At 40.9% G+C, this 203343-nt stretch carries 176 protein-coding genes, 5 tRNA genes and 1 pseudogene; 111 read left to right on the forward strand and 71 right to left on the reverse strand.

The features are described from left to right. Window positions 1-2576: T9SS type A sorting domain-containing protein (locus tag R2Q85_RS17480; protein WP_316813081.1), on the forward strand; the 2576-nt coding region annotated here is incomplete at its 5' end. 76 nt (window positions 2577-2652) lie between these two features. Here the strand turns inward: R2Q85_RS17480 and R2Q85_RS17485 are convergent. Together R2Q85_RS17485 and R2Q85_RS17490 are read right to left on the reverse strand one after the other, a co-directional pair. Continuing rightward, window positions 2653-3402, reverse strand: coding sequence for a glucosamine-6-phosphate deaminase (locus R2Q85_RS17485; protein ID WP_316813082.1), 750 nt, complete (start codon window positions 3400-3402; stop codon window positions 2653-2655). A gap of 93 nt (window positions 3403-3495) precedes the next feature. Continuing rightward, window positions 3496-4920: a Gfo/Idh/MocA family oxidoreductase gene (locus R2Q85_RS17490; protein WP_316813083.1), complete on the reverse strand. Its 1425-nt coding sequence runs from the start codon at window positions 4918-4920 to the stop codon at window positions 3496-3498. A 196-nt stretch (window positions 4921-5116) separates the two neighbouring features. On the opposite strand from R2Q85_RS17490, the gene R2Q85_RS17495 reads away from it, so the two are divergent. From R2Q85_RS17495 to nagA, 3 genes are read left to right on the forward strand one after another with little or no spacing between them, the layout of a single operon-like run. Then, window positions 5117-6442, forward strand: coding sequence for a sugar MFS transporter (locus R2Q85_RS17495; RefSeq protein ID WP_316813084.1), 1326 nt, complete (start codon window positions 5117-5119; stop codon window positions 6440-6442). A gap of 52 nt (window positions 6443-6494) precedes the next feature. Then, a complete protein-coding gene (locus tag R2Q85_RS17500; RefSeq protein WP_316813085.1) occupies window positions 6495-7715 on the forward strand; it encodes a Gfo/Idh/MocA family oxidoreductase in 1221 nt (406 codons plus the stop codon). A 7-nt stretch (window positions 7716-7722) separates the two neighbouring features. Further along, entirely contained in the window at window positions 7723-8910 is a 1188-nt protein-coding gene (gene nagA, locus R2Q85_RS17505) for an N-acetylglucosamine-6-phosphate deacetylase (protein WP_316813086.1), read from the forward strand. 3 nt (window positions 8911-8913) lie between these two features. Here nagA and R2Q85_RS17510 read toward each other — a convergent pair whose 3' ends face one another. Next, window positions 8914-9936, reverse strand: a complete 1023-nt coding sequence (locus R2Q85_RS17510) for a LacI family DNA-binding transcriptional regulator (RefSeq protein ID WP_316813087.1) — start codon at window positions 9934-9936, stop codon at window positions 8914-8916. 268 nt (window positions 9937-10204) lie between these two features. Here R2Q85_RS17510 and R2Q85_RS17515 point away from each other — a divergent pair, with 268 nt between their 5' ends. From R2Q85_RS17515 to R2Q85_RS17550, 8 genes are all read left to right on the forward strand, one after another. After that, window positions 10205-11218, forward strand: a complete 1014-nt coding sequence (locus R2Q85_RS17515; RefSeq protein ID WP_316813088.1) for a hypothetical protein — start codon at window positions 10205-10207, stop codon at window positions 11216-11218. 481 nt (window positions 11219-11699) lie between these two features. After that, a complete protein-coding gene (locus R2Q85_RS17520; protein ID WP_316813089.1) occupies window positions 11700-12293 on the forward strand; it encodes an RNA polymerase sigma-70 factor in 594 nt (197 codons plus the stop codon). A gap of 69 nt (window positions 12294-12362) precedes the next feature. Next, a complete protein-coding gene (locus R2Q85_RS17525; protein ID WP_316813090.1) occupies window positions 12363-13499 on the forward strand; it encodes a FecR family protein in 1137 nt (378 codons plus the stop codon). A 253-nt stretch (window positions 13500-13752) separates the two neighbouring features. Continuing rightward, window positions 13753-17097, forward strand: coding sequence for a TonB-dependent receptor (locus R2Q85_RS17530; RefSeq protein ID WP_316813091.1), 3345 nt, complete (start codon window positions 13753-13755; stop codon window positions 17095-17097). A gap of 41 nt (window positions 17098-17138) precedes the next feature. Then, window positions 17139-18749, forward strand: a complete 1611-nt coding sequence (locus R2Q85_RS17535; RefSeq protein ID WP_316813092.1) for a RagB/SusD family nutrient uptake outer membrane protein — start codon at window positions 17139-17141, stop codon at window positions 18747-18749. Between the two features lie 583 nt (window positions 18750-19332). Further along, window positions 19333-19731 carry a DUF6266 family protein gene (locus R2Q85_RS17540; protein ID WP_316813093.1) on the forward strand — a complete coding sequence of 133 codons (399 nt, stop codon included), beginning with the start codon at window positions 19333-19335 and terminating at the stop codon, window positions 19729-19731. 39 nt (window positions 19732-19770) lie between these two features. Then, on the forward strand, window positions 19771-20094 hold the full coding sequence (locus R2Q85_RS17545) for a hypothetical protein (RefSeq protein ID WP_316813094.1): 324 nt from the start codon (window positions 19771-19773) through the stop codon (window positions 20092-20094). Between the two features lie 583 nt (window positions 20095-20677). Then, window positions 20678-21790: a D-TA family PLP-dependent enzyme gene (locus tag R2Q85_RS17550; RefSeq protein WP_316813095.1), complete on the forward strand. Its 1113-nt coding sequence runs from the start codon at window positions 20678-20680 to the stop codon at window positions 21788-21790. Window positions 21791-21802: 12 nt separating this feature from the next. Here the strand turns inward: R2Q85_RS17550 and R2Q85_RS17555 are convergent, their stop codons facing one another. The 4 genes from R2Q85_RS17555 to R2Q85_RS17570 form a co-directional block, all read right to left on the reverse strand. Continuing rightward, complete coding sequence (locus R2Q85_RS17555; protein ID WP_316813096.1) at window positions 21803-22198, reverse strand: response regulator transcription factor; 396 nt, start codon at window positions 22196-22198, stop codon at window positions 21803-21805. Window positions 22199-22273: 75 nt separating this feature from the next. Then, window positions 22274-22543 carry a hypothetical protein gene (locus R2Q85_RS17560; protein WP_316813097.1) on the reverse strand — a complete coding sequence of 90 codons (270 nt, stop codon included), beginning with the start codon at window positions 22541-22543 and terminating at the stop codon, window positions 22274-22276. Between the two features lie 88 nt (window positions 22544-22631). Next, the gene (locus R2Q85_RS17565) at window positions 22632-23339 is read right to left on the reverse strand and encodes a DUF2461 domain-containing protein (protein ID WP_316813098.1); all 708 of its coding nucleotides are present in this window, start codon (window positions 23337-23339) and stop codon (window positions 22632-22634) included. A 20-nt stretch (window positions 23340-23359) separates the two neighbouring features. Beyond that, entirely contained in the window at window positions 23360-23857 is a 498-nt protein-coding gene (locus R2Q85_RS17570) for a methylated-DNA--[protein]-cysteine S-methyltransferase (protein ID WP_316813099.1), read from the reverse strand. Window positions 23858-24025: 168 nt separating this feature from the next. Between R2Q85_RS17570 and R2Q85_RS17575 the strand changes: the two genes are divergently transcribed. From R2Q85_RS17575 to R2Q85_RS17645, 15 genes are all read left to right on the forward strand, one after another. After that, window positions 24026-24622, forward strand: coding sequence for a hypothetical protein (locus tag R2Q85_RS17575; protein ID WP_316813100.1), 597 nt, complete (start codon window positions 24026-24028; stop codon window positions 24620-24622). 46 nt (window positions 24623-24668) lie between these two features. Further along, window positions 24669-25619, forward strand: coding sequence for a glycoside hydrolase family 43 protein (locus R2Q85_RS17580; protein ID WP_316813101.1), 951 nt, complete (start codon window positions 24669-24671; stop codon window positions 25617-25619). A 93-nt stretch (window positions 25620-25712) separates the two neighbouring features. After that, complete coding sequence (locus tag R2Q85_RS17585) at window positions 25713-28763, forward strand: chondroitinase family polysaccharide lyase (protein ID WP_316813102.1); 3051 nt, start codon at window positions 25713-25715, stop codon at window positions 28761-28763. Between the two features lie 14 nt (window positions 28764-28777). Then, the gene (locus R2Q85_RS17590) at window positions 28778-30202 is read left to right on the forward strand and encodes a sulfatase (protein WP_316813103.1); all 1425 of its coding nucleotides are present in this window, start codon (window positions 28778-28780) and stop codon (window positions 30200-30202) included. A gap of 41 nt (window positions 30203-30243) precedes the next feature. Next, window positions 30244-32349 carry a chondroitinase-AC gene (gene cslA, locus R2Q85_RS17595; protein ID WP_316813104.1) on the forward strand — a complete coding sequence of 702 codons (2106 nt, stop codon included), beginning with the start codon at window positions 30244-30246 and terminating at the stop codon, window positions 32347-32349. 59 nt (window positions 32350-32408) lie between these two features. Then, complete coding sequence (locus tag R2Q85_RS17600; protein ID WP_316813105.1) at window positions 32409-33488, forward strand: glycoside hydrolase family protein; 1080 nt, start codon at window positions 32409-32411, stop codon at window positions 33486-33488. A gap of 169 nt (window positions 33489-33657) precedes the next feature. Next, window positions 33658-37704: a two-component regulator propeller domain-containing protein gene (locus tag R2Q85_RS17605; RefSeq protein WP_316813106.1), complete on the forward strand. Its 4047-nt coding sequence runs from the start codon at window positions 33658-33660 to the stop codon at window positions 37702-37704. 116 nt (window positions 37705-37820) lie between these two features. Continuing rightward, entirely contained in the window at window positions 37821-40868 is a 3048-nt protein-coding gene (locus tag R2Q85_RS17610; protein WP_316813107.1) for a chondroitinase family polysaccharide lyase, read from the forward strand. A gap of 8 nt (window positions 40869-40876) precedes the next feature. Continuing rightward, window positions 40877-42763, forward strand: a complete 1887-nt coding sequence (locus tag R2Q85_RS17615) for an alpha-L-fucosidase (RefSeq protein WP_316813108.1) — start codon at window positions 40877-40879, stop codon at window positions 42761-42763. Window positions 42764-42880: 117 nt separating this feature from the next. Next, window positions 42881-46030, forward strand: coding sequence for a TonB-dependent receptor (locus R2Q85_RS17620; protein WP_316813109.1), 3150 nt, complete (start codon window positions 42881-42883; stop codon window positions 46028-46030). A 48-nt stretch (window positions 46031-46078) separates the two neighbouring features. Next, entirely contained in the window at window positions 46079-48076 is a 1998-nt protein-coding gene (locus R2Q85_RS17625) for a RagB/SusD family nutrient uptake outer membrane protein (protein WP_316813110.1), read from the forward strand. Between the two features lie 20 nt (window positions 48077-48096). Next, window positions 48097-49128, forward strand: coding sequence for a DUF5017 domain-containing protein (locus R2Q85_RS17630; protein WP_316813111.1), 1032 nt, complete (start codon window positions 48097-48099; stop codon window positions 49126-49128). Window positions 49129-49166: 38 nt separating this feature from the next. Continuing rightward, window positions 49167-50435: a glycoside hydrolase family 88 protein gene (locus R2Q85_RS17635; protein ID WP_316813112.1), complete on the forward strand. Its 1269-nt coding sequence runs from the start codon at window positions 49167-49169 to the stop codon at window positions 50433-50435. A gap of 252 nt (window positions 50436-50687) precedes the next feature. After that, window positions 50688-51668 carry a peptidoglycan DD-metalloendopeptidase family protein gene (locus R2Q85_RS17640; RefSeq protein WP_316813113.1) on the forward strand — a complete coding sequence of 327 codons (981 nt, stop codon included), beginning with the start codon at window positions 50688-50690 and terminating at the stop codon, window positions 51666-51668. Window positions 51669-51736: 68 nt separating this feature from the next. Continuing rightward, entirely contained in the window at window positions 51737-52921 is a 1185-nt protein-coding gene (locus R2Q85_RS17645) for a GAF domain-containing sensor histidine kinase (RefSeq protein ID WP_316813114.1), read from the forward strand. Window positions 52922-52923: 2 nt separating this feature from the next. Here the strand turns inward: R2Q85_RS17645 and R2Q85_RS17650 are convergent, their stop codons facing one another. After that, on the reverse strand, window positions 52924-53343 hold the full coding sequence (locus R2Q85_RS17650) for a hypothetical protein (RefSeq protein ID WP_316813115.1): 420 nt from the start codon (window positions 53341-53343) through the stop codon (window positions 52924-52926). Window positions 53344-53504: 161 nt separating this feature from the next. On the opposite strand from R2Q85_RS17650, the gene R2Q85_RS17655 reads away from it, so the two are divergent. Next, on the forward strand, window positions 53505-53867 hold the full coding sequence (locus R2Q85_RS17655; RefSeq protein ID WP_316813116.1) for a response regulator: 363 nt from the start codon (window positions 53505-53507) through the stop codon (window positions 53865-53867). A gap of 96 nt (window positions 53868-53963) precedes the next feature. Continuing rightward, window positions 53964-56366 carry a glycoside hydrolase family 3 N-terminal domain-containing protein gene (locus R2Q85_RS17660; RefSeq protein WP_316813117.1) on the forward strand — a complete coding sequence of 801 codons (2403 nt, stop codon included), beginning with the start codon at window positions 53964-53966 and terminating at the stop codon, window positions 56364-56366. Between the two features lie 121 nt (window positions 56367-56487). Here the strand turns inward: R2Q85_RS17660 and R2Q85_RS17665 are convergent, their stop codons facing one another. Genes R2Q85_RS17665 through R2Q85_RS17675 form a run of 3 tightly spaced genes read right to left on the reverse strand, consistent with a single transcriptional unit; the run spans window position 56488 to window position 59065 of the window. Then, complete coding sequence (locus R2Q85_RS17665; RefSeq protein ID WP_316813118.1) at window positions 56488-57471, reverse strand: MlaD family protein; 984 nt, start codon at window positions 57469-57471, stop codon at window positions 56488-56490. Between the two features lie 9 nt (window positions 57472-57480). Continuing rightward, entirely contained in the window at window positions 57481-58248 is a 768-nt protein-coding gene (locus R2Q85_RS17670; RefSeq protein WP_316813119.1) for an ABC transporter ATP-binding protein, read from the reverse strand. Window positions 58249-58252: 4 nt separating this feature from the next. After that, a complete protein-coding gene (locus R2Q85_RS17675) occupies window positions 58253-59065 on the reverse strand; it encodes an ABC transporter permease (RefSeq protein WP_316813120.1) in 813 nt (270 codons plus the stop codon). 128 nt (window positions 59066-59193) lie between these two features. Here R2Q85_RS17675 and R2Q85_RS17680 point away from each other — a divergent pair, with 128 nt between their 5' ends. From R2Q85_RS17680 to R2Q85_RS17690, 3 genes are all read left to right on the forward strand, one after another. After that, window positions 59194-59877, forward strand: a complete 684-nt coding sequence (locus R2Q85_RS17680; protein WP_316813121.1) for a class I SAM-dependent methyltransferase — start codon at window positions 59194-59196, stop codon at window positions 59875-59877. A 51-nt stretch (window positions 59878-59928) separates the two neighbouring features. After that, window positions 59929-60294 (forward strand): hypothetical protein, encoded by a 366-nt coding sequence (locus R2Q85_RS17685; RefSeq protein WP_316813122.1) that lies wholly within the window; start codon window positions 59929-59931, stop codon window positions 60292-60294. Window positions 60295-60399: 105 nt separating this feature from the next. Then, window positions 60400-60930 (forward strand): ferritin, encoded by a 531-nt coding sequence (locus tag R2Q85_RS17690; RefSeq protein WP_316813123.1) that lies wholly within the window; start codon window positions 60400-60402, stop codon window positions 60928-60930. Between the two features lie 194 nt (window positions 60931-61124). On the opposite strand, the gene R2Q85_RS17695 is transcribed toward R2Q85_RS17690, so the two are convergent. Together R2Q85_RS17695 and R2Q85_RS17700 are read right to left on the reverse strand one after the other, a co-directional pair. After that, complete coding sequence (locus R2Q85_RS17695; protein ID WP_316813124.1) at window positions 61125-62246, reverse strand: lipid II:glycine glycyltransferase FemX; 1122 nt, start codon at window positions 62244-62246, stop codon at window positions 61125-61127. 238 nt (window positions 62247-62484) lie between these two features. Next, complete coding sequence (locus R2Q85_RS17700; protein ID WP_316813125.1) at window positions 62485-63066, reverse strand: thymidine kinase; 582 nt, start codon at window positions 63064-63066, stop codon at window positions 62485-62487. Window positions 63067-63164: 98 nt separating this feature from the next. On the opposite strand from R2Q85_RS17700, the gene R2Q85_RS17705 reads away from it, so the two are divergent. Then, the gene (locus R2Q85_RS17705; RefSeq protein WP_316813126.1) at window positions 63165-64136 is read left to right on the forward strand and encodes a hypothetical protein; all 972 of its coding nucleotides are present in this window, start codon (window positions 63165-63167) and stop codon (window positions 64134-64136) included. A gap of 134 nt (window positions 64137-64270) precedes the next feature. Here the strand turns inward: R2Q85_RS17705 and rodA are convergent, their stop codons facing one another. The 7 genes from rodA to purN all read right to left on the reverse strand — a co-directional run bounded on the left by rodA (window position 64271) and on the right by purN (window position 72160). Continuing rightward, entirely contained in the window at window positions 64271-65536 is a 1266-nt protein-coding gene (gene rodA, locus R2Q85_RS17710; RefSeq protein ID WP_410478898.1) for a rod shape-determining protein RodA, read from the reverse strand. Continuing rightward, window positions 65536-67485, reverse strand: coding sequence for a penicillin-binding protein 2 (gene mrdA, locus R2Q85_RS17715; RefSeq protein WP_316813128.1), 1950 nt, complete (start codon window positions 67483-67485; stop codon window positions 65536-65538). Before mrdA ends, rodA begins: the two co-directional genes overlap by 1 nt. Continuing rightward, window positions 67485-68000 carry a rod shape-determining protein MreD gene (locus R2Q85_RS17720; protein ID WP_316813129.1) on the reverse strand — a complete coding sequence of 172 codons (516 nt, stop codon included), beginning with the start codon at window positions 67998-68000 and terminating at the stop codon, window positions 67485-67487. Before R2Q85_RS17720 ends, mrdA begins: the two co-directional genes overlap by 1 nt. After that, a complete protein-coding gene (gene mreC, locus R2Q85_RS17725; RefSeq protein ID WP_316813130.1) occupies window positions 67993-68829 on the reverse strand; it encodes a rod shape-determining protein MreC in 837 nt (278 codons plus the stop codon). Before mreC ends, R2Q85_RS17720 begins: the two co-directional genes overlap by 8 nt. Window positions 68830-68873: 44 nt before the next feature. Beyond that, a complete protein-coding gene (locus tag R2Q85_RS17730) occupies window positions 68874-69896 on the reverse strand; it encodes a rod shape-determining protein (protein WP_316813131.1) in 1023 nt (340 codons plus the stop codon). Between the two features lie 86 nt (window positions 69897-69982). Further along, a complete protein-coding gene (gene purH / locus R2Q85_RS17735; protein ID WP_316813132.1) occupies window positions 69983-71509 on the reverse strand; it encodes a bifunctional phosphoribosylaminoimidazolecarboxamide formyltransferase/IMP cyclohydrolase in 1527 nt (508 codons plus the stop codon). A gap of 72 nt (window positions 71510-71581) precedes the next feature. After that, a complete protein-coding gene (purN, locus tag R2Q85_RS17740; protein WP_316813133.1) occupies window positions 71582-72160 on the reverse strand; it encodes a phosphoribosylglycinamide formyltransferase in 579 nt (192 codons plus the stop codon). 279 nt (window positions 72161-72439) lie between these two features. Here purN and R2Q85_RS17745 point away from each other — a divergent pair, with 279 nt between their 5' ends. Both R2Q85_RS17745 and R2Q85_RS17750 read left to right on the forward strand, forming a co-directional pair. Further along, window positions 72440-75241, forward strand: a complete 2802-nt coding sequence (locus tag R2Q85_RS17745; RefSeq protein ID WP_316813134.1) for a family 78 glycoside hydrolase catalytic domain — start codon at window positions 72440-72442, stop codon at window positions 75239-75241. 62 nt (window positions 75242-75303) lie between these two features. Beyond that, on the forward strand, window positions 75304-76023 hold the full coding sequence (locus R2Q85_RS17750; RefSeq protein WP_316813135.1) for a superoxide dismutase: 720 nt from the start codon (window positions 75304-75306) through the stop codon (window positions 76021-76023). On the opposite strand, the gene R2Q85_RS17755 is transcribed toward R2Q85_RS17750, so the two are convergent. Continuing rightward, complete coding sequence (locus R2Q85_RS17755) at window positions 76020-76391, reverse strand: helix-turn-helix domain-containing protein (RefSeq protein WP_316813136.1); 372 nt, start codon at window positions 76389-76391, stop codon at window positions 76020-76022. The two genes, R2Q85_RS17750 and R2Q85_RS17755, sit on opposite strands and share 4 nt — an antisense overlap. 91 nt (window positions 76392-76482) lie before the next feature. On the opposite strand from R2Q85_RS17755, the gene R2Q85_RS17760 reads away from it, so the two are divergent. The 12 genes from R2Q85_RS17760 (at window position 76483) to R2Q85_RS17815 (ending at window position 90465) form a co-directional block, all read left to right on the forward strand. After that, complete coding sequence (locus R2Q85_RS17760) at window positions 76483-77703, forward strand: MFS transporter (RefSeq protein WP_316813137.1); 1221 nt, start codon at window positions 76483-76485, stop codon at window positions 77701-77703. A gap of 217 nt (window positions 77704-77920) precedes the next feature. Further along, entirely contained in the window at window positions 77921-78511 is a 591-nt protein-coding gene (locus R2Q85_RS17765) for a GIN domain-containing protein (protein ID WP_316813138.1), read from the forward strand. A 122-nt stretch (window positions 78512-78633) separates the two neighbouring features. Beyond that, on the forward strand, window positions 78634-78888 hold the full coding sequence (gene rpsT / locus R2Q85_RS17770; protein ID WP_316813139.1) for a 30S ribosomal protein S20: 255 nt from the start codon (window positions 78634-78636) through the stop codon (window positions 78886-78888). Window positions 78889-78960: 72 nt separating this feature from the next. Next, entirely contained in the window at window positions 78961-79659 is a 699-nt protein-coding gene (radC, locus tag R2Q85_RS17775; protein ID WP_316813140.1) for a RadC family protein, read from the forward strand. A 23-nt stretch (window positions 79660-79682) separates the two neighbouring features. Next, the gene (locus R2Q85_RS17780; RefSeq protein WP_316813141.1) at window positions 79683-80522 is read left to right on the forward strand and encodes an endonuclease/exonuclease/phosphatase family protein; all 840 of its coding nucleotides are present in this window, start codon (window positions 79683-79685) and stop codon (window positions 80520-80522) included. Window positions 80523-80582: 60 nt separating this feature from the next. Further along, a complete protein-coding gene (gene pheT / locus R2Q85_RS17785) occupies window positions 80583-82982 on the forward strand; it encodes a phenylalanine--tRNA ligase subunit beta (RefSeq protein WP_316813142.1) in 2400 nt (799 codons plus the stop codon). 12 nt (window positions 82983-82994) lie between these two features. Beyond that, complete coding sequence (locus R2Q85_RS17790; protein ID WP_316813143.1) at window positions 82995-83285, forward strand: hypothetical protein; 291 nt, start codon at window positions 82995-82997, stop codon at window positions 83283-83285. Between the two features lie 32 nt (window positions 83286-83317). Further along, on the forward strand, window positions 83318-83608 hold the full coding sequence (locus R2Q85_RS17795) for a cell division protein ZapA (RefSeq protein ID WP_084241377.1): 291 nt from the start codon (window positions 83318-83320) through the stop codon (window positions 83606-83608). Window positions 83609-83922: 314 nt separating this feature from the next. After that, complete coding sequence (gene rny, locus R2Q85_RS17800) at window positions 83923-85476, forward strand: ribonuclease Y (protein WP_316813144.1); 1554 nt, start codon at window positions 83923-83925, stop codon at window positions 85474-85476. A gap of 105 nt (window positions 85477-85581) precedes the next feature. Continuing rightward, complete coding sequence (locus tag R2Q85_RS17805; RefSeq protein WP_316813145.1) at window positions 85582-86103, forward strand: DUF962 domain-containing protein; 522 nt, start codon at window positions 85582-85584, stop codon at window positions 86101-86103. A gap of 112 nt (window positions 86104-86215) precedes the next feature. Next, window positions 86216-89020, forward strand: coding sequence for a TonB-dependent receptor (locus R2Q85_RS17810; protein ID WP_316813146.1), 2805 nt, complete (start codon window positions 86216-86218; stop codon window positions 89018-89020). A gap of 110 nt (window positions 89021-89130) precedes the next feature. After that, window positions 89131-90465: a hypothetical protein gene (locus tag R2Q85_RS17815; protein ID WP_316813147.1), complete on the forward strand. Its 1335-nt coding sequence runs from the start codon at window positions 89131-89133 to the stop codon at window positions 90463-90465. 228 nt (window positions 90466-90693) lie between these two features. Here R2Q85_RS17815 and R2Q85_RS17820 read toward each other — a convergent pair whose 3' ends face one another. Together R2Q85_RS17820 and fucP are read right to left on the reverse strand one after the other, a co-directional pair. Continuing rightward, entirely contained in the window at window positions 90694-91704 is a 1011-nt protein-coding gene (locus R2Q85_RS17820) for a LacI family DNA-binding transcriptional regulator (RefSeq protein WP_316813148.1), read from the reverse strand. A 7-nt stretch (window positions 91705-91711) separates the two neighbouring features. Continuing rightward, window positions 91712-92944: an L-fucose:H+ symporter permease gene (gene fucP, locus R2Q85_RS17825; protein ID WP_316813149.1), complete on the reverse strand. Its 1233-nt coding sequence runs from the start codon at window positions 92942-92944 to the stop codon at window positions 91712-91714. Between the two features lie 156 nt (window positions 92945-93100). Here fucP and R2Q85_RS17830 point away from each other — a divergent pair, with 156 nt between their 5' ends. Continuing rightward, window positions 93101-93238, forward strand: coding sequence for a glycoside hydrolase family 125 protein (locus R2Q85_RS17830; protein ID WP_316813150.1), 138 nt, complete (start codon window positions 93101-93103; stop codon window positions 93236-93238). Here R2Q85_RS17830 and R2Q85_RS17835 read toward each other — a convergent pair. Continuing rightward, window positions 93233-94108 carry an AraC family transcriptional regulator gene (locus R2Q85_RS17835; RefSeq protein WP_316813151.1) on the reverse strand — a complete coding sequence of 292 codons (876 nt, stop codon included), beginning with the start codon at window positions 94106-94108 and terminating at the stop codon, window positions 93233-93235. The two genes, R2Q85_RS17830 and R2Q85_RS17835, sit on opposite strands and share 6 nt — an antisense overlap. Window positions 94109-94210: 102 nt before the next feature. Here R2Q85_RS17835 and R2Q85_RS17840 point away from each other — a divergent pair, with 102 nt between their 5' ends. From R2Q85_RS17840 to R2Q85_RS17850, 3 genes are read left to right on the forward strand one after another with little or no spacing between them, the layout of a single operon-like run. Then, window positions 94211-94756 (forward strand): glucose-6-phosphate isomerase family protein, encoded by a 546-nt coding sequence (locus R2Q85_RS17840; RefSeq protein WP_316813152.1) that lies wholly within the window; start codon window positions 94211-94213, stop codon window positions 94754-94756. Window positions 94757-94799: 43 nt separating this feature from the next. Continuing rightward, window positions 94800-95177, forward strand: coding sequence for a phosphomannose isomerase type II C-terminal cupin domain (locus R2Q85_RS17845; RefSeq protein ID WP_316813153.1), 378 nt, complete (start codon window positions 94800-94802; stop codon window positions 95175-95177). Then, window positions 95161-97155 carry a hypothetical protein gene (locus tag R2Q85_RS17850; protein WP_316813154.1) on the forward strand — a complete coding sequence of 665 codons (1995 nt, stop codon included), beginning with the start codon at window positions 95161-95163 and terminating at the stop codon, window positions 97153-97155. The genes R2Q85_RS17845 and R2Q85_RS17850 overlap by 17 nt, the downstream gene beginning before the upstream one ends. Before the next feature lie 64 nt (window positions 97156-97219). Here R2Q85_RS17850 and R2Q85_RS24605 read toward each other — a convergent pair whose 3' ends face one another. After that, the gene (locus R2Q85_RS24605) at window positions 97220-97351 is read right to left on the reverse strand and encodes a helix-turn-helix domain-containing protein (protein WP_410478899.1); all 132 of its coding nucleotides are present in this window, start codon (window positions 97349-97351) and stop codon (window positions 97220-97222) included. Between R2Q85_RS24605 and R2Q85_RS17855 the strand changes: the two genes are divergently transcribed. Together R2Q85_RS17855 and R2Q85_RS17860 are read left to right on the forward strand one after the other, a co-directional pair. After that, a complete protein-coding gene (locus tag R2Q85_RS17855; protein ID WP_316813155.1) occupies window positions 97303-98196 on the forward strand; it encodes a hypothetical protein in 894 nt (297 codons plus the stop codon). The two genes, R2Q85_RS24605 and R2Q85_RS17855, sit on opposite strands and share 49 nt — an antisense overlap. A gap of 75 nt (window positions 98197-98271) precedes the next feature. After that, entirely contained in the window at window positions 98272-98631 is a 360-nt protein-coding gene (locus tag R2Q85_RS17860) for a nuclear transport factor 2 family protein (protein ID WP_316813156.1), read from the forward strand. Window positions 98632-99124: 493 nt separating this feature from the next. On the opposite strand, the pseudogene R2Q85_RS24610 reads toward R2Q85_RS17860, so the two are convergent. Continuing rightward, window positions 99125-99289, reverse strand: a pseudogene (locus R2Q85_RS24610) (ATP-binding protein); the annotation flags it as partial. Between the two features lie 139 nt (window positions 99290-99428). Next, complete coding sequence (locus R2Q85_RS17865; RefSeq protein ID WP_316813157.1) at window positions 99429-101180, reverse strand: lysophospholipid acyltransferase family protein; 1752 nt, start codon at window positions 101178-101180, stop codon at window positions 99429-99431. A 170-nt stretch (window positions 101181-101350) separates the two neighbouring features. Between R2Q85_RS17865 and R2Q85_RS17870 the strand changes: the two genes are divergently transcribed. The 3 genes from R2Q85_RS17870 to R2Q85_RS17880 all read left to right on the forward strand — a co-directional run bounded on the left by R2Q85_RS17870 (window position 101351) and on the right by R2Q85_RS17880 (window position 104172). Then, entirely contained in the window at window positions 101351-102253 is a 903-nt protein-coding gene (locus tag R2Q85_RS17870; RefSeq protein ID WP_316813158.1) for a ComEA family DNA-binding protein, read from the forward strand. Between the two features lie 2 nt (window positions 102254-102255). Then, entirely contained in the window at window positions 102256-102783 is a 528-nt protein-coding gene (locus R2Q85_RS17875; RefSeq protein WP_316813159.1) for an adenine phosphoribosyltransferase, read from the forward strand. Between the two features lie 216 nt (window positions 102784-102999). Continuing rightward, complete coding sequence (locus tag R2Q85_RS17880; protein WP_316813160.1) at window positions 103000-104172, forward strand: acyl-CoA dehydrogenase family protein; 1173 nt, start codon at window positions 103000-103002, stop codon at window positions 104170-104172. Here the strand turns inward: R2Q85_RS17880 and R2Q85_RS17885 are convergent, their stop codons facing one another. Continuing rightward, window positions 104173-104544: a hypothetical protein gene (locus R2Q85_RS17885; protein WP_316813161.1), complete on the reverse strand. Its 372-nt coding sequence runs from the start codon at window positions 104542-104544 to the stop codon at window positions 104173-104175. Between the two features lie 153 nt (window positions 104545-104697). Here R2Q85_RS17885 and rpsU point away from each other — a divergent pair, with 153 nt between their 5' ends. The 18 genes from rpsU (at window position 104698) to R2Q85_RS17975 (ending at window position 119995) form a co-directional block, all read left to right on the forward strand. After that, a complete protein-coding gene (gene rpsU, locus R2Q85_RS17890; protein WP_012781007.1) occupies window positions 104698-104892 on the forward strand; it encodes a 30S ribosomal protein S21 in 195 nt (64 codons plus the stop codon). Between the two features lie 122 nt (window positions 104893-105014). Continuing rightward, window positions 105015-105899: a tyrosine-type recombinase/integrase gene (locus tag R2Q85_RS17895; RefSeq protein WP_316813162.1), complete on the forward strand. Its 885-nt coding sequence runs from the start codon at window positions 105015-105017 to the stop codon at window positions 105897-105899. 14 nt (window positions 105900-105913) lie between these two features. Continuing rightward, window positions 105914-106261, forward strand: coding sequence for a ribosome hibernation-promoting factor, HPF/YfiA family (gene hpf / locus R2Q85_RS17900; protein ID WP_316813163.1), 348 nt, complete (start codon window positions 105914-105916; stop codon window positions 106259-106261). A gap of 208 nt (window positions 106262-106469) precedes the next feature. Next, a tRNA-Thr gene (locus tag R2Q85_RS17905) sits at window positions 106470-106542 on the forward strand. A 37-nt stretch (window positions 106543-106579) separates the two neighbouring features. Then, window positions 106580-106662 (forward strand) — tRNA-Tyr (locus R2Q85_RS17910). Between the two features lie 11 nt (window positions 106663-106673). Further along, window positions 106674-106746 (forward strand) — tRNA-Gly (locus tag R2Q85_RS17915). 41 nt (window positions 106747-106787) lie between these two features. Further along, window positions 106788-106859 (forward strand) — tRNA-Thr (locus R2Q85_RS17920). Between the two features lie 121 nt (window positions 106860-106980). Then, on the forward strand, window positions 106981-108168 hold the full coding sequence (gene tuf / locus R2Q85_RS17925; RefSeq protein ID WP_316813164.1) for an elongation factor Tu: 1188 nt from the start codon (window positions 106981-106983) through the stop codon (window positions 108166-108168). A 113-nt stretch (window positions 108169-108281) separates the two neighbouring features. Beyond that, window positions 108282-108352, forward strand: a tRNA-Trp gene (locus tag R2Q85_RS17930). A gap of 13 nt (window positions 108353-108365) precedes the next feature. Beyond that, window positions 108366-108563 (forward strand): preprotein translocase subunit SecE, encoded by a 198-nt coding sequence (secE, locus tag R2Q85_RS17935; protein WP_012781011.1) that lies wholly within the window; start codon window positions 108366-108368, stop codon window positions 108561-108563. A gap of 9 nt (window positions 108564-108572) precedes the next feature. Continuing rightward, a complete protein-coding gene (nusG, locus tag R2Q85_RS17940) occupies window positions 108573-109115 on the forward strand; it encodes a transcription termination/antitermination protein NusG (RefSeq protein WP_316813165.1) in 543 nt (180 codons plus the stop codon). A gap of 64 nt (window positions 109116-109179) precedes the next feature. Then, complete coding sequence (gene rplK, locus R2Q85_RS17945) at window positions 109180-109623, forward strand: 50S ribosomal protein L11 (protein ID WP_008243137.1); 444 nt, start codon at window positions 109180-109182, stop codon at window positions 109621-109623. Window positions 109624-109646: 23 nt separating this feature from the next. After that, window positions 109647-110345, forward strand: a complete 699-nt coding sequence (gene rplA, locus R2Q85_RS17950) for a 50S ribosomal protein L1 (protein WP_012781013.1) — start codon at window positions 109647-109649, stop codon at window positions 110343-110345. A 2-nt stretch (window positions 110346-110347) separates the two neighbouring features. Continuing rightward, window positions 110348-110869, forward strand: coding sequence for a 50S ribosomal protein L10 (gene rplJ, locus R2Q85_RS17955; RefSeq protein WP_316813166.1), 522 nt, complete (start codon window positions 110348-110350; stop codon window positions 110867-110869). A gap of 62 nt (window positions 110870-110931) precedes the next feature. Further along, window positions 110932-111306, forward strand: coding sequence for a 50S ribosomal protein L7/L12 (gene rplL / locus R2Q85_RS17960; RefSeq protein ID WP_316813167.1), 375 nt, complete (start codon window positions 110932-110934; stop codon window positions 111304-111306). Window positions 111307-111460: 154 nt separating this feature from the next. Further along, on the forward strand, window positions 111461-115264 hold the full coding sequence (gene rpoB / locus R2Q85_RS17965) for a DNA-directed RNA polymerase subunit beta (RefSeq protein ID WP_316813168.1): 3804 nt from the start codon (window positions 111461-111463) through the stop codon (window positions 115262-115264). Between the two features lie 41 nt (window positions 115265-115305). Then, a complete protein-coding gene (gene rpoC / locus R2Q85_RS17970) occupies window positions 115306-119592 on the forward strand; it encodes a DNA-directed RNA polymerase subunit beta' (protein WP_316813169.1) in 4287 nt (1428 codons plus the stop codon). An 88-nt stretch (window positions 119593-119680) separates the two neighbouring features. Beyond that, the gene (locus R2Q85_RS17975; RefSeq protein WP_012781017.1) at window positions 119681-119995 is read left to right on the forward strand and encodes a DUF3467 domain-containing protein; all 315 of its coding nucleotides are present in this window, start codon (window positions 119681-119683) and stop codon (window positions 119993-119995) included. On the opposite strand, the gene miaA is transcribed toward R2Q85_RS17975, so the two are convergent. From miaA to R2Q85_RS18010, 7 genes are read right to left on the reverse strand one after another with little or no spacing between them, the layout of a single operon-like run. Next, entirely contained in the window at window positions 119992-120909 is a 918-nt protein-coding gene (gene miaA / locus R2Q85_RS17980; protein WP_316813170.1) for a tRNA (adenosine(37)-N6)-dimethylallyltransferase MiaA, read from the reverse strand. The genes R2Q85_RS17975 and miaA overlap by 4 nt on opposite strands. Further along, window positions 120909-121559 (reverse strand): IS1096 element passenger TnpR family protein, encoded by a 651-nt coding sequence (locus tag R2Q85_RS17985; protein WP_316813171.1) that lies wholly within the window; start codon window positions 121557-121559, stop codon window positions 120909-120911. The genes miaA and R2Q85_RS17985 overlap by 1 nt, the downstream gene beginning before the upstream one ends. A 57-nt stretch (window positions 121560-121616) precedes the next feature. Further along, a complete protein-coding gene (locus R2Q85_RS17990; RefSeq protein WP_316813172.1) occupies window positions 121617-123023 on the reverse strand; it encodes a CCA tRNA nucleotidyltransferase in 1407 nt (468 codons plus the stop codon). 26 nt (window positions 123024-123049) lie between these two features. After that, window positions 123050-123616, reverse strand: coding sequence for an L-threonylcarbamoyladenylate synthase (locus R2Q85_RS17995; RefSeq protein ID WP_316813173.1), 567 nt, complete (start codon window positions 123614-123616; stop codon window positions 123050-123052). A 29-nt stretch (window positions 123617-123645) separates the two neighbouring features. Beyond that, window positions 123646-124692: a glycosyltransferase family 1 protein gene (locus R2Q85_RS18000; protein ID WP_316813174.1), complete on the reverse strand. Its 1047-nt coding sequence runs from the start codon at window positions 124690-124692 to the stop codon at window positions 123646-123648. Window positions 124693-124745: 53 nt separating this feature from the next. Further along, on the reverse strand, window positions 124746-125891 hold the full coding sequence (locus R2Q85_RS18005; protein WP_316813175.1) for a glycosyltransferase family 1 protein: 1146 nt from the start codon (window positions 125889-125891) through the stop codon (window positions 124746-124748). A gap of 4 nt (window positions 125892-125895) precedes the next feature. Then, entirely contained in the window at window positions 125896-126714 is an 819-nt protein-coding gene (locus R2Q85_RS18010) for a 2,3,4,5-tetrahydropyridine-2,6-dicarboxylate N-succinyltransferase (RefSeq protein WP_410478895.1), read from the reverse strand. A 74-nt stretch (window positions 126715-126788) separates the two neighbouring features. Here R2Q85_RS18010 and R2Q85_RS18015 point away from each other — a divergent pair, with 74 nt between their 5' ends. Next, on the forward strand, window positions 126789-127187 hold the full coding sequence (locus R2Q85_RS18015) for an RNA-binding S4 domain-containing protein (protein ID WP_316813176.1): 399 nt from the start codon (window positions 126789-126791) through the stop codon (window positions 127185-127187). Window positions 127188-127196: 9 nt separating this feature from the next. On the opposite strand, the gene R2Q85_RS18020 is transcribed toward R2Q85_RS18015, so the two are convergent. The 3 genes from R2Q85_RS18020 to R2Q85_RS18030 form a co-directional block, all read right to left on the reverse strand. Next, a complete protein-coding gene (locus R2Q85_RS18020; RefSeq protein WP_316813177.1) occupies window positions 127197-127919 on the reverse strand; it encodes an EcsC family protein in 723 nt (240 codons plus the stop codon). Between the two features lie 21 nt (window positions 127920-127940). Next, window positions 127941-128423 carry a nucleoside deaminase gene (locus R2Q85_RS18025; protein WP_316813178.1) on the reverse strand — a complete coding sequence of 161 codons (483 nt, stop codon included), beginning with the start codon at window positions 128421-128423 and terminating at the stop codon, window positions 127941-127943. A 65-nt stretch (window positions 128424-128488) separates the two neighbouring features. Beyond that, on the reverse strand, window positions 128489-129076 hold the full coding sequence (locus R2Q85_RS18030; protein WP_316813179.1) for an OmpH family outer membrane protein: 588 nt from the start codon (window positions 129074-129076) through the stop codon (window positions 128489-128491). A 253-nt stretch (window positions 129077-129329) separates the two neighbouring features. On the opposite strand from R2Q85_RS18030, the gene gyrB reads away from it, so the two are divergent. Next, window positions 129330-131288 (forward strand): DNA topoisomerase (ATP-hydrolyzing) subunit B, encoded by a 1959-nt coding sequence (gyrB, locus tag R2Q85_RS18035; protein ID WP_316813180.1) that lies wholly within the window; start codon window positions 129330-129332, stop codon window positions 131286-131288. Window positions 131289-131531: 243 nt separating this feature from the next. Here gyrB and R2Q85_RS18040 read toward each other — a convergent pair whose 3' ends face one another. Then, complete coding sequence (locus R2Q85_RS18040; protein ID WP_316813181.1) at window positions 131532-131957, reverse strand: aspartyl protease family protein; 426 nt, start codon at window positions 131955-131957, stop codon at window positions 131532-131534. Continuing rightward, window positions 131958-132896 (reverse strand): malate dehydrogenase, encoded by a 939-nt coding sequence (gene mdh / locus R2Q85_RS18045; RefSeq protein ID WP_316813182.1) that lies wholly within the window; start codon window positions 132894-132896, stop codon window positions 131958-131960. A gap of 147 nt (window positions 132897-133043) precedes the next feature. Between mdh and R2Q85_RS18050 the strand changes: the two genes are divergently transcribed. From R2Q85_RS18050 to R2Q85_RS18065, 4 genes are all read left to right on the forward strand, one after another. Further along, a complete protein-coding gene (locus R2Q85_RS18050; RefSeq protein ID WP_316813183.1) occupies window positions 133044-133529 on the forward strand; it encodes a lipocalin family protein in 486 nt (161 codons plus the stop codon). A 102-nt stretch (window positions 133530-133631) separates the two neighbouring features. Then, entirely contained in the window at window positions 133632-138062 is a 4431-nt protein-coding gene (gene dnaE / locus R2Q85_RS18055) for a DNA polymerase III subunit alpha (protein WP_316813184.1), read from the forward strand. Window positions 138063-138182: 120 nt separating this feature from the next. Further along, window positions 138183-138500, forward strand: a complete 318-nt coding sequence (gene trxA, locus R2Q85_RS18060; protein ID WP_410478896.1) for a thioredoxin — start codon at window positions 138183-138185, stop codon at window positions 138498-138500. A 67-nt stretch (window positions 138501-138567) separates the two neighbouring features. Next, window positions 138568-139488 carry a DUF58 domain-containing protein gene (locus R2Q85_RS18065; protein ID WP_316813185.1) on the forward strand — a complete coding sequence of 307 codons (921 nt, stop codon included), beginning with the start codon at window positions 138568-138570 and terminating at the stop codon, window positions 139486-139488. On the opposite strand, the gene R2Q85_RS18070 is transcribed toward R2Q85_RS18065, so the two are convergent. The 6 genes from R2Q85_RS18070 to R2Q85_RS18095 are packed head-to-tail and all read right to left on the reverse strand — an operon-like array spanning window position 139485 to window position 144083. Continuing rightward, the gene (locus R2Q85_RS18070) at window positions 139485-140675 is read right to left on the reverse strand and encodes an aspartate aminotransferase family protein (protein ID WP_316813186.1); all 1191 of its coding nucleotides are present in this window, start codon (window positions 140673-140675) and stop codon (window positions 139485-139487) included. The genes R2Q85_RS18065 and R2Q85_RS18070 overlap by 4 nt on opposite strands. A 16-nt stretch (window positions 140676-140691) precedes the next feature. Beyond that, on the reverse strand, window positions 140692-141144 hold the full coding sequence (locus tag R2Q85_RS18075) for a hypothetical protein (protein WP_316813187.1): 453 nt from the start codon (window positions 141142-141144) through the stop codon (window positions 140692-140694). 11 nt (window positions 141145-141155) lie between these two features. After that, window positions 141156-141638, reverse strand: a complete 483-nt coding sequence (locus R2Q85_RS18080) for a hypothetical protein (RefSeq protein WP_316813188.1) — start codon at window positions 141636-141638, stop codon at window positions 141156-141158. Between the two features lie 34 nt (window positions 141639-141672). After that, window positions 141673-142233 (reverse strand): RNA polymerase sigma factor, encoded by a 561-nt coding sequence (locus R2Q85_RS18085; protein ID WP_316813189.1) that lies wholly within the window; start codon window positions 142231-142233, stop codon window positions 141673-141675. 21 nt (window positions 142234-142254) lie between these two features. Continuing rightward, window positions 142255-143214 (reverse strand): transketolase family protein, encoded by a 960-nt coding sequence (locus R2Q85_RS18090; protein WP_316813190.1) that lies wholly within the window; start codon window positions 143212-143214, stop codon window positions 142255-142257. A 2-nt stretch (window positions 143215-143216) separates the two neighbouring features. Continuing rightward, on the reverse strand, window positions 143217-144083 hold the full coding sequence (locus tag R2Q85_RS18095) for a transketolase (RefSeq protein ID WP_316813248.1): 867 nt from the start codon (window positions 144081-144083) through the stop codon (window positions 143217-143219). Window positions 144084-144326: 243 nt separating this feature from the next. Between R2Q85_RS18095 and R2Q85_RS18100 the strand changes: the two genes are divergently transcribed. Continuing rightward, window positions 144327-145577 carry a sugar MFS transporter gene (locus R2Q85_RS18100; protein WP_316813191.1) on the forward strand — a complete coding sequence of 417 codons (1251 nt, stop codon included), beginning with the start codon at window positions 144327-144329 and terminating at the stop codon, window positions 145575-145577. A gap of 236 nt (window positions 145578-145813) precedes the next feature. Then, window positions 145814-147373 (forward strand): response regulator, encoded by a 1560-nt coding sequence (locus R2Q85_RS18105; protein ID WP_316813192.1) that lies wholly within the window; start codon window positions 145814-145816, stop codon window positions 147371-147373. Between the two features lie 9 nt (window positions 147374-147382). Here the strand turns inward: R2Q85_RS18105 and R2Q85_RS18110 are convergent, their stop codons facing one another. The 5 genes from R2Q85_RS18110 to R2Q85_RS18130 form a co-directional block, all read right to left on the reverse strand. Beyond that, entirely contained in the window at window positions 147383-148150 is a 768-nt protein-coding gene (locus R2Q85_RS18110; protein ID WP_316813193.1) for a DUF2625 domain-containing protein, read from the reverse strand. Window positions 148151-148168: 18 nt separating this feature from the next. After that, window positions 148169-148630, reverse strand: coding sequence for a thioredoxin-dependent thiol peroxidase (gene bcp / locus R2Q85_RS18115; protein ID WP_316813194.1), 462 nt, complete (start codon window positions 148628-148630; stop codon window positions 148169-148171). A 5-nt stretch (window positions 148631-148635) separates the two neighbouring features. Beyond that, a complete protein-coding gene (locus R2Q85_RS18120; protein WP_316813195.1) occupies window positions 148636-150360 on the reverse strand; it encodes a M23 family metallopeptidase in 1725 nt (574 codons plus the stop codon). Between the two features lie 4 nt (window positions 150361-150364). After that, on the reverse strand, window positions 150365-150976 hold the full coding sequence (locus R2Q85_RS18125; RefSeq protein WP_316813196.1) for a fumarylacetoacetate hydrolase family protein: 612 nt from the start codon (window positions 150974-150976) through the stop codon (window positions 150365-150367). 110 nt (window positions 150977-151086) lie between these two features. After that, a complete protein-coding gene (locus R2Q85_RS18130; RefSeq protein WP_316813197.1) occupies window positions 151087-151602 on the reverse strand; it encodes a T9SS type A sorting domain-containing protein in 516 nt (171 codons plus the stop codon). 261 nt (window positions 151603-151863) lie between these two features. Between R2Q85_RS18130 and R2Q85_RS18135 the strand changes: the two genes are divergently transcribed. Continuing rightward, window positions 151864-153816, forward strand: coding sequence for a KUP/HAK/KT family potassium transporter (locus tag R2Q85_RS18135; protein ID WP_316813198.1), 1953 nt, complete (start codon window positions 151864-151866; stop codon window positions 153814-153816). A 1-nt stretch (window position 153817) separates the two neighbouring features. Here the strand turns inward: R2Q85_RS18135 and R2Q85_RS18140 are convergent, their stop codons facing one another. The 5 genes from R2Q85_RS18140 to yihA all read right to left on the reverse strand — a co-directional run bounded on the left by R2Q85_RS18140 (window position 153818) and on the right by yihA (window position 159843). Further along, on the reverse strand, window positions 153818-154030 hold the full coding sequence (locus R2Q85_RS18140; RefSeq protein ID WP_316813199.1) for a hypothetical protein: 213 nt from the start codon (window positions 154028-154030) through the stop codon (window positions 153818-153820). Window positions 154031-154627: 597 nt separating this feature from the next. After that, complete coding sequence (locus tag R2Q85_RS18145; RefSeq protein ID WP_316813200.1) at window positions 154628-156568, reverse strand: amino acid permease; 1941 nt, start codon at window positions 156566-156568, stop codon at window positions 154628-154630. A 42-nt stretch (window positions 156569-156610) separates the two neighbouring features. Then, window positions 156611-158326 carry a M3 family oligoendopeptidase gene (locus R2Q85_RS18150; protein WP_316813201.1) on the reverse strand — a complete coding sequence of 572 codons (1716 nt, stop codon included), beginning with the start codon at window positions 158324-158326 and terminating at the stop codon, window positions 156611-156613. A 5-nt stretch (window positions 158327-158331) separates the two neighbouring features. Next, entirely contained in the window at window positions 158332-159198 is an 867-nt protein-coding gene (locus tag R2Q85_RS18155) for a UbiA-like polyprenyltransferase (RefSeq protein WP_316813202.1), read from the reverse strand. A gap of 15 nt (window positions 159199-159213) precedes the next feature. Next, window positions 159214-159843, reverse strand: a complete 630-nt coding sequence (yihA, locus tag R2Q85_RS18160; protein WP_316813203.1) for a ribosome biogenesis GTP-binding protein YihA/YsxC — start codon at window positions 159841-159843, stop codon at window positions 159214-159216. A gap of 52 nt (window positions 159844-159895) precedes the next feature. On the opposite strand from yihA, the gene ubiE reads away from it, so the two are divergent. From ubiE to R2Q85_RS18230, 14 genes are all read left to right on the forward strand, one after another. Beyond that, complete coding sequence (ubiE, locus tag R2Q85_RS18165; protein ID WP_316813204.1) at window positions 159896-160627, forward strand: bifunctional demethylmenaquinone methyltransferase/2-methoxy-6-polyprenyl-1,4-benzoquinol methylase UbiE; 732 nt, start codon at window positions 159896-159898, stop codon at window positions 160625-160627. Between the two features lie 17 nt (window positions 160628-160644). After that, the gene (locus R2Q85_RS18170; protein WP_316813205.1) at window positions 160645-161376 is read left to right on the forward strand and encodes an outer membrane beta-barrel protein; all 732 of its coding nucleotides are present in this window, start codon (window positions 160645-160647) and stop codon (window positions 161374-161376) included. Window positions 161377-161535: 159 nt separating this feature from the next. After that, window positions 161536-162300 carry an SDR family NAD(P)-dependent oxidoreductase gene (locus tag R2Q85_RS18175; RefSeq protein WP_316813206.1) on the forward strand — a complete coding sequence of 255 codons (765 nt, stop codon included), beginning with the start codon at window positions 161536-161538 and terminating at the stop codon, window positions 162298-162300. Window positions 162301-162309: 9 nt separating this feature from the next. After that, the gene (locus R2Q85_RS18180; RefSeq protein ID WP_316813207.1) at window positions 162310-162756 is read left to right on the forward strand and encodes a GatB/YqeY domain-containing protein; all 447 of its coding nucleotides are present in this window, start codon (window positions 162310-162312) and stop codon (window positions 162754-162756) included. Between the two features lie 112 nt (window positions 162757-162868). Further along, window positions 162869-163633: an alpha/beta hydrolase gene (locus R2Q85_RS18185; protein ID WP_316813208.1), complete on the forward strand. Its 765-nt coding sequence runs from the start codon at window positions 162869-162871 to the stop codon at window positions 163631-163633. Next, the gene (locus tag R2Q85_RS18190; RefSeq protein ID WP_316813209.1) at window positions 163633-164295 is read left to right on the forward strand and encodes a CBS domain-containing protein; all 663 of its coding nucleotides are present in this window, start codon (window positions 163633-163635) and stop codon (window positions 164293-164295) included. The genes R2Q85_RS18185 and R2Q85_RS18190 overlap by 1 nt, the downstream gene beginning before the upstream one ends. After that, the gene (locus R2Q85_RS18195; protein WP_316813210.1) at window positions 164295-165176 is read left to right on the forward strand and encodes an NAD kinase; all 882 of its coding nucleotides are present in this window, start codon (window positions 164295-164297) and stop codon (window positions 165174-165176) included. The genes R2Q85_RS18190 and R2Q85_RS18195 overlap by 1 nt, the downstream gene beginning before the upstream one ends. Before the next feature lies 1 nt (window position 165177). Beyond that, window positions 165178-165975, forward strand: a complete 798-nt coding sequence (locus tag R2Q85_RS18200) for a DUF6089 family protein (protein WP_316813211.1) — start codon at window positions 165178-165180, stop codon at window positions 165973-165975. 18 nt (window positions 165976-165993) lie between these two features. Further along, a complete protein-coding gene (locus R2Q85_RS18205; RefSeq protein WP_316813212.1) occupies window positions 165994-166734 on the forward strand; it encodes an isoprenyl transferase in 741 nt (246 codons plus the stop codon). A gap of 63 nt (window positions 166735-166797) precedes the next feature. Beyond that, window positions 166798-169365, forward strand: coding sequence for an outer membrane protein assembly factor BamA (bamA, locus tag R2Q85_RS18210; protein WP_410478897.1), 2568 nt, complete (start codon window positions 166798-166800; stop codon window positions 169363-169365). Window positions 169366-169483: 118 nt separating this feature from the next. Then, window positions 169484-170014 carry an OmpH family outer membrane protein gene (locus R2Q85_RS18215; protein ID WP_316813213.1) on the forward strand — a complete coding sequence of 177 codons (531 nt, stop codon included), beginning with the start codon at window positions 169484-169486 and terminating at the stop codon, window positions 170012-170014. A 42-nt stretch (window positions 170015-170056) separates the two neighbouring features. Continuing rightward, window positions 170057-170614 carry an OmpH family outer membrane protein gene (locus R2Q85_RS18220; RefSeq protein WP_316813214.1) on the forward strand — a complete coding sequence of 186 codons (558 nt, stop codon included), beginning with the start codon at window positions 170057-170059 and terminating at the stop codon, window positions 170612-170614. Between the two features lie 92 nt (window positions 170615-170706). Continuing rightward, window positions 170707-171543: a glutamate racemase gene (gene murI, locus R2Q85_RS18225; RefSeq protein WP_316813215.1), complete on the forward strand. Its 837-nt coding sequence runs from the start codon at window positions 170707-170709 to the stop codon at window positions 171541-171543. A gap of 136 nt (window positions 171544-171679) precedes the next feature. Beyond that, window positions 171680-173581: a class II glutamine amidotransferase gene (locus R2Q85_RS18230; RefSeq protein ID WP_316813216.1), complete on the forward strand. Its 1902-nt coding sequence runs from the start codon at window positions 171680-171682 to the stop codon at window positions 173579-173581. A 301-nt stretch (window positions 173582-173882) separates the two neighbouring features. On the opposite strand, the gene R2Q85_RS18235 is transcribed toward R2Q85_RS18230, so the two are convergent. Continuing rightward, window positions 173883-174500, reverse strand: coding sequence for a LysE family translocator (locus R2Q85_RS18235; RefSeq protein WP_316813217.1), 618 nt, complete (start codon window positions 174498-174500; stop codon window positions 173883-173885). Between the two features lie 160 nt (window positions 174501-174660). Here R2Q85_RS18235 and R2Q85_RS18240 point away from each other — a divergent pair, with 160 nt between their 5' ends. The 4 genes from R2Q85_RS18240 to R2Q85_RS18255 are packed head-to-tail and all read left to right on the forward strand — an operon-like array spanning window position 174661 to window position 178958. Next, complete coding sequence (locus R2Q85_RS18240; RefSeq protein ID WP_316813218.1) at window positions 174661-175083, forward strand: dCMP deaminase family protein; 423 nt, start codon at window positions 174661-174663, stop codon at window positions 175081-175083. 8 nt (window positions 175084-175091) lie between these two features. Beyond that, entirely contained in the window at window positions 175092-176618 is a 1527-nt protein-coding gene (gene guaA, locus R2Q85_RS18245; RefSeq protein WP_316813219.1) for a glutamine-hydrolyzing GMP synthase, read from the forward strand. Beyond that, window positions 176575-177798: an ABC transporter substrate-binding protein gene (locus R2Q85_RS18250; protein WP_316813220.1), complete on the forward strand. Its 1224-nt coding sequence runs from the start codon at window positions 176575-176577 to the stop codon at window positions 177796-177798. Before guaA ends, R2Q85_RS18250 begins: the two co-directional genes overlap by 44 nt. Continuing rightward, a complete protein-coding gene (locus R2Q85_RS18255) occupies window positions 177795-178958 on the forward strand; it encodes an RsmB/NOP family class I SAM-dependent RNA methyltransferase (RefSeq protein ID WP_316813221.1) in 1164 nt (387 codons plus the stop codon). Before R2Q85_RS18250 ends, R2Q85_RS18255 begins: the two co-directional genes overlap by 4 nt. A gap of 6 nt (window positions 178959-178964) precedes the next feature. On the opposite strand, the gene R2Q85_RS18260 is transcribed toward R2Q85_RS18255, so the two are convergent. Beyond that, entirely contained in the window at window positions 178965-179534 is a 570-nt protein-coding gene (locus tag R2Q85_RS18260) for a MarC family protein (protein WP_316813222.1), read from the reverse strand. A gap of 417 nt (window positions 179535-179951) precedes the next feature. Between R2Q85_RS18260 and R2Q85_RS18265 the strand changes: the two genes are divergently transcribed. The 3 genes from R2Q85_RS18265 to R2Q85_RS18275 all read left to right on the forward strand — a co-directional run bounded on the left by R2Q85_RS18265 (window position 179952) and on the right by R2Q85_RS18275 (window position 185336). Next, entirely contained in the window at window positions 179952-182891 is a 2940-nt protein-coding gene (locus R2Q85_RS18265) for a TonB-dependent receptor (protein WP_316813223.1), read from the forward strand. Between the two features lie 16 nt (window positions 182892-182907). Beyond that, window positions 182908-184542 (forward strand): RagB/SusD family nutrient uptake outer membrane protein, encoded by a 1635-nt coding sequence (locus R2Q85_RS18270; protein ID WP_316813224.1) that lies wholly within the window; start codon window positions 182908-182910, stop codon window positions 184540-184542. A gap of 107 nt (window positions 184543-184649) precedes the next feature. Further along, window positions 184650-185336 carry a Crp/Fnr family transcriptional regulator gene (locus tag R2Q85_RS18275; RefSeq protein WP_316813225.1) on the forward strand — a complete coding sequence of 229 codons (687 nt, stop codon included), beginning with the start codon at window positions 184650-184652 and terminating at the stop codon, window positions 185334-185336. A 5-nt stretch (window positions 185337-185341) separates the two neighbouring features. Here R2Q85_RS18275 and R2Q85_RS18280 read toward each other — a convergent pair whose 3' ends face one another. The 4 genes from R2Q85_RS18280 to nirB are packed head-to-tail and all read right to left on the reverse strand — an operon-like array spanning window position 185342 to window position 189508. Continuing rightward, window positions 185342-185758 (reverse strand): hypothetical protein, encoded by a 417-nt coding sequence (locus R2Q85_RS18280; protein ID WP_316813226.1) that lies wholly within the window; start codon window positions 185756-185758, stop codon window positions 185342-185344. Window positions 185759-185786: 28 nt separating this feature from the next. Beyond that, on the reverse strand, window positions 185787-186602 hold the full coding sequence (locus R2Q85_RS18285) for a formate/nitrite transporter family protein (protein ID WP_316813227.1): 816 nt from the start codon (window positions 186600-186602) through the stop codon (window positions 185787-185789). A 12-nt stretch (window positions 186603-186614) separates the two neighbouring features. Then, entirely contained in the window at window positions 186615-186956 is a 342-nt protein-coding gene (gene nirD, locus R2Q85_RS18290) for a nitrite reductase small subunit NirD (RefSeq protein WP_316813228.1), read from the reverse strand. A 38-nt stretch (window positions 186957-186994) separates the two neighbouring features. Next, window positions 186995-189508: a nitrite reductase large subunit NirB gene (nirB, locus tag R2Q85_RS18295; protein WP_316813229.1), complete on the reverse strand. Its 2514-nt coding sequence runs from the start codon at window positions 189506-189508 to the stop codon at window positions 186995-186997. Window positions 189509-189787: 279 nt separating this feature from the next. On the opposite strand from nirB, the gene cobA reads away from it, so the two are divergent. Both cobA and R2Q85_RS18305 read left to right on the forward strand, forming a co-directional pair. Next, window positions 189788-190528, forward strand: coding sequence for a uroporphyrinogen-III C-methyltransferase (cobA, locus tag R2Q85_RS18300; RefSeq protein ID WP_316813230.1), 741 nt, complete (start codon window positions 189788-189790; stop codon window positions 190526-190528). A 108-nt stretch (window positions 190529-190636) separates the two neighbouring features. Further along, the gene (locus R2Q85_RS18305) at window positions 190637-190843 is read left to right on the forward strand and encodes a hypothetical protein (protein WP_316813231.1); all 207 of its coding nucleotides are present in this window, start codon (window positions 190637-190639) and stop codon (window positions 190841-190843) included. An 83-nt stretch (window positions 190844-190926) separates the two neighbouring features. On the opposite strand, the gene R2Q85_RS18310 is transcribed toward R2Q85_RS18305, so the two are convergent. After that, window positions 190927-192624 (reverse strand): amino acid permease, encoded by a 1698-nt coding sequence (locus tag R2Q85_RS18310; RefSeq protein ID WP_316813232.1) that lies wholly within the window; start codon window positions 192622-192624, stop codon window positions 190927-190929. Window positions 192625-192784: 160 nt separating this feature from the next. Further along, window positions 192785-195070, reverse strand: coding sequence for a sodium-translocating pyrophosphatase (locus tag R2Q85_RS18315; RefSeq protein WP_316813233.1), 2286 nt, complete (start codon window positions 195068-195070; stop codon window positions 192785-192787). 341 nt (window positions 195071-195411) lie between these two features. Here R2Q85_RS18315 and R2Q85_RS18320 point away from each other — a divergent pair, with 341 nt between their 5' ends. Continuing rightward, entirely contained in the window at window positions 195412-196881 is a 1470-nt protein-coding gene (locus R2Q85_RS18320; protein WP_316813234.1) for an APC family permease, read from the forward strand. Window positions 196882-197011: 130 nt separating this feature from the next. Here R2Q85_RS18320 and R2Q85_RS18325 read toward each other — a convergent pair whose 3' ends face one another. Genes R2Q85_RS18325 through R2Q85_RS18335 form a run of 3 tightly spaced genes read right to left on the reverse strand, consistent with a single transcriptional unit; the run spans window position 197012 to window position 198640 of the window. Continuing rightward, entirely contained in the window at window positions 197012-197539 is a 528-nt protein-coding gene (locus R2Q85_RS18325) for a peptidoglycan-binding protein (RefSeq protein WP_316813235.1), read from the reverse strand. A gap of 41 nt (window positions 197540-197580) precedes the next feature. Continuing rightward, a complete protein-coding gene (locus R2Q85_RS18330) occupies window positions 197581-197943 on the reverse strand; it encodes a hypothetical protein (protein ID WP_316813236.1) in 363 nt (120 codons plus the stop codon). Between the two features lie 55 nt (window positions 197944-197998). Further along, window positions 197999-198640: a DUF6266 family protein gene (locus tag R2Q85_RS18335; RefSeq protein WP_316813237.1), complete on the reverse strand. Its 642-nt coding sequence runs from the start codon at window positions 198638-198640 to the stop codon at window positions 197999-198001. Between the two features lie 223 nt (window positions 198641-198863). Here R2Q85_RS18335 and R2Q85_RS18340 point away from each other — a divergent pair, with 223 nt between their 5' ends. Further along, entirely contained in the window at window positions 198864-199331 is a 468-nt protein-coding gene (locus tag R2Q85_RS18340; protein ID WP_316813238.1) for a hypothetical protein, read from the forward strand. A gap of 140 nt (window positions 199332-199471) precedes the next feature. Here the strand turns inward: R2Q85_RS18340 and R2Q85_RS18345 are convergent, their stop codons facing one another. Continuing rightward, the gene (locus R2Q85_RS18345; protein ID WP_316813239.1) at window positions 199472-200434 is read right to left on the reverse strand and encodes an ATP-binding protein; all 963 of its coding nucleotides are present in this window, start codon (window positions 200432-200434) and stop codon (window positions 199472-199474) included. A 222-nt stretch (window positions 200435-200656) separates the two neighbouring features. Here R2Q85_RS18345 and R2Q85_RS18350 point away from each other — a divergent pair, with 222 nt between their 5' ends. Genes R2Q85_RS18350 through R2Q85_RS18360 form a run of 3 tightly spaced genes read left to right on the forward strand, consistent with a single transcriptional unit; the run spans window position 200657 to window position 202128 of the window. Then, the gene (locus R2Q85_RS18350) at window positions 200657-201157 is read left to right on the forward strand and encodes a hypothetical protein (RefSeq protein ID WP_316813240.1); all 501 of its coding nucleotides are present in this window, start codon (window positions 200657-200659) and stop codon (window positions 201155-201157) included. A 1-nt stretch (window position 201158) separates the two neighbouring features. Continuing rightward, complete coding sequence (locus R2Q85_RS18355) at window positions 201159-201677, forward strand: helix-turn-helix transcriptional regulator (protein ID WP_316813241.1); 519 nt, start codon at window positions 201159-201161, stop codon at window positions 201675-201677. Beyond that, entirely contained in the window at window positions 201658-202128 is a 471-nt protein-coding gene (locus R2Q85_RS18360; protein ID WP_316813242.1) for a hypothetical protein, read from the forward strand. The genes R2Q85_RS18355 and R2Q85_RS18360 overlap by 20 nt, the downstream gene beginning before the upstream one ends. Window positions 202129-202130: 2 nt before the next feature. Here the strand turns inward: R2Q85_RS18360 and R2Q85_RS18365 are convergent, their stop codons facing one another. From R2Q85_RS18365 to R2Q85_RS18375, 3 genes are all read right to left on the reverse strand, one after another. Beyond that, window positions 202131-202385, reverse strand: a complete 255-nt coding sequence (locus tag R2Q85_RS18365; RefSeq protein WP_316813243.1) for a helix-turn-helix domain-containing protein — start codon at window positions 202383-202385, stop codon at window positions 202131-202133. Next, entirely contained in the window at window positions 202382-202705 is a 324-nt protein-coding gene (locus R2Q85_RS18370) for a helix-turn-helix transcriptional regulator (RefSeq protein ID WP_316813244.1), read from the reverse strand. Before R2Q85_RS18370 ends, R2Q85_RS18365 begins: the two co-directional genes overlap by 4 nt. A 130-nt stretch (window positions 202706-202835) precedes the next feature. Then, window positions 202836-203114: a hypothetical protein gene (locus tag R2Q85_RS18375; RefSeq protein WP_316813245.1), complete on the reverse strand. Its 279-nt coding sequence runs from the start codon at window positions 203112-203114 to the stop codon at window positions 202836-202838. Between the last annotated feature and the right edge of the window lie 229 nt (window positions 203115-203343).

A 203343-nucleotide genomic window follows, 5' to 3' on the forward strand; every position in this document is an offset into this window, starting at 1 on the left:
GGACGTCAAGTGTGATCAGTAATAAATATCTGATCTTAAAGAACCTGGCCATTACCGGGACTACAACTACTGCTCCGGTTTCAGACTGGGCGCTGACGACAAACCAAACCGGGACGACAGCAGGTAAGGTAATAGCGGATGCGCAGACACTAGCCGGGCTTAAAGTAAACAACTATATTTCGGGAAACGGGGGACAGCGTATTTTACCTCTGGATGGGAACTGGCCTGCAAATACCGGCCCCGATAGCAGCAGGTATGTGCAATATGCGTTAAGCCCGGCTGCGGGGTATAATTTTGTGGTAAGCCAGGTTAAAATCCCCTTAAGTTTTAATTCTTCGGCTTATGCACATGCACGCATCTGCTGGTCAACAGATGGAACCACTTTTACCAATTTAAATCCGGATGTAACGCTAACATCTGGTTCAGTTCCTGCGCTAACTACATTTGCAAACCTGAATATTCCAGTTCCAGATAACGGCACTTTTTACCTCAGGGTTTATCCCTGGACAACCAGTGCATTCAATGATGGCAGATACCTGGTCTCAAAAGATGTTTCGGTTAGTGGGAGTATTGAAGTTTGTCCGCAGCTGGCTTTTCCAGGTGCCGAGGGTGGCGGCCGTTATGCCAGGGGCGGAAGGGGTGCTGAGGTATACTATGTAACCAATCTTAATGATAATCTTGCGGGGAGTTTGCGTGATGCCGTGTCTCAGCCAAACCGCACGGTAATGTTCAAGGTATCAGGCACCATTAACCTGCAAAGTGTCATTTCCATTACAAAGGACAACATTACCATTGCAGGGCAAACTGCCCCGGGCGATGGTATCTGCTTAAAAAATTATGGTTTGGGAATACGGGCCAATAACATTATTGTGAGACACATCCGCTCCCGGCCGGGCGATGTGATCACTGTGCCTGGTGATTCCTCTAAGGTGGTGGACGCCATGTATAACAATTTTGGAAATCCCATTACTCAGCCTTTTAACAACATCATTGTCGACCATTGTTCCATGAGCTGGTCTACCGACGAAGTGGGATCTTTTTACGCTGTCAGGAACTTTACGCTGCAATGGAGCATGTTAAGTGAAAGTCTGTATCAATCTCTTCATACAAAAGGTACGCCTCATGGCTACGGAGGGATATGGGGAGGCCAGAATGTCTCCTTCCATCATAACCTGCTGGCCAGTAATTCCAACAGGAACCCACGTTTTTCTGGCAGCACTACTACTTTGCAGCCTGAGCTGGAGTATGGAGATTTCAGAAATAATGTGGTTTACAATTGGGTGGGCTCGCCATATGGAGGTCCAGGGGGGCACTATAATATGGTGAATAATTATCATAAGGCCGGACCGGCAACCACCGGTGCTGCAACAAGCTCTGCTACTAACCGAAAAAACAGGATTTTGCTATATACCAGTTACAGTACAACTCTGGCAGGAGATACTGTATTTGGAGGGAAATTCTATGTGAGTGGAAACTATGTACATGGGTTTTCAGACGTTACTGCGGATAACTGGACAAAGGGGGTACAGCTGGACAGTTATTACAATGCGGCGGCCATGAAGGCTGCCGGGCAGGCGTTAACACCATTTCCCTACGCGCCAGTGGCTACGCAAACTGCAGAAGATGCTTTTAATGCTGTTATGAACAGTGCAGGGGCCATTCTGCCACGCCGGGATACGGTTGACAGGCGGATCATTAAAGAAACCCGTACAGGTACTGCAACTTATGAAGACAATAGCTATGTAGCCAGTGGTATGGTGCATCCTTCCGGTATCATAGATAGCCAGAATACAGTTGGCGGCTGGCCGACACTGAACAGTACAACATATCCAATGGATACGGATAACGATGGCCTGCCCAACTGGTGGGAAAAGATGGTTCAGGGTTCTGTATCCGATTCCATAGGTGTAGATAAAAATACTTATGGCACAGATGGCTATACCATGCTCGAAAAATACCTGAATGGCATACCTTCGCCCGATCAGCAGGTTTCCTACCTCGGAATTGACGCCCAGAAGGGAGGGTTGGATACCGTTAAGGTCAGTTTTCATATAGACTGGGCGAAAGATCAGTTTAGGCTGGGGCTGTATAGATCGACTGACGATATTACATTTGAGAAGATTTCTGAAGTTATTGCATCAATCAATGAAACCGCTTACCTGATGAAAGACAATGCGGCACCTCATCAGCTGGTATACTATAAGATCGGGAGTAAACGCATTGACGATACTGGAGATATAGCTTATAGCAATACTGTAAGCATTGACAATCCTTTACTGGTAGTCCGTAGTTTAAGTGTTGCTAAAATGCCTGATACCATTGGAATAAAAGCAGTTAAAAAGCTGAAGATATACCCGAATCCGGTTTCAGGGATCTTAACTGTTCATCATCCTAAAGCCAGTCCATCGGCCATCATGAACATTTACAGTATAATGGGTAAAAAAGTAATTAGCAGAACTGTTCAGACTGGTTTACAGCAAACAGAAGTTGATGTTACTCAGCTTCCACAAGGTTCTTATATTATTGAATTCAACAACATCAGCTCCAGGCAAAATGGGATGTTCGTGAAAATATAGGGCGGTTGCAATTTAAATGTCTAATTGAATCGGTATTGGTAAATAAAAAGCGCTTTCCTAAGAAAGCGCTTTTTATTTATGCTTCAGTAAGCAATTCGGCGGAAGCCTTGTCGAAGAAAAATCTGCAATCCGGGTGCAGCTGCAAAATGCTTGAAGGATATTTATTACTAACTGGTTGTTCCAGGCTATCCTTTACGGCCTGCGCTTTTCTGGAGTCGGGTACAGAGCAAATGATGTGTTTCGATTTTAAGATCTGTTGAACAGACATACTGATGGCTTGACCTGGTACATCCTCAATGGTTTTAAACCAACCTTCGCCGAACTGCTGTTTCCGGCACTGTTCATCCAGATTTACCACCAGGTACGGTCTTTTGGTCTCAAAATCTGCAGGCGGATCGTTAAAGGCGAGATGGCCGTTTTCGCCAATGCCCACCAATGCCACATCGATCGGGTTTTGGGTTATGATCTCTCCCAGACGTTTGCATTCTGCTTCAGGGTCGGTTTCCCCGTTTACCAGGTATGCGGCTTTTAAAGGCGATACTTTTTCCAGAAAACGTTCTTTCAGGTATTTTCTGAAGCTGGCCGGTGCCGACTCTGGTAAGCCAATGTATTCATCCAGGTGAAACATGGTTACTTTGCTCCAGTCAATATCCTCTCTGATCAGTTGATTTAAGGTTTCAAACTGGCTTGCCCCAGTGGCAAGGATAATGTTTGCTTTACCATTTTTAACAATGGTTTCCCTGATCAGGGCTGCAGCGGCTTTTCCGGCTGCTATTCCCAGTTCAACAGGGTTGTTTGTTACACTTGTCTCCATTTTTATTGTCATTCGTATTTATATTATATGAGGGATTTTACAGGCAATATTCAGCCCTTCTGACATATGCAGTCCCGTTGTTATCATTTTATTTGTATTATTTTTCTAAATCACAGCCGTAGTTCCTCCTTTTGACAGGGAGATGTCTACTGGTAAGTTCTTTTTCCAGGATCCGCCTGTAAAGTCTGGCACATCGATAGAATTGGAACGGTTGTTTACCGACCATTCACTCAATGGAAGAATGGAACTCCACAATGCGGCATCGTAAACATCCTGGTCAAGCGGCAGGCCATTGCGCAGGCAATCTATAGTCCGCCAGTCCATTAAAAAGTCCATGCCCCCGTGTCCACCTACCTGTTTGGCCATTTCACCAATTTTTCTTACCAGGTTTGGTGTATATTTCTCTTCCAGTGCTTTCATTTCATTGGCCGACAACCAGCCCTCGTGGCTTGTTGATACGCGACCAGGTTCAGGATATTTTTGTGCCGTGCCTTTAGTTCCACTTACCAGGTGCAAACGGGAATATGGTCTTGGAGAAGTCACATCGTGCTGTACCATAATGGTTTTGCCCTTATGCGTTTTAATAGTGCTGGTATTCATGTTGCCATTATAGCTCTTTCCGATAAACTGTTTATAAGCAGCATCCTTAGTGGCAAGCGTGTTGGCCATTTCATTCATCATAAAATCATCGCTCGAAACGGATACCAGGAACTTCATCTGGTCACCACGGTTGATGTTCATGATCTGGCAAACCGGACCTAATCCGTGAGTAGGGTATAAATTGCCTTTATGCTTGATGTTTTCCTTCAGCCTCCATTGGTTGTAATTTTTGGTTTTGGAGAAATTGCCTTCCAGGATATCGTGTATATATGCCCCTTCAGCATGTATAATTTCGCCAAAAAAACCTTGTTGTGCCATGTTAAGGGTAAGCATTTCAAAGAAATCATAACAGCAGTTTTCCAGCATCATGCAGTGTTTTTTTGTCCGCTCAGACGTTTGCACCAATTGCCAGCATTCTTCAAGCGAAGTGGCTGCCGGAACTTCTGTACAAACATGTTTGCCATGGTTCATGGCATAAAGGGCTATTGGGGTATGCAGGGCCCAGGGAGTGGCAATGTAAATCAAGTCAATATCATCCCGTTCGCATAATTTTTTCCATGCATCTTCGGTTCCGCTGTATAATGCAGGTTTATAGGATGTCTTTTTTAAAGCTTGAACGGCAGTATTTACTTTTTCCTGGCGGATGTCGCACAATGCATTTATGCTGACGCCTGCAATACGCGTCATCCGTTTTACTGCTGCACCACCGCGGTTGCCGAGGCCTATATAACCAATGCGTACGGTATCCAGTTTAGGGGCCGCATATCCACTCATGTTGAACTCCTGTTTATGTTCCTTGCCAGCCAGCTTTATGGTCTGCTCCGAACTGGGTAGCTCCCTGCCGGTATATGCAGATAAAATGCCCGAACCTGCCAGGCCGAGGCCTGCCATACCACTAAGTTTTAAAAAATCTCTTCTGTTGTTCTTCATTAAAGTATGATTGAAATGATCCTTGAGTTTTATTCAAAGCTATTAAATGACTTTTAAGAAAAGTGCGTAATCGGGTAATAAAACAGCGAGAACGTTATCGATAACGTTTCCGCTGTTTTATCTGTTTTGCAGTCTTTTATTGTAGAGGTATATCCTTAGTTTCGTTATTGAAAACTTTATAAATAATCAATTCGCAATGACAAAACAAGTCAGTTCCGTAGCCGTAAGTTCACTGAGTAAGCGTGATACATTCCTATCCATCCTGATCATAGGATTGCTGTTTTTTATCTTTGGCTTTGTTTCATGGGTAAATGCGATACTGATCCCTTATTTTAAGATAGCCTGTGAACTGACCAATTTCCAGTCTTACCTGGTTGCCTTTGCTTTTTACATTTCTTATTTTGTGATGTCGGTGCCTTCTTCTTTTCTGTTGAAGAAACTGGGTTTTAAAAAGGGGATGATGATTGGTTTCTGGACGATGGCTGTTGGTGCGTTTATTTTTGTTCCGGCAGCGTATACACGCACTTATGAAATATTTCTGCTGGGCCTGTTTTCGCTGGGGGCAGGGCTAGCCATCCTGCAAACCGCAGCCAATCCTTATATTACGGTTTTGGGGCCGAAGGAAAGGGCTGCCCAGCGCATTAGTATTATGGGGATTTGTAATAAAGGAGCCGGAATACTTGCCCCTTTATTGTTTGCTGCAGTGATTTTAAAAGCAACAGATGGCGAATTGTTCAAAGCTTTGCCGTTGATGGACGAAACCACAAAAAACGCGGCATTGGATGAGTTGATCAGAAGGGTTATAGTTCCCTACACCTGTGTTGGAGCAGTGCTTATCGGTCTGGGGCTTATGGTGCGTTATTCGCCCTTACCAGAAATTGATACAGAACATGAAACCGACGATGTAGCGGTTGCAAATTCAGGGAAGACGAGTATCTTTCATTTCCCCCATCTGATACTGGGGGCTGTCGCGATTTTTCTGCATGTGGGTACCCAGGTTATCGCCATTGATACGATTATCGGGTATGCAGGTTCTATGAATATTCATTTGCTGGAAGCCAAAATATTTCCATCCTATACTTTATTTGCTACGATTTGCGGTTATACTATAGGCATTATCATCATACCTAAACTCATCAGCCAGGTGAATGTGCTCCGCATCTGTACCCTGCTGGGAGCACTGTTTACTTTGCTGATCATTTTTGGGCATGGACCGGTACGTATTCTTGGGCATACTGCGGATGTTTCTATCTGGTTTGTGGTATTACTTGGACTGGCAAATTCCCTTGTCTGGGCCGGAATCTGGCCTTTAGCGCTGGATGGTTTGGGCAGGTATACCAAATTAGGCGCCTCTATTATGATCATGGGGCTTTGCGGTAACGCAATTATGCCACTTTTTTATGGGTATTTTGCTGATCTTTATGATATAAGAACAGCCTACTGGGTATTGTTCCCATGTTATTTATATTTAATATTTTATGCATTCAAAGGCCATCGCATCAGAAACTGGTCGTTGAACTAATGGATACTCAGAATTTAATATATTGATTTTTTCTAAAATAAGAGCTCATACAATGAAACCGGAAGAACTTTCCAGACGACAATTTTTAAGCCGCAATGTCATTGCCATCTCTGGTATGGCCTTAAGTTATGCGGGTATGCCATTATGGACGCAGGCAAATCCAAACAAAGGATTGATCAGGATCGGGTTAATCGGAACAGGGTCGAGGGGTACTGGTTTGATCAAACTCATACAGGGTATTCCGGAAATGCAGGTTGTAGCTTGCTGTGATCCCATTCCGGAACATCTGGCAAATGGCATGAAGCAGGCAGCTAAAGGGGCCAGATCCTATACGGATTACCGCAGGTTACTGGAAGATAAAAGTATCGATGCAGTAATTATTGCTACCCCACTTTACCTGCACTATCCAATGGCGATAGCTGCTTTATCTGCAGGAAAGCACATCTACCTGGAAAAGTCCATGACCTACGACATTGCCCAGGCTATCGATCTGGAAAAAAAAGTGAGCCAGTCTAACCTGGTTTTCCAGGTAGGCTATCAGTACCGTTACTATGGCCTGTATCATAAAGTAAAAGAAGTTATGGCCCAGAACTGGTTAGGAAAGATTACGCATTTTGAATGCCAGTATAACCGGAACTCCAACTGGCGTTTTCCGGTAAGTGACCCGAAAATGGAACGGGCCATCAACTGGAGGATGTATAAAGAATATTGTGGCGGCCCTTTATCGGAATTGTGTGCCCATGCCATAGATGCGGTCCATTACCTGACTGATACCCATCCTTTAAAAGTTACCGCTATGGGCAGCGTCAATTACTGGAAAGATGGCCGGGATACTTATGATAACATCAGGGCCATTTATGAATATCCTCAAGACATTAAAGTAAGTGTAACTTCTGTGCTTTCCAATGCGTATAACGGGTATGGTATCCGCATTTTAGGGGATAAGGCCACACTGGAAATACAGCGGGATAAAGCGTTCATTTATCCGGAATCCCTGAATAACAAGCGGGGAACTGTTGATGGGGTAACCGGAGCTACCATAGCAACCACCACCCAGGGTAAGGGCAACGAGCTGGTTTTTGAAAAGCCAGGGGAAAAATCTTTGGAACCAACGGTATATGCATTGAAAGATTTTGTAAATTGTATACTCAGCAAAAGTAAACCGGCTTCGAATGCAGCTACGGCTAAGGATTCTTCTATTGCCATTCACATGGGCAATACGGCCGCGGAGACAGAAATGGTACAAATCTGGAAACCAGAATATTCAAGCTAGTAAACTCATGGACCAAAAAAGGGTAAAAATATATAACGGGCAGTTCATTACGCCTTACCAGATCATTAAACAAGGAACCTTGCTGATTGCTGAGGGGAAGATCGTTGCCCTGGAACAAGGTAACCTGGATTTTCCGGATGCCCTGGAAATCGATGCCAGGGAGAATTATGTTGCACCTGGTTTTATTGACTTACATATCCACGGTGGTGGCGGCCATGATTTTATGGACAATACTGTGGAGGCCTTTTTGGGTATTGCAGAAGCCCATGCCCGTTACGGGACCACAGCCATGTGCCCAACTACGTTAACGAGCGAAAAGGAAGATCTGCTGGAAACGCTCCGGATTTACGAGCAAGCTGATAAACAGAATAATAAAGGTGCGCAGTTTATAGGGATGCACCTGGAAGGCCCGTATTTTGCATTGAGTCAAAGAGGTGCCCAGGATCCCCGTTATATCCGGGATCCTGATCCTGCAGAATATCAGGAAATACTGGCGTCCAGCAATATCATCAAAAGATGGAGCGCTGCGCCTGAATTAAAAGGGGCCATCGAATTTGGACGATATTTAAAGTCGAAAGGCGTGCTTGCGGCCATTGCCCATACGGATGCCATTTACGAAGAGGTGCTGGAGGCCTTTGAAAATGGTTATAGCCTGGCCACACACTTTTATTCCAGCATGTCTGGCGTAACCCGCCGCGAATGTTTCCGATATGCTGGAGTGGTGGAAAGTGGGTATCTTATCGATGAAATGGATGTAGAGATCATTGCAGATGGCGTTCATTTGCCTGCGCCTTTATTGAAGCTCATCTATAAAATTAAAGGGGCATCCCGTACGGCATTGATTACAGATGCCATGCGCGGAGCAGGAATGCCACCCGGAGAAAGTACCTTGGGCAGTTTAAAGAATGGGTTGAAGGTAATTATAGAAGATGGGGTAGCCAAGCTGCCAGACAGAAGCTCTTTTGCAGGCAGTGTGGCCACAACAGACAGGCTGGTAAGGAATATGGTACACATGGCGGATGTCCCTTTAGTGGAGGCTGTCCGGATGATCAGCAAAACACCTGCCAGGATTATGGGGCTTGAAGACCTTAAAGGTTCACTTATACCGGGTAAGGACGCAGATGTGGTGATCTTTGATGAGCAGATCAGTATTCAGCACACCCTAGTTAATGGGAGACTCATTTACAGCAGGTAAAAACTATTTTTTTCGCTTACTGGACTCCCTTATTATTAATTTTCCCGGTAAAATCACTTCTTCGCCGTGAAAATACTTTTTCTTGGTGATGTGTTTGAGCAGTAATTCGCAGCTTAGCTTGCCGATTTCGAAGGCTGGCTCTGCAATTGTAGATAAAGCAGGTGAGATAATGGCAGACATGGGGTCGTTTGTAAAGCCAATTACGCCAAACTCTTCGCCAACGCTGATGCCTTTGTTTTTTAAGCTGATCATCGCGCCGATTGCTTTTCTGTCGTTCACCGCAAAAATAGCGTCTGGTTTTTGTTTAAGTTCCATTAACTGCTCCGTGTCTTTTTCGCCATGCTCTTGTGAAAAGCCCGAGTAAATAATCCAGTCTTCATTCAAAGGTATATGGTGTTTGCTCAAAGCTGCCTTATAGCCGCTCAGTCGCGCTTCTGTAAAACTCATTCCTTTCGGGCCTGCAATATGGGCTATCCGGCTATAACCATTCGATATTAAATGTTCAACAGCCTCAAAGGCGCCATTATAATCGTCCTGTAATACTTTTGAAGTTTCAATTTCACTGGCCACACGATCAAAAAATACCACAGGTACACCTTCGTCTATAATCTCCTGAAAATGGCTGCAGGAATCGGCATCAGATGAGATGGAAACCAGTAAGCCATCCAGGCTGGAGGTAGCCAGGTTATCAATAATAGCCAGTTCCCTTTCATGCGAGTCATTGGTTACGAATAAAATAATGTTGTAACCATTGTTGTAGGCAACTTCCTGGATACCGGTAATCACTGTCGAAAAGTAGTAGTTGGTAATGAAAGGTAAAATAACACCTAAATTATGTGTGCTGCCTTTTGCGAGCCCAGTTGCATTGAAATTTGGTTTGTAATTCAGTTCAGCCGCCAATGCCAGGACTTTTTCTTTGGTTTCTTCATTCACGTCGTAGGTGTCCCTCAAGGCCCTGGATACCGTAGAAACAGAGATGTTTAAAATTTTTGCAATATCCTTTATCGTTACATTATGACGGGGCATAGAATTGGAATCGGGTTTAGAATGCTGGTAATTGTTAGTATCCGAAGTTAAACAAAAAAAGGAAATGCGCAATTGCTATAACGTAACATTTCCCACCCATGGACTATTACTGTACTTTTACCAATTCGTCTGTCTTATACTGCAATAAGTTTACATAATTTTATAATATTCTTGTTACCCGATACTGAAGCTACAAGAAATGGAACGGTCTGTGTACTTTCGTGCTACATTCCAAAAATAGGGAACCCAATCATTTTAATTCATTGATATGTCTAAGTTAAAACAGCTTTTAATTCTATCTTTTTGTGCCGTAACCTTATTTTCGGCATGTTCAAAAAATGAAAATCCTCAGGAAGATGAGCCGGATACGGATCCACATACAAGTATCATAATTTCCGGAGGAAAATTTAAACCGAATAGCAATGGATGGAATGATAGTATTCCGACGTACTGGGTAGATGGTATAGAAAAACAGTTGTCTAATTCTAAAATAAACCGTCAGTGGGCAAACTCATCTGCTATTGCAATCTCCAAAGCAGGAAAAATACACTTTATTGCCAGTGGTTGGGTAGATAACGGTATTGTTTCTCAGTATTGGATAGACGGTACAGAGCAAACTTTACCTTTATCACTTGGGGGATTTGTTCGTTATACTGCTGCTACAGTTCAAGATGAAAAATTCCATGTTATCGGGACACAAATAAATGATGATAAATACTGGATTGATGGCGTAGCGCAGTCATTTCCTAATGTAGAAGCATTTAGTGACATTTCACTTTCTGCAGATGGAAATTCTGTGGGTATTGCAGGCAGATCTACATCAGGTTCGGCGGTTTCCATTGTAAAAGGCGTAACAGCTGAAATACCAGGCAGGATCAGCGCTGACAAAATTGCGATAAACCAAGGCGGCGTTTATATTGTAGGCATTCAATTTGAAGATACAGCACCTTATAGTTTGAAATATTGGGTAGCTGGTGTAAAGCATGATCTACCCCATTCATCTCATGATTTTGCGAGGTCTGCTTTGGTAGTATCCAACGGTAAAGTACATATTATTGCCGAACTGTACGGCAGCAGCACTACTTACAAGTATTGGATAGACGGGATAGAACAAAGCCTGCCTACCGGAGTAACCGGTTTAAAAGATATTACTGCTTTTGAAGGTAAGATCTATATCCTTGGTTCGGCTTCTGGCCAACCTGCTTACTGGATAGATGGTGTTGCCCATGATTTTCCGGCTGCAATGGATTATGCAAACAAAATTATTGTAGTTAGGAAATAAGCCAAATTTACTTCCAATACCTGCGCGATATAAAACAAAAAAGCGATAGCATTATCTGTCGCTTTTCCCCAAAACACTCTACTTATACTTTTTCCATTGCTGGCTAATTTCCCCATGTTTTTGTTGATATGAGGTGCAGTTTCAATGGTTTTTGAGTGTTGTATTGTGAGGAGGTTGGATAGGGGAGGAACCATAGGGAACCCCTTTTAATACCAAGCAGGTAAGCTTACAACGCATATAATCGATTATTCTTTCTCATTACCAACATATCAAGCTCCCGCTATGCGGGGCATTCTTTTTATTTCCTCCTGTTTTATTTGATGTTAAGTGTGGATTCAAAGATTTTATGGAAGGATATATTTTTAAAACTTTGACTATTATCCTTTTAAATTGTTTTTTAATTTATATATTCGTTTACGTACCCTATGTTTGTTGAAAGTGTATTTGAGTTGATGATGACGTTAATTTTTCACAGGTAACCATGGATTCATTAAGCATTTTCACAGATAATGAGTTGTATCTGCTGCTGGCCGAAGACAATGAAGCGGCATTTACTATTTTATATCACCGGTATTGGAAGCGTATGCTATACAAAGCCGTTATCAAGTTACAATCTGATACTGATGCGGAAGAGGTTGTCCAGGATGCATTTACAGACATCTGGAAAAGCAGGCATAGCATTAAAATAAAAAATAGTTTTCATACTTATATTGCCGCAATCATACGTTACAAAGTGATGGCGAAGATGGCTTCCAATAAACGGGAGATAGCTGATCCCATAGAAGACGTGTATAAGTTACATGTAGCGGACAATGCTACCGAGCAATGGCTGGGTTTTAATGAGCTGCGGGATGAAATTGAAAAGTCGGTGAAAGCCTTGCCTGAAAAGTGCCAGTTGGTATTTCGGATGAGCAGGGAGGGGGGCATGAGCGATAAAGAGATTGCGCTGGACCTGAATGTTTCCCAAAAGACAGTGGAGGCCCATATTTCCAGAGCGCTCAAAGTGCTGCGGGTGTCTATTGATCAGTTTCTTGCAATTCTTGTCTTTGCAGTTGCGCTGATCACAAAAGCATAGCATATTTTATTTTTTTTTAATGTAGGGTAACCGTTGTTTCTTATACACTATATAAGAAACGATTACCTTATGAAAAGACCAACGCGATCACAACTAAACGAACTGGCCGATAAGTGGATGAAGGGCACTATTACACCTTTGGAAAAGGAACAGCTAGACAAATGGTATGATCTGGACACAGCAGAACCCGTTACCTGGGCTGCAAATGACACGTCTGAAGCGCAATTTGCGGCGCGCCTGTTGAGTAATATCAATGCAAAGAAGAAATCCACTTATTGGTCTAAAAGAAGGTGGCAAATTCCTGCTGCCGCAATTTTATTGATCACATTAAGTTTAGGTACATACCTGTATGTCTCCACATCAAATCCCAAAGCGCAGGTTGCAGTGCTGGATAAAAAAATCAGACCAGGCAAAAACCAGGCAATTTTGATTTTAGGCAACGGGGAAAGAATTATGCTTAGTGATGCCATAAATGGTGAAGTTGCCAGCCGATCGGGCGTTAAAATTACAAAAACCGCCGACGGACAATTGGTATATGACGCAACAGGTACCGCAAATGAGAACAGGCAGGTGGAATACCATACTATCGAAGCACCTGCCGGTGGGCAATGGCAGGTAAAGCTGCCTGATGGTTCTATGATATTCCTTAATGCTTCATCGAGTATTACCTATCCTACAAGGTTTGCTGGCCATGAACGAAAGGTACAAATGACTGGAGAAGCATATTTTGAAATTGCACCTGATAAGAAGATGCCATTCCGCGTGGCAAGCCGCGGGCAGACAGTTGAAGTATTGGGAACACATTTTAATATAATGGCCTATGCTGATGAAAAGATAACCAGAACTACGCTGCTGGAAGGATCTGTTAAGATCATCACTGGTTCGGAGTCAAAAATGCTAAAGCCGGGTGATCAGGCACAGCTATCGGGAAACCAACTTCAAGTGACAAGTGGAGTGGATATGGAGGATGCCGTGGCCTGGAAAAACGGCTACTTTAAATTTAATGAAGGCCTGGAAAGTATTATGGCAAAGATATCAAGATGGTATGATGTGGAAGTTGAATATCGGGATAAGCCTGGTTCTGATCTTACCTTTTCAGGAAAGATTTCCAGGTCCAGAGACATATCGGGGATTCTGAAGATGTTAGAATATACCGGCGATGTCCACTTTAAACTAGCGGGAAGGAGGGTGATCGTGACTAAATAAATAAGGGAAAAACCAAATCCCGACTGCCATCGGGACTTGGCGGATGTTGAGCTTACCCGTCCGGTAAGGATAAAAATATTGACTGAAATCAAACATTAAGACCTAAACCCAACAAATCAAATTTATGAATTTAAACTTACATTTCAGCCCTGGCGGCAGTCGCCATGTGCTAAACCAATTCGTGCTGGTTATAACCCCGAAACCGAATCAACGGGAGAGGAGCCATCACACCATAAAAAAAATATTATTAGTGATGAAACTGATTGTAATTCTGCTCACTACCGCAATTATGCAGCTAAGCGCAAGTTCTTTTGCGCAGCGAATTACCTTGAATAAGGTGAATGCCCCTTTGAGCGAAATAGTGAATGAGATCAGGATCCAAAGCGGGTATGATTTTCTTTATAACAATACGGTTTTAAAAGCTTCCAACCCTGTTACCATTAGTGTCCGGGATGCAAGCATTGAGAAAGTGCTGGCCATTTGTTTTGACAACCAGCCTTTGACCTATACCATTTCCGATAATTTTATTGTGATTAAACGAGGTGGAAACCCTAAAACAACAATTGCTGCAGATATCAGGGGGAAAGTGACCGATGAGAAAGGGGCTCCGCTGCCCGGCGCATCAGTTAAAGTGAAGGGGGCAACCCAGACTACCAGCACTAACACCGATGGCGAATTTACACTTAGGAACGTTGAACCAGGGGCTGTCCTGACCATCTCATTTCTGGGCTTTGTTACACAGGACGTTGCCGTTGGTAACCGAAGCCAGGTATCGGTTGTACTAATTGAAAACAGCTCGGCATTGAATGAACTGGTAGTGGTTGGATATGGAACACAGCAAAAAATAAACCTGACAGGAGCGGTATCAACAGTTGATTCGAAAAGTATTGAAAACAGACCTGTCAGCAATCTTGCCGTTGCGCTACAGGGAACATCTCCCGGGCTTGTGGTTACCCGTACTTCCGGACAACCGGGCAATGAAAATGTCATGATACAGCTTAGAGGAGCAACATCCGCTAATGGAAATGTAAATCCCCTCCTGGTTGTAGATGGTGTTTCTGCACCTATCAGCACCTTACAATCTTTAAATCCAAACGATATTGACAACGTAACCCTTTTGAAGGATGCTGCGGCAGCGGCAATTTATGGTGCGCAGGCTGCAGGGGGTGTTATCCTGGTTACTACAAAAAAAGGCGTTGCCGGAAAGACGAAAATTGAATACGCAAATTTATTCGGGGTTGACCAGATGTTGAACGTTCCGCAAAGAATGAGCCTGCTGGATGAAGCTAACTTTAGTAATTTATCCGCCAAAAATGCAGGATTGACCCCGGCATATACAGACGCTGAATTGCAGATGATAAGAGACCGCGTAGAATATTATGTTTCGCCGAGTGACACCAATAAATACATCTATCTTAACCAGCACGACTTTGTTGACCAGACCATACGCAAGACTACGGCAATGCAAACGCATAATATATCGGCGAGCGGTGGAACTGATAAATTAAATTTTCTGGTTTCCCTGGGCGCTTATGCTAAGGATGGGGCCTTTAAAGTTGGCCCTGATAAGTATAACCGTTATAACGGAAGGATAAATCTTGGCGCAAGCCTTTCCAAATATGTATCTTTTGATACCAAGATTTCTTATACCCGGATGAATACAGAAATGCCTTCTTTAAGCGTGCCGACACTGCTTTATCAAACCTTACGCCTGCGGCAAAAATGGCCGATATTTACCCCCGAGGGCAGACTGAGTGGCGAAGGGGGAATTTCGGCAAACCAGGCCTATGCTTATCTTAAAGAAGGTGGGTACGATAACCAGTCGAACCATAATTTTGATGGTATATTTAGCCTGAAAGTAGCGGACCTGGTAAAGGGCCTGCAGTTGAGGGCCATCTATGGCGCTACATACAACCGGTCAGACCGGGATCTGTTTTCCCGCAGGGTTGAACTTTGGCAACGATATTTTCCGGTAGGCTATATTAACCAGACCAATAAGTTTGAAGTTACCCAGGGCCAGCAGCAAAACAATAACCTGCAATTTCTTGTCAACTACGCTTTTAACCTGGGGCCGAAACACCATTTTGAACTTCTGGGTGGTTACCAGTTTGAAGACAGCAGGGTATCTTCTGTTTATACTTCGTCACAGAACCTGGCGAGCAATGACCTGCCGGCTTTGGTACTGGGCGATGATGCGACCAAAACAAACAGCCAGTCGATTAATACCTATGCCTACCAATCCTATTTTGGACGTATCAACTACAATTACGAAAGTAAATATTTGTTTGAAGCAACTTTAAGAACAGATGAAAGTTCAAGGCTGGCCCCGGGTTTAAGGATTAAAACCTTTCCTTCGCTTTCAGCAGGATGGAACATACATAAAGAAAAATGGTTTCCGGCAAATTCTTTCGTTTCCTCATTAAGGATGCGGGCTTCATGGGGCCAGCTGGGCAGTGCGCTTGGAAACGTGATTGGCAACTATGATTTTATGAATATGCTTTCACGAAGCAATGCGCTGGTATTGGGAGCGTCTGAAGACCGTGCAAGGTACTTTTACCAGAATGTTGTTCCTTCGTCTTCCCTGACATGGGAAACTGTAGAAACAACCAACGGAGGTTTGGATTTCGGACTGTTTAACAATAAGCTGTCTGTAAACGCTGACTATTATGTGAAGTTTAACCGGAATATGTTAACCCCTTTGCAGCTGCCTGTTATTTTTGGGGTAGCTACCCCCCGTACCAATAATGGCGAACTGAAATCCTGGGGATGGGAAATAGAAGCTAGTTACCGGGACCAGATCGGCAGTAATTTCAGCTATTTTGCAGGCTTTAATTTATCCGACAATAAAAATAAGGTCATCAGTTATGCAGGCAGAAATGTAGTGGGTGCCGGAATAGTTAATATCCTGGAGAATTACCCCTTAGGTTCCATATGGGGTTACCAGACTGATGGCTATTACCAGTCGCAGCAAGAGGTTACCAGCGCGCCGTTTTACAATACCCGAACAGGTGTAGGCGATGTGAAGTACCTGGACCAAAACGCAGATCATACCATTAACAATGGTGGCGGGGTTTTAGAAGACCGCGGTGACCTTGTCTATCTCGGTACTGAGCAGCCCCGGTATAATTTCGGGATTAACGGTGGTTTCAACTGGAAGGGTTTTGATTTTTCAATTTTTCTTCAGGGCGTAGGATCACGTACTTTTTATGCAACGGTAAATACCATTAACCCGCAAGTGACAGCCCCGCGCCAGCCTTTAGATATCCATAAAGATTACTGGACGGAAGAAAACAGGAATGCTGCCTTTCCGCGTCCTTACAGTGGTGGCCAGCACAACTATGTCTTTTCTGATAAATGGATGCTGGATGGGAAATATATACGTTTGAAAAACATTCAACTGGGATTTTCGCTACCTGAAGGCATACTCAAAAAGGCACATGTATCCCGTGCCCGGATTTATTTTAGCGGCCAGGACCTTTTAACAGTTACCAGGCTTGGGATCTTTAGCAAGATATTCAATCCTGAATACAGTAATAATGTTGATTTTGACTATCCATTTGCAGCTACGGCCTCTGTTGGGATAAATGTAACGTTTTGATGGGCCCTGATCTGTTAGTGTTAACAATAAAAAAAATTAGTATGAAAAATATAATATATCTTCTCCTTTCGTTATGCCTGTTAAGCGCATGTAAGGTTGACCGAATTTCTGAAACCAATCTTAGTGATGGATCGTTCTGGAAGAGTGAGGATGACTTAAAAGCCGCTACCAATTATCTGTATACTTTTTTACCGGGCCTTTTTATTACCACTGACAATTGGTCTGATGATGGTTATGCAACTGCTCCAAATCCAATCAGTGATGGTTCGAGGCTGGTGCCGGCAACGACCAGCGATTTTAGTACACCCTATCAGCTGATCAGGGCTGCCTGTAATATTATAGAAAAGGCACCCCTGGCAGAAAAAGCAGGTGTTCCTGCTGCTACAGTGAATATATATGTTGCTGAGGCGCGTTTTTTCCGGGCATGGGCCTATTTTCAGCTGGTTCAGAAATTTGGAGATGTTCCGCTTATCTTATCTTCGTTAAAAGAAGATTCTCCTGAATTAATGGGACCAAGAACACCCAGGGAGCAGATTTACGATGCCATTTATGAGGACCTGAATTTTGCCATTTCAAAGCTACCGACACCAACTGCACGTGGGGCTGTAGGGTATGGACGTATTACCAATACGGCTGCTTTGGCGTTTGAGGCCAGGGCTGCGTTATTTGAAGGCACGCGTGCCAAGTTTCACCAGGATGGTAATCCGGGCAAACACCTGGGCCTGGCCGTAACCGCTGCAAAAAAAGTGATAGATGGCGGTGAGCATGGGATATTTTCAAATTATTTTGGACTTTTTCAGTATGCTGGTGAAGGCCCCCAAAATAAAGAGAACATTTTGGTGCGGCAATATGGTAAAAGCACTGCCGATGACATTTCGAGCTATAACTGCGGAACTTTAGTGAACGGGGCAACAAATGCTACAAAGGCATTGGTAGATGCCTATCTGATGAAAGATGGTTTGCCTATTGAAATCTCGCCCCGATATACCCCTCCAACAACATTTACCAAAACATTTGTTGACCGGGATGAGCGGCTGAATGCGACCATCATGAAACCAGGCGACCTCTTTCTGTATGGTGCGCCTTTCCAGAACCCTTCCTTAATTTTTCACACCACGGGATTTTGTCCACGAAAATTTGTTGATTCCCATACCGTAGGTAATGGTGTGACGTTTATCGACTATCCCATCATCCGGTATGCAGAAGTACTTTTAATTTATGCGGAAGCCCTTTATGAGCTCAACGGTTCTATTTCAGATACGGAACTCAATGAAAGCATTAACCGTTTACGCCCGCGTGCAGGCCTGCCAAATCTGAGCAATGCTTTTGTGCAGACCCATGGCCTGGATATGCGGAACGAGCTGCGCCGTGAGCGCAGGGTAGAACTTGCCATGGAGGGATTCCGGTACTGGGACCTGATCAGATGGAAAACAGCTGAAACAGAACTCAAGAAAAATGTTTTAGGAAGTTATTTCTTTGCGAGCGAACCAGGATTTGCTACCACTAAACCTAACCTGACCCCAGATAACTATATCCTGGTACAAGCTGCTGCTGCCAGAAAATTTGATGTCGGTAAAGATTATTTGTGGCCGTTGCCTTTAAACGAAATCGCTCTTAATCCGCAACTGAAACAAAATCCTGGCTGGAAGTAGGTCATTCTGCTCAAAACATTAGCGGTGGATTTCAAGTTCACCTAAGAATGCCCCGCCATGCGGGGCATTCTTTTTATCCTCGATGTTGCTGATACTAAGTTCACGTAAGATTTTACCACATTCACGTAATAAAATTGGATAGAAACCACCCTTTAGATACGTTTGTCACGGAGTTTGCCCAATTCCCATTGACAAAATAAAGTTTGGTTGTGTCCTGCTGCGGTGGGGCACTTTTTTCTTAATGTGGCAGGTTCTTTTGCTGGAAAAACTGGGTTTAATGAGAGCCTGACAATGCCCTTTGATTGGAAAGGTACTGTTGAGGATTTCAGAAATGCGGTGAACAGGATGATTGACAAGAAATGCTGATGATATCGTTGCTGACCACAGCTAAAAAGGTTGCAAACGTCAATTCACCCATTAAATTTTATAATTATGGGTTTTTAATAGGAGGCCCTTTCTATCATTTGCAAGGAAGAACGGGTAACAACGTTGGCCGCGTTGTAAAGGGAAAAAATGTTTTCTCTATACGGCCAAGCAAATCGAACAAACCACCAACAGCATTGCAGCAGATCCAGCGTGATAAATGACTGCGGTAACAACGTGGTTTAGGAGGCTTAGAGGCATCGTGAATGTAGGCTTTGCGGGCTATGATTCGGAAATGTCGGCGATGAATGCGACGATAGGTTACAACCTGAAAAACGCGGTAACGTTGGTTGCGCCGTATAAGGTGGTATATGCTGATGTGTTGTTTAGCAGAGGTTATCTGGATTTGCCGAATGCGCCGGAAGTTGAAACGGGTACAGCTGCCAAAGGCAAATTCATTTTTCTGAGAGGCGGAGCGGTAAGATCCGCATTGGGTTACAATCTACTTGTACCTGCCGATTTTTCTGGAGATCATGTACAGGTGTACCTAAGCTTTGAATCCGCTGATGGCAAATTGGTAAGTGACAGTTTGTACCTGGGCGACCACATTGTGGTGTAAAATTATAGGGCCTAAACGGCCCCTTAAAATCAAACAATAATGAAGAATTTAAGTATAAAAAAGCTGGAATGGATGCCGGTGAACAAGCATATAGAATATGTGTTGTTAGCGTTTATTGCGGTGTTGTTGTGGTTTGCCACGTCAAAAATATTCACTTTGCCTAATGGCAATTCAGAAGAAATTGCTACCAGTATTGGGCTGATGTTAATCCATCGCTTCTGGTTAAGGCTGGGCTTACCTGCCCTGGAGAATATGGTTTTGGAATTTAGAACATTGGAGTTATGGGAACAGTTAAAATTTTCTGTTGCCTTGTTTGCTTTACTTTTTTTGGGAGCAATTGGGGTAATGATCGCAATATTATAAAAGAGGAGAATGGTTATGAAAAAGTTATTGGAATCGCCGTAAAGAAATCGGGGTTAGGGAAGAAGCTGCTGAAAATAGTGGTGAGCGTGTTAGAATCTATCTTGACTACGTGGGTATCAAATCGCCTGCGCCCTGGTGCGCGGCGTTCGTGAGTTTTTGTTTCGCTGAAGCCGGGTATACCGAGCCGAGAACGGGAGCCCGGGCTTGTTCTTGAATTCGAAATTGATTAAACCAAGTTCAAGAGATGCCTCACGTTCGTTCGACATGACGGCGACTGGGCGCATAATGATAATGCAGGGTTTAGTGTACGGGATCTACTTCGCAAACTTAAAACGAAATGGGCATTGTGGGATTACTGAAAGTATTAGAAATAATTGGTGCACGGGAATCGAAGGTAACACCAATTTGGCAGGAAGCAGAGAAGGGGATGGTGTATTTAGAAGGGTGAGGCATATCCGTACAATATCCCGCTTTGCGGATTGGATACCGGAATAGTTGCACTGCTACTCTTCTTTGAACAGGCTAAAGTGATTTTGGCCTGGAAATGTTCTTTGACTTATTGGATTATTTGGTAGTTTAGGATATGATGAAGGAGAAAACTAAAGATTGGTATGAAATTGAAAATGTAGACCAGATTGACTCGCCGGCATTGATCATTTACCAGGAAAGGCTGAAGGAGAATATTGTGTCAATTGTAGATGTTGTGGGGGATGTTTCCAGGCTTAGACCGCATGTTAAAACACATAAATCTGATGAAATAACACGTATGATGATGGAAGCGGGTGTACAGAAATTTAAATGTGCTACCATTTCCGAAGCTGAAATGTTAGGTAATTGTGGTGTTAAAGACGTTTTATTGGCTTACCAACCCACGTTAATTAAAGCGCAGCGCTGGATAACGTTGATCCATCGATATAAAAAGACAGCATTCTCTTGCCTGGTAGATAATCTGGATACCGTATCGCAACTTTCAGACGCAGCAGTTAAAAATGGTATGGTTATTTCGGTATACTTAGATTTGGATGTTGGCATGCATCGTACGGGATTGCGCCCTGATGAGCTGACCGTCAATCTCTATAAAGCTATTAACAGGTTTCCCGGGATCAACCTTAAAGGCTTGCACGCATATGATGGCCACATCAATCATCCGGATATTAAAGTCCGGAAAGAATGGTGGGAAAAAGCATTCAAACCCGTGTTTGCTTTAAAGCAGATACTGATCAACCGCGGACACAAATGCCTGACGTTGATTGCAGGCGGCTCGCCTACTTTTGCTTTTTTAACTGGACAGGATAATGTAGAGTGTAGCCCGGGAACCTTCGTGTTTTGGGACCATGGGTATCTGCAATCTATTCCTGAACAAAAATTCCGGCCGGCAGCGCTGGTTATCTCCCGGATCATCTCCATGCCGGGAGATAACCTGATTTGTCTCGACCTGGGATATAAATCCATTGCTTCGGAAAAGGAACTTAACAACAGGGTGTTCTTTTTAAATGCACCTCAGCTGAAAATGATTGGTCATAGTGAAGAACATCTGGTCGCTGAGGTTCCTGAAGGACATCACTGGAAAATCGGTGACGTATTATACGGCTTACCATTTCATATATGTCCTACCGTGGCTTTGTATGAAAATGCTGTTTTAATACGGGATAAGAAGATGATCAGTACATTAAAGATTACGGCAAGAAACAGATAGCGCCAATTGGGATCAGGCGGCGGGCAAATGCGTTTTGATCTTGTCCAGTAAAAATTGAAGGTCAAATGGTTTGGGGATAAATTCTTCTGCTTCGCAGGCTTCAATGCTTGGTTTATCAGCATTGGCCGACATGATCAGGACGGGTATGTTCGCAGAGCGGAAATCTTTTTTTATTTCGTCGCAGAGTTCAATACCGTTGCCGTCGGGAAGCATGACATCTATCAGGAACAAATCTGGAATGCTGCTTCTAAATGCATTGCTGAATGCCATGACTGTGGGAAACAGCTTCACACTGAAACCTTCCTCGTTCAGAAAATAATCGAGGATAAACCCAATGTCTTCATTGTCCTCTATGATAAATATGTTGGGCTTGTCCCGGAGTTTATGACTGTCAATTGGTGCTTTCATAACATTAGGCAGATGATTCACTCGTATAACCTTTTTAAATGAGAATGGTTTTACGATTGTGGATAATCTGGCAAATCAGTTATAGAAAACGGCTTTAAATGCATTTCTGCAATCTTTACCTATTTCAAGTGGCAAGCCCTCTTTCAGGTAAAGTTGAATTTCTCCTTCGGCATTATAAAAATAACGATAGTAATTATTGAGTTTATCAGGACCGTCAGAAAATTTACTGACCCGGCTATTAAACCATCTGGAATATTTATTATCAATTTCCTGTATCTTTTCTTCAAAAGCCAGTTTCTTTTTATCGGTATTCCCGATCTGCACGTCGTTTGTGATTTTGTCCATGTTGTGAATAAGGCACAAGGTACGCATTAAATAATGGGGATAGCCATAAGTCAACTTTTATGGGTGGTTTGTGACAGCTAAATGTTTATCATCCATTATTTTGCATGCCATTGTGGTCTGTAGTCAGTATTTCAGTCATGTAATCGAAAAATGGGCGCATGGCCTGAAAAGTAAGGCTGGCCTCCGCTAAAAAATGTCCGCTTAAAACTTCTTCATCTGTAAACGGCCTGCGTAGCAAAAATTGTTTATAGCGCAGCAGGTCAATGGCTTCATGGTCCGGATCGAAACCTTTTGGGGCAGTTTTCAATTGCTCGCCTCTTAATTTTTCAAACATAGCCACAAATGATTTGCTGTTTAAAGTTTTTCTGAGCGGGCTGGCATCAAAAGCGATATCCTCCCTGATCAGTTTAAGGTCTGCGGGTACAGGCCCCCAGAACCCACCAGCTATAAAACTGTTTCCTGGTTCTATCTGAAAGTAATAGCCGCCTCTGCGGAATTTGCCGGCACGTTTAAAACTACCACTCCAATGCGTTTTATAGGGAGTTTTATCATTCGAGAACCGGGTGTCCCGATAAATGCGGTACAGGCTTTTTTTTCCGGAAGGTGTTTCTATGACATCGTGAACGGAAAGTTTTTCGAGTAATGATTCGGCGAAGCCTTCGATCAGTGCCTGCTCTTTCTGAAAGGAAAGCTTATGGGCATTGAACCAGTCCCTGTTGTTGTTTGCTTTTAAGGTGTTCAGGAAGTTGAAGGTACTTTGCTGTATTCCTGTTTGTAGTATTTTCGAATCTGGCATATTTAGGTATTCTTTTATCCTTACCAAAGGGTCGGGTTTTTCCTCGAATCTTCAATCTGAAGTAAGCGGGCTTTGTTTTCAAGACCGCCAGCAAATCCGGTTAACTTGCCAGAGGCACCGATCACACGATGGCAGGGTGCAATAATGGAAATTGGATTTTTACCATTGGCAGCCCCAACGGCACGTACAGCTTTTACATCACCAATTTGTTTGGCAATCTGCCCGTAGGTGCGGGTTTCGCCAAAGGGAATGGTCAGTAGGGCATGCCATACTTTTTTCTGAAAGTCTGTTCCTGCAAAATCCATTTCAAGCGTAAAGGTGGTCCTCTTTTTTTCAAAGTATTCCAGGAGCTGTTTTTCAGCTTCCAATAAGAAGGTGTTGTCCCTGCTTTCTATGGTTTCGCTTATAGGAACTCTTTTTGGATCATCATTTTCCCAAAGCACTGCTGCAAGCCCTTTGTCGCTGGCTATTAGTTTTAGTTCTCCAACCGGAGATTTCATCATTTTGTGGTAATACATGTATCCATAGCTTATCCAATGCAAGCTAGGCAAATATTTAATGATTTCTGTCTTGCTAATTTCCTATTTCATCGGGTAGAATTGCCTTTCTGCCTATTCTTCATTCCAGGGCCTGTTGCACCGCTCTATTTTTGGCCCCCAGGAATTATTAAACATACAAAGCATCCTATGACGAACATTTTCACAACAATCACAACTGCAATCGCGCTTTTAGCCGGTGCCTCGACTGGCTTTGCTCAATCTTCAGTACTGAAAGATCCGGTAAGCTATACTTTAAAAAACGGCATGACCCTTATCGTTGCCGAAAACCAGGCTGCACCTGGAGTATATGCCAACCTGAGTTTTGAGGCCGCAAATAAATACCAGGAAGAGAAAGCCACCGTACAGGAAGTAACCACAACCTTGTTAAACCAGCAGCTAACCGCCCTTGATGCCGGACTGAGTTATACCGGGAAAGGCGTTAACCTTGCTGCGAATAGTGCCGATTTAGAATCTGCACTGCAAACTATGTATACTTATATCAATGCGCCAGAATTTACACAAGCTGCTTTAGAAAAAGCGAAAGCTGAAGTATTGGCCCACCTTACTGCACAGGATAAGTATTTTCCCGAGGTGGTAAATGTGTCCAGTCTGCATAAATTGAGTCTTGCCGATGTAACTGCTTATTATGCTGAACTGAATGACCCAACCCAGATTTGTTTAACCATTGTGGGGAACATCAATCCTGCAGCGGCTAAAAGTAAAAACAGGCCTATTTTCTTCTAACGATTTTCTTATCTTGGCCTGATACGAATACGTTATTGGAAAAGAGATGAAATATTTTTTGTATATCGCATGCTTGCTGTCAGCTTTTAATGTCTTTTCTCAAGAGCGTGTCACATCTGGTGTTGAGCTGGCAGATCCTACAATTTTACAGCATAAAGGAGCCTATTATTTATATGGAACGGGAAAAAGCAATGGTTTTTTAGTTTTTACTTCATCAGATCTGAAATCATGGAGAGGACCGGCAGGAATAAAGGATGGATATGCGTTGTTTAAAAATGATGCATTTGGGTCGAGAGGGTTCTGGGCTCCTCATGTTTTTTTCCATAGCAACAGGTTTTATATGGCTTATACAGCTGATGAAAATATCGCAATCGCAGAGAGTAAAAGTCCGCTTGGTCCGTTCAAGCAACAGCTTATAAAGCCCATTTCAGGGAAAGTAAAGCAAATTGACCCTTTTGTATTTATTGATGGGGGTAAAAAATACTTATATCATGTCCGGGTACAAGAGGGCAACAGGATATTTGTAGCGGAAATGAAAGATGATTTCTCGGATATAAAACCGGAAACATTAAAGGAATGCATCAGGGCTACAGAACCATGGGAGAATACAGCTAATTCCAGCTGGGCGGTCACTGAAGGGCCCACTGTAATTAAACATAAGCGTAATTATTATCTTTTTTATTCAGCAAATGACTTTCGTAATGTTGATTATGCGGTAGGATATGCTGTTGCACCAAGTCCTTATGGCCCCTGGAAAAAATCAGGTGGAAATCCGATAATCAGCAAGTACCATACAGGAAAAAATGGTTCCGGCCATGGTGACCTCATTAAGAACAGCCGGGGCGATTGGTATTATGTGCTGCATGTTCATGGCAGTAAGGCTGGTTTTTCAAGAGTTTCGGGTTTGGTAAAAATAAAATTTGTGGATAATGGTTCGGAACCGGATAAAGTAATTATGGAACCCGGCAGCTTTTTTTATCTCGAAAAGGCAAACTAATCCCCCATATTTGATCGGATTACCCCCCTCCAATCTGTAGATTAAATGCAATATTTGAAGCTTGTATTGTCAAGGATCAAAATAAGACCAAATATGAGCCGTTTACTTTACCTTATTTTATTAGTCTGCTGGGAAGCTGCAAGCTGCTATGCACAAATGCAAACTGACATTTGCGAGCGTACAGTCCCAGAAGGCTGGCGCTCCATTAATGGAAAACTTAGTCTTACCAATACTCATTTTAAAATAGGCAGGCAAGCCATAAAGTGGGACTGGACAGCCGGCAATAAAAGTATAATTAAAGTAGAGAATGACGCTTTTAAGGCAGTTGAGGAAAATCCACGCAGCACATTTGTGGTTTGGATATATAATGAAGTTCCCCTCAACGATAAATTGGTGTTTACATTTGGCGATGCGGGCCAAGCTTCCTGCAGCTTTGAATTTAACTTAAATTTTAAAGGGTGGAGAACAGCATGGGTGATGTACCATCGGGATATGGCAGGCAAACCTACAGCTGCAATGAACACCATGTATGTACAAGCCCCTTCATCAGTTAAGCAGGGGACGCTCTTTCTGGATCAGCTGATGTATAATGTGACCATCAATCCGCGTTCGCCAATGCGCGATGAACAAATGCCTTTTATTAATCGGGAAGCAGATAAAGCAGCCAATGCCCATTGGAATTCACTATATGCCTTTAGCCGGACACCACATTTCCTTGAACTTCCTTCAAAACTCAATAAAAGAGATCTGGCCGATATGGCGAAGGTTAACAGGCGTTACCAGGAAATTATTGCTCCCTCAAAAAAGGAGCTAACAGCGGATAAATTAAAAGATATTGAAAACGAATTTGCCTGGTGGAATATCAGTAGAGCTGCAAATAATATTACAGGCAGAGCCGTTTATTCAACAAATGATATAGAACTCGTGTCTTTGACCCCACCTGAGGATGTGAAAGAGCTGAATCGCTTGTGGGGCGTAAAACGCTATACCCAATTGATGTTACAGGTGGCTCAAGCTTACCGTTCTTCATCAGATCAGGCTGCAAAATTAAAGCTGGAGACCATGTATTTAGATCTGCTGGATCATTTTGAAGATCAGGGATGGACATATGGAAGTGGTATGGGGGCATTGCACCATCATGGGTATAACCTGCAAGGTTATTATACCTCGTGTTTGCTGATGAAAGAAAGCATTAAAAAGCAAGGCCGGCTGGAGCAGACCTTTAAAAGTATGGCCTGGCTTAGCGGCCTAGGCAGAACTCTTCAATTGCCAGATCAACTACCTTCATCTAATATTGATGTATTCAATACCCTGCTGGGAAGCATGCTTTCTGCGGTGCTGATTATGGGCGATACGCCCGAAAAGCTCCGTTATCTTCAGAGCTACTCAAGATGGTTGTCTAAAAATATAGCTTCTGATCATACCATAGAGGGAGCTTTTAAACCAGACGGTGCGGTATTTCACCATGCCAATCTTTACCCGGCTTACGGTATTGGAGGATTTACAGGTGTAGCCCCAATTTTATATGCGCTTAGTGGTACAGGATTAAGGGTTGAAAAGGAATCACATGAAAGCTTCAGGAATAGTCTGATGATGATGTATCGATATACTAATCCTTATAAGTGGCCTATCAGTATCTCCGGACGCCACCCTACAGGAACCTGGCGCATAGCCGATAGCCCATTTGCTTATATGGCAATGGCAGGTACACCAGATGGGCTTTCAAAAATAGATACTGCAATGGCTGGCATCTATCTAAAGCTAAATGATAATAAAAAGAATAAGTGGGTAACCACGTTTAGAGGCATGCAGATTGAACCTGCAGGATATGCCACCGGGCATTGGAACTTGAATTATGGATTGTTTGATATCCACCGTCGTCAGGATTGGTTGCTAACTGTACGTGGACATAATCGCTATTTTATCAGTAACGAGTCCTATCCCGGCGCAAATATGTATGGAAGATACTTGGCTTACGGACATCTTGAAGTGCTTTTTCCTGAGACAAAAACAGATAATGGCAGTAATTTTAAAGATGAAGGATGGGACTGGAACAATATTCCGGGCACTACAACGCTTCACCAGCCTTTAGATAAGTTAAGGGCGAACATCATTAATCCGGATGACTTTAGTGGCATTGAAGAAATGCTGATCTCTGATGAGCGCTTTGCAGGTGGAACAACATTAGGTAAGCAAGGGCTGTTTGCGATGAAAATACACGGACATGATAAGTATGATATGGGAAGCTTTAAAGCAACAAAATCATGGTTTATGTTCGATAGCCTGATCATATGCCTTGGTTCAGGTATCAATAATACCATAAATGGATATCCAACAGAAACTACCCTTTTTCAAAATTACCTTAAAACGCCTGCAGATGGATTGAATGTTAATGGGCGAGCTGTACATCAATTCCCATATACATCGAATGGAATGGCTGGAAAGTCAATGTCAGTTGTAGATAACCGCAATATCGGGTATTATATTCCTGACGGAAACAAGGTCTTGCTTACCAAATCAACACAAACTTCTCGTGATCAGAAAGACCTAAAGCATACAACAGGTAACTTTGCTAAATTGATATTTGAACATGGTAAAGCGCCGGTAAATGAGGGTTATGAATACGCTATGCTGATAAAAACGGACCAGAACGGTATGGAACGCATTGCTGCGGAAATGAAAAGCAAAACCCCATTGTATAAAGTTTTACAGAAAGATAGTGTAGCACATGTGGTACGTTATGGTGCAGATCAGATTACTGCACTCGCAGTTTTTGGCAGCCATGTTAAATCTGCAGATTCTTTACTGCTGGATAACGACAGACCATGTTTATTGATGTATAAAAAGGAAAAAGAAATGCTGAAACTATCTGTTACGGACCCCGATCTTGCCTTTTATGAAGGACCGGATGATAGTCCGTTAACAGCAGATGGTAAAAGGAAAGAAGTGAGTATTTATTCGCGCAATTGGTATAGGTCGCCCGCAAAACCCTCAGTTGTAAAACTATTGATAAAAGGGAATTGGAAGCTGAAAAATGAAAGTGAAGGTATAAATAGAACATTACAATCAGGCGGCAATACGCTGATTAGCATACCTTGTGTAGATGGATTAACGTCTAAAATTGAATTGGTTAAACAAAAATAAAAGAAGTCTATAAAATGAAGAAATTGATCATTGCTGTACTGCTCACTGCTCATTTTGCGGACCCGCTTTTTGCGCAGCATAAAGTTTCAGATAAACCCAATGTAATTGTTATCGTTAGTGATGATGCAGGGTACATCGATTTTGGTTGTTATGGGGGCAAACAAATCCCTACACCTAACATTGATGCCATTGCAAAGGAGGGTGTACGTTTTACAGATGCATATGTATCCGCATCGGTATGTGCACCTTCACGTGCCGGACTGCTGACCGGACGCTATCAACAACGTTTTGGATTTGAGCATAATACTTCCCATCTGGTTGCGCCAGGGTATAAATTAACCGATGTAGGTATGGATCCATCCGAACAAACCATCGGTAATGAAATGCAGGCCAATGGCTATAAAACAATTGCAATAGGCAAGTGGCATCAGGGGGAAGAAAAAAAACACTTCCCGTTAAACCGGGGATTTGATGAGTTTTATGGCTTTGTTGGGGGGCACAGAGATTTCTTTGCTTATAAGAATAAGCCTTCCAATGAGTTTGCATTGTATAATAATAATGAAATTGTTCCGGAAAGTAAGGTAACTTATCTGACCGATATGTTAACAGATAAAGCAACAGACTTTATCAGGGAGAACAATAAAAAGCCATTCTTTATGTACCTTTCTTACAATGCCGTACATACACCAATGAATGCAAAAAAAGATTTGATGGACCGTTACGCCAATATTTCGGATACCGGTCGTCGGGCTTATGCCGCAATGATGACCTCACTTGACGATGGAGTGGGTAAGGTGATGGCCGCATTAAAAGAAAATCAGCTGGATAAAAATACACTGGTCATCTTTATCAATGACAATGGTGGGGCGACCACAAATTCTTCAGACAACGGGCCGCTGCGCGGTATGAAAGGTTCTAAATGGGAAGGTGGAATCCGCGTGGCCATGATGATGAAATGGCCGGGGCATATTGCCGGGAATAAAACCTATAGCCTTCTGGTAAGTGCGCTTGACATATTGCCAACAGCAATTGCCGCTGGCAATGGCCGGCAAAAAGGTACCAGGCAACTTGATGGTGTAAACCTGCTGCCTTATTTAAGCAGCCCTGGCAGGAATGCCCCGCATGAAGCCCTTTACTGGCGCAGAGGTGTGGCTGCGGCAATGAGGCAGAATAATTGGAAGCTGATACATGTAAAAGGGCGTTTGGAAAATAAAGCGGTAAATAATGTACTGTTATTCGATCTCAGTAAAGATATTTCTGAAACCAAGAACCTGGCCCTGAAATATCCCGGACAGGTGAATATGATGCTCAGTAAACTTGCAGAATGGGAAAAAGGGCTAGATAAGCCGCACTGGGAAAGTTCCTATGGAGGCAAAAACCAGATCATGAAGCACCGTATGGAAACAATAGGACGTGAAATGGAAAGAATGTATCCATAAAAGCAATGTACGCTAAAACACAAGTAATAAATAAACCAACAATGAAGAAGCTAATCTTAATTTATATCCTGTTACACTCAGTTTCAGCTTACCAGCCAGTTTTTGCGCAACAGTCAAATACCAATGAGGTAATTATGGATAGGATATTGGCCGATCTTAAGTCGCCACTGCGGTTTATAGACCGAGCCGCAGAAAAGAGTTTCGTAGCGTTGCAGGATGATGGCAGCTGGAAAGATATTGATTATACTGCCAGGACAATTGCAAAATGGCAGCCAGGAGATCATTTGCTAAGAGTGCAGCAATTGATACAGGCATACATTGAAAAGAAAAGCCGCTACTATGGCGATGAAAAAATGTTCGCAGGTATTACCAGGGCATTAGACTTCTGGTATAGTGCAGATCCTAAAAGCAGCAACTGGTGGCATAATGAAATTGCCACGCCTCAGGCTTTAGGAGAACTACTCATTATGATGCGCTATGGGGCCAGAAAATTAGACTTAGCTCTTCAGGCCAAATTAATAGAAAGAATGAAACGCGGCGATGTTGAAGCTAAGGCTGGTGCCAATAAAACAGACATCGCTTTGCACTATTTCTATCGTGCACTATTAACCAACAATAAGCCCTTGCTGGACAAATCTGTGGAGGAACTATTTTATCCCGTACAGCTTGTTTATCAGAAAGAGGGAGTACAGTATGACTATGCGTATTTGCAGCATGGTCCACAACTACAGATTTCAAGCTACGGGGCAGTATTTATAACGGGGGTATTAAAACTTATTAATTATGTAAGAGACACTGCTTACGCGATGAGCGACCAAAAACTGGAGGTATTTTCAAAATACTACAGAGATAGCTATCTAAAAGCAATCAGAGGTTGCTATATGGATTTTAATGTAGAGGGGCGTGGGATAAGCAGACCGGATATTTTAAGAAAATATGGAGAGAAAAGTCGTTTGGAAATTGCAAAGATGATTGATCACGGGCATGCAGATGAATGGAATGGAGCAATAGCGAGAACAGATAGCAGGCAGGCTCCGGATTATAAAATTTTACCCTACCATAAGCAATATTGGACTGGCGATTATACACTTCATTTACGTCCTTCTTATTCTTTTAATGTACGTATGGTAAGTACACGAACTAAAAGAAGTGAGGCTGGTAACAAAGAAAACTTGCTGGGAAGATACCTTTCTGACGGTGCGACAAACATACAGCTGCGCGGTCCGGAATATTATAACATTATGCCGGTATGGGAATGGGATAAAATTCCTGGTGTAACCAGCAGAGATTATGCAATCGATAGACCCTTGACTCAATTTTGGGGGGAAGACGGGCAAAACACTTTTTCGGGTGGGGTATCAGATGGTTTGTATGGAGCCAGTGCCTATGCTTTAAATTATGATAGTCTGGAAGCAAAGAAATCATGGTTCTTTTTTGACAATGAAATTGTATGTCTTGGCGCAGGAATTAAAAGCAATGCTGCTCAAAATATTACAACTACGGTTAATCAAAGCTGGTTAAATGGAACGGTATGGAATGCTGTAAATGAAACTCCGGTTGGAAAAGGGAAAACATTTGAAATTAATGAAAAAGGGCAGACCTGGGTTTTACATGATGGTGTAGGCTATTATTTTCCGCAAGGGGGGAACATCAGTCTGAGTACGCAGATGCAGAAAGGAAACTGGTACCAGATTAATAATTCATATTTAAAAGATGAAGTTACAGGCGGTGTATTTAAGTTGTGGATTAATCACGGAGCTAAACCAGCAGCAGAAAAATATGTCTACATCGTCTTACCGGGAATAGAAACTACTTCAGAGATCAGAAAGTATAATCCGGCAGACCTACAGATTCTTGCAAATACAGCAAACCTGCAAGCCGCTTATCACCAAACGTTAAACATGCTACAGGCCGTTTTTTATAAGCGAGGAACAGTGGTTTTACCAACTATGGAAGTTAGAACAGATAAGGCATGTGTGTTAATGGTCAGAAACATTAAAGGAAAAACTGTGGTTTCTGTGGCAGATCCACTGCAGATAGAGAAAACAATAACCATATTTATTAAAGATAGAAAAACTGGTAAAGAGGTTCCATTTGTCTTTAACCTGCCGCAAAATGAATTCGCAGGTTCAACCATTAGTTTATGATGAGAAAGGTATGTATTAAAATCACGATGCTTCTTCTTGGCCTGATAACATACTTGCCGGTGAAAAGCCAAAAAATTGAAAATCTGGAAGAACTGAAGAAAAATTCCAGGAACGAGATATTCGGAAATTTGGGAAAGGCATTCAGAACTCCCTCTGTTGCGATGGAAAATTATTGGGTCTGGGGTAGCTCAATTGTTAAGGATAAAGTTGGTAAATATCATATCTATGCCTCCCGTTTTCCGAAAACATTGCCTTTCCATCCGGGCTGGATGGTGGCATCAGAAATTATACACGGAACAGCTGATGTGCCACAAGGTCCATATACCTTTTCAGACGTTGCACTCCCTGCACGGGGGGCACAATATTGGGACGGGCGCTCTACACATAATCCTCGTATACTATTTTTCAAGGACAAATATTATCTGATTTACATGGGTTCTACACATCCTTTTGAAGAACCTAAGTACGGTCAGTTAACACTAGATAGTAAATGGTGCATAGTCGCCAGATCTAATAAAAGAATAGGATTGGCAGTTTCTGATACCCCTTATGGACCTTGGAAGAGGTTAGATGAGCCTATTTTGAAAACTAAACCAAATACTTTCTATAGTTTCCTTACTTCAAATCCTTCACCAATGCTGCAGGAAGACGGATCGGTAATGATGATTTTTAAAGGACGTGCACATACAATGGACGGAAAGTATTCCAATATGGCGCTGGGAATGGCTTATGCCCCCAATATAAATGGGCCTTATCGTGTTTTGAATGATGATAAACCAATTTTTAATGTTGAAGAACAAGGCGAGGCCGAAGATCCTTTCCTATGGAAAAATAGTGGAGGATATCATGCTATTTTCAAAGATCACGTGGCAAAATTTACGGGAGAACGTGGGGGTGGAGTAATGGCGCATTCCAAAGATGGCATCGAGTGGGTAATGGATAAAGATCCGAAAGCATATTCTAAAACTGTAGCCTACGAGGATGGGAAGATTGAATTACAAGGACAGTTGGAAAGGCCCTTTATCTTTTTTGAAAATGGAAAACCAGCATACCTGTTTTTTGCGACAATGGATGGGCCTGGTGGATTTGAAAATGCCACTAAATCCTGGAACATGGTGATCCCGTTTAAAAAACAATAACGAATATATACCTAATGGCATTAAACAAACCGATGTAGCAATGCCAGGGCAAGCGTATTGTGGTAAGCCAGTTACCGTCACCACGGAAAAGTAAGCCCCGGGTAGTAAAGTATGTCCGATAAATTTTTTTTGATTATTTTCGGCTGGATTAACAGGAGGCCGCGAAAAAATGCTTTTCAGAAAAATTATAATATTTGTTTGGCTAATATGTATATCGATCCATATAAAAGCGCAAAAAACAACAGCATACGAGGATATTAAATTCATCAACATTTCTTTAAAGCAAGGGCTTACACAAAGTTCAGTATTGAGCATCTTACAGGATCGTAAAGGATACATGTGGCTGGGAACCAGAGATGGGTTGAATAAGTATGATGGGGTAAGATTTGTACAGTACAGATATGATTCAAGAGATGCGAACAGCCTCAGTCATAATTTAGTTAGAGCATCCTGCGAAGACGAGTATGGAAATTTATGGATAGGGACAGCCAATGGCCTGAACAGGTATGAAGCGCAGGCGGACAATTTTGTTCGTTATAAATTATCCCAGACTGGTAACCAAAAGCAAAATGATATCTTATCTCTTTGTACCGATGGAAAAGGGAACCTTTGGGTAGGAACTGCTCAGGGCTTGTTTAAACTGGACATCAAAAAGGATACAAAGGTTCTTTATCAGTATAAAGAAAAGCAGCCGGGCAGTTTGTCTGCCGATATTATACAAGCTTTGTTGAAAACGCCGGACGGAAACATTTGGGTCGGTACCAATAAAGGGGTCGATCAATACCGATCTGCATCTGATGGCTTTGTACACTATCGTCTTCCCGGGGCCGCAGGTACAAATACGAACTTTATAGCTTCTTTGTATCTGGATAAACAGCAGAATTTATTGTTGGGCTACAAAGGTGGACTGGCCATTCTCAACAAAAAAAATAATGCTTTTGAAAATTATCAGATAGGAGTAAATGCTATCACAGATCCTGTAAGATGCATACAGGAAGATGGACATAATAATTTATGGATAGGGACCTATAACGGGCTGTATATTTTGAATGTAGCCGATAAAAGCATCACACGATATCAGCATGATGAAAACAATAACAGCAGCCTGAGTCAGAATTCTGTTTATAGCATCTGTAGAGACCAGATGGGTGATATGTGGGTAGGTACTTATTTTGGTGGGATAAATTATTATAGCAGCAGTTATAATAGGTTTAAACACGTATCGGCTGGCAATAATAACCGTACCCTTAACTATAAAGTTGTAAGTTCCATTATTGAAGATGCTGCACATAACCTCTGGATTGGTACAGAGGGCGGTGGTATTAATTTTTATAATAGAAAAACCGGAATCTTTACTTACTATACCCATTCAGAAAATGATCCGTACAGCATTAGTGCTAACAATGTGAAAACAATGTTAATGGACAAAACCGGAGGATTATGGATTGGTTTGCATGATGGGGGGCTTAATTATCTCAATACAACCAGTCGACCATACCGGTTTAAAAGAATCAATAGCGGTACTGATAGCAACCTTAGCAGCAACAGGGTAGTGTCATTATTTCAGGATAAGGCAGGTAATATATGGATTGGCACTTCGGGCGGGGGATTAAATCGATTAAATACGATTACTGGGAAAATAACGCGCATTGTTCAGAATGAAAAGCTAATAGGTGATATTGTATATATGATAGCAGCCTCTTCAAAAAATGGAAAGGTTTTAATAGGAAGCAATGCCGGCCTGGCGGAAATGGATATAAATACCCTGCAAATCAGGCAGGTATTATTTAATGATGCCGCTAAAGGTAATACACCGGTTCCTGTATTGTCCATTTATAATAAACCTGGAGGCGAGCTCTGGGTGGGTACGGAAGGTGACGGTCTTTATAGTTATAATCTCCTGACTAAAAAAGGGAAACATTACGGAATTGCCGAAGGCCTACCCAATGATGTTATTTATGGTATTTTACCTGATGCGAAGAATAATTTATGGCTAAGTACTAATAATGGACTAAGCCAACTGCAGTTGCCTTCTGGTAGAATAAGAAATTTTGATGAGTCGGATGGCTTACCTTCAAAAGAGTTTAATTATGGAGCAAGTATGCTTAATAAAATGGGACTACTTTACTTTGGTGGAACCAATGGTTTCTGCTTCTTTAACCCTGATCAGATTACTACCAATGCTTATGTTCCGCCTGTATATATCACCTCGATAAAAGTAAATAACCAATTGATTAACGCCTGGGATGGAGAAAAAGAGTTAGAACTGGCTCATGATCAGAACATGCTGAACTTTACTTTTGTAGCACTTAACTATTCGCAGCCACAAAAAAATCAGTATGCAGTTCAGTTAGAGGGTTTTGATAAAGACTGGAACGATTTGGATAATACCAATTCACTAACGTATACCAATCTGGATGCCGGTACCTATACTTTTAACGTAAAAGCTTCTAATAACGATGGGATGTGGAACAAAAAAGGCACAAGCATTAAGATACATATAGGAACTGCACCCTGGAAAACATGGTGGGCATATTCCATATATGGTATAATTATATGTTCCATTTTATTTCTGATGAGACGCCAAACACTGCAGCGGCTTAAAGTGCGTAATGAGTTGGCAGCAGAACGAAGTGAAAAAGAAAAAATGAAGTACCTGAATCAGCTGTTCACCAATGTCTCTCATGATTTCAGAACGCCACTTACATTGATCATGAGTCCTTTACAACAAATGATACAATTGGGAAAAGGAGATGAATATGTGCAAAGGCAACATCAGGTGATGTATAAAAATGCAAGGGCACTCATGATGCTAATTAACCAATTGTTAGATCTTAAAAAGAGTGAAAGTGCGACAACAACATTACAGGTTTCGCAACAGAACATTGTACCTTATCTGGAGGAGATAAAATCCTATTTTGATGAGTATGCCAGGGAAAGAGAAATTCATTATTATTTTGAAAGAACAGACCCCGTAATCATGGTCTGGTTTGATGGACTGCAATTTCAAAAGGTTATTTACAATCTTTTATCTAATGCTTTTAAGTTTACCCCTGCTGGTGGAACAATAACATTAAGTGTGAAAGCTAATTCCGATTATGTTACTATTGAGGTGCTGGATACCGGTGCCGGAATACCCGAAGCTCATATTAATATGATTTTTGACCAGTTTTATCAGGTTAAGCAGGGGTATGGAACTGGTATTGGATTGGCTCTTGTTAAAAACATTGTAACTATGCATCAGGGAAATGTGGAGGTGCAAAGTGTGGAAAATCAAGGTAGCTGCTTTAAGATTATCCTGCCTATAAAAAAACTTAGACCATCCGGTTATGACATGTATGGTTCTGAAATTATAAATCCGGTAAGTCCATATATGCCCTGGCAATATGATTTGCCTCAATTACCTGAAAAACCCTTTACGTATGATGAAAAGCGTGCATCTATTTTAGTAGTGGATGATAATGACGACTTGCGTCGATTTATTTCTGGTTTGTTTAGTATGTCCTATAATGTTTATAATGCGGAAAATGGGCTGGAGGCGATCAAAATAGCCAGTGAAAAAAGTATAGATGCGGTAATAAGTGACGTAATGATGCCTGAAATGGATGGCATGGAGTTCTGTAGAAGAATGAAGTCAGATATACTAACTAGTCATATACCTATATTGCTCATTACGGCAAAAGCAACCTTTGAATCCGAGAAGTCCGGTTATGAACTAGGTGCAGATGCTTATATTACAAAACCATTTGATCCGGATGTACTGAGCATTAGAATCCATCATTTGCTGGAATCGAGAAAAAAACTGGTAGAGAAATATCACCGGCAATTTATCCTTCAACCAGCAGGTACAAATGCATTTGGAGCGGCAGCTTCTCCGGATGAACAGTTTCTAAAAGAATTTACGATCATTGTTAACGAGTATTTAATGGAACCTGATTTTACAATCGATGTATTGGTGAAAAAGATAGGCATGAGCAGGTCCGTATTGTATCGTAAGTTAAAGGCGCTAACTGGACAGTCTATAGCCGAGCTTGTTAAAACTATAAAGCTTAAAAAAGCGGCACAGTTACTAATGACTACCAATATGTCTGTTTCAGAAATAGCCTTTGCTTTGAACTTCAATGATCAAAAGCATTTTCGTCAATCATTTAAAGCACTTTTTAATCAATTGCCTTCTGCTTATCGAAAGCAAACAGAAAATGACGCTGGGACCTAAAAGCGTAAATGCGCACAAAACGAACAACAACTCCCGCTAAATAGGATAAAAAACCACTCCTGCTTTGCATGCACTGTTCCTAAATTGGCCGTACAAACCAACGTAAAACTGTAAGGATGATGAGAACGAAACTCCACTGGTTAAATGGCCTATTACATCTATTTTTAACATTTTGTCTAATATTAGCTGCGATTACTGTTTTTTCGCAAAAGGGACCTTTTGTAGAGTCATTTGAGCGGGATGATGTCTTGAAAAAGTATATCGCATCCGAAGGCAGTATCATTTCTACCAGTGCAAAGCATTACCGATATGGTAAGCAGGCATTGAAATGGACCTGGAAAGGAAAGGATGCTTCAATATCAACCTCATACTTCAGGCTTTTAGAAAAGGGAATGCAGAAGTTTGATTATGATTTTCCAACAAGTCCCACTTTTGTTTTTTCTGTATATAGTGAAAAGCCACAGCAGGGGAGCGCTGCTATTCGCTTTAGTACACAAGGTAATGATGCAGCGTGGTTTACTTTTCCTCTTAATTTTTATGGATGGCGTACATTAATGGTTCCTTTTTACGAAATGGAGGGACATATTCCACAAAAAACAGCACCTGTCAGTTTTGATTCATTTAAAATAACTGCTACAGCTTCATCGGGTACGCTTTTATTTGACGACGTTGTTTTTTCGCAGTATGTAGACGACAGAATGCAAAGCCCGGATTACTTAGTCCCTTTTATTAAAAAAGAAGTGCCGGCAGGGTCTGATCATTTTATGCCGGGTCTTTATTATGATGCCCTGGCCCGGCAGCTAAAGCCAACAACAATTACAGCTAAAGAAAAAAAAGGTCTTTTAGAAGTAGAACAGAAAATTTCAAAGGAACTGTTAACAGGTGTTGACAAGTATAATTATATACGCATTGTTACAGACTTTATTAAATTGGGTATTCGGGAAAGCGATGACAAGCGCGTGGTGTTAGGGCCTCCACTTACACATAGAGATGATTTTTTTTATCATGATGTTGCGCAACAAGGAACTCAGGTGCAAAATTCTACAAAATCACTTGGGGAGGTGATGAAAACTATCGCCAGAGCATATGCTATAGCACCAGATAACAGTGATGAGAAAAGAAACCTGGAAAATATGTTTTTACTGGCCACCCGTTATTTTTTAGATCAGGGCTGGCAAAGGGGTGCAAATGGTGGTAGCCGCAGCTTAATAGGCTATTTCACAAGGGAGTTAACTGAAGGATGCTATTTGATGAAACAACCTTTGGCAAAAGCGGGTTTGCTTAACGAGGTGGGTGGAAGCCTGCAGTGGTTAAATAACCTGGGGAAAATGTTGGGTCCGGATAACAGCTTTAGGGTTGATCTTGATTTTTTAAATACCCAGGCTTATGGCTGCCTTCTGATTAGCCTGCTTTCCGACAGCAGGGACCTGCAAGCGACATGGCTTCATGCGTACTCCAATTACATCAGTGTTGTGCTGGGGCAGCAAGATAAGCCAGAAGCTTATAAACCTGATGGAACAGCCTGGCATCATCGGGGGCATTATCCCGCCTATGCTTATGGATCATTCGCTTCGGTGCCACGCATATTATCTACTTTATCTGGTACCAGTTTCAAAATTGGAGAAACAGGACACAAAAACTTTAAGAAAGCTTTTTTAGCTGCTATTGCTTATAGCCATTTATACAGCTGGGGATTTGGTAATGCCGGCCGCCACCCGCTGCACTCAAATTCAATTGACGGATTAAAAAATGCCTGCCTGGCATTGGCGATGAGCGGAAATCCTGAAGGCAGTTCCAAAATTGACAATGAACTTGCTGCTGCTTATATCAGGCTCTGGGGAGCAAAAGATAAAATTAATACAGATATCTTCAATAAGGCAGGAACCAGCGTGCAACAGCCTGCTCCTTATGTGGTATTTCCGTACGGCGCAACAGCAGTGCAGCGTAATAATAATTGGGCAGCAATTATAAAAGGTTATAGTAAGTACTTATGGGCTTCTGAAATATATGCTGCAAACAATCGCTATGGACGTTATCCGGCAAATGGGACTATCCAATTGTTAAATGGAGGGGGTGAGCTCTCTAGTGGCTTTTCGCAGGATGGGTGGGACTGGAACCGATATCCCGGAGCGACCGTAATCCATCTCCCACTCGAAAAGCTGGAAAGTCCAAGGCCTCTTTTAAAGTTTAGCTCGGGAGAGGTCTTTACAGGTGCCGCTACATTAAATGGATATGGCGTGTTTGCCATGCAGCTAAATGAGGGGCCTGCTAAAGGACCTTTCACCGGACAGCTTAAAGCAAAGAAATCTGTATTCTCTTTTGGTGAGAAGTTAGTTTGTATAGGTAGTGATATATCAGCAGTTGATCCTGCTTATCCTGTTCAGACAAACCTCTTCCAGCTGGCACTTTCTAAAACAGAGGCAGCGGTATACACTCAGCGATCTGGAACAGTAAAAGACTTTCCTTTTGAGGGGAAAGGAGGAGATTGGTTGATAGATCAGCAAGGAAGTGGATACCATGTGTTGGTAGGGGATGTCGACTTGCAGAAAAGTAAACAGCGGTCATTTAATGGTGAATATTCTGTTAATAAAGCCCTAAAAAACAGGGTGAAGTCTGAAGAGTTACCTTATACTTATGGGAATTTTTCCGCTGCATGGATCAACCATGGGATAAGTCCTAAAGGTGCATCTTATCAGTATATTATTTATCCTTTTATGGCTAAGGCTGATCAAGTGAATTTTGGGCAAAAAATAATGGCTGATCATTCGGTACAGGTATTACAGGCTGATAGTATTGCGCATATTGTGACATACAAACCTGAAAAATTAACCGGATATGTGTTGTTTAACGCTAAAGCATTTTCTGGAAAAGATGTGTTGGTTAAAGTTTCAACTCCTTGTATGGTGATATTACAGCAAAAGGAGACCGATAAAATTGCAGTTAGTTTGGTACAACCTGATCTGAATTTTCCTGTAGATAAGAAGAATAAGAATCTTTTTGAGTGTATTAGTGAACCTGTTTTGGTTACAGTAAACTTTAACGGGCGCTGGAAGGCGAATGCAGTTGGTGTAAAAGTGCAGACTTCTTATGCTAATAACCAAACAGCTGTTACAGTAGAATGCCAACATGGTTTTTCTCAACTATTAGAACTTGAAAAGAATTAAGCAATTTAATGATGAATACAATATTTAAGACCCTGATTGGTGCATTTGTTTTTACAATAATAAGCTGCAGCTGCCTTGCACAAGAGCTGAATGGAACTACTGAGAATACTTTAGCTCCTACGGGGAATCGTTCTAATGTAGACGCTTTTTTTTATGGCAATACAACATCAACAATAAAGCTACCGGTAGAAACAGAAGAAGAATATACCCAACGCATGAAATGGTGGAAGGATTCGAAGTATGGTATGTTTATCCATTGGGGTTTATATGCTATTTTGTCGGGATACTACAATGGACAAAGAACACCGTCTATTCCTGAATGGATCCAAAATACGCTCCAAATTCCACTTGCTGAATATAAAAAGCTGGTGCCTGAGTTTAACCCGGTAAGGTTTAATGCAGACGATTGGGCCAGGCTGGCTAAGGCAGCAGGAATGAAATATGTAGTATTAACGGCTAAGCATCATGATGGATTTGCACTTTTTGATTCAAAAGCTTCTGAATATGATATCATGAGTACACCCTATAAAATAGATATCGTGAAAGCTTTAAAAGAGGCTTGCCATAAACAAGGTCTAAAATTCGGACTTTATTACTCTCAGAACATTGATTGGGAACACCCCCAAAATGCAATATTGAATGGTGGTAAGCATTCATGGATGAATCTGAAAGACTTTAAGCCAGCGCAGATGAATAAGGATCTTTATTTAAAAGAGAAAGCCTACCCGCAGCTTAGAGAGCTTTTAACCAATTATGGGAAAATAGATATACTTTGGTTTGATATGGGAACGGGCTTAAATAATGATGAAGTGCGGAATTTTGTTAAGATATGTAAAGAATTGCAACCTGCGATACTCATCAGTTCCCGTATTGGTGCAGAAGTGAATGAAAAGAAAGCACATAGAGATATGTTATTTGATTTTTATACACCGGACGACAATTTCTTTACGGGTGATGACTTGTCTATGCCCTGGGAGATGGTTGGTACTACTAACGGCTCATGGGGCTATAGAAAGGATGATACGCATTGGAGAACACCTAAGATGATATTAAGTTCTTTGTTAGCTTGTGCAAGCCGTAACGGGAACTATATGCTGAACATGGGACCTGAGCCTAATGGATTGATGCCACAAGAAGCCACAGACCGTATTTTGCAGGTAGGGGACTGGCTTAAAAAATATGGGGAAGCTGTATACAATACTACTGGTTCGCCTTTTACCTGGGATGAAACCTGGGGCTATATTACACAAAAGCCTGGCAAGCTCTATCTTAATGTCACACAATGGCCTGAAAATAACCAGCTACGAATTCATGGGTTGCTCACCAAACCCAAAAAGATATATCTGATGGGGAATATTAAAGCACTGCCTTTTGACTATGATGGCAATTTTTTAAATATTAATCTGAGGGGCGTTTCAAAAACACAGCTGGCTACAACTATTGTAGTAATCTTCCAAACGGAGAAAATATCGATAAGTAAGTTGCTGACGCAGGGTATAGACAAAAGTATAGCGCTTTACCGCATTGAGAGTCATTATGATGCTGCACAAAAATTTTCTACCTGGACATTTAAGGTACATACTCCGGGTAGGTATAAAGTGTCTATAATATCCAATGAGAAAGGTGGTCATGCAAGACCAGAATGGAAAGGAGCCGATCAGCAGGGGGCTTTAGAAGTAGCGGGGCAAACTATACCAGTAAAATTGGATAGAGATAAAGAGAAAATTAATCCTGCTTTATTTTTCTATAAAGAAATAGAAAGTGACATCGGCATGGTTGTGCTACCTCGGGCAGGGACCTATTCCCTCTGTTTAAAAGACTTTGATATCAATGCGCGTAAGTGGCAACCAGGCCTTTTTTTAGACAAAATAAAGTTGCAAATAATGGGGGATTGATCAGTTTCCCCCCTTAAATAGACTTGTAAATACCGCTTTCAATGGATTGTTCGTATGTAGATTTGCTAATGATGATCTCGTATGTTTTACGAAAAACCAAATTTAAACTTTTTAAGTATGAGAAAAATTTACCTTTTAATTATCTGTATGCTCTGTTCGGCCTTAATTTTTGGCCAGCAAACAAGGCAGGTTGTAGGCGTTGTTTCAGAGCAGGGGCCAAACACACCTTTAGTAGGCGTAAGTGTATTGGTTAAGGGTACCAAAACTGGCGCCACCACAGACAAGAATGGTCGTTATGCTATTCAGGTTCCATCTGCCGGTTCCAGCGCCCTTATATTTACCTATATCGGTTACCTGAAAAGGGAGGTTAATGTTGGGGATAAGGGAGTGCTTAATGTGGTACTCACGGAAGACAGTAAATCCCTCAACGATGTGGTGGTAATTGGATACGGTACCAGCAAGAAAGGAGATCTGGTAAGTTCAATTGGCCAGGTTGATATGAATGATATGGTGAAAGCACCAGTTCGTTCCATCGACGAAGCACTTGCTGGTCGTGTAGCGGGTGTTCAGGTTAACTCTTCAGACGGTCAACCCGGTTCTGCTGTAAATATAGTCATTAGGGGCGCGAATTCTATTACGCAAAGTAACAGCCCACTTTATGTTGTGGATGGTTTTCCAATAGAAGGATTTAACCTGAATGTATTCGACCCTAAAGATATAGAATCTATAGATGTGCTTAAAGACGCATCTGCTACAGCAATTTATGGTGCACGGGGAGCAAATGGGGTAATTATGATTACTACCAAAAAGGGAAAGATTGGCGAACCGGTATTTACATTTAGCCCGACCGTGAGTATGGATAACAACATCAAAACCATGAAATTGATGAGCCCGTACGAATTTGCAAAACTGCAATTGGAACTGGTTCCGGGAGCCTTGGGCTCTCCATCTGATCCAACTCCGATTTATACTTTGTTAACAAGACCTAACAGAACACTGGAAGACTATAGAAATCTTACTGCTACAGACTGGCAAAAACCTTTTTTCCAAACGGGTTTAAGACAGGATTATTCTTTGGCCTTAAGAGGAGGAACAGGTAAAACCGTGTATTCTGTTTCAGGAAATATTAATGACCAGAAAGGAACGATCATTAATACAACTTATAAAAGATATCAGGGTAGAATTTCATTGGATCAAACATTGACCAGTAGGCTTAAAGTTGGATTAAATGGTAGCTATAGCTATTTGCTTCGCGGTGGGAATTCGGCATCTCAGGGTACTGGTGGAAGTGGGAGTACCCTGATTTTGTATAGTGTCTGGGGTTATTCACCTGTTTCCGATTATACCGTAGACGAAGGTGTAGACGAAACAACGGGCAGTGGAACCGATTATAAATATAATCCCATCATGAACCAGGCAAATATGTTAAGGAATAATAAGACTTATAACTTAAGCCTGAACGGATATCTTGACTATGCGATTACTAAAGACTTAAAACTGAAGATAACGGGAGGTATGAACAGTGCCAGGGTAATTAATGAGGCATTTAACAATTCCAAAACTTATCTCGGTAGCCCTGTTACTTCGCCAGGTAGAACTAGTGGAGTAAATGGTTCAATAACACAGGCAAATGATAACAACTGGTCAAACGAAAATACGCTGACCTGGACAAAGACCATTAAAAAACAACATAACCTCAATATTCTAGGTGGATTTTCAGCTCAGGGAAATACAAGTAACTCCTTTGGTTTTGGAGCAACTTTGATCCCTAATGAAAAGCTTGGTCTTAGTGGTTTGGAAGAAGGTACCGTAAGACCAGTTACCACAGCAGGTAGTTCTTTATGGAATCTGGCTTCTTTTTTTGGTAGGGTAAAATATAACTATAAATCAACATATTACCTGGAAGCATCCTATCGTGCTGATGGCTCTTCTAAATTTGCTCCCGATAATAAGTGGAGTTATTTCCCATCTTTAGGTGCTTCATGGCGCTTTATTAAAGAAGACTTTTTTAAAGACAGCAAAATATTATCTGACGGTAAGCTAAGGGCCAGTTATGGTAAAACCGGTAACAACAGGGTAAGCGATTTTGCTTATCTGTCTACAACAGACGTGGCGCCCGGAAGTTCCTATCCCTGGAACAATATTTATGTAACCAGTATTCTTCCCAGGGATCTTGGAAATCCAAAAGTAAAATGGGAAACCACAGATCAATATGATGCAGGGCTGGATATCGCCTTTTTGAAGAATAGAATTTCATTAACAGCTGATGTATATCAAAAGAATACAAAAGACCTGCTTTTGAAGGCTACCCTGCCAACCTCTTCCGGCTATGTCTCTGCGTTTAAAAATGTTGGCGCAGTATCCAACAGAGGTTTAGAGTTCAGTTTAAATACAATTAATATCAGTAACAAAAATTTCCAGTGGAGCAGCAGCTTTAACATTTCCTTTAATAGAAATAAGGTATTAGAGCTGACCGAAGACCAATTGACTTTGCCTTCATCAACTAATTGGGATAACGGTTATACTAATATAGCTTCCTACATCGCTAAAATTGGCGAGCCATTGGGTTTAATGTACGGCTTTATCTGGGAAGGAAATTACCAATATAGTGATTTTACACAAACCTCAACCGGTGAGTATCTTTTAAAAGATAATGTACCTTCAAACGGTTCAAACCGGAACGTTGTTCAGCCTGGAGACATTAAATACAAGGATATCAATGGCGACGGAACTATAAGCTCCGCAGATCAGACGGTTATAGGTAAAAGTTTGCCCATACATACAGGCGGGTTTTCAAATAATTTCACCTATAAAAACTTTGACCTGAATGTTTTCTTCCAATGGTCGTATGGTAATGATATCCAGAATAATAACCGTCTGGTGTTTGAAGGTGGCAGAGCCACGAGATTCTTACAGCAGTTTGATAGTTACACAGATCGCTGGTCGCCCGAAAACCAGGGCTCATCTAATTTCCGCCCTGGTGGTTTTTCTATAGCCGGTTATTCTTCAAGAACATTAGAGGACGGTTCATTTATTCGCCTGAAAACGGTATCCTTAGGTTACAATGTGCCTAAATCCATTTTAAGTAAAGTTAAGATCAGTGCGGCACGCGTTTTCCTGTCGGCTCAAAATCTATATACATGGACAAAATATTCTGGTCTTGATCCGGAAGTAAGTACTTATAATTCGGTACTTACCGGGGGCTTTGATTATAGTGGTTATCCAAGAGCCAGATCATTGGCTTTTGGTGCAAACATTACTTTTTAAGTTTTGTGTTAAATGAAATCAAAACATTCACAGAAAAAACAAAATCAAATGAAAAAGTTATTATTTTCTATCATCATATTAAGTCTGGGTCTTGGTTCCTGCAAAAAGTTTTTAGATACCGTACCCACAGATAGTCTGGTACAAAAAGATTATTATGATTCTGAAGCTAAGCTGATCAATGCATTGGCGGGTGTATACTATCCTCTTTCGCTTGGCTCCATGTACGGTGATTTTTTAAACTGTACTTATAATATCTCCGATGAGGCTTTTTATCAAAGAAGTGCGCAAACAATCGGCGTAATGGTTTATAATTTTGACTATGCTGATAACACAATAGCCAATCTCTGGCAACAGTGTTATGTTGGCATTGAAAGAGCAAATTTGCTCATCGCCAATATCAATGTAGCGCAAATGGACGAGGAAAAGCGTAAACCTATTTTGGGAGAAGCCCTCTTTATTCGTGGTTATTATTATTTCCTGCTTGCCAGCAATTTTGGCGATGTGCCACTTAAAATAGAAGCTACTAAATCACCAGCTGCAGAAGATGTGCAGATATCGAGAACTCCCGTAAGAGCGGTTTATGCACAAATATTAAGTGACATGGAAAAGGCCGAAGGCTTGACCTCTAAAATTACTGATCTGGGGTTTAGTGGACGTGTATCTAAAACGGTTGTTCAGGGTATCCTGGCCAGGGTATGTTTAACGATGGCGGGTGAACCTTTAAAAGATGAAACGAAATACAAGGATGCAAGAGCCTGGGCTTTAAAAGTCATGGAATCTGGTGACCATAGTTTAAATTCAAGTTATAAGCAATTGTTTATAAACATGCATAACGATGCGTACGACATTAAAGAAAGTATGTGGGAAGTTGAATTTAAAGGAAATGGAGCTGACGGATTAGGATCGACAGGAAGATTGGGAAATACTGGTGGTATCCAAATGCAGGCGACAACCGCTATAGGAAATAAAATTGGTTATTCTTACGGATTTTTACATACTACAGCACGTTTGTTCAACCTTTTTCAACCGGGAGATTTGAGACGTGACTGGAATCTGGCACCGTTTGGTTATAACACGAGTTATACAGACCGGTATTACTACAATTATTATACGCCTGCACAAATTTATAACCGCGATGCAGGTAAATTTAGAAGAGAGGCTTATGTACTTGACAATAAAAACCAGAATACAACACCGATTAATTACCCATTGTTAAGATATGCTGATGTGTTATTGATGTTTGCAGAAGCAGAAAATCATATAAACGGACCTACAACGCTGGCCTATGATGCCATTAATCAGGTAAGAAGAAGGGCATATGGTTTCAGTCCAACTACGGTTGGAGCCAGTGTTTCTGTAGTCAATACCATTAACCTGGCCTCTGCAGGTAATACAGGCTACATCGGTAGTTTAAATAACATTCCGGTGACCATAACCGGAGGTGGCGGTACAGGTGCTACGGCTCAGGCTACGGTTCATAACACATCCGGCAAAGTAACTGCAGTTGCGGTGCTTAATCCGGGTAATGGTTACACCTCGCTGCCTACCATAACAATAGGTACAGGATGGGCTACAGGAGTAAATTATGCTGTAAATACGCAGGTTTTTAATGGAAATAATCTATATACGGTAACCACTGCAGGGATCTCTACCGCAACAGGTCCGACGAATGCTACAGGTGCCTCATCAGCAAGTGTAACCGGCGCTGTATTTACTTACGCAGGTGTAAGAGCTACTGCCACCGCCACAAGAGCAACCTCTGTAGTTGATTTAAGTGGTTTAACGCCAATTAGTTTTCAGCTGGCGATTGAAAATGAACGTTCGATGGAACTTTGTTTTGAATCTTTAAGAAGGCCGGATTTAATTCGCTGGGGAAAATTTGTGAGTACAATGAATGCTGTTGGTACTGAAATCAGGGAAAATGGTGCATCGTTTTCTTACGGAGGACTTGGAGGATCTAACGTACAGCCGAAACATGTACTGTTTCCAATTCCTTCTGCAGAAACTACAGTAAACAAAGCGGCAGTTCAAAATCCAGGTTGGTAATCATTTTAAAATAGAAAATTATGAAATTTTTAAATATAAGCATGTTGGCCGGCGTATTGTTGTTCGCGGCCTGCGATAAAACACTTGAGGAAAAACAGGTGACATTTGATGTGTCCAGCACAAAAATAGATGGACAGGCCAGTGATACTTTCACAGAAAAGGATACTATTGTTTATCAATTTAATGGAAACGCTGAAGTGGTTACTTTTTATTCTGGGATTGTTGGGCAGCGCTACGAATTTAAAGATCGTATTACCGCTAAAGGTATTCCTCAACTTACATTTAGTACAATAAGGGCCACTGGTGCACAAGCAAATTCTTTGCAGTTGCTCGTGTCTTCAGATTTTAAAGGTGTTGTTGCAAAATCAAAGACGGTTCAAGGGGTGGTTACACAAGACACCGCTGCAACGATGAGTAATATTGCCGTGGCCAACTGGACAAACATCAGCACCCGCGCTACCTGGTCTACAGGTGCTACAGCTGCAGTAAGCTCAGGTGTAATTGATCTTTCTGATTTTGATAAAGGAGTACCTGTGTTTATCGCATTTAAATACCTTGCAACTGCTGGTGCCACTCAAAACAAATGGACAATCAGTGCACTTTCCTTAAACAACGTTTTACCGGATAATACAGTTTATACCCAGGCCAATTTTGCTGCTCCAAATCAAAGTATCACAAATTACGGTGTAAATACACCTGGTTTAGGCTGGTTAAGTACTTTTGATGAAGGCTTAAATAAAAACAGATATAGATGGGTTTACAGTTCCGGTATAGGTGCTGCAGGTACCCTGGTCATAACTGGTGCAACAAGCGCAGGTGCTGCTACGGCAGGAGCTGAAGCATGGGCCATTTTGGGACCCATAGATTTGCGTAAAGTTTCTCCGGATGCCGGTTTACCTATTAAAGATGTAAATAAGTTGATGAAGAGTTACGCTGACGCAACAGGCTATACCGAGGGCAAGTATAAAGTAACATTCGTGGCTTCAAACAACACCGTTAATGGTACTTCGGACGTTGTGCGTCAATTGCCAATAGCAATCACCAAGCCTTAATTTACAGTTAAAGTATTTATTCTATTACAACAATACAAATGAAACTAACCAATTTAAATGTTAAAAGACGCAGTCTTTTGCTGGCTTCGGCACTTGCGGTCTCGGTATCTGCTTCCGCATTTTTTTGGCTTTCGCCTAAAACAGAGCTGATAAGTAAGGACTTTGCTGTTTCGGAAAAGCAATATGCGCAGTTGCTTAAAACCTCCACCGACCTCACCGCTTTTCCCCGTACCAGTAATAAAGATGGCTCGGTAAGAACAACAGATGTCTGGGATTGGACACAGGGCTTTTTTGCCGGAGGCTTATGGTATATTTACGAGTATACACAGCAGCCGGAATGGAAAGCTGCGGCTACAAAATGGACTGAAGCCCTGGAACAGGCACAATTTTTAACTCAGCATCATGATGTAGGCTTTGTGATGTATTGTTCTTATGGCAATGCCATCAGATTTGAAAAAGACCCTGTTAAATTAGAAAAATACCATAAAATACTGATCCAGTCGGCCGAGTCTGCCTTAACCCGCTTTGATCCGAAAGTAGGCCTGATCAAGTCCTGGAACGCTAAAAAATCCTGGGACAACAAGACTACCTGGCAATACCCGGTGATCATTGACAATATGATGAACCTGGAGATGCTTTGTTATGTATCTAAGCTAACTGGTAACCCGAAGTATAGGGAAGTGGCCATCAGCCATGCTTTGCATACCATGAAAAATCATTTCAGGCCAGATTTCAGTACCTATCACGTAGTAGATTATGCTGCCGATGGTAAGGTTTTGCATCAGCAAACCAATCAGGGTTATGCTGATAATTCGACCTGGTCAAGAGGGCAGGGATGGGCCATTTATGGTTTCACCATGATGTACAGGGAAACGAAAGACAAACGCTTTTTGGAGGCTGCTCAAAAAGCAGCAGATTTTTTCATCAATCATCCAAATTTACCAAAGGATAAAATTCCGTACTGGGACTTTAACGCGGAACAGAAAGGATATAACCCTGATTTCGATTATAAGGCCAATAAGCTTTCTTACATTCCCCGTGATGCTTCTGCGGGATCATTGACGGCTTCAGGTTTACTGGAGTTGAGTACTTTTGCGAAGGATGGACAGAAATATTATAAAGCTGCAGAGCAAATGTTGATATCATTATCAGGTGATAAATACCTGGCTAAATCAGGTACAAATTCTGGCTTTATCTTAAAACATTCGGTGGGCAGTTTACCACATAATTCTGAAATCGATGTACCGTTGATTTATGCGGACTACTACTTTTTAGAGGCTTTGCTGAGGTACAAGAAATTAAAATAACCATTCTCTTCAAGGGCTGTATAACCGCGCTGAAGGAACGCGGAGACGCTATGCCCTTTCAGAGAAGGTAATTTTATGCTCAATATAGGTCAAGGGCTGCATAACCGCGCTGAAGGAACGCGGAGACGCTATACCCTTTCAGAGAAGGTAATTTTATGCTCAAAGCAGGAGGAGGAGAGGTATTATTGTACCTCACCTTTTCAAACTGTAAGTTTTTCTAACTTAGTGCAACTTATACCTTAAATGCTAAACATGAAAAAATCATTTCTGACAATTTTACTTTCTTTAGGGTTGTGTATTGCTTATGGGCAGACGGAAAGTCCGGAAAGTAAATATGCAGTCAGCGTATTCAAAAAGTATTACAACAACAACCAGTTTGACAGTATCTTCTCGATGTTTTCGGCCAGTACCAAAGTTGCACTGCCTTTAGATAAAACCAGGGGTTTTTTAAACCAGCTGAAAAGTAAGTACGGGAACCTTACCGAAATGAGCTTCCAGGATTATCAAAATGGTTTTGGCATCTATAAATCAGCTTTCCAGAATGGATTGCTAACGCTTAGTATCGCCGTGAATAAGGATAAGGAGATCACAGGTTTATATGCAAAACCTTACGAAGAGGCCACGCAGTCTTTATTAAAGAGAAACATCACTGCTATGCGTTTGCCTTTTAATGGAGCGTGGAGCGTGTTTTGGGGTGGTGATACTAAGGAATCCAATTACCATGTTGTTTCTAAATTTCAAAAGAATGCCTTTGATATCGTGATCCATGATGCAGCTGGTAAAAGTTTCAAAACCACCGGAAAAACAAATGAAGATTATTACGCCTTTGGGCAGCCCCTGCTTGCTCCCTGTGATGCAGAAGTAGTGCTTGCTGTAGATGGTGTTAAAGACAATGTACCCGGAGCTGTAAATCCGATGTATGTTGTAGGTAACTCGGTACTCCTCAAAACTAAAAATAAAGAGTATATCCTCTTTGCCCATTTCAAACAGCATTCTCTTAAAGTAAAGCAGGGCGATCAGGTAAAACGCGGCCAGCTGTTAGGCCTTTGTGGCAATTCAGGTAATTCTTCTGAGCCCCATTTGCATTTTCACATCCAGGATGCAGAAGATTTTAACAAAGCCACTGGTGTAAAATGTTATTTTGACCAGCTGAAAGTAAATGGTGCTGTTAAAACCGATTACTCGCCAGTTAAGGGAGACAGAGTGACGGCGGTAAATTCTCCGGCTTTTTGATGTAGCGCGCTGATTGTACATAAAAATGTGATAAATTATTACGTTCTTTATAAGTCGCTAAACTGATCATGGAAACTGTTAATATCCTTGACGATCTTAAATCAATCTCCCGTATAGCTGCGGTAGATTCTATATTGGAAATCATTTGCCGTACCACTGGAATGGGCTTTGCCGCAGTGGCAAGGGTAACTGAAACCCAGTGGATAGTCTGTGCGGTAAAAGATGAGATCAGTTTTGGATTAAAACCTGGCGGTGAATTGATACTTGAAACTACCATTTGCAATGAGATCCGTTCGCATCACCAGGAAGTGGTGATTGATCACGTGGCTGCTGATGCCGCTTTCGCAGATCACCATACGCCTAAAATGTATGGATTTCAGAGTTACATTTCTATTCCAATCCTGCTGAAGGACGGTACTTTTTTTGGGACTTTATGCGCCATCGATCCGCTACCCAGAAAACTCCGGAATGAGCAGATCATCGGTATGTTTAAAAACTTCGCTGAACTGATCGCTGCACAGCTGGAAATCCAGGAAAAGGTCAACGAAACAGAATCCAGCTTGGCTGAGGAGCGGAAAACTGCGGAACTCAGGGAACAATTTATTGCCATACTTGGCCATGACCTGCGTAATCCTGTTGGGGCAGTATCTAATGCCGCACAGTTACTGCTTAGGATGCCGCTGGATGACCGGATGAGGAGGCTGGCAGGTATTATACAAGATTCTTCTCTGCGGATAAAAGGACTGATCGAGAATATTCTTGATTTTGCCAGGGGTAGGCTTGGAGAAGGAATCCGGGTCAATTTAAAACAGGAACGTTCATTGGGAACAATGCTTTTTAATGTCATCACTGAGCTTCAACTCAGTTATCCTGACAGGGTTGTTGAAACGGATTTCAGGTTAAGCTCAGCTGTCAGTTGTGACGGGTTAAGGATAGCCCAGTTATTTTCTAACCTGTTAGGAAATGCTTTGAGCCATGGTGATCCGGAGCAGCCTGTTAAAATTAGTGCCATTACTGATCATGACACTTTTATACTTTGTGTGTCCAACTTTGGAGAAGAGATTTCAGCTGCAGCTATGGGACGCCTTTTTCAGCCGTTTTCCCGTGGCGAAGTCAGACCAGGGCATGACGGGCTTGGGCTTGGGCTTTTCATTTCATCAGAAATTGCGAAAGCGCATGGCGGCACGCTGGATGTAGTATCTGAAAATTATCAAACCTGCTTTACCTTAAAAATCCCTTTATTTCAGGATTAAGTTTATTTGATCCTGATATAGCTGCTGGTAAAGCCGTCGTAAGCATTGTCTGCGATGTTAAGTGTATCCTTTCTTATGCTAATGATGCAAACTCTATTCGGGGAAACACCTGTTACATCAAATCTGATCGCATGATCCTCTTTTCCGGTATATATACTTTTAGCGCTGGTCAATTCATAAGGGCCCTGATCAACAGGCTGGTCATTTTCCGTTCTTACAAATGTCTGGTTGTTCCTGAATTCAAGAACGGTTTTTACTGCAGGATCAGCAGGATAATACTTTCCCGAAATACCACCGCCCTGCCCGGTATACTGCCATTTTCCCAATAGCTGCTTTTCGAAACTGCTGGTTTGTGATTGTTTTTTACAGGCTGTAAAAGCAAGTAAGGTAAAAGCCAGGAAGTAAAAATTAAATGTCTTCATGTCAGTGGTTTGATCTTGTCTATGTAGGCTAAACGTAAAAGTAAACCAGTATGCTACAAAAATTAAAAAAATGTAAAGTTGATAACTTGGCAAAGGTTGATAAGTATTGTAAACTTCTAGTTGTCAGTAGCGTTAATCCATTACATCAAAGATCATAGGTTATGAAAAAGTGTATTTATGTTGTAGAAGACAATGCGGCAATCAGGGATGTCATTGAATTCATGCTTACCGAGGATGAATATGAAGTGGTGGCATCGCCTACTGTTAATGATTTCTGGAAACAGATGCAGAAGCGGAGTCCGGATATGGTGGTGCTTGATATTATGCTGCCGGATGGAAACGGACTGGAAATTTGCGAGCGGTTGAAACGGAGCGTTAAAACGCATAGTATTCCTGTAATGATGATGTCGGCCAACAATTACCTCAGCAAGGTTAAATCAAAATGTATAGCCGATGAGTTTATCAACAAGCCCTTTGACCTGGACGATTTTGCCAGTAGAATAGAGTATTATGTACATAATTGACAATCATTTGCCAAAATCGCTGAGGGTATAGCCAATTTGAAAAGGTGTTTATATATTAATTTAGGGGTTTTAACCCTGAATTGTAATTAAACAGCTATGAGTTACAAACCGTTTTTAATCCTTCCCTTTTTATTTTTGGCGTCGTATGCGGATGCGCAAAAGAATATCTATCATAAAGGCTGGGTAGATTTTAACAAAAATGGAAAGATGGATGTTTTTGAAGATGCTTCCATGTCTGTTGACAGGAGAGTAAAAGATCTGTTGGGACAGATGAACCTGGAGGAGAAAACTTGCCAGACAGCCACGCTTTATGGCTACGGACGGGTTTTAAAAGATGAAATGCCTACGCCTGAATGGAAAACAAAAATCTGGAAGGATGGTATCGCAAACATAGATGAGGAGCTGAACAGTTTGCCTTATAACAAGAAAGCCGTTACCCGGTATTCTTTTCCGTTTAGTAAACATGCCAATGCCATTAACACCGTACAGAAGTGGTTTGTTGAAGAGACCAGACTCGGAATCCCGGTAGATTTTAGCAATGAAGGTATTCATGGTTTATGCCATGACAGGGCCACGCCCTTTCCGGCTCCTGTAAACATTGGCTGCACCTGGAACAAAAACCTGGTGTACCGGGCTGGAAGTGTTGTTGGTCGTGAAGCAAAAGCGCTAGGATATACGAATGTTTACGCGCCGATCCTGGATATAGCCCGTGACCAGCGCTGGGGCAGGGTAGTGGAGTGTTATGCAGAAGATCCATACCTGATAGCAGAGCTGGGCAAACAAATGACCCTTGGTATCCAGGACCAGGGTACAGCAGCAACTTTGAAACATTATGCGGTATACAGTGTGCCTAAAGGAGGACGTGATGGACAAGCACGTACCGACCCGCATGTTGCGCCCAGGGAATTGCACGAAATGTTTTTGTATCCGTTCAGGAGAGTGATCCAGGAGGCTAAACCGATGGGCATCATGAGCAGTTATAACGACTGGAATGGCGAACCCATAACTGGTAGCTATTACTTCCTGACAGAGCTGCTGCGCAGGCAATATGGATTTGACGGATATGTGGTGTCGGACAGTGAAGCGGTAGAGTTCCTCTCCGGTAAACATCATGTGGCAGAAAATTATAAACAAGCCGTTAAACAGACCATTGAGGCCGGTTTAAATGTACGCACCCATTTTACGAAGCCTGAAGACTTTATTCTTCCACTTAGGGAGCTGGTTAAAGAAGGTGCTGTATCCATGAAAATACTCGATGAGCGGGTGTCCGATGTGTTAAGGGTGAAGTTCAGGCTGGGCCTGTTTGATGACCCTTATGTTAAAGATCCGGCTGCTGCAGATAAAAAAGTGCATACCAAAGCAGATGAAGAACTGGCAGTACAACTGAACAGGGAATCAATGGTGTTGTTAAAAAACGACAAAAGTCTGTTGCCTCTGGAGCTTAATCAATATAAAAATATCCTGGTTACCGGGCCACTGGCTACAGAAGTAAACTATACCACCAGTAGGTACGGCCCCTCCAATAATCCCATCATCTCCATTTTGGAAGGCATAAAAGCCTATGCAGGCAATAAGGCAAAAATAAACTATAGTAAGGGCTGCGAGGTAATTGATTCCAGATGGCCGGAAAGTGAGATCATCCCTACAGCCTTGACAGCTGAAGAGCAGACGCAAATTGATCAGGCTATAGCTGCCGCAAAAAGCTCGGATGTCATTATTGCCGTAGTAGGAGAGACTGATGATCAGGTTGGTGAAAGTAAATCGAGGACCAGTTTAAATTTACCTGGACGCCAGTTAATGCTGTTGCAGGCGCTGCAGGCTACTGGAAAACCTGTAGTAATGGTCATGGTGAATGGACGTCCTTTGACCATCAACTGGGAAAACCGCTACTTGCCAGCGATCCTTCAGGCAGGATTTCCGGGGCCATCGGCAGGTAAAGTGGTTGCTGAAACTTTGTTTGGCGAGAATAACCCAGGCGGTAAACTGACCATGACCTATCCAAAATCTGTTGGACAAATTGAATTGAACTTCCCTTTTAAGCCTGGCTCTCAGGCAGGACAGGGTAAGAATGACGATCCAAATGGCAATGGTAAAACCAGGGTGCTGGGCGCGCTGTATCCCTTTGGATATGGCCTCAGTTATACCACTTTTGAGTTTAGTAATTTAAACTTAAGCAAGCAAGAAATCCAGAGTCAGGCCAGTGTACAAATCAATGTGGATGTGAAAAATACCGGATCACGCAAGGGTGATGAAGTGGTGCAATTGTACCTGAAAGATATGGTGAGTAGTGTAACTACCTATGAGTCTGTTCTTAGGGGTTTTGAAAGAGTAAGCCTGGCACCAGGAGAAACCAAAACCGTTAAATTTACCCTGCAGCCGGATGATCTGGCTATCCTTGATAAGAATATGAACTGGACCGTAGAACCAGGGAAATTCAGGGTCATGATCGGTAATTCTTCAGAAGATATCAAATTAAAAAAGGAGTTTACAGTAAAATAATCGGGTTATCCGGGCAAAAAGAAATCTTTTCTTCTAAAGCTGGCATATTCTTGATTTTTCCGTTGGAAAAATCAGAAAACGCCCATGCTTTTCAGAAAAGATGTTTTTTTGCCGGTTAGTTTTAAGGGTTTGCCGCAGCTGCTTCAGCCTTAGCTTTCTTCTTAAAAAATCCCCTCAACAGGAAATTGTGTTGAAGTGCTTCTAAGTTCTCATCCAGTTTCTTGCTGCTGGTTTCCAGGTTGGTCACAATGCCCTTAACCTGATCGGCTGTTTTAGGGTCATTGATCAGCAGGCCCACCGCATTATCTGTCTGGTTAAATTTGGCCGTTGCTTTATTCAGGTTATCTGTCATGGCAGAAGCTGATGCCGCAGTTTTTTGCAGTTCATTTACTGCAGTTTGTAGTTGTGCAAAAACAGCTGTATCGGTCATGAGTTTATCTGCCAAACCACCTTTGGTATTCATGGTTTTTGTGAAAGTATTCATTTCTGCAGCCATTCTGTTTGCCGATTCAGTTGTGGTTTTCAGGTTCTCCACAATCGCTTTGAAGTTCTTCGCAATCTGCTCATCGGTAAGCAATGCACCTGCAGCACCTTTGCCTTCCACCAGATTTTGCGCCAGCACCTTAAAATCAGAAGTTACATCAACCAGGTTTTTATTATTTACCTGGAATGTTTTCATGATATCATCCGTAGACAGGGTACTGGCTACCTGTAGTTGATCGCCATCCTCCACAAAAGGGAATTTTGGGCTTCCGCCGCTGATCACTACAATCTTGTTCCCGATTAAACCATCTGAACTGATGCTGGCCGCTGCATTTTTATGAATGTACTTGTGCGCATCCTCTTCGATGTTCATAAACACCTGGACCTGGGAGATCCCATAGAACTGGATCTTTTTGATCGTCCCGATCTTTACGCCTGAAAACCATACATTGTTTCCGGCTTTGAGACCTTGTATATCGCTAAAAACAGCATTTACAGTGAAGCTTTTTACAAACGCTTTTCTCTGGCTTCCTAAGGTGAAAACCCCTAAAACGAATATGACTAAGCCCAGGAGTATAAATACCCCTACTGTTATCTGTTTACGGTTGTCTGTTACTTGCATATATATATATTACTGAATAAAATTATAGTCGTAAAAAGGCTTAACCCGTTCATCACTGGTGTTAAATACTTCTTCAAAGGTGCCCAATCGTTGAAATTGTCCGTCTAATAGCATAGCCACCCTGTTACCTACTGCTTTTGCACAGGTCAAATCATGGGTGATCACTATAGAACTGGTATGAAAACGTTCCTGGACCTCATTGATCAGGCTGTTGATCTCCAGACAGGTAATTGGGTCAAGTCCGGCAGTAGGTTCGTCATACAGCATAATTTCGGGTCGTAAAATAAGCGTACGTGCAATACCAATCCTTTTTCTTTGTCCGCCTGACAATTCAGAAGGCATCTGGTTGATGGTTTGCAACAAGCCTACAGCATCCAGCATCTCTTCAACAGCATGATTTACTTCGGCCTTACTGAGGTTTCTCTGGTTTCTTACCAAGGGGAATTCAAGGTTCCCCCTTACCGTCATACTGTCATATAAAGCACTGTTCTGGAAAGAGAAACCCACCTTTAGCCTTAGGGCCAGTAGTTCTTTATACGTAATCTGGTCCACATATTGGTCCAGTACCTTAACCATTCCGGTATCAGGGGTAAGCAGGCCCACAATGATTTTGATCAGCACTGATTTTCCTGTCCCCGATTTTCCAAGAACAACCAGGTTCTCTCCTTTAAACAGGTCCAGATCAACACCTTTAAGCACATGATAATTGCCAAACGATTTGTTCAGATCTTTGATCTCTATTACTTTCTCGTTCTGATGAAATGATTTCTTCTCCATAAGATCAGCCCCTGAATAAACCAAAAAATTGTACGGAAACCACTTCTTCAATAAAAATGAGAAACATGGCAATCACCACAGCAGAATTGGCTGCTTTACCCACACCTTCAGTTCCTTTTGAAGAATTATAACCCTGGTAACAGCCTACCATACCGATGGTAAAGCCAAAAAGAATGGCTTTGATGGTTGAAGCGGTAATATCGAGGAAAGTGATCTGTTCCAATGAGGACTGGAAAAAAGCCCTGGCGCTGGTGCCTTCACTTAAAGATACATTTAATAAAGCACCGAGCATACCAACCATAGCAGTATAAAAGGTAAGGATCGGAATGGTGATGGTTGCTGCCAATACCCTTGTAGAAACCAGGAATTTAAAAGGATTGGTAGCCGAAACTTCCATGGCATCAATCTGCTCTGTAACGCGCATTGAGCCTAGTTCTGCACCTATACTTGAGCCAACCTTCCCTGCAGCAATCAGGCCGGTGAGTAGTGGGGCCAGTGTTCGCAATAAAGCAATACCCACAAGAGAAGGCAACCATGAGGTAGCCCCAAATTCTGACAAGGAAGGCCGTGATTGCTTGGTAAATACAATGCCTGTAATGAAACCTGTAGTGGATATCAGTAAGGCAGAGCGGTAGCCGATCTCATAACATTGGCGAAATAATTCTTTTGCTTCGTAAGGCGGAAGAAAACCCTCTTTAAAAAAGCGGGCAATGAATTTATAAACATCATATAAGGTTAAAAACATCCGGGCTAATTTGCCCGGTCCTTTAACTTCTTCTTCTTGCATTACAGCTGGACTTTCGGCTTTGTTCTCCATGAATTAGGCTCTTGCTTTAGGGCGTTACTATCAAACCATAAGCCAGAATTTTGTAAAGTTAGTGCATGCATTATAAATTGAATGTAAATTTGTTAAAATAATTAAAATTTTATCAGATAGCAATCAAGATGAAAGAACCATTAAGTGAAGAAGTATTGATGCACATTGCCTGTCAGCTAAGTAAGCCAGAAGGAGCGGACGGAATTTTGACGGCTGAACGCATGGCACACACCAATAACAACATGACAAATGCCGCCATTAAGGCACTGAACATTTCGGGCAAAAATGTCATTCTGGAAATAGGTCCCGGAAATGGTTCTCACGTAAGATCTGTAACTGGAGTTGCGACTGATCTGCATTATTATGGCGTAGATATATCAGACACTATGGTTGCCGAAGCCCGTAAAATAAATGCAGATCTGGTGGCCACAGGAAAAGTCTCATTTGAATTGACAGCGGCAGATAAACTAAATTTCAGCGATAATTTTTTTGATAGGATCTTTACGGTGAATACACTTTATTTCTGGGAAAGACCTATTTTATATGCACAGGAAATCAGACGGGTATTGAAACCTGATGGCTTGTTTTGCCTGGCTATTGCCACTGAAGAATTTATGAAGGGCCTGCCTTTTACAAAATATAAGTTTAAACTGTACAATACGACCAGTGTGGAAGAACTTTTAATAGCTGCGGGATTCTCTTTGGTAACCATCACCGAGCAAAAAGACCTGACCAGCAGTCATACGGGTGAGGTGGTAAATCGCGATATCATCCTTGTAACAGCTAAAAAAAATAAAAATTTCATCTCTTGATTTGGAATAAATCTAAATAATAATCACCTTTGTCCTAATTAGTAATTGTCAATGCAAAATATAACCATTCAGTCATCAGTAGAATTTGTTGAGGTGTTTAGCACTAAAGCCGGTGCTATTTATCAATCGGATAGCGAAAACTGCTGGTATATTGATTTTGCAGGCAAATTGGCCCGCTTTGATTACCGCAATATATTGAAGCTAAAAAAAGCAGTTTACCACATTGACATTGAAGACTTACTGCTCAACAATACCAAATCCCCTGATCTGGAGATCCTGTTCATTTGCGCCTGCGATCACTGTTATGTGTTGTCCTTAATACAGATCATCGAATTGAAGGAATTGTTGCAGGGCATGTTCGTTATGCTGGAACTTAACCATATTATTCAGGACCGTCTGCACCGCATTGTCATTTAGACCGTAACTGGACTTAGATTCTTTCCATATTAACCTTATTTTCACGATTTTAAATACTTAGCCGTATTTTTGTATTAGAAAATAAGAAGATTAATATATACCATTATGAAAGATATCATGCGTGTTAAGTGTTTACTCTCCTCAGATGTAGAGACACTTATAAACCAACAAATAAAAAAAGAAGCCCATTCCTCTGCAATCTATCTTTCCATGGCTTCATGGTGCAACAGAAATGGATATGATTTTTCTGCTGATTATTTCTTTAAGCAATCAGAAGAAGAAAGGGTACACCAACTCAAATTCTTTAAGTATGTTTTGGATATGGGTGGTAACGCCGTTTCGCCAGAGGTAACCAATGTTAAAGCAGAATACAATTCTTTCCGCGAGGTTTTTGAAGAAGCTTTAGAGCAGGAGATCAGCGTAACTCAATCCATTAAAAATATTGCCGCACGTTGCCATAAAGAGCAGGATTATATAACGTTGGAATTCTTAAACTGGTTCTTCAGAGAACAAAGAGAAGAAGAATACAAAGCCCGTCGTGCCATTGAACTGTTTGATGTGATTGGTGAAGAAGGAACCGGCAGATGGCAGATCGACAAACATGTAGGACAGATTAGCTACGATAGCGAAGCTTAATTATATTGTTCCTGGTTTTCGGGTAATAAGGTACATACTCATGCAAACAGTATGTACCTTTTTTTGTTTATTAGTTTATCCAGCCGGCCATGTCGAAGAAAAAAGATAAAAAGAAGAAAAAGGACAAAAAGAAAAAGGAATGCTGTGAAAAGTACCTGACAGGAAAGCGCTGTAAAAATTGTCCAAATGCCTAGCTAAATGTGATAGCCCTGACTGTGCATTTCTGTTGCAATAAAGCGCTGGTATTGCTCATTATCTAATGGATAATCCCAGCAGCCCATCCTGTGGTACAGCTGCCCGCCAAAGCCATTTTTAAATTTATACAATCCATATAACGGATGCGAAGGATCGGGCCGTGGAGCCACACCGAACAAATCGTATTCTATGCAGCCTTTTTCTTTGGTAATTTTCATAGCCTCCCATTGCAGGGCGTAGGTAGCCATGTAGTTGCGGTTTGAAGAAGAAGAAGCTCCATATAAATAAGTTCCCCTATTGCCCGAAATGACCAGGAACATCGCGGCTAAGGCTCGCCCATCCAGTTCGGCCAGCAATAACGCTACATCGGCAGGCGAAGCGGTATTTTCGGCACGCGCAGTTAATACTGTTTTGAAATAGTTAATGTCATTAATGTGGATGCGGTTGCGCCGGGCCGTTTCCTGGTACAGCGCATACCATACCTGCAAGTTCTCCATGCCTGCTTTTTTAACATTAATGCCCTTTCTGTACGAGATATTGATGTTGTATCTGGTTTTTGACTTCATGTCATCCAGCAGCAGGTTGTGGTCGCGCTGCAAGTCCAAAAATATGGTGTTTGACGGAAGAATATCTGAGTTTGCTTTTCTCAGGTTCCAGTTAACCGTGTTAAAATTAAAGCGGAATTCCTGGTATTTTTTTTCCGGTGGGCCATTCCAATTTCCCAAATGATCAAAGCTGTCCCTTTCTTTGGCCCAATGGGATTGCCAGGCCAGGTCATACCTGATCAGTATGCATTTTGAAGGCAGGTAGGGGCGCAGGGATTCCGAAAGCTCTTCTAAAAACCTGCCCTGATGTTCTTCATTCGGTTCTATCTCCGGTCCATAGGGTACGTAGGCTACGGTATGTTCATTGTCTAAAGGCTGCAGCAGCACCAGGAAATCTGCATGGGTATAGCTGTTCTTTAAGGCGTTGTTGTAAATTTGAGCGTCTTCAACCTTAAAATTAAATGCTTTTGATTGCAGACCTTGTTTTGTTTTTACTTCAGACCAGAATGCAGTTTGCTGGATAATGGCAGTTTCATAAACCTCTTTAATGTCTTTTTTCTCAATAACAATATTCATCTCATTTGCTTAACCTGCAAAGTTCGGGAATATAATTTTGATAAGCCAACCGGAATGTTTTTGCCTTGTAAAAATGACCATTTCTGAAGCGCCAGTCTGGCCACCCTGCTTTAAAGAAAAATTACCTTCTCTGATGAAACCCCTCTTGAAAGAAAAATTACCTTCTGTGAAGCGGCATAGCGTTTTTTCAATTTTTCTACAGGAAAAATTGGAATCATGCAGCCGCAGAACAGAATGGTTATTTTTCATCCCCAAGATGAAAGCAATGCCTGCACCTGGGTTCGTAACTGTCCTTTTCTCCAAGCAGGATCTTGCTTTCACTGGCAGCAGTACGGTAGGAATATACCGCCGGACTTCCACAGCGAACACAAACTGCATTTACTTTGGTTACCAGTTCGGCAATGGCCATTAAGGCGGGTACCGGGCCAAAAGGTCTGCCCTGAAAATCCATATCCAGGCCGGCAACAATTACCCTGATTCCTTTTTGTGCAAGTTTATTGCAAACTTCCGGCAGGTTATCGTCAAAAAACTGGGCCTCATCAATCCCTACCACCTGCGTATCAGCCTTTAAAAGTAAAATTGCAGTTGAATTTACTACTGGTGTAGACTCAATAGAATTCAGATCGTGCGAAACTACAGCAGTTTCATCGTAGCGGGTATCCGTTCTGGGTTTAAAGATCTCTACATTCAGCTTAGCGATCTCCGCACGCTTTAAGCGCCTCAACAGCTCCTCGGTTTTACCCGAAAACATAGAGCCGCAAATCACTTCAATACTGCCGCAGTATTCTCCCCTTCTGTAATTTTGTTCGCTGAATAACATGTATAATACGATCTTAAAGCCTGCTAATATCAGAATTTTGTAGTACTTTTGAGTGTCAAGTTACCAACATAAAACATCAATTCTTCCGTTATTAAATTATGATGAACCAAGAGGATATTTTTAAAAAAGTAGGACAGATATTAAATGAACTTCAGGATCAATATGAGTTTTTGGCTCAAAATCCAACGCAACTCAATGAGTTGGAACTGGAGCTCTTTCTGGCAAATGCAAACTTTTTATCAGATCATGTTCAGATTGTAAGAAAAATTAACAGCAATAAAGTAATAAAGGCGATTCCGGAACATACTGAAACGCACGTTGAAGTGTTTCAAGAGCCGGCCCAGGACAAAGCAGAAACAATGGAAGCCGCAGAAATCCTGGTAGAGGAATTTGAAGAACCATTAGCCGAACCTGAAGTTTTTGCTGAAGAAATCTCTGAAGAGACACCCGAAACTTTGAAGTTTGAATTTATATTAAGCGAAACTCCTGAAACAGATAAGTTTGAGTTTGAGGAAAAACCCATTGGTGCTATTTTTGACAGGCCATTGAGTAGGGAAGAAGAAGAGATCATTGCACAAAAACAGAAATCAAGAGAAGAAAACCAGCAAAAAGAGGAGCCTGCACCTACTGCCGCAGCAGAACCCAGACCTTTGTTTGTGCCGGATCGGATTGAAGAAAAAGTAGTTTTGCCGGTTGCCCCAGAACCTGTACCGGATAAAGTTGAGGAAAAAATAATTGATCCCAATGCTTTAAAACCAACTTTAAACGATCTGCTTGCTGGTAAGAGTAACCAGCCTGCCAGTTTTAATGAAGGCAGCAGTAAACCGGCAATTACAGATCTGAAGCAGGCTATTAACCTCAATGAGAAGCTGCTGTACATCAAAGATCTTTTTAACGGCTATAACCTGGCTTATGCAGAAGCCATAGAACTCATCAATAAAATGCCGGATTTTAAAACAGCTGATGCTTTTCTGAAAAACAATTACGCAGTAAAAAACAACTGGTCCGCGAAACAAAGCACAGTTGATCAGTTTTATGAATTGCTGAACCAACGCTTTCCGAAAATCTAATCTTATCATAATTATAGGCTGTTCCTAATGTTTGCTGGTAAGGCTTGCGCAGATTAGAAAAAGCGGAGTTTACAATTCGTAAATGAGCATTTTAATAATCAAGCATAACGCAGCCAGCGAACTTTAGGAACAGCCTAAATAAATCCCATTCGGTTTGAATCGAGTTTTAGAAATATAAATAATAGCACAGTAAAGCTCCACAGGGAAGATCCCCCGTAACTGATAAAAGGAAGGGGGATACCAATTACCGGAACTATCCCTATGGTCATACCGATGTTGATGAATACGTGGAAAAAGATGATACAGGCTACACAGTAGCCATAAACCCGGGAAAAGGAAGATCGCTGTCTTTCCGCAAGATTGATGATCCTGAGCAACATGAACAGGTATAAAGCAATCACCACAAAGCAGCCTGTAAATCCCCATTCTTCTCCAATGGTCGAGAAAATAAAATCAGTACTTTGTTCTGGTACATAGCCATACTTGGTTTGCGTACCCTCTAAGAAACCTCTTCCGGTAAGTTGTCCTGAGCCAATGGCTATTTTTGACTGATTGACATTATAGCCTGCTCCTTTAGGATCGGTTTTAAGCCCCAGGATCAGCTCAATCCTTGTGCGCTGGTGTGGTTGCAGTACATTTTCAAACAACAGCTTGGCAATAAAGAGATAGCCGATTGCGGCGAGTGTAATCACCCCAATTGTGATCATCCGTTGCTGCTTTCTTTTGTTAAAATAGATAAACAGTCCGCCGATGGCCAAAATTGCCGAGATCAGTATCCAGGAGGTGAGAAAAAGATTAAGGATAAATAACAGGACCATGCCCCAAAAAATAACCAGCAGGTAGCCTGGCAACCCTTCACGATACAAAGGGAACATAAAGGAAAGAAACACCAGCATTGAACCGGCATCAGGCTGCAGCATGATGAGGCACATGGGCAAAATAATAATCACCGCAGCCATTAGTACGGGCTTCAGGGTATTCAGCTTCGGATTAAATGAACTGATGTATCTGGCCAGGAGCAATGCTGTACCAAATTTGGCCAGTTCAGAAGGCTGCAAACGAAAAGAACCAATCGGAATCCAGGCCTGGTTACCACCCACATTACGGCCAACAATCAGTACGACAACCAGCAATAACATCGTAACCCCGTAAATGATGGGAGAGAAAACGCTGAAAAATTTGGCGTCGAGCAACAATATCGATAAACCCAATATTAAGCCTGTAATGATAAAAATAAGCTGTTTACCATAGTTAGAAGCAAAATTAAAAGCCGTAGACTCTTCCGGATTATAAACGGAGGCATAAATGTTTACAAAGCCAATCGCACAAAGCGCCACATAGATCAGGATTGTGATCCAGTCTACATTAAAGAAGAACCTGTTGCTGCTTTGCTGATTGATCATGGTGTAAGCTGAATAATAGGTTTGCTGATCGGTTGATTTGTTGCGGGGTGATCTTGTGTGGTAACAGCTGGTTTTGCTGCCGAATCTGTCAGCTTCGCTTTTGGTTTAACCTTTGGTTTGGGAGGAGCAGGCAGGATCACCTGTTTCTTCATCCATTCTATCTGTGCCAGTTTATTTTTAGGCAAAGTTCCCTTTAGGTATTGTTCTGCAATGTAACTGGCCATAGGCGCTGCATAGGTACTGCCATAACCGGCATTTTCTACAATTACAGCGATGGCAATCTTCGGATTGTCCCTTGGTGCAAATCCGATAAATACCGAGTGATTTTTACCGCGTGGATTTTGTACAGTACCCGTTTTGCCACACATGATAATGCCTTCGATCCTGGATTGAATGGCTGTTCCCCATGGCGCATTTACGGCATCCTGCATGCCATCAATTACAGGTTCAAAGTGTATGGCATCTACATCAACATAATTCTTTTTTACGTATTCTTTTTTGATCACGTTGTTTTTACCAATCGCCTTTACCAGGTGAGGTTTGATGTAATAACCACGGTTGGCAATAATGGCCATAATGTTGGCCATTTGGAGCGGGGTAGCATCCATTTCCCCTTGCCCTATAGCCAGGGAAATTACCGTTCCGTGATTCCAGTATTTTGAATATTTGCCAGAATAATAGGCAGCGTCGTAAAGCCTTCCGTTTCGTTCCGATGGAAGATCTATTCCCAGTTTTTCTCCCAGACCAAATTTCCTGACTTTCTTTTGCCAGTCATCGTAAGCAACCCGCTGATTGGCGTACTTGCGTTGCATGAGAAGTTTTTGAAATACATAGCAAGCGTACGTATTACAGGAGCGTGCAAGCCCTTTTCGCAAGGCGATGTTGCCATCAACATGCTCACATTTTACGGTATGGTTACCTACGCGGAAATAGCCAGGACAATTAAAAGTGGTATTTGGGTCAATCACGCCCTCCTGCAGGCCAATTAACGCATCCAGTGGTTTAAAGGCAGATCCAGGGGAATAATAACCTTGTATTGGCCGGATATTAAATACACGGTTAGGGTCTTTTAACAATTCCATGTAGTTGTTTCCCTGGTTGCGGCCAACCATTAAGTTCGGGTCGTAGCTGGGGCTGCTTATAAATGCGAGGATCTCTCCGGAACCGGGTTCGATGGCTACAATGCTCCCCACTTTATTGCGCATCAGTTCTTCTCCAAGTTTTTGTAGTTTGAGATCTAAAGATGAAATGAGGCGGTCTCCTGAAACAGCGGCTGTATCGAACCTGCCTTCTGCATAACTACCTTTTGGTACATTACGGGCATCGTACATCATGTTCACAACTCCCCGTTCGCCCCTTAATAAGGTCTCGTAAGATTTTTCTACACCTGATTTTCCAATATAATCCCCAGAACGATAATACCCCTCTGAATTCTGGATGTCAAGTGAAGATACTTCTTTGATATAACCCAGAAAATGAGCAGCTACACTATCCGGATAATGCCGGATGGTTCTGCTCTGTACAAAAAAGCCGGGAAAACGGGAAAGCCGCTCAGATAGGGTGGCATAAACCTGTACGGATAGCTGCCGTTCAAAAATGCTGGGCTGGTACCTGGACTGGCTGGCGGCCTTATTAAAATTACGTTTAAAGCGCTTCATGTCAATATCGATCATCCGGCAAAGCGCCACGGTATCAAAATGCTTCACCTGGTTGGGAATGACCATCAGATCATATACAGCTTCATTTTGTGCCAAAGGTTTTTCATTACGGTCAAAAATAACACCGCGTGCCGGAAAAGTATAGATTTTTCGCAGCACATTGCTCTCTGCCGAAATGAAGTATTTATCGGTTGCTACCTGTACGTAAAAAAGAGTGCCCAATAAAATTAGCGCAATGGCAATAAATAAACCCTGTATTACATATTTCCGGCCAAACAGATTATCCATCAGCGCATCTTTCTGTTATAGAATATGAATTCTATCAGTACAACACTAAACAAGGTAAATATGCCACTAAAAAGGCACCTGAGTAAAGTATAGGAGAATTCTGCCAGTCTGAATGTTTCTAAAAAGAACAGCACCAGGTGATGGGAAAAGGTGCAGAGTAAGGCATATATGATGAACCATTTGAAGCCCATATTCCCTAAAGTAGGTTCGGGTTCATCAAAGCCATCGCGGTTTACAGTTACAGATATAAAAAGGATCCGGACAAAGACCAGGGCAATACAGGCCGCAGTATGAACACCCAGTGTATCGTAAAATGCATCCAGCGTTAAGCCGGTTATAAAAGCAATCAGGTAAAGTAATAAATTGGGGATACCGAAGGGCAGCAGCAATAAAAACAGGATATATACGAAAGGTGTTGCGATGTTGTAAAAACTCAAATTCCTCAGCAAAAGGATCTGGATTAAAAGGAGTACAAACCACCTGACTATGTTTACCAATACTAATCTACTATTCATTCGGTAATTTTGCTTCTAATTCTTTCTGTTCTACGGCATATTTATCCAGAATCACGTATACATACTGTAAGGTACTAAAATCGTTGAAAAGTTTAATTTCTACAGACATAAAATTGTCTCCGGTGGCTACCGCGGTATTGGTCACGGTTCCTACCGGGATGCCTGGAGGGAAACCAGAAAAGCCCGAAGTAACAATGGTATCTTTAAGGCCTATTTTAAAGTGGTTGGGGATTTCCTTTACGTAAGCCTTTGTAAAATCAGCATTGCCAACGCCCCATACCAATATGCCCAGTGCCTGGCTTTTTTGTAGGTTAACACTTATTTTCGTGTCTTTATGCAGTAAAGAGCGGATGGTTGCCAGGTGTTCAGAAACATCCATCACAAATCCTACCACACCTTTACCCGGCGAAATTACGGCCATTTCAGGGACAACTCCATCGGCGCTGCCCTTGTTGATGGTAATCACATTATTCCTTAGTGTAATGGAGTTCTTAATTACCCTTGCCGAAAGGTAAGTGTATTGCGGATTGTTCAGGGTGTCCTTAATTGTAATCTTTTTAGCGCTGTCTATACTTTTAAGGTTGAGCAGTTCTGTTTTTAATTTTGCATTTTCCTGCGCCAGACTGTCGTTTACATTGCCAAGGCTAATGTATTTCTTCAGCACATTCAGGTTCTGGTACACCTCGCCCACTACCGCATTGGTAGAATTAACCGCTATACTACGTTGATAAGCGTTGTTTTTTACGGTAAGGATAATGCCAACGGCGAAAAAGATAATAAATAAGAAAAATGCGTTATATCTGTTTATGAAAATCCAAAGGTTACGCATTTTGATTTACAGTTTAGGCAATAAGTCCGGGTTTAGCCCAAACCTTACTGCATTAAGAATTTATAACCACCAATGTTCTTTAAGGCGATGCCAGTTCCGCGTACCACGGCACGAAGCGGATCTTCGGCAACATGCACAGGAAGTTTGGTTTTAGCTGCCACACGTTTATCCAACCCACGCAGCAAGGCACCACCACCGGTTAAATAAATGCCAGTCTGGTAAATATCGGCAGAGAGCTCTGGTGGAGTGATCTCCAGTGCTTTAAGGATCGCTTCTTCAATTTTAGAAATGGATTTGTCCAGGCAGTGCGCAATTTCGGTATAAGATACGGTGATCTGTTTAGGTACACCGGTCATCAGGTCGCGACCCTGAACGGCAAAGTCTGCAGGTGGGTCCTGTAGCTCAGGTAGAGCAGCACCAACCTCTATTTTAATTTTTTCAGCAGTTCTGTCACCGATCATGATGTTGTGCTGACGGCGGATATAGTTTACAATGTCTGAGTCAAAGTTATCTCCCGCAACGCGGATACTCTGGTCGCACACAATACCAGACAGGGCAATAACGGCAATCTCCGTAGTACCACCACCTATATCAATGATCATGTTTCCCATAGGTTCTTCCACATCAATACCAATACCTACCGCTGCAGCCATTGGTTCGTGGATCAGATAAACCTCTTTGGCGCCAGCAATCTCTGCCGAATCCCTTACGGCGCGTTTCTCTACCTCGGTAATTCCCGAAGGGATACAAATCACCATTCTTAAAGAAGGGAACATCCAGCCTTTACCGCCGTTTAACATACGGATCATCCCTTTGATCATGGCTTCTGCAGCATTAAAATCTGCAATTACACCATCCTTAAGCGGTCTTACAGTACGGATATTATCATGGGTTTTACCTTCCATCTGCATGGCCTGCCGGCCAATTGCAATAATTTTATTCGTTTGTCTGTCAAAAGCAACGATTGAAGGTTCATCAACTACTACTTTGTCATTATGTATAATCAAGGTGTTTGCTGTACCTAAATCGATAGCAACCTCTTGTGTAAACCAATTAAATAAACCCATTTATAGGTGATAATTTAAGTATTAATAATTCTATGTACTATATAATGTAAAACTACGGCTTTTTATTGTATTCGTGGATAAATAAATTAGTGTTTAAAATGTCGTACTCCAGTAGTAACCATTGCTATTCCTTTTTCATTGGCCATATTTACCGAATCCGCATCTTTTATGGAGCCGCCTGGCTGTAAAACAGCTGTAATGCCGGCTTCAGCAGCAATTTCCACACAATCAGGGAAAGGAAAAAATGCATCAGATGCCATAACTGAACCTTTCAGGTCAAATCCAAATGACTCCGCTTTAACAATTGCCTGTTTTAAGGCATCAACTCTTGAGGTTTGACCCACACCACTGGCCAATAACTGGTCGTTTTTAACAAATACGATGGTGTTTGATTTGGTATGTTTGACAATCTTATTGGCAAAGTAAAGGTCTTTTAACTCCTGTGTATCAGGTGCTTTTTCCGTTACCGGTGTCATTTGTTCAGGACCTTCAATCACGAGGTCCTTATCTTGCTCAATCACGCCGTTCAACAAGGTCTTGAACTGTTTTTTGCTCAGTTCAACTTCATTGCGTTGCAAAATCACCCGGTTCTTTTTTGCCCGGAACAGTTCAACAGCTTCAGGTTGATAGGAAGGGGCAATCAGCACTTCAAAAAATAACTTGTTGATTTCTGTAGCTGTAGCCAGGTCAACTTCCCTGTTGGCGATCAGGACCCCGCCAAAAGCCGAAACCGGATCGCATGCCAATGCTACGTTCCAGGCCTCCAGCAGGTTTGGTTTTGAGGCCACACCACAGGCATTGGTATGCTTTAAAATGGCAAAAGTAGGTTCTTCAAACTCGTCAATTAAAGCCACTGCCGCATCTACATCAACCAGGTTGTTGTAAGAAAGCTCTTTACCGTTTAATTTGGTAAACATGGCTTCTAAATCGCCATAAAATACACCTTGCTGGTGTGGGTTTTCACCATACCTTAAAGTTTGTGCCTGTGCTATGCTATGTTTAAATACGGTAAGTGGTTCTTCTGTATTGAAATAATTGAAGATGGCAGTATCGTAGTTAGAGGAAGTATGGAATGCTTTTTTTGCATAAGCCTTACGCTGGGCTAAAGTAGTTTCGCCATGCTGGGCTTCCAGTTGTTGCTGTAAGCCTGAATAATCGTCTTTAGAGGCCAGGATCACGACATCGTTAAAGTTTTTGGCAGCTGCCCTGATCAGTGAAATACCACCGATGTCTATTTTTTCTATAATTTCCTGTTCAGTACCACCGGCTTTTACGGTTTCCTCAAAAGGATAAAGATCTACAATAACCAGGTCAATCTCCGGAATCTCATACTGGGCAATTTGTTCCTGGTCTGATGCCAGTGCCCGGCGGTTTAAAATACCACCAAAAACTTTAGGGTGCAATGTTTTCACCCGTCCGCCTAAAATAGAAGGGTAGCCGGTAAGGTCTTCAACAGCTGTTACAGGGATATTCAGGTCTTTAATAAATTGTTCAGTACCGCCGGTAGAGAACAGCTGTACACCTTGTTGTGCAAGTAAACGAACCAGTGGTTCTAAACCATCCTTGTAATAAACTGAAATTAAAGCGTTTTTGATCTTTATAGATTGACTCATTGGTGAAAAAATTTGAGCCGCAAAATTAAGATTTTTAACCGATAAATGAAGCGGCTGAAAAGATAAAAAAAACTATTTTTTTATCTTTCGGACGATAGCGTCGATTATTCGCGGATAATGCTGATGTTCAAGCTGCTGTCCTTTAAATTTGATCATTTCCAGATTGTCGCCTTTATCAATCCTATACCTGGCCTGGTAAATGTATTCTCCTTCATCGTAATTCTCGTTCACGTAGTGTATGGTAATGCCGCCTTCAGTTTCTCCGGCGGTCATTACTGCCTGATGTACATGGTCACCATACATGCCTTTACCTCCAAATTTTGGCAGCAGTGCCGGATGGATATTGATGATGCGTCCAGGATATTCAGCAATCAGGTTTTTAGGGATCAGCCATAAAAATCCGGCAAGCACAATAAGATCTATATCTAAGTTTTTAAGCATATCGATCACACTATCTGTTTGATAAAATTCTTTTTTATCAAAGATGTGCGAGGGAATTTCAAAATTGTCTGCACGCTGCAAAACGTAGGCATCCGGGTTGTTGGTGAGTACAAGCGCAATTTCCACATCCGGGCTTTTTTTATAAAGTTCCATTAATTTTTGTGCATTTGATCCTGATCCTGATGCAAATATGGCAATCCGTTTCTTCATATAGAGGTCAAAGATAAAAATTTATCATTACCATCAAAAAGCGTTGAAATGTTGGGCTGAGAGCAGCTTTAGTGCAGGCTTGGTTGAGGTTTGCTGGGCTGGAGGTACTTTTAGTCCAGCAAACCCTAACCAAGCTTTGAACCAGCCCTTGTTGAGCTGTTCAATATATGCTTATCTGAAGTTTATTTAGGATCGACATGATTTGAATTCTTAATGAAAAGACCGTTATTAGCTATGGATAACCTGATGTCCTTTTGATATTAACAAACGCATAAAAAGATGAACAAAATTCAATATTTTATTTTTTTGATCCTCCTGTCTGCAAGTGCTTTAGCGGCGCGACAAAATAAACGTGCTGCGCTTGTACCAGAAAATCTTCGTTGTGAGTACCTTATTAATCCCAGGGGGATTGATGAGCGCTATCCCCGCCTGAGCTGGACTTTGCAGTCAACGGACAGTACGGCCTTTGGGCAACAACAAACTGCATATCGTATTGTAGTGGCATCAAGGGAGCAATTGCTTGCGGTTAAAGGTGACATCTGGGATTCGGGCTGGGTAAATTCCAATGCAATGCAGCAGATTGTTTATCAGGGTAAGCCATTGCGCTCTGATCAGACTTATTACTGGAAACTGCTGGTAAAAGATGAAAAAGGTTTTATCAGCAAAAGTAAAATGGCTTACTGGACCACTGGTTTACTGGATGCTAAAGACTGGACAGCAAAATGGGTTGGTTGCCAGGAACTTTTTGATCCTGCAGTGAAGGATTGTAACATCAGGGATCCCTGGTTTAGAAAAAAATTTCAACTCAAAGTTAAACCTGCAAAGGCCACGCTTTTTGTGGCATCAGTAGGCTATCATGAAGTTTATGTGAATGGCAAAAAAATATCCGATGATGTACTTGCTCCGGCTGTTACTGATCATACCAGGCGCGCAAGGTATGTGGCCTATGATATTGCCCCTCAGCTTAAATCCGGGAACAATGTGATCGGCATCTGGCTGGGTACATCCTGGTCCATATTTGGTCCATATGTTACCGATAGCAGGCCTAAAACGCCCATCGTGATTGCCCAGGCTGCTATCTATAACAGCCTGGCGCAGGCTAAGCCCGGTATAATTGTTAAAACAGATGAAAGCTGGAAAACCCATCCCAGTCCGAATCAGCTTTTAGGTACCTGGGATTTTGCTAAAATGGGAGGAGAATTATGGGATGCAAATAAGGAAATGGACAATTGGAACAGTCTTTCCTGCGAGGAAAACAAATGGGCTGAGGCAACTGTTTACCACCCAAAACTTCAGCTTTCCGCCCAAATGGTAGAGCCGAACAGGCTGTTCAAAACAATCAGGCCAAAGGATATCGTAGCCAATCCGGATGGTTCGTATCGGGTAGATATGGGCCTGAATTTTGCGGGCTGGACGGAACTAAAGGTTAAGGGAAAACAAGGAGATAAAATAGAATTTATTTTCTCGGAACGTGCGCAGAATGACATGACCTTTAATATGCATAGCGCTTATATCATTGGTAAAAAGGGGAGTGGTACCTTTAAAAACAGGTTTAATTACAGTTCAGGCCGGTGGATTACCATTAAAGGGCTTAAGTACAAGCCACAGGCAGATGACATCAGGGGCTGGATGGTCAGGACCAATTTTAGTGATGCTGCCAGTTTTCAATGCTCGGATACTTTACAAAACTGGATTTATGACCGGGTTGGCTGGACCTTTGAAAACTTGTCGCTTGGGGGCTATGTGGTAGATTGCCCCCAGCGTGAAAGGCTGGGCTACGGAGGGGATGCTCATGCTACCTGCGAGACGGCAATGTTTAATTATAAGATGGGTGCATTTTACACGAAATGGATGGAAGACTGGCGGGATGTGCAGGGAACAGAACCCATTGTGGGCAATATGCATGATCCCAAATGGGCACGCAAAAGTTCAATGAGCGGCAGGATTTTTAACAATGGCATATTGCCACATACTGCGCCAACTTATAGTGGTGGTGGCGGACCTGCATGGGGTGGAATTGTAGTTTCCTTACCCTGGTATTTTTACCAGCATGAAGGAGATAAGCGGATGCTGGAAAAGAATTTCCAGCTGATTAAAAACTGGCTGTCCTTCCTTGACCTGCACACAAAAGACAACTTGTTACAGAGATACGGAGGCTCCTGGGATTTTCTTGGCGATTGGCTATGGCCAAATGCTACTGCCGAAGGCATGAACAATGATAAACCGGAAACCTTATGCCTGAACAACAGTTATCGCGTATATAACCTGCTTACTGCTATTAAGATAGCCAAAACCATTGGGCAAACTGCAACTGCGGAAAACTGGGGAAAGCAGGCAGAAGCCTACAGAAAAGCCATCCATGCTAAATTCTATAATAGCACGGATCATAGCTATGCGGATGGTTCTATGGCAAATCTTGCTGCTGCATTGCTTGCCGGCATCCCCCCTCCGGAACTGCGGGGCCAGGTGATGAAAAGATTGGAAGACGAAATCCTGGTTGTTCGTAAAGGACATATTCATGCGGGTATTACCGGGGGAGCTTTATTATTTAAACTACTGAGGGAAGAGGGCCGCGATGATTTGCTGTATTCCATGACCGCCCAAAAGGATTATCCGGGCTGGGGATATATGAAAGCGAATGGCGCCACAACCTTATGGGAAATGTGGGAAAAAGATCTGCCCGGGCATTCCCTGTTACATAGTTCTTATTTATATCCGGGTGCCTGGTATATAGAAGGAATCGGGGGAATACGCAGGTCTGCGGATGGACCTGGTTTTCAAAAGTTTGTTATAAGGCTACCCTTATTGAACGCTGACCAGATGAATTGGGCAAAGGTCAGTTTTGCATCTCCGGCCGGGTTCATCAGTACATCCTGGAAATGGGAGGGTAAGGTGGTAAACCTTCAAATTGCTGTGCCACCTAACTGTATCGCATTACTTCAGTTACGGAAAGGGGAAAGCATGGATCAATCCAGTAGATCAAAGCACATTAAATCTGTGGGTGTCAGGGATGGATTTTATACTTTTGAACTGAAGTCTGGAGCGCATCAGCTTAAAATTCTCCACGAACAGGTTTTGTAAAAATATGGTCACACTAAACAACAATTTGGCCTTTTCGTAAGTTATACTATAAATTTAATCCCATGGAAACAAATACACGCAGAAGTTTTATTAAAAATACCATAACTGCCTCCCTGGCGGTTGCCATAAGTACACCATTGGCTGCATTAGCCGATACTGAAAACAAAGGGGCAGTAGTTGCTTTAAAATTTACGCAGATTCCGTTAAAATATGCTTATAATGCGCTGGAGCCTAATATTGATGCGCTTACAATGGAAATTCATTATACCAAGCACCACACTGCTTATGTCAAAAATGTAAATGATGCCATTGCTGCTGAAAATATTCCTTATGCTACAGAAGCTGAATTTTTTAACAACGCGTCTAAGCTTTCGGCCAAAGCCCGTAACAATGGCGGGGGTGCATGGAATCATAATTTCTTTTTTGAAACGTTAAAGCCAGGTACTTCTGCTGGCCCGCAGGGTAAATTAAAGGCTGATATTGACAAATCCTTTGGCTCTTTTGATAAATTTAAAGAACAGTTCTCTGCCGCTGCGGCCTCTCGTTTTGGTTCGGGATGGGCATGGCTGGTAAATGATAAAGGAACATTGAAAATCACGTCTACAGCGAACCAGGATAATCCTTTGTTTGATAATGCAGAAATAAAGGGTACGCCTTTGCTGGGTTTGGATGTTTGGGAACATGCTTATTATTTGAAGTATCAGAATAAACGCCCGGATTATATTGCCAACTGGTGGAATGTGATAGATTGGGATGTGGTTGCGAAGCGGTATAGTATCTAATCGCTTTTGTCCTGGCTTAATATCCGGTGTTTTGAACCCCAGCTATTCAGTTTTTCCCATATGGGAATGAGTTCAATAGCTATGGGCGTTAATTCATACTCTACCTTTGGTGGTACGTCGGCATGAACGGTTTTAGAAATGAGGCCATGACTTTCCAGTTCTTTGAGCTGCAGACTTAATATCCGTTCGGTTACTTTTGGCATTGTATTTTTTAGTGCTGTGAAGCGCATTTTTCCCGCTTCAAGTTCGCGTAGGATGAGGACCTTCCATCGGCCCCCCAATATGCCTATGGAATAAACAATATTAGAACATTCACTGATGATTTTATAGTTGATACTATTGGTTGAGTTTTCTTTCCGTATGGCCATGGCTTACATTTTTGTTAGTTCCCTACAACGGGCTGTACTGCCTGTAAATTTATGGCTTAAGATTTATTTTTGGCCCTAAATAAATACAGTAATGAAAAAAATTGCATACGTAGGATGTTTGGGTCTGATCGGTATCATCACTACAGAATTCGGCATTATTGGCATTTTGCCGCAAATTGCCACACACTATCATATATCTATTGATAAAGCGGGAGTGCTGCTTAGTGCATTTGCATTGGTCATTGCATTAACAGGGCCTTTTATGACCTTGTTTACTTCCGGATTTGACCGTAAAAAAATCATGTTGCTGAGCATCGGGATCTTTTTACTGACCGGGACAGTGTCTGCACTTGCTCCTCCCTTCTGGCTGTTGATTGTAGTCAGGATGCTCCCTGCATTTCTGCAGCCGGTATTTATTTCCAATGCCATTGCTGCGGCTACGGCTGGTGCCGATAAAGCCACGGAGTATCGCTTGGCTGGCATCGTCGTAGGAGGTATTGCTGTGGCCATGGTGACCACGGTTCCTTTTGCTACTTACATGGCCGGTATGTTTAGCTGGCAAGCTTCTTTTGTAGTGCAGGCGATAGTAACTGCCATTGCGCTTGCCGGGATTTATAAGGTTTTACCGGCAATGCCTGCGCAGGAAAGGAAATCTTACGGAGCGCAGCTAAAAATTCTTGGTAACGGTCGTTTTCTGATCAGTTCGGCAATGAACTTTTTTATGATTGCAGCCTGGTTCTCTACCTATAGTTATTTTGCGGATTATCTTGGAAAAGTAAAAGGCATGGATACGCAGACCATCAGTTATATGATGTTCCTTTTTGGGATCACGGGCATATTGTCTAACTGGCTGGCAGGGAAAATGATGAGTAAAAATGTGCCCATAACTATTGCATTATTTTTAAGCGGAACGATCCTGATACCAGTGATGCTGTATTATTCAGGTGCTAATACGGTGCCGACAATGCTGGTTATTGCGTTATGGGGCTTTTTATACGCACCTTGTTTTTTGAGTGGCTTTGCTTACATGACTTCTGCAGCGCCACAAGCCCCTGAGTTTGCAAACAGTCTGGCCATTTCTTTTGGAAATCTTGGTGTAACAGTAGGTACGGTGGTGAGTGGCTGGTTTATTGCGTCAATGGGGGTTGCACAAAGTCCTTGGGTAGGAATGGGCTTTGGTGTGCTGGCTTTGCTGATGATTGGCTGGAGAAGTGTAAATGACCGTGCTCTTCTGGGTCTGACAGCCGTTGCTAAGGGCAAGAGCGCCCAGGTCTCTTCTGAGAAAGTGGCTTTCTGCTCGGAGCAAGGGTAATCATGCGCTGAAAATCGGCTTTGCTTTCTTTCAAACCGGGAACTGAAGCCGGAAAACTTCTGGTTGGTCGATTGACACTGGGGTTTGTCGAATGGTTTCGGGAGTTGGTCGTGACTTTTGTATGACTGGTATAATGCGGCGGAAATGGCTGAAACGTTTTGGGGTTGGTGTCGTCTTAATTACAAACAATTAGGAAAAACCTTAAAACATAAAAATTATGAAAACCCTTACAAAAATAGTATTCGCAACAGTATTCGCAGCTGTACTTTTAACTGCCTCATCAATGACTACTTTAGCTGCCAGCAGGATTGAACTGGTAAAGCCAGCAACTGGATTTAAAAAATTATGGGTTAGTGGAAACGTTAAAATCATATTGACACAAAGTGAGAAGGAGGGGGTGTTTGTTGATGAGGATTTTGATGCGGAAAAAACTTCTGTGCTGAGCAAGGGAGAAACATTATATATCAATTCTTTCGAACGTCAGCAGGTTATCATCAGGGTTGCTATGAAAGATCTGTTGAGGATCCAGGCAGCAGGAATGGCCGTAGTGGTGACCGATAACAACTTTAATTTAAAATGCCTGCAGGTTATACTAAGCCAGAGCGCCATTGCTAAAGTAAATGCAGTAACGGGTAGCTTATATACAAATGTAAGCGACAATGCCAAACTGAAATTGAGTGGAGTAAGTGATCGGTACACTTCAGTTGCCAGTAATCAGAAAAATGTGAAGTTCGACAATTTTATAAGTCTGAATGCAAACGAACCAGATACACTGGTAGCGATGGCAGGAAACAGATCGAAGTTTTAGGTAAATAAAAAATATTTGTATAATGCTTTTGTATTTTAAAAACATTAATTCTATATTTGCAGTCCGAAAAATAGAACAATAAAAGAGCGTGAGCTCTGGAATAAAAATATTAATAACAAAAAATGGCAAATCATAAATCTTCATTAAAGAGAATCAGGTCAAACGCAGCTAAACGTTTACGTAACAGGTACCAGGCAAAAACAACGCGTACGTTTATCAAAAGATTGCGTGCCGCAGAAGATAAAAAAACAGGATTAGAATTACTTCCTAAAGTAGTTTCTATGCTGGATCGTTTAGCCAAAAAGAGTGTGATCCATAAAAACAAAGCAGCTAACAACAAATCTAAGCTGACTAAATTTGTGAATGGCTTAAAATAAACATAGCTTTACAATATTATAAACGGGGTATGCAATGCATATCCCGTTTTTTTTGTTCAAAGAATTTGAGCTATGCAGCCATACCAGGAAAAATTGGTTATAAAACTATGGGCAGAAGCCGACAGGCCCCGTGAAAAATTGTTATTGAACGGAAGACGACATTTGACAGATGCCGAACTCACGGCAATTTTAATTGGTTCGGGCAATAAGCATGAAACAGCGGTTGATCTTAGTAAGCGCATTCTTTCCTTTTACAATAACGATCTGGATGCACTGGGCAAGGTGTCGGTAAAGGATCTTTCCAGGTTTAAAGGTATTGGCCAGGCAAAGGCCATTGCTATAGTAGCAGCCCTGGAGCTGGGCCGCCGCAGGAAAGAAACTGAAGCGCAGGATATGGTTAGGATCCTTTCTTCAAAAGAAGCCTTTAAAGTGCTGTTGCCAGTTTTTGCCGACCTTAACCATGAGGAGTTTTGGATCCTGATCCTGAACCAGGCCAATTGTATAACTGGCAAACAGCTGATCAGCAAAGGTGGGATGGCAGGTACGGTAGTTGATCCGAAAATCATTTTTAAAACTGCACTGGAATATAATGCCGCATATATCATCCTGGCGCACAACCATCCTTCAGGCAACCTGAAGCCAAGCGCACAGGACCTGGACATTACCAAAAAAATGGTAGAGGCAGGAAAAGTGCTGGATTTACCCGTGTTGGATCACCTCATTGTAACGAATAAATTATTTTTTAGTTTTGGTGATGAGGGTTTAATTTAACATTGAAGCTGTAAATTGGCAGAATGAAGACGATCCAATTATTTGTAGTCACGCTGCTGCTGACTGCAACAGTAAACGCGCAGCGGAAACCTGCCGGCTATCTTAATGTAATGAGTTATAATATCCGTTACAACAATACCAATGATGGAGATAATGCATGGCCAAACAGAAAGGATGCAGTAAAGGCACTGATAAGGTTCCACGATGCCGATATTTTATGTGTACAGGAGGCTTTGGCCTTACAGGTGGATCAATTGCTGGAAAATACTGATTTTGAAATGGCCGGGGTAGGACGTACAGACGGTAAGCGCGAAGGAGAATTTTCTGCCATCTATTTTGATAAAAAACGTTTTGTGAAAAAGGATGGTGGAACCTTCTGGTTGTCAAATACACCTGAAAAACCATCTAAGGGCTGGGATGCGGCCATCGTAAGGATTTGTACCTGGCTGCGGCTATATGACAAATGGAATAAAAAGGAGTTTATGGTTTTTAATACCCATTATGACCATGTAGGGGTACAGGCCAGGATTGAATCGGCTAAACTCATCAAAAAGAAAATCCAGGAAATTGCGCCAACGCTGCCGGTGATTTTAACCGGTGATTTAAACGTAACGCCGGAAACGGAAGCCATAACTACGATAAAAACATTTTTAACGGATACCAAAGAGGCCAGCATAGAACCTGCCTATGGTCCGGAAGGTACTTTTAATGGTTTTAAATTTAATGCGCCTTTGAAAGACAGGATCGATTATATCTTTATCAATAAAGGGTTTAAAGTGCAAAAGTTTGGTGTGCTTAGCGACAGCAAGCAGCAACGCTATCCTTCGGATCACCTGCCAATTGTAGCGCGCTTGTTTTTTTAAAACTTATGTGGTTTCTGCTTTCAGCATTAAATAATATCTTTGCGTTTTACAGAATAAAAAATGAAGATATCATACAATTGGCTTAAACAGTTCATCCAAACAGATAAAACACCACAGGAACTTTCTTTAATATTAACCAATATCGGTTTGGAGGTGGAAAGCCTGGAAACGGTTCAGGCTGTTGCAGGTGGATTGGAAGGATTGGTTGTAGGCCATGTATTGAGCTGTGTACAACATCCCAATGCGGATCGTTTGCGTGTTACCACTGTTGATGTTGGAGGGCCAGAGGTTTTACAGGTGGTTTGCGGTGCGCCTAATGTGGCACAAGGCCAGAAGGTAGTGGTGGCAACTGTAGGTACTACGGTTTATCCGAACGAAGGGGAACCTTTTAAGATCAATAAATCAAAGATAAGAGGAGAAGTATCGGAAGGGATGATTTGTGCTGAAGATGAGATAGGGCTGGGTGTTTCTCATGATGGCATTATGGTTTTACCTGAGGATGTTAAAGTGGGAACTGCTGCCAAAGCATATTTTAAACTGGAAGATGATTATTTGTTCGAGATAGGGCTTACCCCGAACAGGGCGGATGCCGCCTCGCATTTAGGTGTGGCCAGGGATCTGGCTGCATATTTCCGTACCAGCATTCAGATGCCGGATACTTCTGGTTTTAAAGTGGATAACGAAGGCCTGAGGATTGACGTGAAGGTAGAAGATACCATTGCTGCACCCAGATACAGCAGTGTTACGATCAGTGGGGTCAAGGTTAAGCCTTCACCAGATTGGCTGCAAGGTAAGTTAAAGGTGATCGGCATCCGGCCGATCAATAACGTGGTGGACATTACCAATTATGTATTGCATGATCTTGGGGTGCCATTGCATGCTTTTGATGCAGACCAGATTAAAGGCGCTAAGGTGATCATTAAAAAATGTGCGGAAGGTACACCATTTGTCACACTTGATGGCGTAGAACGCAAGCTTTCGGCCGATGACCTGATGATCTGTAATGCGGAAGAGCCGATGTGTATTGCCGGTGTTTTTGGAGGTAAAAGCTCTGGTGTTACAGAAAGTACCACCAATATATTTTTAGAGAGTGCTTATTTTAATGCGGTCTCGGTTCGCAAGACTTCGAAAAGACATGGCTTAAAAACGGATGCTTCTTTCAGGTTTGAACGGGGTACTGATCCGGATATGACGGTGTTTGCATTAAAACGCGCGGCCTTACTCATTGCTGAGCTTGGTGCTGGAAAAATTGCTTCGCCAGTTTTTGATATTTATCCGGAACCGGTACAGCCCTTTGATGTTGAAGTGAATTATGGCAATGTCAACAGATTGATCGGAGTAGAAATTCCTGCTGCAGAAATTAAAGCGATTATCGTTGCATTGGGTATAAGCGTAAAGCAGGAAAATGCTGAGGGCCTGAGCCTGAAAGTACCTGCCTTTAAAGTGGATGTGACCCGGGAGTGCGACATTACTGAAGAGGTTTTGCGGATCTATGGTTACAACAATATTGAGATCCCAAGTAAAATAAATGCTTCTTTGTCTTATACTGCTAAGCCGGATAAAGAACAAACTCAGCATGTGATTGCAGATCTGCTGACCGCCAATGGTTTTTTAGAGATCTGGTGCAATTCTTTAACTAAGGGTTCCTATTCCAAAAAGCCGGAAGAAGCGGTACAGATACTGAATCCGTTAAGCTCAGATCTGAATGTAATGCGCCAGGAGTTGTTGATGCCGGCTTTGGAAAGTGTAGCCTATAACCAGAACCGGAAAACTGCTGATATCAAGTTTTACGAATTTGGCAAGACCTATCATTTAATTGATGGAAAGTATATGGAGCGACCGCGTTTGCTGTTATTGCTTTCTGGGAACAGCCAATCTGAACAATGGAACCAAAAGCCGGTTCCTGTGAGCTTTTATCATTTAAAAGCTGCTGTTGATGCCGTTATTGGCCGCCTTGGGATCCATACTTTTCAATCAGAAGAAGTAAATGATGCGCGTTTCGCTTTCGGGTTTAAATATTTCAGGGGGGATAAAACTTTGGTGAGCTTTGGTGCGGCAACAATGGCAGATAGAAAGAAAGCTGATGTAGATAAAGAGGTTTATTATGCTGACTTTGACTGGGCCTTGCTGCTGGAGCTGGTAAGGAAGAATAAAATTGTCAATAAAGAGGTGTCCAAATATCCGGCTGTGCGCAGGGACCTTTCGATGCTGGTTGACACGGCTGTAACTTTTGATACTTTGAAAAGCATTGCATTTAAGGCAGAGAAGAAGTTAATTAAAAATGTACAGGTGTTTGATGTATACGTTGGCGATAAATTACCGGAAGGCAAAAAGTCTTATGCCCTGAACTTTACCATTCAGGATGAAGAACAGACCTTAACCGATAAGCAGATTGATGCAGTTATGCAAAAAATTATACATAACTTAGCACAAACAGTTCATGCAGAAATTAGAAAATAAAAAATACTTTTCATGTCATCAGTTGCAGATCAATTAACCTCCGTATTGCAGAAGACAGCTCGCTTAATAGAGCTTTGTGCTGCATTGCAAGAAGAAAATGACCTGTTGAAGCTGGAAAATGAATCGGTAAAAGTTGCGTTGGATACTTCCAAAAACAAGAACTCAGATCTGGAAGAAAAGCTGCGGGTTTTAAAATTGGCGAAAAGTATTGAAGGCACAAGTGAAAAGACACTTGATATAAAGCAAAAAATTAACGATTTTGTGCGTGAAATAGATAAGTGTGTTGTGTTGCTTAAAAAGTAAGTGATACCTGAAAAGTGAAACAAAGCTAAGAAATGGGAGAAATCTCGATAAAAATAACTATTTCCGACCGTATTTATCCCTTAAAGGTAAATACTGAGGAGGAAGAAATTGTAAGGCGGGCAGCCAAGATTATTAATGAACGCATAAAGGACTATCAGGAAAATTATGCAGTCAGAGATAAACAGGATTTGCTTTCTATGGCAGTATTGCACTATGCAACGGCAGTACTGAGGGTAGAGAACAAAGTGCAGAATCAGGATACTGCTGTTGCCGAGAAGGTGGAAGAACTGGATAGTTTATTAAACGATTTTTTTTCAAAATAGGTACGTTCTTTAAATAAGTTAAGATTAGCATAAAAATATAGCCGCAGCTAGATTTTTGAGTTTCACTATTTTTAAAACTTAACACTTCAATATTTATAGGATTGAGAAGGTGTATTTCATCTGCATTCGTGCACCTGAAAATGACTTAAATCCTAATTATAATTAGTTGAGGTTTTTAAAACGAGGGGCTCAAAGATTTAGTTGCGGTTTTTTTTTGAATAGAGATATAAATAGTCAGATAGGATGAAGTTATGGAAGAGATAGGTGCAGTAATGAAGAATTGTATCTGATTAAACAATAAATACAAATAGATAATGGAAATATTAGGATATGTACTTGCCGGCCTGGTTGTCGGTGTTCTGGTAGGGAGGTACCTGCTGCGCAGCCTGCTAAAAACGCAGGAAATTGCGGCCCAGACCAAGGTGAAAAAGATGCTGAAAGATGCTGAAAGTAAGGCCGAGATCTTGAAAAAGGATAGGTTACTGGAAGCAAAAGAGAAATTTCTGCAGTTAAAATCAGAACATGAGCAGGAGGTAAATGCAAAGAACAACCTGATCAACCAGCGTGAAAATTCACTCAAACAGAAAGAGCAGTCTTTAAACTCTAAAGTGGAAAATGCTACCCGCAAAGAGCAGGAGCTGGATAATCACAAGAAAAACCTGGAAAAACAAACGGAAATTGCCATAAAAAAGCAGGAAGAGGTTGATATACTGAAAAATCAGCATGTGACCCAACTGGAAACTATTGCCGGTTTAAGTGCCGAAGAAGCCAAAAGCCAGCTGGTAGAGACCATGAAGCAGGAAGCCCGTACGCAAGCCATGATCCAGGTAAAGGACATTGTAGATGAGGCCAAGCTCACAGCTACTAAAGAGGCTAAAAAGGTGGTTATACAAACGATACAGCGCACCGCTGTTGAAGCCGCCATTGAAAATACAGTTTCTATTTTCCATATTGAAAGTGATGAGATCAAAGGCCGTGTAATTGGCCGTGAGGGTCGTAACATCCGTGCGCTTGAGGCTGCTACTGGTATCGAGATCATTGTGGATGATACCCCTGAGGCAATAATTTTATCTGGTTTTGACCCGGTAAGAAGAGAGATTGCCCGTTTGGCCCTGCACCGTTTGGTAACTGATGGCAGGATCCATCCGGCACGTATTGAAGAAGTGGTTGCCAAAACCAAGAAACAGATAGAGGATGAGATTGTAGAGATTGGTGAACGTACGGTAATTGACCTGGGTATCCATGGTTTGCACCCCGAGCTGATCAGGATGGTAGGACGTATGCGTTATCGTTCTTCTTATGGACAAAACTTATTGCACCACTCGCGTGAGGTGGCTAATTTCTGTGCTACTATGGCTGCAGAACTGGGCTTGAATGCAAAAATGGCCAAGCGTGCCGGTCTGTTACATGATATAGGTAAGGTGCCTGATGACAACCCTGAATTGCCACACGCAATTTTAGGGATGCAGCTTGCGGAGAAGTATAAAGAACATCCGGAGATTTGCAATGCCATTGGTGCCCACCATGATGAGATAGAAATGACCTCGATGATCTCACCGATCATCCAGGCTTGTGATGCGATATCAGGTGCGCGTCCTGGTGCCCGTCGTGAAGTTGTGGAAAGTTATATCAAACGCTTAAAAGAACTGGAAGAACTGGCACTTTCTTATCCTGGGGTAGAAAAAACTTTTGCCATACAGGCTGGTAGAGAGCTGCGGGTAGTTGTAGAAAGTGAAAGGGTAACTGATCAGCAGGCTGAATTGCTGGCGGCAGATATCTCTAACCGTATACAAACGGAAATGACTTATCCTGGCCAGATTAAAGTAACGGTGATAAGAGAAACCAGATCGGTTGCTTTTGCAAAATAATTAAGCGATCGTGGCGTAAAATACGAGCGCTTAATAGATCATTAGATAAAAGCGATGGATAATCCCATCGCTTTTTTTATTTTTACATAGTAAACCATAATTAAAATGAAGAAGCAAAATAAAGGATTGGTAGCTGAGCCTAAAAAAAAAGTAGACCTGCTTTTTGATAAGTATGCAGAAAGCCACCAGAACCAGACCAATGAATTGATTCACTGGATCTGTGTGCCTTTAATTGTTTTTAGTTTACTTGGCCTGGTATGGATGATCCCATTTCCGCACCTGGAATTTCTGGGTAAGTTTAACGGTTTCCTGAACTGGGCTTCTTTTCTGATTGCATTTTCGCTGTACTATTATTTTACGCTTTCACCGGCATTGTCTTTTTTAATGCTATGGGTAATCAGTCTGATGAGTTATTTCATCGTTCAGCTGGAGTATTGGCAGGCAAGTGGTGGCCCTGCAGTATGGCTGGTATGTCTGCTGATTTTTGTACTTGCCTGGGTCGGCCAGTTTATCGGCCATAAGATAGAAGGAAAGAAACCTTCATTTTTAGAAGATGTTAAATTCCTGTTAATCGGACCAATCTGGTTATTGCATTTTATCTGCAAAAAAGTAGGCCTAAAATATTGATCTGAAAGCCATTTAACGATTTCTTAACACTAGGGTAAACGAATGGTAATTTGAGGCTAACATGTAGCTAACATTGTGGTAATAGCTTTGCTGGAAATTAATATACGGCAAATTGAAATCACAACTAAATCTCAAAAAAGCATTAATTACTGTCTTATTCGTAATTATCAGCGCAGCGGTATTTGCGCAAACGGGAAAAATTTCCGGTAAGGTATCTGATCAAAAAACCGGTGAAACACTGATTGGTGTAACGGTAAAAATTAAGGGTACCACTAAAGGTTCATCTACTGATGTGGAAGGGCGATATATTATTAATGCATTGGCTCCTGGTAAGTATACACTGGAAGCTTCATATGTAGGTTACTCCACTAAAAATATTACAGATGTTGAAGTTAAAGGTGGAAATTCAACCGTTGTAGATCTGGTAATGCAAGAGGGAGGAGGGCAAAAATTGGATGAGGTGGTAATTACTGCTACGGTAAAACAGGAATCGGTAAATACCTTATACAATCGTCAAAGAACAAGTGTCAGTATTTCTGATGGTATATCTGCTGATCAGATCAGACGTTCACCAGATAGGAATACTTCGGAAGTTTTAAAAAGAGTAAGTGGTACAAGTATTCAGGATAATAAGTTCATTATTGTACGTGGATTGAGCGACAGGTATAATGCTACCTTATTGAATAATGCAATTCTGCCAAGTTCTGAACCAGACAGGAAAGCTTTCTCTTTTGATATTATACCATCGAATATGGTTGATAATATCGTTATTAATAAAACAGCTTCACCAGACTTACCCGGAGACTTTTCCGGAGGTGTGGTACAGGTTTTAACCAAAGACATTCCTACAGAGAATTACATTTTTTTATCAGCAGGAACGGGATATAATTCTCAATCAACTTTTAAAGATTTTCAGCTGGGCAAAAAGGATGGAGTGGAAAACTTTGGTTTCGTAGGTAAAGACAGAAATATTCCTGACGGAATCGTTTCGACAGCTAAATATCAGGTGATGTCTGACTACGAAAAGATCGCATCCGGTAAGCTCTTTCCGAACTCATTTAGTATAAATAACAGCAAGGCAGCTCCTGCCCAGGCTTACCAGTTAAGTACGGGCTTGCGTAAAACATTAAAAAATAATGCCAACATTGGGGCAATTTTGTCACTGAATTATAGAAATAGTGAAAGCTTGACAAATAGTGAAAGATTTGAGTATAATCAGGATAAAACAGAATATGATTTTAATGATGATACTTATAAGTTCAGCTCGTCGGTTGGTGGATTGGCCAATATTGCCTATATCAAAGGAAACAATAAGATTGCCTTTAAAAATTTATACAACATCTCATTAGATAATTCTTATACCTATCGTGAGGGGTCATTGGTGATCGATAAGATTAAAAGAAAAGGGTACTCTTATGATCTGGTTAGTAAGTCTTTATTAAACAGTCAGCTGGAAGGTGAGCATAAACTGTCCTGGAAAGAACTGAAGATAAACTGGAATTTGGGTTATTCCTATTCAGATCGTTTGCAGCCTGATTTGAAAGCTGTGAATTATGACCAGAAAGAGGGTGAAACGGAGTATTTGGCTGTAGTGCCTAATGGTACTGCCTCCAGAACCGATGCAAGTCGCTTTTTTTCGGAATTGTTTGAAGATAGTTATAATGGCGGCTTAAACCTTACATTACCTTTTAGTTTTTTAAAAGAAAAGAGCACATTTAAAGCTGGGGTGCTTAAACAATATAAAGAGCGTGATTTCAGTGCCCGTAAATTCGGCTACATCCGATCTTTTTCTACAGGAAGTTTTAATCAAAACTTACTGAAATTACCAGTTAATGAGATTTTTAGCGCTGATAACTTGAATAACAATGGCTTTGTACTGGATGAAGGAACAGAAGCTACGGATAGATATGATGCAACATCAGATTTAAACGCAGGTTATTTAATGTTGGATGCCCGGTTTGGTAAAAAATTACGAGCCTCCTTTGGTGTGAGGGTTGAAGATTCTTATCAACGTATCAATACGGCAGATAATTCCGGCAATAAACTTAAGGTTGAGAACCAATTTACAGATATCCTTCCTTCACTAAATGCAACTTATAATTTATCAGATAAAATGAATCTGCGTTTGTCAGTTTCAAATACTGTCACCCGTCCTGAGCTAAGAGAATTGTCGAATTTTGGTTTCTTCGATTATATCTCTAAGAGAGTATTGATCGGAAATCCAGATTTGAAGAGAAGTCAGAATACCAATTTAGATGTTAAGTATGAGGTATTCCCTGGGGCAGGTCAGATCATTTCTGTGTCTGGTTATTATAAATACTTTAAGAATCCTATTGAGCAGATTGTATCTTCTGGAAGTGTGAAGAATGTAACTTTCCAAAATGCCAACTCCGCTACCACCTATGGTGTGGAACTGGAAGTTAGAAAGACGTTAGGGTTTATTAAAGAAGGTGGTTTTTTGCAGAATATGACAGCTTACACCAATGCGGCGCTGATATTTTCAACGGTTAATCTTAACAGCTTAATTTCAGAAATCACAAACCGGGCCTTGCAAGGACAATCTCCATATCTGATCAATGCAGGTCTGTTGTATAATGATCCTAAGACTAATTTATCATTCAACCTGTTGTACAACAGAATTGGCGAGCGTATATCTGAAGTTGGTTATCAAGGGTATAATGATATTTACGAAAAAGGGAGGAATATGGTAGATTTTCAGATTTCTAAGAAATTACTGAATACACGGGGAGAACTTAGACTGAATCTTTCTGATATTCTAAATGAAAAGATCTTATTCTACCAAAATAACGACAATAACAAGACCTATCAAAAAGGGGACAATATCATGAATACCGCTCGTGTTGGTTCGGGTGCGAGCTTAACGTTTACCTATAATTTTGGATTAGACAAAAAATAGTCCCTTAACAATTAATTAATGCAGGGGTAATTAAATGGTAAACCAGGCTTAATGTTGAGGCAATGTTAAGCTCGTAATTTTAGGAAATAGAAATTATAGCAAAAAGAATAATGAAAACACAAAAACTATCAATCCTTTTTTTAGCATTTGCAATGGCTTTTGCTTCTTGCAGAAAAACCGATAAGGAGAATCCGGAAGTTCCACCAAAGGCTCCTGAGGCGATTACGGGTGAAATAACTACAAGCAGAACCCTTACGGCTGACAGACAGTGGATCTTGGATGGAACTGTATTTGTAAAGAGCCCGGCCGTTTTAACTATTGAGCCTGGTACAGTGATCAGAGGTAAAGTGGGTTCTAAAGCTGCACTGGTAATTGACAAAGGTGCCAAGATCATGGCCGACGGTACAGCTGCCAAGCCCATCGTTTTTACGTCTGGAAAGGAGGCGGGTAGCAGGACTCCTGGTGATTGGGGTGGTATTATATTGGTTGGAAGAGCAACTACCAACAGAACAACTGCTGTGCAGGTTGAGGGAGGCGTTGCACTTACCTATGGCACGGACAAGATAGACGATGATAATTCAGGAACGTTGAGGTATGTACGTATTGAATATGCAGGGATTGGTGTAAATGACAGCGAAATTAATGCTTTGACATTTTATGCTGTTGGTAATAAAACAATTATAGAAAATGTACAGACCGTTTATGCAAATGATGACGCATTTGAGTTTTTTGGTGGTACGGTTAACTGTAAAAACTTAATTGCTTATGCCACTGCTGATGATGATTTTGACTTTGATTTCGGATTTAATGGTAGTGTACAGTTTGCTGTAGCCCTCAGAGACCCAGGGTTTGTAGATGCAGCGGATGATGGTAATGGTATAGAGTGTGACAATGATGCCAATGGCACTAATGCAACTCCAATCACTCAGCCAAAAATTTCTAATTTGACAATTATCGGCCCTAATAATGCAGCAAATACAGCGGCAAGACATGCTTATGGTAACCGTTGGAGAAGAGGCGCTAAATTTATCTTTAACAACTCTATTATATTAGGTTCACAAAAAGGGGGCTTAAATATAGAATCTGATGCATCTGCTACTTTCTATAAAAATGGAGATTCCCAGTTTAAAAACAATATCGTTGCTGCTTATACGGCTAACTTCTTAACCAATGCTGCTGCCGGGGTACTTACTGTTGCAGATTTGCAGGCAAAAGTTTTGACTGATGGAAATGTTGTATTTACCGACGTAAATGCCAGTGCTAAGTTAACCAGTCCTTTCTCGTTAACTGCGCCTAACTTTTTACCAGCTGCAGGTTCTCCTGCTTTAAGCGGTACCTGGGTAGCAACAACGGGTGCTACTGCGGTGACTTATCGTGGTGCGTTTGGCACAACCGACTGGACAAGTGGCTGGGCAAACTGGAATGCTCAAAACACTGTTTATTAAGTATATAGAATTTATAGAGAAGGGGGCTGTCAGGTATGATAGCCCCTTTTTTGTTGTAGCGGCTTTGCTTATTTATTTTTTATCATAATTAATCTTTAACAAAACCTTAACATCGTCACCTTACTTTTGTGCCATAAATATTTGGTTAGTATTTATAAAGTTTAGGTTTAGTTGATACAAAAAAGCCACGATGGATGTCGGGGGCTTTTTTGTTTGACACCTGATCTCCTACTTTTTGATGGAAGAATTGCGAGGGATCAGATTTGTAGACAGTATGATTCTTTCTGCAGGTTTTTCAGGAGTCTCCATCTTTTGCAATAAAATATCAATGAGTTGAAGTGAAATGTCTTTTACAGGCTGCGAAACCGCTGTAATCGAAGGATTATAGATCCTGAAAAACTCCTGGTCATCAAAAGCCACAACAGCGATATCATCAGGGATTTTCATTTCAAGGGCATTGAGGGCCTCAAGCCCCCCGAATGCGAGGTAATTGGTGGCAAAGAAAATCGCGTCTAAATCCTTGTCCTTTTTCAAATAGGCACTTATGGTTTTAATGTTCTGTTCGGCAGAATGGTCAAAAGGTATTTTCAATATTTTCGGTTTTTTTCCATTTTCAATGACCGTTTTTTCATAACCATTTAGCCTTTCCAGCATTTGGGTCTGAGCTGATGAAGTGGTAACCAGTGCAATGTTTCCAAAACCAGCATCAAATAAATGCTGTACAGCATTTTTAGCACCATTAAAGTTATCCACTATTACGTAGTCGGTTTCTAAGCCCGGGAAATACCGGTCGAACAGGACTACCGGTATTTTTTTGTTGATCAGGAACTGAATTTCGTCTTCCAGCCCTTTAGGCGGGGTGATGATATAGCCATCTAAATTCCTTTCTACAAACAGTTTGATCAGTTCTTTGGTCTTTGATGTATTGTCGTCAGTACTGCAGTAAATGATCTTATAACCTCTTTTGTAGGCATTTTCTTCAATGATCCTGGCTACCGCAGAAAAAAATGCATTGGAAATGTCTTCTACGATCAGGCCAATGATATTGGTTTTTCCTGTTCTCATACCCCTTGCAAACAGGTTTTGTTTATAGCCTGTATCCTCAATAGTTTTAAGGATCTTTTCTTTAAGGTCTCTGCTGATTCGTTTTTCTTCGGCCCTGCCATTAAGCACAAAGGAAACCGTGGTTATCGATGTATTACATCGTTGTGCAATATCCTTAATGGAGAGTCTGGCCATGTGCTGATTAATGTTTTACTTTATAAAATTTGTAGGCGAACAGGAAGATCACTATATAACAGATGATGGGCGCATAGTAAGCATGGGCTATACCAAATTGATCTGCGGCATATCCCATCACAAACGGGAAGAATGCGCCACCCACTACACCCATAGACAAAAACGAGGCTGCCTGCTGGGTACGGGTACCCATATTTTTAAGGCCCAGACTAAAGATGGTGGGAAACATGATGCTAAAGAAGAAATTAATCATCAGTAAGGCAATAAACGAGACCATGCCCAAACTCTGTGCAACTACGATACACATCAGGATATTGCCCAAGGCAAATGTAGCCAGTAATTTGTTTGGTGCAATAAAGCGCATTAAAAAAGTACCTAAAATCCGTCCGGTAAGCATCATACCCATAAATACACCCATAAAATAAGAGGCTTTTTCGTCGCTAAAACCCACTGTTTCGTGGACATAATTGATAAAAAATGCCCAGGTGCCGGCTTGTGCAGCTACGTTAAAAAACTGTGCGGCAACTGCCCATACAAAGTGTTGGTGGTCAAATAGTTTTTTATCAGGTGCAACATCCACGTTCAGGGCATCTGCGTCTGCCGCAGAAACTGCATGTGGATCTGTAGTGGCTGGCACTTTTACAAAGGAAAAAGATACCGCAACCAGAAGTATAACCAGTCCGATTACAGCATATAATATTTTAACAGAAGTTAAGTCTGTGCTGCCCGCAACGTTATTACTCAATAAAAAATAACCGCCGATAAGTGGTCCTATAATGGCCCCTACTGCATTAAACATTTGTGCGAAATTGATACGCAGATCACTGGTACGCTGATCTCCTAAAGAAGCAACAAATGGGTGCGCTACTGTTTCCAGGGTAGATAAACCACAGCCTACAATAAATAATGCAATGCCAAAAAAGGCAAATGATGAAATGTTGGCTGCAGGTATGAACAGGAAAGCACCTAGAGCAAAAAGCGAAAGTCCTAAAAGTACACCGCTTTTGTAGCCAAAGCGTTTCATAAAGAGGCCAGCCGGAATTCCCATTACTGCATAAGCACCAAATACCGCAAACTGTACAAAAGCTGATTGGGTTTTTGAAAGGCTCATGGTATGCTGGAAGTGTTTGTTCAGCACATCGGCCATGGTGATGGCAATACCCCAGAACATAAAAAGTGAGGTGACAAATACAAGGGTGATCAGGAACTTCTTGTCGGTAAATGCTGCGTTTTTTTGCATGGCTTAAGGTTCAATTTGGTTGGTTGTGATTTAAAAACTATACCCAAACATAGGTAACTAAAATGATTTAGCATAATTTTTGAAATTTTTTTATATTTGGTAAATGCTATGAATTTACTAACCAAATTTGAACATGCTTTTTTTAAATGGATGTTCATGAAGATTAACGATGCTATGTGGCTTCGCGATAGCACAACTCAGGTAGCACCTTATTTATCGCTTGTAAAAGATGATAAAAAATTCAATCGGCCTAATCTTCTGGACGAAAAGAATGGATCATTATTGACTTTATAATTTTGCCTCGTGTTGTTTTCGAAATTGCAGAGGTGAACACCCAACAATCTTTTTAAACTGTTCATAAAAGTTGGAGGCATTTTGGAAACCACATATATAATGGATATCGCTGATATTATCTTTATTTTCAATTAATAATTTTCTGGCATATCCTATGCGCAGTTCGTTAAGGAATCGCACAACGGTTTTGTTAGTGTGCCCTTTAAAATACCGGCAAAAGGATGTTGGTGACATATAAGCATGCGCAGCAACTTCGTCCAAGGTAATAGGTTGCTGAAAGTTTTCCATTAAATAGTTGATAATTTTATTTAACCGCTGTACATCACTACCAAATGCTGAAGTCTTATACCCTATGCTGGAAAGGAGTCTAAATTCCTTACTTTCCGCCAGATCATTTAGAATATCTAAAAAAGAAATAAACCGTTTAGCTCCATTTTGCAGATACGCTTCATTAATTTTTTCAGCTATTAAAGCCGTAGTTCTTCCATTGAAACAAATTCCACGTTGTGCAAGTTTGAACATTTCTCTCATGTTTTTCAACTCCCGGATATTAAAGAATTCATTCCCAAAAGTTTTCTCTTTAAATAGTATTACACGAGCTTCAGCGCTGCAAACCGAATTTGGTTCAAAATGTTGGGCGGCATTTTTCCAGCAGTGTGGTAAATTAGAACCAATCATTACCAGATCCCCCGCACCGAAATTCTCTATACTATCCCCAACAAATCTGCTGCCTTCCCCTTTGACAATTGACATGATCTCAATTTCAGGGTGAAGATGCCAGGGAACAACAAAAAACGGCCGGTCTACTTTAAGGATATTATAAGATTGGTCATCCTGGAGATAAATATGTTGAAATAGCGGATCTGTCACATTGCTAATATACCATATAATTTGGAAAATAAAACGGAAGCTTTCGAATCATAAGTAGACTAGTTTTGGATAACACACGGATTAGAAATGAAAACTTCAACAATGATATTAGTCCAGGACGGGCTTAAAGGTGACCCGGTCATACGTAAATCGACCACGATAAGTGACCTTAAAAACTTATTTAAGGATGAACAATTGCGTTCAGAGATGCCACAGGATCAAATAATATATGATGTAGAAGCTTATTTGCCGATAAGTGAAGGTACAGAAGGAGGATTGTTTTTTGGAGTAACAAGAATTTATCCAGGAAAGGTAGGTGATGAATATTTTATGACCAGAGGGCATTTTCATGCTTTATCAGATCGGGGAGAGTTTTACTTTGGAACAAGCGGATGTGGAAGACTAATTTTAATGACTAGAGACCGGAAAATCCGCCAGGAAGAAATGCATCCAGGAAGTATCCACTATATTCCGGCACATACAGCTCACCGTGTTTCGAATACTGGAAATGATGTGTTGTCCTTTTCTGCATGCTGGCCTTCCGACGCTGGTCATGATTACGATGAAATAGTTTTAAAAGGATTCTCTGGCTGTTTAATTGATGTCGATGGCAAACCTGAATTAATTATTAAAGAATCGTATGCCTGAATATTATCAGTGCAAAAAACAGCAACATTTTAATCAGCAAGTCATGAATAATCCAAATTCAGAAATTCCTTCTGTTAAACCCAATGTAAAGCTTATACATCGTCCATGGGGTTCGTTTAAGCAGTTCGCTAATAATGAGCCATGCACTGTAAGCTTAATGACTGTTTTACCCGGAGAGCGATTAAGCTTACAGTCGCATACGGGAAGGGCAGAAATGTGGATCGTAATTGATGATAACGCCACTATAAATGTTGGTGATGTAATTAAAACCTATCAGGCCGGAGATGAGATCTGGATACCAGTGAATGAAAAACACCGGTTGTCAAACCAGGGAACAGCTGCGATCCGTGTACTTGAAGTGGCATTTGGAAACTGGCAGCAAGAAGATATTAAACGCTACGAAGATGATTATAAAAGATAATTTATCCTCTTTTATACCAAATCGTGTTGCCAGTTGGTGGTGTAGTATAGAAGACCTTCAATGGTCTCAAAAATCAATTGCCGATCAGATAAAGTATCGGGCAGAAGGTTTTGCGAAAGCTAAAATAGATACGGCCATTAACTTTGGCTTTCATATCCGGTTTGATTTTTCTAATTATTTTGATCAGTTACATGGATATTATGCCAATGTTTGCGAAGAGCTTCACAAGTATGACATCAAGTTCATGGACCATTATTCATGCAATCATGTAGAAAGGCCCAGGGGGGAAGCCGAATTTAAAAAGCTACATCGGGTTCATCGGCATCATACTTTGTTATTCCATGATCCTGTTGCCGCTAAATATGCACAATATGAAGGTTACTTTTTAAATGACCTATGCCAGCTTGATCTGCGCAATGGAACAAGGGGCTATACCCCGATTTATCAACTGGAAACATTTTGTCATAACAATCCGGGTTTCCTGGATATGCATACCAAATACTTGCAGAGACTGATAAAAGAAGTTCCTTTTGATGGGCTTCAGGTGGATGATATGTGCGATTATGCAGGTCTCAGAGTTTGTGGCTGTAAATATTGCAGGGCACGGTTAAAAAAAGAGTATAACCACGAATTACCTCCTGTAACTGATCAATTCTTCTGGGGAACTTTGAGTGGCGATTTCGAAGGAGGGAATTACAATAACCCTGCCTTCAGAGATTGGATGAGAATGAGATCTGACTCCATAGCCGATCACGTAAAAATGGTTAAAAGTATAATTGGTGATAAACCTTTGATGACCTGCGTTGCCAGTGCGGGCCCAACCAGGTTAAATGCATTGACTTTAAACCTGGAGAAAATGGCCCCTCATCTTGACTTTTTTATGCTCGAAAATGTGGGCATTAATGTAACCAGTGTCAATTGGATACCAAAGGATGCTGAGGCATTGCTTCAAAAAGACATCGCCGAAAAAAGAGGCCATGCACCTGCCATGGCAATTAGTTATACCATCTATGAAAAGGGTGGCTATTTAGGGTGGGCGCTAAGCAGGTTCTGGGGAGTTGCCAACTGGAGCAGTACCCTTAACGGAAGACTGGAAATTGATCCTGACGATGTGATGGAAACCCATGATGTTATAGGCGCATATAACAACTGGGAATTGCAACACAGTAACCTGAATTATAGAAATGGAAAGGACCTGGTAGAAGTCAGGTTGGTAAACAGTATTTATTGTAAGGATAATGGATGGCGTGATAAGGACGGTTCAGCGCAATGGGATAAGGTTAAGGCCTGGTCTGCATGTTTTGTTAAGAATAGCATCGGCTACCGTTTTTTGAGATCAGATGAACTATCTGATGAAACTGCTTTGCGTAAAGAAAATACACCGTTGATCCTGGATGGGGTTGGATGTGTATCTGCCAGACAGTTTAATGCGATAAAAAGATATCTCGCTAAAGGTGGTGTAGCCTGGCTAAACCTTCCATTTGGCTCCCATGATGAGAAGGGATTTCAGTATAAGGAACCCTTATCGGTTGCTTTGCTAAGAAATAATTATAAGAACCTGATACTGATACCTGGCGGGGGGAGCAAGACAGAATCCCTGAAGAAACTGATTTCAGAAGGTTTGTTTAAACCAGTTTTAAAACAAGTGTCTGGAGATACAGGATGGGCGGCCAGAATCCGATTTTATAATAGAGTTCCTGCAATACATTTTATGAATACTGCGATTGTTGCGGTGCCACATCCGGTTATAAAAGATCATACCGATAATTTTATATTGAAAGATATTGTTTCAAAATCTGAAAACAATGTATTGGAATATGAGATAGACAGAAAAAAAGTGCCTTTAAAAGAACTATCGATGATGAGCCCTGAACTGGGTGCAGAACAAAGAACGGTACATATTCAGAATGAAGCGCATGGTTATTCTCTTATGAATTTAAATTTTGAAAATGTGATCGCCTATGCAGTAGCTCAATAATAAATTTAATAATGACTGGATAAGGTCCCCATGATGCGATTCATTTCCTTTGCATTTACAAAGTTTATTGGTTCGATAATTTTTGATACTGGGCTTTATAAGATAATGGCGAGAAACCTTTAAACTTTTTAAATTGCCTGTAAAAATGTGCGTTGCTTTCAAAACCTGTGCTGTAATGAATTTGGGTCACCTGCATATCTGTTTCAAGCAAGAGTTGACAAGCTATATTTCGGCATCCAATTCAATTATATCAATGCAATCTTTCTGGGAGAAACCTTAGGTGAAACGGGCAAAGACCTGTTATTGCCGGTGGGTAGTAATTACGGCGAGCTTGTGGCTGAGATCACAAGCAATGATGCCATGTATCCAGCCGTACTTCGTGTCGGTCGTAAAACGATTTTCACTTCCTCAGCCAGTTCAACTGCAGGTGTCAACCTTACCAGTCCCAGCCAGGCGGGCATGCTTAAATTTACCCGTCACCTAACTTCATCACATGCCGGTGGTGCGTTTTTCAATTCCGGAGGGGCCAGCAATGCTTATTTTAATTCAGTACTATGGGCTCATGATGGCAACGGATACGCACCATTGGTCGAAAACGGAGGCTCAAGCAACTACCTGTATGGCAACTACTCCGTCGAGCTGCGGCCATATGTTTATTTTGGTCAGGACCTTACACGGAACATCACTGCTGTAGACGCCACGGAGCGTGTGCTGTACTCGGTAGGCCCGATTGACCTAGATGCCAACCAGGTGGTAGAGGTACGATACGTGGGTGTATTTGGCGCCCCTGCAAGTATCATACCGTTCAGGAGCAAGATTATCAAGGGTACTTCCGCTACTGCAACAACTGGTGTAACGGTGCAGTCGCAATTGTACCGCAAATACGGACCTGAATATGTTTATAATAACGCATTCCATTCTACCGCCGAGCGGCCTGCCACAGCCCAAACTGGTCAATATTACAATGTAGTTGTTTCATTACCGAGTGGTGGTTCGCTTCCGGTAATTGATTGGGGAGAGTTGGAAGTTGTGAAGAGGTAAATAAACCGTACTTATGTAATTCATATTTAAGTTTCAGATTTTAAGTAACTTAGGGTGTAACTTAAATTTAATGATATGAATACTCAGGAAGTAGCCGACAAATTGGTACAGCTTTGTCGTGAAGGTAAACACGCAGAAGCAATTGATGAATTGTATGCGGACAATGTGGTGAGCAAAGAGCCAAAAGGTTCGCCAATGGAACTGACAGAGGGTAAAGAAGCGGTTAAAAACAAGACAATCCGGTGGGAGGAAAGCGTAGAAGAAATTCATAGTGCTTCATGTTCAGACCCGATTGTCGCAGATAACCATTTTGCTATTGTTATGGATATAGATGCAACTTATAAGAAGCATGGCAGAATGGCAATGAGCGAGATTTGTGTTTATCGGGTTGCAGATGGTAAGATCATCGCTGATGAGTTTTTCTACAATATGTAGTCTTAACCAAATTTTACCATCTGTTCGGTTAAAACCAGGATTAAAGCAGATTGCGTGCAGTTGGCTTCGGAGATTGGGTACTTTTTTCCGAAGCCAACTGCAAGCCTTGTGCAACAAAAGTACAGGCAAGTCAATCAGCGTATTTTAGTTATTGCTATTTTTTCTTACAAGCTTACTTCACGGAACTGGTCGGTGCCTGTATCAATATTTATATGCCAATAAATGCTTGGAAAGCTGACAACCAGGGGATAAGGAGTTTTAAAGGTGCTGTCCTAATGGAATCTTTTTTAACAGCGGAATGATATTCTCTAATGACTTTTGAAGCGTAGCTTCCAGCTCTTTTTGACCTGGTGATCCTAAAATAAAATCTGCAATCCAATTTCTGGCTTTATAACATCTATAGTAAGTTTTGTTTCATTGTCTGCTGAAATGATTGCTGATAAGCCACCAACCAGTATAACTAAAATACTAAAAGGATACTTAATCCTGTTTTTTATTTGCAAAAAAGAGCCAAGTGCTGCCTGCCTTTACCTGGCTCGCTGCTCAGCCAGATCTTACCCTGGTGGCGCTCCACAATCTCAGCACTTAGATAAAGGCCAATGCCAAAGCCTGCAACATTTTGGTTTACCTTGTCTTGTACGCGGTAATAGCGTTCAAATAATCGTGGTGCATCTTAGGGCATAATGCCTTGGCTTTGGTCGCTAACATTAACTATTTATAGGAGGCAAGAGTTTGTTTAGGATGTTTAAAAATAAAAAAGCCCATTGGAAGATAGGTTTTTTTAAACCATCCGTACTTTAAAAATTCTTCCCGATCTTCTCCAGCATTTCAGGTGGGATATTCTGCATATCAACCACCAGGAAGCCATCCAGGCAATCGGAAAATTTAGGGTCTATATTGAAACAAATGATTTTGGCATTCAGGTTCATGTACTGTCTTAACAATACGGGAATCTTAATATGTGAATTTTCGATATCGGAGATCAGGCTGTCCAGGTCTTTTAAAGATTCACTGCTTTCTATAAGAAGGTCTTTGTCAATGGCCGAAAGGTCGGCTTTAAATTTGTTTTTCGGCTTTACGTAATGTGCCAGTTCGTAATCGAAGTGGTTTTTAGTGATGTAATCTACGATCAGCGATTTGGAGAATTTGGAAAAGTTATTACTGATGCTGACCGGGCCGAACATATACCGGTATTGCGGGTTATCTAAAAGATACTTTAAGATTCCTTTCCACAATAAAAAGAGCGGCAAAGGTTTTTGCTGGTATTCTTTACGGATCCAGGAACGGCCCAATTCTATACCTTTCCTTAGCAAAGGATAAAAAGGCTCTTTAATTTTAAAAAGCTCTGACAGGTAAAAGCCTCTTCTTCCCATGGTATTCAGGATCTCATCGCCTTTACCAATGCGGTAGGCACCGACAATATTTTGTAGTTCTTTATCCCATATAAAAAGATGGTGGTAGTAGATGTCGTAGTTGTCGAGATCGATCTTTTTATTGGTGCCTTCGCCAACTTCACGGAAAGTAATTTCTCTTAAACGGCCTATTTCTCTTAATGCATTTGGAATGGCTATGGTTGGGGTAATGTATACTTCGTAGTTTTTTTCCTGCCAAACCCTGAAGTCTTCCAGTTGTTCAATTTCTTCAACAATTAAATTACGGTCGGTTTCCTGGATAACAGGCTCTGGCTTCTTTTTTATTTTGAACAGGTTAATCGGATTGAATAGTTTTTTTTCTTCTTCCAGGCCAGTGCCCAGGGCATAAGTACGGGCACGTAAAAAGTCGAGCAGTTTATTGGTGTTTTTATGGTAAGAGATATCTGCTATATGTATGGGTTTACCGATCCTTACTTTTATTTTAAGCCCCTGTTTATTTAAAAACTCGGAGGGAAGCTTGGCGGTCCTTAATGTTGGATGGATAAAGCTGAGTATGTTAAACAATACGCCGTTGTTGCCATGAAAATATATGGGTATTACCGGAACTTTGGCCCTGGCAATTAATTTGCCAACTACCGGGTGCCATATCCTGTCGGTAATTTCCTGCTTATCGAGGCTAAAGGTAGAGACCTCACCTGCGGGAAAGATACCAATGGGGGTGCCACTTTGAAGGAGATCGAATGTAGCTTTTAGACCACTGATACTGGAGGTGTGCTGAACATTTTCGAAGGGGTTGACCGCAACAAAAAACTCGCTGAGGTTGGGAATTTTTTTTAGGATGAAGTTGACCATAACTTTAGCTTCTGGCCTTACTGTACATAATAACTTTACCAGGGCAAGGCCCTCTACACCACCATAAGGATGGTTGGCTATGGCAATAAAACCTCCGGTTTTGGGTATGTTTTTTAGGTCATCTTCATCGAAATCTATGCTTACGCCAATTGTTTCTAATATTTTGTCGACAAATTCAAGCCCGTTAAAATGTTCATTCTGGGAAAAAACTTTGTTGATGTCGTTTAATTTCATCATCTCCATGAGCAGAGCTGCCAAACCTGGTACGCCTAACTTATCTATCTTAGTGGCTTTTGCAAACTCTTTGGTAGTTATGATCTTCATTTAAAATTTGATTAATGAATTGTAAAGCAATTTCAAAAATAAGATTTATATTCTTAAAGATCGCGACAAGCTAAAAATATAAGATGCACGGCTCATTTAAAAAATGTTCTGGAAATGTTTGGAGGGTATTAAACTATCTGGTTAGCTTAGCTCATTTAGTAAAATTTTAAATGATGATCATAAAGCAATGGTTTAGCGAATATTTTAATTTTAACAGAAGAGAGTTTAATGGTTTAATGACCCTGATTTTCCTCATTTTGCTGGTTATGGCTTTTCCGTATGTTTATCAATGGATAAAACCGGAGGAACCAATCACTAAGGCGGAGCAGCTGGCTGTTTTGAAACTGTCCCTGGCTGATCAGGAAAGGCTGGTTCAGCTGAATACCTATAAGAAACGTTTTGATGGCCGTGTAACAAAGAGATACCGACTCTTTGTTTTTGACCCAAACAAAATTGGACAGGCAGACTGGGAGAAACTGGGCTTGTCGCCTAAACAGGCAAAGGCCATTCTGAAATACAGAGACAAAGGAGGGAGGTTTAGGAAAACTCAAGATCTGCAAAAAATGTATACGATAAATGAAGTACTGTATAAAAGACTTGTACCTTATGTAAGCATTGCAAATGAGGAAGAGACGGGCAAACGGTTGCGGCACCCGGTATATGTAAAGCCTGAACTGGCTGCTGTAGAAATTAATGGTGCTGATACCATTGAACTGGATAAGATAAAAGGGATTGGGATGGTCTTTGCAAACCGTATTGTAAAGTATAGGGAGCGAATTGGAGGTTTTTATAAAAAGGAACAATTGATGGAGGTGTTTGGGCTGGACTCGGTAAAGTATAATGAAATTAAGGGACAGGTTACATTAGACGCCGGTAAATTGAAAAAAATCAATATCAATACGGCTCAGTTTGACGATTTCAAAAACCATCCATATATTAAATATAAACAGGTAAATGCACTGATTCAATATCGAAAACAACATGGAAATTATAGTAATATTGCAGACGTATATAAAGTTGCCATTATGAACCAGGAAACAGTAAGCCGTTTGTCACCTTATCTTGAATTTTAACCATGATTGAAACAAAAATAAAATCTACCGTACGTGATGTAATTGATTTTCCGAAACCAGGTGTCGTTTTTAAGGACATTACGCCCATATTAAAAGATCCTTTATTGTGCATGGAGATTAACAGGGAGCTGGCAGCGGCGCTCAAAGGAATTGAGATTGATGTGGTAGCTGGTATTGAAAGCAGGGGCTTTTTGTTTGGCCCGGCCCTGGCACAGTTGTTAAAAGTACCCTTTGTTCCTATACGAAAGGTGGGTAAACTGCCTTATCAAACAGTACGACAGTCTTATGATCTGGAATACGGTACAGCAGCTATAGAATTGCATAAGGATGCTTTGGTTGCAGGGCAAAAGGTGTTGATTCATGATGATTTACTGGCCACGGGTGGAACAGTTGTTGCAGCTTCTGAACTGGTGCAACAGCTGGGTGCAGTTGTTGCAGCTTATTCTTTTATTATAGGGCTCGATTTTTTAAACGGAAAGGCAAGGTTACAGCCCTACAGTGAGCAGATATTTTCGCTCGCATCTTATTAAATCAGGAGAACTTTCCATTTTTACGCGAAATTTATCGGCAGAGCCCAATTAAGAGAAAAAAATAATAAAAAACTTTTTGCGGGTATTTATTTTGCCTAAAATGACAGAGTAGGGTTAATGAACTAAATACCATTTCGTTCTATCTTTTGGCGAATTTTAAGCTGGTGACGCTATGATTTTATTTGTTTATAATTGCCCGGATTCAAACAAAAAAATATGTTAGAGACGATGGATGGTTCTGTAGGATACAACTTTAGTATCTCAGAAAATCAGGAGATGATCAGGGCTATGGTAAGGGACTTTGCCGAGAAAAATATCAGGCCAAAACTGATGGAATGGGATGAAGCACAATATTTTCCTCTTGAAGTTTTTAAAAAGCTTGGTGAGCTTGGATTGATGGGGGTATTGGTTCCTGAAAGTTACGGAGGTTCTGGATTTGGCTACCAGGAATATGTGGACGTAATTGTAGAGGTAGCCAGAGTTTGCGGCTCCGTCGGTTTGTCTGTTGCTGCACACAATTCTTTGTGTACGGGGCATATCCTGGCTTTTGCGAACGAACAGCAAAAACAAAACTGGTTGCCGAAGCTGGCTACTGCGGAATGGATAGGTGCCTGGGGATTAACAGAAGCCAATACCGGATCTGATGCATTAAGGATGATGACTACGGCTGTGCTGGATGGTGATGAATATGTAATTAATGGTGCTAAAAACTGGATTACACATGGTAAGACAGGTGATGTTGCAGTGGTTATGGTGCGTACAGGTGAAAAGGGCGATTCAAAAGGAATTTCTGCGATTGTTGTGGAGCGCGGTACGCCTGGTTTTTCGGCTGGTAAAAAAGAAAATAAACTGGGGATGCGGGCTTCAGAAACTACAGAAATGATATTTGACAATTGCCGGGTTCCTGCAGCAAACCTCCTGGGTAATGTAGGGGATGGGTTTAAGCAGGCCATGAAAGTACTGGATGGTGGCAGGATCTCTATTGCGGCATTATCGCTTGGCATTGCTAAAGGAGCTTATGAGGCTGCGGTTGCCTACGCAAAGGAGCGCCACCAGTTTGGACAGCCGATAGCCAGTTTTCAGGGTATCAGTTTTAAACTGGCAGATATGGCAACGGAGATTGAGGCCGCCGAACTGCTGATCAGACAGGCCGCAGATTTAAAGAACCGTCATTTACCAATGACTAAGGAATCGGCCATGGCTAAGTATTTTGCTTCGGAAGTTGCGGTAAGGTGTGCCACTGAAGCGGTGCAGATTTTTGGTGGTTATGGCTATACGAAAGATTTTCCGGTAGAGAAGTTTTATCGTGACAGCAAATTGTGCACGATTGGAGAAGGGACTTCAGAGATCCAGAAAATTGTAATTGCAAGGGAAGTGCTGAAGGATTAGTTACCTCACCGAAATGATGCTGTCTACTACAAAAGAACTATATCCCCGCCAGGGCAGACTGCTCACGTATTCTTTATAATGTAGCTCGAACTGTTTGCCACTGTTCAGCATCATTTTTTCGGCAATGGCTTTATCTGCAACAGAAAACTCAAACTCATTGGATTGGATGGCTCCAGGCTGTCCGGTGCGAAATCCGGTTTGGATAAGCTTACCTTCATAAGTTTTAAACAAGTAGCCCTTTTTTACTACGTAATTGAGCTGGCCGGCTTTAACACCCTCTCCGAATACAAAATAATAACGGTAAAATATAAAACCTGACAGGATCAGGATAATTATGCCGAGTACGATAAATAAAGTTTTTTTAGATTTCATAGATGAACAAATTGATCTTTTATAAAGGTATATAAATAATGTACTTGTAGGATAACAGATGATTATTAATTAAATTGAATTTATTGTTTTGATTATCAAATGAAAGCTATATCTTTGCAGTCCTAAAAACAACGAGAGGAGGTATTTTACGTTATGATCATTATTAATATTAAAGACGGCGAATCATTAGATAAGGCGTTAAAACGTTTCAAAAAGAAATTTGAAAAAACCGGAGTGTTAAGAGAATTGCGTAGCCGCCAAGCTTATGAGAAAAAATCTGTGGCCCGTCGTACACAAGTAAAACACGCTATTTATAAGCAGAATATGCAACTTGAGGGAACGATCTAGTTCTTAACGGTTTATATGATATTAAAAAGCCACCGAAATTCGGGGGCTTTTTTTTTGTTTTAAAAGACGCTTATTACATTAATGTTTTGTATATTCACTTAACGAGCATTACTAGCGTTTCTATGACTGTTGAACATTTTTTGACCTACCTTCAGCACGAGAAGAGATATTCTTCACATACCATTCAGTCTTATCAAACGGACCTGCTTCAGTTTGGTGATTTTATGCAAAAAACCTTTGAATTGTCTTTAACCGAGGTGAAATATGTGCATGTACGAAATTTTATGGTTGCGCTGATGGAAAATCAGATTTCCGAGAATTCGGTGGGCAGGAAATTATCTGCCCTGCGCAGTTTTTATAAATTCCTGATCCGGGAGGATGTATTGACTTCAAATCCTATGGCCCTGGTTAAGGCCCCTAAGGTGCCTAAAAGATTGCCGGTATTTGTGGAGGATACTAAACTGGATCTGCTCCTGGATTCAGAAGAATTTTTTGACGGGAGTTTTTTATCGCTGCGCGATAAACTGATTATTGAAACCTTGTTTGGTACGGGGATCCGTTTGGCCGAGTTGCTGTCGTTAAAAGAAACCGACCTTAATTTTTACGATTCGACGATCAGGGTGATGGGTAAAAGGAGCAAAGAAAGGATAGTACCGATAGGGAAAACACTTCAGGAACAATTGAAGGTTTATATAGAATTGAAAACATTACAAAATTTTGATAACAAATCGGGGGTATTGATCGTTACTGATAAAGGAGCTGATGCTTATCCAAAACTGATATATAGGATTGTGCAGCGTTATTTGACATATATTTCAACACAAGATAAAAAAAGCCCCCATGTGTTACGCCATTCGTATGCCACCAGTTTGTTGAACAGGGGGGCAGATTTGAATGCGATTAAGGAATTACTGGGGCATGCAAGCCTGGCTGCAACGCAGGTTTATACCCACAATTCAGTAGAAAGATTAAAAACAATATATAAACAGGCCCATCCAAAGGCGTAAAAAAGGAGGAAAATATGAAAATTACAGTTCAATCGATCCATTTCAATGCAGACCAGAAGTTGTTAGATTTTATTCAGAAAAAAGTGGACAAATTAGATCAGTTCTTTGATCAGATCATTAGTGCTGAAGTGTATTTAAAATTGGAGAATGTAGATGATGAGGCCAATAAGATTAGTGAGATCAAGCTGATTGTACCAGGGGGTACGATGTTTGCAAAAGAACAGTGTAAGTCATTTGAAGAGGCAACAGATTTGGCGATAGAATCCTTAAGAAAGCAAATAACTAAACATAAAGATAAGACGAGAATTAAGTTAAGTGAGCACAAGGTGCTTTTGAACGAGAATGAAGTGTCTGATTATTAGACATATATTTTTTAGCTTTTTAATACGGAATTGGCAGATTTACTTCTGCCAATTTTTTTTTGAAAATAATTTTGTGTAGTATATAAATTCTTGTAGATTTGCATTCCATTTCAGAGAGGGCGTTAGCCCGGTAAGAAAAACGGAATGTTCTGTGAAAGATTAATATTGTAGAATACATTGCTTAGATTGAAAGCAGTGGATAATATAAGCCTCCTTAGCTCAGCTGGTAGAGCAACTGACTTGTAATCAGTAGGTCATTGGTTCGATCCCGATAGGAGGCTCTTTTAATTTAGTGTAGTGATATGCGATGATTAAAAGGGGGGGATACCAGAGTGGCCAAATGGGACAGACTGTAACTCTGTTGTCGCAAGACTTCGAAGGTTCGAATCCTTCTCCCCCCACAATAAAAGAAGCGGAAGTAGCTCAGTTGGTAGAGCGATAGCCTTCCAAGCTATAGGTCGCGAGTTCGAACCTCGTCTTCCGCTCAATTGGAAAAAGCTGGGCAGATTGCAGCGAAGAATAAAAAGCCGAAGTAGCTCAGCGGTAGAGCACTTCCTTGGTAAGGAAGAGGTCGTGGGTTCAAGTCCCATCTTTGGCTCAAAAAAAAGAGATGCTTTGTGAATCTGTTTATAGACAGCAGCTGAACAAGGTTTTTCGTGTTGAAATAGTATCAAAACAAATAATAAATAAAAAGTTAACCTACTAATAAGTATAAAAACATGGCAAAAGAAAAGTTTGACCGCAGCAAGCCGCACTTAAACATCGGCACAATCGGTCACGTTGACCACGGTAAAACAACCTTAACAGCAGCTATCACTAAAGTGCTATCTGATGCTGGTTTATCTGAGGCGCGTTCATTTGATTCTATTGACTCTGCTCCAGAGGAAAAAGAAAGAGGTATCACTATTAATACAGCACACGTTGAGTATTCAACTGCTAACCGTCACTATGCTCACGTTGACTGTCCAGGTCACGCGGATTATGTGAAAAACATGGTTACTGGTGCTGCGCAAATGGATGGAGCTATCATTGTTGTAGCGGCTACAGATGGTCCGATGCCACAAACTCGCGAGCACATCCTTTTGGCTCGTCAGGTAGGTGTACCTTCATTGGTTGTATTCATGAACAAAGTGGATATGGTTGATGATCCTGAGTTATTAGAATTAGTAGAGATGGAAATCCGTGAATTGTTATCATTCTATGAATTCCCTGGTGATGATATCCCTGTTATTCAAGGTTCTGCTCTTGGTGGCTTGAACGGAGATGCTAAATGGGTTGGAAAAATCATGGAATTAATGGATGCTGTAGATAGCTATATTCCAATTCCTCCACGTTTAACTGAGCTTCCATTCCTGATGCCTGTTGAGGACGTATTCTCGATCACTGGTCGTGGTACTGTTGCAACTGGTCGTATTGAGCGTGGTGTAATCAACTCTGGTGATCCTGTTGAGATCCTGGGTATGGGTGCCGAAAATCTTAAATCAACTGTAACAGGTGTTGAGATGTTCCGTAAAATCCTTGATTATGGTGAAGCTGGTGATAACGTAGGTCTATTGTTACGTGGTATTGAGAAAACTGATATCCGTCGTGGTATGGTTATCTGCAAACCAGGTTCGGTAAACCCTCACACTGATTTCAAAGCTGAGATCTATGTATTATCGAAAGCAGAAGGTGGACGTCACACTCCATTCTTTAACAAATACCGTCCGCAATTCTATTTCCGTACCACAGACGTAACTGGTGAGATTTCACTGGCTGAAGGAACTGAAATGGTTATGCCAGGTGATAACGTTACCATCACTGTAAAGTTGATCAACGCTATCGCAATGGAAAAAGGTCTGCGTTTCGCTATCCGTGAAGGTGGTAGAACTGTAGGTGCCGGTCAGGTAACTGAAATTTTAAAATAGTCAATATCTCCTTCGGGAAGTATAGATCAATAAAGCAAAGTACTTAGGCTTTATCGCCTGAGTACTTTGTTCTAATAAAAAGTTCTGATTCTTACAATAAGAATTTAATATACACGGGAATAGTTCAATGGTAGAATAGAGGTCTCCAAAACCTTTGATCAGGGTTCGAATCCTTGTTCCCGTGCAAAAAAATAATTATGGCTAAAGTAGTTCAATTTATTAAAGAATCATACGAGGAAATGACCCAGAAGGTTACCTGGCCTACATGGGGAGAATTGCAAAATTCTGCGGTGCTGGTTTTGGTAGCTTCGTTAATCATTGCATGTGTTGTATTTGCAATGGATAAAGGGTCTACTTTTGTCTTGGATACTTTTTATAAATCACTTTCTAATTAATATAGCTAGATGGACGGTCAGTTGAAATGGTATGTAGTTAGAGCTGTTAGCGGTAAAGAGAAGAAAGTAAAACAGTATATAGATTCTGAAATTAGTCGTTTAGGTTTTTCTCACCTGGTACCTCAGGTACTGATACCGATGGAAAAGTATTATCAGATGAAAGACGGTAAAAAGATTGCTAAAGAACGCAATTTTTATCCAGGCTACGTTTTGATTGAAGCTATTTTAGATGGAGAACTGGAACACATTATTAAGAATGTCAATAGTGTGATTGGCTTTTTAGGGGATAAGGGTGGAAATCCGGTTCCTATGCGCCAAGCAGAAGTTAACCGCATTCTAGGTAAAGTTGATGAGATGAGCCAACAAGGTGAAACCATGAACGTAGCTTATTATGTAGGAGAGAACGTTAAAGTTATGGATGGACCATTTAATGGTTTTACCGGCGTTATTGAAGAGGTTAACGAAGAGAAAAAGAAATTAAAGGTTATGGTTAAGATTTTCGGAAGAAAGACTCCATTGGAGCTTAACTATATGCAAGTAGAAAAGGAATAAAGATCTTAAATGTTACATGCTTCCAACATTATAACATTGAGTATTACAATTAACAAAACAGAAAATGGCAAAAGAAGTCAGTGCGCTTGTTAAATTACAGATCAAGGGTGGAGCTGCAAATCCATCGCCACCGGTAGGACCTGCATTGGGTGCTAAAGGGGTGAACATCATGGAGTTTTGCAAACAATTCAATGCTCGTACCCAAGATAAGCCCGGTAAAGTATTACCAGTTGTAATTACTGTTTATGCTGACAAGTCTTTCGAATTTATCATCAAAACCCCTCCGGTTGCTATCCAGTTAAAGGATGCTACTAAATTACAGAGTGGTTCTGCTGAGCCCAACCGTAAGAAAGTTGGTTCGGTGACTTGGGATCAGGTTAAGTCAATTGCTGAAGATAAAATGACTGATTTAAATGCATTTACTATCGAATCGGCAATGAGTATGGTTGCCGGTACAGCACGCAGTATGGGAATCACCGTTAGCGGTGATGCACCTTGGACAAATTAATTAACAAAAAACAGTTTACAACAGTGGCTAAATTAACAAAAAATCAAAAAAAGGCACATGCTAAACTAGAATCTGGTAAAACGTATTCTTTAAAGGATGCGGCTGCTTTGGTAAAAGAGATCACTACAACTAAATTTGATGCATCGGTTGATATCGATGTTGCTTTAGGTGTAGACCCGCGTAAAGCGAACCAAATGGTTCGTGGTATCGCTACTTTACCACATGGTACAGGTAAAACTGTACGTGTATTAGTTCTTTGTACTCCTGATAAGGAAGAAGAGGCTAAAGCGGCAGGTGCAGATTTTGTAGGTTTAGACGAATATGTAGCTAAGATTGAAGGTGGATGGACTGATGTTGACATTATTATCACTACTCCTGCTTGTATGGCAAAAGTAGGTAAACTGGGCCGCGTTTTGGGTCCACGTAACCTTATGCCAAACCCGAAATCAGGTACTGTAACTAACGAAGTTGGTAAAGCAGTTACTGATGTAAAAGGCGGTAAGATTGATTTTAAAGTTGACAAAAGTGGTATTATACACGCTTCAGTAGGAAAAGTATCATTCCCGGCAGAAAAAATATATGAAAATGCATTAGAAGTACTTCAGGTAATTTCTAAGCTAAAACCATCTGCTGCAAAAGGAACTTATTTTAAGAGCATTCATGTTTCTTCAACGATGAGTCCTGGAATTGCAATCGAAACTAAATCAGTAGCGGGGATCTAATTATGAACAGAGAAGAAAAACACGAATTAGTTTCTGCGCTTCAAGTGAAGATGCAGGAGTTTGGCAATTTTTATATTGCTGATACATCGAGCTTATCTGTTGAGAAAGTAAACAGTATCCGTCGCAAATGTTTTGAAAGTGGGATTGAAATGCAGGTAGCTAAAAATACTTTGATCAGAAAAGCGATTGAAGGATTGGAAGGTGATGCATCAGAAATCTTCGCTGCCCTTAAAGGTCAGTCAGCACTATTATTTTCAACCACAGGAAGCGCTCCGGCGAAACTGATCAAAGCGTTGAGAAAGGGATCTGACAAACCAGTGCTTAAAGCAGCTTACATCGACTCATCAGTATACGTTGGTGATAACCATTTGGATTCATTAGTAAGCTTGAAATCAAGAGAAGAGCTTATTGGTGACATTATTGGATTATTACAGTCACCAGCTAAAAACGTGATATCGGCATTAAAGTCAAGTGGTGGCAAAATTGCAGGAATTGTTAAAACTCTTCAAGAGAGAGAAGGTTAGGACACCTTAAAAGTTCATATTAATAAATTATTTTTTACGTAAATTTTTAAAAATCTATAAAAATGGCAGATTTAAAAGCGTTTGCTGAGCAATTGGTAAACTTAACAGTTAAAGAAGTTAACGAATTAGCTCAAATCTTAAAAGACGAGTATGGTATTGAACCAGCTGCTGCTGCAGTTGCTGTTGCTGGCCCTACTGCTGATGCTGCTCCTGCAGCTGAAGAAAAAACTACTTTTGATGTAATATTGAAAGAAGCTGGTGGTTCTAAATTAGCAGTAGTTAAATTGGTAAAAGACTTAACTGGTTTAGGTTTGAAGGAAGCTAAAGACTTAGTTGATGGTGCACCGAAAGAATTGAAAGCTGGTGTTTCTAAAGACGAAGCTACTGCTTTGAAAACTCAGTTAGAAGAAGCTGGAGCGGTAGTTGAAATTAAGTAGTAACTTAATTTTAATATAACTTAAACGTAGACTCCGACTGTATAGTCGGAGTCTATACCTGTTTATAAACATTTCATTTAGTTTGATTGATGAAATGCATTTAACGGCAAATCAAACAAATAGTTTATTCTTAAAGTAAATTAACTTTAGTCCATTGGCAAATAAAGTCGACCAAAGAGTAAATTTTGCACGTAGTAAGCATATCATAGATTACCCGGATTTTCTTGATGTGCAGTTGCAATCATTCAGAGAATTTTTTCAGATAGAAACCACTTCTGATAACCGTCACACTGAGGGTTTGTTTAAAGTATTCGCTGAGAATTTCCCAATCACCGATTCCAGGAACATTTTTGTTTTGGAATTCCTTGATTATTTTATTGACCCACCACGTTATGATATACCTGAGTGTATCGACCGTGGGTTAACTTATAGTGTCCCGTTGAAAGCAAAGTTGAAGCTTTCCTGTAACGATGCGGAACACGAAGATTTTGAAACCATCATTCAAGATGTATATTTAGGGACCATACCTTATATGACCCCTAAAGGCACCTTTGTGATTAACGGTGCTGAGCGTGTAATTGTTTCACAGCTACACAGATCTCCGGGTGTGTTTTTCGGTCAGAGCCGTCACACGAACGGAACTAAATTGTATTCGGCCCGTGTAATTCCTTTTAAAGGTTCCTGGATCGAGTTTGCTACCGACGTTAACAACGTCATGTACGCTTACATCGACCGTAAGAAAAAGTTCCCGGTTACCACCTTGTTGCGTGCTATTGGTTACGATTCTGATAAAGACATCCTCGAGTTGTTCGACCTTGCCGATGAGGTGAAGGTGAGCAAATCTGGTTTGAAAAAATATATCGGACGTAAACTTGCTGCAAGAGTATTGAGGAAATGGGTGGAGGATTTTGTGGATGAAGATACTGGTGAGGTAGTTTCTATAGATCGTAATGAAGTGATCTTGGACAGGGATACGGTTTTAGAAGACGATCATATCGATATGATCATTGATGCTGGCGTTAAAACAATCATCTTATCTAAAGATGATGGCGCGAGTCAGGCTGATTATACCATTATATATAATACTTTACAGAAAGATACTTCTAACTCTGAGAAAGAGGCTGTGGAAAACATCTATCGTGCTTTGCGTAATGCAGAACCACCTGATGAGGAAACTGCAAGAGGTATCATTGAGCGTTTGTTCTTCTCAGACAAACGTTATGACCTGGGTGATGTGGGTAGGTACCGCATCAACCGTAAGTTGAAAATGGATACCCCTGATCATGTAAAGGTTTTAACGAAGGCTGATATCATTGCCATTGTTAAATACCTGATCAAACTGATCAATTCCAAAGAAGAGGTGGATGATATTGATCACTTGTCGAATCGTCGTGTTCGTACAGTAGGAGAGCAATTGTATGCACAATTTGGTGTTGGTCTGGCACGTATGGCGAGAACCATTCGTGAGCGTATGAACATCCGTGATAACGAAGTGTTTACGCCAACTGATTTGATCAATGCCCGTACTTTATCGTCGGTGATCAATTCATTCTTTGGTACAAATCAGTTGTCTCAGTTCATGGACCAGACGAATCCTTTGGCAGAGATTACGCACAAACGTCGTTTGTCGGCCTTAGGCCCAGGTGGTTTATCGCGTGAGCGTGCAGGTTTCGAGGTACGTGACGTTCACTATACCCATTATGGTCGTTTATGTACGATTGAAACACCAGAGGGACCAAACATTGGTTTGATTTCTTCTTTATGTGTGCATGCTAAGATCAATAATTTAGGTTTCATTGAAACTCCTTATAAAAAAGTAGAAAATGGTATCGTTTCTGTCGATGAACCGGTTATATATCTATCTGCTGAGGATGAAGATGGTAAAACCATTGCTCAGGCAAATGCTGCTTATGATGATAAAGGTAACTTTACGACGCCACGTGTAAAAGCCCGTTATGAAGGTGACTTCCCGGTTATTGAGCCAGAGAAACTGGACTTAATGGACGTAGCGCCGAATCAGATTACTTCAATTGCTGCTTCATTGATTCCTTTCCTTGAGCATGATGATGCGAACAGGGCTTTGATGGGATCGAATATGCAACGTCAGGCCGTACCTTTGTTGCGTCCTGAGGCACCGATTGTTGGTACAGGTTTGGAAGGTCGCGTAGCCCGTGATTCAAGAACTTTGATCAATGCTGAAGGTGACGGAGTTGTGGAGTATGTAGATGCAAATGAGATCACCATTAAATATGTAAGAAACGACGGTGACCGTTTGGTTTCTTTTGAAGGTGACAGCAAAACATATAAGTTAATCAAATTCAAGAAAACCAACCAGAATACTTGCATCAACTTGAAACCTATCGTTAAGAAAGGTCAGAAAGTGGTTAAAGGACAAGTGCTTTGTGAAGGTTATGCTACTGAAAATGGTGAGCTGGCTTTAGGAAGAAATTTAAAGGTTGCTTTCATGCCTTGGCAGGGATACAACTTTGAGGATGCGATCGTAATCAGCGAGCGGATTGTTCGTGAAGATATCTTTACTTCTTTACACATCGAAGAGTTTGAACTGGAGGTGCGTGATACGAAACGCGGGGAAGAGGAACTTACTCCGGATATTCCTAACGTTTCTGAAGAAGCAACTAAAGATTTGGATGAGAACGGTATCATCCGTATCGGTGCCGAAGTTAAAGAAGGTGATATTCTTATTGGTAAGATCACACCTAAGGGTGAATCTGATCCTTCTCCGGAAGAGAAATTACTGCGTGCAATTTTTGGTGATAAAGCAGGTGATGTAAAAGATGCGTCTTTGAAAACTCCTCCTTCCATAAGGGGTGTGGTAATTGATACGAAATTATTCTCGAGAGCTAAGAAAACTACTAAAGCTGAAGAAAAATCTGCGATAGAGAAATTAGATAAGAGATATGAACTGGCCGTTTTAAATCTGAAAAATGAACTGGTAGATAAATTGTTCCAGATCGTGAACGGTAAAACATCACAGGGTGTATACAATGTTTATAAAGAACTGTTATTCCCTAAAGGTGCGAAGTTTACGCAGAAAAGTTTATCAGATCTGGAATATGCGCACATCAATCCATACAAATGGACAACTGATGACGACAAGAATGACCAGATCAAATTGTTGCTGCACAACTATGGTATTCGTGTAAACGAAGAACTGGGTGCTTACAAGCGTGATAAATTTGCAATCAGCGTTGGTGATGAGCTGCCATCGGGTATTGTACAGATGGCAAAAGTTTATGTCGCTAAAAAACGTAAGTTGAAAGTAGGGGATAAGATGGCTGGACGTCACGGTAACAAGGGTATTGTAGCCCGTATTGTACGTGATGAAGATATGCCGTTCCTGGAAGACGGAACTCCTGTTGATATTGTGTTGAACCCACTTGGTGTACCTTCACGTATGAACCTGGGCCAAATCTATGAAACTGTATTGGCATGGGCCGGTAAAGAATTGGGTGTGAAATTTGCCACTCCGATTTTTGATGGCGCTAAACATGACGAGGTAGAAGATTGGATAGCTAAGGCTGGTGTTCCTGCTTCTGGCAGAACTTATTTACATAATGGTTTAACGGGTGAGAGATTTGACCAGCCAACAACTGTAGGTATTATCTATATGTTGAAATTAGGGCACATGGTTGATGATAAGATGCACGCCCGTTCAATCGGACCATACTCATTGATTACACAACAGCCATTGGGTGGTAAAGCTCAGTTTGGTGGTCAGCGTTTCGGTGAGATGGAGGTTTGGGCATTGGAAGCATTTGGTGCGGCCAATATCCTGCAGGAGATCTTAACCGTTAAGTCGGATGATGTGATCGGCAGGGCCAAAACTTATGAGGCGATTGTAAAAGGCGAGAACCTTCCTACTCCTGGCGTACCAGAATCGTTTAACGTATTGGTACATGAGTTACGTGGATTAGGTTTAGATATTACGTTAGACTAGGTTGAAGGTTTTTAAACCTTCAACTTTCAAACAAAAGAGCTATGTCTTACAAAAAGGATAATAAATTAAAAAGCAATTTCACCTCGATTACCATTAGTTTGGCATCGCCGGAGGCTATTTTAGAGCGCTCCAGCGGTGAGGTGTTGAAACCTGAGACCATCAATTACCGTACTTACAAGCCTGAACGAGATGGTTTGTTTTGCGAACGTATTTTTGGTCCTGTAAAAGATTACGAATGTCATTGCGGTAAATATAAACGTATCCGTTATAAAGGTATTGTTTGTGACCGTTGTGGTGTAGAGGTAACGGAAAAGAAAGTACGCAGAGAGCGTATGGGACACATCAATCTGGTGGTTCCTGTTGCGCACATCTGGTATTTCCGGTCTTTGCCAAATAAAATTGGATATCTACTGGGATTGCCTACAAAAAGATTGGACCTGATCATTTACTACGAACGTTATGTAGTGATACAACCAGGTTTCATGGCAGAAGAAGGTATTCAGTATATGGATTTCTTAACTGAAGAAGAGTATCTTGATATCCTGGATAAGTTACCTAAAGAAAACCAATACCTGGACGATAAAGACCCTAATAAATTCATTGCCAAAATGGGTGCTGAAGCATTAGAGGATTTATTAAAGCGTATTGATTTAGATACTTTATCCTACAACTTACGTCACCAGGCTGCGAACGAAACTTCTCAGCAACGTAAAAATGAAGCCTTGAAACGTTTGCAGGTGGTAGAAGCTTTCCGTGGCTCGAAAACCCGCATTGAGAATAATCCGGAGTGGATGATCATCAAGATCGTTCCGGTTATTCCACCAGAATTGCGTCCGTTGGTTCCATTGGAAGGTGGCCGTTTTGCCACCTCAGATCTGAATGATCTGTACCGTCGTGTGATCATCCGTAACAACCGGTTAAAACGATTGATTGAGATCAAAGCACCAGAAGTAATTTTGCGTAATGAAAAGCGTATGTTACAGGAAGCTGTAGATTCGTTGTTCGATAACTCACGTAAAGTGAATGCGGTTAAAACTGAAGGTAACCGTGCTTTAAAATCTCTTTCGGATATCCTGAAAGGTAAACAAGGCCGTTTCCGTCAGAATTTATTGGGTAAACGTGTGGATTATTCAGCACGTTCGGTAATTGTTGTAGGTCCTAACCTTAAATTACACGAGTGCGGTTTACCTAAGGATATGGCAGCTGAGCTGTTCAAGCCATTTATCATTCGTAAGATGATAGAAAGAGGTATTGTTAAAACGGTAAAATCTGCAAAGAAAATTGTAGATAGAAAGGATCCTTTGGTTTGGGATATCCTGGAAAACGTTTTAAAAGGACACCCGGTATTGCTAAACCGTGCACCTACTTTGCACAGGCTAGGTATCCAGTCTTTCCAGCCTAAATTGGTGGAAGGTAAAGCTATCCAGTTGCACCCATTGGTATGTACGGCTTTCAACGCGGATTTTGACGGTGACCAGATGGCGGTACACTTGCCTTTAGGTCATGCCGCAATTTTGGAAGCACAAGTATTGATGCTTGCTGCACACAACATTTTGAACCCTGCTAACGGTACACCTATTACTGTACCTTCTCAGGATATGGTTTTGGGTCTTTATTATATTACTAAAGGCCGCAGAACAGATGAAACACGTGTAGTTAACGGACAGGATTTCTCTTTCTATTCTCCTGAAGAGGTAATCATTGCTTATAATGAAAAGCGTATCGATCTTCATGCATTTATTAAAGTTAAGGTGAATGTTAAACTGGAAGATGGTACGATTGCAAATAAATTGATTGAAACTACCGTTGGACGTGTACTGTTTAATCAAATGGTACCTGAAGAAGTGGGTTATATCAATGAATTGCTAACGAAGAAATCTTTAAGGGACATCATTGGTGAGGTTGTTAAAATTACCGGTATGGCCCGTGCATCGAGATTCCTTGATGACATTAAAGAATTAGGGTTCCAAATGGCATTCCGTGGTGGTTTATCGTTTAACTTGCAGGATGTAAACATCCCTGTTGAGAAGCAAGCGCTGTTAGAGCAGGCTTCTGCAGAAGTTGATGAGGTAAGGAATAACTATAATATGGGATTCATTACCAACAACGAGCGTTACAACCAAATTATCGATATCTGGACACGTATCAATAACAGGTTAACATCATTCGTGATGAACCAGTTATCAAGCGATAACCAGGGTTTCAACTCTGTATACATGATGTTGGATTCCGGAGCCCGTGGTTCGAAAGAACAGATTCGTCAGCTCTGCGGTATGCGTGGTTTGATGGCTAAGCCTCAAAAATCTGGCTCTGGTGGTGAGATTATTGAAAACCCGATCTTGTCTAACTTTAAGGAAGGACTATCGGTATTGGAATACTTCATTTCTACCCACGGTGCCCGTAAAGGTCTGGCGGATACAGCTTTAAAAACTGCTGATGCTGGTTACCTGACACGTCGTTTACATGATGTGGCCCAGGATATGATCGTTAATTCTGAAGATTGTGGTACATTGAGGGGTATGTTCACTACTGCCCTTAAAGATAATGAAGACATTGTAGAGCCATTGTATGACAGAATTTTAGGTCGTATATCGCTGCATGATGTGTTCAATCCTTTGGATGGCAAACTATTGGTTGCTGCCGGAGCTGACATTACTGAAGAAATAGCAAAAGAGATCGAAGAATCACCGTTAGAAGGTGTTGAAATTCGTTCGGTACTGACCTGCGAAAATCAAAGAGGGGTTTGTGCATTGTGCTACGGACGTAACCTTGCAACTGGTAAACGTGTTCAAAAGGGTGAAGCTGTAGGTGTAATTGCTGCACAGTCAATCGGTGAACCGGGTACACAGTTAACATTACGTACTTTCCACGTTGGGGGTACTGCATCGAATATTGCTGCAGAATCTCAGATCATTGCTAAGTTTGATGGTGTCATCGAATTTGAAAATGTTCGTACAGTTGCTACTAAAACTGAAGAAGGTGATACGCAAATTGTATTGGGCCGTTCAGGTGAGTTCAAGATCGTTGAGCCTTTAACTGGTAAAATCATCATGACGAACAACATTCCTTATGGTTCATTCTTATACGTTGAAGATGGGGCTAAAATCACTAAAGGTGACAGGATTTGTTCATGGGATCCATACAATGCGGTTATCATTTCAGAATTTGCCGGTAAGATTGAATTTGACGCCATTATAGAAGGGGTAACCTTCCGTGAAGAATCAGATGAGCAAACTGGTCACCGTGAAAAAGTAATTATCGATACCCGTGATAAAACTAAAAACCCTTCAGTAAGAATTGTTGACAAAAAAGGTGAACTGATCAGAGGATATAACATTCCTGTAGGTGCGCACATCGCAATTGATGAAGCTGATATGGTTCAAACCGGTCAGATCTTAGTTAAAATACCCCGTGCAACTGGAAAAACAAGGGATATTACAGGTGGTTTACCACGTGTAACTGAACTTTTCGAAGCGCGTAACCCGTCCAATCCTGCTGTAGTAACAGAGATTGATGGTGTGGTAACTCTAGGTGGTGTGAAACGTGGTAACCGCGAGATGACGATTGAATCTAAAGATGGCGAAATTAAAAAATACCTAGTTCCATTGTCTAAACACATCCTTGTACAGGATAATGACTTTGTAAAAGCGGGTATGCCTTTATCTGATGGTTCGATTTCTCCTGCTGATATTCTGGCCATTAAAGGTCCGGCTGCTGTACAGGAATACCTGGTGAATGGTATTCAGGAGGTTTACCGTTTACAAGGTGTGAAAATTAATGATAAACACTTTGAGGTAATTGTACACCAGATGATGCAGAAAGTTCATATCGAAGATCCGGGAGATACCAGCTTCTTGGAGAACAATTCCGTTGATCGTTGGGACTTTATGATTGAGAATGATGAAATCTATGACAAGAAAGTTGTAGTTGAATCTGGCGATTCTAATGCAGTGAAACCTGGTCAGATCATTTCTCTGCGCAAGTTGAGAGATGAAAATTCACAATTGAAACGTAGGGATCTGAAACAAATAGAGGTACGTGACGCAAGACCTGCAACTGCAAGTTCTATGCTGCAAGGTATAACCCGTGCTTCATTGGGTACGAAATCATTTATTTCTGCTGCATCGTTCCAGGAAACAACAAAGGTGTTAAACGAGGCCGCAATTGCTGGTAAGCGTGATAACATGCTTGGATTGAAAGAAAACGTAATTGTTGGTCATTTAATTCCTTCAGGTACTGGTGTACGTGGATATGAGCGAATTATTGTGGGTTCTCAGGAAGAATATGATAAGTTATTGGCTTCAAAACAAGAAGAAGTAGAAGCTTAATCATTAATACTTTTTTTAATCCCCCTTCTTTTAAAGTTGGGGGATTTTTTTTGAAACCCGATACTGAAATTTTATCTAAGTTTGTGATATGGAAGAACAAAACAACGACAATCAATTAAATATTGAACTTTCTGAAGAAATTGCAGAAGGTATATTTTCTAATCTGGCAATTATAACACACTCAAATACCGAGTTTGTTCTTGATTTTATCAGAGTAATGCCTGGGGTACCTAAAGCAAGGGTAAAATCAAGGATCATCCTAACGCCTGAGCATGCTAAACGATTGGTGGCTGCCATGCAGGATAATATTGAAAAATACGAGGCTGTAAACGGGCGAATTAAAACACAGGAAGAGCCTCCGGGATTTCCAATGAACTTTGGAGGGCCGACTGCACAGGCTTAATCTTTCTTTTCTATGATATAACTGATGACAGCATTGTCCTGTCCTGGCTCAAACCAGGTAATGCTGTTATCTCTTCTGAACCAGGTTAGTTGCCGCTTGGCAAAACGCCTTGTGTTTTGTTTGATCTGATCAACAGCTGCTGTTAAAGTCATTTCGCCATCCAGATGGGAAAATAACTCGGCATAGCCCACTGTGTTAAGTGCATTATATTTCCGGAAGGGTTGTAAACTTTTAACCTCATCCAGTAGCCCGGCTTCCATCATTTTATCTACACGATGGTTGATCCTGTTATAAAGCTCTGCCCGATTTATGTTTAAACCAATTTTTATAATATTAAAAGGTCTGATTTTTTTATTGTTGGTAAAGTGTGTAGATAATTTTTTGCCGGTAGAGAGGTAGAATTCCAGTCCACGTATCAATCGTTGGGGATTAGCCTGGTCTACTTTCTGGTAATACTCAGGATCTGCTACGCTTAGCTGGCGTTTTATAGGTTCCAATCCTTCTGTGGCCAGTTGCTGGTTCAACTTTTCCCGGATATTCAAATCAGTTTCAGGCAATTCGTCGAGGCCATTACAAACGGCATCAATGTAAAGACCAGACCCACCAACCATAACCAGCAACTCATGTTTCCTGAAAAGATGGTTGATGAGATCAATCGCTTGTAACTCAAAGTCACCTGTGCTAAAAAAAGTTTGTATGCTATGAGAATTGATAAAATGATGGTGGGCTGCAGTTAATTCTGCCGCTGAAGGTTTGGCTGTACCAATTTCCATTTCCCTGAAGAACTGTCGGGAATCAGCTGAAATAATTTCGGTAGAAAACTGCCTGGCCAATGAAATGGCCAGTGCTGTTTTTCCAATTCCGGTAGGACCAACGATTACAATTAAGGTTTTATCTGGCGCCATCGCTGGCATTAGTAATCCTCTTCTTTATATTCTTCGTCTTCGTAATTGTCATTATCTGCAAATTCGTCTGTATCATCTGTTTCTTCATCTGCATCATTATCGACTTTTTCTTCCGTATTTATGCCTCTGCCACCCATCGCTTCCAGTTCTTCAGTGTCTTCAGGTACAAAATCCATTTCATTCAGAAAATCAAATTCTGTGGACACCGGATTTGCCGACACGGCGATAGCGCCGGAATTATTTTTGTCGATTATTTTAGGTGCTTCTCCTGTACTTTTAACTAAAAAGGGATATTCGATATTGGGATCTGTTTCCAATATGATTTTTATCAGTTCAACATGGAAATCGAAAGGTCTGTCGAAATTATAGATATAGTAAAATTTCTGATGTGGATCTTCAATAAATTTATTCAGTTTAGAATTCTCCATCAAGGCAACACCTCTGTCTATTTTGCGCTGAACCGGCAGGTAAGCGATTTCATCACCTTTTATCCAATTGTCTGTACTTACAAAAAATGAAGACGATTTTTCAGGAGAATATCCGGTTGAACGATGCACTGCTTTGTGTAAATCTTCAAATGTTTGGGTTGATTTTATATCTATTTCCCTTACTACTTCATCGAAATCTTCGAAACTTATTCTAAATCTATAAATTGCCATTTGAGCCTCTTTTCTAGGTATAAAATTAAAAAATAAAATATACTTTATACAATTGTATTAACGCTTTATTGGTTTAAGGCCGAACTCTTTGGCTTTTTCAAGCATAAATGCTAACGCGTTGTTGTATGTATTTGTTATTTCGCCTTCGAGAATCGCTTCCCTAATGGCATTTTTGATCAGACCAACCTCTCGCCCTGCGCTGAGCCCGAATATCTCCATAATGTCATTTCCTGAGATTGGAGGTTGCCAGTTCCTGATCTTGTCACGTTCTTCTACGTCTTTGAGCTTTTGTTTAACCAGTTCAAAATTATTGCGGTATTTTTTTACCTTATATTCGTTTTTGGTCGTTACGTCGGCATTGCAGAGTAGCATTAGTTGCTCAATATCCTCGCCGGCATCAAATAGTAACCTTCTTACTGCTGAATCTGTTACCACTTCCTGGGCAAGTACAATCGGACGAAGATGAAGCTGCACCAGTTTCTGTACGAACTTCATTTTTTCGTTAAGCGGTAGTTTGAGCTGTGCAAAAATCTTAGGAACCATACGGGCACCTTTGTCTTCATGACCATGAAAGGTCCATCCGTGACCTTCTTCAAACCGCTTGGTGGCAGGTTTGGCAATATCATGTAAAATTGCTGCCCAGCGGAGCCAGAGGTCTGTAGTGGTTTCACATATGTTATCCAATACCTGCAAGGTATGGTAGAAATTATCTTTATGCCCTTTCCCGTTGATGATGTCGACGCCGTAAAGATTAGCCATCTGAGGGAAGATCAGCTGTAAAAGCCCGGTATCAAACAGATATTTAAATCCTATGGATGGGACTTTGGAAAGAATGACCTTATTGAGCTCATCGGTAATCCGTTCTTTAGATACAATACAGATGCGTTCTTTTTGTTTTTTTATAGCGTTTAGAGCAGTGGAATCTATGGTGAAATCAAGTTGTGTGGCAAACCTTATTGCACGCATCATACGCAACGGATCATCTGAAAAGGTAAGTTCAGGATCTAGTGGTGTTCTGATCAGTTTATTGCTAAGGTCATTTAAGCCATTAAAAGGATCGACAAGTTGCCCGTAATTTTTCTTGTTTAAAGATATGGCAAGGGCATTAATCGTGAAGTCCCTTCTTAACTGATCATCCTCAATAGTCCCATTTTCAACAATCGGTTTACGGGAGTCGGAACGATAGGACTCTTTTCTTGCACCCACAAATTCAATTTCCAGGTCCTGAAACTTTAACATCGCAGTTCCAAAGTTTTTAAAGACAGCCACTTTACTTTTAAGCTGTTTGCCAGCAAGTTCAGCAAATTCAATCCCATTTCCGAGTACTACAATGTCTATGTCTTTGGATGGTCTGTTTAAAAAAATATCCCTTACATATCCTCCGATGACATAAACTTCGATACGATGTAGGTCTGCTATGTCGGTAAGAGATTTAAAAACAGGATGTTGTAAATGTTGTTCCATTGATGAGTTTGCAAAAGTACTAAAACTTACCTTCTAATAAAGGAAAATTGACCTCCTGGCGCCAATTTCATAATAGTTGACGGTTTTTTACTGATTTTTAGCTCCTGTTCCCAATCAACGACATAATCTGCCGCGTCTTTTATCGCTTCATTAATCTCGTCAAAAAAAAGTGGTGTTGGTGCCCCGGATATATTTGCAGAGGTCGAAGTAATCGGTTTTCTAAATCTTTGTATAAGTTGCTGACAAAAATCGTGTTTTGGAATTCTGATGCCAATACTTCCGTCGGCATTGATGACATTTTTTGCCAGATTTCTGGCGCCAGGGAATACTAAGGTAAGTGGATTTTCTGCATACGCTATCAGGTCGTAAGCTACATCTGAAACTTCAGTTACATAACTTTGAATTTTGGAATCGGTATCTAAAAGGATAATAAAGCTTTTGTCTTCGGCACGTCCTTTTATGGTATTTATTTTCGCAACTGCCAGGTCATTGGTAGCGTCACATCCTAAACCCCATACCGTATCAGTAGGATAAAGTATAACTCCCCCATTCTTTAATACAGCAAGAGCCTTTTCAATTTCTGTTCTTAGCATGGGGTAAAATTACAAATTATACTTGCTGTTTAAGCATGAAGACTTTTGTAAATTGCCCAGTATGCTTTTGCACATTTTTCCCAGCTAAACTGCATGGCATGATTGACAATGGCTTGTTCGGGATTGGTTTGCTGATAATGTGCCAGGCCATCAGTCAGTGTGTTTTGCATATCTGAAGGGACAAAGCTGTCAAAATAGTAAGCCAACCTGCCACCAATTTCGGGAAGAGAGGTCTTGTTAGAAAGAAAAACGGGTTTTCCAAAAAACATAGCCTCAATTACAGGTATGCCAAAACCTTCCGCAAGAGAGGGGAAAAGGAATGCCTTACAATTTTTATAATAAAGATATTTATCCTCATTTGAAACCGGGCCGATTACTTTTACCCGGCTACTTACGCCATGAAGTTTTGCCTGTTCCATAATGAGGTTTTTATAAGCTTCGTCTGCTTTGCCGGCAATAATCAAATCGTAATCATTATGCTGTAGCAGTGGGACCAGCACATGGAAGTTTTTTTTGGGGATCACTGTGCCTAAGGCAAAAAAAAATGGTTTGGCATCAGTAATTGAAGGGTTGCTGTATTCTGGAAAGGATTTGACGGTACATCCGTTGTAGATAACGGAAATAGGTTTGTCTCCAGTTTTCAGGTATTTGATAATATCCTGTTTGGTAAATTCAGATATGGCAACGATATGATCTGCAAGGTCAATATTTTGCTGAACCTTTTTTAAGTATTTTTGATGTTTTTGAACACTTTTCTTTTCATATAGAAAATTAAGATCGTGTATGGTAAGCACCTTTTTGATCTTTTTATTTTTAGGAATGTATGCTGTAGATTGATAGGTGGCATGCCAGATGTCAATATGCTGGTAACGCGGAAACAGGAATTTATGGATGCTTTGTTGTTTTAATGCATCAATGGGTTTTTCAAAATATATTTTAGCTTCTTTCGGGATGTAAAAGGTGAGTTTATCTTCATTTGCTTTAATTTTAGTCAATGCTTCACCAAGTTGAAGACAATATTCAAATAATCCGGTAAAAGGATATTTCATTCTTTCTGCATCAAATACAATTTTCATCAAGATATAATTATTTGTTAAATTTTATTGTCTTTTCATGCACTCATGAGCCCCTAACGGAATTTGTTTTTTATCGGTAGTGAAGGAATCATTGTTTCAAGGTATAACTGCATGATTTGTTTACTGATCACTTCATTGTTGAATTTCTGGACATAAGCAAAGCCTTTTTGTCTCATTTCCGTCTGCAGCTCCGGATTATCCAGTATTTTATTAACTGCATTGGCCAATCCGTTATGGTCATCAGGGGATACGTATAAACTGCCATCGCCACCGGCTTCTTCAAGACAGGAGCCGGTAGCAGCTACAACTGGAACATTGGAATATAGCGCTTCAATGATGGGGATGCCGAAACCCTCGTACAAGGAAGGATATATGAAAGCTGAGGCTAATTGGTAAATGAGAGGCAGGTCATTAAAAGGAACGTTTTGTAAAAACAAGACCCGGTTATTTAATTTTAGCAGGTCTATTTCTTTTTCAATTTGTTTAAAGTAATCGGTTTTTTTTCCAATTACAACGAGTTTATAGCCTTCATTGATGGTCTTTAAAGACTTAATTAGAGTCAGCAGGTTTTTTCTTGCTTCAATTGTACCCACATTTAAAATGTATTTATCGGGTAATTTATATCTTTCTTTAACCTGTTCTTTTAATCGATCTGGTGCGGGTGTTTTAAAACTATCGTCACAGCTTTGGTAAATCACTGCTATTTTATCAGCATCTACTTTGTACAATTCAATGATGTCCTGCTTGGTACGTTCACTAATGGCAATAATTTTACTGGCATATTTACATGCGTATTTCGTTTTTAATCTATAAATGAGGCGGTCTATAATGCCATAATATTGAGGAAACCGGATAAAAATCAGGTCATGGATGGTGACAACAGAGGGGATGCCTGTTTTATTGATGCCGATTGGGAGCTCATGACTTAAGCCATGGTAAAGTACTATTTTGTCTTTTAGTAACTGGGTTTTAACACCCAGGCTTCGCCAGAAAATCCTTTTAGATGTGGGTAATTTTAAATGGATGCCTGCTGTTTCTGTAAAAGACTTGATTTGAAGGCTGTTTTTTATTTTAGGACTATAAATAAAATATTGGTTTTGAGGGAAATACTTTGCCAAATGAGCAATTAATGAGCGGCTGTAGTTGCCCAAGCCTGTAAGGTTATTTGCTGCTCTTTTTCCATCAAAACCAATATTCATGATGTTATACTGCTACATTGTTTTCTCTCAATGCATCATTAAGGGACGTCTTTTTGTCTGTTGATTCTTTACGTTTACCAATAATAAGCGCACATGGCACATGGTATTCTCCGGCAGGGAATTTTTTAGGATAAGAACCAGGAATAACTACTGAGCGGGCAGGAACAATGCCTTTATACTCAACTGGTGATGAGCCGGTAACATCTATTATTTTTGTAGAAGCAGTCAATACTACATTGGCGCCTAATACAGCCTCTTTTTCAACACGTACACCTTCTACAACGATAACCCTCGATCCGATGAAACAATTGTCTTCAATAATTACCGGGGCAGCCTGAATGGGTTCTAAGACACCACCTATGCCAACTCCACCACTTAGATGTACATGTTTTCCAATTTGAGCGCAAGAACCTACCGTTGCCCAGGTGTCAACCATAGTGCCCTCATCCACATAAGCACCAATGTTTACATATGAAGGCATCATAATTACGCCTTTTGCAAGGTAAGCACCGTATCGTGCGCTGGCACCAGGAACTACTCTGACACCCAATTCTTTATAATTGGTTTTAAGTTTCATTTTATCGTGATACACAAAAGGTCCTGTTTCGATTACCTTCATCTGTCTGATAGGAAAGTAAAGAATTACGGCTTTTTTAATCCATTCATTTACACCCCATGAATTTAAAATAGGTTCTGCTACACGCAGTTCTCCTTTATCCAACTGCATTACTACAGTTTCAATTGCCTCGCAATGTTCACTATATTCTAATAAAGTTCTGTCTTCCCAAGCGGCTTCTACTAACTTTTTTAATTCTGCTATCATGATTGTTTATTGTTTTTTTGACAAAATAAATGAATTTTATCATAATCCTTCAATATTATCTATTTTTGAATGCTATGACTGAACAGGAAAAACTAAGGATAGATAAATATTTATGGGCGATAAGACTGTTTAAAACGAGAAGTTTGGCTACTGAGGCGTGTAAGGCCGGACGTGTTAAATTTAAAGGACAGAATCTTAAACCCTCTGCGCTTGTAAAGCCCGGCGACGTTTACCAGGTATCTAAAGGAATTGAAAAGAAAGTGATTGAAGTGCTGGAATTGCTTTACAACAGGGTAGAGGCGAAAATTGCGGTAACAAAATATAAGGACATTACCCCTGTTGAGGAAACGCATGCATTTAAATCCATGTTTCATGCACCAAGCTTAAAAAGAGACCGTGGTACGGGAAGGCCGACAAAAAAGGACCGTCGGGAAACGGACGGCCTGATTGGAGGTCTGTTTGAAGAGGATTAAAGGGATGTTTCAGGTATTGCTCAGGAGTCGCATTCTATAAGCCTGCATAGCCGTTTTCCCCAGTTTCCTGATCAGCTGATAATTTGCAACTGCCCCAACAGCTGCTCCTACTACTGGAAGTAACTGGGCGAGTTTGGCGAGGTCAATGTAATCGCGGTATTCCTGCTGAAAGGTTTGCCAATCGAAATCTTCAGTGTTCCCGGGCAAAAAAAGCACTTGGTCTTCCCAATTTTGTAGATGAAAGAATACTTTTGTTCTTGCCTGGTTGCTGGAAAATGTGAGCTGGAAAATATATAGCATATAAAGACGCTCCCTGAAGTCTTTGATATCAAAACCATATAGCGCTGCTATTTCAAAGAGCATTTTAATCTTAATGCCAATTAAAATGGGGAAATCTGCCATACTCATTAGGAATCCCCCGGCTCCGGTAATCCCTCCTTCGGCTGCCCCTGTTTTAGCATAAGCATCTATTTTTTGTAAAACGAGCGCTTCCCGGTGAACCATGCTCATTTCGCTGTCTGGAATGAATGTGGTGGTATAAGTTGAGCCGTAAAGAACGGTTTTTACCATGGCTTTTATGGTAGACGTGATGGCTTTGTGAACTTTTCGGGGAATGTAACTGTTGATCTTTTTTTGAACCCCGCCTGTCATTCTATTGAATAGCGATGGTTTTTTTACCATTTCACGCTTCCAGAATTCCAGCTCTATTCTTATATTCTCTTCATACTTCATCGCCGGAAAACATTAGTTTGTTCAATAGTCTTTGCGCATACCGGATATTTCCCATAACCTGAAGGCCTGCAGCGCCTCATCTCTCATCATTTGTTTAAACGGCAACTGTCGTTTAAGCATAGTTTTATCTAACTCTTCGTAGATGAATTTATCACTAAAACCAATGCTGGCAGCATCATCTTTTGTATTGGCAAAATAGATGGCCTCTATTTTGGCCCAGTAAATGGCACTTAGACACATAGGGCAGGGTTCACAGCTGGTATAAACGATACAGCCAGCCAAATCAAAGGTTTTGAGTTTTTTACAAGCCATCCTTATTGCTGATACTTCTGCATGTGCCGTAGGGTCATTGGTTGAGGTCACTTTGTTGGCGCTTTTTGCAATCAGCTTTCCGTCTTTTACAATTACCGCTCCAAATGGACCACCCAAAGTTTCCAGCACATTTTGTTCAGAAAGCTGTATGGCCATCTTCATGAATTTTTCGTGTTGGCTCATTTTCTCCATATTTAAATATAGCAAAAAAAATGCCCCCGGGTTATCGGAGGCATTTAAATAACAGGATAGTCGTTTTATTTTTTATAAGCTTCGTTTAGGCCAACAATTACTTCGCTGGTTACATCTAAACTTTCATCAGCAAATAGAATAGTTCCGTTTCCTTTTGAATAGCCCAACACCATTTTATAGCCTTTCTTTTTTGCGTAAACTTTTAAATAATCGGCAACCTTATCGTATAATTTTTCATTTTCGGCTGCCTGCTCATTTTGAAGTGCAGCACCTGCATTTTGCGAATAAGCCTGTAGTTCCTGCTGTTTCCGGGCCAGTCTTTCTTCTGTAGCAGCTCTCTGATCAGCTGGTAATGTATTTGCCTGTTGCTGATATTGTGCAACCTCACGTTTAAATGCATCCTGTTTTGATACCAGATCTGATTGTGCTGTTTTAGATTTTCCATCTAATTTTACTTTCAGATCTTTAAAGTATTGATATTTTGTCAACAGGGAATCGGAGTTTACATAAACAATTTTCTCGCTGTTGGAAACTGCTGCTGCATCTGTTGTTTTGGCAGTGGTACCTTTATCGTCCTTGTTCTGACAAGATGCCATAACAGAAACCAGGGCTACCGCTGTAGCAATGCTGCTTAATTTTAATGTTGTTTTCATCTATTTAATTATTCTAATTGTCAAATGTAGCGTTCATTATCTGTTCTAATAAGGCCTTTGGCGCTCATTTGAATCCCGCCCGGTTAATTCTTTGCTGATAATTTCCAACAAATATAAAATTTCAAAATTAGTATCCTAAGGATTATGTTTTTTAGCCCATTTTTCCGCCATTATTTAGTCAAATAGTTATCCACATTTGCCTTAAATTGGCCATAATTGGTTAAATTTGAATCTTATTGTTTTATTAAAAAATATGAGCGAAGAAAAAGATCCAAAGTCAAATTATTCGGCAGATAATATACAGGTATTAGAAGGTTTGGAAGCGGTGCGTAAGCGCCCTTCGATGTATATAGGAGATACCGGAATTAAAGGTTTACACCACCTGGTGTACGAGGTTGTAGACAACTCTATCGATGAGGCATTGGCAGGACATGCTGATACCATTTATGTAAATATTTTAAAAGATAACTCAATCAGAGTTGAAGATAATGGCCGCGGCATCCCGACAGGGATCATGCAGAAAGAGCAAAAATCAGCTCTTGAGATTGTAATGACTGTATTGCACGCCGGTGGTAAATTCGATAAAGATACTTATAAGGTGTCGGGCGGATTGCACGGTGTGGGTGTGAGTTGTGTGAATGCATTGTCAACCCATCTTAAGGCTGAAGTTCATGGTCAAGGTAAGATCTGGGAGCAGGAATATGAAAAAGGAAAGCCGCAGTACGATGTTAGAGTTGTTGGTGAATCTGAGAAAAGGGGCACGATAATTACTTTTACACCGGACCCTACCATTTTTACGCAAACCACAGAGTACCGTTTTGATACTTTAGCCTCTAGATTAAGGGAACTTTCGTTTTTGAACAAGGGCATCAAGCTAACCTTAACTGATGAACGTGAAGTAGCTGAAGATGGTAGTTTCTTAACTGAATTGTTTCATTCAGAGGGTGGCTTAAAAGAGTTTGTGCAGTTTTTAGATGGCACAAGACCTTCATTAATTCCTGAGCCTATCTATGTGGAAGGGATAAAAAATGGCATCCCTGTAGAACTTGCTTTGCAATACAATGATAGCTATTCAGAAAATGTGCACTCTTATGTAAATAACATAAATACACATGAAGGGGGTACACATATTGCCGGTTTCAGAAGAGGTTTAACCAGAACATTGAAAGCTTATGCTGATAAATCAGGCTTGCTCAAGAATGTGAAATTTGAGATTACAGGTGACGACTTTCGTGAAGGCTTAACTGCTGTAATATCTGTTAAAGTTCAGGAGCCTCAGTTTGAAGGCCAGACCAAAACCAAATTGGGTAACTCTGAGGTAATGGGAGCAGTAGATATTGCTGTGGGAGAAGCTTTAGGTATTTATCTTGAAGAATATCCTAAAGAGGCAAGAATGATCGTTAATAAGGTTATTCTGGCAGCAACGGCACGTGCAGCTGCCCGTAAGGCACGTGAAATGGTGCAGCGCAAGAGTGTGATGGGTGGTTCTGGTTTACCTGGAAAACTAGCCGATTGTTCTGATAGCGATCCGGAAAAATGTGAGCTATACCTGGTGGAGGGAGATTCTGCGGGTGGTACAGCCAAGCAGGGACGTGACCGTAATTTTCAGGCCATATTGCCTTTAAAAGGGAAAATCCTGAACGTAGAGAAGGCAATGGAGCATAAGATCTATGAAAATGATGAGATCAAAAATATGTTCACTGCATTGGGTGTGAGTATTGGTACTGAAGAAGATGATAAGGCCTTAAATTTAGCTAAGCTGCGCTATCACAAAATTGTGATCATGACGGATGCTGATATTGACGGATCTCACATTACAACACTTATTTTAACATTCTTCTTCAGGTATATGAAAGCGCTTATTGAGGCTGGTTATGTATATATTGCTGCCCCACCGCTTTACCAGGTGAAGAAAGGTAAAGAGTTTGAATATTGCTGGAATGATCAGCAACGGGATGCTGCTGTACAGCGTTTAAAAGGTGCTGGTAAAGAAGAAAGCGTACATATTCAACGTTACAAAGGTTTGGGAGAGATGAATGCAGAGCAGTTATGGGATACGACCTTAAATCCTGCAACACGTACCTTAATGCAAGCCACTATTGAAAATGCGGCCGAATGTGACCATACTTTTTCCATGTTAATGGGTGATGAAGTTGCACCGCGCAGGGACTTTATTGAAAGAAATGCGAAATATGCGAAAATTGACGCTTAAAAATAACGGTCATTTTTATTTTAATCTATAGAACAAGGGCAGCTGTGATCAGCTGCCCTTGTTCTATTATCATATTACAGTTTTGCATATTCCTTTGCGTAAATTATCTGTACATCTGGAACTCGAATGCTTAACCATTTTGCTTCTCTTAAAAATTACCTTCTCTGAAGAGGCATAGCGTTATTTTAGTTTTTTCGTTAGAAAAAATTAAATTCATGCAGCCTCAGAAGAGAACGGTTATTTTTACCTTTTATAAAGCAATAACTTCATCTTCTTATAATCAATTTTTGCTTGATACTTCAGCAAGAGGTCACCTCCGATAATTGCTATAATCGGGGGATGTCCCAGTCCCTGGTAAGCCTGATTCACCGCCTCCAGATCTAAGGCGACGGTTTCATAGTCGTTTAAAATTAAGCGGCCTATTTTTATTTTAGGAATTATGGCCTGTAAAGTACTTGATGTAGTAAATAATGTGGTTGCATGGCTTTCTTCTGTATGTTCGAGATCTTTGATATGGTTTTTGATAAAAGATTTATCAAAAACAGACCTGGATGCTCCAGTGTCGACTACAGCCAATAATTTTTGTCCAAAAACAACAATTTCCACCAAAAGGTGGAAACCATCGTCTTGTAAATTTATTAAGGTAAGCGGAATGGAAATTGCGCTCATCTAAACCAATTTCATATCCGTTAATACGGCGTTCATGTTGCGTACAGCATCAGCGCTCTTATTAAAGTTAGCCTGTTCAGCATCAGTTAGTTTAAAATCAAGGATCTTTTCAACACCGTTTTTACCAATGATGATGGGAACCACTAATGAAATGTCTTTTTGACCATATTCACCATCCAGATATACACCTGATGAAATGAGTTTTTTCTCATCACGCACAATACTTTCAACCATTGCTGCTGTGCCTGCACCCGGAGCATACCAGGCCGATGTGCCAATTAATCCGGTTAAAGTTGCACCGCCAACCATAGTAGCAGCCACAATTTTATCTTGTTGTTCTTTGCTTAACAGTTGGGTAACAGGGATGCTGTTCCATGTGGCATGATTAATCAGTGGAATCATGGTAGTATCTCCATGTCCACCAATAACTACTGCATTGAGGTCGGAAGGTGAGCAGCCCAATTCCTGGCTCAGGTAATATTTAAATCTTGCAGAGTCTAAAGCTCCACCCATACCAAGGATACGATTTTTAGGCAATCCGGATGTTTTTAAAGTCAGGTAGTTCATGGTATCCATAGGGTTGGAAACCACAATGATGATCGTGTTAGGAGAATATTTTAAGATATTTTCAGTGACACCTTTTACAATGTTTGCATTTGTACCGATCAGTTCCTCACGGGTCATACCTGGTTTGCGGGGTAATCCTGAAGTAATTACAACTACTTCTGAATCTGCAGTGCTTGCATAATCATTGGTAACACCTTTAATTTTTGTGTCAAAGCCTAATAAAGCTGATGTTTGCATCATGTCTATTGATTTACCTTCAGCAAAACCTTCTTTGATGTCCAGTAAAATAAGCTCTTCAGCCAATTCTTTTCTTGCAATATTATCTGCACAAGTGGCACCTACGGCACCGGCACCTACAACCGTTATCTTCATATAATTTTTTTTATGTGTGTTACCTTCTCTTCGAAGTTATAAAATTACATGAGTTTAAAAAATGGTTTTGAAAACTTTATTCTTCCTTGCGGGTTTTATGATAAAGAATTTACATTTGCCAAATAACTAGATCATCGGAGGAAAATTATGGATAACCAACCTGTACAACGAGTAGATATTATGGCATATGCAGGGAAATGGTATCCGCTATATTCTATTCCGACCTTTATGGATAAACATTGGAGAGAAACGGTAGAAACCTACGTAATTCATCCGGATGGATATTACGCGGTGTTTACAACGTATAAGGTTATAGGTCAGGAAAAGCGTAAATACATCAGGTCGAAACTTTTTGTAGTAAGAGGGACTAACAATGCCATATTCAAAGCTCAGTTTGTCTGGCCTTTTAAAGAAGATTACTGGGTTATAGAGCTTGCTGATGATTATTCATATGTTGTAGTCGGGCACCCTAAGTATAAATATCTTTTTATTATGTCGCGCAAGCCGGAGATGGGTCAGGATCTGTTGAGAGAAATTATTGACCGTTGCGATAAAAAAGGCTATGCAACTTCCAAACTCGTTTCGCAGGAACATAAGGCTATTCAGCAGGTGCCTGAAAAAGAACATGTTTAAATCTTTTGGTATATAATTTCAAACCATCGCCTACAAGAGCTCGTAAAATTCCGTATTTTTGATCAATCATTTTGATTTCCAGAAAGAGAATAATTACCTGCTATGTATTTAATATTTGACACTGAAACCACAGGCTTACCACGTAATTGGAATGCGCCAATTACGGATACAGACAATTGGCCAAGGTGTATCCAGATTGCCTGGCAATTACATGATGAGTTAGGTAATATGATGGAACACCAGGATTACCTGGTGAAACCTGAGGGGTTCAACATCCCTTATGATGCCGAACGCATCCATGGGATCTCGACGGAGCTGGCCATTGAGCAGGGGATAGAATTGGCTGCCGTGTTAGAGAAATTTAATATCGCTTTATCCAAAGCCAAATTTATAGTTGGCCAAAACATAGGTTTCGATGTAAACATTATGGGCTGTGAGTTTCACCGGTTAGGTGTCGGGAGTCCTATGGGACAAATGCCAGTGCTGGATACCTGTACCGAGGTTACTGCTGAGCTGCTGAAGCTTCCCGGAGGTCGTGGAGGTAAATTTAAATTACCCAACTTAACGGAGCTTCACCAATACCTTTTCGGCGAACCTTTTGCCGAAGCCCACAATGCTACAGCCGATGTTGAAGCTACTACCCGTTGTTTCCTGCAGCTGATTAAAATAGATGTTTTCAGACCGGAGCAGCTGTTGGCCGATCAACAGTACATCAATCGTTTTAAACAAAGTACACCCCAGGTATTTGAACGTGTTGGTTTAAATCATGTCAATCTTAAATCTGCCTCCGATGAGATCAGAAAGCGTTTACAACAAACAGAAGCGCCTAAGGTTTCTAAAAGTACGCTTGAGGAGAATAAACGGGAATTGGCTTCGGCGAGTTTTGCCCATTTACACAACCATACGCAATTCTCTGTACTGCAGTCAACCATTAACATTCCTTCACTCATTAAGGCCGCAGCGGCCCATAAAATGCCAGCAGTGGCCATGACAGATCATGCGAATATGATGGGTGCTTTTCATTTTGTAAGTCAGGTTCTAAATCACAATAAAGGGGTAGAAGCGAGGAATGCTACAGCAATTGAAAATGGAGAATTACCCGAAGAACAAATTATAAAGCCTATTGTGGGTTGTGAGTTCTTTGTTTGCGATAACCATGAAGATAAAAGCAGGAAAGACAATGGCTACCAGGTAGTTTTACTGGCAAAAAATAAAGCTGGTTACCATAACCTGGCTAAAATGTCATCTATTGCCTATACCAAAGGATTTTATTATATCCCAAGGATAGACAAAGCTGTTATAGAGCAATATAAAGATGACATCATCGTATTGTCCGGTAACTTGTACGGAGAGATTTCCAGCAAATTATTAAACCTGGGCGAAAAACAAGCTGAGGAAGCCTTGCTTTGGTGGAAGGCAAAATTTGGTGCGGATTTTTATGTTGAGCTGATGCGGCACAGGCAGGAAGATGAAGACATAGTAAATACTTCGTTGGTAACGCTTGCAAAAAAACACGAGGTTAAGTTAGTTGCTACCAACAATACTTACTATATCAATAAAAAGGATGCCAATGCACATGATATCCTGTTATGTGTTAAGGACGGGGAGAAACAAGCAACACCTATAGGACGGGGCCGTGGTTTTAGGTTTGGCCTGCCTAATCAGGAGTATTATTTCAAATCGCCTGATGAAATGAAAAATCTGTTTACAGATTTACCTGAGGCCATTCTGAATATTCAGGAAGTCATAGATAAAATTGAGATCTATAAATTAGCCCGTGAGGTGCTTTTGCCGAAGTTTGATATCCCTGAAGAGTTTTTAGTGAAGGACGATGATGAAGATGGGGGAAAGAGAGGGGAGAACAAATTCCTGCGGCATCTTACCTATGTTGGGGCCAAAAAGAGGTATGGAGAAATTACAGCTGATATTATAGAACGACTGGATTTTGAATTGCAGACGATTGAAAAAACCGGCTATCCTGGATATTTCCTGATTGTACAGGATTTCATTGCTGAAGCACGAAACCTGGATGTTTCTGTGGGGCCAGGCAGGGGCTCTGCAGCCGGTTCTGCAGTAGCCTATTGTTTAGGGATCACCAATATAGATCCGATCAAATATGATCTCCTGTTTGAACGTTTCCTTAATCCTGACCGGGTATCCATGCCTGATATTGATATCGACTTTGATGATGAGGGGCGTGGCAGGGTGATGGACTACGTGATTAAAAAATATGGATCCAATCAGGTAGCTCAGATCATCACTTATGGAACTATGGCTGCTAAATCTTCTGTAAAAGATACGGCCCGTGTACTTGACCTGCCTTTGTTTGAAGCAGAAAAGATTGCCAAGCTGATTCCAAATATGAAGCTGGCGAAAATTTTTACCCTGGATGAAAAAAGTTTAAAAGAAGCGCTTCGCGCAGATGAATATGAAAAAATTCTGGAGCTTAAGGTTCTGGCAGGAGCTAAAGATTTAGGTGCCAAAACGCTTGAACAAGCCCAGATTTTAGAGGGATCCTTAAGGAATACAGGTATCCATGCCTGCGGAGTAATTATTACGCCAAGCGACATTACTAATTTTGTCCCTGTAGCCACTGCAAAGGATTCAGACCTGTATGTTACCCAATTTGACAATTCGGTAGTAGAAAGTGCGGGGCTGCTGAAAATGGATTTCCTTGGCTTAAAAACCCTGACACTGATTAAGGATACCGTTAAACTGGTTAAATCAAGACACCATATAGACCTCGACCCTGATAATTTCCCGATAGACGACGAAAGGACCTATGAGCTTTTCCAACGGGGGGAAACTATTGGTATTTTCCAATATGAGAGTACAGGTATGCAGAAATACATGAAAGAGCTGAAGCCTACGGTTTTTGGTGATTTGATTGCCATGAATGCGTTGTACAGGCCAGGTCCGCTGGAATATATTCCAAGCTTTGTACGCAGAAAAAATGGAGAAGAAGAAATCAAGTATGACCTGGATGCCTGCGAGGAATATTTGAAGGAAACTTATGGGATTACGGTATATCAGGAGCAGGTGATGCTCTTGTCGCAAAAGCTTGCCGGGTTTACCAAAGGTGAAGCTGATGTTTTGCGTAAGGCCATGGGTAAAAAACAAAAGGATGTACTGGATAAGATGAAGCCAAAGTTTGTAAAACAGGCGGCAACAAAAGGCCATGATCCGGTCGTTTTAGAGAAAATCTGGAAAGACTGGGAAGCTTTTGCCTCTTATGCGTTTAACAAATCGCATTCTACCTGCTATGCCTGGATTGCTTATCAGACAGCTTATTTAAAAGCGCATTTCCCCGCAGAATATATGGCGGCTGTACTGTCTAATAACATGAGCGACATTAAACAGGTGGCTTTCTTTATGGAAGAGTGTAAACAAATGGGCGTTCAGGTTTTGGGCCCCGATGTAAATGAGTCTGAAATTAAATTCTCCGTGAATGCGCAGGGCGAAGTTCGTTTCGGTTTGTCAGGTATCAAGGGAGTGGGTGAAAAGGCTGTAGAAAGTATCATTGAAGACAGACAGGAAAAAGGTATGTACAAAGACCTTTACGATTTTGCCAGAAGGTCTAACACCCGTACGGTAAATAAGAAAGCCTATGAAAGCTTTGTATACAGCGGCACTTTTGACACCTTTGGCAATCACCGTGCGCAATATTTCTTTGTCGGCATTAACGATAAGATGAATGGCATAGAAAAGGTGATTAAATATGCCAATGATTTTCAGAATAATGAATCTTCTTCACAATCTTCCTTGTTTGGTGGCTCTGTGGCTGACCTGATATTGGAACCGGCTTTACCTGTTGCTCCCGAATGGAGTTTAATTGATAAACTGAAATATGAAAAAGATGCAATTGGGATATTTTTATCAGGACATCCACTGGATAATTACAAACTTGAATTAAAAGAATTTTGCCAGCACAAAGTAAATCACCTCTCGCTGGTCAATAAAATAAGGGCAGGAGATACCAATGAAGAGGTACTTGCGGAATTTGAGGGTATAAAAAACCGGGAGCTTGTAGTAGGTGGCCTGGTAGTAGTAGCGGCACAGCGCATGACAAAAACGGGTAAGCCTTTTGGAACACTGGTATTTGAGGATTATGATGATACCTGCGAGCTTGCACTGTTTGGCGACGACTTTATTAAGTTTAAGCAGTTTTTAACGGATGGTTATTTCCTGCAAATTCGTGGAAGGGTAGGAGAACGGTTTAGAAAAGAAGGTGATTGGGAGTTTAAGATTACTTCTATTAACTTATTGTCTGAATTAAGGGACAAACTGGCTAAAAGCGTCACGATTCAGGTACCTATTGAGCGTGTTAATGATGATTTTATGGGACAGATCCTCGCCATTCTCGAAAATAATAAAGCAACTACCGAGCAACAAAATTGTCAATTGTTGTTTGATGTATACGACAGAGAGCAAAACGTGATGGTCAAATTGCCTTCAAAATCGTTAAAGATCAATCCTACAAACGATTTTTTAAGTCAATTGGCTGCTTTAAATGTGAGTTCTAAGTTGAACTAATGTCATAATGGCATTGGGCAGCTTGATGGCATTACAATTGATGATATATTTGTAGTCTGCAAGAGCTACATGTCATGCTCGGGCACTCGAACTAAGATAACTAATATAAAAAATAGAATTATGGCTTTAGAAATCACAGATGCTAACTTCGAGGAATTAGTATTAAAATCAGATAAACCCGTTTTAGTTGACTTTTGGGCAGAATGGTGTGGTCCATGTCGCATGGTAGGTCCGGTAGTAGATGAAATCTCAAAAGAATACGAAGGAAAAGCTTTGGTAGGAAAAGTGAATGTTGATAACAATCCTCAAATCTCTACGCAATTTGGCATCCGAAATATTCCGGCTTTATTGTACTTCAAAAATGGAGAAGTAGTAGATAAACAAGTTGGAGCAGTACCTAAATCGGTCCTGGCTCAAAAATTAGATAAACAGTTGTAACAACAAAACAATATACTAGTGAAAAAGCGTTCCTAAAAATTAGGAACGCTTTTTTTATATTTACAGGATGCAGTCGCCAATTGATGAAACGATTTTACATTTTAACGGCAATCTTGAATTACTGGCCCGCCAGGTAGTTGAAGGTTTTATTACAGGATTACATAAAAGTCCCTTCCATGGTTTCTCTGTTGAATTTGCAGAACATAGACTTTACAATGTAGGAGATAATGTTAAAAACATAGATTGGAAACTCTATGCACGGACAGATAAGCTCTTCAGCAAACGATACGAGGAAGAAACCAACCTGCGCTGCCAGTTTATTGTCGATGTTTCTTCGTCGATGTACTTTCCTTTAAAGGCGTACAATAAGCTTAATTTTTCTGTACAGGCAGTTGCGGCATTGATCTATTTGTTAAAAAGGCAGCGTGATGCCTTTGGCTTGAGCCTTTTCACCGACCACCTGGTGTTGAATACACCTGCAAAATCAACCACTACCCATCAAAAGTATCTGTTCGCCCGATTGGAGGAAATATTAAAGGCAGAACAAATGAATGTAAAAACCAATCTTGAACAGGCGCTGCACCAGATAGCGGAATTGATTCACAAGCGTTCTTTGGTGGTTGTATTCAGCGATATGCTAAACACAGTACATGAGGCGCATCATATCGAAGGTTTATTTTCGGCACTTCAGCATTTGAAGTTCAACAAGCATGAAGTTATTATTTTCAATGTAACAGAGAAGGGGAGAGAAGTAGATTTTAATTTTGAAAACCGGCCTTATCAGTTTGTTGATATGGAAACCGGAGCTACGCTGAAAACGCATGCGTCAAAGGTTAAAGATGCCTATCTTATAAAAATGCAGGAGTATCGACAGGCTATTCAGCTCAAATGTACCCAATATAAGATTGATATGGTCGATGCGGACATTGCACAGGGCTTTTACCCGATATTACAAGCCTATCTTATCAAAAGACAAAAAATGAGTTAAGCGGTTATTTCGCTAATGTTCTTTAATATAATGCTGCAGGCCCTTGCTATTTCTTCTTCCGTAATGATTAGTGGAGGCGCTATACGCATAGAATTACTGCAATGTAAAAACCAGTCACTAATTATCCCATCAGCAATACAGGCATCGATAATCTTTTTATTTAGCTCAAAACTTTCAAACTCTATGGCGATCATCAGCCCTTTGCCACGTATTGCTTTTATTGCAGGGTGGACCAGTAGTTTTTTGAACAATTCTCCTTTTGCGGTAACACCAGCAACGATATTTTCCTTGCAGATGGTTTGTAAGGTTGCCAGGCCCGCTGCACAGCTCACGGGATGCCCCCCAAAAGTAGTAATATGGCCAAGTATAGGGTTCGTTGCCAACGAAATCATGATCTCCCTGGAGCTGATAAAAGCACCAATGGGCATGCCGCCACCAATACCTTTTGCCAGCAGCAAAATATCCGGAACAATGCCAAAATGTTCAAAACCAAACATTTTACCTGTCCGCCCAAAGCCACATTGTATTTCATCCAATACCAATAAGGTTCCGGTTTCTGTACATTTTTTTCTCAACGCTTCGAAATAAGATTGATCAGCCACTCTTATTCCTGCCTCACCCTGGATGGTTTCTACAAAAACTGCAGCAGTATCGGGTGTAATCAGGTCGAGGTCAACAACGGCATTGTAATTTATGAATCTGACACCCGGTAAAAGTGGCCTGTAGGCCTGTTTAAATGCCTCATTGCCCATCAGGCTTAAAGCCCCCTGTGTACTGCCATGATAAGAATGATGACAGGCAATGATCTCTGAACGATTGGTGTATCTTTTAGCCAGTTTCATGGCACCTTCAACAGCTTCTGCTCCCGAATTTACAAAATAAGTGCTATTGAGGTTCCCGGGTAAAATGCCCGCAAGTGCCTTTGCAAAATTTACCTGGGGGCTTTGTACAAATTCGCCATATACCATGATGTGCATATAGCGTTCTGCTTGTTGTTGTACAGCACGCACAACAGTGGGATGGCAATGACCAACATTACTTACGCCAATGCCAGCAATTAAGTCCATATACTTTTTGCCTGCAGTGTCATATAAATACATTCCCCGGGCTTTGTTGAATTCTAAAAGAAGGGGTTCTAAAGTAGTCTGGGCATTATGTTGCAGAAATAATTGGCGTTGTGTAAGCATGGCCAAAAATACAAAATTAATTTGGCTGCGGTCTGTTGTTAAATCTGTATTTGGCTAAAATCTCCTTTTTAAAAGCCTCCTGTGCGCGGTAAAACTTGCCAATTGTTTTAATTGGTAAGTTAGATTTTAAACGGTAATAATATTTCTTTTCCAGATTCAATTCACGCTGTTTGATGCTAAAATCATTTACAATCAGGTTCTGTACTTCAGTGTCGGATAGTGCTTCAATCTCAGTGAGTTTTCTAAAGCTGATCATCTTCTGTACACGCTCTTTACGCAATGCAGTTTGCTCCTTTTGCCAGTCGTTATAAATGGGCCAGAAAATTTTGGCTTCTTCGCTCGAAAGATCAAGTTTTTGGGTTAAGTAAGCTATTTTGTAGGACTCAATTTCAGCGTTACGTTCTCCGTACTTTTGTGCCGAGGCTATGATGGGGAACATAAATAGAAAAGCAATAATTAGGTGTTTCATCTTGATGATATTTATAAACCCGAAGCAATGTCAGTTTGCGTGTAATTGTTAAGGATATAATTTTCCAGTGCTCCCTCAGTAACCGCTGGATTTATTTGTTGTAAATCGTTGGCCTCGATGTGATCTATAATGATCTGTTCATCTATATCGTATAGTAGCTGCTCTGTTGCAAAATCTCTGTAAACTATTTTTTTGTCGGGTTGCTGCAGTTCGTAAAAATAAAAGCCAACAGCACTTAACAGGATAAAACAAGCAGCGGACGCATATTTTAACAAACTTGATCGCCATAAACGAATCACCTTTCTTTCCTTAAGCGTACGGAGTTCGATATTCATCCGTAATTGTTCAAAATAACCATCAGGAACTGTGTAACCGTCGTTAGGTGCAACAGCACTGATCCGCTCCGATAAGACCCTAGCCTGTATGTTATTGGTCAGCTCACTAAAGTAGTTTTCCGGAGTGGTAAAGCCAGTTTCTATTAAATTCTCATCCATCTCAAATATATTGATACATTATAGCTCAAAAGGTTTAAAAGGTAATGTCTTCATTTAGCATAAAAACTTCAATTTTCTTTACGGCAATGTGAAAAGAGGCTTTTAAAGCACCTACGCTCGTTCCGGTTATTTCTGAAATTTCCTCATATTTAAGTTCATCAAAATACTTCATGTTAAATATCAGACGCTGTTTTTCGGGCAGGGTAAGTAAAGCTTGCTGTAGTTTTAACTGGACCTTGTCGCCGTTAAAATAGGAAGATGCGATGAGTGTTTCTGAAAGCCCTGCGGATACCTCATCTAAAGGTGTATTGTTGCGTTGTTTCTTTTTATTTAAAAAAGTAATAGACTCATTGGTGGCAATCCTGTAAACCCAGGTATAAAGCTGTGAGTCGCTGCGGAATTTTTCCAGGTTCTTCCAAACCTTTATAAAAGTGTCTTGAACCAGATCATCGGCGTCATCATGATCGATCACCAGCCGTCTGATGTGCCAATATATCTTTTGCTGGTATTTGGTGAGAAGCAGGTTGAAGGCTTCATCCCGAGTTTTTATATTGGAGAATTTCTCTAAAATCTCTGAATCTTCAACCTGCTTCATTATTGTTTTGTTGTTGCTTTATTATTTTTTGGCTCTCTTGATTACCTTTTGTACAGCTTCAACAATGTTTACACTATCTAATCCGTACTTGGTCATCAATTGATCAGGCGTTCCGCTTTCCCCAAAACTATCGTTTACAGCAACAAATTCCTGTGGCGTAGGCAGCTCGGTTGAAAGTAACCTGGCAACGCTTTCTCCTAAACCACCATATTTATTATGTTCCTCGCAGGTAACCACACAGCCGGTTTTCTTCACTGAATTCAAGACTGCCGCTTCGTCCAAAGGTTTAATCGTGTGGATATTTATAATTTCGGCATCAATACCCAGTTCCGCAAGTTTCTCACCTGCTTCAATAGCTTTCCAAACCATGTGGCCTGTGGCTATAATGGTTACATCTGTGCCTTCATTTACCATCCAGGCCTTACCAATTTCAAATTTCTGATCAGGATCTGTAAATACAGGAATCACCGGGCGACCAAAACGCAGGTAAACCGGGCCATGGTATTCCGCTATAGCAATTGTAGCGGCTTTAGTCTGGTTATAATCACAGGTATTGATTACCGTCATTCCTGGCAGCATTTTCATTAAACCTATATCCTCCAGGATCTGGTGTGTTGCTCCATCTTCACCAAGGGTTAAACCAGCATGAGAAGCACAGATCTTAACATTTTTATCAGAATAAGCAACCGACTGGCGAATCTGGTCGTAAACCCTTCCGGTAGAAAAGTTAGCAAACGTTCCTGTAAAAGGAATTTTGCCGCCTATGGTCAAACCAGCTGCAATACCAATCATATTGGCCTCGGCAATACCAATCTGGAAAAAACGTTCAGGAAATTCCTTAATAAAGGCATCCATTTTTAGCGAACCTACCAGGTCAGCACAAAGTGCTACTACTTCAGGATTCTTTTTTCCCGCTTCAAGCAATCCAGCTCCGAAACCAGAACGCGTATCTTTTTTTTCAGTGTATGTATACTTCTTCATTCTTAATAATCTTTTAGGGTACTACTTAATTGAGCCAGTGACGCAGCAAGTTGTTCATCGTTAGGAGCAACACCATGCCATTTATGGGATCCCATCATGAAATCAACACCATAGCCCATTTGTGTACTCATCAAGTTTAGTATTGGCTTTCCTTTACCGGTTAGTGACTTTGCATAGTGCAATGCTTTAACAATGGAATCCATGTCATTGCCATCAGAATTGATCACATGCCAGCCAAAGGCTTCAAATTTGGCCTGCAGGTTTTCCAGTGACAATACTTTTTCAGTCGGGCCATCAATTTGTTGTCCGTTATAATCAACAGTTGAAATCAGGTTATCTATTTTATTAAAGGGAGCATACATGATGGCTTCCCAGTTCTGGCCTTCCTGTAACTCGCCGTCTCCGTGTAAAGAATATATAATTGAATGATCTTTATTCAGCTTTTTTGCCTGTGCTGCGCCAATAGCTACTGACATGCCCTGACCTAAAGAGCCAGAAGCAATTCTCACGCCTGGAAGTCCTTCGTGGGTAGTCGGGTGTCCTTGTAACCTTGAATTTAATTTTCTGAAAGTAGCAAGTTCACTTACTTCAAAATAACCTGATCTTGCCAAAACACTGTAAAAGACAGGTGAAATGTGTCCGTTCGAAAGAAAAAACAAGTCTTCGCCTTTTCCGTCCATTTTAAAATCAGTAGAGTGGTTCATGATTTCAAAATACAATGCAGTCATAAAATCTGCACATCCTAATGATCCTCCAGGGTGGCCCGATTGGCAGGCATGTACCATTCTAACGATATCCCTTCTTACCTGAGCAGCGATATCTTCTAATTCATTAATTGTATGTTTCATTAATTGGGGTTGTTGATTAATAGCACAAATGTAATTAAAAATACTTTGGGCTTAAGCTATTATGTCTCAAACTTCAGCAGGACTGGACAAATTCTATTCGATATTTCACAGGTTTTTTGTTCTGAACAAACGTTTGCGTTAAAAAAGTTAATTACGCAAGGAATTCCATGAAATTTTATATTTTTAGAGCTTCAAGTTTTTAAAATAGTTAAAAAAGTCAGTTCCTTAAATTTAAACCTAAAATTAAATCATTACATAACCATTATGACAACTAAAAAATCATCAAGTCCTATTTTTATAATAGGTGCTTTATTCTTTGTGTTCGGATTCGTTACGTGGCTAAATTCAGTTCTAATACCTTATTTAAAAATAGCCTGTGAATTGAGCAACTTTGAATCTTACCTGGTCGCGTTTGCCTTTTACATCGCTTATATTGTAATGGCACTTCCATCAGCCTGGGTACTTAAGAAGACTGGCTTTAAAAAGGGAATGGCAGTTGGATTGGTGATTATGGCTGTGGGTGCTTTAATATTTATTCCAGCGGCATTAACCCGTACCTATTCACTTTTTCTTCTTGGACTATTTATACAGGGAACAGGTTTAACTGTGCTACAGACTGCCTCAAATCCATACATTACAATTCTGGGACCGGCTGAAAGTGCTGCTAAACGCATCAGTATCATGGGTATTTGTAATAAAGTTGCGGGCGCTATTGCTCCAATTTTATTAGGTGCCGTTACTTTGAAGGATGCAGACGGCGTAACGGCAAGGATAGCAAATATGAATCTTACTGAAAAAGCGCTTGAACTGGATGCCCTCGCACATAAGGTGATTTTACCTTATGCAGCTATTATTACCGTTCTTGTTATTCTTTCAGTGCTTGTTTATTTTTCTACCCTCCCAGAAATAGATACTGATCAGGAGGATGAAGAAGTTGCTCTTGCGAATAGCAATAAAACAAGTATCATGCAGTTTCCGCATTTGTTGCTGGGCGTGTTAACGCTCTTCTTATATGTTGGTGTTGAGGTGATGGCAGGTGATACTGTTATCAGTTACGGATCATCGCAGGGTATTGCGTTATCTACAGCCAAATTTTTCACTACCTACACACTAGTGAGTATGATTTTGGGTTATATCATTGGGATTTTATGCATCCCAAAATATTTTACCCAGCAAACGGCACTTAAGACTTCGGCAATTCTGGGTGTTATTTTATCTCTCGTCGCTATTTTTACAGAAGGTTACGTATCTGTATTGTTTATCTCTCTATTAGGACTGGCTAATTCCCTGATGTGGCCAGCCATATGGCCCTTAGCTATTGCCGGATTAGGTAGATTTACCAAGACTGGTGCTTCTTTACTAATTATGGGGATTGCCGGAGGTGCAATAATACCATTGTTTTACGGTTATCTGGCAGATATTGTAAATCCTCAGCATGCCTATTGGATCATGGTTCCTTGTTACGTATTCATTTGGTACTATGCAGTTGCCGGGCACAAACTAAAACGCGCATAAGCAACTATTATTTTTATACAATAAGGGAGATTCCATTAAGAATCTCCCTTATTGTTTTATGATTAACGCCAATATTTGAACAAAATGAACAGACATAATAGCATATGTATTACTGTCTAAAAGGTTACTTTTATTTTCATTGTAAAATATAGGGGATTTTAAAACTATTAACGAGCTTGTCTATGTTCATTTCTGTTTTATTCAGGAGGTTGAATGATATACCTATTTCAAAACGATTGCATTGCATAACAGGCTTTGTTGCTGCGATAGTCATAAGTGAATGTTATGTCTTATGGTTTTCGCCGGTATCTGCAACAGGTTATATCTTTGCGTTATCCTTGACCGCTGGTATGGTTGCGGCAATTCTTGCATTTTCTATAAAGGCAAGCCTTAAAAAAGGGATCGCAGACATCGTAACAGGAGCTGGGGAAATTAAAAATGGTGCGCTGAAAACCAGGGTGGATGCTTATGCAAAACATGAAATTAATATACTGGCATGGGCTTTTAACGAGCTGGCGGTTAAACTGGAACATCAAGCCAATGAGGTAGAACGCATAAGTGTGAGTTTGGCACAGGAGCAGGAGAGGGCTGCACATTATGAAAAGGTAAAACAGTACTTTCTGGTCAACATGAGCCACGAGATCCGGACGCCGATGAATGCAATATTGGGTTTCGCAAGACATCTTCAGGAGTCTTTGAAAGAAAAGGAACAGGTTGAATCTATTAAAATGATCATCAAATCGGGCGATCACTTATTGGTTACCTTAAATGACATTCTGGATTTTGCAAATATCGAAACCGGAGAGATCAGTTTCGTTTGTCTTCCTTTTAATTTAAGAGATACCATTCAGTCCATTTGTATGCTGATGGAATCTAATGCCAGGTTAAAAGAAATAGGACTGAGCTATACCATTGATCCTGATATTCCTGATGCTATCTATGGCGATTCGGTAAGGCTTACTCAAATTCTACTCAGTCTTACCTCCAATGCAGTTAAGTTTACAGAGAAAGGTGGGGTTTCTATTTCCGCCAGGGCAATCGCAGATCACGATGATCATGTGATTATTGAATTCCGGGTCAAAGATACGGGAATCGGCATACCTCCAGATAAACAAGAAAAGATCTTCAATCCATTCGAACAGGGAACCAATCATATGAAACGGAAATTTGGGGGTACAGGAATTGGCCTAAGCATTGTAAAGCATTTAATTGCTTTACAGGATGGCATTATACAATTGAAAAGTATGCCTGACGAGGGGTCTGAGTTTTATTTCAGGTTGTCGTTTCTTAAGGCACATGCCGGCAAGAGCTGGGAACAATCAGCGCACAATGCGCTTAGCCTGACTCAAGAGTCAGAAATAGGGAGGGGTGTCAATGTGCTTATCGTAGAGGATAATGCCATTAATCAGTTGTTGGTTATCAAGTTGCTGCAAAAAAAAGGATACCATACTACGGTTGCTGAAAACGGGAAAATAGCCTTGCATAAATATGCCAATACGGATTTTGATATTATTTTAATGGACCTTCAAATGCCCGAAATGGATGGATATGAAACGGCTATTCATATCCGTAGCATGAAATCCGATAAAAAGCATGTCCCAATTGTGGCCATGACAGCACATACGATTAAAGGAGAACGAGAAAAATGCCTCAGTATTGGTATGGATGATTACATTTCGAAACCATTTCATGCCAGCGAACTTTACGAAAAGATACAACTACTGGTAAAAAAGCAAACATTAGCTTTAAATGTGCAAGCAGATGTTATTGCCATGAAGGCACAGGCAAACCAGTAGTTAAGGAGGCTACTCAGATTTGCCGTTGTTTTTTACCTGGAGTTCCTGTTGCTTATTGAGGTTGAACTTGAAAAGTTCTTCAGTGCTTACAAGTTTACGACTGCATTTTTCTATATCCATTCCACCTTCAGTCCATAAGTAAGGACGGAAACTGTAAGATTTATTTCCGTCCAGGTTGGCAATGAACTGATCCCATGTAGACCATCGGAGGCGCTTATAAAATTCGGAGAGGTTGCCGTCAAGACAAAAGCGGATAAATTCTGTATAACCAAGCTCAAGGGGTTCCCATTTCAAACTATTGGGAGCCAGGTAATAAATAGATTTTAAATCTTCTCCAAACTCGCCGTAATTTATGGCAAAGAAACCGCCTGCAGCATCATCGGCAACTAAAAGGTAAGGGGGCTTATCTCCATATTCTTTTATGGTTTTCCCTTTGTTCCATCCAGAAACGGAACGGTTTAGTTTTACATTTCCCGACCCTAAAATCCTTAGCCATCCCTGGTCAACCATAATTCCGCCGGTGTTGTAAATTACTGCTCCTAAAGTAGAAAATGTTGAAACTTGGGTGTTCAGAAGGGCATTCCTGGCCTCGGTTGAATCTGCTTCCAGTATCTCGATTTTATTTTTTGCCGAATCAATCCATTTTTGTACAAGCGGCCAGGCCGGGTCGTTTTTGTCAATCAACTCATCTAAACTTTGCATCTTATTTTGTGCAAAGGACACTAACGAAAAAAGGCTGATACCGAATACGTAGAGGAGTCTGATGATACTTTTCATTCTTTGAATTTACAGAAATTATTTTCCCAATTCCAATACCTGTGCCGTTGAATTCGCGGTATCCACTTTTTTAATGATATGCGCAATATTACCTTCTTCATCGATAATAAAGGTAGTTCTGACTGTGCCCATGTATTTTTTGCCATACATATTTTTTTCGGCCCAAACACCATATGCCTGCACTATTTTATGGTCTGTGTCAGCAAGCAGCGTAAAAGGAAGGTTGTGTTTGGTGATAAACTTATGGTGTGATTTTTCATCATCCACACTTACCCCCAAAACAACATAACCTTTAGCTGTTAATCCCTGGTAATTGTCTCTGAAATCGCATGCTTCTGCAGTACAACCGGGAGTGTCATCTTTAGGGTAAAAATAAAGTACAACTTTTTTGCCGGCAAACTGTGCTAAGGTTACCGTGTTGCCATTCTGGTCTTTTGCGGAAAAGCTTGGAGCTTTCTGGCCTTCTTTTAATTCGCTCATAGTATTTATCTATAAAATGTAATGGTATGATTTCTGTTGTTATCTTTCATGTCAGTAACAATTACCTCCAGGGTATGTTTTCCGGGAGGGGTTCTATCATCGAAAGTATGCCATAAAGATGCCGTTTTGGTGTCAAATTCCATTAATACCCATTTGCCATCAATGTAGCCATTAAAATTTTTAATACCAGAAAGGTTATCCCTTATTTTGAAGGACATTTTGCTGATGCCCTTCATATTTTTACCATCAGTAATATTAACAGGTATAATGCTGGGAGGGATAGTATCTAAGGCAATAAAAAAACTGCCGAAATTGCGGGGTTTAGCCTTTATATATCCATTTTCAAAATAACCACCCTGCGATGCCCTGCCGGAGTTCACAATCAGTGCTTTTTCTTTGTATTTGTTTAAGGCGCTGTCTGCCTTAATCCATAGTTCAAAGCTGATATGCAAGGGTGTTTGGTTGTTGTGGATCTGGTGCATTTCAGAATAGGCATTGCCCATTGGCTTGGGCAACCTTTTATATAAAAAGTTGAGGTCGTTGTATAAACTTCCTTTTGGAATGATCACTTTAATGGCATCATTGTTAAATTCATTTTGATTTGCATAAGAAAAATTTAAGGTGCCGGTAGGGAGAGCTGGCGGATGAATTACCGCACTGGCATTTGCCTGCACATTAAAGGTCAGTATACTTTTATTGCCTGCACCATCGGTAACCGTATATTTCAGTTTGTGTAGTGTACCATCAGTAAATTCGATCCGGCCGTTGTTGACCAGATTGCTGTAAATTTTAAGCGGATTGCCAGGGTCTACAAAGCTCTTTTGTATACTTCGTTTTGTATTCAGATAGGTAGGGTAATCTATATGCGAGTTAATGCCTTTGCTGTTTTCAAAAGAAAATTTTTCGAGGGAGGATGCATAAACCTGCCTGCCGTCTAATTCAAGCTCTATTGAATATACTCCATTTGTTCCGGATGCACCATTGTGTTTGTCGGTGGTAACAATTCCAAAACCCACCTCCCCATTTAAATTAATGGTGTTGACTTTGTTGAGATGGTAATTGCCTGCGCTACCAGCAACCTGAAAATATTGTTTTGGGATAAATTCGTTAAAAGGGCTCTTGTTCAGGCGATACACATACATAGCATAAATAACAGGAGGTATGTTGTCAGGTATTTCCAGGCCGAATAATTGAGGGTTGATTGTAGCTTCTGTTTTGGTATCCCTGATCTCGAAATGTAGGTGAGGCCCGCCCGAGCTGCCAGTATTACCGGTATAGGCTATGATGTCTCCTTTGCGTACAGGTATTTGTATGGAATTTGGGAACTCATCAATTTCATATGTTTTCTTCTGATACTGAACAGTCTTTACCTGTTGTGCTATTTTAGGGTTGAAGCGTTGTAAGTGTCCGTAAACCGAAGTGAATCCATTTGGATGGCTGATATATAGTGCCAAACCAAAGCCGCTGTTCTGGACACGCAGGCGGGATATGTAACCATCCGCAATGGCATATACGGGATATCCTTCACGCTGATTGGTGCGGTAATCCATCCCCGAGTGAAAGTGATTGGCCCTTAATTCGCCAAATGAACCTGCAAGGGCAGGGGGAACAATGTCTAAAGGAGACCTGAAATCTACCAGCGGATATTTATTGCCACTAAATATTTGCTGACCATTTGCATTTATTGAAAATATAACTGCAAATGCAATGAGTATATTTCTTTTAATCATTAAGCTATTTTATATCAAAATTAAGTAGCTGTTGCCCCTGCAGCCAGCCTTCCAGTTTATCACCTGGTTTTACCTGTCCAACGCCTTCAGGGGTACCTGTAAAGATCAGGTCTCCTTTTTTGAGCGTAATGTATTGAGACACAAAAGCGATGATCCTTTCAAAGGAGAATAAAATATTCCTGGTATTGCCATGTTGCCTGGATTCAGCATTAATCTTTAATTCAAAGTTAAGGTTATTCAGGTCTTCGATAGCCGTTTTAGGGATGAAACTGCTGATAGCTGCAGAATTGTCGAATGCCTTTGCCAATTCCCAGGGTAGACCTTTGGCTTTATGCGCATTTTGGATGTCTCTGGCAGTGAAATCTATGCCTAAACCTAGCTCTTCGTAGTATTTGTGTGCAAATTTTTCCGCTATATGTTTACCTTCCTTAGCGATCTTCAATACGATTTCAAGTTCATAATGAATATCTGACGAGAAATCCGGAATATAAAAAGGTTTGTTGTCTTTTAAAATAGCGGTGTCTGGCTTTAAGAATATAACCGGTTTATCAGGTATCGGATTGTTTAGTTCTTTGGCGTGTTCGGCGTAGTTGCGTCCTATGGCAATTATCTTCATGCGGGATCGGTGTTTTTTGAAATAACTAACAAGGATTAAGCCATGATGGGCTCAATGTTCAAAATTACTAAAGAAATAGGAGGCGAGCAATTTGTATGGAAGAGATGTGGTTATAAAACAGATATTCTTTTTACAACGGTCTCGGTACCAGACATTATTTTTAGAAAATAAATACCGCTGTTTAACCGGTTAGGAATGGTGTAACTTTTTGTTTGTTCCCCCGCAGGGATTCTTTCATTTGAAAGGGTCACCACTTCATTGCCCAGGAGGTCCATAATTTTAACAGAGAGGTTGGATTCCCTGTCCATACGTAAAATCAGGTTAATCTGATCATCAACCGGATTTGGATATACCTTTAAGACAGCCAGTATTTTTTCCTGTTTAACATTATTCAGACCCTTATTACCGGAAATTAAATCATTGTATTGCAAGTACCCAAGGTTATATTTTGGCTTATAAGTAGGTACATTGGCTTTAATTTGAGGAGTTTTATTGATCTTCTTTGCCCTGATGCTGGTGGTTGAACTATCTGTACGCTGACCGAAAACACTAACGCTGCACAAAACACTCATGCATATGATGCAGGAAATATTCAGGAGATGCGCTATTTTTCGTTGTATCTTCATGTTTGGTAGCCAAAAATATAAATAATAAAATTAAAAAGTCAATGATTTTAAATACTAATTTAATATTTAACAATATTTAACATGTTTAACCGTTTAATAGCGTTTGTGTTTTTTTAGCTGCTAAAGGTCTTCTTTAATATTAATGGACTGAATTTTATTTATTTACTGTACTTTTGCCCACTGATTTTTCTTAGAATCTGATTGTTTTAAGAACAAACACATATCGGTTTTGTTAAATAGTGTGAATTATATCATAAAATAGTGTCGAGTCATAAGAGTTTTAACACGCTTTCCGCAGGAGGATTATTAGTAAGTTTAGGAATAGTATATGGTGATATTGGGACCTCGCCGCTCTATACCCTCAAAGCAATTTTTAATTCGGTCGTTGGGGGTGGTCAGGAAGTTACCTCAGACCTGGTTCTTGGAGCACTTTCCTGCATCATCTGGACACTTACCCTGCAAACAACCATTAAATATGTTGTAATTACATTAAGGGCTGATAACAAAGGCGAAGGTGGTATATTTTCACTTTATTCGCTGGTACGCAAAAATGCCAAATGGTTGGTTATTCCGGCTGTTGTTGGCGGATGTGCCTTATTGGCAGATGGAATTATTACACCAAGTATTACCGTAACATCGGCTATAGAAGGGCTACAATTGAAATTTCCCACTGTAAGTGTGATCCCCATTGTACTTGCCATCATTACAGGGTTGTTTGTCATACAGCAGTTTGGCACCAATCTGGTTGGTAAGCTTTTTGGCCCGATTATGTTTCTTTGGTTTGGTGCACTTGGCTTAATAGGTATCTTATTTGTGGTACAGGATTTCAGTATTTTTAAAGCGCTTAATCCATATTATGCATTTAATTTGCTGGTCAATAATCCAATGTCACTGCTCATTCTTGGAGGGGTGTTTTTATGTACAACCGGAGCCGAAGCACTGTATTCAGATATGGGACATTGTGGACGTACCAATATAAGGGTAAGCTGGATTTTTGTGAAAATCATGCTGATTTTAAATTATCTGGGACAGGGTGTGTGGATTTTACACCATGGCAATTACGATACAGGTTTAAATCCCTTCTTTGAAATTGTTCCTGCGCCTTATCTGTTATTTATGGTTGCCCTTGCAACTGTGGCGGCTGTAATTGCCAGCCAGGCTATGATTACGGGATCATTTACACTGATCTCCGAAGCCGTAAGGTTAAACCTCTGGCCGAAAGTACGGATCAACTATCCAAGTAACCAGAAGGGGCAAATCTACGTACCCTCCATCAACTGGATCCTTTGGGCAGGATGTATTGCCATTGTTTTGATATTTAAAAATTCAGGAGCAATGGAGGGGGCTTATGGTCTGGCCATAAACCTTACTTTTTTATCCACTACCATATTGATTGCTGCGTACATGAAGCGCAAAAAAGTACCGGTATATGTTATTGGTATTTTTCTCGCCATTTATGTACTGCTCGAAATGACATTTTTAGTGGGAAATATGGCTAAATTCCTGCATGGAGGTTGGGTGACTGTTTTGATTGGCTCGGCCCTGTTCACGGTAATGTGGAGCTGGTATGTAGCGCGTAAAATTAAAAACAGGTTTGTTAAATATGTTGAAATTGAAGACTATTTCCAGATCATTAAAGAGCTAAGTGAAGACATTTCTGTTCCTAAATATTCTTCTCAGCTGGTTTATCTAACCAGTGCCAATTTTAAAACAGAAATAGAGTCTAAAATTATTTATTCTATCATCCAGAAAGAACCGAAAAGGGCTGATGTATACTGGCTCGTGCATGTGGATGTGGTTGATGAGCCTTTTACAAGAGATTATAAAGTTGAATTTCTGATCCCTGGTAAACTGATCCGAATTGATTTTAAACTGGGATTCAGGGTAGAGCAACGGGTTAACCTTTTGTACAGAAAAGTGATTGAAGAACTCGTTAAAAATGGCGAAGTTGATATTACAAGTCAGTATACCTCGCTAAATAAACATAAAATTGCAGGCGATTTCAGGTTTGTACTTCTGGAGAAGCACCTGTCCAAGTTCTCCAAGCTAAGTCTTTATGAGCGTACCATTATGGATTATTATTTCATTCTGAAGCGCTTAAGTCTTTCTGAAGAAAGAAGTTTTGGTCTGGACTCCAGCTATGTTGATGTGGAGAAGGTGCCGCTAATTTTTGTTACACCCGATGATATAGAACTGAACAGATTACCGGTTTAGACTAATCTTCTTCACCAATTTTAAGTAAATGATCATAAGTTATGCCGTATAACTTAGCCGCTTTATTGATCATGCTTTCTGTTGGGTAGATAAAATCATCTTCAATTTTCTGATAGGTGCCAACGGCAGTTTTTAAAAGCAATGCTGTATATTCTTCAGACGCACCTGCTTGTGTGCGTAAGATCCTGAATTTTTGACCGAGAGTCATTTTCATCAATTTCATTTTTCTGCTGTAATTGGTTTTACATTTATCGGTTGTTAAATATACTACAATAGGTCAAATATTAATTAAAAATTAATTATTTGTAATTTTTAGCAATAATATGAGCTCTTTTACAATATTTTTATGGGCAATTGGTACTGTCTGGTACAGCAATGCTGAGATCTCGGGAATGGATATCGGCAACTAGGGTCTTTAATGGTGATCCAGAGGTCGCTTGTTGGGTTTTTAGTCCTACCAGAATCCTTTTATACTCCCTGAATATTCCTTTATTAGACCTGTGCCTAAAAATGGAGAATGCAGTGTCTTATATGCAAACTCTGGGAAAGAATTATTAAAAAGAATATGGATAAATAACAAAAAAGGAAAGGCAAACTTTACAAGGTCTAATAAAGAAGGCTCCGGGGAGGAGCCTTTATTGCTGGTCGTCCAACCAAACAATTATAGGGATAATTAGGAGGGCAATTTAATTCGGTTGAATTGATTCCATTATGGAATTAACTCAACATTGTAATAAATTACTAGCCTAATGTAAAGATATATTCTTAAAATTTATAATAAAAATCGAAAATTTTTCTAATGAGTAATTTTTTATACATTTAGTTTACTATTTTTATAGCCATAAAGAAAATAAACAACCAATCCTATAATAAGCCAGATACCGAACCCCATCCAATTGGAGATACCAAGCTCGCACATCATATAAAGACAACTGATCAGCCCCAGAACCGGTATAAGCGATAGGTTTTTGGTGACGCAGAACCAGGTAACGCAAAGGCTGATAAAGAAAAATATCCACATCGGGATTTTGTGTCTGAATAGCTTCCAGCCTGTTTCATATTTCTTTGCAGTGCTGATGGCTGATTTGTCCAGGAAACTTTGGTATTGTTGTTCACTCAATTTGTTCAAATAAGCCTCCGCATCAATATTATGGCCAATCAGGTTTACTTTTGCCTGTTCTGCTTTAATTTCCGCTTTAATCGTTGCCCTTTCTGCATCACTTAATGATGTGATGATTTTTACAGGGTCATTTATAACGGGTTTATTAAATAAGAAAGCTGTAGTCTCCTTTTTGTATTGGGTAAAGCCAAAAACCAGTATGCTGATAAACAATAGCGGAATGATGTATTTTGAGTTTACATAAGGGATTTTAAACTTTCCCCTTTTGACCTCTGGTTTATTCTGTAAAACCAACACTCCTGCACAAACCAATACAAAAGCAAATAAAGTCCCAATTGAACACAGATCGGTAACAATGGTCAGGTTCATGAATAAGGAGGGCACAGCCACCACAAATCCTACAACAATGGTAGCAAAAGAAGGGGTCTTGTATTTTGGATGAATTTTAGAAAATGACTTGGGTAGCAGACCATCCCGGCTCATACTCATCCAGATCCTGGGCTGGCCCATTTGAAATACGAGCAATACGCTGGCCATGGCAAAAACTGCGCTTACCGCTATAATCCCACTCATAAGTTTCAGATTGATCTGATCAAATACAAATGCCAGAGGATCGCCGACAGCCAGGAGATTATAATTTACAATGCCTGTTAACACCAATGCAATAGCCACGTACAATATAGTGCAAATGATAATTGCCCACATCATTCCCCTTGGTAGGTCCCTTTGTGGGTTTTTACATTCTTCGGCAGTAGTAGATATGGCATCAAAACCTATGTAAGCAAAGAATACTGCCGAAACACCTTTCAGTACACCCGACACACCATTTGGTGCAAAAGGATTCCAGTTTTTTGTATCTACATAAAAAACACCTACCGCTAGTACCAGTAAAATTACAGCCAGCTTTACTACAACCATTGCGTTACTGGCATTTCTTGATTCTTTCATACCTCTGTATACCAGCCAGGTGATGAAGATAATGATGCCCAATGCCGGCAAGTCTGCAACCAGATGGAAATCGCCGATTCTTGGTGCAGTGTTCCAGGCATTGCTCGCAATCCGTATAGCGTCGTCTAGGCTGGTAAAACTTTTGCCTGCATGGGTTAATGCTTCGGCATGTTTATGCCCATTATAAGCCGTAAGGTAATCCATAGTCATCCAATCTGGCAAATGAATGCCGTTTATATTCAGCGCCGGAATACGTATGGAAGAGAGTAGTCCGGTAAAATAATCGGACCAGGAGATGGCTACTGTGATATTACCTATAGCATATTCCATAATCAGTGACCAGCCTATGATCCAGGCAACCAACTCACCAAAAGCTACATAAGAATAGGTATAGGCACTACCAGAAACAGGCACCATCGCGGCAAATTCCGCATAGGCAAAGGCAGCAAAACTGCAAGCCACAGCGGTAAAGATAAATAAAAAGATAACAGCAGGACCTCCATCGGCGCTGGCCTTACCAATAGTGCTAAAGATACCAGCTCCAATAATAGCGGCAATCCCGAAAGCCGTAAGATCTCTTACTCCTAAAGTTTTATGCAGGGAAGTTCCATGCTCAGCGTAACCTTTCTCAGCATCAGCTAATATTTTCTCAATAGATTTTTTCCTGAATAGTTTTTCAAGCATAAATAGTTAGGTATAATCAAACTTATAAATTTAGTTTGTAAACTAACCTAATTTCTGCAATTCATCTTTTACAAAGCCGGCAAGTTCTTCGATATAGGCTAAACTAAAGTCGAATTTTATTCCTGCTGTTTCATAAATTTCATTGATTGGTTTTGTATAACCCAGAGAAAGCGCATCGAGGTATTGTTGTAAAGCTTTTGAAGGGTTCTCTTTGTAATTTTTCCAGATGGCAATTGCGCCCAGCTGAGCAATGGCATATTCAATGTAATAAAAAGGGACCTCAAAAAGGTGTAATTGTTTTTGCCACAGGTTGCCGGATTCTTTCTCCAATCCTTCCCAGTTTGCAAAACCAGCACCAAAACGGTCATAAATCTGCTTAAAAGCATTTTCACGATCCGCTGCATTGTGTGTAGGGTTGGTATAGATCCAATGCTGAAACTGATCAATAACGGCTACCCATGGCAGGGTTTTAAGCACATCCACCAGTTGCTCTTTTTTTGCACGCAGCAGGTCCTCTTCATTGTCGAAGTAGAGGTGCCAGTTGTCCATAGAAATTAGTTCCATACTCATTGAGGCAAGTTCTGCTACTTCTGAAGGACAATGTTTAAAATCGTTAAGCTCCAGGTTTGCAGTGAGGAAAGTATGAACCGCATGCCCGCCTTCATGTACCATTGTGGTTAAATCCCGCAAAGAATTGGCAGAATTCATAAATATGAAAGGGGCACCAGTTTCTGCCAGCGGGTAATTGTATCCGCCCGGCGCCTTACCCTTCCTGCTTTCTACATCAAAAAGATTATTCACTTTCATAATGGATAGCATCTGTCCCAGTTTAGGGTCAATTGCGTTGAAACAAGCGATACTTTTATCTACCAGTTCTGTGCCATTCTTAAATGGCTTAAGTGCCGGCTTTCCGGTTGTACTCACTTCCATATCCCATGGTTTAAGCACTGCTATGCCTAACAATTCGGCTCTTTTTTCTGCCTGTTCTTTAAGAATAGGCACTATCTGTTTTTCAATAGCCTCATGAAACTGATAACAATCCTGAGGGCTGTAATCAAATCGGCCCAGCGCCTGGAACATATAATCCCTGTAATTTTCAAAGCCAGCGTTTAAGGCTACCTGGTGACGCATAGCAATTAACTCATCAAACAGCATATTTAAATCGTCCTTGTCAACCATACGGCGCTGTTGTATGGTTTCCCATGCCTGCTGCCTTATTTGTCTGTCTGTATCTTTAATGAAGTTTGCAGCCTGTTCCAGTGTATATTCCTGGCCATTGATGGTTACAGTCATGGCGCCAGTAACCGCCTGGTATCTCTGTTGGGTAACCTGTAATTTGGTGAGTAGCTCAACGTTTTCTTCACGATAAATTTCCAGTGCTTTTCGAATTGCCCTGATGTAAACAAAGTATTTTTCCTGATCCAGTTCATCAATAAATGGACTGTCATTAAATTTCTGGTTCAACTTGTTGGCAACCGGAGAAATTTTTGGTTCAATCTCGGTGGCAAAATACTGAAAGGCCTTCACAAGATTCTCGTTTGCTGTATCACAGCTCATCCTGATGTAGCGCCAGGCAAAATCCTCTTCCAGAGCAGCTTCCAGCTCGCTTTTGTCTTTAAGCCAATGTTCCAGTTCCTGAACATTATTAATCGGGCGTTCTAAAAGTTCGTTTAAAATAACCTCCAGGTTCTCCCATTTGATTTGAAGGTCTTGAGGGATATAAACTCTTTTTTTCTTGGGTATGGTAAGGTTGATCATTGGATCTAAAAATTATAATTAGTTCTTAAAAAAGCATCAAGCAAAAAGCAAAAAGCAAAAATAACAGAAGCCATGCCGTTGGTAGTGGCAAATGCTTTGTTCACCTTACTGATGTCATTAGGTTTTACCAGTAAATGCTGATATATCAGCATGAAACAAAAAAATGCAACCCCAATATAATACACCCAGCTAAAAGTAGTAAAACAAACCGGTAGTATAACGCATGCTGCAGACAAAACGTGCAAACCTACTGATAGATTTAAAGCATTTTTGATACCAAGGGCTGCAGGAATGGAATGCAATTTTTCATCTCTGTCAAAATCTTCATCCTGGAGGGCATAAATGATGTCGAAACCGCTAACCCAAAATAATACGGCAAAAGAGTACAGTACAGGTACCAGGTTAAATGTTCCTGTTACTGCAATATAAGCACCAATAGGGGCCAGCGAAAGACCAAGTCCTAAGACCAGGTGACATAAAGCGGTAAATCTCTTTGTGTAGCTATAAAACAGGACCACAAACAGCGCAACAGGCGAAAGGTAAAAGCACAGACTATTGATGAAGGCTGTTGTAATGATGAAAAGAACACAATTGATGATCACAAAAATCAGTGCTTCGTTTGCCGAGATTTTACCGGCAGGGATGTCGCGCATTTTAGTTCTTGGATTTTTAGCATCAATATTTCTATCCAGATATCTGTTAAAAGCCATGGCCGAATTGCGTGCAAATACCATGCATAGCAAAACCAATATAAGTTTAGGCCAGTTAAACAGGTTTTCTGTAGTAGTTACACCCAAAAAAAAACCAATCAATGCAAAAGGCAAGGCAAAGACAGAATGGGCAAACAGGACCAGTGAAAAATATTTCTTCATGAATCAATTATAATTTTATGGATTGGGAGGCGGAGGCAAAACGGGCATTGCAAAATCCTGGTTTACCTGTTCAATAAATTCCAGTACTTTTTCTTTTCCCGTTCCTTTTTCTGCCGAAGTTACAAAATAAGGAGGGATCTCTTCAAACCAGCCTCCCAGTGCTTTTTTAAATAAAGCAATATTCTTATCCGTTTTTACAGTTGATTGTTTATCTGCTTTTGTAAAGATCAGTGCAAAGGGAATCTGGATTTCTCCCATCCAGCAGCAAAATTCAAGATCTATCTTTTGTGGTTCCAGTCTGCTGTCTATCAAAACGAATACACATTGCAGGCTTTCTCTTTTTGTGATGTAGTTGCGGATAAATTTTTCCCAGTTTTCCCTGCTGCTTTTGGATACTTTTGCATAGCCATAACCGGGTAAATCGACAATATACCATTTTTCGTTGATCAGAAAATGATTGATAAGCTGGGTTTTACCAGGCCTTTGTGAGGTCTTTGCCAATCCATGCTGGTTAACCAACATATTGATCAGTGATGATTTGCCTACGTTTGACCGTCCAATAAATGCATATTCGGGCATATTGGCTACAGGTAAGGCAGATACCTTTGTATTACTGCAAATAAATGTTGCTGATTTTATAATCATTTGACAAAGGTAGAAAAATAGAATTCAACAATACTTATCTTTACGCCATACTATGAACGAAAACATTACACCCTATCAATCTCAAACTTCAACAAAGAAGGAGCAGGTAGCCGATATGTTTAATAACATTTCGGGAACTTACGATTTTTTAAATCATTTTATGTCACTCGGGATAGACATGCTATGGCGTAAGAAGGCGATCCGGGCACTCCAGTCTGTCCGGCCGCGTATAATGCTGGATGTGGCAACCGGGACCGGTGATTTTGCATTTGAGGCGATAAAAATCCTGCAACCAGAGCAGATTATTGGGGTTGATATTTCAGAAGGGATGCTGGACGTGGCCCGGAAAAAAATACGGAAAAGGAATTTACAACATATTTTTTCTGTTGAACTGGGCGATTCGGAAGGGCTGCATTTTAAGGATGATTATTTTGATGCCATAACAGTAGCGTTTGGGGTAAGGAATTATGAAAATCTGGAAAAAGGACTTGCCGATATGCACCGGGTTTTAAAGCCAGGTGGAAAAATGGTTATCCTTGAGTTTTCGAAACCCAGGGCTTTCCCGATAAAGCAAGGTTATAATTTTTATTTTAAATACATTACGCCTTTATTGGGTAAGTTGTTCTCCAAAGATCAGCGCGCTTACGAATATCTGCCAGAATCAGTGGCAGCATTTCCAGACGGTGAAGATTTTATCCGTTTAATGGATAGGGTTGGTTTTAAAGAAACCAGGGATATTCGGCTTACTTTTGGAATTAGTGCCATATATACCGGTATTAAATGAGGTTATAGCCGAACAGGATGCTAAAAAAATACATATACCTGCTGATTTTTTGCTTTTTTGCTTTGCCCGAGGCAAAAGCTCAGAATTGGGGTGGCGGAGTAGATGATGCGGGCCTGCATTTTGGTTTTACTTTTCAGTACATCGCTTCAGAGTATAAAATATTAAAGAAAGAAAATTGGCCTGATCCTTTCATTGATCAGGACAGTGGTTTACCTGTATCAGGATCTTTAAGGTCTTTATCTTCCAAATCTTCACCCGGCTTTGGGATTGGTTTTGTGGTAAACCAGCGCATCAGTGAAAATGCAGATATCAGGTTCACACCCAGTCTTGTTTTTAACGACCGTCTGGCTTATTATGATTTTGAAGGAACGGAGAGCCCAATAGAAAAGAAGGTACAGGCAACTATGATAGACCTGCCCCTTGGGATTAAAATAAAATCGGACAGACGAAATAATTTCAGGGCTTATGTGATTGGCGGAGCAAAATACTCCATGGACATTGCCTCAAAGAAAAGAAGTAACGATGCGCCAAATGCCCCGATGGAGAAGTTTTTAAAGAATAAAAAGAACTTTTTGTCTTATGAAGCGGGTTTCGGCTTTGATCTTTACTTTGAGTACTTCAAAATGTCGCCTGAAATCAAGTTGTCCTATTCTTTCAAAGATGTGCTGAAAAACGATCCCAATCCTTATTCTGCACCTATTGATAAACTCCTGTTGCGACATGTGACTTTCAGTTTATTTTTCGAGTAAGCTGCCTAATAAAAAATTAATAGCTTTGCTTGTTGAAAAGGAATCGTTCTTTCCTATTTAATGATTAAAAAATTTGAGTTAAATGAGCCTTCATGAATTAAAATCAGCAAAATATTGTTTAAAGTTCATAGTAGCTCATCAACAGATAAAAGACAAAAGATGATCCAGATGAAAACGGCATTAATTACCGGGGCAACCTCGGGTATCGGAGCAGCATGTGCCCATTTATTTGCAGCGCAGGGTTATAATTTAATTTTGGTGGCAAGAAGAGCACAATTGCTTACAGATCATGCAAAGCATCTTGAAGACAAGTACGCCGTAACAGTAAAGAAAATTGTAGCTGACGTAAGAGATTTTGAAAATCTGTCGTACCACCTGGAAACTTTGCCGGCCCAATGGAAAAAAGTAAATGTCCTGATCAACAACGCGGGTTTAAGTCAGGGACTGGAACCGATCAATAAAGGCAGTGTTGAAGACTGGGATACCATGATCGATACCAATATTAAAGGGCTGCTTTATTCGACAAAGATCGTATCTAACTGGATGGTGGCAGAAAAAAGTGGACACATCATTAATATCGGTTCCATTGCCGGGAAAGAGGTGTATCCGAATGGTAACGTTTATTGTGCCACAAAACATGCTGTTGATGCCTTGAGTAAGGGAATGAGGATTGATTTATTGCCACACGGAATAAAAGTTACGGCAATTCATCCCGGGCTTGTAGAAACAGAATTTTCCATTGTCCGTTTTAAAGGAGATGAAGGAAGAGCCAAAAAGGTATATGATGGTTTGGAGCCATTAATTGCAGACGACATTGCTGAGGCCATATGGTTTGTAGTCAGCAGGCCGGCCCATGTGAATATAAATGACATGCTGATTATGCCAACAGCGCAGGCAACGGGAACAATAATAGAAAGGAAATAACAGAAGATTATGATATCGAATACAATAGACCAGGAAATAAAACAAGCTATGCTGGCCAAAGACCAGGCTAAGCTCAGAGGACTAAGAGCAATTAAAGCAGCCTTGCTGCTGGCAAAAACAGAAAAGGGCACAGCAGAAGAAATCACCGAAGAAACAGAACTGAGACTTTTACAAAAGCTGATTAAACAAAGAAAAGAATCAGCTGACATTTATAAGCAACAGGGTCGGGAAGATCTGAGCAAAGTTGAAGAAGAAGAAATAGAAGTGATCAGCGCATTTATGCCCAGGCAATTGGATGAGGCTGAAATTGGACAGATCATTGCCAGGATCATAACCGATTCGGGAGCTGTTTCCGTTAAAGATATGGGTAAGGTAATGGGGCTGGCGAACAAGGAGCTTGCCGGCAAAGCAGACGGAAAGTTAGTTGCTGAACTGGTAAAAAAGCAATTGGCATAAATTGTGCTGCAAAGTAATGATAAAGCTATTTTCTATAATTAATATATTAAATTACATTAAATTAATTTTACTCTACTAACTTAGTAGCAATAATCATACACAAAATATTTATATGACATACGAAGTAATAGACGAAGGCGGGTTTAAATATATAGAAGCCGGAAAAGGTGAAACCCTGGTATTACTTCATGGTTTAATGGGAGAATTGAGCAATTGGGAGCCGGTAATTGATCGTTTTAAAGAGAATTACCATGTCCTGGTACCTATTTTGCCAATTTATGAGCTCCCTATTCTGACATTGGGTGTAAGAAGCCTGTCTAAATACATCAACAGATTTTTAAAATATAAAAAAGCGAGTCAGGTTGTTTTGATCGGGAATTCCCTTGGAGGCCACGTTGGCCTGGTATTTACCATTGCACACCAGGAAAATGTAAAAGCACTTGTCCTAACCGGTAGCTCTGGTTTATATGAAAATGCTTTTGGAGGTTCTTTTCCAAAAAGGGAAAGCTACGATTACATTCGTGAAAAGGTGGAATTTACTTTTTATGATCCGGCAACAGCCACAAAAGAACTGGTTGATGAAGTTTATAAAACCGTAAACGAACGGTCGAGGGTTATTCGCATTCTGGCCTTGGCTAAATCAGCTATACGACACAATATGTCTAAAGACCTTTCCAGGATCACTATTCCGGTTTCCTTAATTTGGGGTAAGCAGGATAGGGTAACACCACCTGAAGTTGCAGAAGAGTTTCATGAGCTGTTGCCAAATTCTGAATTGAACTGGGTAGATCAATGCGGACATGCCCCCATGATGGAACGTCCGGAGATTTTTAACGAATACCTTCAAACTTTTTTAAACCGGATTTTACTGAAATAATGCTGGCATCTGAACTCATATCTAATTCAATACCCCCGCTAAAGACTTCTGATTCTGTACAGAAATCCTTGGAAAGAATGACTGAGTTCAAACTTTCTCATCTTCCCATTGTAAATGAAACCCAGTTTTTAGGATTGCTTGCAGAGGATGAGCTGATAGAGGTTAGAGATGGAGATTTGCCCATTGGTGGTCTTTCTTTATCACTTTTAAATCCTTTTGTGTATGAGGATGCACATATTTATGACATCATCAGGTTACTTACCCAGTTGAGCCTGTCTGCAGTTCCGGTGTTAGACTATAAAAAGAATTACCTGGGTTTAATAGCAATCAATAGTCTGATCAGTTATGCTGCTGATATTTTTGCAGTAAAAGAGCCTGGAGGCATTATTGTTTTGGAAATCAGTAACAGGAATAACTCTTTGGCCCATATGGCGCAAATTGTGGAGGCAGACAATGCACAGATTCTTTCGTCTTATGTACAGTCATTCCCGGATTCTACAAAACTGGAAGTTACACTGAAGATTAATAAAACAGAGTTATCGGGCATCATTGCTTCTTTTGAACGGTATAATTACCAGGTTAAGGCCGTATTTAACAGTACAAAAACAGATGACGGAACCGAAGACCGCTTCAATTCATTTATGAATTATTTAAACGTATAATGAAGATTGCTATTTACGGTAGGGAATTCAATAACAGTGTATTGCCTTATGTTCAAGAGGTTTTTAATGTACTGGACAAGTATAAGACGCCTATTCTCGTTTATAAAAAATATCTGGATTTTATAAAGGATAAGATTAAGTTGCCAGATCATATCCAGGCTTTTTCATCGCATACCGAACTGCCAGGCCAAACCGACGTATTGATCAGCTTAGGGGGTGACGGTACTTTGCTGGATACGCTGGCACTGATACGTGACTCAGGTATTCCTGTAATAGGTATCAATTTTGGCCGTCTTGGTTTCCTGGCCAGTATCAATAAAGACGAAATAAAAAAGGCAATTGAGGCACTGAAAAATAAAGAATACTCGCTGGATAAAAGGACTTTGCTGAGCTTGGCGTCTACATATGACCTTTTTGGAGAAGAAAATTTTGCATTGAATGACATCACTATTCACAGGCGGGATAATTCTGCCATGATGATCATCCATGCTTATATGAACAATGAGTTTGTAAACTCTTACTGGGCAGATGGTTTAATCATTGCCACCCCAACCGGCTCAACGGCCTACTCTTTGAGCTGCGGTGGTCCGATTATCTATCCAAGTTCTCAGAATTTTGTAATTACTCCTATTGCCCCGCACAATTTGAACGTGCGGCCGGTTATTATTCCCGATGATGTTTCGTTAACTTTTGAGGTAGAGGCGAGAAGTGCCAAATTCCTGGTATCTTGCGACTCACGTACAGAAACAGTAGACCGCTCAGTCAAAGTGACTTTAAATAAAGCTAAATTTCATGTAAACCTGATCAGACTCCATAATGAGAGCTACCTGACAACGTTAAGGAATAAACTACTTTGGGGTATTGATACCCGGAATTACTAATATGCGTTATACCCCACAACTGATTTGCTTTCTCGTCCTTTTTGGTCCGGTAACTGCATTTGCCCAAACCTTTGAGTTGGGCTTATTGGCTGGGGGCTCGGGTTATATCGGCGATCTGAATCAGGACAAACCATTGAAAATAAGCGGACTGTCGGCGGGTGCTTATGCAAAAATAAATATTAATCCATATTGGGCATTTGGTTTGCACTATACTTACGGTAAGATCCGGGCCAATGATGCTTTTTCAGATAATACAGACTTTAACAACCGCAATATTAATTTTAAAACGCCTTTAAATGAGCTGAGTGTACAAGTGGACTTTAACTTCCTCAATTATTTTGCAGGTGGAGGAACAAAGAAATTTACACCCTATATATTTACAGGTATTGGTGGGGTGTTTTATAGCCCTAAGGGTACCTATAATGATACGGAATACAATTTGAGGTATTACCAGACCGAAGGACAGTCTGAGGCTTACCGGAATTATGCGTTAAGTATCCCTTATGGAGTGGGGATAAAGCTGCAACTGAAAGAAAATTGGGGTTTGTTTTCTCAGATTGGATACCGTACAGCACATACCGACTACCTGGATGATGTAAGCGGGGTTTATCCGGATGCATCGGTATGGCCTGATGATGGATCAAGACCCTTGAGACAACAGTTGTCAAATCCTTCATTTATACCAAATTATGGTGCCCCAGGCACCCAGAGAGGTGATTTTAGAAAAAGAGATACATATATGTTTGTAGGTATTGGCATATCTTATACCTTTGTGTCCCAAAAATGTTATACATTTTAAGCATATTTGCGGTAAATAATGGGATTTAAAGAACAAATAGATAGCACACGCTTGCCGGAACACATCGCCATTATCATGGATGGAAATGGAAGATGGGCAAAAAATCAGGGTAAATTCAGAGTTTTTGGCCATGAAAGTGGTGTGCTGTCCGTAAAAGATATCGTTGAAGGCTGTGTAGATATAGGCATCAAGTATTTAACAGTTTATGCTTTTTCGACAGAAAATTGGAACAGGCCTGTTGATGAAGTTAACGCATTAATGGAATTGCTGATTACAACGATCAATCAGGAAACTGAAACACTGACTAAAAATAACATCAGGTTAAACGCCATTGGAGATATTGCCTCACTTCCTCAAAAATGTATTGACGATTTAAAAAGTGCTATGGATAAAACTGCCAATAATACCCACTGCACTTTAACCCTGGCCTTAAGCTATAGTGCCAAATGGGAAATTCTGGAAGCAGCCAGGAAACTGGCCCAACAAGTTAAAGATGAAAAAATAAGTATTGATGATATTAATGAGGCCTGTTTTTCAGCTCAGTTAACGACAATTAACATGCCTGATCCGGAATTGATGATCAGAACCAGTGGTGAACACAGAATTAGTAATTTTTTATTGTGGCAGATGGCGTATACCGAGTTGTATTTTACGGATACCTTATGGCCGGACTTTAGAAGGGAAGACCTTTTTGAAGCTATTGTAGACTACCAGAAACGCGAACGCCGCTTCGGTAAAATTAGTGAACAGTTGAACTAATTTTACTTTTAACACTTTTTAACATGTGTTTAAATTAACTTAGCATCGATTTTTAGATTGTAAATGAAAAGAATATACCAACTTATATTATTGTTGTTGATTGGTTTACCAACAATGGCACAAATCACCCGTCCTCAGTCCAATCCCGTAGCTCCCACTTTAAAAGTGAAAGGACTTGAACTGGATTATTTTAATCCGAAAGAGTATATCATCGGGGGCACTACCTTGACAGGTACACAATACCTGGATAAGGACGTGATCATTACCTTGTCAAAGCTAATCAAGGGAGAAAGGATTATCCTTCCAGGTGAAGCTACAGCTAATGCAATCAAAAATCTTTGGGCTCAGGGTTTGTTTGATGATATCCAGCTGGATATTACTAAAATAGTAGAGGATTCGGTATATTTTGATATCGAGGTTGTGGAGCGGCCACGCCTGAGTTCTTTTGAATTTACCGGAGTTAGTAAATCTCAAAAAACTGATATTCTTGAAAAACTGGGTGAAAAAGCTGGTAAAGCTATTATTAATGACAATCTATACAATAGTACTACTGCCACTATTAAGAAGTTTTTACTCGAAAAAGGGTATTTCTTTACCAGTGTTGAGTACAAGACCAAACCAGATCCCAGCCAGGACAATAGTGTAATCCTCCAGGTGTTAGTAGATAAAGGCAGAAAAGTTAAAGTCCATGAGATCAACTTTACAGGGAATAAGGATTTTTCTTCAGCCAAGCTGCGCAAATTTTTAAAGAAAACGAAACAGCAGGCATTTTATAAAGTATTTGGTTCAGGGAAGTTCAACAAAGAGAAATACGACGAAGATAAGACCAAACTTATCGCTAAAATGCATGATAAGGGTTATCGCGATGCGGTAATTTTAAAAGACAGTATTTATCAGTATAGCGATAAAGCTGTAGGTATTAAAATAGATTTATTTGAGGGACCTAAATATTACTTTGGTAACATCAGCTGGGTAGGTAACGCAAAATACAATACAGAGTTTTTACAAAGAGCATTGGGAATTGAGAAAGGAGAGGTGTTTAGTGAGGAAAAATTAGAGAAAAAATTAAGAGGAAGTGCCAACGGAGATGACGTATCCAGCATTTACCTGAACGACGGATATTTAACATTTAATGTAGATCCGGTACAGACTAAAATTTATGGTGATACAGTTGAGATGGAAATGCGGATTTACGAAGGTCCACAGTATACCAATAACCGCATTACTGTTAAAGGCAATACCATTACAAACGACAGGGTAGTTTTGCGTGAAGTACGTACGAAGCCGGGTGAAAAATTCTCTAAAGACCTATTGATCCGTACTGTTCGTGAGATTGGTCAGCTGGGTAACTTTGACGAGTCGAAAACTAATCCGGTACCTAAGCCAAACCCAGCAGATGGAACGGTAGATATCGAATACACAGTAGAAGAAAAACCTTCTGACCAGATTGAGCTTTCGGGCGGTTTTGGTGGAGGTAACATCATCGGAACCCTGGGTTTAACCTTCAACAACTTCTCTTTAAGAAACTTGTTTAATTTAAGTGCTTACAAACCTTTGCCAAAAGGTGATGGACAAAAATTAAGCTTACGTGGACAAACCAACGGCAAATATTACCAATCGTATAGCTTTTCATTCTCCGAGCCATGGCTGGGGGGTAAAAAACCGATCAGCTTCGGCGTAAGTGCCTTTACCTCATTACAGTCTAACGGCGGGAGAAGTTACTATGGTACGATAGATCCGTCCAGTAGTCAATACCAGAAGATCCGGTTAAATGGGGTTACTGTCAGTTTGGGAAGAAGACTGAACTTCCCGGATAACTACTTCCAGTTAACGCATGCCATTAATGTGCAGCAGTATATCCTGAACAATTATCCTGGATTCCTGTTCAGTACCGGGACCTCATATAACCTGAACTTAACACAAGAACTAAGCAGGGATTCAAGGGATTCCCCAATCTTCCCTACAGGAGGATCGTTCTTTAAATTCACTGTGCAGGCTACACCTCCGTATTCATTGCTGAATAACGTGAACTATGCAACAGCATCTGATAAACAACGTTATAAGTTTACAGAGTATCACAAATGGAAATTTGAATCGCAATGGTTCCAAAGGTTGGCCGGCAAGTTTGTCGTTAAAGCACAGGCACAGTTTGGTTTCCTTGGAACATATAACCAGGCTGTTGGACAATCTGCTTTTGAAAGGTTTAAACTAGGTGGAGATGGTATGCAAGGGTTTGACTTCCTTCAGGGATCTGAGCTGATCGCCATGCGTGGATATGCCAACAACTCGGTAATACCAGTAGGCGCAAATCCTAACATCGCACAGCAATCTGGTAGCCCTATCTTTACCAAATATGTCATGGAGTTAAGGTACCCGGTAATTGCGAGTCAGCAAGCCACCGCTTTCTTGGTAGCATTTGCAGAGGGTGGAAATACCTGGGATAAGTTTGCCGATTTCAATCCATTCAATGTCAGACGTTCTGCCGGTTTTGGCGCCAAAATATTTTTACCGATATTTGGATTGCTGGGGATAGATTGGGGCTATGGATTTGATAAGATTCCAGGCTCGCCAGATGCCAATAAAGGGCAGTTCCATTTTAGCATAGCACAGCAACTTGGCGGATTTAATTAATAAAATACACAATAAAACCCGGATAAGCTTGTTAGGTATTACTTAATAAGCTTATCTTAGTTTTTAACATATAGCGGTTTAATTAGCTTTAAGGACATAAAAATAAATCATCATACTAATGAAAAAGTATATTTTAATTTGCATCTTGCTGTTTACAGGGATGGGTGCATTTGCACAGAAATTTGCTTATGTGGATACAGAATATATTCTGAAACATTTACCAGATTATAAATCATCGTTGAACCAGTTAAATGTTTTGTCACAGCAGTGGCAAAAACAGGTAGACAATAACTTTACAGAAATAGACAAAATGTATAAGGCTTACCAGGCCGATCAGGTATTATTGACTGAAGACATGCGTAAAAGGAGAGAGAATGATATTATAGAAAAGGAAAAACAGGCAAAAGAATTTCAGCGTAAAATATTTGGTCCGGAAGGTGAATTGTTTCAGGCCCGGGCAAAATTATTAGGTCCTATTCAGGATGGCGTGACAAAAGCTGTAGCAGAAGTAGCTAAATCCAAACTTCTTGATTTTATCTTTGATAAGAGCAGCGAAGCAACGATGATGATCTATGCCAGCAGTGGTTATGATGTGAGCAACGATGTGATTAAAAGATTGGGTTATAAACCAGATTCGTCAATTAAATAGATATATAAACATAAATTAGAAACAATTATTAAGAAAAATAGAATGAGAAAGTTAATTAACGCATTTTTTTTAGCGGCAGGATTATTGTTTACTGCTAATATTGCAAATGCACAACAAAAATTGGCACATTTAAACTCTGCAGCGATTATAGAGGCCATGCCAGAGGTAAAAACTGCACGTACTGCATTGGAAGCTTTTCAAAAAACAAAGCAGGCAGATATTGAAAAAATGATTTCTGAATATCAGACTAAATTGAAAGCTGCTCAGGACAAAGAGAAAACAATGAGTGAGGCAAACAAAGAAGCTATTGGTAAAGAATTGCAAACTATGGGTGCTGAGCTTCAGGATCTGGAAAAACGCATTGGTGATGCCAGACAAAAAGCACAGCAGGAACTGGAAACTAAGAATGCGGAGTTATTCAATCCTATCCAGGTAAAAGCGGATGCTGCCATTAAAGCCGTGTCCAAAGAAAAAGGATTTGCTTATGTATTTGATACCGCAAACCCGGCTGTGATTTACTCAGACGGAGGTGAAGACATTACAGCTTTAGTAAAAACTAAACTTGGTATAGCTGCTACAGCAACTGCACCAAAAAAATAAATGATAGCTCTATAAACTCTGATTGAGGATTTTGCAGCTAAAATATTTAAATTGCGGGATTGGGTGATAAAACCCAATCCCGTTTTTTTATCATGAATAATAAGCAATCCATAGGTGTTTTTGATTCTGGCTATGGCGGCCTGACGGTATTTAAGTCAATTGCCCGGGAACTGCCACAGTATAATTATATCTATTTTGGGGATAATGCCCGTACGCCTTACGGAGACCATTCTTTTGAAACTATTTATCAGTACACACTGGAATGTGTAGAATGGTTATTTGCTCAGGGCTGTCCTTTGGTTATTTTGGCCTGCAATACTGCTTCGGCAAAAGCATTACGCTCCATTCAGCAAAATGTATTGCCATTTAAATATCCAGATAGGAGAGTTTTGGGTGTAATCAGACCTACTGCCGAGATTGCAGGTGATTTTACATTGACCAGGCATATTGGGATCATGGGAACCCGTGGTACTGTTAATTCCGAGTCCTACCTGATGGAGATCCATAAATTTTTCCCGGAAATAACCGTTTCCCAGCAAAGTTGTCCAATGTGGGTGCCTTTGATAGAAAACAATGAACACCAGGATACAGGCGCAGACTATTTTGTAAAAAAGTATATCGATCAGTTATTGACGAAAGATGATGAAATAGATTGTATTGTTTTGGCTTGTACACATTATCCGCTGCTGGTGTCTAAAATGAAAGAGATATTACCAGGTCATATTAACTTGCTGGCACAGAACGATATTGTCGCTAGCAGCCTTGCCTTATACCTCAGGAAGCATCCGGAAATGGAGTGCAGGATCGGCAAAGAAGCTGAAACTAGTTTTTTCACTTCGGGAGATCCGCAGGCTTTTAATTCCAATGCTTCTATTTTTTTTGGCAAACCTGTTGTTTCAAAGCACGTAAATATGAAAGCCCAGTGTTAAATGAATTCCGTTTAGCAAAGAATTAATTATAATTGACGTTTGAACAGCAATTATAATCTAAAAATAAACTTTCCATTTCTTTCTAGGTTCTGATTATTATTAACGGTAAATTTGCCGCTCAAAACAACACACACGAATGAGTGACTCGATCAAACATGAATGCGGAATCGCCTTTATCCGCCTTTTAAAACCGCTCTCATACTACCAGCAAAAATACGGTACTGCACTTTACGGATTAAACAAGCTTTATCTTTTAATGGAAAAGCAGCATAACCGTGGGCAGGATGGAGCCGGAATAGCAACTATTAAATTAGATGTTAAACCTGGTCACCGCTACATCAGCAGGTACCGTTCGATGGCTCAGAATGCAGTTGCGGATATATTTGGATATGTACAAAATAAATTTGTAGATATTCAGAATGAAACGCCTGAACTGATGCAGGATGCAGAGTGGTTGAAGCAAAATGTGAGTTTTATTGGTGAAGTTTTGTTAGGACATTTGAGGTATGGAACGCATGGCAAGAATAGCATCGAGAATTGCCATCCCTTCTTGCGTCAGAACAATTGGATGACAAGGAACCTGGTTATTGCCGGTAATTTTAACATGACAAATGTTGATGAATTATTGGAGCAACTTTATGAACTTGGCCAGCATCCAAAAGAAAAGGCAGATACAGTTACTGTGCTCGAAAAGATTGGCCACTTTCTGGATGATGAGAATCAGGAACTTTTTGATGAATATAAAAAAGAAGGTTTGGATAATGTAGCCATTACCCATAAGATCTCTGAAAACCTCGATATTGCCAAAATATTGAAACGTTCCGCAAAGAATTGGGATGGAGGTTATACCATTTCAGGGATTGTAGGTAATGGCGATGCATTTATCCTTCGTGATCCATCAGGGATACGCCCGGCCTATTATTATGCTGATGATGAAATTGTAGTCGCTGCGTCGGAGCGCCCGGCTATACAGACTGCGTTTAACATCCAGTTTAAAAATGTTAAGGAAATTGAGCCTGGTCATGCATTGATCGTTAAGAAAGACGGTACCGTAACACAAGAGATATTCAGGGAGCCTGAAGAAAAAAGAGCATGCTCTTTTGAACGTATTTATTTTTCAAGAGGAAGCGATGCCGAAATCTATAAAGAGAGAAAACACCTTGGTGCCTTGCTGTGTAAGCAAATTCTGGAAGCGGTAAGTGCAGATTTGAAAAATACTGTTTTTTCTTTCATTCCCAATACCGCCGAGGTTTCTTTCTACGGCATGGTAGACGGTTTACATGCTTACATTAGAGAGGTACAGAAGGAAGCCTTACTGCGCCGTAAGGATACACTCAGTGATGCAGAACTTGATGAATTGCTGTCTATGCGTCCAAGAGTAGAAAAGCTGGCGATTAAGGATGTTAAGCTAAGAACTTTTATTACGCAGGATGCCGATAGAGGAGATATGGTAGCGCATGTTTATGATACTACTTATGGGGTGATCAAAAACCACACAGATACGCTGGTCGCTGTAGACGATTCCATTGTAAGAGGAACTACATTAAAACAGAGCATTATCAAGATAATAGACAGACTGCACCCTAAGAAGATCATCATTGTTTCTTCTGCACCGCAGATCCGTTATCCCGACTGCTACGGTATTGACATGTCTAAAATGGGCCAGTTTGTGGCATTCGAAGCGGCGATACAATTATTAAAGGCAAGAGGGATGGAAAATGTAATAGAAGAAGTTTACCAGAAATGTAAAGCCTCTTTGTTGCTGCCTAAAGAAGAAATTGTCAATCATGTTAAGGACATTTACAGGCCATTTAAGCAACAGGAAATCTCCGACCAGATTGCTAAAATCATTACGCCTGCTGATACCGTTGCCGAAGTGGAGGTGATCTACCAGACACTTGATAATTTACATGTTGCCTGCCCTAATCATAGTGGCGACTGGTATTTCTCAGGTAACTATCCAACTCCGGGTGGTAACAAGGTAGTAAATAAGGCTTTTGTAAACTGGAAAGAAGGCAATAATCAAAGGGCATACTAGAGGGTAAAAAAGCTGTGCTATTCAGCGTCTGGCATCTGTTGCTGAAGGGCAACAGCGCCTAGGTCGCTTCACAGCAAGCATCTTTACTGTCAAGCGAGCGCCTTAAACATGGTGTTCATGTACATCTAATAAAACAAGAAACCCTTTTGCATTTTTTGCAAAAGGGTTTTTTTGTTCGTCGGTATCTCTCCTTCTGCATCATGCTATTGAACGAAAATATCCCTTCTGTGAACAGACCTAGGCGCTGTTGGCTTGCTTCAGAGAAGCAAGGCGGCAGATGCCAGACTGTGAACAGAATGGGTTATTTTCTTATTACTTCAATAAACAACCTTATTGCAAACATCAGGATAACTGCCCCCGCAATTCTGTTGAGGTTTTGAATGGTCCTTTCTTTAATTCTGTACCTCAGCTTGGCTGCATAAAAGCACTTGAGGCAGTCTACAGAAAGCTGTGTAATCATTGCAACAATAAAAAATACAATCTTTTCTGCCATTTCATAATGCAGGTGTACAGATACAATACCCCCCACCATAATCCAGAACATGAGTGTGGTAGGCGATAAAAGGCACATGAAAAATCCTTTGATGATATATCCTCTCTTTTTGATCTTTAAGTCTTCAGAGATGTCATAATTTACTTTCACCTTTTTGATGAGGTAGAACAGGCCGATGCAAAATAAGAATAGTCCGCCAATGATACCGATATACTGATTGTACTTGGAATTGTAATCTACAAACTGCGAACTAAATATGGTCAGGCTTATGAATATGATGTCGCTAAAGATCACACCTATGGCTAACGCAAACCCCGCCTTGAATCCCTTTTCAATGCTTGTTTTGATCATTGAAAAGAATACTGGTCCTGTTAAAAAAGAAAATAAAATACCCGCACCTATCCCTTGTAATATTGCTTCAAACATTCACCTAACGTATAATATTGTGCTAATATGCAATTTTAAACATAAATTAGCCCAAAAAAAATCCATTAACAATCATTATCAATAAACGCTGCCGGTATAGTTAAAGTATCAGCGGACAACCAATAGCATGACAGTAAAACCTAGTTTTAACCATATTTTCATGAATTTAGCTTCCGATCTTGCGGGGCGTTCACATTGTGTACGTGCGCAGGTAGGTGCTGTGTTAACAAAAGACACCCGCATTATTTCCATAGGGTACAATGGTCCTCCTGCCGGAACACATAATTGTGACGAAGAATGGCCGGAAGCAGGTTGTGCAAGAGATTCCCGTGGAAGTTGCTCTTTGGCCCTGCATGCAGAGGAGAATGCCATATTGTATGGTATAAAGAACGGGTCGAAAATTGAAGGTTCAACGCTATACACCACCTTGTCGCCCTGCATCGCCTGTGCCCGTCTCATTTTATCTTCAGGCATAAAAGTAGTGCACTACCGGGATTCGTATGCTGCCTATAAGGGATTGCCGAGTGATGAGGGGGTTGATTTTTTGAAGAGATTTGGCGTGGAAGTGATTAAGTATTCTTAACTTTGGCCATGCTAGAAAAAATCATAATTCTCGATTTTGGTTCTCAATATACACAGTTAATTGCCCGTAGGGTACGCGAGTTAAACGTTTATTGCGAAATTCATCCATTTAACAACATTCCTGAAATTACTTCAGACGTTAAAGGTATCATCCTTTCAGGTAGTCCATATTCGGTTCGTCAGGAAGATGCCCCTCAAATAGATCTTAAAAAGCTGGATAGCTACCCCATACTTGCGGTTTGTTATGGAGCTCAATATATTGCACAGCACTCCGGTGGTGAAGTGCAGGCCTCTTCAACACGTGAATACGGCCGGGCCAACCTTAATTTTGTTGCTGAAGGAAATAAATTATTTAAAAATATTGCTTTGGATTCTCAGGTATGGATGTCGCACGGCGATACCATTACCAGGGTGGCCGAAAACTTTGAACTGATTGCCAGTACAGACAGTGTGAAGGTGGCTGCCTATCAGGTTAAAGGAACCGATACTTATGCCATACAGTTCCATCCTGAAGTAACGCACAGCATCGATGGTAAACAATTGCTGGAAAACTTCCTGGTAGACATCTGCGGATGTAAGCAGGAATGGACACCATATGCTTTTGTAGAAACTACGATAGCAGATTTAAAAGAGAAACTAGGTAATGATAAAGTGGTGCTGGCACTTTCAGGCGGGGTAGATTCCAGCGTTGCAGCTATTTTATTACACAAAGCAATTGGAACAAACCTGCATTGCATTTTTGTAGACAATGGTTTATTAAGGAAAAACGAATACGAAGCAGTGCTTGAACAATACAAGCATCTTGGCTTAAACATAAAAGGTGTAGATGCCAAGGAACGTTTCTTAAGCCAGCTTGCCGGAGTTTCTGATCCTGAGCTGAAACGTAAAGCCATTGGAAGAGTATTTATTGAAGTATTTGATGATGAGGCGCATCAGGTGCAGGATGTAAAATGGCTGGCACAAGGCACCATTTATCCCGATATCATAGAATCTGTCTCTGTTAAAGGACCGTCAGCTACGATTAAATCACACCACAATGTTGGTGGTTTGCCGGATTTCATGAAACTTAAAGTTGTAGAACCCTTGAATACGCTGTTTAAGGATGAAGTAAGAAGGGTTGGGACATCTTTAGGACTGGAGCATTTTATCATCGGACGTCATCCTTTTCCCGGTCCAGGTTTAGCGATCAGGATTCTTGGAGAGGTTACTGCAGAGAAGGTCGCCATTCTACAGGAAGCAGACGCCATCTATATCAATAACCTGAAAGAAGCAGGTCTGTACGATAAAGTATGGCAGGCAGGTGCAATATTCCTTCCGGTCCAATCGGTAGGGGTAATGGGGGATGAGCGTACTTATGAAAATGCGATAGCCCTTCGTGCCGTCGAATCTGTGGATGGAATGACCGCAGATTGGTGTCATTTACCTTATAACGTACTCGCAAAAATTTCTAATGAAATCATTAACAAAGTAAAAGGAATTAACCGCGTTGTATATGACATTAGCTCAAAACCACCAGCCACAATTGAGTGGGAATAAATATTGGATCCTTGTATTTATGGTTCTTGTTTTATCGGCCTGCTCGCCGAAAATAAGGACCGAAAGCAAGAAGCCCGAGGTTCCTAAGGAAGCACCGAAAACAACAAAGCCCGCTGTCAGATTTGAGCAGGCCAGTATTTCGTTGCTGGTCCCCTTCCGCTTAAATGAGATCAAATTAAAATCAGCTACGAAAGCAGAGGTAGAAAAAGCCGCATTGGCCATCGATTTTTACCAGGGATTTAAGCTGGGTATAGATTCTGCCGCTGCGTCTGGTCAGAATTTTAAACTGAAAGTATACGATACACGGGATGACAATACCCAGATCGGCACATTGATTGATAACGGTGGCCTGCTGGGCAGTAGCCTGATTGTGGGGCCCGTGTTCCCGGATGGGTTAAAGTACATTACCAACTATTCTATATCCAGGAATATTCCTGTGGTCAATCCCCTGTCGGCGGCTCATCCCGGCGAATTTGCCAATCCTAACCTGATATCGATTGTAAACAATGTTGATCAGCATGCAGAGAAAATAGGCAGTTATATCAGTAAAAATTATAACCCGGCAACTACTGTTGTGGTACTGATCAATCCAAAGGGCTCAAGTGACGAAGTGATGGCTAAGCCTTTAAGGGCATATTTCATGCAGCATAACAAATTTAACTTCCAGGAATATGCCTCTGTTTTTACCATGGAACCTAAAATTATAAAAGACAGGCAGTATGTAGTTATTGTAAGTGCATCAGACCGAAAATTTGTTGTTCCTACACTCGATAAACTAATGAAAATCAAGAAGACAGGATTAAATATATCCCTTTTTGGCCATCCAGATTGGGTTAAACAGAATTACAATACCGAACAGCTGCAAACTTTAAATACAGTCGTCACCTCTTCTTATAAAATTGATTATACCAGGTCAGAGGTTAATGCTTTTATCAGGAAATACCGCTCATCTTTCAACTTTGAACCTGGTGAATATGCTTTTAAAGGTTTTGATATTGGTTTTTATTTTGGCAAGCTGCTATCTATCTATGGTGCAGATTATTTAAATTACCTCAGCAAAGAACGGTATAAGGGTTTGCACAATTCCTTCCGTTTTATTCACGACGATAAATTGGGTTATATCAATACCAGCTTAATGCTCCTTAAATATAAAAACTTTGCTTTAAATATTGTTGAATGAGGGTAGAACACCAGTTAAGGGCATTTGAACAGATTCTTAAAAGTTATGACGGCACCTTGCCGCTGCATCGTTTTTTGTTTGCTTATTTTAAACGGAACAAACAAATGGGCTCTTCTGACAGGCGTTGGGCAAGCCGGTATATTTATAGTTTTTTTAGACTTGGCAAAGCCTTAATCGCATCAGAATATACCCTACGTTTGGCAGTAGCCGATTTTCTTTGCAGCCAAACCACAAGCCTGGTACTGGAAACTTATTTAACGGGCTTAAAAGAGCATGTTGAACTTCCGGTCCGGGAAAAAATAGCCTTGATTAAACAGCATTATCCGTCATTTAAATTAACTGATGTTTTTAGTTTTCACAGTCAACTTTCTGCCGATATTGATCAGGAAGATTATATCACTTCCTTTTTTATACAACCTGACCTGTTCATCAGGGTTGATGCCGGTTATCTGGAAAAAGTAACCGCTACTTTAAAGCAAGCAGAGATTGTGGTAGAAAATATTAGCGACACCACACTTGCGCTGCAGAACGGGACAAAGTTAGATACCCTGTTGGCTGCACAGAAGCATTACCAGGTGCAAGACCTTTCTTCACAGAAAACAGGCAGCTTCTTTCAACCTCAACCCTGGGACAAATGGTGGGACTGTTGTGCAGCGTCAGGCGGTAAATCACTGCTTTTGTATGATCTGGAATCAAAGATTGAGCTATTGGTAAGCGATGTAAGGGAAAACAGTTTACATAACCTGGACGAGCGCTTCCAGGAGGCGGGTTTAAAAAAATATCAGAAGAAAGTATTGGACTTGTTGGAAAACAATGATCAGGACCTTCATGACTATGAATTTGATGGTATTATACTGGATGCACCCTGTTCCGGATCAGGAACCTGGGGAAGAACTCCCGAAATGTTGTATCATTTTGATGCACATAAAGTCAGTTATTTTTCTGGTTTGCAAAAAACAATAGCCGGAAATGTGGTCAAATACCTGAAAGAAGGCAAGCCGTTGATCTATATCACCTGTTCAGTATTTAAAGAAGAAAATGAGGACGTGGTAGCTTTCCTGTTAGAAAACCTGCCTTTAAAACTGGAAAAAATGCAGGTAATTAAAGGCTATGCAGCTAAGGCTGATACGATGTTTGTTGCCCGCCTGATCAAACAGTAATCCATATTATAAACCTGTATTGTTCCGGAACAACTTAATGGCAATGGCCAGCAGAATAATTCCAAAAGCTTTTCTAAGTACATTTAAGCCCGATTTTCCAAATAGCCTTTCCAGACGTTCTGTATTTTTTAATACAAAATATACAAACATCATATTGATGAGGATGCCTATTACAATGTTTTGAGTGGCATATTCTGTTTTCAATGACAGCAGGGTAGTCATGGTTCCCGCACCCGCAATCAAGGGAAAGGCAAGGGGTACAATAGATACCGTTTCGGGTGCATCCCCTTCTTTAAATATGGTAAGGCCCAATACCATTTCCATGGCAATAAAAAAGATCACTATAGAACCTGCAATGGCAAAAGATGCTACATCCAGTCCAATTACCTTCAGTAAGGTTTCACCTGCAAATAAGAATATGATCATCAGAACAGTTGCAACAAGGCTTGCTTTTTCTGACTGGATATGTCCGGCCTTTTTTCTAAGTTCTATCACAATAGGAATAGCACCCAGAATATCGATAATGGCAAACAATACCATCGAGGTTGATAGGATTTGACTGAAATTAAATTCCATGGCAGTAATTTAAGATACAAAGTAACGGAAAAAATAACCATTCTTTTCGGAGAGGGCATAATTTCGCTGAAGGAGCGAAAAGACGCCAGTCCTCCTCTAAGAAGGTAATTTTTAAGAAAGATCTAACCATTCTTTTCGGAGAGGGCATAATTTCGCTGAAGGAGCGAAAAGACGCCAGTCCTCCTCTAAGAAGGTAATTTTTAAGAAAGATATAACCATTCTTTTCGGAGAGGGCATAATTTCGCTGAAGGAGCGAAAAGACGCCGGTTCTCCCCTAAGAAGGTAATTTTTTATTAAAAGCAGGTTGAATACCGCTACAAACCTCCCGTAAATATGAACCAATTGGCCGGTTTATGGAGCATTACTATAGGTAACTTAGCAGGAGTTAAAGCTAACCAAATTTTATTTTTTAAGGGTATGAAACTACTATTCGGAAACTGGATTGCGCTGATCTTATTGTTTTATGTTGCGGCTGTTACACCTGCTTTTTCGCAGGAAAAGGTAGTACGAGGACAAGTAACGGATCAAAAAGATAAGGGCGTGTTGCCTGGGGTAACAGTGGCGGTAAAGGGAACTACCAAGCGTGCGGCTACAGATCCTAATGGCAACTATCAGATTAGTGCAGGGGCAAATGATGTTCTTGTATTTAGTTTTATTGGTTATGGAACCAAAGAGATAAATGTGAATACAGCATCAGGCAGCATGCTAAATGTAGCGCTTTCATCGGGTACAACAGACCTGGACGAACTGGTAGTTGTAGGCTATGGTACCCAGAAGCGCAAAGATGTAACAGGTTCTGTTGCCTCAGTTGATAAAAGCCGGCTTGAGCAGCTACCCAATACTAATTTTGCCCAGGCCCTGCAGGGTGCCTTACCAGGTGTAAGCGTCGATCAGAACAGTGGCGGAGCAGAAGGAAACAGCAATTCCATTGTTATACGTGGAAAGAATTCTATTACCGCCACCAACGATCCGCTGATCATTTTAGATGGCATTCCTTATAATGGCAGTATCTCCGACATTAACCCTCCGGACATAGAATCAATTGATATCCTAAAGGATGCTTCAGCAGCGGCCATATATGGTTCCAGAGGGTCAAATGGGGTTATCCTGATCACTACAAAAAAAGGAAGTAAAGGCAAGCCTGTGATCTCTTACGATGGCTTTTATGGTGTGCAGTCATTTGCCAATCTGCCGGATATGCTAAGCCCTGAAGAGTTTTATGCCTTTAAACGTACACGAGAGCCAAACACGGCCATCACTACTTCAGAACAGGCGGTTTTCGATTCAAAAATTTTTCCAAACTGGATTGACCTTGCTACCAGGACAGGTAGCCGCAGCCAACATACACTAGGCGTAACCGGGGGCGGTGAAAATTCAAAATATTATGTTTCTGCCACCTATTTAGCTGTCAAAGGGATAGCTTTGAATGACGATTTTAAGAGAATGTCGACGCGGGTAAACCTGGAAATGAATGTGACCAAATGGCTTACCTATGGTACCAATACGCAATTGTCTTACAACAACAGAAGCGGCTTGGCTGCATCTTTTACCGGAGATTATGGCGCCTACCGCTTTAATCCGCTTACCACCGCTTACGACCCCAGCGGAAGCCCTACCATTTATCCATGGCCTGATGATGTCTTCTTTGCAAATCCGCTGGCTACAACACTGGCAAGCAATGACGATGAAACCTACAAAGTAGTCAGCACCAATTACCTCAATGTCCAGTTGCCCTTTGTAAAAGGCCTTTCTTACCGGCTGAATACAGGTGTTGAATACACCAGCAGAGATCAAAGTACTTATTATGGCAGAAACACCCGTACCGGCTTAAAGGATAACGGTAACCTCAGCCTTGGTCAAAACTTGCAAAGAAACCTGCTCATAGAAAATATCCTGAATTACAACAATACCTTTGGTAAGCATTCCATCAGCTTTACTGGCTTGTACAGTTATCAGTATGATAACCTTAAAGGGAACAGTATGGATGCCACCGGATTTCCCAATGATGTGCTCACCTATTACCAGGCCAATGTAGCGCTTTCTAAAACCCCCGGAGCTTCCTATTCAAAGCAAACCCTGGTATCCCAGATGGGACGTGTCAATTATACTTTCAATAACAAGTACCTCCTAACCCTTACCGGTCGCAGAGATGGATTTTCAGGTTTTGGGGCCAATAAAAAATACGGGTTCTTTCCATCAGTAGCAGTTGGCTGGAACTTGTCCGAAGAACCCTTCCTTAAAAATATTGAAGCGATCTCTAATCTGAAGCTGAGGCTTTCCTATGGCAGCAACGGAAACCAGGCTGTAGGTACTTATCGTACCCTGGCAAAGTTATCTGAACGCTCTTATGTAAATGGGTCGGCAACTGCACCAGGTTATATTCCAACAAGTCTTGCCAATCCAGATCTTGGATGGGAAACTACCAACAGCTTCAATGCAGGTATCGATTTTGGATTATTAAAAGGCAGGTTGACCGGGTCAATTGATGCGTATCTTTCTAAAACACACGACCTTTTGTTAAAGCGACAGATCTCTCCTGTACACGGGGTGGATACCATCACCCAGAATATTGGAAAGACGGCTAACAGGGGGATTGAGCTTGGCCTGAACAGCATCAATATCCAGTCAGAAAATTTCAGCTGGTCAAGTACCGTCAATATATCCCTTAACCGCAATAAAATAGAGGAACTTTACGGCAATGGAAAAAACGATACCTTAAATACCTGGTTCCTTGGAAAACCAATCGACCTGAATTTCGATTACATTTACGGAGGCGTCTGGCAAAGTACCGACGACCTGAGTAAATCGCCCCAGCCCAATACCAAAGCGGGGTATGCAAAAGTAGTAGATTACAATAACGATGGTAAGATCGATGCGCGTGATAAGACCATCATCGGAAGCCGGCAGCCAGATTTCACCTGGGGGATGGGGAATACCTTTAAATATAAAAACTTTTCCCTCTATGTATTTGCCCAGGGCGTAGTAGGTACAAACAGGAGAAATACTTTTTTAGCAGATAATGTGAATTCAGGTGTGCGCTACAATACTATGCGTAAAAACTGGTGGACGCCAGACAATCCAACAAACGAGTACTATGCGAATGACGTAAACGCAAATATTTATGGGGTTCCCATTTTTCAAAGCGACGGTTACCTAAGGGTCAAAGACATTTCACTTGCCTATAATCTTTCGGCTAAGATGCTGGAGAAACTCAAACTTGGCAGGTTTAAAGTATACTTCAATATGCGTAATCCCTTTACCATCACCAAATGGACTGGCCTGGATCCCGAATTGAATACGCAGGATGCCATTCCTTTACAAAAAGAATTTATACTGGGTTTAAATATTGGCTTATAGCATTATCAGATTTATTATGAAAGCACTTATCAAAACACTGCAGTTCACCTTAGCCATTGTACTTGTTGCAGGCTGCTCAAAAGATACGTTAAATGAATCCTCTCCAAACATATTGCTGGCAGATAACCTATATAAGGATAAAGCCGGATTTGATGCCGGGTTAAATGGCCTTTATGACGAAGCGCGCCGGTCACGGTCTGGCAGTACCTATGGAGGATCAACTAATCTGATGCTGGAACCAGCGTTTATTGGCGTAGATAATGCCTACGGAAATTATGAAGATGCTTATGAAAAGGTGTTTAACAGCTGGGGTGCGAATAATAATGCCTCTGTAATTCATTATCGCTATATCTGGTCCTGGCTTTATGAAACCATCAATGCCGCAAATACGATTATAAACAGGGCCGGGCAACCAAATAGTTTAACCGAAACAGAGAAGAACCAAGTACTGGCCGAAGCCAGGTTTTTCAGAGGCTGGGCTTATCGTCACCTGATTAATTTATGGGGCGATGTGCCGCTGACCCTCGAAGAATCATCTGGTACAAATATCAAAACAGACTGGCAAAGAACCCAGGTTGCAGAGGTTAGAGCAGCTATAGAAGCAGACTGGCTGTTTGCAGAACAGTTTCTTCCGGAACTTTCCCCGGCCAATCCTGGAAAAGTGCTAAAAGGAGCTGTACAACACTACCTGGCCGAGCTTTACCTGGCAGAAGGAAAAAACGACAAGGCAAGAGATTACGCGTTAAAAGTAACTACCAATCCCAACTATAAACTGGTAACTGCACGTTTTGGTGTGAATGCTGCCAAACCAGGTACCGCATTTACAGATCTTTTTGTAGATGGGAATGCCAACCGTACAGCCGGGAATACAGAAGCATTGTGGGTGATGCAGAATGAACTCAATGTTGCCGGTGGTGAAGGAAGCAACATCATGCGCAGGTATTGGGTAAACCGGTATTATTCTATTGCAGTAAGTGGTACCGATGGCAAATCTAAAAATCCATTTGCCATCAGTGCCGATTATGGAGGGCGCGGAATTGGCCGTCTGTCGCCAACAAAATTTGCACTTACTTTGTATGGGCCGAATGACGATAGGGGATCTGATTATGCCTGGAGTTTTTCTTATGCCATTAATAATCCCGCGGGCATACCTGCCGGAAAAAACCTGGGGGATGTCATCCAGTTAGACAGGACCTCCAATGAGAAGGTCACCAATCCCAATTGGCCAAGCACCAGGAAATGGGATTACGTCAGTCCACAGGATGTAACCGTAGATCGCCAGTATAACGACCAGATGATGGTGAGGTCTGCCGAAACCTACCTGATACTCGCAGAAGCTTACCTGAAACTGGGTGCAACAGATCTGGCAAAAGATGCAATCAATGCTTTGAGAGACAGGGCACATGCCGGACAGATCACTGCCGCTCAGGTAACGATCGATTTTATACTGGATGAACGGTCCAGAGAACTTTTCTCAGAAGAAGAGCGGCGCTATACCTTGCTGCGGACAGGAAAATGGCTGGAAAGGGTAAAGCTTTACAATAAGATTGCGGGGCCGGTAGTAAAGGACAGAGATCTTTTACTGCCCATTCCGCAAAATGTGATCGATGCAAACCTGACCAGTAAAATGCCTCAGAATAAAGATTATTAATGTTCAAAATATCATTAACGTAATAAAATAATAAATCTGGAGGATTTAAAGAAGCGCAACCAAAAAGTTTTAGGATATTCGGCTTTTGTATAAGAGCGTCTTTAGATATGAAAAAAGGTAAATGCTGTGATCTTGAAGCCTGTTTGATGTGTCGTTTGGCATTAAAAGAGTGGAAGCCAGCCATAGACAGTCACAGGAAGAATTTTTTGGCGAAAAAAGGTGAGCAGATCATTCAGGAAGGAGAGCCGGTTACTGGTGTCTATTTTGTTTACAGCGGCAATGTTAAGGTACATAAAAAGTGGGGCGATAAAGAGCTGATCATCCGTTTTGCAAATGATGGGAAGATTTTTGGGCATCGTGGTTTAAACACTAAAACTACAGTTTATCCGATATCAGCCACTGCGCTCGAAGAGACTTCATTGTGTTTCATCGACCTGGAATTCTTTAAAACAACACTAAAAGTAAACCATGATCTGGCTTTTAACCTATTGTTGTTTTTTGCGGATGAATTGCTGGAATCCGAAAAAAAAATGCGTAACCTGGCATTGATGCCAGTTAAAAACCGGCTTGCAGTAGCTTTGTTACAGCTGAGTGCCCAATTTGGGCTTACTGAGGCCGGTAGCCTGAATATAGCATTGAGTAAACAAGACCTGGCCGCGTTTACCGGAGCAACTTACGAAACCGTGTTCAGGATGACAACCGAACTGATCAATGAACAACTGATCTCTATTTCCGGAAAAAACATCAGGATTATAAATGAAGAAAAATTAAGATCCCTTACTCAGGAATCTTAATTCTTTTAAAACTTATAACCGATACCTATACCGGGTTTCCACTCCCCGTTTTTGGTGCTGCTTTTACTGTTGTAATACACAGGGGCCTGCACAGCAAGGTGTTTATAGGCAAGGGTAATGCCGAAACCAAGTGAGGGTGTTACCGTCGAATTTTTTGGGGCGCCAGGCGCTACTTTGTCTTCTTTTATCCTTAAACCAGGCAATAAACCCAACAATACAGTTACTGGTTTTTTATTGAATTTAATGCCCGGCCCGGCACAATTGATATAAGCACCCTGGTCTAAATAACCTGCTACGATCAGGCCGTCAAAAAGTACAGGTTTAGTTTGGATATTTCCGGTCGGAGTTTGTGATTTTGCTTGTAAACAAAGCATAGTAATACTGAGAAGGCTATAAATAGCAAGTTGAAATCTGGATGTCATTGTGGTTAATTTAGCTGGTTTGGATATTTTAGACAGTAGGAGCAGTTACAGACTCAGTTTTAGTACCGTAAGTATAATAAATAGCCATTCCGGTAAACAGCAGGCCGCCTATGATGTTGCCCAGTGTTACAATCAGCTGGTTGTACAGCCACCAGTCTGCAATGGTTACCTTCGCTCCAAACATCATTCCGGCGGGAATTACAAACATATTCACTACAGCATGCTCATAACCAAGGGCAAAGAAAATAAAAATTGGAATTCCGGCGGCCAGAATTTTACCTACAGTAGATTTTGAGGTCATCGCCATAACAACTCCCATGCAAACCATCCAGTTACATAGAATTGCCTTAACAAAAGCAGCGCATAAACCGGCACTGCCATGCATGGCATACCCGGTAGTTTTCTTTTCGGCTGCGGTAACCAGCATTTGTTCTATGGTGCCTAAAATTGCTGCAGTTCCCATTTCCGATGAGGCCGTCCAGAACAGGAAAGCGAAAAGTACGCTTCCGATCAGGTTTCCTATAAAGACCCAGAACAGATTTTTAAGCATTGTGCTTGTCGTAATCTTTTTCTCCAGCCAGGCAAGCGGTACTAATGAAAAGCTCCCGGTAACCAGTTCAAGTCCTAATATTACAATGATTACAAAGCCTACCGGAAACACCAGGGCTCCAGCCATACTCAATTTGGTTTGCGATGAGGCCAGGTAGGCCAGTGTAACTGAAATTCCTAATAAGGCACCAGACATGGAGCCCCTGATCAGCAAGTCTTTAACGGATAAAGATGCTTTGGTAATAGCGGCGTTCATCATGGTGCCTGCTACTTCTTTGGGTGATACATAATCCATAATAATTGATATTTAAGTTAAACCGATATAAACTGTTCCATTCTCTATTTTTACAGGATAAGTTTGCAGGGCACATTCGTCTCCGCTGAGGCATTCTCCCGTAGCCAGCGAAAAGGTCTTCTTATGAAAAGGACAGGCGATTTTAGGATCCTCACCGGTAGAGCCGATCATTCCCCTGCTCAATGCCATTTGTCTGCGGTGCGGGCAAAGATTCTGTGTAGCGTACCATTCATTACGGCGGGTAAAATAAAACAAGGCAATTTGATCCTCCCCACACTTCACACATACGCCGCCGTTCTCTACTGCATCTTCAACACGGCAGGCTGCAAACCAGTTTGTAGTTATTTCTATCATAATCTATTGTTGTTTGGGTGTCTATAATCTATTCGTTTTTAAGCCATTGTCCAGTTCGCTGCCTTCTTCTGACCGCGCATTTCGTCAAATTTTACACTTGGATCTTTCTCTTCCGGAGCGTTCACAAAATGGCTAAAGCGTTTTCTGATCTCAGGGTCTTCGATCGCTGTTTTCCATTCGCATTGATAACCGTCTACCAGCGTCTGCATTTCCAATTCCCACTGGGCAGCCATACCCAGGCTGTCGTTCACAACTACATTTTTCAGGTATTCCATTCCGCCTTCCATCTTGTTCAGCCATGGAGCTGTCCGTGTCAGGGGATCCGCAGTCCGGATGTAGAACATCAGAAAACGGTCTATATATTTGATACAGGTATCACTGTCCACATCCGCAGCCAGCAATAGGGCATGCTGCGGCTTGCTTCCACCATTACCGCATACATAAAGATTCCAGCCCTTTTCTGTTGCTATAATTCCAAAATCCTTGCTCTGTGCTTCGGCGCATTCTCTGATGCATCCACTAACAGCCGATTTAAGTTTATGTGGTGCACGCAAACCACGGTAGCGTTCCTCTATGCGGATGGCATAACTTACGCTGTCGTGCAATCCAAAGCGGCACCAGGTACTGCCTACGCAACTTTTAACCGTACGCAGCGCTTTGCCATAAGCATGTCCGCTTTCAAAACCTGCGGCGATCAGTTCCCCCCATATTAAAGGAAGGTCGCTAAGGTGCGCACCAAACATATCAATACGTTGCCCTCCGGTAATTTTAGTATATAAACCATACTTCTCAGCAACCTGACCAATAATCACCAGTTTTTCCGGTGTAATTTCACCACCCGGTATGCGTGGCACAACAGAGTAGGTGCCGCCTTTTTGAATGTTGGCTAAAAACCGGTCGTTACTGTCCTGGGCAGTATCATTGCCTTTTTTGAGGATCATGTCATTCCACAAACTCGCTAAAAGTGATGATACCAATGGCTTGCATACTTCGCAGCCATCGCCTTTGCCCAGATTATCCAGTACCTGCTCGTAACTTTTTAGGTTATGTATTTTTATAAGGTCATATAATTCCTGCCTGCTCAATTGGAAATGCTCACATACTACATTTCTAACATATTTACCATTTTGTTTCATGGTATGCAGCATCAGGTCTTTTACCATAGGGATACAACCCCCGCAACCTGTTCCTGCTTTGGTGCATTTTTTAATGGCATCTACCGATTCGCAGGCATTTTCAGTAACGGCATTGCAAATTGCAGCTTTAGATATGCCTTCGCAGCTACAGATCAAGGCGTCGTCGGGGAGCCCTGCCAGCCCTGTGTTTTCTGTTTGTGAACTTCCCCCCCTCGATCCAAGGATCAGGTCCTCAGGGTTAGGGGGCAGCAGTATTTTATTGTTTACCGTTTGCAGCAGCATATTGTAGGCTTCGGCCTCACCTATTAATATTCCACCAAGCAGGTATTTCCCATCGTTGCTGATGTTGATGCGTTTATAAATCCCTTTGTGGCTATCCTCAAAAAGAATGGTCCTTGCATCCGGTTCCGAGGTAAATGGATCGCCAAAACTGGCCACATCTACACCAATCAGCTTAAGTTTGGTGCTCATGTCAAAACCTTTGAAGGTTTTGTTGTCGTGACAAAGTCTCGCAGCGGCTACTTCGGCCATTTCGTATCCAGGGGCAATTAATCCATATATGTTGTGGTCAAACAAAGCACACTCGCCAATAGCAAAAACTGAAGGGTCACTGGTTTGCATATATTCATTTACAATGATACCCCCACGGGTGCCCACTTCAATGCCTGATAACTTTGCCAGTTCGTCTCTGGGTCTTATACCTGCAGAGATCACCAGCATATCTGTTTTTAATTCACTGCCATCATTAAATTTTAAGGAGGCGATCCGGTCAACCCCTTCGATACTGCTTGTTCCTTTACTGGTATAAACGTTTAAATCCAGTGCTTTGAGTTTGTTTTGCAGCATTTCGCTACCTGCACTGTCTATTTGTCTTGGCATTAAGCGTGGGGCAAATTCGACCACATTTGTCTCGGCAAGGTTTAAGTCTATGAGTGCTTTTGCGGCTTCCAGTCCTAATAGGCCACCGCCCAGTACTGTACCTGTTTTTGCATGAGCAGCATAGTTTTTAATCAGGCCCAGATCTTCAATGGTTCGGTATACAAATACACCTTCTTTATCAATCCCCGGTATATCCGGCACAACAGGCGCTGAACCCGTTGCTATAACCAGGTAATCGTATTTCAGTGTAAGTCCTTTTGAAGAGTGGACGGTTTTGCTGTCCCTGTCTATTTCCTTTACCGGATCATGTAGATAAAGGGAGATTTTGTTTGCTGAATACCAGTCTTCGGTGGAAAGAGAAAGATCCTCGGCAGTTTTTCCATTGAAGTATTCACTCAAATGAACCCGGTCATAGGCTCTTCTAGGCTCTTCTCCAAAAATTATGATATTAAATTCATCAGATTTTGTGATTATTTTCTCGCAAAACTTATAACCAACCATTCCATTTCCAATTACTACTATATTTTTCTGTTTCATGTTGCTTATTTTTTATTTTTTTGAGTGATAATCTTATTTTATAAAGTTTTTATATATTTTTTGATGGTTTTTTGTTGTTGTTTATTGTTTTTATGGTGTTTTTAATCGTAATATTTGAATTTTTTGGTTATGATTTTGTTTTATAATATGTTTTATATCTTTCAAATATAGGTATTTTATGATTTAAAACTAATAATAGAATGATAAATGTCATAAAATAAGCTATTTTTGAATATATTTTAATTGTTTATTGGTTTTTTTGATAAAATATTGTAGAATATGAATGAAATAACAGGTGATTTTGGATTATTTGTAATTGGTGGTGGTCCTGGAGATCCGGAATTGATCACTTTAAAAGGATATCGGGTGTTGCAAAGGGCAGAAGTGGTGCTTTATGATAATTTAATCAATAAAAAACTGCTGGAAATGGTTCCGGAGGATTGCGAATTGATCTATGTGGGCAAACAACCTTACGGAAATTATACTCCACAAGAAGTTATTCACGAACTGATCAAAGAATATTCAAAAAGGCACCGGATCGTAGTCCGCTTAAAAGGGGGAGACCCTTTCATTTTTGGACGTGGCTTTGAAGAAGTGCTGTTTGCCGAACAACATGGTATCCCTGCACATTATATCCCCGGTATCAGTAGCATGCAGGCCAGTGGTTTAAATGGCATTCCGTTAACGCATCGAGGAGTAAGCGAAAGTATCTGGGTAATTACCGGCACTAAAAAGGATGGCAGTTTGTCAAAAGACCTGCGTTGCGCCATTAATAGTTCGGCAACCGTAGTGATCTATATGGGGATGAAAAAACTGGAAGAAATTGCTGGGATCTATCAGCAGGCAGGCCTGGGGGATATGCCGGCAGCAATTATTCAGCACGCTACATTGCCACAGCAAAAAAAAGTGATCTGTACGGCCGGGGAGCTGCCTGATGTTGCTGTTAAAGAAGGATTAACCTATCCGGCTATTGTTATTATAGGCAAAGTTGTAACCGCAGGTGATAACAAAGCCTCATGATTTACCGGTAATTTATTGCAGTTCACCGAACCTTTATAGGTACTGACCATTTGTGGCTTTTCCATTTCAGGTTTACGCCCCATCTTTATACTATTAAATTTATAAACGATGAACATGCTTATCTTTAAAACCTCAGTACAAAACAGGATCGATCTGATCTCCGTAAAGCCAATTTTTAACCTTTTATTTGGAAAAAAGAACTGGTTGTTCACATTTGAGGATAAATTGCTGCGGGTAGCTTCTTCTGTGCCCTGTGCAGATGTTGTTGCCTTTATCCTGCAGGAAAATGGAGTACTGTGTGAAGAGTTAACCTAAGCACAAAATAAAAACCCGATTCGTTTATATAAAAAAGCCGCCTGGTGTATACATACCAGGCGGCTTTTTTATATAAAATGGATTTATTTGATCTTCACATGTTTAGCGTTATTCGCTTTAAACAGGTAAAGGATTAAATGTGCGGCAGCAAAAATCAGTGAAAAATAATACAATCCTGTATCTGCTCCATCAGTGATGTGGTGGTGTATAATCGCAACAATGATCAAAAGTATGGCCAGTACAAAACCAATATAAGAAACAGTTTTAGTACTCTTCATCAGTGTAAGTTGGTTGTTGTCCGAAAGCAGACTGTTCTTCATGCCGTAGAAAAGATAAACATTGATACCTATGATCATCCATACCAGTAAACGGACCCAGGTATCCAGTGGTAAGAACACCATCATGCCCAGGCAAACCACAACACCCAGTATAGGGATTAACGGTACCAGAGGGACTTTAAATGCCCTGGGTAGATCTGGCATGCGTTTCCTCAAAATCATTACCCCGATACATACCAGGATAAAGGCCAGTAATGTGCCAATACTGGTCATCTCACCAACAACTGTAGCCGGTACAAAGGCAGCAAACAAACTTACAAATACCATAAACAGTAAATTGCTTTTGGCAGGGGTACTGTATTTAGGATGCACGTTTGAGAACACCTTAGGCAATAAACCATCTTTACTCATCGAGAAGAATACCCTTGACTGACCTAAAAGCATCACCAGGATTACAGAAGCATAGCCACCCAGGATAGCCAGGATGATCAGTTTATTTAACCATGGATAAGCAGGCGTTACAATTCCAGCCGCGTCTTTAGTGCCCATGTTATCGATGGCAACAGCAACCGGTGCAATACCGTCCTGACCTTTAAACAGATCGTAATTGGCTACGCCGGTCATTACGTGTGCAAAAAGAATATACAATATGGTACAGATAAATAAAGAAACCAGGATGCCGATAGGCATATCTTTTTTTGGATTTTTGGCTTCCTGCGCGGCAGTTGAAACAGCATCAAAACCGATGTAGGCAAAAAAGACAATTCCGGCAGCCCGTATCACCCCTCCCCATCCATGTGTAAATACACTTTCATGACCTGGTTTATCACCAGGAATAAAGTAAGGAGAATAGTTATCTGTATTGATGTATTTCCATCCCAAAAAGATAAAGATGAAAACAATTACCACTTTAATGGCTACAATGAGGCCATTTACAAAGGCCGATTCGCTGGTGCCCCTGATCAGTACAAAGGACATCAGCACAATGATAAAAACTGCCGGTAAGTTAAACATACCGGAAACCACCGTTCCGTCCAGTAAAGTGGCATGCTCAAAAGGTGACATGGTTACCTCTGCGGGTAGGTGAACATCGTAGTAGGCTAAAAACTTGACCAGGTACCTGCTCCAGCTGATAGATACTGTTGCAGCACCTAAGGCATATTCCAGTACCAGATCCCAGCCAATAACCCAGGCTACAAACTCGCCCATAGTGGCATAAGAATAAGTATAGGCACTGCCGGCTACCGGTATCATGGAGGCAAATTCGGCATAACATAATCCTGCAAAACCGCATCCTAAAGCAGCTATAACAAAAGAGATGGTAATGGCAGGACCTGCATTGTTGGCTGCTGCAGAACCGGTGATAGAGAAAAGTCCCGCACCAATAATGGCCCCGATCCCCAACGCAACCAGGTTTACCGGGCCTAATGTTCTTTTTAGTGTTCCCTCACCGCTCTCAGCTGCTTCCTTGGTGAGTAAGTCAATCGACTTTCTAAAATTCATAGTTTGTGGTTTAGTTTAACAAGTTTTTTCTATGCCGTTTAATTCTTCAGGTTAGCTTATGATTGTCATAATCCTATCATAATCCGTCAAACCTAAAGAAAATATATCTAAAAATAAAAGGGATTCTTTTCAGAATCCCTTTTGTCATCATATTCAGTAGTTAAAAATGTTCAATCACTGTTTTTTTAATCCCTGCAGCCTTTTCGGTAACCTTAACAACTTTTAACTGGGTAACCGGCTTAAGGGCAAGTTCAGTTTGTTTTGCAGGTGTTTCCAGTTTTACGGTAGCAGTTGAAGTGCTTACCGCAATGTACGGTGCAATGACCAGCGAAACAATGGACATCAGTTTAATCAGGATATTCATAGAAGGCCCTGAAGTGTCTTTGAAAGGATCACCAACCGTATCACCTGTTACTGAAGCCTTATGCGGTTCAGATTTTTTATAATGCATTTCGCCATTAATTTCTACGCCTTTTTCAAAGGATTTTTTGGCATTGTCCCATGCACCACCGGCGTTTGACTGGAAAATACCCATCAATACACCCGATACCGTAACACCAGCCAGTAAGCCGCCCAATATTTCTGCTGAACTTACCGCAGGAAATACGCCTTTAAAGCCAAAGCCAACGATGATTGGCACCAATAATGCAATGGCACCTGGAAGCATCATTTCGCGGATAGAAGCTTTAGTTGAAATGGCTACGCATTTTTCATATTCCGGCTTTGCTTTGTATTCCATAATACCTGGAATTTCGCGGAACTGACGGCGAACTTCCTGTACCATGTCCATAGCCGCCTTACCAACTGCTGCAATACACAAAGCAGAGAAGATAAAAGGGATCATGGCACCTACAAATAAACCAGCCAGAACTGGTGCTTTATAAATGTCAATTGCCGAAATACCTGCAACACCCACAAAGGCTGCAAATAAGGCTAGCGAAGTTAAGGCTGCAGAAGCAATCGCAAAACCTTTACCCGTAGCTGCAGTAGTGTTGCCAACAGCATCGAGGTTATCTGTACGCTCACGCACTTCAGGTGGCAACTGGCTCATCTCTGCGATACCCCCTGCATTATCAGCAATTGGCCCAAAAGCATCAATGGCTAACTGCATGGCTGTAGTAGCCATCATGCCCGCTGCAGCTATCGCAACTCCATATAAACCTGCAAAAGCATAAGAAAAAATGATGCCTCCTGCTAAAACCAGGATAGGGGCAACCGTAGATTTCATCCCTACTGATAAACCGCCAATGATATTGGTAGCATGGCCCGTACCCGATTGCTGGATAATGGAATTAACGGGGCCTTTGCCCATAGCCGTATAATATTCTGTAATGATACTCATTAAAGTGCCTACTACCAGACCTACTATAATGGCATAAAATACATCCATACTGGTAAAATCAACACCACGTAAATGCAACTGCGCTGGCAACATCCAGGTTACGATAAAAAATGAAGCAATTGCTGTAATTACAATTGATCCCCAGTTTCCTAAGTTTAAAGCAGTTTGTACGTTAGAGTCTTCTCCTTTAATGCGCACAAACCAGGTACCTACGATAGAGAAAAGGATTCCCAAACCACAGATTACCATTGGAAGGAGCACCGGAGACATACCGTTAAAATTATCGGCAGCTACAATTTCCTGTCCCAATACCATCGTGGCTAGAATAGTAGCTACGTAAGAACCGAATAAATCGGCGCCCATACCGGCAACATCGCCTACGTTATCGCCTACGTTATCCGCAATGGTAGCCGGGTTCCGCACATCATCTTCGGGAATGCCGGCCTCAACCTTACCCACCAGATCGGCGCCAACATCGGCTGCCTTGGTATAAATACCGCCACCAACACGTGCAAATAAGGCAATAGATTCTGCACCAAGCGAAAATCCGGTCAGTACTTCTATTGCTGTTTTCATTTCTACGCTATTTGACGCAACCACATCAAATATCTGAAGAAAAACAATAAATAATCCGCCTAAACCTAAAATGGCCAGGCCTGCAACACCAAGTCCCATCACGGTGCCGCCTGTAAAAGATACTTTTAAAGCTTGTTTCAGGCTGGTCCTTGCTGCCTGTGTGGTACGGACATTGGCTTTAGTAGCGGCTTTCATCCCGATATATCCTGCAGTTGCAGAAAATACAGCGCCGATAATGAAAGCGACCGAAATGATCCAGCTGGAGTGTAGGGCTATACCGTTTACCTCGTGTATGGTTCCGGAGTAGGCCAGTAATGCAGCTGTAAATACCACAAAAATACTCAACACCCTCCATTCGGCCTTTAAAAAAGCCATAGCTCCATCTGCTATATATCCTGCCAGCTCCTGCATGTTGGCATCACCAGCATCCTGCTTATTCACCCATGCACTCTTAATTGCCATTACCAGAATGCCAATTAAGCCCAATACAGGGATCATGTAAATTAAATTGTTTTGTAAAAACTCCATACTTTAAATCTTCTCGTTTAGGTTATTTAACTCGTTTTATTTTTGTTTGGTTTTTCCCTTTTGCAATTTGCTGTGGTTCTTTTAAGCGTTTGATCACAATCAGGAGGACAGCAAAAATAACTGTGTAAACGTAATTAACAAATTTTTAATCAATTGATTGCAATCCTTTTTTTTAAATTTAATACATTGTGCTTTTTTGGCCATTCAAAGGCTGTTTTTTATTTTTAATTAACCAGGGCTTGCCACACAACAATGTTTTTTAAATATATTCGCTTAAATAAGGGCTTTTCCTGATCTGTGTTTAGCCATAACGCCCTTAAACCAAACCAACCAACGTAAAAATGGAGAAAGAAAACCAAGATGGTTCCTTTAAAAGAGAACTTGGATTGCTAGACGGTACCATGCTAGTTGTGGGCTCAATGATCGGCTCAGGGATATTTATAGTAAGTGCTGATATTGTACGCAATGTAGGCAGCGCCGGATGGCTGATAGCCGTATGGGTAATAACCGGGCTGATGACAATGACTGCTGCCATAAGCTATGGAGAGTTGAGCGGCATGTACCCTAAGGCTGGCGGACAGTATGTTTACCTTAAAGAGTCTTACAACAAACTTATTGCCTTTTTATATGGCTGGAGTTTGTTTGCTGTGATTCAAACAGGTACAATAGCGGCTGTAGGTGTTGCTTTCTCTAAATTTGCAGCTTACCTGATCCCGGCATTGAGCGAAGACAATAAATTGCTGAAAATACAGACAGGGCTTGATGCCTGTAATGTTCCAACTTATTTTTCTGTAAGTTCAGCACAGTTCATGTCTATAGCTATTATAGCCTTGCTCACCTATTCAAATTCCCGCGGTGTAAAGGGTGGGAAATGGATCCAGAATATTTTTACCTCCACCAAATTACTGGCGCTATTCGGGTTGATCATTGCCGGTGTTGTTATGTTTAAACCGGAGGTATGGCAGGCTAACTGGACCAATGCATGGATGGCTACAAAGGCTGCGTTAATAGATAGCTGTAGTTCTGCTGCAGGCTTTAGTGTAACACCAATTGCCGGAACAGCCTTGTTGGGTGGCATTGCAGCCGCTATGGTGGGCTCTGTTTTTAGTAGCGATGCCTGGAATAACGTTACCTTTATTGCAGGTGAAATGAAGAATCCGAAAAGGAATATCGGCCTTAGTCTGTTCCTGGGTACACTTATCGTTACGATTATCTACGTGGCTGCCAACCTGGTGTACCTTGCGGTATTACCTATGGATGAAATAGCTCATGCTGCAAAGGATAGGGTGGCGGTAACAGCTTCTACGGTTATCTTTGGTAGTATTGGTACAGCATTGATTGCAGTGATGATCATGATTTCAACCTTTGGCTGTAATAACGGTCTTATTCTTGCAGGGTCAAGAGTGTATTATACTATGGCGCAAGATGGCCTGTTCTTTAAAAATGCAGGAAAATTAAACAAGCATGGAGTACCGCAATGGGCACTTTGGGCACAATGCCTGGTTGCTGCGATTCTTTGCCTAAGTGGTAAGTATGGTGATCTGCTGGACATGATCTCCTTTGTTGTAGTAATATTTTATGTACTTACTATCGGTGGAATATTTATTCTACGGAAAAGATTGCCTGATGCTGAGCGTCCATATAAAGCATTTGGATACCCGCTATTGCCGGCTTTATATATTATTCTGGGTATTAGTTTTTGTCTTTTATTAATTTGGTTCAAACCACAATTCACCTGGCCAGGACTTATTATTGTACTTATTGGGATTCCTATTTATTATTTAACGAAACAAAAGGACATTGAAAAATAACCGTTCTACTCTGCGGCTGCATAATCGCGCTGAAGAAGCGCGAAGACGCTATGCCGCTTCGCAGAAGGTAATTTTTCTTTTAAAGCGAGGGGGGTAAGCATCATGCTTAACCCCCTCGCTTCTCTGGCCCCTACTTTACCCAATCCGCATACTTACTTATGGTACGCTTATGCCTAACCTTTCTGTAAACCCCATCACCGGCTCTTGATCCTGCTAAATTGGTATTGCCTTCCAAGCCGTAAATCAGGTCGTTTCTAATGGATTCAACCAGGCCGCAATGTCCTATTCTTTTTAGTGATGGATAATATAAACCGTAAACTAATCCCCGCATCTTTTTGTCATCCCAATGAATTGCGGGAGCTGCAACTAATCTCTCTTTTGGAAACAAATGCGGGCTCCAGGCGGTTCTGGGCTGCGGATAACCAGCTTTAGCGTGGCACCAACTTACAAACGCCGCGCACCAGGGCTGAGGCGTTTTGAAGCCCACATAAGCAAGATATCGCGCAATAGCGACACCACAATTTTCACAACCTGTTTCCCTAACCCCGATTTCTTTGCGGGCGGTGCTAATAACTCTTTCATATTCTTTTTTGTTAAATTTTTCTTTAAACATTTTGTCGTCATTTCGACGATAGGAGAAATCTCTTAAACTATGCATACACAAGAGTTCTCTCCCTGCGGGTCGAGATGACGAGGTGGCTATAGTATTGCTATCAATGCCCCAATTGCGCCCAGCAATAGCAAAGCAAACAAGCACAATACAAATTTTAATTGCTCCCATAACATTAGTTCCTTAAACTGTAAAACCATTTCACCCAAATCGGGCAAACCCATGCTTACCCAAAAGCGTTTTAGTAACCACCAGCACAAAGCCAGCATGATTAAAAAACTAATCATAGCCAGCAGAACCAATAACCAAATACTAGGGTCAATATATCCGGTAGTGGCATCCATAAATTCCGGGGCGGTAAACCATACCAGCAGCAATATCAATGCAACCAGGTAAGACTCTATTTTTTGAACTGGTATTCCAACCGGTATTCTTAAACTCAATGTTTTCATAATAATCTAATTTTAATTAAATAAAAACGGGGGCAGAAAACTACCCCCGTAAATTTTACAACACTAAAAACGACCCTACGTAATACGAGTCAGTTACCAGCTTCCCATCAGCCGATACCATAGAAAAATACGCCTCTACGGTATCACCCGAAAAATCACCAGGCAGCTGCAAGCTGTAGGCCAGGGCCGATCTTACAACCGCACCCTGCAGCGTAACAAACTTGTCCTTATCTGGATTATAAACCATAAACGTAACCTTGTCTGTAGGTTTTGCATTGGTGTCGCCTGTAACTGCAAGCCATGAATAATCCAGTTTGGCTGCTACGGTAATGGCAATTACAGGAGTGTTTGGTAAATCCAGTTTGCCACGGCTGTACAGCACTTTGCTGTAGTCGATGGTGAAATTTGGCGATACACCGGTAACCGCGCGCTTCAGGTTATAGCCTACACACGCATTTACGGGTGTCATGCCTGCATCGTAATCATCAAATCCTGGCTTTACCAGTTTACTGATGCGGCTTACCCAACTGGTTATTAAGCCAAACTTAAACCGCTGGTCCAGCATCAGCTGGGTTGGCGGTACAGATGATTTGTGGGGCTTAATGGCAAAGATGTTTTTCCCTTTAACCCAACGCCCAACGTTGTTACCGGTTTTTCCGGTGAGGTCACAAAATGGACCCGCAAATAGTTTTCCCATTGTAATAGGTTTTTAAATTCATAAATCTGTAAACTGGTCATCCTTGCAAGTAGACAAGGGCAAACGTATTTACATCATCTATAAAAACCTAACAACCAGGGTGTACCTGCCGGAGATTGCCGAACATTTGCCGGAGCACCGGAAGCAGTTAACTACATTATTTCATTTCAGCTGTTTCATTTTTCAAAAAGTGTTTAGCTTTACGTATCTAAATTAACATTTTATGGTCCCAAATCTACGCTGCTCCTTAGCACTATTATTTATCGTTGCAATGCTATCGTCATGTGCAACTAACTATCAGTTGGCCCAAAATAAACTCACATTTGAAGATGGTATTGATGTTGAAATGAAAAAGGTGCAAACCATGGATCAGCAGTCTGCATGGGGCGGACGATATGTAGCTCCCAGAAAACACACTTTTGTACAAATATCCCTATTGATCACTAATAAGCTTGGTACAGATCAAAAAATAGATTTGACAAAGTTTTGGCTAATCAACCCAGAAACGAAAACCAAGTATCCTGTATCAAGAATTTATCAGGCCACAGCTGTTGTTATTGGCGCCCGGGATGAGCTGAAATTAAAAGCGGGAGAACATGCATCGAGAATACTAATGTTTACTTATCCTGAGAAATTGAGGCCCGAATTTTTGGAAGTGAATGGCACTTTGCATACCATTGCTTATAACTAACATAGCCTAACCCTTCACCAATTTCAAAACACTGGCTTCCAGGTAAAAATTTACAGAACCCCGCTTTTCGCAAACCAGCTTGCCTTTGTATACATATTCTCTCTCATTTATCGTTCTGTTTATGCTGAAAAGAAAAGACGCTAACACGAAATTTTCGGCGAACTATTGATCAACTCTCCATTTGATAAGGTTAAACGGTACGCAGTAATTTTAATGTGCTTTAATTGTTCACTAAGTTCTTTAGACAGTCTTTGGAGGCCAAAAGACGGCTCCTTCCTAGCCGTTTCAGTTTGGAAATGTACATTCCTAAGTTCTCCTGATTGTAAAATGACTGGCTCAACAACATATTTCGCTATTGATTTAAATTCTATTATTTCGTAATCAGATGGATCATCAAATAAACTCAATTTGAAACTGACCGAACTAATTGATACAGGTCGTCTGCCAATATTTTCTATAATGATATTAAAATCAGCCATTAAAAAGTTTTGACCTGCAGTGTTGGGCACTAAAACCAGGGTAAATGCAGGTAAAGGAATGGTAGACAGCAATTCGTAATCTGGCTGAACATTTTTCCGGTCATAGTACATTAATTCCAGATCACTTTTACTGGCCGGATACGTACTGGAGCCCCTGCGAATAAATATCTTATGATCGTCGTTACTTTTAATTGCTTCGGTTACCTTGTCAAAAGTCTGATAGTTCCGAATGACATGTGGCTTATCAATTGATGGCGGTATGTAAATTATTGATACAATAAATCCTAGTATATCACCTTCTATGAGTTCAAACTGAAACAATCTATCTATACGTTTATTAATCAGATCTGGTAATTGGGATGAATCTTTTAAGCAACAATCAGAGAATTTGGCATGAGCCAGTTCTTTCTTTTTATCGTCATAGCCAATTATGATCATACCTCCCGGACCAAAGGAGTTGGCAATTGCACTGGTATCTTTTATAAATTCATTGATACCCCTTTGTTCAGTTAATTTGTACCACCTCGCTTTAAAATCTATTTTTGGATTTTCTACTTCCAAACCAGCCATCGACTGACTGATGTAAGAGTACGCCTGACGTAATATTTCTTGATTACTTTGCATATCCTAAGTTAGGAAAAGAGATACTTTAATTATAAACTAAGCATTAATTAAGTCGATATGGACTAGAATGAATTTTCAAAGGGGTCCGAAATTAAAACTGAAAAGAAATTATTAACCCTAACCGCCAGGATTTAAAAATTAATTAAGTTTGATTATTGTAAATAATACTTTAAAACCGATGAAGTATCAAAAATTTACATTTAATTTGTACTTAACTTAAAAGTGAAGACCTTTGTAATTGAAGAATTTTACGTTGACGAACAGAACATGTGTAATTTTTATACAGTGAAATACGATGACGAACAAATTTCCGAAACTGTGAAATTCTTAGATAAATATGATCGCGAAGGACATGAGTTGAGAGACGATGTTTTACATATACAAGTGCTGATTGATGAAATTGCAGCAAGAGGTTCTCATATCATTTCTCGTCCCAGGGACGAAGCCAGAGCATTTGCATTGCCTCCGGAAAAAATGGTCAGAGAAATTACATTGGAATATACCGGAAACAATTTACGATTATATTATGTTGAATTGGCAACAAATGTGTGGTTGCTTTTGGGTGGGGGCGAAGCCCATGCTGGCCCGAAAGATAGGTCACCAATAGCATTTCATGAAGCACAAGGTTTTGTAAAAAAGGTAGCAGAAACATATAATATTGAATACAAGATCCAAAAGGGCCGGGTTATGCCGGTAGATGGAGATGAGATAATAATTCATTAAAATGATAAACGAAAGATTTCTAAAAGCACGTCAGAATGTACAGCCTGAACATCGGATATTTGTGAAAAAAAATCTGGCACTTATAGAGCAGATATTTCACATTTTGGAAGAGAAGGGATGGACGCAGAAGAAACTGGCAACAGAACTTGGTAAATCTGAGTCTGAAATCAGCAAGTGGTTATCAGGTACACATAATTTTACTTTCCAGACCATTAGTAAAATTGAGGCTGTATTGGGTCAGGAAATATTAGCCACGCCAAAAAATATTGCGCAAAAAATCCATGCAACGTTTGATGCAAAAGCCAAAAAAGTTACCGGCGAGTTGCTAAACCGCATACACAACGAACCAACTATAGTATTGTACGATACTTCATTTGCCATGAAGTCTGACGGTGAAACCACTGTAATTCACCGAGAGAAGAAAATGATATTGAGTGATAGTACTTTCACTGTAGACGCAAAAGAAGTAAAAGTGAAATTTGTAGAAAAACCTTCCAATCATGACACGAGCGCAGCCTAAGTCAGTAGTTGTACCCGAAAAAATATTTATCAGCAGCATTAATATTACTAACGCGCAGGTAAATACTGCTCAAGGTATAGCTTCCAATAGTTGGGATAAGATGGAATATCAGGTGAAAACTAAAAGCCAGTTTTCAAGGAATACAAATGATTGCAAAATAGTTCTCAGTACAGACTTCAGAAAAAACGATGAAAATAGGGAACCTATAATTTCAGCAAACTTCACTATAGAGTTTGTATTTATCATAGAGAATCTAGATGAATTCCGTTTTGTTGATGAGAAAAAAAATGAAAACGAAGAACCTACAATAAAAATACATAAAGACTTAGGTATAGCACTAATGAGTATTGTTTATTCAACAGCCAGGGGAATCATTCTAACCCGAACTGCTGGCACAGTATTGGATGGAGCCATTTTGCCTGTAATTGATCCTGCATCAATTTTAAGCTAATCTCAACCCTTCACCAATTTCAAAACACTGGCTTCCAGGTAAAAATTTACAGAACCCCGCTTTTCGCAAACCAGCTTGCCTTTGCGTGTGTATTCGTATAAAGTACGGTCAGATATGCGGAGCATCTGTTTAACCGTTGCGCTATCCAGCCAATGGTCTTTTTCAGCAGCCTTTTTCATTTCTTCCAAATGTTCGCGCTGTTCTTTAAAATGCTGGCGCAGTAAGCGTTCAATACGGATTAAAATTGCTTTTGTCATTGCGCATGCTGTTCGTACAGCTCAATCAGCCTGCCCTGTAACTTTACCAGTCTTTGCTCGGCCAGCAACAGCTCATCTTTAAGGCTGCTGATAAGGGCTGCGTTGGCATTTGTGCCCGGTTCTTCATCATCCAGTATGGCACCAGGGCTTAGCTCAAAAAAAGCGGCAATGAGCGCTAATTTTGAAACGCTCAGATCCGTAAGGTCTGTTTCAATTTTGCTCATTGCCGCTGCGGATATGCCCAATGCTTCTGCCAGCGTGAATTGCTTGCAATTCCGCTTTAAGCGCAGCCAGCGTATCTTTTCGCCCAGGGTTTTCATTTTATTAAATGGAGCACAACAATTTGTTATTGTGCATTGCTAAAAATGTTAATTTTAATTGAGGGCAGGAATCCTCTCCTGCCCCCGGGCCTTGCCCAAAACTATAAGGCCCATGTTTAACCCTACAGGGTTAGTGCTGGTAAATCACTTCCGGCGGTACGCCAAGGCTGGTCGATGTGCCAACGGCACATTGGTCCACCGTACCACTGCAGCCATAGTAATTCTCGGCGTCAGTTTTAGTACCTACAAAAGGGTTGGTTTCTTCCGGTGGTGTTTCACCACCCACCCTGGTCCAGGTGTACTCATTTTCATTGGCCTTTGGCGCATGTTTCGCCGTTGTCGCATAGGCAACAGTAACTGTTAGTGCCATAGCAATAGCTACCAAACTTGTTTTGAAAACTTTTTTCATGTTTTTGTTTTTTTAATGATTAATAAAATTTGTTAACTATATATTCAGATCTGGAATATCAAGATTTATATAAGTCGGTCGTCCTTAAAGCGATCGTCAGTCTTGTGCATGCCCCGCCCCGTCATCTCGACGATAGGAGAGACCTCTTGAACTATGCCTAAACAAGAGGTCTCTCCCTGTGGTTCGAGATGACGATCGTTCTAGCGGGCACACATTATACCGCCCAAGC

The sequence above is a fragment of the Pedobacter heparinus genome (genome assembly GCF_032678725.1).
Lineage (GTDB): Bacteria > Bacteroidota > Bacteroidia > Sphingobacteriales > Sphingobacteriaceae > Pedobacter > Pedobacter heparinus_A.

What these genes read in the sequence shown, in the direction of transcription:
- R2Q85_RS17485 (WP_316813082.1), bottom strand. Translation starts at nt 3,402, where the DNA reads ATGACAATAAAAATGGAGACAAGTGTAACAAACAACCCTGTTGAACTG.
- R2Q85_RS17490 (WP_316813083.1), bottom strand. Translation starts at nt 4,920, where the DNA reads ATGAAGAACAACAGAAGAGATTTTTTAAAACTTAGTGGTATGGCAGGC.
- R2Q85_RS17495 (WP_316813084.1), top strand. Translation starts at nt 5,117, where the DNA reads ATGACAAAACAAGTCAGTTCCGTAGCCGTAAGTTCACTGAGTAAGCGT.
- R2Q85_RS17500 (WP_316813085.1), top strand. Translation starts at nt 6,495, where the DNA reads ATGAAACCGGAAGAACTTTCCAGACGACAATTTTTAAGCCGCAATGTC.
- nagA (WP_316813086.1), top strand. Translation starts at nt 7,723, where the DNA reads ATGGACCAAAAAAGGGTAAAAATATATAACGGGCAGTTCATTACGCCT.
- R2Q85_RS17510 (WP_316813087.1), bottom strand. Translation starts at nt 9,936, where the DNA reads ATGCCCCGTCATAATGTAACGATAAAGGATATTGCAAAAATTTTAAAC.
- R2Q85_RS17515 (WP_316813088.1), top strand. Translation starts at nt 10,205, where the DNA reads ATGTCTAAGTTAAAACAGCTTTTAATTCTATCTTTTTGTGCCGTAACC.
- R2Q85_RS17520 (WP_316813089.1), top strand. Translation starts at nt 11,700, where the DNA reads ATGGATTCATTAAGCATTTTCACAGATAATGAGTTGTATCTGCTGCTG.
- R2Q85_RS17525 (WP_316813090.1), top strand. Translation starts at nt 12,363, where the DNA reads ATGAAAAGACCAACGCGATCACAACTAAACGAACTGGCCGATAAGTGG.
- R2Q85_RS17530 (WP_316813091.1), top strand. Translation starts at nt 13,753, where the DNA reads ATGAAACTGATTGTAATTCTGCTCACTACCGCAATTATGCAGCTAAGC.
- R2Q85_RS17535 (WP_316813092.1), top strand. Translation starts at nt 17,139, where the DNA reads ATGAAAAATATAATATATCTTCTCCTTTCGTTATGCCTGTTAAGCGCA.
- R2Q85_RS17540 (WP_316813093.1), top strand. Translation starts at nt 19,333, where the DNA reads ATGACTGCGGTAACAACGTGGTTTAGGAGGCTTAGAGGCATCGTGAAT.
- R2Q85_RS17545 (WP_316813094.1), top strand. Translation starts at nt 19,771, where the DNA reads ATGAAGAATTTAAGTATAAAAAAGCTGGAATGGATGCCGGTGAACAAG.
- R2Q85_RS17550 (WP_316813095.1), top strand. Translation starts at nt 20,678, where the DNA reads ATGATGAAGGAGAAAACTAAAGATTGGTATGAAATTGAAAATGTAGAC.
- R2Q85_RS17555 (WP_316813096.1), bottom strand. Translation starts at nt 22,198, where the DNA reads ATGAAAGCACCAATTGACAGTCATAAACTCCGGGACAAGCCCAACATA.
- R2Q85_RS17560 (WP_316813097.1), bottom strand. Translation starts at nt 22,543, where the DNA reads ATGGACAAAATCACAAACGACGTGCAGATCGGGAATACCGATAAAAAG.
- R2Q85_RS17565 (WP_316813098.1), bottom strand. Translation starts at nt 23,339, where the DNA reads ATGCCAGATTCGAAAATACTACAAACAGGAATACAGCAAAGTACCTTC.
- R2Q85_RS17570 (WP_316813099.1), bottom strand. Translation starts at nt 23,857, where the DNA reads ATGTATTACCACAAAATGATGAAATCTCCGGTTGGAGAACTAAAACTA.
- R2Q85_RS17575 (WP_316813100.1), top strand. Translation starts at nt 24,026, where the DNA reads ATGACGAACATTTTCACAACAATCACAACTGCAATCGCGCTTTTAGCC.
- R2Q85_RS17580 (WP_316813101.1), top strand. Translation starts at nt 24,669, where the DNA reads ATGAAATATTTTTTGTATATCGCATGCTTGCTGTCAGCTTTTAATGTC.
- R2Q85_RS17585 (WP_316813102.1), top strand. Translation starts at nt 25,713, where the DNA reads ATGAGCCGTTTACTTTACCTTATTTTATTAGTCTGCTGGGAAGCTGCA.
- R2Q85_RS17590 (WP_316813103.1), top strand. Translation starts at nt 28,778, where the DNA reads ATGAAGAAATTGATCATTGCTGTACTGCTCACTGCTCATTTTGCGGAC.
- cslA (WP_316813104.1), top strand. Translation starts at nt 30,244, where the DNA reads ATGAAGAAGCTAATCTTAATTTATATCCTGTTACACTCAGTTTCAGCT.
- R2Q85_RS17605 (WP_316813106.1), top strand. Translation starts at nt 33,658, where the DNA reads ATGCTTTTCAGAAAAATTATAATATTTGTTTGGCTAATATGTATATCG.
- R2Q85_RS17610 (WP_316813107.1), top strand. Translation starts at nt 37,821, where the DNA reads ATGATGAGAACGAAACTCCACTGGTTAAATGGCCTATTACATCTATTT.
- R2Q85_RS17615 (WP_316813108.1), top strand. Translation starts at nt 40,877, where the DNA reads ATGATGAATACAATATTTAAGACCCTGATTGGTGCATTTGTTTTTACA.
- R2Q85_RS17620 (WP_316813109.1), top strand. Translation starts at nt 42,881, where the DNA reads ATGAGAAAAATTTACCTTTTAATTATCTGTATGCTCTGTTCGGCCTTA.
- R2Q85_RS17625 (WP_316813110.1), top strand. Translation starts at nt 46,079, where the DNA reads ATGAAAAAGTTATTATTTTCTATCATCATATTAAGTCTGGGTCTTGGT.
- R2Q85_RS17630 (WP_316813111.1), top strand. Translation starts at nt 48,097, where the DNA reads ATGAAATTTTTAAATATAAGCATGTTGGCCGGCGTATTGTTGTTCGCG.
- R2Q85_RS17635 (WP_316813112.1), top strand. Translation starts at nt 49,167, where the DNA reads ATGAAACTAACCAATTTAAATGTTAAAAGACGCAGTCTTTTGCTGGCT.
- R2Q85_RS17640 (WP_316813113.1), top strand. Translation starts at nt 50,688, where the DNA reads ATGAAAAAATCATTTCTGACAATTTTACTTTCTTTAGGGTTGTGTATT.
- R2Q85_RS17645 (WP_316813114.1), top strand. Translation starts at nt 51,737, where the DNA reads ATGGAAACTGTTAATATCCTTGACGATCTTAAATCAATCTCCCGTATA.
- R2Q85_RS17650 (WP_316813115.1), bottom strand. Translation starts at nt 53,343, where the DNA reads ATGAAGACATTTAATTTTTACTTCCTGGCTTTTACCTTACTTGCTTTT.
- R2Q85_RS17655 (WP_316813116.1), top strand. Translation starts at nt 53,505, where the DNA reads ATGAAAAAGTGTATTTATGTTGTAGAAGACAATGCGGCAATCAGGGAT.
- R2Q85_RS17660 (WP_316813117.1), top strand. Translation starts at nt 53,964, where the DNA reads ATGAGTTACAAACCGTTTTTAATCCTTCCCTTTTTATTTTTGGCGTCG.
- R2Q85_RS17665 (WP_316813118.1), bottom strand. Translation starts at nt 57,471, where the DNA reads ATGCAAGTAACAGACAACCGTAAACAGATAACAGTAGGGGTATTTATA.
- R2Q85_RS17670 (WP_316813119.1), bottom strand. Translation starts at nt 58,248, where the DNA reads ATGGAGAAGAAATCATTTCATCAGAACGAGAAAGTAATAGAGATCAAA.
- R2Q85_RS17675 (WP_316813120.1), bottom strand. Translation starts at nt 59,065, where the DNA reads ATGGAGAACAAAGCCGAAAGTCCAGCTGTAATGCAAGAAGAAGAAGTT.
- R2Q85_RS17680 (WP_316813121.1), top strand. Translation starts at nt 59,194, where the DNA reads ATGAAAGAACCATTAAGTGAAGAAGTATTGATGCACATTGCCTGTCAG.
- R2Q85_RS17685 (WP_316813122.1), top strand. Translation starts at nt 59,929, where the DNA reads ATGCAAAATATAACCATTCAGTCATCAGTAGAATTTGTTGAGGTGTTT.
- R2Q85_RS17690 (WP_316813123.1), top strand. Translation starts at nt 60,400, where the DNA reads ATGAAAGATATCATGCGTGTTAAGTGTTTACTCTCCTCAGATGTAGAG.
- R2Q85_RS17695 (WP_316813124.1), bottom strand. Translation starts at nt 62,246, where the DNA reads ATGAATATTGTTATTGAGAAAAAAGACATTAAAGAGGTTTATGAAACT.
- R2Q85_RS17700 (WP_316813125.1), bottom strand. Translation starts at nt 63,066, where the DNA reads ATGTTATTCAGCGAACAAAATTACAGAAGGGGAGAATACTGCGGCAGT.
- R2Q85_RS17705 (WP_316813126.1), top strand. Translation starts at nt 63,165, where the DNA reads ATGATGAACCAAGAGGATATTTTTAAAAAAGTAGGACAGATATTAAAT.
- mrdA (WP_316813128.1), bottom strand. Translation starts at nt 67,485, where the DNA reads ATGGATAATCTGTTTGGCCGGAAATATGTAATACAGGGTTTATTTATT.
- R2Q85_RS17720 (WP_316813129.1), bottom strand. Translation starts at nt 68,000, where the DNA reads ATGAATAGTAGATTAGTATTGGTAAACATAGTCAGGTGGTTTGTACTC.
- mreC (WP_316813130.1), bottom strand. Translation starts at nt 68,829, where the DNA reads ATGCGTAACCTTTGGATTTTCATAAACAGATATAACGCATTTTTCTTA.
- R2Q85_RS17730 (WP_316813131.1), bottom strand. Translation starts at nt 69,896, where the DNA reads ATGGGTTTATTTAATTGGTTTACACAAGAGGTTGCTATCGATTTAGGT.
- purH (WP_316813132.1), bottom strand. Translation starts at nt 71,509, where the DNA reads ATGAGTCAATCTATAAAGATCAAAAACGCTTTAATTTCAGTTTATTAC.
- purN (WP_316813133.1), bottom strand. Translation starts at nt 72,160, where the DNA reads ATGAAGAAACGGATTGCCATATTTGCATCAGGATCAGGATCAAATGCA.
- R2Q85_RS17745 (WP_316813134.1), top strand. Translation starts at nt 72,440, where the DNA reads ATGAACAAAATTCAATATTTTATTTTTTTGATCCTCCTGTCTGCAAGT.
- R2Q85_RS17750 (WP_316813135.1), top strand. Translation starts at nt 75,304, where the DNA reads ATGGAAACAAATACACGCAGAAGTTTTATTAAAAATACCATAACTGCC.
- R2Q85_RS17755 (WP_316813136.1), bottom strand. Translation starts at nt 76,391, where the DNA reads ATGGCCATACGGAAAGAAAACTCAACCAATAGTATCAACTATAAAATC.
- R2Q85_RS17760 (WP_316813137.1), top strand. Translation starts at nt 76,483, where the DNA reads ATGAAAAAAATTGCATACGTAGGATGTTTGGGTCTGATCGGTATCATC.
- R2Q85_RS17765 (WP_316813138.1), top strand. Translation starts at nt 77,921, where the DNA reads ATGAAAACCCTTACAAAAATAGTATTCGCAACAGTATTCGCAGCTGTA.
- rpsT (WP_316813139.1), top strand. Translation starts at nt 78,634, where the DNA reads ATGGCAAATCATAAATCTTCATTAAAGAGAATCAGGTCAAACGCAGCT.
- radC (WP_316813140.1), top strand. Translation starts at nt 78,961, where the DNA reads ATGCAGCCATACCAGGAAAAATTGGTTATAAAACTATGGGCAGAAGCC.
- R2Q85_RS17780 (WP_316813141.1), top strand. Translation starts at nt 79,683, where the DNA reads ATGAAGACGATCCAATTATTTGTAGTCACGCTGCTGCTGACTGCAACA.
- pheT (WP_316813142.1), top strand. Translation starts at nt 80,583, where the DNA reads ATGAAGATATCATACAATTGGCTTAAACAGTTCATCCAAACAGATAAA.
- R2Q85_RS17790 (WP_316813143.1), top strand. Translation starts at nt 82,995, where the DNA reads ATGTCATCAGTTGCAGATCAATTAACCTCCGTATTGCAGAAGACAGCT.
- R2Q85_RS17795 (WP_084241377.1), top strand. Translation starts at nt 83,318, where the DNA reads ATGGGAGAAATCTCGATAAAAATAACTATTTCCGACCGTATTTATCCC.
- rny (WP_316813144.1), top strand. Translation starts at nt 83,923, where the DNA reads ATGGAAATATTAGGATATGTACTTGCCGGCCTGGTTGTCGGTGTTCTG.
- R2Q85_RS17805 (WP_316813145.1), top strand. Translation starts at nt 85,582, where the DNA reads ATGAAGAAGCAAAATAAAGGATTGGTAGCTGAGCCTAAAAAAAAAGTA.
- R2Q85_RS17815 (WP_316813147.1), top strand. Translation starts at nt 89,131, where the DNA reads ATGAAAACACAAAAACTATCAATCCTTTTTTTAGCATTTGCAATGGCT.
- R2Q85_RS17820 (WP_316813148.1), bottom strand. Translation starts at nt 91,704, where the DNA reads ATGGCCAGACTCTCCATTAAGGATATTGCACAACGATGTAATACATCG.
- fucP (WP_316813149.1), bottom strand. Translation starts at nt 92,944, where the DNA reads ATGCAAAAAAACGCAGCATTTACCGACAAGAAGTTCCTGATCACCCTT.
- R2Q85_RS17830 (WP_316813150.1), top strand. Translation starts at nt 93,101, where the DNA reads ATGAAGATTAACGATGCTATGTGGCTTCGCGATAGCACAACTCAGGTA.
- R2Q85_RS17840 (WP_316813152.1), top strand. Translation starts at nt 94,211, where the DNA reads ATGATATTAGTCCAGGACGGGCTTAAAGGTGACCCGGTCATACGTAAA.
- R2Q85_RS17845 (WP_316813153.1), top strand. Translation starts at nt 94,800, where the DNA reads ATGAATAATCCAAATTCAGAAATTCCTTCTGTTAAACCCAATGTAAAG.
- R2Q85_RS17850 (WP_316813154.1), top strand. Translation starts at nt 95,161, where the DNA reads ATGATTATAAAAGATAATTTATCCTCTTTTATACCAAATCGTGTTGCC.
- R2Q85_RS24605 (WP_410478899.1), bottom strand. Translation starts at nt 97,351, where the DNA reads ATGCAGGTGACCCAAATTCATTACAGCACAGGTTTTGAAAGCAACGCA.
- R2Q85_RS17860 (WP_316813156.1), top strand. Translation starts at nt 98,272, where the DNA reads ATGAATACTCAGGAAGTAGCCGACAAATTGGTACAGCTTTGTCGTGAA.
- R2Q85_RS17865 (WP_316813157.1), bottom strand. Translation starts at nt 101,180, where the DNA reads ATGAAGATCATAACTACCAAAGAGTTTGCAAAAGCCACTAAGATAGAT.
- R2Q85_RS17870 (WP_316813158.1), top strand. Translation starts at nt 101,351, where the DNA reads ATGATGATCATAAAGCAATGGTTTAGCGAATATTTTAATTTTAACAGA.
- R2Q85_RS17875 (WP_316813159.1), top strand. Translation starts at nt 102,256, where the DNA reads ATGATTGAAACAAAAATAAAATCTACCGTACGTGATGTAATTGATTTT.
- R2Q85_RS17880 (WP_316813160.1), top strand. Translation starts at nt 103,000, where the DNA reads ATGTTAGAGACGATGGATGGTTCTGTAGGATACAACTTTAGTATCTCA.
- R2Q85_RS17885 (WP_316813161.1), bottom strand. Translation starts at nt 104,544, where the DNA reads ATGAAATCTAAAAAAACTTTATTTATCGTACTCGGCATAATTATCCTG.
- rpsU (WP_012781007.1), top strand. Translation starts at nt 104,698, where the DNA reads ATGATCATTATTAATATTAAAGACGGCGAATCATTAGATAAGGCGTTA.
- R2Q85_RS17895 (WP_316813162.1), top strand. Translation starts at nt 105,015, where the DNA reads ATGACTGTTGAACATTTTTTGACCTACCTTCAGCACGAGAAGAGATAT.
- hpf (WP_316813163.1), top strand. Translation starts at nt 105,914, where the DNA reads ATGAAAATTACAGTTCAATCGATCCATTTCAATGCAGACCAGAAGTTG.
- tuf (WP_316813164.1), top strand. Translation starts at nt 106,981, where the DNA reads ATGGCAAAAGAAAAGTTTGACCGCAGCAAGCCGCACTTAAACATCGGC.
- secE (WP_012781011.1), top strand. Translation starts at nt 108,366, where the DNA reads ATGGCTAAAGTAGTTCAATTTATTAAAGAATCATACGAGGAAATGACC.
- nusG (WP_316813165.1), top strand. Translation starts at nt 108,573, where the DNA reads ATGGACGGTCAGTTGAAATGGTATGTAGTTAGAGCTGTTAGCGGTAAA.
- rplK (WP_008243137.1), top strand. Translation starts at nt 109,180, where the DNA reads ATGGCAAAAGAAGTCAGTGCGCTTGTTAAATTACAGATCAAGGGTGGA.
- rplJ (WP_316813166.1), top strand. Translation starts at nt 110,348, where the DNA reads ATGAACAGAGAAGAAAAACACGAATTAGTTTCTGCGCTTCAAGTGAAG.
- rplL (WP_316813167.1), top strand. Translation starts at nt 110,932, where the DNA reads ATGGCAGATTTAAAAGCGTTTGCTGAGCAATTGGTAAACTTAACAGTT.
- rpoC (WP_316813169.1), top strand. Translation starts at nt 115,306, where the DNA reads ATGTCTTACAAAAAGGATAATAAATTAAAAAGCAATTTCACCTCGATT.
- R2Q85_RS17975 (WP_012781017.1), top strand. Translation starts at nt 119,681, where the DNA reads ATGGAAGAACAAAACAACGACAATCAATTAAATATTGAACTTTCTGAA.
- miaA (WP_316813170.1), bottom strand. Translation starts at nt 120,909, where the DNA reads ATGCCAGCGATGGCGCCAGATAAAACCTTAATTGTAATCGTTGGTCCT.
- R2Q85_RS17985 (WP_316813171.1), bottom strand. Translation starts at nt 121,559, where the DNA reads ATGGCAATTTATAGATTTAGAATAAGTTTCGAAGATTTCGATGAAGTA.
- R2Q85_RS17990 (WP_316813172.1), bottom strand. Translation starts at nt 123,023, where the DNA reads ATGGAACAACATTTACAACATCCTGTTTTTAAATCTCTTACCGACATA.
- R2Q85_RS17995 (WP_316813173.1), bottom strand. Translation starts at nt 123,616, where the DNA reads ATGCTAAGAACAGAAATTGAAAAGGCTCTTGCTGTATTAAAGAATGGG.
- R2Q85_RS18000 (WP_316813174.1), bottom strand. Translation starts at nt 124,692, where the DNA reads ATGAAAATTGTATTTGATGCAGAAAGAATGAAATATCCTTTTACCGGA.
- R2Q85_RS18005 (WP_316813175.1), bottom strand. Translation starts at nt 125,891, where the DNA reads ATGAATATTGGTTTTGATGGAAAAAGAGCAGCAAATAACCTTACAGGC.
- R2Q85_RS18010 (WP_410478895.1), bottom strand. Translation starts at nt 126,714, where the DNA reads ATGATAGCAGAATTAAAAAAGTTAGTAGAAGCCGCTTGGGAAGACAGA.
- R2Q85_RS18015 (WP_316813176.1), top strand. Translation starts at nt 126,789, where the DNA reads ATGACTGAACAGGAAAAACTAAGGATAGATAAATATTTATGGGCGATA.
- R2Q85_RS18020 (WP_316813177.1), bottom strand. Translation starts at nt 127,919, where the DNA reads ATGAAGTATGAAGAGAATATAAGAATAGAGCTGGAATTCTGGAAGCGT.
- R2Q85_RS18025 (WP_316813178.1), bottom strand. Translation starts at nt 128,423, where the DNA reads ATGGAGAAAATGAGCCAACACGAAAAATTCATGAAGATGGCCATACAG.
- R2Q85_RS18030 (WP_316813179.1), bottom strand. Translation starts at nt 129,076, where the DNA reads ATGAAAACAACATTAAAATTAAGCAGCATTGCTACAGCGGTAGCCCTG.
- gyrB (WP_316813180.1), top strand. Translation starts at nt 129,330, where the DNA reads ATGAGCGAAGAAAAAGATCCAAAGTCAAATTATTCGGCAGATAATATA.
- R2Q85_RS18040 (WP_316813181.1), bottom strand. Translation starts at nt 131,957, where the DNA reads ATGAGCGCAATTTCCATTCCGCTTACCTTAATAAATTTACAAGACGAT.
- mdh (WP_316813182.1), bottom strand. Translation starts at nt 132,896, where the DNA reads ATGAAGATAACGGTTGTAGGTGCCGGTGCCGTAGGTGCCACTTGTGCA.
- R2Q85_RS18050 (WP_316813183.1), top strand. Translation starts at nt 133,044, where the DNA reads ATGGATAACCAACCTGTACAACGAGTAGATATTATGGCATATGCAGGG.
- dnaE (WP_316813184.1), top strand. Translation starts at nt 133,632, where the DNA reads ATGTATTTAATATTTGACACTGAAACCACAGGCTTACCACGTAATTGG.
- trxA (WP_410478896.1), top strand. Translation starts at nt 138,183, where the DNA reads ATGGCTTTAGAAATCACAGATGCTAACTTCGAGGAATTAGTATTAAAA.
- R2Q85_RS18065 (WP_316813185.1), top strand. Translation starts at nt 138,568, where the DNA reads ATGCAGTCGCCAATTGATGAAACGATTTTACATTTTAACGGCAATCTT.
- R2Q85_RS18070 (WP_316813186.1), bottom strand. Translation starts at nt 140,675, where the DNA reads ATGCTTACACAACGCCAATTATTTCTGCAACATAATGCCCAGACTACT.
- R2Q85_RS18075 (WP_316813187.1), bottom strand. Translation starts at nt 141,144, where the DNA reads ATGAAACACCTAATTATTGCTTTTCTATTTATGTTCCCCATCATAGCC.
- R2Q85_RS18080 (WP_316813188.1), bottom strand. Translation starts at nt 141,638, where the DNA reads ATGGATGAGAATTTAATAGAAACTGGCTTTACCACTCCGGAAAACTAC.
- R2Q85_RS18085 (WP_316813189.1), bottom strand. Translation starts at nt 142,233, where the DNA reads ATGAAGCAGGTTGAAGATTCAGAGATTTTAGAGAAATTCTCCAATATA.
- R2Q85_RS18090 (WP_316813190.1), bottom strand. Translation starts at nt 143,214, where the DNA reads ATGAAGAAGTATACATACACTGAAAAAAAAGATACGCGTTCTGGTTTC.
- R2Q85_RS18100 (WP_316813191.1), top strand. Translation starts at nt 144,327, where the DNA reads ATGACAACTAAAAAATCATCAAGTCCTATTTTTATAATAGGTGCTTTA.
- R2Q85_RS18110 (WP_316813193.1), bottom strand. Translation starts at nt 148,150, where the DNA reads ATGAAAAGTATCATCAGACTCCTCTACGTATTCGGTATCAGCCTTTTT.
- bcp (WP_316813194.1), bottom strand. Translation starts at nt 148,630, where the DNA reads ATGAGCGAATTAAAAGAAGGCCAGAAAGCTCCAAGCTTTTCCGCAAAA.
- R2Q85_RS18120 (WP_316813195.1), bottom strand. Translation starts at nt 150,360, where the DNA reads ATGATTAAAAGAAATATACTCATTGCATTTGCAGTTATATTTTCAATA.
- R2Q85_RS18125 (WP_316813196.1), bottom strand. Translation starts at nt 150,976, where the DNA reads ATGAAGATAATTGCCATAGGACGCAACTACGCCGAACACGCCAAAGAA.
- R2Q85_RS18130 (WP_316813197.1), bottom strand. Translation starts at nt 151,602, where the DNA reads ATGAAGATACAACGAAAAATAGCGCATCTCCTGAATATTTCCTGCATC.
- R2Q85_RS18140 (WP_316813199.1), bottom strand. Translation starts at nt 154,030, where the DNA reads ATGAAAATGACTCTCGGTCAAAAATTCAGGATCTTACGCACACAAGCA.
- R2Q85_RS18145 (WP_316813200.1), bottom strand. Translation starts at nt 156,568, where the DNA reads ATGCTTGAAAAACTATTCAGGAAAAAATCTATTGAGAAAATATTAGCT.
- R2Q85_RS18150 (WP_316813201.1), bottom strand. Translation starts at nt 158,326, where the DNA reads ATGATCAACCTTACCATACCCAAGAAAAAAAGAGTTTATATCCCTCAA.
- R2Q85_RS18155 (WP_316813202.1), bottom strand. Translation starts at nt 159,198, where the DNA reads ATGAAGAAATATTTTTCACTGGTCCTGTTTGCCCATTCTGTCTTTGCC.
- yihA (WP_316813203.1), bottom strand. Translation starts at nt 159,843, where the DNA reads ATGATTATAAAATCAGCAACATTTATTTGCAGTAATACAAAGGTATCT.
- ubiE (WP_316813204.1), top strand. Translation starts at nt 159,896, where the DNA reads ATGAACGAAAACATTACACCCTATCAATCTCAAACTTCAACAAAGAAG.
- R2Q85_RS18170 (WP_316813205.1), top strand. Translation starts at nt 160,645, where the DNA reads ATGCTAAAAAAATACATATACCTGCTGATTTTTTGCTTTTTTGCTTTG.
- R2Q85_RS18175 (WP_316813206.1), top strand. Translation starts at nt 161,536, where the DNA reads ATGATCCAGATGAAAACGGCATTAATTACCGGGGCAACCTCGGGTATC.
- R2Q85_RS18180 (WP_316813207.1), top strand. Translation starts at nt 162,310, where the DNA reads ATGATATCGAATACAATAGACCAGGAAATAAAACAAGCTATGCTGGCC.
- R2Q85_RS18185 (WP_316813208.1), top strand. Translation starts at nt 162,869, where the DNA reads ATGACATACGAAGTAATAGACGAAGGCGGGTTTAAATATATAGAAGCC.
- R2Q85_RS18190 (WP_316813209.1), top strand. Translation starts at nt 163,633, where the DNA reads ATGCTGGCATCTGAACTCATATCTAATTCAATACCCCCGCTAAAGACT.
- R2Q85_RS18195 (WP_316813210.1), top strand. Translation starts at nt 164,295, where the DNA reads ATGAAGATTGCTATTTACGGTAGGGAATTCAATAACAGTGTATTGCCT.
- R2Q85_RS18200 (WP_316813211.1), top strand. Translation starts at nt 165,178, where the DNA reads ATGCGTTATACCCCACAACTGATTTGCTTTCTCGTCCTTTTTGGTCCG.
- R2Q85_RS18205 (WP_316813212.1), top strand. Translation starts at nt 165,994, where the DNA reads ATGGGATTTAAAGAACAAATAGATAGCACACGCTTGCCGGAACACATC.
- bamA (WP_410478897.1), top strand. Translation starts at nt 166,798, where the DNA reads ATGAAAAGAATATACCAACTTATATTATTGTTGTTGATTGGTTTACCA.
- R2Q85_RS18215 (WP_316813213.1), top strand. Translation starts at nt 169,484, where the DNA reads ATGAAAAAGTATATTTTAATTTGCATCTTGCTGTTTACAGGGATGGGT.
- R2Q85_RS18220 (WP_316813214.1), top strand. Translation starts at nt 170,057, where the DNA reads ATGAGAAAGTTAATTAACGCATTTTTTTTAGCGGCAGGATTATTGTTT.
- murI (WP_316813215.1), top strand. Translation starts at nt 170,707, where the DNA reads ATGAATAATAAGCAATCCATAGGTGTTTTTGATTCTGGCTATGGCGGC.
- R2Q85_RS18230 (WP_316813216.1), top strand. Translation starts at nt 171,680, where the DNA reads ATGAGTGACTCGATCAAACATGAATGCGGAATCGCCTTTATCCGCCTT.
- R2Q85_RS18235 (WP_316813217.1), bottom strand. Translation starts at nt 174,500, where the DNA reads ATGTTTGAAGCAATATTACAAGGGATAGGTGCGGGTATTTTATTTTCT.
- R2Q85_RS18240 (WP_316813218.1), top strand. Translation starts at nt 174,661, where the DNA reads ATGAATTTAGCTTCCGATCTTGCGGGGCGTTCACATTGTGTACGTGCG.
- guaA (WP_316813219.1), top strand. Translation starts at nt 175,092, where the DNA reads ATGCTAGAAAAAATCATAATTCTCGATTTTGGTTCTCAATATACACAG.
- R2Q85_RS18250 (WP_316813220.1), top strand. Translation starts at nt 176,575, where the DNA reads ATGACATTAGCTCAAAACCACCAGCCACAATTGAGTGGGAATAAATAT.
- R2Q85_RS18255 (WP_316813221.1), top strand. Translation starts at nt 177,795, where the DNA reads ATGAGGGTAGAACACCAGTTAAGGGCATTTGAACAGATTCTTAAAAGT.
- R2Q85_RS18260 (WP_316813222.1), bottom strand. Translation starts at nt 179,534, where the DNA reads ATGGAATTTAATTTCAGTCAAATCCTATCAACCTCGATGGTATTGTTT.
- R2Q85_RS18265 (WP_316813223.1), top strand. Translation starts at nt 179,952, where the DNA reads ATGAAACTACTATTCGGAAACTGGATTGCGCTGATCTTATTGTTTTAT.
- R2Q85_RS18270 (WP_316813224.1), top strand. Translation starts at nt 182,908, where the DNA reads ATGAAAGCACTTATCAAAACACTGCAGTTCACCTTAGCCATTGTACTT.
- R2Q85_RS18275 (WP_316813225.1), top strand. Translation starts at nt 184,650, where the DNA reads ATGAAAAAAGGTAAATGCTGTGATCTTGAAGCCTGTTTGATGTGTCGT.
- R2Q85_RS18280 (WP_316813226.1), bottom strand. Translation starts at nt 185,758, where the DNA reads ATGACATCCAGATTTCAACTTGCTATTTATAGCCTTCTCAGTATTACT.
- R2Q85_RS18285 (WP_316813227.1), bottom strand. Translation starts at nt 186,602, where the DNA reads ATGGATTATGTATCACCCAAAGAAGTAGCAGGCACCATGATGAACGCC.
- nirD (WP_316813228.1), bottom strand. Translation starts at nt 186,956, where the DNA reads ATGATAGAAATAACTACAAACTGGTTTGCAGCCTGCCGTGTTGAAGAT.
- nirB (WP_316813229.1), bottom strand. Translation starts at nt 189,508, where the DNA reads ATGAAACAGAAAAATATAGTAGTAATTGGAAATGGAATGGTTGGTTAT.
- cobA (WP_316813230.1), top strand. Translation starts at nt 189,788, where the DNA reads ATGAATGAAATAACAGGTGATTTTGGATTATTTGTAATTGGTGGTGGT.
- R2Q85_RS18305 (WP_316813231.1), top strand. Translation starts at nt 190,637, where the DNA reads ATGAACATGCTTATCTTTAAAACCTCAGTACAAAACAGGATCGATCTG.
- R2Q85_RS18310 (WP_316813232.1), bottom strand. Translation starts at nt 192,624, where the DNA reads ATGAATTTTAGAAAGTCGATTGACTTACTCACCAAGGAAGCAGCTGAG.
- R2Q85_RS18315 (WP_316813233.1), bottom strand. Translation starts at nt 195,070, where the DNA reads ATGGAGTTTTTACAAAACAATTTAATTTACATGATCCCTGTATTGGGC.
- R2Q85_RS18320 (WP_316813234.1), top strand. Translation starts at nt 195,412, where the DNA reads ATGGAGAAAGAAAACCAAGATGGTTCCTTTAAAAGAGAACTTGGATTG.
- R2Q85_RS18325 (WP_316813235.1), bottom strand. Translation starts at nt 197,539, where the DNA reads ATGCATAGTTTAAGAGATTTCTCCTATCGTCGAAATGACGACAAAATG.
- R2Q85_RS18330 (WP_316813236.1), bottom strand. Translation starts at nt 197,943, where the DNA reads ATGAAAACATTGAGTTTAAGAATACCGGTTGGAATACCAGTTCAAAAA.
- R2Q85_RS18335 (WP_316813237.1), bottom strand. Translation starts at nt 198,640, where the DNA reads ATGGGAAAACTATTTGCGGGTCCATTTTGTGACCTCACCGGAAAAACC.
- R2Q85_RS18340 (WP_316813238.1), top strand. Translation starts at nt 198,864, where the DNA reads ATGGTCCCAAATCTACGCTGCTCCTTAGCACTATTATTTATCGTTGCA.
- R2Q85_RS18345 (WP_316813239.1), bottom strand. Translation starts at nt 200,434, where the DNA reads ATGCAAAGTAATCAAGAAATATTACGTCAGGCGTACTCTTACATCAGT.
- R2Q85_RS18355 (WP_316813241.1), top strand. Translation starts at nt 201,159, where the DNA reads ATGATAAACGAAAGATTTCTAAAAGCACGTCAGAATGTACAGCCTGAA.
- R2Q85_RS18360 (WP_316813242.1), top strand. Translation starts at nt 201,658, where the DNA reads ATGACACGAGCGCAGCCTAAGTCAGTAGTTGTACCCGAAAAAATATTT.
- R2Q85_RS18365 (WP_316813243.1), bottom strand. Translation starts at nt 202,385, where the DNA reads ATGACAAAAGCAATTTTAATCCGTATTGAACGCTTACTGCGCCAGCAT.
- R2Q85_RS18370 (WP_316813244.1), bottom strand. Translation starts at nt 202,705, where the DNA reads ATGAAAACCCTGGGCGAAAAGATACGCTGGCTGCGCTTAAAGCGGAAT.
- R2Q85_RS18375 (WP_316813245.1), bottom strand. Translation starts at nt 203,114, where the DNA reads ATGAAAAAAGTTTTCAAAACAAGTTTGGTAGCTATTGCTATGGCACTA.